Consider the following 224,705-nt stretch of genomic DNA (forward strand, 5'->3'; position numbering starts at 1 on the left):
GCCGTGACGCGCTGGCGCATCTATTCCGGTTCCACCTCGTTCAGCGACCGCATGGCGCGCTCGCGCATGATCTATTTTCGCAAGCTGCTGGACGCGTTTCCGGACGAGCCACGCCTCGGCTTCTATTGGGGGCGGGACGTGATCGGCCCGCGCTTCCTCGAGGTGCTGCGCAACGAGTTCGTCCAGGGGTCCAGGATCCGGGACGTGGCGCGGATGCGCCAGGCCTGGGAAGACCTGCAGGAGGTGGTTCGGGTGATGAAGCCGGGCCCGCGCCGGCGGGTGGCGCTGGTGCGTCCCATCGTTTCAGCCCTGTATGCAGGCCCCTTCACCGGCGTCGCGCGCCTCCTGGTGCGCCGGGCGACGCGCTGAGGGCGACACGCGGACCGGCCCACCGCCGTTTGCCGGGGACAACGCGCGCGCCGCCGCTTGCGCCCGTCCGGCGAACGCCTTAAGAACACGCCTCCGTGAGGCCACGTGGCGGAGTGGTTACGCAGCGGACTGCAAATCCGTGCACCCCGGTTCGATTCCGGGCGTGGCCTCCAGTTTCCCAGCTATCCTCCTGCCGGCGGCCGTTTCGGCCCTCTCGTGCGCCGGCCCGAGACCTGGGGTGACGCTGCGGCCTGGCCGCGATCCCCGACCGGGGCACCTCCCATCCGCTTCTCCCGGATACCACCCGGGGGCACCCGGCGCCGCGCAGGCGTTGACTTCGGGCGTTGACTTGGCGCCCCGCCGGCAGTTGATGGACAACCCAAGCGGCCCCGTGTCCGGTGGCCGCCGGAGACAGGCATGAGTGCAAAGTTTCCCCCGCGCCACGGTCCGGCGCAGAAGGGCCCGGCGCATCCGGGCCAGCAGCCGAGCCCGGACCAGACCAAGGCAGTGCTCCGTCGCCTGCTGCTGTCCGATGGCCGCACGCACTGGAAGGGCTATGCGCTCGCCTTCCTCTTCATGGGGCTGATGGCCGCCTCCACGGCCAGCCTCGCCTATCTCATGAACGAGGCGGTCAACGCCATCTTCGTCCATCCGACACCGGCGGCGGTGTGGGCGGTGGCCAGCATCGTGATGGCGCTGTCGCTCATCAAGGGCGCCTCCGCCTACGGGCAGAGCATCACCATGGCGCGCATCGGCAACCGCGTGGTGGCCGACAACCAGAAGCGCGCCTTCGACCAGCTCCTGATGCAGGACGCCGCCTATTTCTCCCGCCACCATACGGCGGAGATCTCCAGCCGCTTCACCGCCGGGGCGAACGGTGCTCGCGGCGCGCTCGACCTCGTGGTCACCTCCATCGGCCGCGACTTCCTGTCCCTGGTCATGCTGGCGTCGGTGGCCATTATCCAGGACCCGTTCCTGGCCGTGATCGCGCTGGTGGTCATGCCCGCCGCCGTCATCGGCACGCGCAAGCTCATCAAGCGGGCGCGGAACCTGTTCACCACCGGCTTCAAGTCGGGCGTGAAGCTCTCCTCCATCGCGCTGGAGGTGTTCCAGGGCATCCGCACGGTGAAGGCCTACACCCTCGAGCCGGAGATGCAGGCGCGCACCCACAAGTTCATCGACGATGTGGAGGCGAACAACAACCGGCTGGTGCGCACCCAGGCGAAGTCCAGCCCGCTCATGGAGACGCTGGGCGGCCTCGCCATCGGCGGCGTGATTCTCTATGCGGGCTACAACGTGATCGAGCTGGGCCGCTCGCCCGGCCAGTTCTTCTCCGTGCTCACCGCGCTGCTGCTCGCCTATGAGCCGGCCAAGCGCCTCGCCCGCCTGCATGTGGAGCTGGTGAGCCATGTGATGGGCGCGGGCATGCTGTTCGATCTGCTCGACGCCCCGGCCCCCGAGCGGGATGCCCCCGGCACGCCCGCCCTGCCGCGCCCGCGCGGACGCGTGGAGTTCCGCGAGGTGGTGTTCGGCTATCGTCCCGGCGAACCGGTGCTGCGCAGCCTCGACCTCGTGGCCGAGCCGGGCCAGACCACCGCCCTCGTGGGCCAGTCCGGCGGCGGCAAGTCCACCATCATCAACCTCATCGAGCGCTTCTACGATCCGCAGGGCGGCGTCGTGCTCATCGACGGGGTCGATTCCACGGCGGTGACCCGCACCTCGGTGCGCGCCAGCGTCGCCCTCGTCAGCCAGGACGTCTACCTGTTCTCCGGCACCATCCGCGAGAACATCGGCTTCGGCCGGCCGGGCGCCACGCTGGAGGAGATCGTCGCCGCGGCCCGCGCCGCCCATGCGCACGACTTCATCATGAGCTTCGAGACCGGCTACGAGACCCATGTGGGCGAGCACGGGGCGCAGCTCTCCGGCGGCCAGCGCCAGCGCATCGCCATCGCCCGCGCCTTCCTCAAGAACGCGCCCATCCTCCTGCTGGACGAGGCCACCGCCGCGCTCGATTCCGAATCGGAGGCCGAGGTGCAGAAGGCGCTGAACGAGCTGCAGCACGAGCGCACCACTATCGTCATCGCCCACCGCCTGCAGACGGTGGTGCGGGCTGACCGCATCTGCGTCATCGAGCACGGGCGCGTGGTGGAAAGTGGCACCCATGAGGAGCTGATCGCCCGTCGCGGGCGGTATTATGGCTTCTATTTCGCACAGTTCGCCCATGAGGCCGCCGCCGAGAACACGGGCGGGCAGCAGGCGGGCCCCGTCGCGGGGCCTGTGGACAGCGCATCCCCGGCCGGGGAAAACCTGCTCCGCGCCTGATCTTGCAATGGCTTGCACCCGGCCGGCGGGGCCGGGTGCGGCATCCCGGACGCGAAAACTGCGTCTTTCGACTTCACAAGCCGCCGAGTGGTTGCTATATGGCCCCCCTCGGTCGCGAGACCCATGGTCCCTGATAGCTCAGTTGGTAGAGCGTTCGACTGTTAATCGAATGGTCGCAGGTTCGAGTCCTGCTCAGGGAGCCAATTCGGAACGAAACTGCGAACGCCGTGCGCCGCAGTTTCCACTCCATAGTTTCCTCCAGACGCCACAAGCGTCTGGAGGAGCCTTGGCTTCGATCCCCTGATCCGAATTTCGTCGGCTCCGACCTCCACCCGCTGAACTAGCGCCTGGAGATGATGGCGCCGGAAACCGCCCTCTCGATCCCTGATCTTCTTACGAGCCTCGATCCCGAACCGACGCAGCAGCTCCGGCGTCACTCGATTGTCGTCGCCCTCTCCCCTGTTTTCGGCCCGGTCCGCATCGGCCCGCGCCGAATCACGGATCCGCTTCAACTCGACAATCCGTCCCTTGAGGTTGGAATCGTCCATTTCAGCGAGACCATTCTCAATGGCCTCGTACAGCCGAGTCAGTTTGGCTTCAGCGTCCGCAGCCTGCTTCCTCAGTTCGGCAATGCGACCCTTCAGGCGTTCAGCGTGCTCCTCCTTACGCTTAAGCAGACCAGCGAGCAGCTCCTCAAGCCGCTCGGGTGCAAGCAGTCGCTTCTCCAGATGCGACACAACCATTGTGTCCAGTTCGTCCATCGGGATCGTGCGGCCGCGGCACGCCGTCTTCCCCTGCCGTGCCGTCGTGCAGCAGGTGTAGTAGCGGTATTGGTCCCCCTTGCCGGAGGTGCGGAGCGTCATGGCTCCCCCGCAATCGGCACAGAAGCACACGCCGCCCAGGAGCGTCCCGGCCGTTACGAACCGCGGGGCCTTCAGTTGCGGGCTGCGCGATCGCATCACCGCCTGGACCTCGGCGAACTCCTCCTCGTCGATGATCGGCTCGACCACCACATCGACGATCTCGTCTTCCGACTTCTGCTCTCCCTTGCGCTTGCCCGAGACGTTGAAGCGATGGTGGCCGATGTAGGTCTCCCGCGTCAGGATCTGGTGGACCGCCCCGACGCCCCAGCGCCCGCCGGTCTGCGTCCGGATACCGCGCGTGTTCAGATAGTCGGCGATCTGGCGGGACCCCATTGGACCGTCGTCGGCGCCGACCCGTGCAAGGCGGAACATGAGCCGGACCGTCTCGACCTGGGCCGGATCGGGCTCGATCTTCTTCTTGGTCCTCGCGCCCCGCTGCTCGGCCGCCACGATCCTGTAGCCGAAGGGCGGCCGCGAGCCATTCCAATAGCCCTGGCGGGCATTCTCGCGCATGGCCCGGAGCGTGTGCTTGGCATTCTCTTTCGACTGGTATTCATCGAACAATGCCATGATCTGACGCATCATCACGCTCATCGGATCATCGCCGAGATCCTGCGTGATGGACGTGAGGCGGATACCGTTCTTCGCCAGTCGCCGGACATAGAATTCGAGCTGAAACTGATCGCGAAAGAAGCGCGAGAAGGAATGCACGATGATGAAGTCGAACGGCGCGGGCTTTTGTGCTCCGGCGTCCATCATCCGCTGAAACTCAGGTCGCCGGTCGTCTGTCGCCGACGCACCCGGCTCGACAAACTCGGCGACGACGGCGATGCCTTTCGCTTGGCAATAGGCTTGAAGTTGACGGCGCTGGTCTGGAATCGAAAGATCGTGTTCGGCCTGCCGGCCGGTCGAAACACGCAGATAGAGAGCGGCACGCCCCGGCGAAGCCAAGGCAGGGGTCGCTTTGGCGTTCATGCGGGACCTCCCTTCACAAATTCAGTTTTTCGAGCCCAGCAGCTCGTCGAGGAGCGGACCGAAATGGACTTCGAAAAGGTCCAGCTCGGCCTCAGTGACCGGCACGTGATCGGGCCAGTCATCAGAGATTTTGAGGCTCGCCTGGTGCTCGCCCCCGTTCCGAGCGCGTGACCGCGGCTCCGGCAGCGCCGACCGGATTGGGCGGACGTAGTCGTAAAGGTCGGCGTCGCCCTGCGACGCTGGGAATTGAACGACGTTGGCAGACATGCTGTCATTGTCGCATCTAACCCCACAACATTGAACAGTTTCAGTTGGTTACGCGATAAACATGCAGTGAAATATCGGCCGCTCCCGGTCGCGATAGGCTCCGCTGGCGAACCCTGGCGCGTCGTGGCGAAGCGCAAATACCTACAATCGGCGGCTGGGTGATGCGGTCGCGTGCGGTGTTCGACGGCATCAGCCATCATCGCTTCCTTCCCGGAACGAGCCCTTGCTCCAGGCCATCTTGCCGTCCGACCTGTAACTGGATATATTACTGGTAATATCGCGGAGGTCAATCATGAGCGACACGTCTCAGAGGCGCGCCATCAAGAACTACCGGAACCGCTTGGTTGAACGCGGCATGGCGCGCTTCGAGGTTCTCGGGCGCGATTCCGATCGGGAGCTAATTCGCTCGTTTGCGAAGCGCTTGGCCGAGAACGGCCCGGAGGCCGAGCGCTTGCGCGCTGCCGTCAGCCAAGGCATCGCCGGTCAGCCGCCGCGAAAGGGTGGCATCCTCGAAGCCCTCCGACGCTCGCCTCTGGTTGGCGCCGATGCCGTGCCAGCCCGCCCCTATGAGCCAGGTCGCAAGGTTGACCTGTGAGCCGGTATCTTCTCGACACCATCATTATCAGCAACGTCACCAAGACCGCCCCCTCGGACTCGCTGCTGGCGTGGATGGCCGAACAGGTCGACGAAGACCTTTTCATCGCCTCGCTCACCATCGCCGAGATTCGGCGCGGCGTGCTGGAGAAGCCTGCCGGCCGCAAGCGCGATCAGCTCGAAGCGTGGTTCGCAGGGCCGGAAGGCCCATCAGCGCTCTTCGCCGGGCGCGTTCTCCCCTTCGACGAGAAGGCAGGTCTCGTTTGGGCGAGACTAATGGCCGATGGGACAGCCGCTGGCCACCCGCGCAGCGCCTTGGACATGATCATCGCCGCCGTTGCGGAATCTAACGGCTGCACGATCGTCACCGACAATGAGAAGCATTTTGCAGGGATCAGCACGATCAACCCGCTGCGGGGCGGCTCATAGCGACAAAATTTCGGTCACCGACATACCCCCGTCAGCTCCGATATTTCCGCCCAAGATTGAAAGATTCAGGTGAGCCTATGACGCAGGACATACCCTCTGAAGTTCTTAACGGGATTCGACGCGCCGCCAAAACGGACTGGCCCGGCGATCAAGAAATGCAGCAGCATGTCATCGACAGCGAGAGCGAGGCTTACCATGCCTTGCAGGCGCTAGACTTCGGTGAAGCGCTACCGTTCAAACAAGCCATTCTGGATGAGGCCTCGCAATACAACGAGACTTGGGAAGATCGTTTCAACGCCGTCCAGAGTGAGGTCGAGGCCTTTGCCGAACTCGCCTCCTTGTCCCCTGACGACGTGCCTGCCGACCTGCTCGCGGGGATTAAGCAAAGGGCCGCCGCCGAGCACGACTGGTATTCCGCCCAGTTGGAGGAGGTGCAGAAGGGCATCGAAGGCTATCGGTATGTTCAACGGACCCGCGCCAAGGTCGGCCCGATCCGTGACATCCTGGTGCGCATGGAGAGCATCATCGGCTCGGAGTGCTATAACGCCAACATCCAGAACTATAGCGCCTGGGGCGTGTGGGAGGGCGAAGGCCGATCCTTCCGCTATCCCGTCACCTACATCCGCGATGGCCAGGAAGAAAAGCGAAAGGCCCGAGTCGATGATCTGCTGCCAGAGGCGCTGATCACCGGCCACTACAAATTTGGTGCGAATGAACTGAGCATCTATCGTGCTCTGGTCCGCATCGTCGACATGCTCGAAGCCGACTACGGTCTGAAGATTGCGCGCGCTGGAGAGGGATGTTGAGGCTCGCTTCCAGGCCGCTGGGCCTAACGACGATCGCATTCGGCGCCGCAATCATGCTGCTGACCACATCGCCGGCGCGTGCCGACCCATGCGAGGGACGCCTACCGTCGCGCCCCGGACAGCAGTTCAGCGGCCTGGTGCGCTACGTCGGCGACGGCGACGGATTTTGCGTGGGTAACTCTGCGGACCCCAACACTTGGATCGAGGTTCGGCTGGCGGACTTTAACGCGCCTGAGCTTCACTCTCCGGAAGGCGGTCGAGCAAAGAGGCTACTTGAGCGGGTCGCGTTCGGTCGCAACACGCGATGCGAGGCCCGTCGTGGGCGTGGCGGACGCGTCATCTCCCATGACCGAGTCATCGCGGTGTGTCGTGTGGACGGGCGGAGTGTTGGGGATATACTAAGAGAACTTAACGCGCCAGAGGGCGGGAACTGATGCCCGTGACATAATCGACCGTCGGCAATTGCAACCGGACTTGCGGTTCAGCATTTTCCCACGAGACGCTATTCCTTTGCCCTCAAATATGTGACTTCAAATGCTTTCACCTGACGATAAGCTTGCAGCCGATTGGCGAGGTTAAACGCGTCATTCATTTCGAACTTCTGAAAGATGTCGAGACCTCGATCGAGGCTGATCTTCCAGCCCGCATCGCTGACGATATGACGCGCATGGATCGTGTTCGTCCCGTCAAACTCCCAGGAGAAATCGATCCCGGCGGCCGTGCTGGCATTTTCGACAGCAACAAGATTAGCCTGCTGCTTCTCAGGATATGATTCATCGAGACAGGTGATGAGCCGTACCGCGACCTCATCTTCTGGCGCCTTGCGTATGGCGATCATCTCGATGAACTCCATCAGATTGCGCACCTGATGGAACATGCGGATATAGGGATCAGTGATGACAATTTTCGTGGCCCCGTCGATCCAGGGCCAGAACAGATCGGCAAACGTGACTCCCTTCTGGTTCTCACTGAAGACTTTGTGCCCCTCGCGCCGGCCAACGGGCTCAGCCATTGATCCAACTGCGCGCCGCGTAGCGGGTGAACCGGGCGCGCTGCCGATATCCTTTGCTTTCTCCGAAGTCGGATCCTCGTGGCCCGTGGCGCGCTTGTGGTAGTATTGCGGATATTCTGACTCTTCGAGCGTCTTTACCTCGATCTTGCGCCCATCTTGCGCCGTGAACGAGAAGTCCGTTTCCGGATATGTGCTGTCGATCCGAAGAAGCTGATCCTTGACCCGCTTCCGCCCTTCCACGGCGAGGTGCAAAATCTCTTCTACTTCGGCCTCGGTCGCGTTGTCCGCCGGAAAGAGCAGCTTCATCATACCCGAGAAGGTTTTGTTTACCCCGTCGCGGTCACGAGTCGAAATATCCGATGAGAGCGTGAACAGCCCCTGGTAGCGGTTGGAATAGTCGTCATTGCGCATGTGCCGAAGGATTTCGGCGAGATAATCGACGACGAAACCATATCCCGACGCGAACATCTCCCCGCGGATGACATCAATCTCCCAGCCTGGAACATAAGTGTGAAGTCGATCGATGAAGGCCGAGTCGTAATATTTCTCAGGCAGCTCTTCGAACAAGTCGGTGTGCTTCAGCATGTAGGGAACATTGTGCTTGGTGTTCCCGACAAAGACCATCGACGCCTCGGCACCAAGCGTCTCCACACCGCGCGAGAAACTCTTGTTGGCCATGTAGTTTTTCATGATGTCGACAAGCGCCTTGTCGACGCGCTTCTGCCGGCCGGCGAACTCGTCGAAGGCCACGACATCCCAGTAGCCGACGAGTCCGATCTTGCCCGAGCTGTTGTTGACGAACAGCTTGGGCACCGTCACTTCGCCACCGGAAATCAGGATGCCGTGCGGCGAAAACTCCGAGAAGATGTGCGACTTGCCTGTCCCCTTCGGCCCTAGCTCGATCAGATTGTAGTTTCGCTCAACGAAGGGCACGAGGCGCATCAGCTGCAGGAGCTTGCTGCGCCGCCCAAACATTTCGGGGTCGAACCCGACCGTCTGGAACAACAGGTCGATCCATTCCTCGGTCGTGAAGCCGGCGCGCGCCTCGAGAAAAGCATCGTAGTCGAACTTGGAGAGCTGGATCGGTTTGATGCTGCTCAAGATCCAGGGCTCGACGTTCTTGTCCTCGCTGTGCTCGTACTCCACATCGGCAATGCACCAGACTCCGCTCACGAGCAGCTTGGGATGAGCCTTCACCGTGTCGGAATCGATGGTGACCTTCTTTATACCGAGATTGGCAAAGGTCGCCTCATACGCGTCCTTGTCGGTGTTGAGGTCGACACTGATCTTGTCGATTACCTTCCATCGCCCCTTTTCCCGGATGTTCGACCGGATCAGGCCTGCCTCGTTGCGATGCACATAGTGCTTGCGCAGGATCTCCTTGACCGTCTCGATACCCGACTGAATCGAAGCCTCGTCATTGGTGGCGCAATATTGGCCGAGCAGGAATTCCAGCACATACGAAGGGACGATGGCGTTGCCCTTCACCGCTTTGACCAGGTCCTTGCGCACCACGAGGCCTGGGAAGCGTTCATTGATCTTATCGTCCAGCGCGGTCATCGCTCCCCCCCTCAAAAATCGAAGTCGTTCGAGAAGCTGCGGCGGAGCGTGTAGCGAGCCGTGCGGTATTCCCTGAAGTGGGATGTATCGCCGTGCCGTTCCTCCAGCTTCAGGATGACCTCCTGGCCGTTGAATGCATCCGCCTGGCGTAGCAGCAGGAAACGAACCGCGACTTCGCGCTCGCGAGCGTTCTCGGATCGGAAATCGAAGACCAGTTCATGGCTGTCGGAGATCAACTCGCCCGATAGTGCGTAAATGCCGGCTCTCAGCGTGCGGGCCTGGGTTTTCTCCGTGACGGCGGCGACCTGATAGAAGCGAACCGAGATTTGGCTCGACGTGATCAACTGGTTGGTGCTTCCGATGATCTCGACTTCGACCGCCGAAGTGTCGCTCTGACGCTTCTTGTTGATTTTGACGACCGGGACGACGATTTCCTGAAGGGTCGCGCCGCCATGCACGAACCGACTCCCCGAGCCCTGGCGGCGCAACCGGTTAATCGACTTGGGTATCAGCATTTCCACCGAACCTTCGAGGCTCGCCTGCTCCGGCGTGAAGCGCCGCAGACCGCGATTACCCTTCAGGCCGCGCCCCAGGATGAACCTCCGGTCGCGGAAAAGGATCGTGTCACCCTCTACTTGAGCCGAAGAGAAGTCGCTCTCCTCGATCGGCCGGTGCTGGTAGATGAAACCGTGATCGGACGTTACGATCAGATTGTTGGCGTTGGCGCCGTTGAGTTTTTTGACCACTCTGACGATCTCCTCGATCGTATCCTCGGCAGCCTCGAAGACGCGATCCTCAGACACTTGCTTGTCGCCGATCGCATCGATCAGATTGTGGTAGACATAGACGACGTCGTGATCTCGGACGAGCGCGCGGGCCTGATCCTTGTCCATGCCCATCAGGTCCTCGGCCTTCACAGCCGTCGTCCTATCGCCGGCCCGCCCGGTCGCCAGGATCTTCCTGCGGTTCTCTAGACCTTGTGAACTCTGACCGTTCACCAGGACCGTGCCGCTATCGTTGTCGGCAATCTGCAGATCCCCATTGGGCAGCAGCGACGCCATTCCGAGCTGGGTGTAGCTCGGCAGGCTCCCGAACATCGGCTCGATCCCCGCCTCGTATCGGTCAAGGCTGCGAATGCGGCCTAACAGCTCCTCGGCGACTTCGTAGCGAAGCGCGTCGGAAATGATGACGCAGATCTTCTGATCGCGGCGGCGGAACTCACCCACATGGTCCCGGTAGAAGCTCCGCTGCGCAGGAACTGGCGGCGCCGACCATGACTCCGCCGCGTCCACATGCGTCTGCCAAGCGTCGTTCAGACGCAATAGGTAGCTATTGACGTAGTGATTTTCGACCTGCTCGAACAGCTCGCGCATCAGCGTCGCCTGCCCGGATCCCTGCATGCGCCAGATGAATTTCCGATAGAGCTGGTCGATCCGAAACCAGCTCTTCGCATAGCGCTCGACTCCTTCCGCGAGGCTGGTTATGCCGAGTGTCACCTGCGCCATCGCCTGCTGAAACTCGGCGGCAAAGCCGATCGCCTCGTACAGATCGCGATAGGAATCGTACCAATGGCTCTGCCGGCGCTGGCGGATCCAGTTCAAGACATCGGCCTGCGCCACGGTCTGGCTGCCGACCTCGTGGACCAGCGCACGGATGATCGCGCGATCGACCTCCTCAAAATAGTCCACTTCGATCAGGGCTCGGAAGTCACGTTTGGCGAGATCCTGCGCTACACCCAACGCGTCGGCATACTCAGCCGATAACGTCGCGAAGGCCTCCTCGGCGTTCCGATTGTTCTTCCAGCGACGGAAGAACCCTAAAGCCTCGGGAGTCAGGATCGCTTCGCCCCCGACCGCGTTCTGATAGCAGGACTTGAACAGCGTGATCGCGAAATCGCCGATGCTCGGCTTGTCGGCGCGGTAGCCGAAGATCCGCAACATCTGATCCCAGAGGAACTCGCTGAGGCCGACACGGCCAATCAGCCGCAAGCTGTCGTCCTTGCCCACGGTTAGCTCTCCCAACAGCGCCTCGACGACAGTGTCGAAGTCACCGTCAGCCCCGGCGCATACCCCAAGCATCCTCAGACGCAGCTTGGGCTTGGTATCGTCTCCACGAATAATGGCTTTTAGCTTCTCCAACCGACGGTTGGACCGAAAGAACTCCTGGTGCTCGCGTGCAAGATTCTCGAAGCTGATCGGCAATCCCAGGTCCGCCAGCCAGATCGCGACCTGATCGGTCTTGAACACCCCATGCGCCAGCTCGACGTCGAGCAGCCAGTTGTCGACGTCATCCGGCCGCGGCCCCTCTCGATAGAGCAGAAAGCGCCGCTTCGGCTCTTCCCGCAGGATGCGGTGCTTCACCGCGAACTCGGTGTTCGCCACCTCGATCTTCTCGACGCCATCGAGCGCCAACCCTTCGAACGCCTTGCGAAATTCGTGCGCCGGATCGTACCAGAAGACGATCCGGTGCTTGTCGAATTGAGCATCGAGCCCCTTGGCGATTCGGTCCTGCATACTCAGTCGTCCGACTCGTTGAGGCCCTTGATGGGCTTCAGGGCCGCACCGAGCTTCGGATAATTGGCCTTCACGCCGTCATCGAGGTCGATCTCGATCTTCTGCGTCGCCAATGGGAACAGGACATCGCGCTCCCAGGCATCGATTTCCTCGATCTGTCTTGCTGTCGCCTCGATCTCCTTCAGAGCTTTGGTCTTCTGCGCGGGCGAAGTGTCCCCACTGATGCTGAGCGCTTCCTGCGCTCGGCGATAAGCCTCGAGCTTGGACCGAAACTCCCGCAGATAGTCGTTTAGCACCACGCTCACCGTGTCGGAGCGGTAGCGGTGCATATAGATCAGCGCGTTGAACGTGCCCTTCGGGCTCGAGAACAGCCAGTAAATGGGTCGCTTCTTATATCGCTTCACATGATCGTTGAAGAAGTCGCGGGTTAAGTACTTCCGAATGTCCTTGCCGAGCGCCCCTTCGACAAAGGCGAGGTTCTCCTGGAAAAACTCTTCCCCAAAAGTGACGCGCAGGAAGCGCCGAAAACGCGCGGCGATGTCGTCGACGAACCACTCGCCATCGAGCACCGGGATCACATTGTCGGCGTCTGGCTCGAAGGTCGGGTTCGGGATTTTGGCGCGATAGTCCTCCCGCCCTTGGCCCTGATTGGCGAGGACGAGGCCGGACGCATCGAGACTGTAGCGGCCGAACATGCAGCCCACAGCATAGGAAACGAACTCGCGCATCGTGTCGGCGAGCAGCAACGCCTCCAACTCGGGGGCGGCCTTCTGACCGCCATAACGGTAGGCAGGATTGCAGGTAAGCGTAATCTCCTCCAGCGGCACTTCAGGCGTCAGCTCATCCTGCAAACCATAGGCGTCGATGAAGATGCGGTTATTCTCTTCCTCCAGACGCTGCATCTCCTCTGCCATGCCACGCCAATGCGCGCGCAGGCGAGCGTAGGTGCTTTCCAGCGTCCCAGACCGATCATCGGGGGACAAGAGAGGCAGTCTTGCGAAATCCCAAGACGTCTCGTAGGCGTCCCAATCGCCCCGAGCAATGGCAGTTGCTGCGTCAGCAATTTCTGTCACTGAATAAAACTCCCCGTAGTTCTGCATCACAGGGAGCAGTTTCATCGAGCCAGGACCAAAATCCTTAGGAGCAACAACCCTCAGAAAAGGAGGGGTGGTTTTCGAATGCAGGTATGCCATTGCGAATTTTGCATCCGCATCGACATCCGCAAAGAACATTGAATTCTTTTGGTCAAATATATGACCATATCCAACGGATCTCAGCGAGAGCTTGGCTGATATATTGTTGTAGGCCAATCCCGATCGAAAGTAGTACTGCTGGTTGCGAACCGTTGCGCTATTATGGGACTTAATCTGTTCCCCATTATTACTCCAGTCTAGCACAAACTCGTGATTACCATACCACTTACGAAACTCACTACCTTTTACGTATGGAACCCACTTGCTGCTTCGCGGTTCTACCTCCGAGTTCGGACGTCTAGCGAAGTCAATTTCATTGAAGCTGACCTCGCTCCACGAGCGAATGAAGCGAGGATTGTCTCCGGTTTGCAACCCTGTGAACGCCTCTGCGATCTCTCTTAGCGGAATTCCGTTCTTGAATGCGGACCTTGTATGTTCTGATATGAAATAGGCAAATACGTTCCGCGGCAGATCATCAAATTCAGCGGAGTCAACGTAATACCTCCCCTCTCCGGCCAAAAACGCCGCCTCTTTGGATCCGGAGTTTGGCTGCCGTGTTAAATCAACAAAAGTACCGACGATCTTATCTTGCCCCCTATCCCTCAACACGAAAGCCGCAACCTGGACGACTTCTCCCTTTATTTCGTCGAATGCATGTGGCCCGAGGTGAATCAGACATTCAATTTCGAACCTAGATAGCACCTGCCCTCTAAATCCAGTGTAGTCATCCCCGAACATCCAACTGTCCATCGAAATCATGGACACAAACCCAGACGCCGTTTTGAGCGCCAAGCATCTTTCAATAAATGTGGCAAAGAAATCTCCAGAACTCTCCTTATACTTCTCCACAACATATCGCTGAAGAGAGGGGTTCATGTTCTTTCTGCCCATGTACGGCGGGTTAGCTATCACAACATGGTACTTGGGACTCAGATAGCCGGCCATGCGTAGCGCAACCTGCACGCGCTCGTGGACATCGCGTAGGAACAGGTTGTTCTCGAACTGCTTCTCGGCGATCACCCGAACTAGCTTGTCCGCATCCTTGAGGTTGGGGACGATCAGCGAGCCGAAGTTCTTCGCTTGTTCGAACTGACCGAGCGTCTCGCGTAGGTCCGTAGTGAAGAGCTCGCGCCCTATCTCCTTCACATAGTCAGCTAGCTCGTCGTCCTTTAGACTGACGTTCTCCAGAACACAGATGTTGGGCTGCACGCCGTCCTTGCCAGATCGCCGCAGGAACCGCTTGCGACGCGCAGCCGCCTTCATTGTCAGGGCGAACGCCGCCAGCGCCCCGGCGCGTTCGTCTATCTCGATGCCGTAGAGATTGTTAGCCAGGATCAGGCCCGGGATCTCGACCGAGTCATAGCCTTCTTCCTCGTAGATCGCGTGAAGGAGGTCGAAGGCATAGGTCAGCATGTGCCCCGATCCGCAGGCGGGATCGCAGACCTTGATTTCCTCCGGCGACGAGAGGCGGAGGAAGTCCGTCTCCGGCTCTACCGGCGCTATGTAGTAGTCCATCCGCTCCCTTAGCCTGGAGTTGGGCCGGTTGAGCATCCAGAGCCGCCCAAGCGAATTCTCGACCAGGTAACGCACGATCCAATGGGGCGTGAACAACTGCGTGGCGGCCGGAATATTCTCGGCCGAGATTTTCACGCTCTTCTTGAGCCCCGCGAAGACCTCATCCTTCTTCTCGGATATGTAGAACTGATAGAGCCACCCGATAACCTCAACATCCTGGCAGACATCGGGCGTCATCGCCTCGCGCGTGTAGGCGAGGATCGAGGCGTTCGACAGCAGGTCCTCAGGCAAGAGCAGCTCGGTGAAGTCGTCGATCCGCTCGAACAGGAACGGCATCACCTTGTGCCAATCGTTGCAGATGGCGACGAGCAGCAGCCGATAGGCTTCTGCCTGCGCGTCTGGGCTGGGCGTGCGGCCATCCAGCAAGGCGCGGATTTGGCCACGCACCTTCTCGGGCACGCGATCCTCGTCGATATTACCGGCCTTGGCCTCGGCTAGGATTTCGGGCTGGAACTGGCCAACCAGGGGTGAGACGACGCGAACCGGATTGAAATCGTTCACGTCCATGAAGCGCAAAGCGGAGAAGCGGTTGAACCAGATGTAGGCGACCCGCTCGATCACCTGGCTCTTGCCGTCCCGACCAATGGCCGCTTCGAGCTTCTTCATCGCCTCCGGATGCTCGCGCCGGGCCGCGGCCCCTTCCGCGAGAACGGAGTCCAGCTTGGCACCGACCTGTCCGATCAAGGTGCGACGCGCGAACTGCGCGAACTTCTTGAGCTTCGAGGTATCCATCAAACCGCCGCCCCTTCACTGATCCGCCGGATTGATTGATCACCAAACCGCTTCTTCCATTGCTCAACGTTCAAAATGATGCAGCTTGCCGCGCAATCGCGCGCCCAATCGGCGTGCCGTATGGGGATCGACTTTCTTAGCTCATCCTGCTTTGTCAGCAGCAGGGCTGCGTCCAGCTTCTTCATTGAAAGCAGCACAACATAGACCACGCTCAAGTCGTGCTTTCCTTGGATGGAGCGGAAGAAAAGCGTGTCTCGGAACTTGCCGGACAGGCTTTGTACCAGCTTGCCAGAATTCAGCTTTCCTTCAAAAGCCGGCACATTCTGCGCGACGGGATTGTCAGGATCTTTTATTTCAACAAAGACGTGACGATCTTCATACTCCGCGATGAAGTCGACGCGCTGAATGGTGCTGTTGACGTGATAATCGTTATCGTCGAAATGAATGACTGCCTTTGCCTCTGGAAAGGCAATTTCCAGATCAAACTCTTGCACCGTTATCATAGCGCAACGCCCTCCAACGAGCGCTCGATTTCAGCGTCGTACAACTCACTGAAAGTCTTCGCTATTCCTGTGTTCACCAGCTGCGCGTAATCGTCAGTGGAGTGAACGGACATCCCCTCACTACCTTCTTCTCTAACAAGTACATGGAACCGAACATGGTCCTCTTTGCCCTTTTCCATGAGCAAATCGAACCACTTCAGAAGGACATAGTCGTGGGTGGCGAGGACGATCTGCTGGCCGTTGCGCGATAGCTCCAGGAGAACCTGAACGAGCTTCTTCATCAGTCTCGGATTCAGGTTCGCCTCTGGCTCGTCCCACAGGAGAACGCCGGTGGTGCCGGGGTTGATCGAGCCGTTGCAGAGCAATCTGTGCAGCACGCCGATTTTTCTGTATCCCTCAGCGGTCATGCTGCTCGAGAGCGATTGCCCGCCTTTCGGGACGAACCGGACGACGGTGGAATCCTGATATGCCTGGGCCGTCGTTGACTTCGACCGGGCCGGGTCGGCTTTCTCCTCGTAGCTCCCCGACTCGAAACGGAAGGCCCCGTCGCTCGCCCAGCGATAGCGCCCGCCGACCAGGCCGACCAATTCACGGACAATGCTCGAAAGCCTGGGATCCTCGTTGAGGCTCGAAGCCTCGTCCTCGAAGCCGGGGCGGACGAGGAGTTCCGCGAGGTCGATGTAGGTGTCGTCGAAAATCATCTCGACGGTTGCGCGATCATGCTCTGGGTGGCGCATGCCACGGACGAGCGACAGGATCTCCTTGGTCGGAATGAACACCGGCCGCGCTTCATGCCCGTCCGGCTCGGCATCCTTCTCGATCCGAGCGACCTTGGAATTGCTGGCGAATGAGATTGCCACGCTAGTGTCATCGCTGCGCTTCAGGCTCAGCCGGGTCGGCGCTTTCGAACCGTTGGCTCGCAATGCGCCGATCTTGTTCTCCTCAGGTGAGAACAGGCGCAAGAACTTCTTCGATATGTCTGTTTCCTGCTCCTTTCTGGAACGCTCTTCGTTCGATGAAGGCTGGTCAGCGATCGCAAGGGCGTAGATCGCTTTCAGGAGATGTGTTTTCCCGGTCCCGTTCGAACCTATGATTACGTTTACGCGCGGGGAGAGCGAGACTTCCAAATTCCCGAACGCCGTGAAGCTCTGAATCTCGACGCTAGCGATCATCACACAGTGACCCGCTTGCCCGCGCGGATCTCCGCAACCAACGTCTCGCGCAGGGTGTCCAGATAAGCATCGACATCCCGCTCATCGGCGAGATACGCCTTGGCATACGTGACGCGCAGCGCGCTGGCAGCCACGTACTCGGGTTGGGCGGGCGGCGGCGGCGAGCTTACGGCATCCCTGAAACCCTGCCGTTCAGCCTCTCCATCACCCTTCTGTGCGGCTGGCGGAGGAGGAGGCGCCGTTACGCGACCGAGCAGCGCCGGATAGACGGATGACCTGAATCCGCTCACACGCTCGCGGATCACCGCGATCAGCTTGCTGTTGGCGACTGTCTCCAGAATGCCTGTAAAGGTAGCCTCGACATCTCGGCGATCGAAATCCGTGAGGGAGGCGAATTCGGGGAGCGCCCGTAACTTCTCTCGAAGCTCTTCCACGTTGGAAAGCGCCGTCTTGCGCTCTGTCGCGATCCAGGTATCGACGTCGGCTTTCAGAGCATCGAGCGTGCCCTTTATCTGCTGGATGGTATTGCCCTTGAAGCAGTTCGGATCGTCTAGAACCACCTGGATAGCGTTGGCCGTCTCGTCGCCGCCATAGCCGAAATTGGCACTCTGGTCGGACAAATAGGCCCGCGCCTCGTCATAGATCGCTTTCTGTGCTCCACCCATGAAGCGACGGATCGGGTCGAGAATGCTTTCCTTCAGATCAAGCAGCCGATCCTCATGGCGGCCAAGTTCCAGTAGATACCAGGCGTAGGGCTTGCTCGTGACCTCGCGCACCGCCTCCTGAACGCTGCCCAGCGCGGCAAGAAACGGATAACGTGACGACTGTGCTTCCAGAACCGCGAGCTCATTCTTGAGCGCACCAAAGGCCTCGGCCGTTTCAATCCCGAGCGCCTTGCCCTCGGAGCCGGCCGGCTGCGCGTCGAAAAACTCGCGATAGAACTCCTTGAGCTTGCGCGTCTGCGCTGGCGTGAACTCCACCTGCAGTTCGAGCACGATATTGCCCAGGGCATGGGCGTTTTGGAGGCTCCGTTGCAGAGCCTCGCCCTCCAATGGGCTTCCGTCCGAACGTGCCTCGATCTTGCCGCGGCCAAGTAGGCTGGCCGTGGTGCAGAGGATCGCGGTGTAGGACCAGCCGTAAGGCTTGCGCTCAAACCGTTCAACGACGGCCTTGACCGTCGTCCGGATGCCGTTGCGGGCGTTTGCCTGTGCGTAGTTGAGTATCTCCTGCTCGGCCTCCGTCAGATTGGCCGCGCCCTCACCGAACATGCCGTCATTACCATGCGTGAGAAACTTGCCGATCTCGTTCTCGGAGTAAGCTACGCCACGCAGCATGCCGAGATTGACATGGACCTTGTCTACGAGGGTCTGAAACGCACGTTCGATTCTGGCCTGCGGATCCTCCGACCGAACCTCGATCTCCTCCCCCCGCACGAAAAGTCGGGCCTCGCCCACCAACGAGCGGGCCTTGAGCGTTAGATCACGCTGCCGGCCGCTGTTTTGTTCGCCCTTCTCACGGATGATGCGTTCGATGGCCGGTTGCTGCGTCACTGCGCGGGCCTGTCGGACATATTTGTCCGTCCGCTTAAACATCATCAGGTCGCTCACGAAGCGGCTGTCGGCGGTCAGGACGATGGCAAGCTCGTCCCTCGACATCGTGCGCATCGCGATCGCCTCGGCGTTTCCGCTCTGCTCGTGGAATGGCGTGATGACATTGATCGCAAGCTCGTAGTCGCGCCCGAGCAGCCGGTCATCGAGATAGCGCGCGAAAGAATAATCCTGAGATGACGCCTCGTGCCGCAGCTTCCGGCTCTTGATGACCCCGTCGAAGATCAGGGTCTCCAGCTCCTTGGCGATCTCGGCCGTATCGACCTCGATCGCCTTGATCTCCTGTTCGACGTCCTTCTCCTCATCGGTCAGGAACTCGAACAGCTCGCCATTTCGCTGGATATAGGTGTTCTGCTCGAGCAGGCTGAGCGCCTCATCGACACGCCGCTTGTGCTTCGCCAAGTCCGTGTCGAACCTGTCGAGCATCAGGATAGCGACGTTTCGGGCCGTCGGCTTAAACGCCTTGACATATTTGATCAGGAACAGGGCTTTCAGGATCCGCGTGGCGAACTCGTCGCCGAGATTCTTCTCGGCAATCAGGATCGACTGCTGGACGTTCGATTTGAGCGCTGTGCGGATGCCCTCGAACATCTGGGCGAAGGTCGCGAAACCGCCGAGCGGAATATCGGCGAGCCTGACCGCGACCTCCTGGAAGACGCCCAGCATAGAACGCTCTCCGACCGAACTGTGCTTGCCCTCGAAAGCGTTGTGTTGGGACAGGTTCTGGATCGCCAACTGAAACAGCGGATACTGGTACGGGATGAATGGATAGCTGTGAATGAAATGATCGCGGTCCCGGAAGTTCTCGAGCCGGATTGAGCCATCCGAAAAGTCGAACAGGGTCTTCAGATTGTTCGACTCGCGGTGGTAGAGAGCGGACAGCGCCTCGATGCCGGCGTCGGTCTTCTTGAGCAGGCGCTTCTGAATCACTTCAGCGACATCGGCGCTGTTGAGCGGCATCCTATTCGCAAAGCGCGCCTGAATCTTGGAGAAGTCATTCTCCTGCCGCTTGTCCATGTCGCCGATGACGGAGCCCATGTCCTGCTGCGCCGTTACGATGATCCAGGCCCGGCCGCGGCACTTGGTGTTCAGGCTTTCCGCGATCGTCTGCAGGTTCGTCATGAGCTTGATGTTATCGGCAATATACTGGCCGACTTCGTCGACGAAAAAGTTGAGCCGGAAGCCCGGCTTCTGCGCGTCGATATAGGCCTTCACCTTGTCGGCGAAATCCTCGATCGATGACCGGAAATCCTGACGATACCGCGTCAGGATGCCCTGTCCCTCGGATAGATCAGCGCCAGTGGCCTGCGCATAGGCTTTGGCCACGTTCGCATTCTCCAACAGAGCCTGTTCGCGCCCGCGGTCCCAGGGCTTACCGGCGATGGGCTGGTATGCCGCCTTGAACGTGTCGAGCAGGCCGCGGCTGTCCAGATCACGTTCGAACTGAGCAATGTGAGGCTGCTTGCCGTAGTAGCCGCACATTTCGTCGAAGACTTTGTGGAACACAGAAAGTAAGGCGTCGATCTGCTCCTTCGAGATCACATCGGCCTTCTGATCGATGTTGAACAGAATGCTCTTGGACGGGATCGAAACGGCCTTCCGCAGATCGGCTGCGAGAATCTCATTGTGAGCGCACTTCTGCTTGAAAAGCTCATAGGCTGGGCTTCCGCCCACGTCCCGGTTCTCCAGAAGGAGCGCCAGCATTTTTAGTAGGTGTGACTTGCCCGACCCGAAGAAGCCGGAGATCCAGACGCCGTTGGCCGTCCCATAATTGTTGTAGGCATCGAGGAACCTTTCGAACTGACGCTCGATCTCGTTGGTGATGACATACTCCTCGAGTTCGACCCGAAGGCTGGCCTCGTCATCCGCCTTGATGACCCCCTCGATCGCGCGATCGACAGGTTTCTCAAAAATGTCGCGAAGTTTGGTCATGCCCCCCTCAGATCTCGTAGTGTGTTATGTCGAATGCCCGGTAATATTTGTCGTCGTGCAGGATTCCGAACAAATCGAGCGATGCTCCTGTGGCCAGGCTGTGCGTGTATTTCCCAGGGAAGAACATCACCGTCGGCTTTTCCTTGGCGGTGCTCTGGAGGTTGTTCAACACATTGTGGGACCGGATATAGGGATAGACCTCACCGACTCCCGACAAAAACAGGACATCGAACTCCTCGCTTGAGAGCCGTGCGCCGATTTCAGGAACGAGATGCGTTTCGGGATCGAGAACCCCTTGAAGAAGCTCTTTCAGCTCGTCCTTCCTGATGCTGTTTTCTGCGGCGAGAACCTCATCCCAGATGCCACGATCGCGCAGCAAGGCGATGCTGAGATCGTAGAGATTGATCTCGATCACGCGCACGCCTCGGTTTCCAAGTTGCTTCACGAGGCTGGCGCGCATCGCCTCCATGGCGACGGCCTCGTCGGCTGGATAGGGGCAGATGAAGAATGGCACCTCGTTGCCGAGGCCCTGCTTCTTCAGAAAGCGCTCGCTCGCGACCACCTTCAGGAGGTGATCGAAGCGATCCTTGGGGCTTGCCGTCCCACTCGTTCGCGACATCGTTATCGCCTCCCCAACTGTCGCTCTGCACCGGGGAAGTAGCGAAGTTCATCGGGGTTGCTGGCCTGGATCACGGCCAACACGCGCGGCGACAACATCGCCCCGAGGATCCGGTTATCCTGTGACAAGACCTCAGCCTCCCGCATCAGGCGGAAGAGCACGGCGCGAAGTTTGGCGCGTGTCGATGCCGATAGCGCCGCGAGCTTCGGAGACCATTCCTCCTTAGCGGCCAGGAACGCATCGAAATCGTCATAGCTAAGGTCGGTCCGCAACGACAGGAACCTGTCGCTGAGCACCTCAACCGCGAATTCGCCGATGAACCTGTACGCGCGGCAGGCTGCGAGCCACAGAAGAGCGGCCTGCTCGCTCCGGTTCCCTTCTTTGAAAAGCGCCAGCTCATCCGGAGACAGATGCTTCAAGCGGTTGACGATCTCCCGGATCGAGCGCCGCGCCGAACTTGCCTTGCGGACCGGGAATGCGCCGTTCTCTTGCGCGGCGACCAATGTCGAATCCCAATCGGCGCCGGCGACGTGCAGTCGAGCAACGGCCACGCTTTCGTTGATGAAGAGGCCGCCCGTTCCAAAGGACATAAGATAGGGGCGCTGTTCCGACCTCTCCATCAAGCGCTCCCCCTGACCTTTGGAGCTTGCTCTGTTTCCTCAATTTCGAAGTCAGCGCGCTTCAGGGCGCGTGCCGTCTCAGCGGCGTTGAGGGCAACAATATGCTGGGTGCGGGGATCCTGCTGACTAGCGTCGCCGAGTAGGCCAAGGCGCTTGAGAACATAAAAGAGCATCGCGTAGCGCACCGTCAAAACGGCCCGCTCCTTCCTCATCCCATAGTCCTTTGCCACCACCGCGCGCTGGCTCGGTGTCAGACGAGGATGCGGACCGATCTCGATGTCGAAAGTCTCCTGCCACAATGTATCCTGATCGCCGCCGGGTCCGGGAGCATCCATGTCGCGCACGCCGAGGACCCGAGGCAGCAGGAAATCCTTGAACTTATTGTCGATGTGACAATAGGCGCGCGCGTGCCAGCGCAGGCCGTCATAGCCGAAAGCGTGCGGCGTCATCCGGCGCCACATGGGGTCGGCTCGTTTGCCGCTCATCGATTGGTAATGGACATCGATCGAACGGTATTCGCGAACCGCGCCGAGGATCGCCTGCAACACGCCTGAATCGACCTCGCGTCGCGGCGTCAAGGCTATATCAGTCTGGGGCGGATGCGCGATCCAGGACTCGCTTGGCTCGGTGAGACCCTCGGCGAGGGAGCGCAGGCGGGACAGATAACCGTCGGGATCGGGCTTCAGGAAAATCGGGGAGAACTGCGCGCTCACGACATAGCGTTTCGCGCTCTTGTCGTAGATGGCGTTCTGAGGCGCGCGCTCCTGATAGAGCGTCAGATCCTTCGATGCCTGGGGTACGGACACGTCGAACATCTCGATGATGTCGGAGCGATTGACCCCGCCCTCCCAGAACAGCCGGAACTCGATGAACTCGAGCCGGCGCTCCACACCCCATTTCAACGCCGTAGCGCCTTCCAGCATCGCTTTCCGCCTCCGTGCGCCGATGGGCATAAAAAGTATATGGACATATCGACGCGATCCGTGTAATTATTATTCCCATCGAGGGCGCCCGTCAATAGTGATCGGCGTGAAATTCGGGAGGCAAGACAATGCCCAAGCGCGGTTCGAAAGGCGAAGTCACCAGCAAGCGGGCGGCGAGCGCCGCCGCCAAGGTGCTGCGGAATCCGAAGAGCAGTAAGGCCGCGAAGACGGTGGCTGCATCGGCGCTCACCCAGCGTCCGAACAAGAAGTAGCCCCCCGGGAAGGAGAGCGGTTATGGCCGTCGCGAGTCGATCCACCCTCGTCGTTCACGGCCGCCTCGCCGTGCGGGAACGCCGCCTGGCGGCGGCCCGCGACGGGCGCCACGGCCTGCAGGTCATGTCCTTCGAACAGGCGGCGGTGCGGCTCGCCGGAGGTTTCGTCCGGCCGATCGACGACGAAAGCCTGCGCGCGGCGATCCAAGCCGTGCTGCCAGGAACGCCGATGGGCGAGCTGGAGAACATCAAGTCGCTGCCCGGCATGATCGACGCGGCCGCGGACACCTTGCACAAGGCTTGGCGTGCGGGCATCGACCTTGCGGCGCGAGCGGCCGATCATCCGCGACTCGACGCCATCGCCCGGCTGGAGGCGGCGGTCCTGGCGCAGCTTCCCGCCGGCACGATGCGCCCCATCGACATCGTCGCCGCCGCCACCAGCCGTATCGCCCATGCGCCCGCCGTTCTCGGCCCCATGGAGATCGCTGGCCTCACGGAACTCTCACCCTGCTGGCGGCCGCTGCTGAAGGCGCTCACCGCGCATATACCCGTGCAATGGACGGCCGGGCCGAGGACGGCGCCAGCCTGGCTGGAGGGCACGGGCGTCGGCGTGTCGCGTGCTCCGGCGGGGACACCGGCAGTCAGCGCCGTCAGCGCGGCCACGGCCTATCACGAGGCCATCGAAGCCATGCGCTGGGCGCGGTCGCTTCTTGCCTCAGGGCGGGCGGCGCCCTCAGACATCGCGATCGCCACCGCCTCGCCCGCCGACTATGACGATCACTTCCTCGCCCTGCGCGCAGACTCCAATATCGACCTGCACTTCGTCCATGGCGTCAGGACCGTCACCACCCGCGAAGGCCAGGCCGCCGCCGCGCTGGCAGACATCGTCGTTCGCGGACTGTCGCAGTCCCGGCTCCGGCGTCTCGCCGCCCTGTGTCGGGATTCCGCGCCGTTTGAATCCTTGCCCGAAGGCTGGCTGCGCGTCCTGCCGGCCGATGCACCCATGTCGACGCCCAATGCCTGGAACCGCCTGCTGGCACGGTTGAAGCCGGAAGACTGGCCCGACGGCACGGATCACGCGCCGGCCCTGTGCGCTGCGGTCGAGCTTCTCGCCAAGGGGCCGGACATTGCACCCGAGATCGGCGAGGCCTTTCTCAAGGGCCGTGCGCTTGCCATCTGGCGCAAGGCCCTTCTCGCCGGGCCAGCCGCCTCGATCGACGCCATCCTCGAAACCCTGAAGCAGGATGACGGGCTGGAAGCCTGTGTGTCCGTCGCCTGGATGCCGGTCAGCGCGCTCGCGGCCTCGCCGCGCCGCTTCGTGCGATTGATCGGTCTCAACTCCTCGCGCTGGCCGCGCGGGATCGCCGAAGACCGGCTGATCCCGGACCATGTTGTCCCGACTGCCGAGCTCGACCCGCTTCCGGTGAACCTCGCCGATCGCCGGGATTTCGAGACGATCCTGGCCACCACGGCCGGTGAAGTCGTCCTCTCTCGCGCCCGGCGCGACAGCGACGGACGCCTGCTGGGACGCAGCCCGCTGCTCGCCGGGCATGGCGAGGAGGTTTACCTCCGCCGCAATGCCGTGCCCGCCCATGCCTTCAGCGAAACCGACCGCCTCATGGCCCGGCCGCAGGAGTTCAGCACGGCTCCACAGGCAGTCAGCGCGCAAGGCTGCTGGCGCGACTGGCGGCGTACCGAGATCACGGCGCATGACGGCCTCATCCGGCCCGATCATCCGATCATCCTCTCGATCCTGGCCCGCACCCAGTCGGCCAGCTCGCTCCGGCGTCTGCTGCGCAATCCGCTGAGCTTCGCCTGGGTCTATGCCTTCGGCTGGCGCGTGCCCGAAAGCAGCGCCGAGCCGCTCGTGCTCGACGCGCTCGGCGTCGGCGATCTGGTTCACATGGTTCTCGACCGCGCCTTGCGCGACCTGGAGGACGCCGGTGGACTGGCGTCCGCCGACGCCGCGGCGATCACGGCAGCGGTGGATCGGGCCGCCGAGCTTGTCGCCGCCGATTGGGAAAGTGAACGCCCGATCCCGCCGGCCGTCATCTGGGGGCGCACCCTGGACGATGCTCGGCTGATGGCGGGTCGGGCTTTAGCCTATGGCGATGACCTTCTTCCGGGCGCCCGCTCTTATGGCGAGGTGCCGTTCGGCGGATTGGAGACCAAGTCGGACGCGGAGACGCCGTGGGATCCCGGCCTGCCGGTCACGATCCCCGACACAGGGTTCAATATCGCCGGCTACATCGACCGGCTCGACATCGCGGGCGACGGCAAGCGCGCGCTCGTCCGCGACTACAAGACGGGCCGCCCGCCCCGGACCGCGATCCGGCTGAATGGCGGCCGGGAGCTTCAGCGCTGCCTCTACGCCTTCGCGGTGAAGGCGCTGCTCGGCCATGACGTCGCGATCAGCGCCTCGTTGCTGTTCCCACGCGAGCCCGTCGACCTTCAGCTCGACGACCCCGAGGCGGTGCTCGCCGAGATCACCGGCTATCTGCGCGCGGCGAGGATCAGTTTCGCCGGCGGCGCGGCGCTGCCAGGCCCCGACACGGGTGGCGACTATGACGATCTCGCCTTCGCCCTGCCGGCCAATGCCAGCGCCACCTATTGCAAACGCAAGATGCCGGCCGCGACCGAGCGGCTGGGCGAAGTCGCTCAAATCTGGGAGGCGGAATGATGAGCAGCGTGTCCAACGTTCTCAAGGATGACGGGGCACGGCACGACGCGATCAGCCTCCATGATCGCTCGATCCTGGTTGAAGCCGGCGCGGGCTCGGGCAAGACCGCCGTTATGGCCGGACGCATCGCCGTCATGCTCGCCGAGGGTGTCCCTCCGCGCGCCATCGCCGCCGTCACCTTCACCGAACTGGCGGCCAGCGAGCTTCTCTCGCGTGTCCGCGAGTTTGTCGCCGACCTCTCGGCCGGACATATCGCGGCCGAGCTGCGTGTGGCCCTGCCCGATGGCCTGTCGCAAACGCAGCGTGGCAATCTCGCGGCCGCAAGCGCCGCGATCGACGAAATCACCTGCTCAACCATTCACGGCTTCTGCCAGCGCCTGATCAAGCCCTATCCGGCCGAGGCCGACATCGATCCCGGCGCCGGCGTCATGGACCGCAATCAGGCCGATCTCACCTTCCTAGAGATCTTCGATGGCTGGCTGCGGGAGCGCCTGTCCGGCGATCAGGGCGGCATTCTCGCTGAGATGGTGCTGCACAGCCCCGGTGAAACCGTGGCGCTGGTCCACAAGATCGCCGAGAATCTGCGACGCCGCCGCACCCTCACGGCGCCGGCCGTCTCCCCGCTTGACGGTCATCTGACAGCCTTCCGGCAGGCGACGGCGGATTTCGCAGTCTTCATGCGCGGGACGGCGGCGACCGAGCCGGAAACGGTCGTGATCGTCGAGCGGCTGGTCGAGATGGCGACCGCGCTGGCGGCCGGTCCCGATCCCGCCATGCCCTCGGGCTTGATCCGGCTTTTGACCTCGCGTCCGCACCCGGACCTTTGCACCAAGGCAGGCGCCTTTGCCTCCTATCGCAAGAAGGGCAAATGGACCGAAGCGGCGAAGCAGGCGGGCCTCTCCAAGGCCGACGGCGAGCGGCTGAACATCGCTGCCGAAGGCCACTACACCGCCTGCTGCGACGCCCGGGCCTCGCTTCTTCAGGCGGCGGCCAGCCAGGTTCTGGCGGCTCTGATCGAGGAGGCGCGTCCGATCCTGCAGCGCTATCGCGACCACAAGCGCGCGAGCGCCCAGCTCGACTTCGATGATCTGATTTTCGCCGCACGCGACCTGCTGCGCGACCACGATGATGTCCGGCGCGCGCTGGGACAGCGCTTCGCGCATGTCCTCGTCGATGAGTTCCAGGACACCGATCCCCTGCAAACCGAGATCTTCTGGCGGCTGTGCGGCGAGCCGGTCGATGGCGATGCCGACTGGACCCGATTCCGGATCCGGCCGGGCGCACTCTTCCTGGTCGGCGACCCCAAGCAGGCGATCTATCGCTTCCGCGGCGCCGATGTCGGCGCCTATGTGCAGGCGCGCGACTCCTTTAACGCTCAGGACCCCGACAGCCTCCTGTCGATCTCCACCAATTTCCGCTCCTGCGCCTCAATCCTCACGTTCGTCAACGAACGCTTCGAGGCCGTGCTCTCGGCCGATGGCCAACCCGGATTTACGGCCCTCGATCCGTTTCACGACGATCCCGGCAACGGCTTGTGCGTCGCGGCCCTCGACATCGCCGTCGCGGACGAAAACGGCAAGGCCAGCGCCGAGCAGCAGCGCGACGCCGAAGCCGATGCCGTGGCCGAGCTGTGCGCGCGCCTGATCGACAGCCAGCCCATCATCGACCGGCGCACCGGCGCGGAACGTCCTTGTCAGCCGGGCGACATCGCCTTGCTGGCGCCGACCGGCGCCGAGCTGTGGCGCTATGAGGAGGCGCTGGAGCGTCGCGGCATTCCGGTGGCGACACAGGCCGGCAAGGGGTTCTTCCGCCGCCAGGAGGTCCAGGACCTGATTGCGCTCACCCGCGTCCTCGCCGACCGGCGCGACACGCTGGCGCTCGGCGCGCTGCTGCGCGGCCCGCTGCTCGGCCTCACCGAAGAGGAGCTTCTGGACATCGTCTGGACCCTGCCGCGTTCGGAGGAAGAGCCCGACCGGATTCCCCGTCTCGATCTCCGCGTCGATCCCGCCGCCATCGCTCATCCGCTCGCACGCGAGACTATCGAAAAGCTGCAAGCGCTCTACCGCCGCAGCAACAGCACGACGCCGCACGAGCTTCTCTCGCAGGCCGTAGACGTGATGCGGGTTCGTCCCCTTCTTCTCGAGCGCCATAGCGGCCAGGCCGAACGCGCGCTCGCCAACGTCGATCTCTATCTGAGCCTGTCGACTGGCTACGCCGTGCGCGGCCTTCGCGCCTTCGCCGAGGCGATGACCGCGGCCTGGACCGACGAGGCTCGCGCTGTGGAAGGCCGGCCCGATGCGCAGGAAGAAGCCGTCGCGCTCTTCACCATGCACGCCGCCAAGGGCCTCGAATGGCCAATTGTCATTCCCGTCAACACCATGACGGGCGTCATGTCGCCCGACAGCGCGGTGATCGACCGCCAGACCGACACATTCTATTGCCCGGTCCTCGGCGTCGCGCCCGATGGCTATGAGGCCGCGCGCCAGGCGGAAAAGGACGAGCTGGATCGCGAGCGCATCCGGCTCTGGTATGTCGCGGCGACGCGCGCCCGCGAACTCCTCGTGCTGCCCCGGCTCGACACAAAGCCTTCAAAATCGGCCTGGATCGGCCTGCTCGACCTGTCGCTCGCCGATCTTCCCGGCCTTGATGTCTCGCACCTGCCGCTCGGCCAGGCAGGTGGCGGCGCCGGCGCGAGCAATATCCAGACGCGCGACATCTTCGCGGCCGAGGCTGCGGCCATCGCCGCCCGGCAGACGCGCCTCACCTGGCTGGCGCCCAGCCGCGACGAGAGCGCCTCCGGCGCGGTACTTCAGGAGGAAGAGGCCGAAATCTGGATAGGCTCGGCCGATGATCAACCGCGTGAACTCGAGGCGACCGTCGTGGTCCAGGGTGGCCGGGAACGCGGACTGATCCTCCACAAGCTCATGGAGGAGGTCCTGACCGGGGAAACCGATGCGACCGCGCCAGCCCTCGCAAAACGCGCCGGCGAGCTCATCCGGACGCTCGGCCGTTCGCCGGTCGCCGATCCAGCGACGGGTCTTTCGGACGAGGAACTGGCAGGCTGTGTCGTTCGGACCCTGGCTCTGCCCGAGATCGCGGCGTTGCGCCCGGCGCTCCTGGCCGAGTTCCCCGTTTACGCCGCCCGCACGGATGACGGCGAGGAGACGGCGACGGCCGGTATAGCGGATGCGCTGACTCTCAGCGCCGAAGGAAGCCCTACCGTTGTCGTCGACTGGAAAAGCGACGTGAACCCCGATCCCCAGACGCTCGATCACTATCGCTCGCAAGTCCGCGCCTATCTCGACATGACCGGCGCCGAGCGCGGTCTGATCGTGCTGATGACGACCGGCGCCATCATCACCGTCTCGCCCTCGGCCCGGGCGATGGCTGCCTGACACGAGACGATCGATGGCATCACGCAAGCGCCCCGCCCGTTCTGTCCAAGACGACCTCTTTAGCGAAGAGGTCTCGCTGCTGCTTCCCCCGCGCCTTGCGATCGACGGCAGGGTACTCGGAAGCCCGGTGCGGCAACTGGCGGTCCCGGCGTTGCGCGAGACCTGCCGGCTCCGGCTGTTTTCGATCCGGCGGGTCAACGGATATGAAGCGACCCTGAGATCCGGTGAGACGCTGAAGATCATCAGCGCCAGGACCGCCACCCGGCTGGAAGCCGATCTCATCCTGCTGGTGCCGGGTGCGTCGGAGCCGGCCAAGATCGCCGAGGCCCTCGAACTGGGCGAAGGCAAGTGGTTCAATATCGCGCCCACCGACATCGGCGCGCTCGACGCGGCCGCGCGCGGCGAACGTCTCGCCATCGTCGCGGCCTCATGGCAGGACTCTTTCCACCTCCGCGAAAGCTGTCCCGCCGAGAATGGTCGACCTGCGGTGCGCGGGCTGCGCCGACCCCAGATCGGCGCGCTCCATGCCGCGCTCGCCCATGCCACGCGCTCGACTGAGCCTGCCACCATCGTTATGCCGACGGGCACCGGGAAGACGGAAACGATGCTGGCGCTCAACGCCCATCAGCGGTTCGAGCGCTTGCTGGTGGTCGTCCCGACCGACGCGCTTCGCGAGCAGATTGCCGGAAAATTCGAGACCTTCGGCGTTCTTAAGCATCAGGAGTGCCTCGACGCCTCCGCCGCTTTCCCGGTGGTCATGCGCCTCTCCCATATCCCCACAACCCCGGCGGAAGTGGACCAGATATTCGACAGCGCGAATGTCGTGGTCACGACGATGCAGATCGCCGGCCGCGCCGAAGCGCCGGTTCAGGAGCGGATGGCGGCCCGCGCGTCGGCTCTTTTCATCGACGAGGCCCACCATATCGGCGCACCGACCTGGGCGCGTTTTCGCGGCCTTTTCGTCGATCGTGAGCCGCCATTGCCCATCGTTCAGTTCACCGCGACGCCATTTCGCGAAGATGGCCGGCGGGTCGATGGCGAATTCATCTACACCTACCCGCTCAAGAAGGCGCAGGCGGAAGGCTATTTCAAACCGATCCGCTTCGAGGCTGTCTTCGGCCTCGATCAGGCCGACGCCGATCAAGCGATCACCGAGAAACTTGGAGAGGTTCTACAAGCCGATCTCGATGCCGGCCTCAATCATCTCGCCATGGCGCGCTGCTCCACGATCGACCGCGCCAGGGAGTTGCACCAGCTCTACAGCGCCCTGTTTCCGGAATTTCGGCCTGTCATCGTTCACAGCCAGCAGGCGATCCGCGAGCGGCGCGCGAATCTGGACGCGCTTCGGCGGTTCGAAAGCCGAATCATCGTCTGCGTCGATATGCTGGGTGAAGGCTTCGATCTGCCCGAGCTCAAGATCGCGGGGCTCCACGATCCGCACAAGAGCATCGCCGTCACCATTCAATTCGTTGGTCGTTTCACCCGCCAGGACCCGACGCTCGGGGATGCGACGGTGATCGCGAATACCGGCGTTGACGACATCGACCGCTCCCTGGCGAAGCTCTACGCCGAAGACGCAGACTGGAACGCGCTGGTCGAGGCGCTCAGCAGCGCGCGCATCGAGCGGCAGGTGCGGCGCGCCGAGATGTTCAAGGGTTTCGTCGGCAACCTCAGCGACATCCCGCTGCAGACGCTCGAACCGAAGATGAACGCCGTGGTCTACCGGACCACGTGCGACGCCTGGGAGCCGCTGCGCGCCGAAGATCTCTACAGCCCCGGCGTCTATCTCGGCATGAAGATCAATCCGCACCAGCGCGTGGCCATCTTCGTCACCCGTTCGGAAGAGCAGGCTGGATGGACGACCGCGCAGCATGCGACCAACATCATCTGGGACCTGCACATGATGCATTGGGACCAGGCGAAGGGCCTTCTTTACATCAGCAGTTCGGCGAAGGGTCCTTACGACAAGCTGGCCAAGACCGTCTGCGGCGAAACCACCCGCCGTGTCGAAGGCGAAGAAGTGTTCCGCAGCCTGCATGGCTTCAAACGCCTGATCCTGCGCAACCTCGGCCTCACCCATCATCAGGGGCGCGGCGTGCGCTACTCCATGTATATGGGCGTCGACGTCGCCGATGGCCTCGACACCGCTAAGTCCCAGTCAAGAATCAAGAACAACGTCTTCGCAACCGGCTTTCTCGACGGCGTGCCAGCCACCCGCGGCTGCTCGGCCAAGGGCAAGTTCTGGTCGATCTCTCCCGTTCGCGACCTCACCGACTGGATCGAATGGTGCGAGGACATCGGCCAGTCGGTCAACGACCCCGGCATCACGACGGATGGTGTTTTCAAGAGCGCCATGCGTCCTCGACAGATCAGCGAGCGGCCCGCTGTTCCTCCCGTCGCGATTCACTGGCCGGAGTCGCTGCTGATGCAGATCGAGGATCGCGTCGAGATCAGCTTCGGCGATCAGCCGATGCTGTTCACCGAGTGCGACATCGAGCTTCTCGATCACGAACGAACGGGTCCGCTTCGCTTCGCGGTGCGCAGCGACGCCTATGTCGCCGAGTTCGAGATCGTATTCAGCGATGGGGGCGCCCGATATCCGCAAAGTGCCGGTCCCAAGGCCACCATCAGGATCGGCGGCAAAGTGAAGTCATTGTCCGAGTCCTTCGGAGACGATTCCCCGCAGATCGATTTCGGCGACGGCTCTCTCCTCATCTACAGCCATCTCTATGCGCTGCCAGACGGTGAATCCGTCGAACCCTATCCCGCCGACCGGATCGAGGTGTGGGATTGGTCGAAAACCAACATCCGGGCCGAATCCCAGGGGCCTGAGAAACGCGCCGACTGCGTCCAGCGGCGCGTGATCGACGCGCTGCTCGCCGGCGGCGAAGCCTATGATCTGATCTTCGACGATGACGGCGCCGGGGAGATCGCCGATGTGGTCTCGCTCCGCATCACCGAGGGCCTTGTGCAGGTCACGCTGCATCACTGCAAATATTCGAGCGCCACGATGCCCGGCGCCCGCGTCAAGGATCTCTATGAGGTCTGCGGACAGGCGCAGAAATCGGCGCGCTGGCGCGACCGTCCCCATCGCATGTTCACCCACATGCTGAAGCGCGAGAAGCTGCGCCTGGACAAAGGGCAAAACTCTCGCTTCGAGCAAGGCACCGCTGCGTTCCTCAAAAAGCTGAAGGCGAGCTGGCAGGACTATCGCTACGAATTCGACGTCAAGATCGTGCAGCCAGGCCTCTCCCGTGCAGCGATCACCGAAGAGGGCTTGCACCTGTTGGCCGGGGTCGAGACTTACCTGCTGGAGACCCGCGCGATGAAATTGCGGATCATCGGCAGCGCATGAATTCCCGTGCAGAGCTGTCGGCCCGAGGCACCCGCACGAATTGAGGGACGTTCGTCGCGCCTCTCCGGATCAGCCCGGCTCGATGCCTGGAGGGATTGGGTCGAATGGCCTAGTATCAGTCCCCATTGCCTCGGGTGCCGCCGCCAACATATCCCCAACGTCCAAATTTGAACGGTCAACCGCCGATATCGGTCTGAGGCCGTTTGCCGGTGCTGCGTCGATTGTCTTCGGCGTCTGCCGTAGGCCCATCGCCGAGAGATCAAGGACGAGCGGTTGCAGCAGCATGCGGGTCGCCTCGCCGCCGCGCGACAACACGTCGATGAAATCTTCCTGATTGGGCTGTCCAAGAGCCAGGCGATAGATCATGCGCTGCTCTCGAAGTTGGGCGAAACGCGCAACATCGCGCCCAAAAGGGCGCTCGAAAACATGACGACTGATTTCGGCACCGTCGAGCACCCACCATGGGCGAAGGCCACTCACATCGACGGAACGTTCCGCGTGCCTCTGCACACATCGCCAGGGTGAATCGTCCGCCATCGTGGAATCTCTCAGCACCTCGTCTCGCAACATTGCCGCAAGCCGGCGTCTGACGGCCAAGCCCGCATAGCGCTGGATACGACCTTCACGTTGCTCAAGGTCGAGCGGGTTGGATGAGAGATCCCAATGAACCACGTGCGAACACCAGGGGTGAAAATCCAGGCCCTCCTGCCCGACCGACGTCGTCGCCAGGACATGCGGCCAGAAGGGCGTGTTGAAGCTCCGGCGAACTTCATCGGGTCGAGCTGGAGCGGCTTGCGCCACGCCGCCATCCACATTGACGACGGGCTCGGTCTCGGCATCGCCAAACGGCACGGCGACATGGCAACGCACCGGGATCTTGTGCGGCGGTCCGCCAACTCCATGAAAGCTGAAGCTGCCGGCACGAAGCCCGAGCGACGATTGCAGATCCTTGGCGAGACCAGCGGCGCCCTCCTGGAGATTTTGGGCACGTAACCAGAAATGCTCGTCGAGGACGCTTTCGAACCCGCCATCAACGACCGCGCCCATGACTTGCTCGACAGCACTTTTCCCCGGCAGCGATGACAGGATCACCGGATTGTCGAGATAGCCGCGCAGTCCCTGCCAACTGAGCTGGACCAGCTCCGGATAACGTGCCGGGTCAAGGATCGTCGGGTCATGTCGCAGCAACGCCCGGCCGAGCGCGACCCCAGGCGCCCCAATCGCATAGTCCACGAGGTCCGAAAGCTCGGCGGGGGACAGCCGCTCAATCGGCTGCGCCTGGCGCCATTTCCGGACCGCGGACTGCGCGGCACGATCATCACCGATCGCGCTGCTCCAGCCGGCGGCGGACTGTTCCGCGATACCTGCCGTCTGTTCGATCGACGCCAGGGTCCGCGCAATCGACCTATGTCTCCGGCGGGCCTTCACGGTGTCCCGTTCGATGATGCCTTTGGGCAAAGCGGCGAGAATCTGCCGTCGAACCTCTTTGCGAACGGCGCTGAGCGTCGCCCCGGCTTTCGCGAGCGGGTCGGTGTTGCGGATCAGCCATGGCGATGGGTGAAATGCGGCCATCACAGGCCCGGGAACGGCCGCCAATTTGAAACGGCGGCGCTTGTAGGCTTTCTCATAGCCGCCATGTTTCTTGGGCAGACAGTGCGCTTCGACGCCAAAGCTCAGAAGCGCGGCCACGCTAGGTGGTGTTGCGCGAAAACGGCTGAACATCAGGAGCTTGGGGTCAACCGTCAGGCTATCCCAACCTGCGTCAAGCGGCCACCAGGGAAATGACGGGGCGACCCATGGCAGCGACAGTAGCTTGGGCGGAACGACGCTGCTGAGAGCGCGCAGCTTCGCGTCGGGCCATGCCGTTGGCACATTGAGTTTGTTGCGACGTTCGCGCGTCATCCTTGTGAGCTTCGGGGCTGCCTTGATTTTGGCGCGCTTCCAAGCCGCGTAGCGGGGACCGAGAGACTGAGCCGGCAGCGGAACGGAGGACCAATATGGCAGCGCCTCATAACGCATCTGCTCGGCGAAACTCTCCACGAGATGCCGATAGACCCGAAAATCCTCGGGCGACGGGTCCGCATCAAGGAACTGCGTAGCGGCCAGCGGATCGGCCGACGCCACGCTGTCCCGCTCCGTGCGCGACATGACCGGCGTCAGCAGGCCGCGAAGCTCATCTCTCAGCCTGGCGGCTTCAGCGACCTCGACACCCAACTCGGGATGGCTCGCATCGGCATGCGCCGCGATGTCACGCAGCTTGTCGCCGAAATCGGAAAAGAGCGTCTTCGCGCGTTCGCGGACATCGGGGCCGGCAAGAAACTCGATCAATTCCAGAAGTTCCGCGTGAGCAAGCGCGCCGCGCGCCTCCTCCCACCGTGTGCTCAGAACCCGATAAGGTGTCGCGCTGAGCAGCAAAATCGCCGGCGGGACAACCGAGCCTTCAGGTTCCAGAAGCGCCTTGAGAAGAGGATCGGCGTCCTTTTCGTCGAGAATCTGCCGGTAGCGCTGAAACTCATCGAGAACGACCAGATCGGGTGGCTGGTGGCGGAGCGTCGCCAGCGCCAGGGCGCGCCGGAGGCGGCCAACGAAGGTGGTCGGCTTGAGGGGCTTTATCTTCCTGTCCGCATCACCATGCACCGCCAGATCGAGCATCGCGCGTACCGACTCGCCGAATTCGGCCGCCAGGGCTTCGCGAAACCGCTGGCGCAGATGGGACGGCGAAGCCGCGAATTTGATCTCCGCGTCCTTGACGGCCCAGTCCCACGACCCCCGCGCGCTAAGCCGCAATATGTCCGGATCAAGATCGCGGGCGAAAGCGGGATAGGTCTGCTCGAGCAACACTTTCAGGAACGCTCGCTCTTCCTTGCGTCCTCCCGTGAGACGCGCACGCGCACCCGGAAAAGACGTCGCAGGGGTCAATGCGTAAATAAGGACGGGATTTTTCGGCCGCTTCGCGATTGCAATCAGCGAAAGTCGATCCGGTGTTGCGGTTGCGGCCTTGCGCTGTGAATCACCTAGGAAACCAACGACGCGGCCCTTGTTCTGGTGCGAGACCGCATGACCATTGGCGATATAGTAAATCACCAAAGGCTGACGGCCATCCTCGGACAAGCGACGAGCCAGTTCCTTCGCCACGACCGTCTTTCCGAGACCGACTTCATCGGCCACCAGAAAGCGACGGCGCCCCGTCGGGTCGGCGAAGGCCGTAAGCGCCGCATTGACGGCGGCTTCCTGGAACGGCTTCGGCGCGATCACCGGCGTTTGCCCTTGATCTCGGCGGCGCCGAGCCCGCTCCGGAGCTTGCCCCACAACTCGTCAAAGCGTCTCAGCATCTCCGCGGTTTGCGGGTCTTCCTGCCCGGCCTGCTCAAGGACGGCCGGCAGATATTGAGAGACCCTTCGCTCGATCTCGCGGAACTTGTCCGGGTCGCGCGCCCATGCCGCCAACATCTCTTCCAGGGTCGGCAATGAGGAATCGAGCGCCGGATCCGCTCCCAAGCCTGCCCGTTCCCGCGGCTCGTCATTCGTCCAGTCGCCTTCGCCCTGCCGATCGTCATCCGCGAGCAATCCGGCCAGCCAGAGGAGGAAGCCTCTAGCGCCGAGAAAGCGCACGAATGCGGCACGGTCGCGATCCTCCCCGAAAGGCGGCTCCGCCGGCGCTCGTTGCAGCCATGTGAGGCCTTTGTCCCCACGGCTCACTCGCAAGCGCACGAACTCGCTTCGTTCCGCAGGGACGACAGACCCCAAATGCACGACGGCTTGCCCTGCCGGCCAGACCAGGAGCTCGCCGTGAAGCGCGCCCACTTGGAGCACGATGTCGGATTCGTCGGGATGTGGACCGCCAGGATGGAGATCGGAGCGGTGGGTGAGGCGTATCCCCTCGCCATCGATGTTGAGCTCCGCCGCCCATCGCGCCGCGACCTGGGCGCGTGCCCGTTCGAGCGCCTCCTCTTCCAGGGCCGCCGCATCCGGCAAATGTTCCATGCTGGGCGCTTCAACGAGACGGGCCGAACCGAGAAGCGCCTTCAGCCCTTTCTCAACCGGTTCGGTGACGAGCAACTCGGCTATCACCTCGGCGTTGCGTCCGGTCCAGGCGCGCAGGGTCGCGTTCGCGCTTCCCAACCATAGCGTCCGCTTGCGCCCGGACCGCATGAACAGCAGCTTGGCATGAAGGCCGCGGCCTACCTCTTCTTCCTCATCGTCGGCCGGAATGACATCGGCTGCCGACGCTGCGGGCTGCCGGCCAGGCTCGGGATCGCCGATGGGATAATCAGGCGCGTCCAGCGCGAGCAGATCGTCGAACGCCGCCAGCGACGGGCCGATTCTCTCGATCTCGCGTATTGTCGTCAGGAGCACGCTTCGCGCCGGTTTCGCCCCCTTCTGTATCTGTCGGGCAAGGAAGTTCTTGTCGATAAAGGGGCTTACGACCACGACTTCATCCGTTCCCGGCGGCGGGACGGGAACGGGCTGGTCTCCGGTTCCGGCCGACCAGCGAATCCGCTCGACGCGCACGCCCGCTGGCGCCCGCCAGGCCACCTTTGCAATGGTCGCCGCGAGAGTGGCGGAACGCTGGCCTTTGAGTGCGGCCCTGTCAGCGAGCGCGCGCGCCAGCTCGTCCGCGCCGGGGATCGGAGCGCCGCCATTCGCGCCGGAAACGAGCAGGAGCCCAATGTCGCGATTCACGCATTCGGTGAGATTCCGGCTCCCGATCCAGAGCCGCCAGCCGATCTCGCCGTCCACGCTTCGCGTTCGAACCAGGGCGGCCTTGGGATGCCAGCTATGGGTCGCCTCATCAAAATCGACTTCGCGCACGAACTGGTCCAAGACCGCCGCGATGCGCGGTGTCCGGCGCATTTTCGCAAGGCGGCCGCGCTGGATGACAATGCGCGCCTTCCCCCGCAGCCGCTCGACCGCATCGGCGAAATCGGACGGACTGCCTCGGCCCGCATCGGTGTCCTTGCCTGCCAGGGCGAGCAAAGTCGCGCCGATTGATCCCAGATCCGCCGAATAGGACGCCAGCAAAGCCAGTTCGACGCTTTCATCGGGACCGGGACGCAGACCCTCGAGGAACGAGAGCGCCGGCCAGCTATCGACCGCGCCGCTCATTCGGCGTCCGCCAGATCGTTGAGGAGCGTGCTGACTTGCTCCCATCTATAGTGGAGCGGCCCCGCGAGACCATGTTCGTCGCTCGACCATTCGAGACGCCGAGCACGTCCATTGGGTGTCAAAGCAAGCCGCGCGCGCGGCCCCTTGCGGGCTTCAGCCGCGGCATAGACGCCGAAGAGCGGGGCCGGATTCCACGATTTCGATGCTATCCAGTCCTTGGTGGCTGTCAGGACAGCACGCAATTTGAGCGGGAGCGCACCAGTGTCCGCCTCAAGCGCATCGACATCGAGCTTGGCCGCGACGGCACCGTGCTCTTCGACAATAGCTGCAAGGTGGTCGCGATGTCGGGTCGATGTCTCCCGCTTGTCGTCGGTCTCTAAGATCCGCTCCAGAAGCGCATCATAGACAGCACGGCCCACGCCCGCGAGACTTGCGGCCTGTTGCGCCCGCACAAGCGCGGCCTGGTCGGGGCCAGCGATCGCGCGGGCCTCGGCGGCCCACATACCAGGTGGCGCTGCTGCCTCTGTCCGCACCAGCCTCGCGAGCAGGGAAAGCTCATGGCCGCCATTGCGGCGCAACTGAGCAAGCCGCTCGCGCAAGAACGCCGCTTCTGCGGTCGCCAGCCGAAGGGTGATGTGCCCGCCACGCCAGTTATCCGGCCGCTCAGGGAGCGGCACGAATGGCGGATCGAAACTGAGAAGCGGCTGGCCATCGTCATCGGTTGCCGCGCCCGCGCTCTTCAGCAGCCGATGCGCTTGCGCCCGCGAAATGGTCCGTCCATCCAGGCGCGGACGCAATATTCCCCAGACCGCCAGCGCATTCCAATACACAGTCGACGGCGGCTGGCTCGACGGCTTGGGGAAGACGCGCCCTCCGATCACCTGGGATTCGCCTACATCCTTGAGCCGGCCGGCGAGTTCCCTTTCGCGTTCGCGCAGAGCACGCACAGCGGCCGGCCCCGTCAGGCCTGCCAGATCCTCGAACAGCCAGGGCACGAAGATTATATAGCGGGCGCGGGTGTGCAGCACCGACGTGCCCGGAAAGAAGCGGTCGGCATAACGCTGATGGATCGTGAGGAAGCCGATCTCATCGCGCACGCCCATGGATTCTTCGTCCATCTGCGCCTTGGCGCGCGCCAGCGCTTCGCGCGACAGATAGGTCCATCCCAAAGCAGGCTCGATTGGTGGGCCGCGCCTCATGCGGGACGGTCTTGCCGATTGTTGCACGGCTCTCAGCCCCACAAGGAGGACAAGGGCGCCGCGGCCAACCTGTCGCCGAAGGGCACGAGATCGGTACTGTCATAGAGCACGACGCCGTAGGCGAACCGCTCCTTGCACGCCTCGGCCAAGGTCCGCAGGCCCGCAAAGTCGCTGGACTTCACCGTCGCGGCGGCCTTCACCTCGATCCCCACGATCATGCCGTCGTCGCGTTCCAGCACGATGTCCACCTCATGCATCTGCTGGTCACGGAAATGGTAAGGCGTCAGTCGCAGGTCCGACGCCGTCATGAGCTTCAGGACTTCGGAGAACACGAAGCTTTCGAGGAGTGCGCCAAACACGCCGCGGTCCGCCTTCACCCGATCGAAGCTCAATCCGCACGCCGTGGCGAGCAGGCCGGAATCGAGGAAATGCAGCTTCGGCGTCTTCGCGATCCGTTTCAGCGCGTTCGTGTACCAGGGCTGCAATGTCGAGACGAGGAACACCTGCTCCAACAGCGCGACATAGCGCTGTCCTGTCTTGTGGCTGACATTGATGCTGGAGCCGAACTGCGAGTAGTTGACCAACTGTCCCGAATGCTCCGCGAGGAGCCGGACGAACTTCGGCAGCTCGGTCAGCTTCTCGATCTCGGCAATGTCTCGCAGGTCGCGGGTCAGAACTGACGTCAGATAGGACCGTGCCCAATCCTGCCGCCGCCGTTCGCTCTCACGGCTGATCGCCTCGGGAAAGCCTCCGAGCAACGCGAGCTCGACGAGGTCGTCGCCGACAATCGCCTCCCGCTCCCCCTGCAGCTTCCCCGCGAACAGGCGTTCCAGGAAGGTCGGCGTCTTGCCTTTTATTTCTGCGCGAGCCAGCGGCAGCATCCGGAGAGTTTCCATCCGCCCCGCCAGGCTGTCGGCGACCCGAGGCAAGGTGAGCACATTGGCGGAGCCCGTCAGCAGAAAGCGGCCAGGGCGATAGTCCTCGTCCACCGACTTCTTGATTGCCAGCAGCAGGTCGGGCGCGCGCTGGATCTCGTCGATGATGGCTTTATCCAGACCACGAATGAAACCGGCCGGATCGGACTGTGCAGCGTCGAGGACCGTCTGATCGTCGAGCGTGATATAGGTTCGGCCCGCCTCCCCCATCTTCCGGACGAGCGTGGTCTTGCCGGCCCGGCGCGGTCCTACGATCAGGACCACCGGGGTATCTGACAGGGCTTCCTCTGCCCGACGCTCCACGAGCCGCTCGTACATGCCGCTTTCCGAATCTCTGACTATTGGAACTATGAAGCATGACAATTGGAAGTCAATGGTCTGTCGATTGGAACTGGTAGAGCCGTTATCTGGAAATGGGTATGGGGAAAGCCTTCCCCTGCGGCCGAGCCTGCCGTCTCGGCCTACCCCATCTGCGGGGGGACCCCGCAACGCCCCCAAGAGTGAGAGTGCAGGCCGGGTTTCCGTGACGGGTTGAGGGCTGGAGGAGAGGCCTCCGGCGCCCGTCGCGGAGACCCGCGATGTCCAGACATGATGCGCGCGCCCGTTCCGGCTCCGACCGGACGAGCCTCTATGATGAAATCACCGGCAGGATTCTCGCCGAGCTGGAGGCCGGCCGGCTTCCCTGGGTTCAGCCTTGGGGGACAGCGGCGGCCAAGGCGCCCCTCGCCATGCCCAGGAACGCGGCCACGGGACGCTGCTATTCGGGCGTCAATGTGCTGATCCTCTGGGGCGCCGTCATCCAACACGGCTTCCCCTGCCAGAGCTGGCTGACCTTTCGCCAGGCCCTCTCGCTCGGCGGCCATGTCCGCCGGGGCGAGCACGGCATCACCGTTGTTTACGCCGACCGCTTCGTCCCCGACGACGAGAAGCGACGCGCCCGCGAGACTGGCGAGGACGCCCAGGCCATCCCCTTCCTCAAGCGATTCACGGTCTTCAACCTGGCGCAATGCGAGGACCTGCCCGAAGACCTCACTGTTGCCGCGCCGCCACCTGAGCCCGGCCTGATCGAGCCAAGGGTCGAGGCGCTCATCAAGGCAAGCGGAATCGATTTCCGCATCGGCGGCGACCGCGCCTTCTATGTGCCTGTGCACGATTATGTCATGGTCCCGCCGCCCCAGGCGTTTTTCGAGCCGATCAACTGGCATCGAACGGCCCTGCATGAATGCTCCCATGCCAGCGGGGCGCCGCACCGTCTGAACCGCGATATGTCGGGCTCCTTCGGTTCCCGAAAGTACGCATTCGAGGAGCTGGTCGCCGAGATTTCGGCGGCGTTCTGCTGCGCGGCCCTCGGCATCGTGCCGACCGTGCGCCACGCCGACTATATCGGCTCGTGGGCCGAGGTCCTGCGCGAGGACAATCGCGCCATCGTTCGCGCCGCATCCCAGGCCAGCAAGGCGGCCGACTTCCTGCTCGGCTTTCTCCCCGAGGACGCACGCCCTTTGCCGGCGCCCGCCCACACCGACGAGCGGGAGGCGGCCTGATGACAACGCGCTTCCGCGGCGAGCATCTGCTCGAGAACGCCGCAGGATTTCTGGCCGGCGCCCAGCACCTATCCCGGGACGGCCGCCACTCCCGTGAAATCCTGCTGCACCACATCGCCTGTGCGATCGAACTGTCGCTGAAATCCTTCCTGCAATTCCGAGGTTGGAGCGATGAACGGTGCCGGCTCGAAATCCGGCACGATCTGACCAAGGCGTTGGATGCCGCTGAAGGGCTCGGCTTGCATCCGAGCTACCCAGACCTCCATTCGCTCCTCGCGATCCTCTCGCCCTACTATTGCCGCCACCGCATTCGCGATCTCGCGGCGCACGAGCCGGCGCTCCTGTCGTCGCAGCAGGCGCTCAAGGCGGCAGAGGAACTCTTGAGCGATGTCACCGCCGCTTGTCCCAAGGGTTCCGCGCTCGGCGGGCGCTCGTCATCGAGCCCCTGAGAGGAAGAGGGTCGAGGGATTTTCGTGACGGGTTGGAGGCCGAGAGAGAGGCTTTCGGCCGCCCGTCGCGGAGTAAATCCCGATGGCTACTGCCGTTCAGAAGATCACCCTGTCGTCCTCGCGCGACATTCCCTTCAACAAGCTGGTGCTGAGCCAGTCGAACGTCCGGCGCGTGAAAGCTGGCGTCTCGATCGATGACCTAGCGGCCTCGATCGCCCGCCGCGGCCTGATCCAGAGCCTCAACGTCCGCCCCGTCCTCGACGCCGAGGGCCAGGAGACCGGCATGTTCGAGGTTCCGGCCGGCGGCCGCCGCTACCGGGCGCTGGAGCTTCTGGTGAAGCAGAAGCGCCTGGGCAAGACCGCCGCGGTGCCCTGCGTGGTGCGCGACCCCTCAACCGCCATTCTCGCCGAGGAGGATTCGCTCGCCGAGAATATCGAGCGCGCGCCGCTGCATCCCCTCGACCAGTTCCGTGCGTTTCAGGACATGCGCCTGAAGGGCCAGTCCGAGGAGGATATCGCGGCGGCCTTCTTCATTCCCGTCAATGTCGTGAAGCAGCGCTTGCGCCTGGCCGCGGTCGCGCGGTCGCTCCTCGATGTCTATGCCGAGGACGGCATGACGCTGGAGCAGCTCATGGCCTTCACCGTCTCGGCCGACGAGGCGCGTCAGGTCCAGGTCTGGGAGTCGATCCGCAACTCCTGGTCCAAGGAGCCCTATCAGATCCGTCGCATGCTGACCGAAAGCACGGTGCGCGCGTCCGACAAGCGGGCGATCTTCGTCGGGCTCGACGCCTATGAGGCCGCCGGTGGCAGCATCATGCGCGATCTGTTCCAAGCCGACGACGGCGGATGGCTGCAGGACCCGGCGCTGCTCGATCGCCTGGTTTCGGAGAAACTGAAGATCATAGCCGACGATATCGCGGGCGAAGGCTGGAAATGGATCGAGGTCGATGTCAGCCATCCCTACGATGTCGCGCGTGGACTGCGCGGGATTACCGGCACGCCGGTTGATCTGACCGACGAGGAGCGCGCGACGATCGAAGCCCTCAACGCCGAATACGCCAAGCTTGAGGCGGAATATGAAGGCGCTGACGAACTGCCCGACGATGTGGACGAGCGGCTTGGCGAGATCGAGACGGCGCTGAACGCCTTCGACCAGCGGCCCGCCATCTATGATCCGGCCGACATCGCCCGCGCCGGCGTCTTCATCAGCATCGACTCCGATGGCTCGCTCTCGATCGATCGCGGTTATGTGCGCCCGGAGGACGAAGCGCCCGTGACCATCGAAACCGATGGCGGTGACGCCAGCCAGGGCGCCGAGGGCTCCGATCCGGTGGCACCGTCGGTGCAGCGGGCCGTCATCACCATCGGCGGCCAGTCGGCCGAGACCGAGGATGACGAGGAGGAGACGATCAAGCCCTTGCCCGAACGGCTCGTGATGGAGCTGACCGCGCATCGCACGCTGGCACTGCGCGACGCACTGGCGAACAATCCTCATGTCGCCCTGACGGCGCTGCTGCACAAGCTCGTCACCGACACCTTCCTGCGCAGCTCGACCACCGGCGGGTGCCTGGAAGCCAGCGTCCGGCACGTCTTCTTCCCCGTGCAGGCCGCCGACCTGAAGGACAGCGCGTCCGCCAAGGCTGTCAACGAGCGGCAGGAGGCCTGGAAGACCGACATCCCGCAGGAGGATCAGGCGCTGTGGGACTGGCTCGACGGACTGGACGGGGCCAGCCGTCTGGCGCTGCTCGCCCATTGCGTCAGCTACGGCGTCAACGCGCTGTTCGAGAAGGTCGACCGTTATGGCGGCTCCGGCGTCTCGCAGCACAGCCTCGAACGCCGCCTCGGTCAGGCTGATCGTCTGGCCCGCGCGGTCCGGCTCGACATGGTTGAAGTCGGCTGGACGCCTACCGTCAATAACTATCTCGGCCGCGTGACCAAGCCGCGCATCCTCGAAGCCGTGCGCGAAGGGGCTGGCGAGCGGGCCGCGCAACTCATTGACCATCTGAAAAAGGGCGACATGGCCAAGGAAGCGGAACGGTTGCTGGCCGACAGCGGCTGGCTACCCGAGCCGCTGCGCCTCACCGAGGTCGAACCGGCCACCGGGTTGGCGGTCGAGGGCGACGGTGAGACCGAGGCGCTGCCGGAATTCCTCACCGGCGATGATGAGACCTCGGCCGACAACGAAGATGATCCTGCCCACCTTATCGCTGCCGAATAGGCGAGACGGCGCGGCGGCAATCGTTGCCTCGCCCGAAATACCAATCCCTCAGAGCCCGGCCCCCTGCGCCACAGGGATCAGCCGGGCTTTTTCTTTGGAGGAGCCGTTGATGGCGTTGGCGCGTCCTGGCCGCTACCAGACGGCCACCTCCCATTGGCCGTTGACGCGCGCGAAGCCGATCGGGCGGTTCTGAGGCTCGGCATTGGGCCGGGTAGGATCCATCGTGAGCTGCGTCATGCAAGTGACGCCAGGCCCGACGCCGCCCGGCGAGCAATCGCCAAGCTTCAGCGTCGCGTTGGCGAGCGAGGTGCCCGTAAAGAGCTTGTGACGCCGCACGGCGTCCGTCGCTTCCTGCTCGGTCGGCTGCGCAAGGCCTGTTACCGCAGCGGCCGAGGTCACGGGAACGAGAACCGGTCGCAGGCCGAACCCCGCACCAAAACCCGCCGCCAGCGCGACCACGGCGATGATCCCGACTGCGCTTCCTTTCATCGTTCGCCTCCTTTCAACCGCGTTTCACAAAAAGACGCGGACAGGCCTCGGGGCCGAACGGATACGCGCCTTGGGATTGTCGGAGAAGTGTAGCCACGCCGTCCGACGATCGAAACCCGTAACCATGAGGATCGCGCCGTGACGAGTGGCTTGTGCGGCGACGCTACGCGCTAAGCCATTGGAGTCAAAGGGAGAGGTCGGCCGGGACGGGTTTGAGCCGGTGCGGTCGAGAGAGAGCGCCGGTCGGCTCGCCCCGTTCCCGCTCTCCCGAGGTTCCCTCCATGAACGACCTTTCCGTCACCGCGGCCCTCGCGGCCGCGCCGTTTCCGCTTGTTGCCACCGACACCGGGTCCGCTATCGCCGCGGCCGCCGGCCATCTTCTTCCCCCTCTCGACCGAGGTCAGCGCATCGACGCTGCGATGCTGCGCGCGGCCATGAAGGACGCCTTCGGCGCCTCCGATGCGTCTGGCGCCTGGGATTGGAAGACCGCCTACGACGCCGGCGAGGCGGCGACGGTGCTGTTTCTCCGCAAATACGGAAAGGCGCTTTTGCGCAAAGCCGGTTCTCCGGCGGCCGCACTGCCGATGCTGGCGAGGATCGCCAGCCTTCTCCCTACCCACACTCGGCGCTCCGAGGAGAGCGAGACGTTTCAGCAGTTCTCGACACCGATTCCGCTCGGGTTCGCTGCCGCGACCGCGGCGTCGATCACGCCGGCCGACCGCGTGCTGGAGCCCTCGGCCGGCACCGGCCTGCTCGCCATTCTCGCCGAGCTCTCCGGCGCGTCGCTGGTCTTGAACGAACTGGCGGAGACTCGCGCCGGTCTTCTCGCCCACCTCTTCCCGACCGTTCCCGTCACCCGCTTCGACGCCGCCCAGATCAACGATCATCTCGATGCCGGGATCGTGCCGAGCATCGTTCTGATGAACCCGCCGTTCTCGGTGATGGCGAACGTCTCCGGCCGCATGGCCGACGCCGCCTATCGCCATATCGCCTCCGCACTGGCGCGCCTGGCTGACGGCGGACGTCTCGTGGCGATTACCGGTACGAGCTTCGCGCCCGACGCGCCGGCGTGGCGTGAAGCCTTCGTCCGGCTTCAGGAGCATGGCCGCGTCGTGTTCTCGGCCGCAGTCGATGGCTCGGTCTACGCAAAGCATGGCACGACGATCGACACGCGGCTGACTGTCATCGACAAGTCGCCGGCCGACGATCCCACAGTCGTCGCCACCTCGCGCGGCACCGCGCCGGACGCCGCCACGCTGCTCGGTTGGGTAATCCGCGATATGCCAGCGCGCTTGCCGGTCACCGCATCCATGGCGGCCCAGGCCACGCTGCGTCCCGCAGTTCCCCGCACCGTGCGCGGCTACCTCGCCCGATCGCGTTCGTCGGCGCCCAAGACCACCGTTCTGGGCGAACCCGAAGGCGTCGATCTCGCCTATGAGGCCATCGACTGGCAGCCGGCCGAGGGTTCCCGGCTCACGGATGCGATTTATGAAGAATACGGATTGCAGTCGATCCGTATTCCCGGCTCTCAGGCCCACCCGACGAAGCTCGTGCAGTCCGCTGCGATGGCCTCGGTCGCGCCGCCCAAGCCGAGCTACCGGCCGCGCTTGCCGGCACGCCTTCTCGTGGAGGGCCTGCTGTCCGACGCCCAGCTCGAGACGGTGATCTATGCCGGCGAGGCCCATGGCGATTATCTCGCCGGATCGTGGACGGTGGACGAGACCTTCGACGTCATCTCCGCCGCGCGCGAGGATGCCCCGAACGCCGTCCGCTTCCGGCGCGGCTTCATGCTCGGCGACGGCACTGGCGCCGGCAAAGGCCGTCAGAGCGCCGGCATCATCCTCGACAACTGGATGCAGGGTCGCCGCAAGGCCGTCTGGATCTCGAAGTCCGACAAGCTGATCGAGGACGCGCAACGCGACTGGTCGGCGCTCGGCATGGAGCGGCTGCTGGTGACGCCGCTCTCGCGCTTCCGCCAGGGAACGCCGATCCGGCTGCCGGAAGGCGTCCTATTCACCACCTATGCCACGCTACGCTCCGACGAGCGTGGCGAGAAGGTTTCGCGCGTCCGTCAGATCGTCGATTGGTTGGGCTCCGATTTCGATGGAGTGATCATTTTCGACGAGAGCCACGCCATGCAGAACGCCGCGGGCGGCAAGGGTGAACGCGGTGACCAGGCCGCATCGCAGCAAGGACGTGCAGGCTTACGCCTTCAACACGCGCTGCCGAACGCGCGCGTGGTCTACGTATCCGCTACCGGCGCGACCACGGTCCACAATCTGGCCTATGCGCAGCGGCTCGGTCTCTGGGGCGGCGAGGATTTTCCATTCTCGACCAGGTCCGAGTTCGTGGAGGCGATCGAGGCCGGCGGCGTGGCGGCCATGGAAGTGCTCGCGCGCGACCTGCGAGCGCTGGGGCTCTACACGGCCCGCTCGCTCTCCTACGATGGCGTCGAATACGAGCTGGTCGAGCACCAGCTCACGCCCGAGCAGACGCGCATCTATGACGCCTATGCCGGGGCGTTCTCCATCATCCACAACAACCTGTCGGCGGCGATGGAGGCCGCCAATATCACGGGCGACAAGGGCACGCTTAATGCGCAAGCCAAATCCGCGGCTCGATCGGCCTTCGAATCCGCCAAGCAGCGCTTCTTCGGTCATCTCCTGACCAGCATGAAGACGCCGACCCTGATCCGCTCCATCGAGCGCGATCTGGCGGAGAGCCATGCCGCCGTCATCCAGATCGTTTCGACGGGCGAAGCGCTGATGGAGCGCCGCCTGGCTGAGATTCCGACCGACGAGTGGAACGACGTCCGTGTCGACATCACCCCGAGGGAATATGTGCTCGACTATCTCGCCCATTCCTTCCCGGTGCAGCTCTACGAGCCGTTCACGGATTCCGAAGGCAACCTGTCGTCACGCCCGGTCTATCGCGACGGCCAGCCCGTCGAGAGCCGCGAAGCCGTCGCTCGCCGCGATCGGCTGATCGAGCACCTGGCGTCGTTGGCGCCGGTTCCTGGCGCGCTCGACCAGATCGTTCAGCGCTTCGGTACAGACATCGTCGCCGAGGTCACCGGCCGTTCGCGCCGTATCGTGCGCAAAGGCGACCGGCTTGTGGTCGAGCGCCGCGCCGGATCGGCCAATCTCGCCGAGACCGCCGCCTTCATGGACGACGTGAAGCGGATCCTCGTCTTCTCCGACGCGGGCGGCACAGGTCGCAGCTACCACGCCGAGCTGTCCGCCCGAAATCGGCGGCTGCGCGTCCACTATTTGTTGGAGCCGGGTTGGAAGGCCGACGCCGCCATTCAGGGCCTCGGCCGCACCAATCGCACTAACCAGGCGCAGCCGCCGCTCTTTCGCCCCATCGCGACCGACGTGAAGGCCGAGAAGCGCTTCCTCTCCACGATCGCCCGGCGTCTCGACACTTTGGGCGCGATCACGCGGGGCCAACGCCAGACCGGCGGCCAGGGCCTGTTCCGCCCCGAGGACAATTTGGAGAGCCACTATGCCCGCGATGCGCTGCGTCAGCTCTACCTGCTGCTGGTGCGCGGCAAGGTCGAAGGCTGCACGCTCCAGATGTTCGAAGACGCGACTGGCCTTTCGCTGATGGACTCAAACGGCATCAAGGACGAGCTGCCACCGATCACGACGTTCCTCAACCGCCTGCTCGCCCTGACGATCGAACTCCAGTGCATCCTCTTCACGGCGTTCGAGCAGCTCCTCAACGCCAAGATCGAGGGCGCCATCGCCAGCGGCACCTACGACGTCGGACTGGAAACGCTGAGGGCGGAGAGCTTCGTCGTCACCGACCGGCGCACCATTCACGTCCATCCGGGTACGGGTGCGGAAACCCGCCTGCTGACGATCACGCAGCGGGAGCGCAACCGGCCGGTCACGCTCGACGAGGCGATGGACCTGCTGTCCGATCGTCGGGCGATGCTGCTGGTCAACGATCGCTCCGGCCGCGCCGCCGTTCAGGTGCCGGCGCCGTCGCTCATGTTGGATGACGGCGAGATCGAGCGCCGCGTCCGGCTGATCCGGCCGATGGAGCAGCATCACGCCTCGCTGACCATGATGGCGGAAAGCCACTGGGTCGAAGCCGACCGCGCGGCCTTCGCATCGGCGTGGACCGGCGAGGTCGCCGGCGTACCGGCTTTCTCCGACAGCGCGATCCATGTCGTCGCCGGCCTGCTGCTGCCGATCTGGAAACGCCTGCCGAACGAGTCGACGCGCGTCTACCGGCTGCAGACCGACGACGGCGAGCGCATCATCGGACGCAAGGTTTCGCCCGCCTGGGTCGCGGGCGCGCTGGCAACAGGGACCAGCACGCTGGCGCCAGATAACGCCTTCGCGGCCCTGATCGACGGCAAGACCATCCTCGACCTCGCCGAGGGCCTCCAACTCCGCCGCGTCCGCGTCATGGGCGCCAACCGCATCGAGCTCTCCGGCTTCACCGACACGATGCGCGAGCGCCTCAGCACTTACGGCCTTTTCCATGAGATCATCTCCTGGAAGCTCCGCATGTTCGTGCCGACGGACGCGAGCGGTTTGACCGTGCTTTCGAAGGTCATGGAGCGCTATCCCGTCCAACGAATCGCCGAGCCGGAGGCTGCGTAGCATGGCCCGTCATGACGCATCCCAACTGGCACAACGTCTTGGACGACAGGCCGAGGCTGTGTGCCGGCACTATCTCTCGGCCGGATATCGCGAGGGCCGCTACTGGCTGGTCGGCGACGTTCGCAACACACCGGGCCGCTCGATGTTTGTCCGCCTGAAGGGAGCCGATTCCGGCAGGGGTGCGGCGGGTAAATGGACCGACGCGGCCACAGGCGAACACGGCGATCTCCTCGATGTCATCCGCGAAAGCTGCGGGCTGATCGACTTCAAGGACGTCGCCGAGGAGGCCAGAACCTTCCTGAGCCTGCCCCATCCGGAGCCAGACCCGGACCACCAACGACGCCCGGCATCGGCGCCCGCCGGGTCTCCGGAGGCCGCACGACGGCTCTTCGCAATGTCGCGGCCGGTTACGGGCACAGTCGTAGAGTCGTATCTACGGAAACGCGGCATCACGGCTTTGCACGGAACTGGATCGCTCCGCTTTCATCCACGCTGCTACTACCGGCCGGACGAACATTCGCCGACCGAGACATGGCCGGCGATGATCGCGTCCGTCACCGATCTCGACGGCCGGATCACGGGCGTACATCGCACCTGGCTCAGCCCCGAAGGGAACGGCAAGGCGCCAATCGACACACCGCGGCGGGCAATGGGCGATCTCCTCGGTCATGCGGTCCGGTTCGGCACGGCGCACGATGTGATCGCGGCCGGCGAAGGCATCGAGACGATCCTGTCACTCCGCATGGCCCTACCAGGCCTGCCAATGGCGGCTGCGCTCTCGGCCGCACACCTTGCCGCCATCCTGTTCCGCGCGCCACTTCGCAGGCTCTACATCGCTCGCGACGATGATCCGGCCGGAGATGGCGCACGCGATAGCCTGGTCGAACGGACGCAGACGGCCGGCATCGAGGCGATTGTGCTGTCGCCGACGCTTGGGGACTTCAACGAGGATCTCCGCACCCTCGGCATCGGCGCGCTGCGGGCAGCGATCCGCCAGCAGCTCGCCCCGGAGGACGTCGCCCGTTTTCTCACCTTGGCGGCATAGCCGGAAGGGGCAAGCGCGCGGCAGCGGCGCCCGTCATCGGTCTCGCACGAGGCTGCATCCCGTTGCGCCGGAGAGGACCGCGACCCGGCCTTCGAGAGGGCGATCGGCCGTCAAGCGGCCCGGACCGGCAATGGCTGCGCCCGGCTATTTTCCGGCGCGCTCCAGAGGAGCGCTTTCCATCGCGAAACAAAATAGCCGGCCTTCGCCATCCGGCGCGATGCTTGGCCCTGCGCTGACGCTCCGGGTGCAGGTCCGGCCCGCCCGACGGCTTTCGTCGCCAGAAGGCCGCGAGGGTCGCGGTCGAACCGACGAAGGAGCATCCCATGGCGAACGAACACGACGACGGCTTCGAACCGCACCACGCCTCATCCCCCACCGACCATGTCCTGACCGAACTCCAGCTCTACGGCTTTCATCCCTTTCAGGACGAACCCGATCCGAGGCCACTTCCCGAAGGCCAAGCCGTCGCCGGGGCCATCGCCGACATCTTCGACGCCCTGATCGCCACCCTCGAGGACACCCGCCTCGAACCCGACCTCGATGACCTCCTCTGGTCGACCGTCAACCTCTTCCATCGCGCCACCGACCGGATCGAACGCGAACTCGACGACAATGAGCAGGCGCAGCGCCGCGGCCAGCGCGAACAGGACGGCTCGGAGGTGAAGTCGGTAGAACTCGAACGTCTCACCGCCGAAGGGCAGACCATGATCGAGCGCCGCAACGCCTTCGAGCTGATGCGCGATCAGGCCGCAGAACACTTCGAGCGCCACACCGGATCATCCTGGCGGCCACGCAGCGGATCGATGGTCAATCACCGCGCCATGACTTCAGCGATGATCGACAGCCGCGATTTCCTCGCCGCCAAACGCCGAGCCGAGAGCCAGGTGCTGATCCCGGCGGGTCCGAAGATCGCCGTCACCGGCGGGCTCGACTTCAACGATCACCGGCTTATCTGGGCCAAGCTCGATCAGGTCCACGCCAAGCATCCCGACATGGTGCTGTTGCACGGCGGATCGCCGAAAGGCGCCGAACGCATCGCCGCTCGCTGGGCCGACCACCGCAAGGTTCCGCAGATCGCGTTCAAGCCCGACTGGACGAAGCACGCCAAAGCCGCGCCGTTCAAACGCAACGATCAGATGCTCGCCGTCCTGCCGATCGGCGTGATGGTGTTCCCCGGCACCGGCATCCAGGACAATCTCGCCGACAAGGCGCGCAAGTTCGGCATCCCGGTCTGGAAGTTCGGCAGTGGCGGCGCGTGAGCGCCGCCAGCCTCACCTGCAAATATTCGACAACGGGAACGCAGCCCACAACTGTTTGCGAATTTTCGTGCAGGGCTGCGAATTGCCCTCGCTAAAGTCCTAATTGCACGGCGTCGCCAATATCAGGTGTGCGAAGTCCCGACATAGTCGGGAATTCATTGCGACAAGATATTGTTGCAGAAAGGGAAGGCTATTATCCAGCGCAGCATGAGAGTTTCGCCACATCCTTGGCAAATCCTTGGGCAGCGAGTTTCAGCCCCTCCACGGTAGTGAGATAGGGGAAAATCATCTCGCCGAGAGCCTTCGCCGTCATGCCGTGCTTTAGCGCCAGCGCCAGAGTCTGGATGCTGTCTGCGCCCTCAGGAGCGAGAATCTGGCCGCCGAGGAGCCGGTCGCTCTTTGCGTCCGCCACCAGCTTGATGAGCCCACGCGTATCGCGGGCCGCGAGCGCGCGCGGCACCTGGTCGAGCGACACCACCGACGTCTTAACGCCGACTCCGCGCTCGATTGCCTGCGCCTCGCTGAAACCGACGCCGGCTACTTGCGGATCGGTGAAGACTACCCAGGGCATGGCGGTGTTGTCATAGACGAGGCTGTCGCCGTTCAGCGCATTGCGCGCCGCGAGCTTGGCACCGTAAGCCGCCATATAGACGAACTGATCGCGCCCTATCACATCGCCGGCGGCATAGACGCCAGATTTCGAGGTGCGCATCCGGTCATCGACGACGATCCCACCATTGGGCGCTAGCCTTATGCCGGCCTCCTCCAGGCCAAGATCCGCGGTGTTGGGCATGCGTCCGGTCGTCACCAGAACCTGCTCGGCGGTGAGCATTTCGGCGCGACCATCCACATCAATGGTCAGCGTGATTTCACCGTCTTGCTGCTCGATCCTGGAATAGGTCAGTCCAATACGAACCGTGATGCCTTCGTCGGCCAGATAGCGAGCAAGTGCTTGCGCTATTTCCGGTTCCGCCTCCGGTAACAGGCGCGAACGCGTGACCATGGTCACGGCGGTCCCGGTGCGGGCGAACATCTGGGCCAACTCGCAGCCAATATAACCGCCCCCGATGACCAGAAGCGAGCGCGGCTGTTCGGCGAGTTCCAGCGCCGTGGTGCTGGTGAGGAAGGGAACATTCTCAATGCCGGGGATGCTCGGCATGGCCGGTGACGCGCCGGTGGCGACGATGATCTTGCCGGCAGCGACTGGGCTGTCGTTCACAAGCACACCAGCGCCATTCAGCCTTGCTGCCCCCTCCAGATAGGCGATGCCGTTATATTCGGGCAGCAGATCGACATATTTCTTCTGCCGGAGTGTTTTGACGAGATCGTCCTTGGCCGCGATCAGAGCTCGCCAGTCAGCGACATGGGCCTCACCGGCGAGGCCAGCGAACCGGCTTGCCGCGCCTGCGCCATGCAGAGCTTCGGCGGCGCGGATCATGGTTTTGGACGGCACACACCCGACATTGACGCAGGTGCCACCGATGAGCCCATGTCCGATGAGAGCCACATTCGCACCTTGCTCGGCGGCCGTGATCGCAGCGGAGAAACCCGCCGATCCCGCGCCGATGACGGCGAGATCATAGCCACTCTTCCGGCTTCCGTCCGTGCTGCAGCAATCGGCCATGTCAGGCCCTTCCTTTGTTCGATTGTGTTTCAGAGGCGCAGCACGCCGCCGCCCGCTGCCGCCGCCAGAGCCCATAGGCAGTGATCGCGAGAAAGAGGACGAGCGCTGGAATGAGCACATAGTCGACCCACCCGAGCCAAGCCGACAGGCCAAGAGCGCCGAGCGCGATGACCAGGATCGGTGTTGCGCAGCAGATCGCCGCGATGACCGATCCGATGATTCCGGTTTTCAGGATGGTCGTGTCTTTCATGCCAACCTCCCGACAGCGCAGCCCGCCCGCGTGAGCACCGGCTCGAACAGCGCCCGTCCGACCTGCATCGCCTCGTCCGGCGTGAGGCGGTACCCTTCCGAGCCGGATCGGTTCGTTCTCCACCAGTCTTCGAGGTGCGCCTCGGAGCAGAAGAAGGCGATTACGGTGCAAAGAGAGGTCGCCGCGCAAGCTCCCTCATATTGGTTGCCAGACCACACGACTGTCGATCCTGGCTCCACGGAATCCAGCGCGATTCCACGGTCCTTTGTGGCGATCCGGATAGGACCGCCGCACGCGCGGCAGCGAGACTCGATCACCACGTCGGCGTCGAACATGGCCCCCGTGCCGAGCGCATCGATGGCGCACATGGCGTGCGTAACTTTGCCGCCAAACCCGACGCGGTGTTCGGTTGATCGGGTGGTCAACGGATAGGCGCCAAGGATGGCGTTGCTGCCGCCATCGCGGACCACGAGATCGCGCGCCGCCAGCCGGTCTAGGAGCGCCGCCACACGGCCCTCGTCAAGCCCAGTCAGAGCCGCGATCCACTCGGCGTCCGGCGCGCCATCCAACTCCGCCAGACCTTCGATGACCGCCTGTCGCACGCGATCTTCCTCGTCGTCGTAGCCGCTCCAGTTCTTGGCTGGATCGATGGCGGAGAGAATCGCGACCAGCGCATCCGCCGCGGTTGGCGAGGTCACCGCCGCCCAGTCGGGAAAGGCTACGCCGGGACGCAGTTCGAAGCTCGGCAATTCGCTCACTTCAGCTTCCCTGCTGTACCGCCGCCGGATATCCCGCGTTCGTCGAGGCCGCCGCGATCGCTTCCGGCGTCGCGATCGAGGGATCAAAGACGACGGTCGCCGTCTTGGCGTCGAAGTCGATCCGAACCGATCGCACGCCGCTGACGCGCTCCATTGCTGATTTGACCGTCACCGGACACAGTGCGCAGGTCATGTTCTCGATGGTGAAGCTCATCGTCCGGAGAGCCGCGACCTGGGTTGCCGCCGTTTGCGCGGCAAGTGGCGAGACGGCGACCATGGATAATATGCCGCCGGCGCCCAGAGCGAGCACGCTCGCGCCGATGATGAGGGATCGTTTCATGTCAACTTCTCCTAATAAAACAGCGGCGCCCACCAGTTGATCGTCAAGGCCAGGACGACAAGCACGGTCGCCAGCCAGAGAGCGGTCTTGGTGATGACGGAGGATTCCGGCCGGGCGCAGTAGGATCCCTCCACGCAAGCGGGTTTCGGCTTGAAATAGACCTGCCGAAAACCAAGCCCGATGAAAACCAGCGCTACCACTGCAAAATAGGGCTTGTAGGGTTCGAGCGCCGTGAGGTTGCCGATCCAGGCCCCGGAAATGCCGAGCGTCAAAAGCACGAGCGGTGCAATGCAGCAGGTCGAGGCGAGGATCGCGCCAATCACGCCGCCGACCGCGAACCAGGTCTTCCTCCGGTCCTCGGTTTTCTGGGGCGCGCTCAGCGGTGCCGCTTCGATATTCGTATTGCTCATGCGACTCGACCCTCGATTTTCATTTGATTGCAGCCTAGGGTCTGTAGCAACTACAGGCTCAAGAGGCTTTTCGAACGATGAGCGATCACGTTTCAGGGAGAGGGTTGCAGCGGGCCAAACTCGCCCGGCGCACGGGCTGCAATCTCGAAACCATCCGCTATTACGAGAAGATCGGCATGATGCCCGATCCGCCGCGCACCGCGTCAGGGTACCGCGTCTATGACGAGGGCCACGTCTCCCGCCTGCGCTTCATTCTACGCGCCCGTGAGCTCGGCTTCGCCATCGAGCAAATCCGCGGCTTGCTCGAACTTGTCGATGGCGGCACTCAGACCTGTGCCGAGGTGAAGGAGCGGACCGAGCGACACCTCATGGACGTGCGAGCGAAGATCGCCGACCTCAAGCGGATCGAAAAGGTGCTGGCGGCGACCGCCTCGCGATGCTCCGGCGAGGATGTTCCGGAGTGCCCGGTTCTGGACGCGCTGGCATCATGACGGCGGCACTCACGATTTAGCCAGCCTAAGCGTAAGCTTCACACGCAGCAGTCCACTTCCCTCTCCGGGTCTGTCCGAACGAGGCACCACCCCGCTCGCAATGCGCTGATCCTTGGTCCAATCGATGGCCTGACGCCATCAACCCGTGAAGGGTCGGCTACGCGAGCGTGCGGCCTTGAGGCTTCGCCTCCGCGGTGATTGCGGCCCTCGGCCGGACACATCGGGCGCCTGTCGCGCGGGGGATGGTCCCCCGCCTCCAGACAGGAGTCGGAACAATGTCCCTCAACGACGCTCACGCCTTCGCCTTCAGCCTCGCCACCACGCTCATGGTCGCGATCGTCATCTTCAAAGCAGGCGACGGCACGATGAGTGTCATGCCTGCCTCCGAATACGACGGAGACGCCTCGGCGATCATCCGCGAAGTCGATCCATTCGCCCCTTGAGGGCGACGGTCCGCTCGGCCGAGCGGAAATCCGAACGGATTTCCGCTGCCGCCATCACTCAACTTCGGCTATACTGACATCTGCGCCGTGGTGGTGGTGGAAGGCGCGACCGTAGACCTTCATCTCACGGAGCACACCACCATGGTACTCGGCATTCTCTTGAGCATCACAGCAATTGGCGTCGTCTGCTGGCTGCTCTTCACCCTCGCTATCTACGCGCTGCCCTTGTTCGCGGGCATCACCGTCGGCACGTGGGCCTATGGCACTGGGGCGGGCTGGCCCGGCAGCATCGTCGTCGGGCTCCTCGCCGCCGGGCTGATGCTCGGCATCGGCCAGTTCCTCTTCGCCCTGGTGCGTCCGGTCTGGCTCCGGCTGACCATCGGACTTGTCTTCGCGGCACCGGCGGCCATCGCCGGCTACCATGCCGTTCACGGTATCGCGAAGCATGCCATGCCTTCGGAGACCTGGCAGTTCATCTTCTCCGTGATCGGCGCCATCGCTATCGGCGCGACGGCCTGGATTCGGATCGCGGGCGCCGAGCCCGCCCCGATCCGGGCAGAACCTCGCTCGGGGCTGACATCCTCGCAACGTCGCGGCGGACCAGAGGCATATCGAAGCCGTCCTCAGCATCGTGGAACAGGCAGGGGTCAGGCGGCGATGGGCCGTTAGATTCGGGCCGGGAGGCGGCGGCCGGTTGAGCAATCTTGACCAGCGGGCGTCGATGACTCGGCACATTGATGGTGCAGGAGCTTTAGCGTTCTGACCGGAAGCGTGGCGTGGGAACCGATGCACGCGCTGCGTCGGGACCGGGAGACAAGGACCGCCGGTGATAGTGCCGCGTATTCACCGGGCACCGAGGGGGGCGCCACCGTCTCCGTTGATCGGCTCTGCCCAGTCGAGCGCTCCAAGACGGCCTCTTCGATGGGTGTATCTGGCCGAAGGACGGCTTCGCCTCGATCGCCTATGGCGCAACAGCGCCGTCAAGACTTTCTTCCCCTGCCGGCTACGCCGTCATTCCTCGCGGGACAAGAAAGTCCCTCCTCTGCTGTCTGAAGCCCTGCGGGTGCGCCGTCGATCGCCTCCGGCCGGTCGATCACCATCGAGGCCGCAATGGTGCGGGCTCGAAGGACAGATCAAGGAGACTTCCCATGGCGACCATCGGCACCTTCAAGAAGACCGGCTCGAACGAGTTCACCGGCGAAATCGTCACCCTCAGCGTCCAGACCAAGAACGTCCGCATCGTCCCCGACGCCCGCTCCACCGGCGAGAACGCTCCCAGCCACCGCGTCTTCGTCGGCCGAGCCGAGATCGGCGCCGCCTGGTCCAAGCGCTCCAACGAGGGCCGCGACTATCTCGGCCTGAAGCTGGACGACCCGAGCTTCAACGCCCCGATCTACGCCAACCTTTTCGACGACGAGGATGGCGACGGTTACAGCCTCATCTGGTCCCGGCCCAACCGCCGGAATGGCGACTGAGCCACCACCGATGCCCCGTCCGGATTACCGGGCGGGGCATCACGCCTGTGGGAATCGGGTCCTGCAGGCGGCCGAAAGCTCCCGATCATCCCGGAAAAATGACTCCGGGCCTTTTCTCATGTACGAATCACTAGTTTACTAGGTGGCAGTATATTAGGGGAAACGGCGACCTCTCCGCATGAGATTGCGGGAGCTTGTCGCCAGAAATTTGCGTCGACTGAGACACGCCAAGGGCTTGTCGCAGGAGGAACTTGCCGATCGTGCCGAGATCAATCGCAACTATGTCGGCATGCTTGAGCGGGAACAGCACGCCGCGACGATCGATATGCTGGAAAAGCTGGCGATCGTGCTTGAAATCGATCCGGTCGCGTTTTTTGAACGGGCTGAGCGGCAGGACGCCGACGAAGATTGACAGTGCGGCGCGTAGTGATGTCTGCACTGCATCACGCGATGTCTACGCGTACAGCTTACGACAATTCAAAACTTCGATAAAGTCGACCCGGAATCGAATGGCTGTCGCCGTTGATGTGTCGGGGGACCCATCATGACCGCGCCGGATTTTCTTGACGAACCGCCCGGAGGCGCGTCGCTGACCGACTACGACATCAAACATTTGAAGCTCTACGTTCGCCTGCTCGACGCCGATGCCGAGGGCGCGGACTGGCGCGAGGCGGTTACCATTTTGTTCGGCATTGACCCCCGTGATGATCCCGAGCGCGCTCGGCACATCCATGAATGCCATCTCCTGCGCGCCCGATGGATGACCGAACACGGTTACCGCGACCTGCTTCGGCGCGGCCATCACTGAACGGGTCCGCGATGCGCCGCAGCGATCACGCGGCGCTTTTTCCGGGTCTTCCCTGATCCAGCTCAACCGGGAATCGTATCCGGCCCGGAGACATGAACCATGTGAGCCAGGAGGTAATCGATGGCGCCGGACCCATCGCAGTGGCGAGTTTCGACCAGTTACGACTATTTCGACGATCTCGGCATTTCCGACCTGGCGTGGGAATGCTTGCGCCGAAATGTCGATTACCAGCGCGACTATGCAAAAGCGTTGAAAGAGATGGATGACCCTAAGCAGGCGACCACGTCGTTCCGCCTGCGCTGGGGGTTGCAATTTCCCTGCCCACCCAAGCCACAGCGCCATCGAGGAGCCGGTTCACTGGACGACGGAGGCCGACCTTGGAAAGGTTCTGCTGATCGCGTCGCCATCCCTTGGCTCGGCCGGCGCACCACTGCCCGCACTTGATCCGAGCGCAACGCACCGCAGCGCGCACGAACTCCACGCAATCCACGGAGACGGCGCCGACGCAGTCCACGTCGTGCTGCTCGGCGGCATCGAACCCGACCAGCCGCTGGCCGCGGTCGTCCCGCTGGACACTGATGCACCAGATCGGATCGAGGCCATCTCGCGCCTCTGGGGCGGGCTCCAAGCGCCGCCTCCGCCCGCCGATCTGCGCGTGACGCTTCAGCGCCGGCAGCGCCTCCGTCACATGCTGCGGGCCTTTGACGGCCGCGCCTGCCGTGCGACCTACCGGGAGATTGCGGAGGTGATGTTCGGCGTGTCCCGCGTCGCCTCCGACTCCTGGAAAACATCAGCGCTTCGCGATTCCACCATTCGGCTCGTGCGCGATGGCCTCGCCATGGTCGATGGCGGCTATCGTGATCTGCTGCGTCGACGCCGACGGCGCTGACGGCGTCCCATTGCAGGGGGTGCGAAATAGCCCCCTCTATCTTCACCATCCCCCCAGACAGCAGCTCTTCGCCACCGTGGCCTTCGCCCGCCGCTGATCGCCAGCGGCCTCAACGAACGCCCCGGAGGCCCGATCATGTCCGCCAACCTCGCCGGTTTGCCGCCGCGCTTTCTACGCACCCCTGAAGCCGCTCGTTTCTTAGGTCTTTCCGGCCGCACGCTGGAAAAACACCGGACCTACGGAACCGGCCCGGCGTATCGCAAGCTCGGCGGCCGTGTCGTCTACGCTATCGACGACCTGCAGGCCTGGGCCGATCGGGGTGCAGTCACATCCACGTCGGATCCGCGCGGCGCCGTCCTTCCCGCTAAGCGTCATGAACCGACGACGCCGGTCCACGCCGGCCGCCACGCGCGCTGAGACGTGCCGGCATGTCGTCCCGCCATCACAGTAGCGAACGCGAGCAGCTCGATCTCTTCCGAGCGCTGCCCGGCGACCTCGCGCCGCGAGATGCGCAGGACCTCATGGCCTATCCGTTCTTCTCGCTCGCCAAGTCGAAGCGCCTGGCGCCGATCGACTTCAAGGCGGGCTCGATCGTCATCCGCGTCGAAGCCGTCCCCGAGCATGGCATGGCGACCATCTGGGACGCGGACGTGCTGATCTGGGCAGCCTCCCAGATCGTCGAAGCGCGCGACGCCGGCCTACGCCCGTCGCGGCTCATGGGCACCACCCCGTATGAGATCCTGAACTTCATCGGCCGCGGCGTGTCGCTGCGCGACTACGACCGCCTCAAGGCCGCGCTCGACCGTCTACAGTCAACCACGGTCGCCACATCGATCCGCCAGCCCACCGAGCGGCGGATGCATCGCTTCTCCTGGATCAACGAGTGGAAGGAGAAAGCCGACAGCCGAGGACGGCCCCTTGGCCTCGAGCTGATCGTGCCCGACTGGTTCTACGCCGCGGTCCTCGACGACGCGCTCGTGCTGACGATCGACCGCGCCTACTTCGATCTCACGGGCGGGCTCGAACGCTGGCTCTACCGGCTCGTGCGCAAGCATGGCGGCCGCCAGGAGTTCGGCTGGAGCTTCGATTTCATCCACCTCCACGCCAAGTCCGGCTCGCTCTCGCCGCTCAAGCACTTCGCCTACGACCTGCGCGACATCGTCCGCCGTCAGGCACTGCCCGGTTACCGGCTGACCATCGAGCAGCCGACCAGCGGCCCCGATCGCCTTTCCTTCGCCCCGACCGATCCGGCGCCGTTCGGCGCGCCGCGACGCCGCCGTTCCAACACGCGCCCTGGGGATAAGCTGTGAATTGCCTCGTGCTATCAGGGACCGCCCCTATCGTGCCATCGGGGACCCGATCCTCGTGCTATCGGGGACCGGAATCGACGATTCCGCGTATCGAATCAAAAGCTTGCGGCACCCGTAACTTCTCTAACCAGAATTCCTACGGAATTCTTCTAACGGGTGCCGCGTTTTGCCCGCCTGCGGATAACCGCCGGCCAGCGGCCGGGAGCGCGTCATGATCGTCGCGCTCCTCAACCAGAAGGGTGGTGTCGGCAAGACGACGCTCGCGCTGCACCTCGCCGGCGAATGGGCGCGACGCGGCCAGCGCGTCACCGTGATCGACGCGGACCCGCAAGGCTCTGCGCTCGACTGGTCACAGCAACGCGCGCGCGAGTGCCTGCCGCGCCTCTTCGGCGTCGTCGGCCTGGCGCGTGACACGCTCCACCGCGAAGCGCCGGAGCTGGCGCGCGACGCCGATCACATCGTCATCGACGGGCCGCCCCGCGTCGCCGGGCTGATGCGTTCCGCATTGCTCGCCGCCGATCTCGTCCTGATCCCGGTGCAGCCGTCGCCATTCGACGGCTGGGCCTCGGCCGAGATGCTGGCGCTGCTCGGCGAGGCGCGCATCTATCGTCCGCAGCTCGCGGCCCGCTTCGTGCTGAACCGATGCGGCGCACGAACCGTCATCGCTCGCGAAACGGCCGAGACGCTCGCCGATCACGATCCGCCGGTGCTGGCATCCACCATCGGCCAGCGCGTTGCCTTCGCCGATACGGCGCAGTCCGGACGCCTGGTGTCGGAGGTCGACGACGACAGCCCGGCCGCGCGCGAGATCGCCGCGCTGTGCGTCGAGATCGGGAGGCTCGGACTATGACCGGGCCGTCTCAGAAACGCGGCTTCGCAGCCCGGCCCGGCGGTGCTGAACACTGGATCAAATCGTCAGCGGCGCCGCCTGCGCGCGACCCGGGCATCGCCGCGTTCTCGGCGCGATTGACCATCGACGTCACCTCCGAATTGCGCGGGCGCATCAAGATCGCGGCATTCCGGCGCGGCGTCACGGTCGCCGACATGCTGCGCGACCTGCTCGCGCGCGAATTTCCCCCGACCGAAGGAGACCCATCATGACCGGCACCGCGGCCTCGCGCGTGCGCAGCGGCCCGTCGCCGTCCGCGCTCGCGTCCGACCATCTGACTCATGTCGAACTGACCTGGATCGAGAAGAGGATCGAATACTGGATCCGGTTCGGAGACGACGTCCACGAACAGATTCTGGATCGCCGCCGGCGTGTCCTCTCCTACCAGCCGGGCAGCATCTTCGCGTTCGTCCGCTGGGCCTCCAACGACTTCGGCACGATCATCTCGCGCATCGACATCGTGCGCGCCGTCTCGCCGCGCCAACCCTATCAGACGCTGCCGTTCGTGCGCCCTGGCGGCGACATCCTGCTCAAGCTCGAAGGCTGGCCGAAGGTCGAGCACGTACTCCAACTCATCGACGCCATCGAAGCGCGCAACATCGATCCGGCAGCGGTCTCGCCCGATCATTGGCGGCACATCCACAACCGCCTGACGGCAGGCCACGAGCCTCGTGCCTACACGTTCGAGCAGCATCGGGCATTCCTGAAGCGCCGGAGTGCCGAGCCATGACCCGCTTCGGCTACGTCATGACGACGTATTTCGCCGTGATGCTGATCGGCGGCCTGTCGTTCATCCACAATGCGCCGAAGCTGATTTGGAACGCCTCGGCCAGCACGCCGATCGGGCTCTATTCCGTCGACCGATCACCGCGTCTCGAAGTGACTGACCTGGTCGCCGTGGCCGCTCCCGAACCGCTCGCCACGTTCCTGGCCGAGCGCGGCTACCTGCCGCGCGGCGTCCCGCTCATGAAGCGCGTTGCCGGCCTTCCGGGGCAGCAGGTCTGCCGAACCGGCGCTCGCATCACCGTCGATGGCATCGCGATGGGAGAGGCGCTGCGACGTGACCGCCTCGGCCGGGATCTGCCGGTCTGGCAGGGCTGCCGGCGCATCGCGGACGGCGAGATCTTCCTCATGAACTGGTCCGTCCGCGACAGCCTCGACGGCCGCTACTTCGGTCCCATTCCCACCAGCTCGATCATTGGCCGCGCGATGCCGGTGTGGACCGACGAAGACGACAGCGGCCACTTCGAATGGCGTGCCCAAACACGTTGAGGGGCGCGCCGAACCTCTCCCTCACAAGCAGCAGAAGGAACCTTCCCATGCCACAGATCGGTCAGTTCACCCGCACGAAATCCGGCTATTCCGGCCGCGTCCACACGCTCACCCTCGACGCCGCGCTTTCTCTCTTTCCGGCCGAACCTTCAGACGCCGAGAACGCGCCGGACTACCGCGTCCATCTCGGCGACGAAGATGGCCCCGAGGTCGGCGCCGGCTGGAAGCGCACCGGCGAGAAGGCCGGCGAGTACGTCTCGCTGCTCCTCGACGATCCCGTCTTCGCGCAGCCAGTGCGCGCCAATCTGTTCCAATCCGGCGACGATAAGACGACTTGGGGCCTCCACTGGAACCGTCCGCCGAAGCGCGGCGAGCGGGACTGAGGCCATGCGGACGCTTCACTCACCTCACAGGCGCTTCGTGGATTCCGGGCGGACGCATGCCGCCCGGCATCTCGCCATCCTTCTCCTTTCCGGTCTGCTTTTCGGCGCCGGATCGCCCGCCGCCACTCTGGCTCAGAGCGCGGTCGAGCGAACCGAACCTGCCGATCCGATCGCCGCCTATGTTGCCGAGGCCTCGCAGCGCTTCGGCGTTCCGGCGGCCTGGATTCGCGCCGTCATACGCGCCGAAAGCGCGGGCGACGTGCGCGCGATCTCCCGAGCGGGTGCGATGGGGCTCATGCAGATCATGCCCGATACCTGGGCGGCGCTGCGTATCCGCCATCGTCTCGGTAACGACCCCTACGACCCGCGCGACAACATCCTGGCAGGCGCGGCCTACCTGCGCGAAATGCACGACCGTTACGGCTCGCCGGGCTTCCTTGCGGCCTACAACGCCGGTCCCGGCCGCTACGACGAATATCTTGCGGACGGCCGTGCGTTACCGGCAGAAACGCGAGCCTATGTCGCGGCCCTCGCACCTCTTGTCGGCGACGGCGAGATCGCCGGAACCGTCACTGTCGCGACCGCCGATCCACAGGCGTGGACGCGCGCGCCGCTGTTCATCGCGCAAGCCGACGGCACGACCTCTGCTGATCGGGTACAGACCGGGGGCCGTTCTGAAGGCGCTCAGACGGCGGCTACGCTGCGCGAGATTTCCGCGATCACGCCGCAGTCCTCCGGCCTGTTTGTCGTGCGACCAGATGCTGGAGGGCCGCGATGACGGTGCCTCGACCGCATCGCAGTCTGGCGTGCCCCGGCGCATCATGGAGGGCGCCGAGGGGGGAGCGAGGTAACACGACCGCACGATGGCAGGATAAAGGGGCGCGATGTGCGCGTCGGTTCGGTCGTGTTTTTTCAGGGGCTTACGAGGCGAATTCGCGAGGTGCGCCTGATCGGCGCAGCCTGCGGCTTCGGCAATTTCAGAAGAAAATCAGCGCCGTTGCGCGATGTGCGGGATCGCGACCATGAGCGGCGAGGACGATTTCCGCATCCGGCCAGGCCGCATCCGTTCGCCCAGCGCGCAGCGCGCCAGGCCCTTCATCGCGCAGGCGCTGGCGGCGGCCCAGCGCGCCGGCGGAACGATCTCCCGCAAGGGGGCGATCGGGCCGAACCACCGTTCCCGGTTCGGCCGGGGCCAGCGCGCATCGGTGCAGGCCAACCGGCTCATCACCTCCCGCTCGCGCGGCGCTGTCGTCAAGGCGCGTGTCGTCCGCCACGGCGGACGCGCCGCGCCGCTCGCGACCCACCTCAGCTATCTGCGCCGCGAGGGCGTCACCCGGGACGGAGAGAAGGCCCGGCTATTCGGCCCCGGCACGGACGATGCCGATCGACAAGCATTCGCGGAGCGGTGCGAGGATGACCGGCATCATTTCCGGTTCATCGTCTCGCCAGACGACGCCGTGGAGATGTCCGACCTCAAGACTTTCACCCGCGACCTCGTCGGGCAGATGGAAAAGGACCTCGGCACGAATCTCGATTGGGTCGGCGTCGATCATTGGAACACCGAGCATCCGCACGTCCACCTGATCGTGCGTGGCGTGCGCGAGGACGGCGAGAATCTCGTCATCTCGCGCGACTACATCAAGGAGGGCATGCGCGATCGAGCGCGCGATCTGATCACCCAGGAGCTCGGCCCCCGCACCGATCAGGAGATCCGCCGCACGCTCGAACGCCAGATAGCCGCCGAGCGTTGGACCAACCTCGACCGGCAGCTCGCGCGCGACAGCACCCGCACCGGCGTCATCGACCTCGCGCCGCATCCCGACCGCCAACCCGACGAATTCCATGCGCTCAAGGTCGGGCGACTGCGCAAGCTGGAATCGCTCGGTCTCGCCAACCAGTTCAGTCCCGGCCAATGGGCCATGTCGGAGAATGCCGAGGCGACGCTGCGCGAGCTGGGCGAACGCGGCGACATCATCAAGCGCATTCATCGCGGCCTAGCCGAGCGGGGCATCGAGCGCGGCGCGGCCAATTATGTGCTGGCCGGCGAGAGCCTGGACGATCCCGTCGTCGGCCGGTTGGTCGCCCGTGGCCTCGACGACGAGCTGAAGGGCACGGCCTATGCCGTGGTCGATGGCGTCGACGGCCGCACCCACCACATCAAGCTGCCCGATCTCGATGCCGCCGGCGACAGCACGCCGGGCTCCATCGTCGAACTGCGCAAGTTCGACGATGCCCAGGGCCGGCGGCGCGTCGCGCTGGCGGTCCGCTCGGACCTCTCGATCGAGCGCCAGATCACGGCGACAGGCGCGACTTGGCTCGACCGTCAGGCTATCGCCCGCCAACCGGTCGGCCTCGGTGGCGGCGGCTTCGGCGCCGAGGTGCGCGGGGCGATGGATCGCCGCGCCGAACATCTGCTCGGGCAAGGCCTCGCCGAACGTCAGGCCCGCGGTGTCAGCTTCAGCCGTAACCTGATCGAGACGCTACGCCGCCGTGAGCTGGACGCGCTCGGTGAGAAGCTGGCGTCGGAGAGCGGACGGCCGCTGACGCGCGCTTCGACCGGCGAATATGTCTCCGGCACCTATCGGCAGCGCTTCGCGCTCGCCTCCGGCCGGTTCGCAATGATCGACGACGGCCTCGGCTTCCAGCTCGTGCCCTGGTCCCCCTCACTCGAAAAGCAACTCGGCCGCCATGTCTCCGGCCTCGCGCGCGGCGACGGCGGCATCGACTGGAGCTTTGGCCGCAAGCGGGGGCTCGGCCTGTGACCACCACTCTTCACGAAGAAAGGACCCCGCAATGTCCGCCACCAAGATTCTCTGGGGCCAGATCCTCGTCGTCTTCCTGATCGTGCTCGTCACGACCTGGACCGCGACACAGTGGACGGCCTGGCAACTCGGCTTCCAGCCGCAGCTCGGCCGGCCATGGTTCGAGCTGTTCGGCTGGCCCGTCTACTATCCGCCTGCCTTCTTTTGGTGGTGGTATTTATACGATGCCTACGCGCCGCCGATCTTCGTCGAGGGCGCCTACATCGCGGCATCCGGCGGCTTCATCGCGATCGCGGTCGCGATCGGCATGTCGGTGTGGCGAGCTCGCGAGGCCAAGAACGTCGAGACCTACGGCTCTGCGCGCTGGGCCCGGCCCGACGAGGTGGAATCCGCTGGGTTGCTCGGACCCGACGGCGTCGTGCTCGGCAAGCTCGATCGCACCTATCTGCGCCACGACGGACCCGAGCATGTGCTCTGCTTCGCGCCGACCCGCTCCGGCAAAGGCGTCGGCCTCGTGGTGCCGTCGCTCTTGACCTGGCCGGGCTCAGCCATCGTCCACGACATCAAGGGCGAGAACTGGCAGCTCACGGCCGGCTTCCGCGCGCGGCATGGCCGGGTGCTGCTCTTCGACCCGACCAACGCGAAGTCGGCTGCCTACAATCCGCTGCTCGAGGTCCGCCGCGGTGAATGGGAAGTTCGCGACGTTCAGAACATCGCCGACATCCTGGTCGATCCCGAAGGGTCGCTCGAAAAGCGGAACCACTGGGAGAAGACCAGTCACGCGCTTCTCGTCGGCGCTATCCTGCACGTCCTCTATGCCGAGGCCGACAAGACGCTCGCCGGCGTCGCCGCCTTCCTGTCCGATCCGAAGCGGCCGATCGAGTCGACGCTTGCCGCCATGATGAAGACCGCCCATCTCGGCGCGGCCGGACCCCACCCGGTCATAGCATCCGCCGCCCGGGAATTGCTGAACAAGTCCGACAACGAGCGCTCGGGCGTGCTGTCGACCGCGATGTCCTTTCTCGGGCTCTACCGCGACCCCGTCGTGGCCGCCGTCACGCGCCGCTGCGACTGGCGCATCACCGACATCGTCGGCGGAGCCCGGCCGTCGACACTCTACCTCGTTGTGCCACCCTCCGACATCGCACGCACCAAGCCGCTGATCCGGCTGATCCTCAATCAGGTCGGCCGGCGATTGACCGAGGACCTGCGGGCCAAGGGCGGGCGGCACCGGCTGCTCCTCATGCTCGACGAGTTCCCGGCACTCGGTCGCCTCGACTTCTTCGAGTCCGCTCTGGCGTTCATGGCCGGCTACGGCCTGAAGAGCTTCCTGATCGCGCAGTCGCTGAACCAGATCGAGAAGGCCTATGGGCCGAACAACTCGATCCTCGACAACTGCCATGTGCGCGTCAGCTTCGCGACCAACGACGAGCGGACCGCCAAGCGCGTTTCCGATGCGCTCGGCACCGCGACCGAGATGCGGGCGATGCGGAACTATGCCGGGCACAGGCTCAGTCCCTGGCTTGGCCATCTGATGGTCTCGCGCTCGGAGACAGCGCGGCCGCTGCTGACGCCCGGCGAGGTCATGCAGCTCCCACCTGCGGACGAGATCATCATGGTCGCGGGCACTCCGCCGATCCGGGCGAAGAAGGCCCGCTACTTCGAGGATCGTCGGTTTCAGGAGCGCATCCTGCCGCCGCCGGAGCTCACGAAACAAACCACGGCGAAGGCCGACGATTGGAGCAGCCTAGCATTGCCGGCGCGCCCGGAGATCGAGGATGCCGCCGCGAAGGATGGCCAGAGCGACGACGAGGACCCGACCGGCTCGGAACGCCGCCACCAGCCCGAGCTGAACAAGGCCGGGACCGTCGAGAAGAAGGCGCCGATCGACAACGAGTTCGCCGCCGACTTCGGCGACGACGAGGAAGACGACAGCGCCCGAATGAGCCGGATGAACCAGGTCATGCAAGGGGTAGCCCGGCAGGTCTCGCTCGACCCCAATGACGGCATGGACCTGTGAGGTGCGATGACGAAGGCATCAAAAAAGCAGCGCCTGTCGGTTTATCTCGACCCGGACGTCATGAAGGCGCTGGCGGTCTATGCCGCACGGCGCGACCAATCACGCTCCCTGATTGCCGAAGCGGCCATCGCTTCCTTCCTGTCGCCCGATGCCGCCGAACGGCAGGAAGCAGCGACCACCAAGCGTCTCGACCAGCTCGACCGGCGCATGACGCGGATGGAACGCAACCTCGGCATCTCCGTCGAAATGCTGGCCGTCTTCGTCCGCTTCTGGCTAACGACCAATCCGCCACTGCCGGAACCTGCCCAGGCCGCGGCGCGTGCTCAGGCAGGCGAGCGATACGACGCCTTCGTCGCTGCGCTCGGCCGGCGACTCGCCAAGGGACCGAAGCTGCGTCAGGAGATTTCGGAAGACGTGTCGGGCGTCGCGGACGCGGAATAATCATCGCTCGCGGCATCGCAAGTATTCATCAGTACCGCCGTTCCCCTGTCTTTGTACGCCAGAGCGCTACGACCACATTCCGGTTGTTGCCACGCCCCAATTTCTGCCTCTTCTACTCATCCCCGATCCAGGGCCGCTTGTCTGCGGTCCCGCACGGAACGGGGACGACATGGCGGTTTCTCACCAACAATCCGAGGCGATACTTCGCGGCGCACGCATGTTGCGCACCGCGCTTGGCCCCGCCATCGCCGGATTCCTGGAAGACCCGTCGATCGTCGAGGTGATGCTCAATCCCGACGGGCGGCTCTGGATCGACCGCCTGTCGGAGGGACTTTCCGACACAGGCGAGCGCCTGTCCGCCGCCGACGGCGAGCGCATCGTGCGTCTGGTCGCGCACCATGTCGGCGCCGAGGTTCATGCGGGCAGCCCGCGCGTCTCGGCCGAACTGCCCGAGACCGGCGAGCGGTTCGAGGGTCTGCTGCCACCCGTCGTAACAGCTCCGGCCTTCGCGATCCGCAAGCCGGCCGTCGCGGTCTTCACGTTGCAGGACTACGTCGCGACCGAGATCATGTCAGCCGACCAGGCCGCGATCCTTCGTCAGGCCGTCGCCGACCGGCGCAACATTCTCGTCGCCGGCGGCACGTCCACCGGCAAGACCACGCTCACCAATGCGCTGCTCGCCGAGGTGTCGAAGACCTCCGACCGCGTCGTGCTGATCGAGGATACGCGCGAACTGCAATGCGCCGCGCCGAACCTCGTTGCGATGCGCACCAAGGACGGCGTCGCCTCGCTCTCCGATCTCGTCCGCTCCTCGCTTCGCCTGCGCCCCGACCGCATCCCGATCGGCGAGGTGCGCGGTTCCGAAGCGCTCGATCTCCTCAAAGCATGGGGCACGGGCCACCCCGGCGGCGTCGGCACCATCCACGCCGGCACCGCGCTCGGCGCGCTGCGCCGCCTCGAACAGCTCATCCAGGAAGCTGTCGTGACCGTCCCCCGCGCGCTGATCGCCGAGACCATCGATCTCGTCGCGGTGCTCAGCGGCCGAGGCTCGACCCGTCGCCTCGCCGAACTCGCCCGCGTCGAGGGTCTCAAGCCGGACGGCGACTACCGCGTCACCCCCACAACCCAGCCCATCTCAGGAGATCTCCCATGAATCGTCATTGCCTGCGCCTCCGCCGCCAAATCTCGACGGCGGCGGCCGTCGCCTTCGTCAGCATGATGATGGCTCCCGCCGCATATGCTTCCGGCTCGTCCATGCCTTGGGAAGCCCCGCTGCAGTCCATCCTCGAATCGATTGAGGGACCTGTGGCCAAGATCATCGCTGTGATGATCATCATCATCACCGGCCTTACGCTCGCTTTCGGCGACACATCAGGCGGCGCGCGGAAGCTGATCCAGATCGTCTTCGGCCTGTCGATCGCCTTCGCCGCGTCGAGCTTCTTCCTGTCCTTCTTCTCCTTCGGCGGTGGAGCACTCGTCTGATGGCGAGCCTGATCGACAGCGGCGAAGTGCCGGGCTACGCCGTCCCGGTCCACCGGGCGCTGACCGAGCACATCCTGCTCGGCGGCGCTCCGCGTTCGATCGCCATCCTCAACGGCACGCTGGCCGCCGCGCTCGGCCTCGGCCTGCGTCTCTGGCTCGTCGGTCTCGGGCTCTGGGCGATCGGACACTTCGCCGCCGTTTGGGCGGCCAAGCGCGATCCGCAATTCGTGGACGTGGTGCGGCGTCACCTGCGCATCCCCGGCCACCTGAGCGCGTGAGGCCCCGATGATGAACCTCGCCGAATATCGCCGGACCTCAATCCGCCTCGCGGATTTCCTGCCCTGGGCCGCGCTCGCCGGCGAGGGCATCGTTCTCAACAAGGACGGCAGCTTCCAACGCACCGCCCGGTTTCGCGGTCCCGACCTCGACTCCGCGGTGCCGGCCGAACTCGTCGCCGTCGCCGGCCGACTCAACAACGCCTTCCGTCGCCTCGGTTCGGGATGGGCGATATTCGTCGAGGCGCAACGCCATGGCGCCGGGGCCTATCCGGCGAGCCGATTTCCCGAGGCCGCGTCAGCCCTGGTCGACGCCGAGCGCAAGGCGAACTTCGAGGAAGACGCCTCGCACTTCGAGTCCAGCTATTTCCTGACCTTCGTCTATCTGCCGCCGGCCGAGGACGCTGCCCGCGCCGAGAGCTTGCTCTATGAAGGAAAGGCCGAGAACGGCATCGACCCGCATGAGGCCCTGCGCGGCTTCGCTGATCGAACCGACCGCGTGCTTCAGCTCATCGAAAACTTCATGCCGGAATGCGCATGGCTCGATGATGGCGAGACGCTGACCTATCTCCATTCGACCGTCTCGACCAGGCGCCATCGCGTGCGCGTGCCCGAGACGCCGATGTATCTCGACGCGCTGCTGGCCGATCAACCGCTCACGGGCGGGCTGGAGCCGCGCCTGGGCGACACGCATCTCCGCATCCTCACTATTGTCGGTTTTCCGACCGCGACCACGCCCGGGTTGCTCGACGACCTCAACCGGCTGGCCTTTCCATATCGCTGGTCGACGCGCGCTGTCCTTCTCGACAAGACCGATGCCACTAAGCTGCTCACCAAGATCCGGCGGCAATGGTTCGCCAAGCGCAAGAGCATCATGGCGATCCTCAAGGAGGTGATGACCAACGAGGCTTCGGTGCTCGTCGATACCGATGCGGCGAACAAGGCGGCCGATGCCGATCTCGCGCTTCAGGAACTTGGCGCCGACTATGCCGGTCAGGCCTATGTCACCGCGACGGTCACCGTCTGGGACGCCGATCCACGCATCGCAGCGGAGAAGCTGCGCTTGGTGGAGAAGATCATTCATGGCCGCGACTTCACCGCGATGGCCGAGACGATCAACGCCGTCGACGCCTGGCTCGGCTCGCTGCCCGGCCATGTCTACGCCAACGTGCGGCAACCTCCGATCTCGACGCTCAATCTCGCCCATATGATCCCGCTGTCGGCGGTGTGGGCGGGGCCGGAACGGGACGAGCATTTCGGGCAACCCCCCTTGCTTTATGGCAGGACCGAAGGCTCGACCCCGTTCCGGTTTTCCCTTCATGTCGGCGACGTCGGCCACACGCTCGTCGTCGGGCCGACCGGCGCCGGCAAGTCCGTGCTGTTGGCGCTGATGGCGCTTCAGTTCCGGCGCTATTCGGGCTCGCAGGTCTTCGCCTTCGATTTCGGCGGCTCTATCCGCGCCGCGGCGCTCGCCATGGGCGGCGATTGGCACGATCTCGGCGGCGGGTTGACGGAGGGCGCGGCCGACAGCGTGTCGCTGCAACCTCTCGCCGGCATTCATGAAGTGCCGGAACGGGCCTGGGCCGCCGACTGGATCGTCGCGATCCTGATGCGTGAGGGCGTGACGATCTCGCCGGAGGTGAAGGAATATATCTGGACGGCGCTGACCTCGCTCGCGAGCGCGCCTGTTGGCGAGCGCACCATCACCGGGCTCGCCGTCCTCCTTCAATCGAGCGACCTCAAGCAGGCGCTACGACCATATTGCGTCGGCGGCGCCTATGGCCGGCTGCTCGACGCCGAAAGCGAGCACCTCGGCGCAGCCCCGGTGCAAGCGTTCGAGACCGAGGGCCTGATCGGAACGGGCGCTGCGCCGGCCGTGCTCGCCTACCTGTTCCATCGCATCGAGGATCGCCTGGATGGCAGCCCCACGCTGCTCATCGTCGACGAAGGCTGGCTGGCGCTCGACGACGAGGGCTTCGCCGGCCAGCTCCGCGAATGGCTGAAGACGCTCCGCAAGAAGAACGCCTCCGTCGTCTTCGCCACCCAGTCACTCTCCGACATCGACGGTTCGGCGATTGCGCCCGCCATCATCGAGAGCTGCCAGACCAGGCTCCTATTGCCGAACGAGCGCGCGATCGAACCGCAGATCACCGCGATCTACCGGCGCTTCGGCCTCAACGACCGCCAGATCGAGATCCTCGCCCGCGCGATGCCCAAGCGCGACTATTACTGCCAGTCCCGCCGCGGCAACCGGCTGTTCGAGCTCGGCCTGTCCGACGTTGCGTTGGCGCTGTGCGCCGCCTCGTCGAAGACCGACCAGGCCGCCATCGAGCGCACTATCGCCGAACACGGCCGCGACGGTTTCCTGCCGGCCTGGCTGCGGCTGCGCGGCGTCGCCTGGGCGTCCGACCTCATTCCCGACCTCACCAACCTGGAGAGCAAGCCATGATCTTCCGTCGCTCACGCGCGGCGTTTCTCGCCGCGTCCATCCTTTCGATTCCCGTGGCGCTATCGCCCGTGATGGTCACGCCCGCATCCGCGCAATGGATCGTCTACGACCCGACGAACTACGTGCAGAATGTTCTCTCCGCGGCTCGCGCGCTGGAGCAGATCAACAATCAGATCACATCGCTTCAGAACGAGGCGACGATGTTGATCAACCAGGCGCGCAATCTGGCGAGCCTGCCTTACTCCTCGCTCCAGCGGCTGCAGCAATCCGTGCAACGGACGCAGCAGCTCCTCGGCGAGGCGCAGCGCATCGCCTACGATGTCCAACAGATCGACCAGGCCTTCACATCCACCTACGGCAATGCGTCGATGTCGGCCTCTGACCAGCAGCTCGTGGCGCAGGCGCGCGAGCGCTGGCAGAACACCGTCGGCGGATTGCAGGATGCCATGCGGGTGCAGGCCGGCGTTGTCGGCAACATCGACACCAACCGTGCGGAGATGTCGGCACTGGTCGGTCAGAGCCAGGGCGCGACCGGCGCATTGCAGGCGACGCAGGCCGGCAACCAGCTTCTCGCACTCCAGGCCCAACAGCTCGCCGACCTCACCGCCGTTGTCGCCGCCAACGGCCGGGCGCAGGCGCTCCAGTCGGCCGAACAGGCCACGGCCGCCGAGCAAGGGCGCGAGCAGCGTCGGCGCTTCCTGACTCCGGGCACCGGCTACCAGCCAGGCAACGCCAAGATGTTCTACGGCGGCAACTAAGGGGCGGCGTCATGGACGGAAAGATGCTGGCTCGCCTCGGCGCCGTGGTGTTCGTCGCGGTCGCGGTTACCGCGACCGCGATCGAGCTGACCCGAAAGGAGGACGAGCCCGCCGGCTGGTCCGCAGGGCGGGTCGAGAATTCGCAGGCCGATCCGCTCCGCACCGAGCTGATCCGTTGCCAACGCCTCGGCGAGGCCGGCCCCCGTGACGCCACGTGCCTGCGCGCCTGGGCGGAAAACCGCGAGCGGTTTCTCACACCGGGCGCGCACCCCATGGAGCGCCTGCCCGATGCGGCGGATGCTCCGCGGCCCCAGCCTGACGCCGACGCGCGGAACACGACGCCGGATAATCCTACGCCCCAGGAAACAGCGCCGCGGCAAGACGAGGCCCGATAGCATCATGGGCGGCACCGGCGTCATCGACCATTTCCTCGAGGTCTTCACCCGCTACATCGATTCCGGGTTCGGCCTGCTCGGTGGCGAGGTCGCGTTCATCGCGACCACTCTGATCGTTATCGACGTGACGCTGGCCGCCCTGTTCTGGAGCTGGGGCGCTGACGACGACATCATCGCGCGCCTGGTCAAGAAGACGCTGTTCGTCGGCGTCTTCGCCTACATCATCGGCAACTGGAACAATCTCGCCCGCATCGTCTTCGAGAGCTTCGCCGGTCTTGGCCTGAAGGCCTCCGGCACCGGCTTCACGACAGCGGATCTGCTTCGCCCCGGCAAGGTCGCGCAGACCGGCCTCGATGCCGGGCGGCCGCTGCTCGACTCGATTTCCAGCCTGATGGGCTACTGGTCGTTCTTCGAGAATTTCATCCAGATCGCCTGCATGTTCCTCGCCTGGGCGCTGGTGCTGCTCGCCTTCTTCATCCTCGCCATCCAGCTCTTCGTCACCTTGATCGAGTTCAAGCTGACGACGCTCGCCGGTTTCGTGCTCATTCCCTTCGGCCTTTTCGGCAAATCGGCCTTCATGGCCGAGCGCGTCCTCGGCAACATCATCTCCTCCGGCATCAAGGTCCTGGTGCTGGCCGTTATCATCGGCATCGGCTCGACGCTGTTCTCCGAATTCACTGCCGGCTTCGGTGGAGCCAATCCGACCATTGACGACGCCATGGCGATCGTGCTCGCCGCGCTGTCGCTGCTCGGCCTCGGAATCTTCGGTCCCGGCATCGCCAACGGCCTCGTCTCGGGCGGGCCTCAGCTCGGCGCCGGCGCGGCGGTCGGCACTGGCCTTGCCGCCGGCGGAATGGTTGCAGCCGGAGGAGCCGCTCTCGGCGCAGCAGCCGGCGGCGTCGGCGCTCTGGCCGGCGGAGCGGCTGCCGCCGCCCGCGGTGGCACCGCGATGGCAGGTGGCGCGGCCACTGCCTACAGCCTCGGAGCCGCAGGCCAATCGGGCGCAGCCGGCGTCGCTTCCGGCCTCGGCGGCGTCGCCCGCGCAGCCGGTGGCGCGGCGGCGTCGCCCCTCCGCCGGGCGGCCTCACGCACCGCCGACAGCATGCGGTCGAGCTTCTCGGAGGGCGGGAAATCCGCCTTCGAAGCCACCGGTGGCACCTCGACCATGGGCACGATCGGCGAGGGCACGGCCGAGGCGGCCGCACCGGCTGACGGACCACCGGCCTGGGCTCGCCGCATGAAGCGCTCCCAAACGCTGAGCCACGGCGTGACAGCGGCCGCCCATGCCGTTCGCAGCGGCGACAGCCACGGCGGCGGCTCCTCCATCAACCTCTCCGAAAGCGACCGCTGATGTTCAAACGACCCTCCACCCACTACGGCAAGACCCCCGAACCCGAGACGCCTTACCAGCGGGCCGCCCAGGTCTGGGACGACCGGATCGGCGCCGCACGCGTTCAGGCAAAGAACTGGCGCCTCATGGCCTTCGGATCGCTGATCCTCTCGGCCGGCTTCGCCGCCGCGCTCGTTTGGCAATCAGCGCGTGGGACGGTCGTACCTTGGGTGGTGCAGGTCGATCGGCTCGGCCAGGCGCAGGCGATCGCGCCGGCGGTCGCCGATTATCGCCCGACCGACCCGCAGATCGCCTTCCATCTCGCGCGCTTCATCGAGCAGGTCCGCTCGATCCCCTCCGACGCCATCATCGTCCGACAGAACTGGCTGCGCGCCTACGACTTCACGACCGATCGCGGCGCGATGGCGCTCAACGACTATGCGCGCTCGAACGACCCTTTCACCAAGGTCGGCCGGCAGCAGATCGCCGTCGACGTTTCCAGCGTGATCCGCGCGTCGCCGGACAGCTTCCGCGTTGCCTGGACCGAGCGGCGCTACGAGAACGGCCAGCTCGCCGAGACGACCCGCTGGACCGCCATCCTCACCATCGTCGTGCAGGTGCCGCGCAACGCCGACCGGCTGCGAGCAAACCCGCTCGGCATCTACGTCAACGCCATCAACTGGTCACGGGAGCTTGGGCAATGAAGCCGTCTTTCCGTAAAGCCGGAAACCCGGCTTCTCACACTTCCGCACTCGCGGCTCTGCTGCTTTCAGCAACTGCGCTCGCCGGCTGCGCCACGACGCAGAAACCGCCCGAGATATCCTATGACGACGCGACGCCCGCCGTGCAGACGGTCGATCCACCGGGACCGGTGCAGGTAGTGGAGCTTCCACGTCCGCTACCGCTGCCGGGCCAGATGAAGCCCGTTGAAGAATCGCGCCGAACCCCAGAGCCGACCGATCCGACGGCCCGCGTCAATCAAGCCAACGCCGCCGCGCGCGTTCAGCCGGTGCGCGACGGCTTCATCAACGCCATGCAGGTCTATCCTTACACCAGCGGCGCGCTCTATCAGGTCTACACCGCCGTTGGTCAGATCACCGATATCGCCCTGCAGCCCGGCGAGCAGCTCGTGGGCTCCGGGCCGGTGGCCGCCGGCGACACGGTCCGCTGGATCATCGGTGACACGCAGAGCGGTTCGGGCGCGACTCTGCAAGTCCACATCCTGGTGAAGCCGACCCGCGCCGACCTGATGACCAACCTGGTCATCAACACCAATCTGCGGACCTATCACATGGAGCTGCGCTCGACCGAGCGCACCTATATGGCGTCGGTCTCGTGGCAGTACCCACAGGATCAGCTCATCGCCCTGCGCCGCCAGAACGCGCAGGCCGAGGCCGCGCGTCCCGTCGCCACCGGCGTCGACCTCGCCAACATCAACTTCCGCTACGCCATCGAGGGCGACCGTGCGCCGTGGCGGCCGCTGCGGGCCTACGATGACGGACGGCAGGTATTCATCGAGTTTCCGCGCGGCATCGGCCAGGGCGAGATGCCGCCGCTCTTCGTGGTCGGCCCCGAGGGCGACACCTCCGAACTCGTGAATTACCGCGTCCGCGGCAACTACATGATCGTCGATCGTCTGTTCGCGGCGGCCGAGCTGCGCTTCGGCGCCGGTGACCACCAGAAACGCGTTCGGATCACCCGCACCGACGGGAGGCCGGCGTCGTGAGCGAGCCTGAAGCCCAGAAAGAGGATGAGGATGCGCCGCTGACCGGGTCGACCGCCGACGCGGCCGCCCCGATGCGGCTTCGTGCGGAGGCTCCGCGCGTTACGCGGCTGTCGCGCAAGGTGCTCGCCGGCATCGGTCTCGTCGCGAGCGTGGGCCTGGGCGGAGCGCTGATCTACGCCCTTCAGACGCGCGACGGCGGCAAGTCCGCCGAAGAACTCTATTCGACCGAAAGCCGATCGACCGCCGACGGCCTGGCGGGCTTGCCCCGCGACTACAGCGGTGTGCCTCAGCTTGGCCCGCCGCTTCCCGGCGACCTCGGCCGTCCTATCCTTGGCGCGCAGAATCGCGGCCAGGCTTTGCCCAATCCCGGCATAGCATCACCCAATCCCGGCCTCAGCGCCGAGGAGCAACGCCGCCTGCAGGAAATCGAGAGCGCCCGCACCGCCAAGCTCTTCGCCGGCACGGAGAACCGGCCGACGCCACCATCAGCCTCTGGCACGGCGACGGTTGTTCCGCCACCCACGCCTGACCTCGCCAGCCTCGGGCTTGCTCCCCAGCCAGCAACGCCGTCGGCCCAGGATCGGCAACTCGCCTTCCTCAATGCCGCCGCCGATCGCCGCACCGTCTCGCCGGATCGCATCGCGGCTCCGGCATCGCCGAACATCCTTCAGGCGGGCGCCGTGATTTCGGCCGCGCTCATCACCGGCATCCGGTCCGATCTTCCGGGCCAGGTCACCGCGCAAGTGACGGAGAACATCTATGACAGCCCGACGGGCCGCATCCTTCTTGTACCCCAGGGCACCCGCATCATTGGCCAGTACGACAACAATGTTCAGTTCGGCCAAAGCCGCGTGCTGCTGGTCTGGAACCGGCTGATCTTCCCGAACGGCCGCTCGATCGTGCTCGAGCGTCAACCTGGCGCTGATGCCGAAGGTTATGCCGGCCTCCAGGATGGCGTCGACTATCACTGGTGGGATCTTGCCAAGGCGGCGGGCTTGTCCACGCTGCTGAGCATTGGGGCAGAGCTCGCCACCAACGACGACGACCGCCTGATCCAGGCGATCCGCAACGGCGGGCAGGACACGATCAACGATGCCGGTCAGCAGATCGTTCGCCGCCAGTTGAACATCGCCCCGACCTTGACGATCCGCCCAGGGTTCCCCGTTCGCGTCATCGTCACCCGCGACCTCGTCCTCGAACCCTACGGAGGCTGACATGGCAAAGCTGAAGCTCGGGGTCGTTGCCGACGACAAGCCGGTCAAGCTCACGATCGAATTTCCAGCGACCGTTCATCGCGACCTGGTCGCCTACGCGGAAATCCTAGCCCGCGAAACCGGCCATCCGGTGAGCGACCCGGCCAAGCTGATCGTCCCCATGGTGGAGCGCTTCATGGCAACCGACCGCGGCTTCGCGAAGGCGCGGCGGCCGCGTCAGTCGCCCGTAGGCAACGAGGGATAGCGCTCTTGCAGCAGGTTGATAAAACCCGCCAGCGCCGGATTGTCGTTGTTGATCTGCCAATAGGCCGCGTAATTGATCCGGCTCGGGCCATTGCCGTCCCGCGCCTCGCGGTAGACGACGCCTGTGTAGGTGGCCCCTATGCAGGCTTCGCACATCAGGCTGACGCCGAAACCCGCTCCCACGAGGCTCTTGATGTTCTCGCGGCTGACATCGTGACTGATGACCTTGGGCCGCTCGCCCGGCGCGGCGAGCTTCGCCAGCAAGACGTCCTGTATCTCCGGCCCGGGATCACGCTGGCTGAAAAGGAAGGTTTCGTCCTTCAGATCGGTCCAATAGACGATGTTGTTGCCGGCCAATCGGTGACCTTCGGGCAGCGCGACCATGATGCGCTCGCTCCAGAGACCCATAACCTTCCCCTCGCGAGAGATCGGATCACCCGTCACGATGGCGACATCAAGCCGGCCAGCATCGACGCCGGCGAACAGGCATGCGCGTGCGCCTTCATATGTCTGGATTTCGATCTTCGGGAACCGCGACGCATACTCGATCAGGCTTGCCCGCAGGTTCCCGGCCGACAGTGAAGTGTAGAATCCGACCGTGAGGCGGCCTGCCTCGCCCCTGCCGATGTCCTTGGCGGTCGCGGCCATATGATCGACTGTTTCGACAAGATGCCGAGAAGTCCGCAATACCTCGACGCCAGCCGTAGTCAGCCGAACGCCACCGCTGGTTCGTTCGAACAACACGACCCCCAGACGCTCTTCCAATTGCGAAATGCAGCGGCTCAGGGTCGATTGCTTGACCCCATGCGCCTCAGCCGCCCGCCGAAAACTGCCATAGTGCGCGGCGGCGACGGCATAGCGCAGGTGCCTCAACTCAAGTTGCGCCTCCAGTGGGAAGAACTCCTTCCTGTGATTCGCGCCGGACCTGACGACTAAAACCTCACCGATTCGGGTCGGCGGGACTGTTGACAGGAACGTAATCTGCGCGTCCGATTACGCTATTGCGACGCGGTTGCGCCTATTGATCCGCAATAGACAGAATACATAGCTCGCTGCCTGACCTCGCTTCGTTGGCTGCTTTGCGTCAGCTCCGTAAGCACGCGCACGCCCGAGACGATGACGAGGAAGTTGCTCCCCTTGCACGGCACGCTAACGATCGATTTCTTACTCATGACGCTCGTCCCTTTCCGAGCGCCTGCGTGCCAATCGTTCTTCAAGGCGCAAAACTCTCTCACTAAGGAGGACGAGGGCAGCAACGATCGCGCACGCAAGGCCGACGAGGTACATTCCTGATCCGATCGCCAGGCCAATGGCGCCGACCACCCAAATACCTGCGGCCGTCGTCAGCCCATGGATGCGGTCACCTGCACTTTTGAGGATCATTCCCGCCCCGAGAAATCCCAGACCGGTCACCACGCCAGCCGCAACCCTCGCGGTGTCCGCGTTGGGAAACGCAGTGAGCGAAAGAAGGCCGAAGGTGGCGCTACCAAGAGCGACCAGTGCGTGTGTGCGCTCTCCTGCTGATTGCCCCGCAGCTTCCCGTTCAAGCCCGATCACGAAGCCGATCAGCGCGGCCAATGCCAGGCGTGCGACTAACTCAAGCTCGGGAGCGCTCATGATAAAGAGAGTCCTTTGGTGCGCAGCATGCGCAAGCCCGAGGCAATTACGAGGAACTCGCTCACCTCATGCGCGACCACCACGATCGGAAGGGAGAAGACGCCTGCGACGGCGCCGACGATCAGCGCGCCGATCACTACTGCCGACAGCGCAAGGTTCTGCCTGACGACGGCTTGGGTGCGCTTCGCGTGCCCCAGCGCATAGACGAGCTTGTCCAGGTCGTCCGCCATCAGCGCCACGTCGGCCGTTTCCAAGGCTACGTCGGTGCCGGCCGCGCCCATGGCGACGCCCACCGTCGCTTCGGCGAGCGCTGGTGCGTCATTGACGCCGTCGCCCACCATCGCGACATGACCGCGCTCCTCCGCAAGGGCCCGCACTCTCGCCACTTTGTCCTCCGGCTTGAGCTCGGCAAAGACCTCGTCGATGCCCACCTCTCTGGCAATGGCGCGGGCCGTTCGTGGATTGTCGCCCGTCAGCATGACCACGTTGCGAATGCCGGCCGCGTGCAACGCTGCGACCGCTCTTTGAGCGTTCGGCCGCAGGGTGTCGCGTAGGGCGAGAAATCCCCAGGCGGTCCGCTCGTCGCCGACGACGATGACCGTCTTGCCGTCGTCCTGCAGTCGCGTGATCTCGGCCTTGAAGTTTTCGAGCGGCGCGCCAAGCTGGTCCTCGAATAGCGCAGGACTCCCGATAAAGACCCGGCGCCCGTTCACGGAGGCTTCGGCGCCGGCGCCCCTCAGAGCCCGAAAGCCGATCACCTCGGGGACAGTGAGATCGGATTCGCGAGCCCGACGCACGATCGCGCGAGCAAGCGGGTGCTCGCTGTGGCGCTCCACTGCCGCAGCGATCGCGAGCAGCGCGTCCTCGTCGGACGGGCTTCCGTCGCTTCGGGCTGCTAGTAGAACATCGGTCACTTGCGGCTCGCCGCTTGTCAGCGTCCCCGTCTTGTCGAGAGCGACAACGCTCACCTTGGCGAGTTCCTCAACATAGATGCCGCCCTTGACGAGCACGCCATTGCGGGCAGCCGTGCCCAACGCCGCGACCATGGTGATGGGGATTGAGATCACCAGCGCGCAGGGTGCAGCAGCGACGATGAACACCGTCGCTCGCATCACCGCTTCCTGCCAGGACAGGCCAAGCACGAGCGGGAGCCCCAACGCGGCAAGGATGCCGAGCCCGAGCACGGCCGGGCTGTACCAAGCGCCGAAGCGCTCGATGAAGCGCTGGCTCCGGCCCCTCCGCTCCTGGGCTTCCTCGACCATCTGGATGATCCGGGCCAGCGTGTTGTCGGCATGCGTGCGTGTGGCGCGGACCTCAAGCGCCGCCTCGCCGTTGATCGTGCCTGCAAACACCTGCTCGCCCGGTGCCTTCTCGACGGGCACGCTCTCACCGGTGACGGGCGCCTCGTTTACGCTGGACGCACCGCTGAGGATTTCTCCATCGGTCGGCATGGCCTGGCCTGGACGCGCGATGAACACGTCGCCGACGCGCAGCTCCTCGACAGGGATCTCGACCTCCCTGCCGTCGCGGCGGACAAGGGCCACCTTGGGAGCGAGCGCCATGAGCGCTCTGATCGCCGAGCGCGTCTTCTCCTCGGTATAACCTTCGGCCGCCTCGGAAATGGAGTAGAGGAAGACCAGCATCGCACCTTCCGCCGGCTGCCCCATGATCGCCGCCACCACAGCGGCCACGGACATCAGCAGCTCGATGCCGATCTCTCGCTCGAAGATCAGTTCCTCGATAGCCTCGCGTCCGAAGAAATAGCCGCCGGCGAGGATCGACACGACGTAGAGCGGCACCGCGACAATCTCGGTCGCCGGCGCCATGCTCGCGAGCCAGCCGACAAGTAGAAGGAGGCCGGATGCGGCGGAGGTCAGGACCTTGGCGTTCCGCCACGGCTTCGGCAACGCTGGCAGCTCACGCCTCTCATCGGCCGGGAAGCCGACTTCGCCGAGCTGCCTTCGAATCTGTGCCGCCGACGTTGTGGAAGGATCGAAGCGGACGCGCACCTTCGCGGCCTTGGGATAGACGTCAATGTCGTCTATTCCCGGGAAGCCTGAGAGAGCTCGTTTGAGCGCCGCCGCGTCGTGTTCGCAATCCAGATTCGCCACGCGCCAGTCAGCGCTCTCAATTGTCGTGTTCATCGTTTGTCCTATCTCGACAACGAGTCGTTCGTTTGTGCGAGCGGGATGACCTCCCGGAACTTTCCGCCGCGACCCCGTTCCGGCGGTTCGCCACCGCGCTCGATAACGACGTGTCCAAGCCCGTGCTCGGCAAGCATGTTCCGCAGACCTGCTTCGGCCTCGCGCCAGACGGTGTCTGCATTCGCCGTCGGCGTGATTTGCAGACGTAATTCAAGTCTTTCCGGCTCGCTCTGCGCGAGCTGGAAGAGCGTGACTCCGCGGACAGCCTCGATCGGTTGGGTGAGCGCCAGCGGAGGCAGCCTGATATCGCCGCCCGAAGTCCGGAATGTGAGAACGTCCGCGGAGCGACCCTGTACGCGGATTGCGGGCAAGGGGTTCCCGCACGGGCACGGGTCCGGCCTCTGCAAGACGCTGTCGCCGAGATCGTAGCGCAGGATCGGCTGCACACGATTGGCGAGATTGCTGATCAGGATCGTGTGCGACTGCTCGCCGGGAGCGACCGGCCGATAATCGGCATCGACCGGCTCGAACGCCACCCAGTCGGCGTTGACGTGCAGCCAGCCTTCGCTGCACATGTAGCTGAGGAACATGCATTCCGATGCGGCATAGCTGTTGCCGACTTTGGCGCCGAACACGCGCGCTATCCGGCCGTATTCCGGTTGCGGCAGCCGTTCGGCCGATAGGGCCAGCAGCACGGGATCGATATTGAGCCGCCCGGCTTCCTGTTCGTCGGCCAGCATCGCAGCCATGCTGGCATAGGGCGTGAGCAGCGCCGGCTGGAAGCGGTTGAGCCGCTCGACAAGCTCCGCCATCGGCATGTGCGCGGAGAGCACCTCTACGCGTTTTCCGCGCCGCTTCTTCAGGCGTGCCGCGGCAACGGCCGACGCGAAATGGCCGCCCGTCGCCATAACCATCGCCAATCGCCCGCGGCGGGCGATGATGTTGAGGATGTCGCTCGGGCTGAGCCAGTCACCCATCCAGCGGAGCATCATGGCGGTCACGACCGCCATCGTGCGATCGTCGGTCAGGAATATCCCGCGGCGGCCGGTCGTGCCTGAAGTGGTAGCCAGCGTATATTTTCCGAGGAACCGCTCTCCAATCCGACCTGGATCGTCGACAACTGCCTCTGCCGCCTCGAGCGTCACGTCTCGATCGGTGCACCATTCGTCGAAGCGCTCCATGAGCGTCTTCTTGTCTGTAATGGGAAGCTGCTCGGCGCTTTCAACCCGATCCGGCAGATCACGGTACAGCTCACGATAGTACGGAGAGTTGGCCCGGGCGTAGGCGACCATGTCAGCGAGACGGGCGCGCTGGCGTTGCGCGATTGCGCCGGCACCGCCCTTTCGAGCGCGCCGTGCGTCCCAGATCAGGCCTATGACATGCTCGCTCACAGTCGTTCTCGGGTTCACACGCCTCTAGTCACTTGCTATACGTACATCCTGTAGCCACTACAGAATCAACCCGCAAATGATCACTATCGGAGCCTTGTCCAAACATACGGGCGTCAACATCGAGACGATTCGCTACTACGAGCGGATCAGGCTCATACCCCCGCCGCCCCGCACGGACAGTGGAAGACGCCTCTACGGAGCGGAGGACATCCGGCGGCTGACCTTCATCCGCCATGCCCGGGACCTCGGCTTCGACATCGCGGCCATCAAGACGATGCTCGCTCTGCAGGAGGTGCCCGAGGCGTCCTGCGAACGGGTAAGCCAGATCGCGACCGATCAGCTCCAAGCTGTCGAAAGCCGGATCCGCCGGCTACTTGGACTCAGGACTGAACTCACGCGGATGATCAAGGAATGCGACAACGGGAAAGTTGCGAATTGCCGCATTATTGAAGTTCTCGCTGATCCTCTTGGTGATCCTGACCTCCAAGAGAATCTGCAAGCACGAGGACCGCGACACCGCAGACAATCGCCGCGTCAGCGAAATTGAACGCGGGGTCGATGGTGGTCCAACATGTGAGAATCCAGGTAACCGACGACAAAGGTGGTCAAAGACGTTGCTCAGCGCTCAGCCAAGTATTGCTCCGAGGCCGAGCGCGGCCTGGGGCCACTTGCCGACGATCACTTCACCAGCTCTTGGACGAACCTGCGCGACGAGCGCGTTCCTCCAACGATGCTCGCGCGTGAGCGCCGCGACCCCGAAATCGTAGAAGGGAGTGAGCCAATGATACCCGGCGGCCGGCGTGTAGAGGGTTTTGCCCTCGGCGGCATTGTTCCCGGCGAGCTGGATTTCGGCTTCTTCTTCGTGTTTCGCGCTCAAGTGAAATTCCAAATCGGCGGCAATCAGGTGAACCGACCAAATGCCACGGAGAAGATGAGAAAGACGCCGAGTGCGCCTCGATAGAGCACGAAGGGCCAAGCGGAAAAGCGCTCAAGCACCCGCATCAATCCCCAAATCGCGAAGAAAGCGGAGATGGAGGCAACGACGAGCCCGACGAGAAGAATGGACCAGCCTTCGAAAGCCAGATGGGCTTTGTGAAGCTCCCAAAGTTCCTTGAAGCCGGCCAGGGCGATTGCCGGCAAGCCAAGTAGGAACGAGAATCGCGCCGCCTCTTCCCGTTTCAGACCAAGCGAAAGCGCAGCGGTCAGGGTAGATCCCGAACGCGAAACTCCTGGGATCAGGGCGCCGATCTGTGCGATGCCGACGATCATTGCATCGGTCAGAGACACATCTTCTAGTGTTCGTCTGTGGCGGGCGTAAATCTCCGCCAGCGCAAGGAGGATGGCCATGACGATGCAGGCCCAGCCGACGACTGTGAGGGTCCGCAACGGAGACCCGCAGGTATTCAGCATCCCGGACAAAGACAGGCCCGCCAGGCCGATCGGGATCGTCGCGAGGACAATCCAAACAGAGAAGAGAAAGTGTCGATCCCGAAAATCCCGATGCGCAACGGCGCGAAGCGAGTTCGTGGCCAATTGGCTCACGTCACCCCAAAAATAGCTGATGACGGCAGCCAGTGCTGCGAGCTGCATAGCTGCCGAGAAGGCGGAGCCGGGATCCTGCCAGCCGAGCAAGGCAGGTACGATCCGCATATGCGCCGTCGAGGAGATCGGCAGCAATTCGGTGATTCCTTGAACGACACCCAGTAGGGCGACCTTGGAATAGCCCAGCGCCACGAATCCGGTGTCCACGCCATTCGTACAAGCTTCCGTCATGCAGGTTCCTCTGTTGGCGTGTGGCGGTTCGAATGCCGGCCAAGGAGTTCAGTGCCGCGCGCCGCTCGGCAGCTTCTGAACGGGAGTCATCGACCCCACTGGCCAAAAGGCGCCTGTGATCAGCAAGACGACGCCGATCGTTATCATCGTGTCCGCCATGTTGAAGGCCGGCCAGTGCCAACTGCCGACATGGAAATCTAGAAAATCAGTCACGGCACCTTGACGCATCCGGTCCAACACATTGCCCGTAGCACCGCCGGCAATCAGGCCGAGACTGATCGTCTCCATTGGCTTTACGGTTCTTATGGCCCACACGAGAAGTCCGGCCACGATCACCATCTTGATTCCGGCGAGCACCAATGGGCTATCGACGAACAGCTCACGGAACATGCCAAAGCTGACACCAGTGTTGAAACCGAGCGTCAGATTGAAAAATGGCGCGATCTCGATCGTGCGCGGCGGCGCCATCACAACATTGAGGATCAGCCATTTCGTAACAAAATCGACCGCAAGGGCGGCAGCTAAAACACCAAATGCCAATGTAGTTCGTCGAATCAATTTGAGATACACCACGCTCAATCAGTCCTTCTTTTCGGCCATTCTCCGCGGCCAGTGCATTTGTGCTGGATCGCACCGACGCGGTGTCGGGCTACGCCGGGACCGTCTCGACGATGGTCGGGGCCCGAGGCCGCTGCGCCGAAACACCAAGGCCGCCAGGTGGGCCACTCTTTTGAGTGCTGGCCTGACCACGGTTGAGCAGGCGCAGGCCGTTGAGGACGACCAGCAGAGACGCGCCGACGTCGGCCGCGATAGCGCCCCAAAGCGATGCGAGGCCAATCACCGTCAGCGCTGTGAACAGCAGCTTCACTGCGATCGAGAAGGCGACGTTCTGTCGGATAATGGCAAGCGTTGCGCGGGAATGGCGTACTAGCCACGAAAGCTTCGAAAGGTCGTCCGCCATGAGGGCGACATCGGCCGTTTCAATGGCGGCGTCACTTCCCATAGCGCCCATGGCGATGCCGAGATTGGCACGCCCCATCGCGGGAGCATCGTTGACTCCGTCTCCGACCATCGCCACTGAGCCGTAGCGCCGCACCAACTCCTCGACCGCCGCCACCTTGTCGCCGGGCAGAAGTTCCGCCCGAACCTCATCGATGCCCGTCTGCTTCGCAATCGCCTCCGCTGTCGCACGGTTGTCCCCAGTCAGCATCACAACGTGTTCGATCCCGGCGCGGTGAAGCGCCGTGACGATGTCCTTCGCTTCCGGCCTGACAGCATCGGCAACGGCAACGAGGCCCCAGACGTCTTGACGATCGCCGACCGCGACGATGGTGCGACCGCCGTTCGAAAGCGCATCGGTACGCTGTACAACTTCTGCTGAGTTGATGCCTCGCTCCTCAATGTAGCGGCGCGAGCCGAGCCACATCTCGCGGCCGGCCACGCGACCGAGGACACCTCGGCCAGTGATGGCCTGGACAGCCTCAGCAGGCTCGACGGTGATCTTCAGTTCGACGGCTTTCGCCAGAATGGCGTGAGCGATCGGATGTCCGCTGCGCGCCTCCAGGGCCGCAGCCAAGCCGAGGAGCTCCATTTCGCTGCGGCCTCCAAGCGGCACGATCTCGACGACCTGGGGCCGCCCTTCGGTGAGCGTGCCCGTCTTGTCCATGGCAACAGCTTTGAGCCGCGCAGGCGTTTCGAGATGAGTGCCGCCCTTCACCAGGACGCCCTGTTTCGCCGCGCCGGCGAGTGCTGCCACAATCGTCACCGGCGTCGAAATTACCAGCGCGCACGGACAAGCGATCACGAGGAGCACGAGAGCCCGGTAGAACCAGACGTCCCAGGCACCGCCCAACAGCAAAGGCGGAGCGAGGAAGATCGCAATGGCGAGTGTCATCACGACGGGCGTGTAGACGCGCGCGAACTTCTCCACCCATTGCTCACTAGGCGCGCGTCGGCTCTGCGCCGAACCCACCATGCGGATGATCTGGGCAAGTGTCGTGTCATTCGCCGCTTTGGTGGTCACGACCTCAATCGCACCCTCACCGTTGATAGTTCCGGCAAAGACTTCGTCGCCCTCTGCCTTGAATGCGGGGACGCTTTCACCGGTGATCGGTGCTTGATTGACCTCGCTCTCGCCCGCGATAACCCGGCCGTCGAGCGGCACCTTGTCTCCTGGCCGGACGATGATATGCGCGCCGACAGGAACCTCGGCCGCCGGGACATCGCGCTCGGAGCCGTCTTCGAGCTTGACGCGTGCTGTGGCCGGCGCGAGTTCCATGAGCGCGGCAACCGCACGCCGCGCGCGACCAAGACTCCAAGCTTCGAGCGCCAGCGCCAATGCAAAAAAGAACGAAACGGTAGCGGCCTCGAACCAGGCGCCGATGCCGATCGCGCCTGCGACCGCAACCATCATCAGCAGATTCATGTCGGGGCGAAGTCGCTTGCCCGCGAGCCAAGCCTTGGGCGCGACGTAGCGCGCGGCGCAGAGCACCGCGACCGCATATAGAACCATGCTCGGCAACGGGGTCGAGCCCAAAGCGTGTTCGCCCGCCTCGAATGCTGCGAAGACACCGCCTCCAAGCCAAGCGTGGACCGCAAAGCCGAGCACCGTGAACACGCCGCTCGCGGTCGTCAGCCACGACTGGACCCGCTTGCGACGCTCTTCGGCTTGCGCGGCCTCGCTGGTTCCGCCTTCAGTCCAGGGCTCGGCGCGCAGACCCGCGCGAGCCACCGCCTTCTCGACACGGGCTTCGAGCACGGAATCCGGCGTCACGTCGATCGACATACGGCCGTTGAGAAGATCGAACGCGAGCTTGTCTTCCCCAACCAGCGGACCGACCTCGCGCTTCAATGCCGCGATCTCGTCGGCGCAATCCATGCCGTGAATTCGAAACACGACTTGGCCGGGCAAGTGGGTCGGGATTGGGGGACTGAAGGCCTCCTGCCCCTCTGCGCCGCAGCCGCACGCCGCGCGTTCGTGCATGGAGGCGGGCTGGACCGAGGCGTCTGAGACTGTCTGCGGCGCCCATAGTTCGGCGCGCATACCCGTTCGAGCCACGGCCTCCTCGATCGCGGCGGACGCAGCCCGGTTCTGAGGGGCCACGGTCATCATGCCTTGCGCAGTGTCAAAGGCGAGTTTGTCCTCGCCGACCAGCGGCCCCAGTTCCCGAATGAGGGCCGCCACCTCGTTCTTGCAGTCGAGCCCACGGACGCGGAAAAGCAGTGCGTCGGCCATATCCTCTTCTACAAGCGCGGCGCGCATGCCAGTCGCGGCGACACGGGCGACGATTTCCTCGACCGTCGTCAGCCCTTGCGGCGCGACCGTCATCAGCCCCTTGGCCGTGTCGAATGACAACCAGGCCTCACTCTCGACCAGCGGACCAACCTCTCGCATGAGGGCCGCCACCTCGTTCTTGCAATCGAGCCCCTCGACCCGGAACACCAGTGCCGGTGCAAGCTGCTGCACCGGATTCCCCAGGAGATGTGCTTGCATGCCGGTCGTTGCGACCGCGCGCTGGACGGCATCAATCGTCGAAGCACTCGCCGATTGCACGTCCATGACCCCGGTCTGGGTGTTGAAGGACAACTTATCGCCACCGCCGACAAGTGGACCCACCGCCGCACGAAGCGCTCGGACCTCGTTCTGGCAGTCTAAGCCGTCGACCTTGAAGCGCAGCAAGCTTGACGTGCTCATCTCGCGGCATCCACCTTCATCATCGTGTCCTTCCGGTCCCGTTCCTGCGCGGTTCCCGAGCTTCTTCTCACTCGAGCCAGAACTTGCATACATCCTGTAGTCACTACAGAATCAAGATCGAATTATTACATTACGGGCTGGCGATCGCAGATGCGCGACCGCCATGACGCCGATCCTGCGCCGCGCCAAAGATGCCAACGCCGTCCGCCGCCGGGCGTCTCAACGGCCTCGCCACTCCGTCGAGCCATGTTTCGCGAACTGCGAGGCACCCCGCAGTGATTCGCTGGTGGTCGTGCTCCAAATTTCTGCAGGCAATGGCGTCAGGTCTCCCGTCCCGCGCCTTTGCGATTGAGCCAGAAACCCGCAACGAGAATTGCCATGGCTACCAGTTGCGCCACTACAGTCTCGGTTGTGGGGAAAAGCCCAAGCATCTGGATGCGCGGTATGCCTGACAGCGGCACGACACCCAAGATTCCCGCCTCCTGGAGACCCGCTATACCCTTTCCCGCCAACACGACCGCCAGGATCGCGATGAGGATGGCGCTCCAAGAGAAGAACTGGGTGATCGGTAGGCGCGTACTGTAGCGGAGCATGATCCAGGCCAGAACCGCAAGCAGCGCCGCGGCCGCCGCGGCGCCGCCCAGCATGGCCAGCCCGTTTCCCTGTGCCCAGAGCGCGGCATAGAAAAGGATGGTCTCAAAGACTTCGCGATAGACAACGACGAAGGCAAGCAGGAAAAGGAACCAGCCCGAACGCTTCGACAGGGCGTGCGTCATCTTCTCCCTGATATAGCGTTGCCAGGCCTCGGCATTGCTTTTCCCGTGCATCCAGATTCCGACCGTCACCAGGATGACCGCGGCGAAGAGCGAGCCGAATCCTTCGGTAAGTTCGCGCGATGCCCCGCTGATGCCGATGAAATACGTGGCCACAAACCATGTGGCCACACCTGCGGCCAGTGCCGCCACCCATCCGCGATGAACGAAACCAAGCACTTCGGTGCGTTCGGTCTTGCGGAGGAAGGCGATCATCGCGACCACGATCAGCAACGCCTCAAGTCCCTCGCGCAGCAGGACGCCGAATGCGCCGAGGAAGCTTGACACGCTGCTTGCACTTTCCGGCGCGAGCCTCGCCTCGGCATCGCCGAAGAGGCTGGCAAGCTCCTGGTTGGCGGCTTCGACCTCCGCGAGCGGGCGGCCCCTGCCGATCGCTGCCCTCAGCGCCCCCATCGCTTGTTCGATTCGTGCCATGAGCGCAGGATCGCGGGCGGCAAGAACGGGTTCGACGGGCTCGAAGCCGTCGAGATAGGCGGACAAGGCGAGGTCTGCGGCGGCCTTGCGATTACCTGCCGCATAAGCATCGAGACTGGCCTTGAGGCGTTCGCGGGTGAGAGCCAGCGACCCGCCCTCCCGCGTGGCAACCGCTTCGGGATGGTGGCGCAGATAGGCGGTCACGGCCTCCGCCCTTTGCGCACCGATATCGCCTGCGAGCGCCGCCGGCGTTGCGCCCACAAACGCCGCCATGTTGGGATAGCGTTGACCAGGCGAGGCATCATCGCGCCAAACCCTCTCGCCCCGGCGAATTTCGGAACTCGGATAGGCGAAGCCGCCAACGTAGAAAGCCAATGCCCAGCGGTCCTGGTCGGAGAGCGACTCGAAGCTCGCCATCGCCGTGCCGTCGAGACCTTGGGTGATGACCTGATAAAGGCCGAACAGACTGCGCTGATCGGCGCGAGCCTTGTCGCTGAACGCGATCGGCCGCGGATCGAGCCCGACCGAACCCGGGCCATGTCCGTCACCCGTTGTGCCGTGACAAGTTGCACAATTCTGAGCGTAGAGCGCTGCCCCGCGCGCCAGGTCCGGCGGCGCGGTAGGGGCGAGCGGCACGGGATAGGCAACGAGCAGGGCGGACGCGAGCGCCCTTGCTTGTGTCGCGACTTCATTGGGAGCCGCTTTGGCAGTGATCGCCGCGCGCAACGCACCGGTTCTGCGCAACAGGTCGGCTTTGCCGCTTTTTTCGGGCAAACTTTCGAGCCTGGTTTCTACCTGACCCGCGAACTCCACCATTTCCGCATATTCAGCTTCATTGCTGACCCGGCCGCCGGAGACTGCGCCGGCATAATCGACAGCGACGTAGTCGAGAAGCCGCCAGGCCGTCTGGACGTCTGCGTCGCTAGCGAGCGCCTGAGATGGCATGACTCCCAATAGGAGAGCCGAAAGAAGGGCTACCCAAGAGTAGCGAAAAACCTCTTTTGCGGTTTTTGGGCGGGGACGAACGGGACCATCTGTCAGGCGCATCTACGAGTCTCTAATTAAGAATCATTCGCGCAATAATCCTGTAGTCACCACAGGATCAAGCGCCAATGCATGTTGTCGTCCGATTTTCGGCTTGCACGGATCCTGCGCCCGCGTTGCGAGCGTCCAACTTATGACACTGGCTGTCATGCTGACCGGCTTTTGATATACGAGTCGGAAGCCGGCTGGCGGTCACTGACAATCGGTCGCCCGGCGAACTGGAGTAGCGTCACATGCGCGCGAACATCGCGGTAAGACTTACACCCGATTGGCTTCCGGATCTCGACGAGGAACAAGTCGTGGAGCTCGCAGAGCTTCTACGCCTCCTCGGAGAGCCAACCCGTCTGCGCGTGCTCCTGGCATGCTTGGCGCAATCCGGTTCTGTCGGGGAACTGGCAGAACGCACATCGCTTGCTCGCTCGCTCGTCAGCCACCATCTGCGCATGCTTCGAGCGAGCCGTTTCCTTTCCGCCACCCGTAGCGGCAAGCAGATTATCTACGCCCCCGTGGATGATCGTGTTCGATGCATCTTGGAGGATCTGGTGGGGCACGTCATCGAGGTCCCGGAGGAAAAGGACGAGTGAGGCCTCGTAGCAGTCTCAAGCGACCATCCAACGTCAGAGCCGGTCGATAACCAGCTTGAGTTTCCCGCGGACCTGCTCCGCCGCGCGTTTCAGCTCGGGATTGTCGATGGCCTGCATTGAAGCCACGGGATCGATAGCAGCCACCTCCGTTCGCCCCTCGCCGATGTCCTGAATGACGACGTTGCAGGGTAGCATGGTCCCGACCTTGTCCTCGATCTGTAGCGCCTCGTGGGCAAGCGTTGGGTTGCATGCCCCGAGGATGCGGTAGTTTCGGAAATCAATGTTGATCTTCTTCTTGAAGGTCTCCTTGACATCGATTTCGGTGATGATGCCGAAGCCCTCCTGCTTCAGAGCATCGGTCGCACGGCGAACGGCCTCATCGAAGCCGACTTTGAGTGTCTTGGCGAAGTAGTAGCTCATTCAACATCTCCAGTCTTGCCCATGAGGTTGGCCCGAACCTGAGCAGGCTCCCGTCAGATGAGGGCAACTCTCAATGAAGGCCGGACAGATATTCGGCCACGGCTCTCTTGTTCGTGTCATTCAGCATGACCGCGATGCGCCCCATCATCATGCCCTGTCGCTCGCCGCTGGAAAACCGCTTCAACTGGTCGACGATATAGTCCGCGTGCTGGCCATTCAGCCCGGGCGCGTTGCCCATCATTCCCATCATCGGCATCATCCCCATCACGGGCCTCCCTGCTTGCCGACGCGAGCCGTGGCACATCGCGCACGAAGGCGTCCCCTGACCTACGCCTGAGAAATATATGCGCTCACCGATGGCTGCTAAGCGCTGGTCCTTGATGGGGTCCGGTCGGACGCCCTGCCGGCTGTAAAAGCTTGCGGCATCGGCCAAATCACTGTCGGAGAGAGTCGCGACGATGCCGGACATGATGTCCGACCTGCGGGCCCCCGTCTTGAAGGCCCATAGCTGCCAGTAAAGATATGCCGGGTTCTGTCCAGCGAGCTTGGGGATTTTCGGATCGGCACTGTTTCCATCGCTGCTATGGCATGCAGCGCATTTCGACTCCGCAACGCGCTTCCCGTGCTCTGGGTTGCCCTCCGCTGCGGCGCGAGATCGACCGCCCCACCATCCCGCAGATCCCGAGGGCGTTTGCGCCACGGCAACAAGGTAGCCGCCCCCAGAAAGGAAGATGGCCAACCACAAGCTTATCAAGGGCGCCTTTCCCATGGCGTCTGCCTCCTCGACGAGACCACGGCGAAATCCCTGCCTCCTCGACGCTCGATTGCGCACGCGTGTTTGCGCGAGCTGCCCTCAACCGCCGATGTCACCCTTCTTCTGCAGGTACTCCTCGCGATCAATTTCACCCTTCGCGTAGCGCTCCTCCAAGAAGTCAAGCGCCCGCGACCGGCGATCTGGGGAGGGCGGGTGGTCCCGACCTCCCGATATGAACCGGACGAGCGCTACCGCCGCCAAAATGCCAACGATCAGAAGTAGAAGGGTGAAGACGCCATGAAATAGCGTCCATCCCCAACCCATCATCCCGTTCCAATACATGCCGTCACTGAACGACACGATAAGTGCCGGTATTCCGGTCGACGGCAAAGCGCTGCACGAGCGCGTCCTTATCGGTCGTCACGATGTCCGCGGTGATCGTGTTGTCGTTCCGCTCGGTGACGGGGCCAACCTTGACGCGGGGGTTGCCCGACATGGCGACCCAACGCTCGAAGTACGTCTTAACGTCATTAGCGGAAAGGTTCAGATTGGCCTGCTGGCCCATCATCATGCCGGGACCCATCATGCCCTGGCCCATCATGCCCTGGCCCATCATGCCCTGGCCCATCATGCCCTGGCCCATCATCCCGGGGCCCATGCCCATCATGCCGGGCCCCATCATGCCCATCATCCCCGGGCAACCGTATCCCCCATACCCTTGTCCCCCATAATACCCTTGCGCGTGCGCTTGATTCACGTTCACGACGCCGACCGCCCCTGCGGCACCGACAGCCACCAGGGCCACAGCCGCGAGCCCACCAACGATTCTTCTGTCCATTGCAGTCCTCCTTCTGGCTTTGCTTCTGGTCATGCTGCCGACCATAGCTCATAACATAGCTCATAACAACGTGCGTTTGTATGTTTGTGAGTTTGGTCTGCGCTCGTCCTTGATTTGGGTCAATCAGCCGGGTACTCCGGTGAACCCACCGGAAAAATACGTGGTTTCCACAGTGCTCCAAGCGGCCTGGACTTGCTCACGACATCCGGTCGCGGCGCTCACAATCTGCGCAGGATAACTCCTGTACCGGCTACAGGATCAAGCGGGAGCTTCAAATGGCTTCCGTCCCGCGCGCCTCAGCTCGCCTGACAATCGGCTATGCGATAGGCTGTGCGATAGCGGCAATTGCCGACCCCTGCGAGCAGGCCCCCGATGCCATACGGGCCAAGTAGCACCGGGCACGCCGCTTCGGTCCCAGCGTCGCGCTAAACGGTACGCTTGATATGTAACGGTCGTAACAATATGATGTAGCCATGGCTACTCCATCGTGGCTACTCTTGACCTACAAGGTCCCGCCCGATCCCGCGGCCAAGCGGATCGCGCTGTGGCGGCGCCTGAAGGGCATGGGCGCCGTCTATCTGCAGAACGGCGTCTGTCTTCTGCCCAAGACCGATGACCATGTCCGCCGGCTGAAGATGCTGGAAAACGATGCTTCCGAGATGGGAGGCGAATCCGTGATCCTGGAGACGGTCGCGCTCGACCGAGTCCAAGAGGACAAGGTCGTCGCCCGCTTTAAGGCAGATCGGGATGAAGCCTATCGCGAGTTCATCGACAAGTGCGCCGATTTCGAGGCCGAGATCGCCAAGGAGCGGGCGGCAAACCACTACACCTATGCCGAACTCGAGGAGAATGATGTCGACCTGAAGAAGCTCCGGGGCTGGTTCGACAAGATCCGCAAGCTCGACTTCTATGGTGCGACGCTTGCAGCCGAAGCCGAGGATCGGCTGCACGCCTGCGAGGCGCTGCTCGACGCCTATGCTCGGCAGGTCTTCGACGCACACGATGAGAATCAGTGAGAGGGGCAATGGGCGAGATCAAAGGCCGAGCGATGACGGAGATTGCTCCGAAGCGCGCAACTCCCTGGCGGGAGATCCCTTCAGGGATCTGGGCTCTCGGATTCGTGTCGTTGCTGATGGATGTCTCGTCGGAGATGATCCACGCCCTCCTGCCGGTCTATCTCGTAACCATACTTGGCACGTCGACGCTCACTGTCGGTGTCATCGAAGGCATCGCGGAGGCGACCGCCTCAATCACCAAAGTCTTTTCCGGCGCATTGAGCGACAGGCTGGGCAAGCGCAAATTCCTAGCAGCACTCGGTTACGGGATGGCTGCATTCACAAAGCCCATCTTTCCGTTAGCGACCACAGTTGGATGGCTCATCGCCGCCCGCTTCATCGACCGAGTCGGCAAGGGCATCCGTGGCGCGCCGCGCGATGCACTTGTCGCCGACATCAGCCCCGTCCACCTGCGCGGTGCGAGCTTTGGTCTGCGCCAGTCACTCGACACGGTCGGTGCCTTTCTCGGCCCGTTACTCGCCATCATTCTTATGTGGCTGACTACCGACAAGTTCACGGTGGTCTTTTGGATTGCGGTCGTCCCGGCGTTCCTGTCGTTCGCTCTGATCCTCGTCGCGGTACGCGAGCCCGAGCGCCTGCCGGGCCTGCGTCAGGTTCGCATGCCCTTGAGCGCCAGCGAACTCAGGAACCTCGGCACCACTTACTGGTGGGTCGTGGCGGTCGCTGCGGTATTCACGCTCGCCCGGTTCAGCGAGGCGTTCCTGGTTCTGCGTGCCCAGTCCATTGGCGTGCCGTTGATGCTGGTCCCGATCGTCCTCGTTATTATGAATATCGCCTACGCCGTTTCCGCCTATCCCGTGGGTGCCCTCTCCGACCACATCGATCGGATCACCGTTCTGATCCTCGGCCTCCTGCTGCTCCTTGCAGCCGATCTCATGCTCGGCTTCTCCACGGGCATCGTGGGCGTGGGGTTTGGCATCATACTCTGGGGATTGCACATGGGCTTCACCCAGGGGCTGCTTGCGACCCTCGTCACCGACGCGGTGCCGGCTGAACTTAGAGGCACCGCCTTTGGCATGTTCAACCTGGTGACCGGCGTCGCATTGCTCGCCGCCAGCGTCATTGCAGGCCTGCTTTGGGATGTTGCTGGGCCACGCGGAACATTCCTGGCGGGGGCCGCCTTCACGGCCGTGACCTTGGCAGGCCTGCTACCGCTCCGGGCGCGGCTGACGAGCAAGAAGTGAAAAGTGACGCATCACGCAGCCTTCCGCACCGCAGCCCGGTATACGCCGTAGCTAACCTTCTCAAGCAGGCCCTCGTCACACATCCGGGTGAGATAGCAGCGCGGAATCCCAATTTCCGTCAGGTCGCGCGTTCGGACGGTTCCGCGTTCGAGAGCGAGTGCAACCGCTCGATCCCTCAGCGAGGGCTTGGGACCTCCGGCCAGGCGTATTGCCTCGGCGCGGTCCCGGTCACGCTTGCGGATTTTAGGGGATTCTGGCGTAGCGTTGGGTCGGGGGATTGAGTATTCGTAGTTCGCATCTTCGCCGACCCCGGCGAGCCATCTTTTCCAGCATAAGCCGACGTAAAGAACGCGTTGCAAACGCTGGATTCCGGCTTCTGTTCGGTTCACTGCCTAAGCGCTGCGGCGGTGGCGGCCACGAAATCTGCAGGCATTGCCAGCTGCCAGCATCCATGCCCCTGGCCGACATCGCGATCAAAGCGGCGAAGCCGCAGAAGCGGCCCTTCAAGCTCCCGGATGGCGGACGGCTGCATCATCGCGGCGAGCGGCTCGGCATCGGACCGGAGCGGACGCTGTCGCCGGTGGCGGATGTCGGCAATTCATCCGCGGCCACCGTCCTTTCACCTTCCCGGCGCAGCGCGCGGCCAGGCCCTCTGGTGCGCGCGAGGATCATCACGGGACGCGCGGTCGTCGTCCGGTCCCGAGCACGGCCCGATCGGCCCAGGCATTTTCGAGCGAATCGCCCGCGTTTCGTGAGAAGAACACTTCAGTTCGACAGTCCTTCAGGCGCGTCCTAAGCCCATGCGGGCGCCGGGCGCGGGATGAGACATGAAACGCAGCCTGGGAGCGAGGACATGAACGATGCGGCGTCCGCTGCCGTGCGCACGGGAGAGGGGGGCGGAAGCGCCGCCCGCAAGGCCTCGCTCTGGCTGCGGATGGCCGCCATTCCCACCAGCCTCGCCATCGTCCTCTTGTCCGTCTTCCTCGGGCTCGCCATCCATTACTGGCTGCCGTGGCCGGAATGGGTGCGGACGCTTGGCGCGTGGGCGTTTCCGCTCCTGATCTGCGGCCTATGGTTCCTGCCGATCCCATATCGTCTTGCCCGGCGTGCCGTGGCCCTGCTGCTGCTGGCCTGCCTGTTCATCGCCTACCAGATCAAAACGCCGCCGCCGCAGGACTGGGTGGCGCTGATGGAGAAGTCGCCTTACGTGGAGCGGCAGGGCGACAGGATCACGATCTTCAATTTCCGCGACGCGGCGCATTCACCCGGCACCGAGCCGGTGATCAACTGGACGCGCGAGGATTTCGACCTGTCGCAGCTGGTGGGCGCCGATCTGATCCTGCAGCCGTTCGGCGACCTCAAGGGCCTTGCCCACGTCATGCTGACGTTCCGCTTCGCCGACGGCCGGCACGTCATCATCTCCATGGAGGCCAGGCAGGCGAAGGGGCAGTCCTTCGATCCGCTGGCGGGGTTCTTCCGCCGCGATCCGCTCTATCCCATCCTCGCGACGGAGCGCGACCTGATATGGGAGCGGCTCGCCCGCACGCCGCCCGATCCGGTGCAGATCTATCCGCTGCTCGCGGACAAGGCTGTGCTTCGGCAGTATTTCGAACGCGTCCTCACCTTCGTGAACGACACCCACCGGCAGCCCATCTTCTATTCGACGCTGACGGAAAGCTGCATGACGACGTTCATCAACCTTGCGCCCGAAGCCTTCATTCACGTGCGCTGGTACGACATCCGGCGCTGGGTGCCGGGCTATTCGTTGAGCCTGTTCCAGCAGCTGGGTCTCGTGGACCATTCCATGCCGGCCGAGAAGCTCGCCGCTCGCCGCACCCTTCCCGATGGTCTTTCGGGGCCGCAGGGCTTTGCCTCCGACGCAGCCTGGAGCGCCTCTATCCGCCAGTCGCTGGATGGTCCCGCCCCGCCGCGCTGACACCGGCTTTCAGGCCGCGGGGGATTTCGATATGACGCAGGGCATGGCTTGGCCGGCTTCGAGCGACCGCGCAGGGAAGGGGCGAGGCATGTGCCGCTTCGTCGCCTGGAGGCTGATGGGGGGCATTCCCTCCCTCCCGGCGATCGTCGAGATGGCGCCGCGGCCGGCGTTCGCGTCGCGCACGATCTTCCACATGGAGAGCCCCGCTGCTGCCGCGCTGAAGAAAAAGTCCCAAAGCGACATCACGCACAATAATGGAGGAGCCAGAAATGAGTGCCGGCGCATGCCTGTTCTGCCGTATCGCCAAAGGTGAGGTGCCATCCGAGGTGGTCTATGCGAACGACCGCCTGGTGGCTTTCCTGGACATCAATCCCATCCGGCCGGGACATACCCAGATCATTCCGCGCGCGCACTTTCCGGTGTTCGATGAACTGCCCGCGGACCTGCTCGCCGAGATGGCCGCCACCGGCCAGACCATCGCGCGCGCCCTCAAGCGGATCTATGGCGTGCATCGCGTGGGCTTTGCCTTCACGGGGACGGACGTCGCCCATGCCCATGCGCACGTTGTCCCGCTCGTCGCGTCCGACGACATCACGTCGCGCCGCTACATCGCGGAGGAGGTCGTCACCTATGTGAAGGCGCCCCCTCCCGCACCCGGGGAGTTCGACGCCGTGGCGAAACAGCTTCGCGCCGAACTCGCCGCGACGCCGGGCGGTTGAACGCCTTGGTGGCGCGGACCACCACCTTCCGCGGTCCGAGGCTCTGCCGCTGCCACGCGGCGAAGCCGGAGGCCATGAGGCCATCGGGAGGAGGGGCAGCGTAGAGCCACCCCCTGGAGCGCCGGCGAACCTCAGCCCGCGGCGCGCGCCCGCCGGATCACCTCGTCGTCGGAGGGCGGCGAGCTCGGATGGTGGGAGAGGCAGTTGGGGATGGCGAGGCGGGTCACCGCGAGCCCCTCGCTCGACGCGTAGAACTGCCCTGCGGACAGGGTGCTGATGTCGTCCACACTTCCGGCACGGGCCGCCGCCAACTCCTTCGCCGCCGCGATCTGGGTGGGATGGTTGAGGCGCCCGAAGAACTGGGTGGTGCAGTTGCCGGTGATGCCGTTGTGGATGCCCTTCGGCGCCTGGGTGGCGAACACCAGGCCCAGGCCGTACTTGCGGGCCTGCGCCACGAGGGAAAGGGTGCTCTGCCGGCACGCGGTGGCTGCCGCCGCGGGGGCGAAGTTCTGCGCCTCGTCCATCACGTAGAGCCCACCGAGCTCCGCCTTCGAGGGGTTGCGCTTCAGCCAGGCGAACAGCGCCATCTGCAGCTGGTTCACGAAGCTTTCCCGCACTGCCTGGTCCGGCAGGCCCGACAGGCTCACCACGGAGATGCGCGCCACCTTGCCCGCGGCGGGAGCGAAGAGCAGCCCGGGATCGAGCGGCTCCCCCTGGTCGCGCAGCAGCACGTTGAGCTGACGCTGTGCCAGAAGATTATCGGCGAGGCCCGCGGCGAGGGCGGGGGCGCTGCGGATCCCGCTCGCGGTGTCCGGCAGCGCCGCGAGCACGCCGATGAAGCCGGAGAGATCGCCGCCGCCCTGCCGCGCGAACAGCTCGATGGCGCCCTTCAGCACGGCGCGCGCACGCTGCGCGGTCTGGGTGGTGCCGTCGCAGCCGGCGAGCGGCGCGAGGGTGGCTGTGGCCATGTCGACGGCCTGCTCCAGCTCGAACGGATCGCCCAGGACAGAGGCGAAGTCGGGCAGCGGGCGCAGGTTGAGGGGCCGTCCGTCGGCGCGACCCGGCGTCCAGATCACCACGTCGGCGGTCTCGGCGAGACGGTGTGCCCGCGCAATATCCCCCTCGATCCAGCCCTTCGGCGGCGCCGGCCACGCCTCGCCGAGCCGCGAGAGGTCATTATTGCTGTCGAGGACGATCGACGACACGCCGCGCAGCGCCGCCTGCTCCACGAGGCGCCGGATCAACACGGTCTTGCCCGAGCCCGACCCGGCGAAGATGGCCACGTGCTGGCGCAGTCGCGCCAGCGGCAGCGCGACCGGCAGGTCGCCCGGCGCCCGCCCCGCGGCGCTGCCGAGCGGCATCACGGCCGGATCGTCGGGACTGCCTTGAGGCAGGTCCGCCGCCCCGGGAGCGGGCTCGGGGGCGCGGCGCGGCAGCGGGGCAATGACCCCCTTCGTGCCGGAAGCGGGCCGCGGCTCCGGGGGACCGGCATCGTCGTCCGGCCCTGACCGGAGGCAGCGCGCGAGCAGGGCGATCTGCCGGGTCGGCCGGCGGGTCCTGAGCCAGAGCGTGAGGCCTGCCGGCTGCGCCTCGATCATGCTCCTGAGGGCCGCGAGCCTGCCGATCTCATCCACGGTGAGCGGGTGCACCTGCCCGCCGTCTTGCTCGAGGTCGGCGACCGCCGCCGCCGTCGCCGGGCCGCCCGGCCAGGGCTCGTCGCGCAGGATGACGAGATGGCGCAGGTCCTTCAGCAGTCCGGCGCCGGTGGCGACCTTGGCCTGCCGCAGGCGCGCGCGCACCGTCGCGTGGTGCGTCGCGCCGATGGCGAGGAAAGACCAGATCTCCTCGGCTTCCGAGCTGTCGTTCAGCGACTTGCGCAGGCGCGCGTGGAGTGCGGGCGTGCCCTTGCCGAAATCGGTCTCGAACACATACCTGCCCTCGTCCGGACGTTCGTTGATCCAAGCTTCCAGCCCCGCCTTCAACAGGGCCGGCATCGTGGCGTCTTCCTCCTTGGGGTCCGGGCGCGGGATGGGAATCGCGCGGAACTCCTGGAACATGCGGTCGAGGCGCGTGAGGTCGTCGGTCGCGGGCGGCTTCGGCGCCGGTGGCCGCGGGACGGGATCGCCGAACGAGGCGAGCTCGCTCGCTGCCCCGGCCTCAAGGCAGCGCCCCACGTGGCGTGCCACCGCGCCGATGAGCTCGCGCGGCGTGAACAGGGGCAGCGCATCCGGCGCGAAGGCGCCGCGCGCCACCGGCCAGGTGGGGTAAGGCGGCGTGAAGCCCGCCCGCGCATTGCCGGAGGCAAAGCGCCGGGTCACGATTTCCTCGGCCACCGGCCCGTCGATCTGCCGCGACAGGGTAACCGGAGCGGGTCGGAAACGATCCCGTGCCGCGCCCACCGCCTTCTGCTCGATATAGCTCATGGTTTCCGGGAAGCACGAGACCACTGTCAGGGTCGTCGTGGTGTGCTCCTTCATGTCCATGAGGCCATGGGCGATCTGCGCCAGCTGGTCCGGCTGTTGTGTCACCGCCAGCGTGTCGAGCAGCACGTCCAGCTGGTCGAAGGCGACGAGGCTCGCGCCGGTCTGGCCGAGCAGCGCGGACACGGCAAATGCGCAGGCCCGCGCGCCGAGCGTGCTTTGGTGGAAACCCAGGGCGCGCCTGTCGGCGTCGTCCAGCGGCAGGCCGAGCAGCATCATCTGCCCGAGCACCGCCTGGGGATGCGTGCTCTTGAACAGGATGAGCGCGCGCAAGGCGTCATCGGCATCGAGCCGCATGAAGCCGTCGGGCAGGCGCGGCCGGCCGGGTTCAAGCGTGCGGAAGCGCTGGATCAGGAGGTTCACGAGCTTCGCGTCGAAGTGCGGGCCGACCAGGAACTTGTATTCGCCCGACGACTTCTTGAGGCCGAAGCGGCTGGCCATGCGCTCGGTCCAAACGTCGATCTGGCGCCGTCCGTCCGGCAGCGGGCGGGTGAGGCCGTCGAGATAGGCGTTCACCACGCAGGGCCAGAACGAGCGCCCGTCGAGCAGCTCCACGAGGAAGAAATACCCTTTGCGCTCCCACACCTGCCGCCGGACCGAGCCAAGCAGGTGGGTCTTGCCCAGTCCTTTGCCGCCCACGAGGAACAGCCCGGCGGGCGAGGCGGACGCGCCGCGCGCCGCCGCTTCCTCCGCTTCGGCGAAGGCCGTGAGAATGCGCGCGCGACCGGCGGCGTGCAGCGCGTCCACGTGCAGCGCGGAATCCTGCCACACGCTCTCCAGCGAATGGACGCCATCGAAGCGGTGCTCCTGCAGTGCCGCCAGCGCCTTGTCCATGGTCGCCCCCATCAATCGAGGAAGGCGAAGTGGTGTGCCGGCGCCGCGCCCACGAGCAGGCCGGCAGCGCGATCCTCCGCGGTGAGGGTCTTCTGGTCCACCACGGGCTCCAGGCTGATGCGCCGCGCCCGCAGCAGGTCAAGCAGCGCGGCATCGAGGGCGTCCCGGTCGAAATCCGGCAGGGCGCGGCGCAAGGCCGACAGGCGGACCCAGCCCTGCGGCCGGGTAACGAGGGCGCGGTACGCTTCCTCGATGGCCCGGGCGGCGGAGGGACGGCTCTCGCCTCCGGCCGGGGCGGGCGCCGGGGAGGGCATGATGGCGAACACGTCGGCCGCGGAGAGGAGGTTCGTCTCCATGAAGCCGGCAAGCCGCCCGAGCACGGCGTGAAGCACCTTGTCGGCGCTGCGGCTGCCCGGCGGTGGCGCGGCAGTGAACGTCTCCCGCGCGGTGTTCCAGCCGGCGTCAGTCAGCTCCAGGGCGAAGCTGCCACGCGGCAGCGGGGTCGCGAGCACCAGGCCGTGCCGCTCCAGAGCCTTGCGGTCCGGCGCCTTCAGCGCCACGACGGACGAGAGGTGCTGGTTCGGCGCCGCGCCGCCAGCCGCCATGAGCGCGAGCAGCATCAGGCGCTGGTTGGGCTTCAGCTCGTTGATCCTCATCCGGGCGGCTCCTCGGTGCGGGGCTCAGGCGGAAGCGGCCTTGGCCGCTGGGCCGCGCCGGAGTGCCAGAATCGCCTTCACCTTTGCAAGCGAAAGCTGCAAATCCGAGAGCACTTGCTCATTGGTTAGTCGGAGAACCAGATAGCCGGCGTGAAGCAGGGCGAACTCGCGTTCGCGGTCCTGGGCGTATTTTGCCTTGCTGCGATGGTCGTCGCCGTCGATCTCGACCACCACGCGCTCGGCTTGCCACAGCACATCCACCCGCGGCGCCGGCCCCACGGCGACCACGCGGTTGCAGGCGAAGGGCGCGGCCCACGGCGTCCGGGACAGCGCCCGCCACAAGGCCACCTCCGCCGGGCTATTGGGGTTCGGCAGTCCCTCGATGCCGCAGAAGAAGGCGGCCGGCGGGTGCGCCGGCTCCGTCTCCGCCTCGACCGGGGCCGGCGGCGGACCGATGTCCTTCGCTCTGCGGAACAGGTCCATGGACCGCCAGCGCGCAGCGGGCTCGGCAAGCCACACGGCAACATCGGCATGGTTGACGATCCACCGGCACAGGCCCTCCAGCAGACCGCCGAATGCCTCCTCCGTCCCCTGCGCGTCGAGGCAGACGACAAGCCGCCGCGCGCCGGTCGCGGCGGCGATGGTCGCGCACAGATCGCCGAGCTCGGCGCCGGGCGGCACATCATGGACCCGGGGCAGCCGCCCCGCGGCGGCCTGCTCCGCCGCCCGGCGCAGCCAGATTTCCGACACGCCAAGCCGCTCGGCTTGCACCCCGGCCGCGCCGTGGATGACGGCGATGGCAATGGTGGAGGCGGCCGAGAAATCCGCCGCCCCGGCGAACCAGGCAGGCCACAACCCGCCCAGGGTCGCGGCAAGATCATCCAGCAGAGCCTCGATGAGACCGGCGAACGAGGTCTGCGGCCTCAGCGGATAGAGCGCCACGCGGATGCCGGCCGCGCCGAGATCTTCGCTCGCCGCAGCCACCCCGTGCCGATCGAAGCCGGGAAGGCTCACCACCTCCCGGCGTTGCGCCAGGACGGCGAGCGGCGCAGCCGCGGGGCAACGGGCCGCCTGCGGGATGGACGGTTCACGCCCCACGGATCCCCCGTCCATCGAACCGCGCCCCCGCCTTGGAGGAGGTACGCAATCTGGCATTGCGGCCGCATCGCAGGCGATCGGACACGCCGAGCTCATCGCTGCCGGCGAGGCGCTCGTTGCTCGATCTGCGCGGCATCCGGAACGGCGTGGCAGAGGACATTTCCAGCCGGCAGCTTGCCGGGTGTTCCGGCGTGGCTCTGGCGAGGGCGCGCAGCACCGGCACCGCATTCCGGCAGGAGGCGACGGCGGAAGCGATATCCGCGATGACCCCGGCCTCCGCAGCTGCGTTTTCGCCCGTTAAGGCCTGACCGGTCGCAAGTTTCTCAGTCACGATGCCCCGCCCCCATTCCTGAGCGGCAGCTTAGGCCATTGAAAATCGGGACCGCAATCTGAAGATTGTGCACCCCCTCAGGTTGTGTCCAGATCCTCAGCCGTGTGCGGGAGGCGGCGTAGGGGAGGGGACGCTGACTAAAATGCCGGCATATCCGTTGGCGCCAAGTCGTTTCAGATTTCAGAAAATATCGTCAGAATATAAGCATAGATAAGCTTATCGGTCCTGCTTAGGTCATCTGCTCTTTTCCTGACACATGCCGGCATGGAGCGAGCGGCGAACCCGCTGGGTTTCGGCTGCGGGCCAGTGAGGCGCCAGTGTGGGTGACTGAGAGTGCCGGCACCGCCCCCGTTCGGCGCGGACACGTCCTCATCCCCGGTCCCGGCCGCATGCTTCGGGCGCTCACGATATCCCCGGCGCCCGGCTGGGCTGCGGCGCGTGCGCTGTGGTCACGCGCCGCGGTGGCGCCGCATTTTCGTCCCGCGAACCGGGAGCCGCTTCGCCCGAAGAGGCTCCGGGATCGACTGAGGCGCCGGGAAGAGCGCGGGATCGGTCGTCAGGCGTGCTGCGGCGGATGGCCCGCCTTCAGCGCCTCCGTGGGATCGGCGGTGAGGGCCGTCAGTCCGCGCAGGGGAAGCACCTTCGGCTCGCGCACGTCACACAGCGCGCCCAGATCGAACCGGGTGAAATTCATGCCGGCATAGTCGCGCACGAAGAAGAGCCGCCGGTCGAGGTCCGAAAGGCTGGTCCAGCATGTGAACTCGGTGGCATAGGGCTTGGCGCCGTCTTCCTTCAGGCCGGCCACTTCCATGTGGCCGCCGCCGCCCTGCGGATAGTCGATGGAGACGCCGCGCGGGCGGTCGAAATTGTTCATCACGTGGGCCAGCGCACAAACCGCCGCGTCGGGCGGGGAGGCCTTCTCCGCGAATTGCGCGTAGTAGACGGCCCGCACGAACCGCCCGACCGAGGTGCTGGAGGATGGCAGGCCCGCCGTCGCTACTCCGGAATCCGGCTGCCGGGCCTCGTAGCTGCCGAACGTGGCGGTCGACCGATCGACATTGCTGAGGAAGGTGTAGTTGTCGAGATTGGTCAGGTGCCAATCGAAGCGCGGCCCGTTGGTCATCACCCGGACCGGGTTGTCATAGAGCGTCATCTCGCCCTTGTGGAACTCGATCACCAGCGATGCGCCGGACGCGTCGTTCACCACATAATGGAACGGCGAGACTGCGCCCCGCAGGATGGACAGGGCCTCCAGGAAGACGGGCTGGGCGGCGAGCGCGGCCTTCACCTCGGCCACGGTGGCGAACCGCCCCAGCACCCAGCTGCCGAGATCCGAGGCGGCGAGCGCTGCGCGGGTCACGTCCGCCGATTGCTGGCCGCCGGCGGCGGAGGGATAGGACAGCACGCTGAAGGTGACCCCTTCGTCATTCAGTCCCTCGATCACCTTGAGGTCGGCGAGGCCGAGCGGCGCGTCAGGCGTCGGCACCCGCGCAGGCATGGTGATGGCCAGGAAGCGGTGGGCCAGCGTGTAGGCAAGCGCAGGATGGCCCGAGACCTCCGAGGTCACCGCGAAATCCACCGGGAAAAACGCCAGCTGGTAGGGCAGGTCCACGGTCAGTTCCAGGGTGCGGCCCAGATAGTTCTTTCCGGTGGCGTCACTGTAGACGAGCGCGGTGCACATGCCTTCGATTCCCCGAATGCTGAAGTCTTGCGTGACGTCAGACCGCCTGTTTGGTGGCACACTTTGGACGGTGCGAAAAGACCGCCTGGGCGGCTTCCGCATGCTCCGCCGCGTTTGATTTTCGGTTAACCGCTTGTTAGGAGTTCAGTGGGGGCGACGCATCGGAAGTTTCACCGATGCAGGACGCGCTCCGCTCCATAGCTTGGTTGCCGGAGGCTCGTGCCGCGTGTCCCATCGATTCGTTCCTGACCGGCTCGGCGTCTCTTCCTTTCCTCACCTGCTCCGATCCGGCGGCCGCGCGGCCGCAGGCCTGGCCGCCATGAGCCTTGGTGGCTGCGTGCCGGCCGGCGCGCCGTCCATTCCTTTCTTCGGGGCCTATTTCCCATCCTGGCTGCTGTGCGCCTTCCTGGGCATTCTCGGCGCCATTCTGGTGCGGGTGGTGTTCGTGCGCCTCGGCATCGACGACGTGCTGCCGGCGCGGCTTCCGGTCTATGTCTGCGTGGCGGCGGGGATCGGGTTCCTCGTTTCGGTCGTCAGCTTCGGGCGATAGGCGGTGGAGACGGAGGCCAAGGCCCATTCCCGGCGCGCTCTCGGCTTCGTGGTCAGCTGCGCCGCCGTTGCGGTCGCGGTGCTGTCCGGCTGGCGCTACTTCCGCGATGCCGAGCTCAATCCCCTGTCCCAGGATGCGGTCGTCACCGCCGACACGGTGAACGTCTCCGCTGCCGTTCCGGGCCGCATCGCGGTGATCAACGCGAGGGACAATGGCAGCGTCCGCAAGGGCGACCTTCTGCTCGCGCTCGACGCCATCCCCTACAGGCTGCAGGCCGAGCAGGCGGGGGCCGACCTGCGGATCGCCGAGGCGGCGCTGGCCGATCGGGAGCGCGCGGTCTCCGCGGCACGCTCCAACGCCATCATTGCGCAGGAGCAGGTGGCCCGCGCGCGCTCGAACCTTGATCTCGCCACTCAGACCCTGTCGCGGCTCGAGGCGCTCCGGCCCAAGGGCTATGTAAGCGCCCAGCAGGTGGACGACGCCGCCACGGCGAAGCGCGACGCGGAGATCTCCCTCAAGCAGGCCCTGCACCAGCAGGCGGCGGCGGACGCGCTGGTCAGCGATGCGGCGGCCGCCGCGGCCCTCGTGGATTCGCGCCGCGCGGCGCTCGCTTTGGCGCAGCGGGCTCTTGCCGATACCGAGGTGCACGCGCCGTTCGACGGCAAGGTGGTCGGGCTCACCCTGTCGCCGGGCGAGTTCGTCATCTCCGGCCAGTCCATCTTCACCCTCATCAACACCGGGGCGTGGTACGTCTCCGCGGCCTTCCTGGAGACCGAGCTGCCGCAGATCGCCATCGGCGACTGCGCCACGGTCTATGCCCTGGCCGATCGCAACCGGCCCATTTCCGGCCGGGTCGAGGGCGTAGGCTGGGGCGTCGCCTCGGAGGAGCTCATCAAGCTGCCGCGCACGATGCCCATCGTGCCGAAGTCGCTGGACTGGGTGCGCGTCGCCCAGCGCTTCCCGGTGCGCATCCGCCTCGTCGACCCGCCGGACAGCCTCATGCGCATCGGCGCGTCAGCCACCGCAAGCGTGCATCATGGCCGCCGCTGCTGACCTCTCCTGGCGGGGCATGGCCTGCCAGGTGCGCCTCGACCTGCTGCCGTTCCCCGGCCGGCTCGCGCTCACGTGGCGGGTGTCCCTGCTGTGCGCGCTCGTCGCCGCGGTGGCGATGGTCTACAAGGTGCCGGAGGCGGCCATCGGCTGCTATCTCGTCATCTTCCTCGCCCGGCCGGACGGGGCCGAATGCGTGGGGCAGGGCATCGGCCTCATCATCCTCGCGAGCGTGGTCGTGCTCGCCATGGCGCCCCTCATCGCGGCGACGGCGGACAATCCGCTGCTACGCCTGTGTGCGCTGGCGCTCATCTCCTTCGTCTTCGTCTTCCTCGGCGCGGCCTCGCAATTGGGCGAGATCGGCTCCATCATCGCCCTCGTCATCGTCTTCGTCCTGACCCTGGTGGACAGGCTCCCGGCGGGAGAGATCGCGACGCGCGGCCTGCTCTATGCGTGGCAGATGGCGTGCATGCCGATGGCGCTGATGATCGTGTTCAACCTCGCCCTCGGCACATCGCCCCATCGCCTGCTGCGCATGACCGTGACGCAGCGGCTCGAGGCCGCGGAGGAGGCGCTTGCGCTGTCGCCGGCGGCAGCGCGGCACCGGCTTGCCGACCTGCTCGGCGAAGGCATCGGCGCCTCGGGGCAGAAGGTGATGCTGGCCCGCCTGTTCCATACCGCCCCCGCGGCCGAGGTGACGTGGCTCTCGGGGGCCGTGCGCACCAGCTACCAGCTGCTGCTGGCGGTGGCGGCCCTGCCGCCAGCTGTCGGCGAGGAAGCCCGCGCGGCGTTCCAGGCGCAATGCCGCAACGCGGGGGATGCGGTGCGCGCCGGCCGGCGGCCCGCGGCGCTGTCGGATGCCGATGCGGCCGTGCAGGCCTCGGACGGCACCGCGCAGGGGGCGGTGGCCGCAGCCCTCGCCGACCTTGCCCAGCCCAATGGCGGCACGGATTCCGTGGCCCCCAAGCCGCCCTTTCTCGCCCCGGACGCCTTCAGCAATCCGGACTATCAACGCTACGCCCTGAAGACGACGGCGGCGGCGATCATCTGCTACCTGACCTATTCGCTGATCGGCTGGTCGGGCATCCACACGGCCATGATCACCTGCTACGTGGCTGCGCTCAGGACCACGGCGGAGACCGTCCACAAGCTGGCGTTGCGCATCGCCGGCTGCCTGGTGGGCGCGGCCCTCGGCTTCCTCTCCATCCTGTTCGTCATCCCCTATATGGATTCGGTGGGCGGGCTGATGGCGCTGGTCTTCTGCGGCATCCTGCCGGCGGCCTGGATATCGGTGGGAAGCGAGCGCATCTCCTACGCCGGGGTGCAGGTGGGGCTCGCCTTCCTGCTCACCATCCTCAACGGCTTCGCGCCGAGCCTCGACATGGCGGCGGGGCGCGACCGCATCGTCGGCATCCTGCTCGGCAATCTCGTGGTCTATCTCATCTTCACCGGCATCTGGCCGAAGAGCGCCACCGTCGACGTGCGCGCGCGGCTCGCCCGCGCCCTCTCGGCGCTGGCGCGGCTCGCCGCGCGGGAGCCGGCCCAGCGGGCGGCGGCGGTGGACGACGCCGCGCTGGCGGAGACGGAGGCGGAGACGGCCCGGCAGCAATTGCTGCTCCTGCCGTTCGAGCCGGCCGCCCAGCGGCCGGCGCCCTGTCGCATCGCCCGGCTCGACGCGCTGATCGCGGAGACGCGCGCGGCCTTGCCCGCCCTCCTCTTCTCCGACGTGCCGACGCCGCAGCTCGCGGGGCCGCTCTCCCGTGCGGCGGAGCTGATCGCCCGGGGCGGCAGCGACGGGCCCGCGCCGGACACGGCCGATGCCGACGACGGCGCGGGCGCGCTCGCGGCGCGCATCCACCGCATCGAGCGGCTGGCAGCGGGGTGAAGGCCATGGCGCATCACTCCTTCCAGTCGCGCGCAGGGCGCATCGCGGACCTCGCCCGGTGGTCCCTCGTGGTGCTGGCCTGCGCGCTGCTGCCCGCCTGCGCGCTCAATGCCCTCGACAGCGCGCCGGCCGACCCCTCGCAGCCCTGGACCCCGACGCAGCAGGCGGAGGCCCGTCCCACGTCATCCCCGGCCGACGAGAAGACGGCGCCTGCCGCGGCCGTGGCGCCGGCCCGGGATTTCGGCGTGCCCGCCAAGCCCGCCGCGGCGCTGATGAAGCCCGCCCCGGAGGTCGCCCGCAACCAGGCCTATGGCCTTGCCGAACTCATCGACCTCGCCCAGACCCAGAACCCCGCGACGCGCCTCGCCTGGCAGCAGGCGCGGCAGGCGGCGCTGGCGGCGGGGATGGTGGAGGCCACCTATGTGCCGCTCATCACCGCCAACGTGGTCGGCGGCTACCAGAAGTTCACCAATCCCCTGCCGGTCACCATCGGCGGCGTGGACCAGGTCCAGACCACGGTCTCCGGCCTGTCCCCCCAGGTAGCGCTGCAATGGCTGGTCTTCGACTTCGGCCAGCGCAGCGCCCTGCACGAGACCGCGAAGCACAATGCCAGCGCCGCCAACGTCCTGTTCAACGGCGTGCACCAGAAGATCATCTATGATGTCACCCGCGCCTATTTCCTGTACGGGGCGGCGCGCAGCCGCATCGACGTCGCCACGCAGACGCTCGCCAACAGCCGCGACATCCTCGATGCGGCCGAGGCGCGGCTGAAGAACGGGCTCGGCAACACCGTGGAGGTGGCGCAGGCGCGCCAGCAGGTCGCGCAGGCCCGCTTCGCCCTGGTGCAGGCGGAGGGGGGCGAGCGGGATGCCTATCAGGCGCTCCTCGGCGCCATGGGGGTGAGCCCGGTCACCGGCTTGAAGGTGAAGCCGGCGAACGGGCGCAGCCTGCCGGAGAGCATCGGCGTGCCCACCGAGAAGATGATCGAGGTCGCGCTCGCGCGCCGGCCGGACGTGCTCGCGGCCTTCTCGGCCATGAAGGCCAGCCGGGCCGGCATCCCCGCCGCGCAGGCGGAATTTCTGCCGAAGGTGTATCTCAGCGCCATCGCCGCCGGCGGCAACACGAACCTTTCCGCCTCCGGCCTGCCCAATATCGGTCAGATGTCGTCCGCATCGGGCGTGATGGTGGGCGCGACCGTGCCCATCTTCGACGGCGGCCTGCGCGCCGCACAGGTGCAGAACGCCGAATCCATCGCGGCCGCCACCGAGGCAACGTTCGAGAAGGTGCGCGATGCCGCCGCGCGCGAGATCGTCGTCAGCGCGAACACGCTGCGCTCGGCGCTCGCCTCCTACCGCGCGGCGAGCGCGCTCGCCGATGCCGCGGCCGTGACCTATGACGCGGCGCTCTCCGCCTACAGGACGGGGGTCGGCACCATCTCCGTGGCGACGGCCGCAGACAGCGGCCTGCTGACCGCCCGCCAGGCCCAGGCCGACGCCCATGCCGCCTCGCTCGCGGCGGCGGCGAACCTCGCCTTCGTGCTCGGCGCCATGACCTCGCGGGACGTTCCCGCGGGCCTCGTCGCCAGATGAAGCGGGGGCGCCGACCGCCCGGGTATCGCATTGAGCGGGCTGTCCTGCTGCCCTAAGGTTGGACCGTTCCCAGAATCGTCCGCCGCACGGGGGCCCGCGACGTGAACCTCGCCAACCTGGATCTGACGCTTTCCGCAAAGCTGTTCGCAGCCCTTTTCGCCATCATGAATCCGCTGACCATCATCCCGGTCTTCCTCAGCCTGACCGCGGACAGGTCGCCTGCCGAGCGGCGCAGCACCATGCTGGTGCTCAATGCGACCGTGGCGCTCGGCTGCCTGATCTGCGCCGTCGGCGGCCGCTTCGTGCTCGGCGTGTTCGGCATCGACGTCACCCACTTCCAGCTCGCCGGGGGCCTCATCGTGCTCCTGCTCGCGCTGTCCATGCTGAGCGGCGAGGAGCACAGCGCCCATGCGGGCACCCCGGCGGAGAAGCAGACCTTCAGCTCCGCCTCGAGCCTCGGTGTCTATCCCCTCGGCATCCCCCTCTCCATCGGCCCCGGCACGATGACGACCATCATCATCTTCTCGCAGGCCGGGGCGCATCCCGGCGGCGAGGCGGGTTTCTATCTCGCGCTCGTGGGATACGTGATCTTCTTCGGCGCCTGCATGGCGGCGGCCCCCGCCCTCTCCAGCCTGCTCTCTCCAACCGCCCTGAGCATCTCCAAGCGCCTGATGGGCATCGTGCTCGCGGCCATCGCCATGGAGATGATCAGCAACGCCCTGGGCCACCTGTTCCCCGCCTGGACCGCACGGTAAGACGGCAGGGGCTGTCGCGATCGCGGCGGGCAAGGGCACGCGAGCCCCACGGGGTGACGGCGCTGTCGTGACGGGCCGGCCCGCGGCTGGCCGTCATCGGCCGGCCACGCCCAGGGCCGCCGCGCGGGACAGGAGCCGCTTTGCTGCGAAGTAGAACGGGACCTCGACCAGGAGGTCCCCATGCCGGCCGCGGTCGAGCCCCGCGGCCCGCGCCGCCTCGAAGGCCGCGATGATCTCGCTGGCCTCCTGCACCTCGCCGGGCGAGGGGGTCATCGCGGCGTTGATGATGGCCACGTGAGCCGGCTCCACCGCGCTCTTGGCCACGTAGCCGAGCTGGCGGCCGTAGCGCGCGTCCGCGGTGCAGCCCTCCATGTCGGCAAAGGTGTAGGGGCAGTCGATGGACACGACCTTCGCCGCGACCGCCTCCAGGTGCAGGCGCTGGCGGGCATAGGCGAGCTCCACCGCCGCCTTGCTCCGGGGCGCGCCGAGATCCTCCGCCAGGTCCTCGGTGGAGCAGAGCACAGCGCTGACGCGCGGGCTGGCGGTGGCGATGGCATAGGTCTGCATGATGCCTCGCGCCGTCTCGATGTTCGGCACGATCTCGATGGCGCCGGGCGGGAAGCCGAGGTGCGCCTCGTGACGCGAAATCTCAGCGTCCAGCGCGGCGATCTGAGCGGGCTCGGACACCTTCGGCAGATGCACCGCGTCCGGCTGTCCGCCGATCACGCCCGCGAGGTCGGCAAGGCCGTCCGCCTCCAGCGGGTTGATCCGCACCGTGGCGACGATGCCTGCGGCGCGCCATGCCGCGAAGATGTCCGCCGCCATCGCCCGCGCCTGGGGCCGCAGGGCCGGCGGCGTGAAATCCTCCAGCTCCTGAATGAGCACGTCCGCTCCGCAACGGGCGGCCTCCACCAGCGCCGCCCGGTCGCCGCCCGGCACGAACAGCCAGCTGCGCCGCAGGGCCGCCGGCCGACGGCCGGCTTCGCTCCCGGAGGTTTCGGATGCTCCCGCCATGTCCATCCCCTTTTGGCGACGGCCCGCCTCGGGCTCGCCCGCATCTGCCGATCTTTGCGGCTTTCCCGGCCGGCGCGCACAGGGCGCGGCCCGTCCGGGGCCAGAAGAGCGGCAGGGGCGATTCCCCGCAAGGGTGGCGTGATCGCCGGCGCTCCTCTCCCGCACCGGCCCACCTGCACCGGCTACGGCGTCATCCCCGAGGCATTCCGTTTGCCCGGGGGCCGGGATATGAGGGGTGAAAATCACAAACGAAGAAGCGCTCATGTCATCAGATCAGAAAGTGGCCCTCGTCACGGGCGCCGCGCGCGGCATCGGCCTCGCGGTGGCGCGGAAGTTCCTCGCCGAAGGCTGGCGCGTGGCGCTGCTCGACATCGAGGGGGCGTTGCTTCAGGAGGCCGTCACGGGGCTCGATGCCGCGGAACGGACTCTCGCCCTCACCTGCGATGTCTCGCAGGCCGCGGCGGTGGGCGAGGCGGTGGCGGCGCTGCAGGCGCGGTTCGGGCGGCTGGATGCGCTGGTCAACAATGCCGGCGTGGCGGTGTTCAAGCCCCTGCTGGAGACCAGCGACGCCGAATGGCAGCGCGTGCTTGATGTGAACCTGTCCGGGCCCTTCATCTGCACCAAGGTGGCCGCGCCGCTGATGGAGCGCCAGGGCGGCGGGGCGGTGGTGAACATCACCTCCATCTCGGGGCTGCGGGCCTCGACGCTGCGGGCCGCCTATGGGACCAGCAAGGCCGCCCTCGCGCACCTGACACGGCAGCTGGCGGTGGAGCTCGCCGGCCACGGCATCCGCGTCAATGCGGTGGCGCCCGGCCCGGTGGATACGGCCATGGCCAAGGCGGTGCATTCCCCCGCCATCCGCGCCGATTACCACGATGCCATCCCGCTCGCCCGCTACGGGCTGGAGGAAGAGCTGGCGGATGCGGTGTTCTTCCTGTGCAGTGATCGCGCCAGCTACATCACCGGCCAGGAGCTGGCGGTGGACGGCGGCTTCGATGCCGCCGGCATCGGCCTGCCCACCATGCGCGGCGCCCGCGGCAACGGCTGAGGTCCGCTGCGGTCCAGGCCGCCCGACCGCCCCCGTCACTGCGGCGCGGCGGGGAAGAGGGGGCCGGCCCGACCGCCGCGATCCGTTTCAAGATCCCTCTCCCGCGCGGTGGGGCATCCCGGCACAGGCGCACCGGGCCGGACCTTCAGTCGACCCGCTGCAACTGGTCGCGGCCGTGTCGCTTGGCGCGGTAGAGGGCATCATCCGCGGTCGCGAGGACGTGCTCGAAGGCCTCTCCGGCAATCTCGCCACGGGCAAGGCCGCCGCTGACCGTGCACGTCAACTCGAGCTGGTGGCTGGCCAGCGTCGCGAACTCCCGGCGGATCTCCTCACCCTGCCGGGCGAGGGCGTCGAGGTCGCCGCCGGGCCAGACGAGGACGAATTCCTCCCCGCCCAGGCGCGCCGCGATCTGCCCGCGGTCGAGCTGGCGCAGGAGGGTATGGCCGAACAGGGCGATGACCTTGTCGCCCGTGGCGTGGCCGCGCGTGTCGTTGATGCTCTTGAACCGGTCGATGTCGAACAGGGCGATCGCCGCCTGTCCTTCGATCCCCGCGACCCGTTCGAGCAGCGCGCGGCGGTTCGGCAGGCCGGTCAGCGGATCGGTGAGGGCCTGCTGCCGCTGGGCACGGATGAGGCGCTGCTGGTTGAGGGCGAAGGTGAGGGCGCCAAGGGCGGGAACGCCGGTGATGATGAGGGCGAGGCTGGTGGTCTGCGCCCAGTTCCGCGGTGGGCCTGGCAGCACCGCCTTGCCCTCCAGCGCGACCAGGATGGCCCGCGGAATGAACGACAGGCAGATGACAAAGTAGAAGGCGGCCATGGCGGTCAGCGTGCCCGGCGCCTCGCTCCGTGCCCGCCAGAAGCCATGGGAGGCCAGGAAAAGCAGGGTGGCCGCCGCCAGATAGCCGATGAAGAAGCCGACGCCATTGTAGCCGAGCATGAAGGCCGGGATGGTCAGGCCGATGGACAGGACCGCGGCGATCATCACCGGCCGCTTGGGCGAGATGTCGTACCTGAACTGCAGCGCCGTGCCGTAGATGGTGGAAAGGCCGCCCAGCAGCAGCACGTAGGCGCAGGTGACGAGCCACCGCTGCGGAGTGATCGCGTAGAAGGCGGAGAGCACCACGCTTAGTGCGACGAGGATCGCCCCGACCGCGCAGGTCAGAAGGAAGCCATCGTTCCGCGAGCGCGCCCATGCGGCCAGCAGCACCGCCGTGATGCCCGTCGCCGACAGGAAGATCGCCAGGAGAAGCGAGGAGAAGTCCAGCATTCTCGAAACAACGCTCCGCCACCGAGGCCCGTCACGTCCGCCACCGCTTTCGCCCGCTTGCCCGCGCGTGCTCACGGCGCCGGACATGCGGGCCATGTGGAAGCCTTCGCATAGCGAATGCGCGGACAAGGAGCAATGCCATGGCATTTGCTCGCGCACCGAGCATCGCGCCGGGGCCATGCCCTTCGCGGTCCGCGGCCCCGGCCTCCCGGATGCGCGGACCGCGGCGTGCCGCTCTGCCGACGTTCGTCACAGGCCCATGACGTGACGCCCCGGCAGCCCGGCCGCGCCGATGCTCCGCGAAACGTGAGGAGGAGGATCTGGAAACACTCTAGACTTCCAGTTAGCATATGCGCAACGGACATCTGCGTCGGGGCGACGCCATGGTCCGTTCCGGGCGCCATGCGCGCCCGCCTGTCTTCATGTCCAGCACAGATGCGGCTGTGCCTCTCGCAAGAATGAGGTTCCCATGGCCGTCACACTCACTGTGAACGGACAGGTGCGCACTGTCGACGCCGATCCCGACACGCCTCTGCTCTGGGTGCTGCGCGACGATCTCGATCTCGTCGGCACCAAGTTCGGCTGCGGGCAGGCCCTGTGCGGGGCGTGCACCGTGCACCTCGACGGCGCGCCGGTGCGCTCCTGCCAGACCGCCCTCGGCGACGTGGGCGATGCCAAGGTCGTGACCATCGAAGGCGTCTCCGGCCGCGAGGCCGAGGCGGTGAAGGCCGCCTGGACGAGCCTGGACGTGGTCCAGTGCGGCTATTGCCAGTCGGGGCAGATCATGTCCGCGGTGGCGCTGCTGGCCGAGAACAAGGCCCCCTCGGATGCCGACATCGACGGCGCCATGGACGGCAACGTCTGCCGCTGCGCCACCTACCATCGCATCCGCGCCGCCATCCACGATGCGGCCCGCCGGCTGGAGGCCTGAGCCATGCACATGCTTCAGAACCTCGAACCCGGCGCCTTCGACGCCGCCGCTGCCGTGCTGAAGGCGGGCGGGCAGGCCCCGCTCTCCCGCCGCTTCGTGCTCGCCGCCATGGGCGGCGCCGGCATCGGCCTGATCCTCGGCCTCAAGGCGCATCCGGCGGAAGCCGCGACGGCGGCGACGGGCGCCGGCGATGCTACCGCCGCCATCAACCCCTTCGTGCGGATCGCGCCGGATGGGACGGTGACCGTCATCATCAAGCATCTCGACAAGGGCCAGGGCACCGCGACGGGCCTCGCCACCCTGGCGGCCGACGAACTGGATGCGGACTGGGCGAAGGTCACGACCGAGTTCGCCCCGGCCGATGCCAAGATCTACGGCAACGTCCTGTTCGGCGGGGCCCAGGGCACCGGCGGCTCCACCTCCATCGCCGCGAGCTATGAGGTGTACCGCAAGGCCGGCGCCGCCGCCCGCGCCATGCTGGTCGCCGCCGCCGCCAGGCAGTGGGGCGTCGATCCCTCGGCCGTCAAGGTCGCGAACGGCGTGGTGAGCGCGGGCAATCGCAGCGCCGGCTTCGGCGAGCTCGCCGCCGCTGCCGCGAAGGAGCAGGTGCCGGCGGAGCCCCGGCTGAAGGACCCCTCCGCCTTCACGCTCATCGGCAAGGAAGGTGTCCACCGCAAGGACAATGCGGCGAAGACCACCGGCGCCCGCATCTACACGCAGGATGTGAAGCTGCCGGACATGCTGGTGGCCGTGGTCGCCCATCCTCCGCGCTTCGGCGCGAAGCCCAAGGCCTTCGACGCCACGGCGGCGAAAGCGGTGAAGGGCGTGAAGGACGTGGTGATGGTGCCGCAGGGCGTTGCCGTGCTCGCCACCACCACCCATGCCGCCATCAAGGGCCGCGACGCCCTGAAGGTGGAGTGGGACGAGGCGGGCGCCGAGACCCGCAGCTCCGCTGACCTCCTGGCCGAATACCGCGGCGCGCTGGGCAAGCCCGGCCTGCCGGTGGAGAGCCTCGGCGACGTGGACAAGGCGCTCGCCGCGCCGGGCGTGAAGCTGGTGGAGGCGGAGTTCCAGTTCCCCTACCTCGCCCATGCGGCCATGGAGCCCATGAATGCGGTGGCGCAGGTGAAGGACGGCGCCGTCACCATCTGGACCGGCTCGCAATTCCCCTCCGCCGACGTGCCGAACGCGGCCCACACCGCGGGCGTCGCGCCGGACAAGGTGGAGATCCACACCCAGTGGGCGGGCGGCAGCTTCGGCCGCCGCGCGCTCGCCAGCTCCGACTTCGTGGTGGAGGCGGTGGCCATCGCCAAGGCCCACGGCAAGGGCGTGCCGGTGAAGCTGGTGTGGACGCGCGAGGACGACATGAAGGCGGGCTTCTACCGCCCCGCCTATGTCCACAAGGTGCGCGCGGCGGTGGATGCCGCGGGCAAGCCGGTGGCGTGGCATCACCACGTGGTGGGCCAGTCCATCCTCGCCGGGACCTTCTTCGAATCGGCGATGGTGAAGAACGGCATCGACGAGACCTCGGTGGAGGGCACCCACGGCGCCTATGCCATCCCCAACCTCAAGGTGGAGCTCACCTCCATGAAGACCGGCGTGCCGGTGCTGTGGTGGCGCTCCGTGGGGCATACCCACACCGCCTTCGCGGTGGAGGTGGTGATGGACCAGCTGGCCCGTGCCGCCGGGCAGGATCCGGTGGCCTTCCGCCTCGCCCATGCGACGGATGAGCGGATGAAGGCCGTCATCCGCCTTGCGGCGGAGAAGTCCGGCTGGGGCTCGCCCCTGGCGGCGGGGCGCACCCGTGGCATCGCCACCCACCGCAGCTTCAACACCTATGTGGCCGAGGTGGCGGAGATCTCGCTGGCCGACGGCGGCATCAAGGTGGAGCGCGTGGTGGCCGCGGTGGACTGCGGCGTGGTGGTGAACCCTGACGTGGTGCGGGCGCAGATCGAGGGCGGCATCGGCTTCGGCCTCGGCGCGGCCCTGCATGACGCCATCACCCTCGACAAGGGCGCGGTGGAGCAGGCGAACTTCGACACCTACCAGCCCCTGCGCATGTCGGAGATGCCGAAGGTGGAGGTGCATGTCGTCGCCTCGGCGGCGGCGCCCACGGGGATCGGCGAGCCCGGCGTGCCCCCGCTCGCCCCGGCCGTGGCCAATGCGGTGGCCGCGGCCACCGGCCGCCCGGTGCTCCAGCTGCCCCTTGCCGGGCAGGCGTTCAAGCCCGCCTGAGGCGGCGGGCCTGTCGTGTCCAGGGCGCCGGGGCGGGATCATTCCTCGCCCCGGCGCCTTATTTTTTGCAGATGCCGCGGGTTTCCGCCCGCGGCGGTTTCCGCCCAGATCGATACAATCTGAACGGATCGCGCTCTAAGCTCTCCCCGGAAGGCCGCGATCGGCAGGCGAGCCTTGGTCTGGGAGGAGATGCGGAATGGGCACGGGCGCAGGACCCTTCGTCGTCATCGCGGAGTTCGACGTGGTCCTGGACAGGCTGGAGGACTTCCTCGCCGTCGCCCGCGAGGATGCCACAGCGTCGGTGCGGGACGAGCCCGGCTGCCGGCAGTTCGACGTGATCGTGCTGGAGGAGGCGGGCGGCGTCGTCTTCTACGAGGTCTATGACGATCGCGCCGCGTTCGACGCGCATCTGGAGACGCCGCATCTCGCCCGGTTCCGCGCGGCTTTCCCGGCGCTCGTCCGCGGCGAAGGGCGGGTACGCTTCGGCGCCGCTGTCCACCGCTGAGCCGGGCAAAAGAAAAGGCCGGCACGCGGGAGCGGCCGGCCAGTTTTGCACACAAGAAAGGGGAGGCTTCAGGCGGCCGCGTAGGGCCGGTGGAGCTTCACCTCGGGGTTGAGGCGCACGCCGAAGCCGGGTTTGTCGAGTGCCGAGGCCTTCATGCGGCCGTTCACGGGCACCGGCTCGTCGAGCAGCAGCGGGCTGAAGGCGGGCCGCACCTCGTCCGCATTGGGCGCGCTCATGATGATCTCGGTGAACGGGCTGTTATGGCGCGTGATCACGAAATGGTAGCTGTAGACGCCCGAGCCGTGGGGCACCATGAGCTTGCCGTGGGCATCCGCCAGCGCCGAGATCTTGATCAGCTCGGTGATGCCGCCGCACCAGTTCACGTCGGGCTGGATGATGTCGCAGCAGTCCATCTCCAGCAGCATGCGGAAGCCCCAGCGGGTGGCCTCGTGCTCGCCGGTCGTCACCAGCATGCCCTTGGGCACGTTGCGCTTTAGGTCCGCATAGCCCCAGTAATCGTCGGGCGAAAGGCACTCCTCGATCCACTTCAGGCCGAACTCCTGGGCCTTCTGGGCGAGCTTGATCGAATAGTTGAGGTCGAGGCTCATCCAGCAGTCGTACATGAGCCAGAAGTCGTCGCCGACCTTGCTGCGCATGTCCGCGAGCTTCTCGATGTTTTTCTTCAGGCCCTCATCACCCTCGGCCGGGCCGTGCAGCAAGGGCAGCTTGCCGCCGATGAAGCCCATCTCCTTGGCAAGGTCGGGCCTGGCGCCGGTGGCGTAGAACTGCAGCTCGTCGCGCACCGGGCCGCCGAGCAGCGCATGCACCGGCTCGCCGCGCAGCTTGCCGAGCAGGTCCCACAGCGCGATGTCCACGCCGGAGATGGTGTTCACCACCACGCCCTTGCGGCCGTAGAACTGGGTGGCGAAGTACATCTGGTCCCAGATCTTCTCGATCTCGGTGACCTGCCGGCCGATCAGGAAGCGCGAGAGGTGCTTCTCGACGATGAAGGCGCCGATCTCGCCGGCGGTGGTCACGCCGAGGCCGACCGTGCCGTCCGAGGCCTCCACCTCGATCACCAGCGTGCCGAGCACGTTGATGCCGAAGGAGCGCCGGCTCTGCCGGTATTCCTCATAGCGCGCCATGGGGGTGGCGATGTGGTCGTCGATCCAGTGGTAGCCCTGGGTGTCGTGATAGTCGGCGCCGCCGCCGCGCACGGTATAGGCGCGGACCGCCTTGATCGTCGGCATGGCCATCTCGTGTTCTCCATTGCCGCCCCCGAGGGGCGATTGCTCGGATGGGCCGCCCCGCGGCGGGCGCGGGGCGGGTTAAGGGTCAGGCGCGCCTGGCGGTGCCGTTCGGCACCGGCTGCATGCGGCCGATGGCGAGGATCAGCAGCGCGCCGAGGAGCGTCGTGACAGCCAGCACGTAGAGGCCGGCCGCCTGGGAGGCGAAGGCGCCCTCGGCCCAGGTCTTCACGTTCGGCGCCACGAAGCCGCCGAGCGCACCCAGCGAGTTGATGAGGGCGATGCCGCCCGCCGCCGCCACGCCGCCGAGATAGTCGGTGGGGAAGGTCCAGAAGATGGGCTGCACCGAGATGAAGCCGGCCGCCGCGAAGCACAGGGCGATCAGCGACAGGGCAGGGGAGGTGGTGGCCACCGAGGCGGCGATGCCGAGGCCGGACACGGCGAGGATCGCCGCCGCATAGCCGCGCCGCTCGCCGGAGGCGTCCGACATGCGCGGCAGCACATAGGCCGCCACCAGCGCGCAGACCCACGGGATGGCCGAGACGAAGCCCACCTGGAGCCCCACCTTGGTGCCGAGCAGGTTCGCCACCTGGGTCGGCAGATAGAAGACGACGCCGTACACGCTCATCTGGATCAGGAAATAGATGAGGGCGAAGTGCAGCACCCGGCCGTTGCGCAGCGCCGACAGCAGGTGCGAGGGGCCGTGGGAGGTCTTGAACTGCTCCTCGGCGGTGAGCGCCTGCGTCAGCTCGGTCTTTTCGGACGCGGTGAGCCATTTGGCATCGGCGGGCTTGTTGTCCAGGTAGAAGAAGGCCCAGACGCCGACGATGGTCGCGAGCAGGCCCTCCACCAGGAACATCCACTGCCAGCCGTGCAGGCCGCCAAGGCCCTGGAACTCCAGCAGCAGGCCGGAGAGCGGGCTGCCGAAGATGAATGCCAGCGGCGCACCGAAGTAGAACAGACCCATGGCCCGCCCGCGCGAGGCGGAGGGGAACCAGTAGGTGAGATAGAGGATCACGCCCGGGAAGAAGCCGGCCTCGGCCGCGCCGAGCAGAACGCGCAGGACGTAGAAGGTGAGCTCGTCATGGGCGAACATCATGGCGGCCGAGATGAGGCCCCAGGTGATCATGATGCGCGCCATCCAGATCCGGGCGCCCACGCGGTGCATGATGATGTTCGAGGGCACCTCGAACAGCGCGTAGCTCAGGAAGAAGATGGAGGCGCCGAGCGCGAAGGCGGCGTCCGAGATGCCGGTGTCCGCCTGGAATGCCTTCTTGGCGAAGCCCACGTTCGCCCGGTCGAGGAAGGCGAGCACGTACATGAGCAGGAGGAACGGCAGGAGCCGCTTGGTGACCTTGGAAATCGTCGCCTGAAGCGACGCGGACTGAGAGCCGGACATGGCTGCCTCTCCCGGGTGAAACGTTGCCTCCGGCCGTCTCGGGCTCATTCCCGGATGGCTCTGTTGTTGGCGCGCCGCAGGGCGCGGCGCGCGGGGAGGGGCGGTGCAGGCACCGCTGGTTCTCAGTAGACGGCGCGTCCGCCGGACAGGTCGAACACCGCGCCGGTGGAGAAGGCGCAGTCGGCGGAGGAGAGCCAGGCGATCATCGCCGCGGCCTCGTCCACCTCCAGAAACCGGCCCATGGGGATGCGCGAGAGCATGAAGTCGATGTGCTCCTGCTTCATCTGGTTGAAGATCTCGGTCTTCGCCGCGGCGGGGGTGATGGCGTTCACCAGCACGCCGGCCTGCGCCAGCTCCTTGCCCAGGGACTTGGTGAGGCCGATGAGGCCCGCCTTCGACGCCGAGTAGTGGGAGGCGTTGGGATTGCCTTCCTTGCCGGCGATGGAAGCGACATTGACGATGCGGCCCCAGCCATTCGCGATCATGCGCGGCGCGATGGACTTGCAGGTGAGGAAGGGGCCGACGAGGTTAACGTCGATCACCCGCCGCCACACGTCGGTGGCCAGCTCCCAGGTCTTTCCGTTGCCGCCGGTGATGCCGGCGTTGTTGACGAGGATGTCGATCTTGCCGTGCTTCTCGACGACGCTCTGCGCGGCGGCCTCCACCGAGGCCTCGTCGGTGAGCTCCACCGTTTCGGTGGTCACCTTGCCGAGCTTGCCGAGGATGGCGGCGGCCTCGGCGAGGCGGGCGGCGTCGATGTCCCACAGGGAGACTTCGGCACCGGACTTCAGCATGCGTTCGGCCGCCGCGTAGCCGATGCCGCGCGCGCCGCCGGTGATGACCGCGACGCGTCCCTGGAGGTCGATCTGGTTCATGGGGTGGCCTTTCCTCAGGCGTGTTTTCTCAGCCCTGCACGGTGGTCTGGCGCTGCTCGCCGAGGCCGTCGATGCCGAGGCGCATGGTCTGGCCGGCCTTCAGGTACAGCGGCGGCTTCTGGCCGAGACCGACGCCGGGCGGCGTGCCGGTGGAGATGATGTCGCCCGGCTGCAGGCTCATGAACCGGCTGATGTAGCTCACGAGGTGCTTGACGCCGAAGATCATGGTGCGAGTGGAGCCGTCCTGAAAGCGCTTGCCGTCCACCTCCAGCCACATGTGGAGGTCCTGCGGGTCCTTCACCTCGTCGCTGGTGACGAGCCACGGGCCGAGGGGGCCGAAGGTGTCGCAGCCCTTGCCCTTGTCCCACTGGCCGCCGCGCTCGATCTGGAATTCGCGCTCGGACACGTCGTTGACGACGCAATAACCGGCCACGTGGGAGAGCGCGTCTGCCTCGCTCACGTACTTGGCGGGCTTGCCGATGACGATGCCGAGCTCGACTTCCCAGTCGGTCTTGGTGGAGCCGCGGGGGATCTCCACATCGTCGTAGGGGCCGACGATGGAGCTGGTGGCCTTCATGAACAGCACCGGCTCGGTGGGTACCGGCAGGCCGCTCTCGGCCGCATGGTCGGAATAATTGAGGCCGACGCACACCAGCTTGCCGACAGCGCCGACGCACGCGCCGGTGCGCGGGGTGCCGTCGACGAGCGGCAGGCCCGTCACGTCGAGGGCGTTGAGGCGCTCCAGGCTCTCGGGCAGGAGGGCGGTGCCGGCGATGTCGGGAACATGGGCCGAAAGATCGCGCAGGCGACCTTCCGCGTCGATCAGGCCAGGGCGCTCCTGCCCCGCCGCGCCGTAGCGAACGAGCTTCATCCGTTTCCTCCCCATCGGTCCGCCGTTCGTCCGTTGTGGGCCGGACCGGTTCGAGCCAATTCGCGGGGACGCTAGCCGACTGCGTGATAACGGGATAATGAGAAGTTCTGTTCAGCCTATTCCATCTGGTTATCGCGATCGGAGCGTGCGATGCGCGAACTCGGTCCCTCCGCTCTGCTCTCGCGCCTGCGCTTCAAGCAATTGCGCCTGGTGGACGTGCTCGGCCGCACCGGCAGCCTGCGGCGCACCGCAGCGGAGCTGAACGTAACGCAGCCCGCCGCCACGAAGATCCTTCAGGACCTTGAGGAGATGCTGGGCGTGCGCCTGTTCGACCGTACCCCGCGCGCCATGCTGCCCACCGAGATCGGCGCCCATGTGGTGGATTATGCCCGCCGCGCCCTGACGGACGGGGAGCGCTTCGCCGACGGCCTCGCCAATCTGAAGCGCGGGGGCTATGGCGCGCTGGCGCTGGGCGCCATCATGGCCACCGCTTCCGACCTTCTGCCTCGTGCCATCGCCGAGCTGAAGCGGCAACGCCCGCTCATGACCATCCAGGTGCTGGCCACCACTTCCGACGTGCTCATCGCCGCCCTCGACCGGGGCGAGCTGGACCTGGTGATCGGCCGCGTGCCCGAGGCGCGGGAGCGGGCCAAGTTCGATTTCGAGCCGCTGGGGGGCGAGGAGCTGTGGACGTTCGCCGCCGCCTCCCATCCCCTGGCGCAGCGCCCAAGGCTCGATCTCGGCGACATGGGCGCCATGCCCTGGGTGCTCCAGCCCGCGCCGAGCCCCATGCGGCGGCTGATCGATTCCGCCTTCGCGGCGGCGGGGCTGAAGACCCTCGACAATCTGGTGGAGACCACCTCCATCTTCGCGACGCTGAACCTCGTGCGGCACGCGGGGATGATCTCCGTGCTGCCCCGCACCATCGTCGCCGCCGAAGTGGCGCGCGGGGATTTCGTGCGCCTGCCGGTGACCGTGGAGGGTGAGCTCGACCCCTATGGCATCGTCACCCGCAAGGACGTGGTGATGAGCCCCAACGCCAGCGAGTTCATCTCCATCGTCCGCACCCTTTCGGCGGAGCGGGCGGAGGCGCCGGGGCTTCCCGCCGGGCGGGGCAAGAGGCGCGCGGCGGGTCGTCCGGCAGGCTGAGGCCGGCGGAGCCTCCTGCGCCCGGCACGGAGGCGTGTCCAGGCGGATACCGCCCGAAATCGCCTGCCGCGAATACTTTTCGGCCCTGTGTTTGCAATGATTGGCGTCGCCAGGACGCCGCCCTCCGGGCCTCACGAATGTGTGACGGCAAAACCACACCGGATGTCCATCGCAACCCGTGGCCGGCCCTTAACCATTCCGCGCCGCGAAGCCGCCACAAAACGGAATGAAACCGGAATGCAACACGTGGTGGTGAGCGTACCCGGAAAGTGTTTTCGGCCGCCGCGTCCCAAGGTGGGTCCTTATGGACAGTGCATGTTCGGCTCATAGGCCCGCGTTCGGGGCCACGGCGGCAGGACGCCCAAGAGAGGCCGCGGAGCGGCCCTTCCTCGGCCCCGATATTGCCGCGGCCCGCTGGCATCGTCCCCGCATCATGTTTGCGGAAGCGATCCTCCAGATTCGGACAGCGGCAGGCGGCGGCAGGCGCATCGGGCGTCGTGCCCCGTCGCGTGCCAGCGGATTGCCGGGCCGTGCCGTGCTCGCCGGCGTCGTGGGCCTCGCGCTCGCCGCGCCGCTGGGCTTCGCCTCCGTGGCGCAGGCCTTCGACGGCAATGCCGACCCCGCGCCGCAACCCTTCATCACCCAGCCCCTCACGCCGCCCGCGAACGTGCCTTCCGCGCCGCCCGTGCGCCCGGTGGACGAGGCGTTCCGCACCGGGGCGCAGGCGATCCGCGCCGGGCAGACCGCCAAGGGCATGGATGCGCTCGGCTATGCCGCCGCCCAGGGCCACGCCATGGCCCAGTGGAAGCTCGCCCGCATCTATGCGGACGGCGACGGCGTGAAGCGCGATGACGCCAAAGCCTTCGAGTATTTCTCCAAGATCGCCAATTCCCACGCGGACGACTATCCCGGCACCGCGCAGTCGCGCTTCGTGGCCAACGCGTTCGTGGCGCTCGGCGGCTATTATCTCGTCGGCATTCCATCCGCCGGCGTGAAGCGGGACCCGGCCCGGGCGCGGGACATGTATTCCTATGCCGCCTCCTATTTCGGGGACGCGGACGCCCAGTTTCATCTGGGCAAGCTCTATCTCGACGGCGTGGGCGGCGCGCGGGATGCCCGCAGCGCCGGTCGCTGGCTCACCCTCTCTGCCCAGAAGGGGCAGTTCGAGGCGCAGGCGCTGCTCGGCCAGCTCCTGTTCCGCGGCGACAGCGGCGTGCCGCGCCAGGGCGCGCGCGGCCTCATGTGGCTCACCCTCGCCCGCGACGGCGCCTCCCGCCCCGAGGACAAGTGGGTGGTGGACATGCATGAGGAGGCCTTCGCCGAGGCGACCCCCGACGAGCGCGCCCTCGCGCTCAGCTATCTCGAAAGCTGGCTGAAGTCCGCGCGGCGCTGAGCCGGTCAGGTGGAGGGCGGCGCCTCGCCGGTTGTCACCCGGCGGCCTTCCTCGGCCTTGTAATAATATTGGCTCGCCACCAGCCAGCCCTTCAGCGGCCGCAGCGGTGGAATGCAGGTCAACAGCAGCACCGGCAGCGTCGTCACCAGATGCACCCAGTAGGGCGCCTCGTAGGCGACCTCCAGCCAGATGCCGAACAGCACCGCCGGCACGCAGGCGAAGCACATCACGAAGAAGGCCGGGCCATCGGCCGGGTCGGCGAAGGAATAATCGAGGCCGCAGACCTCGCACGCCGGCGCGATGGTGAGGAAGCCGTTGAACAGGTGGCCCTCGCCGCAGCGGGGGCACCGGCCGCGCAACCCCGTCGAAAGCGGGGACAAAGGCGGCCAGTGGGGCTCGGTCATGATCTCTCCAGATGGAAGCGCCTGATGGCGGCAGACTGTGTGACTGCCAGGGGAACGGCCAGATCGAATTGCGCCTCCAAACCAAGGAGGTAAGCAGCCCCGGGCATCGGTTCAAGCGCCGTTGCTGTCGCAGGGGGACAGGCGAACCCGGTATCAAGAAACCGTTGAACGCGCGCCGCTCTTCCCGCAAGCCTCAGGGACTCTCCCCTGCGTCAGTTGTCGGGGGTGACACGCGCGCCGGGCAGAGATATTCCAGCTTGAGAATGGAAAACAGCGCCGAGGGCGGCGGTAGGAAATGGACATCATTTTCGTCGGCGCGGGGCTGGCCAACTGCCTCCTTGCGGCGCGCATCTTCGAGCGACGGCCCCAGGCCCGCCTGCTGCTTCTGGAAGCGGGCGAAAGCGTCGGGGGAAACCATAGCTGGTCGCTGCATTCCACCGACCTCAGCCACCGGCATCACGCCTTCCTCTCGCCCTTCCGAGCCCATGGCTGGAACAGCCATGAAGTTCATTTCCCGGCCTTCTCCCGTACCCTGGGCGGGCACTACCACACCATCTCGTCCGATCGCCTCGCGCAGGTGATGAACGAGCGGTTGTGCGCCTCCATCCGCACCGGCACGCGGGTGGTGGAGATGGCCGAGGACCATGTGGTCCTGGAGGATGGCGCGCGCATTGCCGCCAAGGCGGTGGTGGACGGGCGCGGCCCGGTGGCCTCCCGCCACCTCGATCTCGGCTACCAGAAGTTCATCGGCCAGGAGATTCGCCTCACCCATCGCCACGGCCTTGCGCGGCCCGTCATCATGGACGCGCGGGTGGAGCAGATGGATGGCTACCGCTTCGTCTATGTGCTGCCGCTGGATCCCGAGACGGTGCTGGTGGAGGACACCTATTATTCCGACGGCCCGGACCTGCCGGCGGACGCGGTGCGCCGCCGCATCGCCGACTACGTCGCCGCCCAGGGCTGGACGGCGGACTATGTGGTGCGGGAGGAGGAGGGCGTGCTGCCCATCGCCCTGGGGGGCGATATCGACGCTTTCCTCGCCGAGGGGCCGCAGGGCGTGGCGAAGGTGGGGCTTCGCGCGGCTCTGTTCCACCCCACCACCGGCTATTCCCTGCCGGATGCCGCGCGCCTCGCCGACCAGATCTCCCTGCAGCACGACCTCTCCGGCCCCGCCATCGCTGCCACCGTGCGCGAGGAGGCGGCCCGCCGGTGGAAGGCCCGCGGCTTCTTCCGCCTGCTCAACCGCATGCTGTTCCGCGCCGCGGAGCCGCACCAGCGCTACGCCATCCTTCAGCGTTTCTACGGATTGCCGGAAGACCTCATCGCCCGCTTCTATGCGGATCGTCTTACCTTTTCCGACAAGGCGCGGATCCTTACGGGCCGGCCGCCCGTATCCGTCCTGCGCGCGCTGTCCTGCCTCTCCGAGACGAAATCCGCCATCGGTGCTTCATGATGCTCGAAAAAAGAATGTTTCCCCGCCGGGCCGCCGTCATCGGCTCCGGCTTCGGCGGGCTGTCGCTTGCCATCCGCCTGCAGGCGGCCGGCATTGCGACCACCCTCTTCGAGCAGCGCGACAAGCCCGGTGGCCGCGCCTATGTCTATGAGGACCAGGGCTTCACCTTCGATGGCGGGCCCACCGTCATCACCGACCCCACCTGCCTGGAAGAGGTGTTCGAGGCGGCAGGGCGCAGGCTCTCCGACTATGTGGAGCTGATCCCGGTCTCCCCCTTCTACCGGCTCCTGTGGCCGGACGGGCGGCAGTTCGACTATGTGAACGACCAGGCCGGCCTCGACGCCCAGATCCAGACCTTCGACCCGGCGGACGTGGAGGGCTACCGGCGGTTCCTCGCCTATTCGCAGGCGGTGTTCGAGGAAGGCTATCTGAAGCTCGGCGCGGTGCCCTTCCTCAATTTCTCAGACATGATGAAGGCCGGGCCGAACCTGGTGAAGCTGCAGGCGTGGCGCTCGGTCTATTCCATGGTGTCGAGCTTCGTGAAGGACGAGCACCTGCGCGAGGCCTTCTCCTTCCATTCGCTGCTGGTGGGGGGGAACCCCTTCTCCACCTCGTCCATCTACGCGCTCATCCACGCGCTGGAGCGCAAGTGGGGGGTGTTCTTCCCGCGCGGGGGCACCGGGGCGCTGGTCAGGGGCATGGTGCGGCTGTTCGAGGATCTCGGCGGCGAGGTGCATCTGTCCACCCCGGTGGACGAGATCGTGCTTGAGAACGGCATCGCCCGGGCGGTGCGTCTGAAGGGCGGGCAGGCGATCCCGTTCGACGTGGTCGCCTCCAATGCCGACGTGGTGCACACCTATTCCCACCTGCTGCGCGGCGATTCCCACGGCCGCGCGCACGGGGCGAAGCTGGCGAAGATGCGCCATTCCATGTCGCTGTTCGTCACCTATTTCGGTGCGAACCGCACCTGGGACCATCTCCAGCACCACACGGTGCTGTTCGGGCCGCGCTATCGCGGCCTCGTGGACGAGATCTTCAAGGGGCCGAGCCTGCCGGAGGATTTCTCGCTCTACCTCCACGCGCCCACCGTTACCGATCCCACGCTCGCGCCGCCCGGCTGCACGGCCTTCTATGTGCTTTCCCCCGTGCCGCACCTCGGCAAGGCGGACATCGACTGGGAGGTGGAGGGCCCGCGCTATCGCGACCGCATCCTCGCCCATCTGGAGGCGCGGCTGCTGCCGGGGCTGAGGGACAGCCTGGTGACGACGCGCATGCTCACGCCCTTCGGCTTCCGCGACGAGCTCTCCGCGCATCTCGGCTCGGCCTTCTCGGTGGAGCCGATCCTCACCCAGTCCGCCTGGTTCCGGCCGCACAATCGCGACGACCGGGTCCCCAACCTCTACTTCACCGGCGCCGGCACCCATCCCGGCGCAGGCGTGCCGGGGGTGGTCGGCTCGGCCAAGGCGACGGCTGGGCTCATCCTCGCCGATCTGGGCGTCGTCACCGCATGAGCGGGAAGGGAGAGGGCGGAGACGTCCTCGGCGCCAGCGAGGAGGCGATCGCCAAGGGCTCCAAGAGCTTCGCGGCGGCGGCGCGCCTGTTCGCCCCGCAGATGCGCGCGGATGCGGTCATGCTCTACGCCTGGTGCCGCCATTGCGACGACGTGGTGGACGGGCAGGAGCTGGGCCACGGCCGCATCGCCTATGCCGGCACCCCCGCCGAGCGGCTGGACACGCTTTATGAGGAGACGGCCCGCGCCTATCGCGGCGCACCCTCCGCGCACCCGGCCTTCGCCGCCTTCGCCGAGGTGGTCCGGCGCAACGACATTCCCGAGCGCTATCCGCTGCATCTGCTCGAAGGCTTCCGCATGGATGTGGAGGGCCGGCGCTACGAGACGCTCGATGACACGCTGACCTATTGCTACCACGTGGCCGGCGTGGTGGGCGTGATGATGAGCCTCATCATGGGCGCGCGGGACGGAGTGGTGCTGGACCGCGCCAGCGATCTCGGCCTCGGCTTCCAGCTCACCAACATCTCCCGCGACGTGATCGAGGACGCCGGCATCGGCCGCATCTATCTGCCGGCCGAATTCCTCGCCGAGGCCGGCGTGCCCGAGGCGGAGATCGCCGCGCCGGAGCACCGGGAGAAGGTCGCCCGCGTGGCGGCGCGGCTGCTGGACGTGGCGGAGCCCTATTACGATCAGGCCCTCGTCGGCATGCGCGCCTTGCCGTTTCGTGCGGCCGCAGCGGTGGGGGCGGCACGCGGGGTCTACCGCGCCATCGGCGTGGAGGTGCGCCGGCGGGGGCCGGCCGCCTGGGATGCCCGTGTCTCCACCTCGAAGGCGCAGAAGATCGGCTTTCTCATGAAAGGACTTGCGGCCGCGCTTGCGACGCGCTTTGAGGGGGCTCCGCCCCCTCGGCCGTCGCATCTGTGGACCCGGCCCGCATGACCCATTTCGCCGTCGTCGCCCCGCCGTTGCCGGGGCACTACAACCCGTTGCTCGTGCTCGCCCGCACGCTCGGTGCGCGCGGCCATCGCGTCACCTTCTTCCATATGGCGGACGCCGCCCGCCTCGTGGCCGGAAAGGGCGCGGAGTTCGCGGCGGTGGGGGCGCAGGACTATCCCGCCGGCGCGCTGGATGCCTATGTGCAGCGCCTCGCCGCGCCCACGGGCCTGTTCGGCCTCCTCGGCACGCTGAAGGCCACCGCGGCGCAGACGGATATGCTCTGCCGCGACCTGCCCAATGCCTTCCGCACGCGGGGTGTCGAGGCGGTGATCGCCGACCAGACGGAGGCCGCCGGCACGCTGGTGGCGCGTCACCTCGGCCTTCCGGTGGTGTCCACGGCCACCGCGCTCCTGCTGAACCGCGAGATCGGCGTGCCGCCGCCCTTCGTGCCCTGGCCCTATGATGCCTCGGAGCAGGGGGAGTTCTGGAACAAGGGCGGCTACCAGATCACTGATCTGCTGATGAAGCCCATGCGCCGGGTGCTGGAGAAGCACGGCGCCGCCTTCGCACTCGATCCGTTCGCCGACGGTGGCTTCTCGCCCACCCTCACGGTGGCGCAGATGCCGAAGGGGCTTGATTTTCCGCGTCGGGAGCTGCCGGCCTCCTTCCACTACGGCGCGCCCTGGCGCGATGCCGCCTCCACCCCGCAGGCCGAGGCGCCCCTGCCGGAGGCAGAGGGCAAGCCGCTGGTCTTCTGCTCCCTCGGCACCCTGCAGGGCGCGCGGGGCGACCTGTTCGTCAAGGTGGCCGATGCGGCGCGGGCGGTGGGCGCGGGCCTCCTCATCGCCCATGGCGGGCTGCTGTCGGCGGGGGAGGTAGCGCGCCTGTCGGCCAGCGCCGAGGTGCGCGCCTTCGTGCCCCAGCAGGAGGTGCTGAAGCGCTGCCGTGCGGCGGTGCTCCACTGCGGCATGAACACGGTGCTGGATGCGCTGGCGGAAGGCGTGCCGCTGGTGGCCATGCCCATCGCCTTCGAGCAGCCGGCGACGGCCTCCCGCCTTGCTTATGCGGGCGTCGCCGAGGTGGTGCCGGCCGGTCGCGCTAGCCGCCGGCGGCTCACCCGCGCGCTCGGGGCGGTGCTGGAGAAGCCGGACTACAGGGCCGCCGCGGCGCGGATCGCCACGGAGATGGCCGCGGGCGGGGGCGTCGTCCGGGCGGCGGACCTGATCGAGGCGGCGGTGCGCGCCTGAGCTCCCAGCACTTTCGAGCGAAGGGGGTGCCGGCCGGCGTGAAGAAAGTGCGATAAATCAAATAGATAGAGCGCTTGCGCGACGCGCGACGAGGCGGGCGGCCTATTCCGCCGCTTCCGTGTGCTTCAGGCTGCCGCCGTGCAGCTTCTTCAGCTTGGCCTTCAGCGCGGCGGGGGGCGGCGCATAGATGAAGCCGAAGGAGACGCAGCCTTCCTTGCCGTCCACCGCGTGATGCAGCCGGTGGGCCTGCACCAGGCGCTTGAGATAGCCGTTGCGCGGCACGTAGCGGAACGGCCAGCGCTGGTGGGTGATGCCGTCGTGGACGAAGAAATAGAGGAAGCCGTAGGCCGTCATCCCCACGCCCACCCACAGCAGCGGACCGCCATTGCGGAAGAAGTAGATGAGCAGGATGGCGATGCCGGCGAACAGCACCGCATAGAGATCGTTGCGCTCGAACATGCCCTCGCGCGGCTCGTGGTGGGACTTGTGCCAGCCCCAGCCCCAGCCGTGCATGACGTATTTGTGAGCCGCCCAGGCCACGCCTTCCATGGCGGCCACGGTCAGGATCACGATGAGCGCGTTGACGACGAAGGACATGAAAGGCCACGCCTGAGGTTTCAATGGCTCCGGGCTGAGCCGGGATGGCCTTATACAGCATCCGTCGCCCAGGCGCGCCATGGGGCAGATCAATCCTCCACCCGCGCGCCGCCGGCAGCGGCTTCAGGCGAGCCGCACCTGCCGGCGGATGAGCCAGAGGGTCAGCGCCCCGCCCGCCACCCCATAGGCGAGGAGCACCGCGAGGCCCGGCAGGAGCGCGGGCAGCGCCGCGCCGCGCCACAGGGCATCCTGGAACGCCTCGATGCCCCAGGCGGTGGGGGTGATGATGCCCGCCTGCTGGAGCCACGCCGGCATGAGGAAGCGCGGCACCATGGAGCCGCCCACCGCCGAGAGCAGCAGCACGGCGAAGGTGGAGAGCGTCTGCGCCTGCTGGCGGGTGCGCGCCGCTGCCGCCAGCGGCAGGGCGACGCCCGCCGCCGCCGCCGAGGCCGCCGCCGAAACCGCGATGAATGTGCCGAGGTGCTGCACCACGTGCACGCCGTAGACCAGCTGCGCCACGGCAAACAGCACTGCCGAGAGGGCGAGGCCCTGGAGCAGAAGGAAGGCAAGCTTGCCCGCCACCAGCGCCGCCACGCCGCCACGGCCCATCACGATGCGGTCGAACACGCCGGAGCGGCGCTCGTCCACCAGGCTCGCCGCCCCCTGCACGGCGGAGAACAGCAGGAACAGCATGGCGATGGCGCCGGCGTAATAGGTCACTCCCGGCTCGCCGCGAAGGCGGGGCAGGGGCTGGCGTTCCATCAGCTCGGCGCCACCCTGCGCCACGAGCTCCGGCGCACGGGCGACGGAGGCTTCGAGCCGCGCCTGCTGCTCCGGCGTGAAGGGGCCGACCAGGATCCCGATCTGCGCGGCGACGCGGCGCATGGCCATGCCGGGCAGGTCTTCAGTGAACAGCCGCTGGATGCGCGCCGCGAGGATGGCGGCGGCCACGTTGCGCGCCGCATCGGTGACGAGGACGATGGGCGGCTTGTCGGTGGCGGCGGAAAGGTCGCCGCGCACGATGAGCCCCACGTCGGCCGTGCCGTCCGACACCCGCGCCGTCACCTCGTCGGGGGTGACACGGGCCAGTTCCACGTCGGCCGCCTTGCCGAGGGCCTCGAGGAAGGCCTCCGCGGCCGGGGCTTCCGTGGCGCGGGCGGCGGCCACCTTGATGGTGGAGGCCTCGCCCCCCGTGCCCGAGAACACCGCCGCGAACAGCACGAACAGCAGCGGCGGCAGCACGAAGGTCATCATCAGCGCGCCGCGGTCGCGCAGGAGGGTGAGCGCCATGGCACGCATGATGGCGGCGGTCATCGGAGCCCCTCCCGCACGGGACGGTCGTGCACGACGTCCTCATAAAGGGCGTCGAGGCCGGCGGCCTCCAGGGCGATGGTGCGGGGGGACAGGCCGGCGGTGCGCAGCGCCGCGACGAGATCGCCCGTGGCCTGGGGGGTGTCCTCCACCATGCCGGTGAAGCGAACCGTGTGCCCGTCCCCCTGGAGGCCGAGGGCCTCCAGGGCCCGCCGGCCCATCAGGTTCGGCGGTGTGGCGAAGGCCACCTCCACCTTGCGCCGGTGCGGAAAATGGGCGGCGATGAGCTGGGCGAGGGGCCCTTCCAGGGCGATCCGCCCGCCGCTGAGGATGGCCACCCGGTCGGCCACGGCCTCGGCGAAATCGAAATCGTGGGTGATGAGCAGGATGCCGAGCCCCTCGGCCGCCAGCCGCCGCGCCAGGGCGGCAAGCTCGCCGCGCGCCGGCGCATCCACGCCCACCGTGGGCTCGTCCAGCACCAGGAGGCCCGGCGTGCCCACCAGCGCCGCCGCCACATTGGCACGCCGCTGCCAGCCGCCGGAGAGGCGGTCGATGCGCTCATCCTTGCGCCCGGCGATGCCGGCGCGCGCCATCACGCCCGCCACGCAGGCGGCGACATCGGCGCGATGGACCCCGGCGAGGCGGGCGAAGACGGCGAGGTTCTCGGTGATGGTGAGGGAGCGGTAGAGGGCAATGTCCTGCGGCGCGAGGCCGATGCGCGCGCGCGCCGCCTCCTGCGCCGCCGGGATGCCGCAGACCGTCACCGTTCCGGCGCGGGGGGCGATGCGCCCGCAGATGGCCCGCACCAGGGTGGTCTTGCCCGCGCCGTTGGGGCCGACCAGGGCGGTCACGGTTCCGCGAGGCAGCACGAGGTCGAGCCCGGAAAGAACGGTGCGCGCACCATAGCCCGCATCGAGCCCCGCGATGGCGAGGGGAGGGGTCGTGGTGTCGTCCGGGGCTTCGTCTCTATGGTTTGGCGCGGCGCTCACGGCGCCTGCGGCCCCATCAGCTCACCGAAGGCAGAATCCATGAAATCTCGCAGGGGTTCGCGCCCCTCCTTGTTGGATCCCAGCTCTTTAGAGGCTGAAAGGGCGCCCGCCAAGTGTTCCGCGAGCAGCTTGCGGGCGCGCGGCGCGCCAAGGGAGGCGATGACCGTGACCTTGTGGGCGTCCTTGCCCACGTCCTTGCCCAGCGCCGCGGTGGTGGAGGAGGCGTCGAGAATGTCGTCGAGGATCTGGTAGGCACGGCCCACATGGCTCGCCAGCGCCCGCAGGTGGCCGAACTGGACCTCGCTCGCCCCCGCCACGCGCCCGGCGATCTCCACGGCGGCGGAGAACAGCACGCCGGTCTTGCGGCGGTTCACGTCCTCGGTGACGGCGAGGGTGCGGCCGGCGCCGGGGCGCAGATCGTCATACTGCCCGCCGCACAGGCCGAGGGAGCCCACCGCCAGCGACAGCTCGGCCACCGCGTCGAGTCGGACGCGCTCGGAAATGCCCGGCGCCGCGGCCGCCACGCCGAAGGCGCGCGAGAGCAGGGCGATGGAGGCGAGCACGGCCACGTCCTCGCCGTACTGCACATGGGTGGTGGGCTGGGAGCGCCGCACCGCCGCGTCGTCCATGGAGGGCAGATCGTCGACGATGAGGGAGGAGGCGTGGATCATCTCCAGCGCGCAGCCGAAATCGAGGGCCGCATGTTCCGAGGCGTTGAGCTGCATGGCCGCGGCCATGGCGAGCAGCGGACGCAGGCGCTTGCCGGGGGCGAGGAGGATGTGCCGCATGGCGGCATGCAGCACTGCGGGATGGGACGCCGCGGGCGGCACCAGCAGCCCGAGCCGCCGGTCGACGACCGCACGCAGGTAAGAGAGATCGTGTGAGCGGGGCGGGAATGCCTCCGCGGCCTCGCCTCCGGGCGCGTCGAGCTCGGCCATCTGCACCGCCAGTGCCCCGTTCCGGGCGCCCTGCGTGCCGGACGTCCGGGCAACGTCGTGCGACGCCGGCGTTTCCGTCCGCGTGTCCCGTCCACCCTTCTGCGCCATGAACGCGCGCCCCCTCTCCACACGTCGCCCCGCGGGCGGCCAATTCCCCAGCCCGGCAAATACGTTGCCTTGAATGACTTTAGATCACCCCTTAGACAAGGGCGCTAGATCAAGGGCCTGGGCCGGGCGCAAATTCTCCCGGCGTGTGGCCGCGTCGCCGCGCTGGACGGCGGGCGCAGGTCCCTCAGTCATCCGCGATCGCAGCCGGGCGTATCGAAGCCGGACGCGCATGGACCGGCGGCGCGAGAGGGGGCCAACGCGGGGGAGCATGGACGAGAACGAAGCCGGCCGGCGCAAGGAAGACCACATCGACATCGTGTTGTCCGGCGGGCGCGTGGCCTCGCGGGCCGATGCCGGGTTCGACCGGCTGCGCCTGCTCCACAACGCCTTGCCGGAGCTCGATCTCGCCGACGTGTGCCTGGAGACGCGGCTTCTCGGCCGCACCCTGCGCGCGCCTCTGCTCATCTCCGCCATGACCGGCGGGCCGAAGCGGGCGGAGGCCATCAACGCCCATCTCGCCGAGGCGGCGCAGGCGCTCGGGATCGGTCTCGCGGTGGGGTCCCAGCGCATCGCCATCGAGACGGCGGCTTCGGCCGGGCTCGGCGCCGCGCTGCGCCGGCGGGCGCCGGACATCCTGCTCCTGGGCAATCTCGGCGCCGCGCAGCTGCTCGACGGCAAGGGCGTGGAGCGGGCGCGGCGGGCGGTGGAGATGATCGGCGCCGACGCCCTCGTCATCCACCTCAACCCCCTCCAGGAGGCCATCCAGGAAGGGGGCGACCGCAACTGGCGCGGCGTGCTGAAGGAGATCGAGGCGCTTGCCCGGGCGCTGGCCGTGCCGCTGGTCGCGAAGGAGGTGGGCTTCGGCCTCTCGGGAGCCGCGGCGGCGCAGCTGGTGGCGGCCGGCGTGGCGGTGATCGACGTGGCCGGGGCCGGCGGCACCAACTGGGCGCTGGTGGAAGGCGCGCGCGGCACCGGCCGCACCCGCGCCATCGCCGCCGCTTTCGCCGGCTGGGGCATTCCGACCGCCGATGCCATCCGCGACGTGCGCGCGGCCTGCCCCGATGTTCCGCTCATCGCCTCGGGCGGGGTGCGCGACGGGGTGGATGCCGCCAAGGCCCTGCACCTTGGCGCGGACCTGGTGGGGCAGGCGGCGGGCACGCTGGACGCGGCGGTGACCTCCACCGAGGCGGTGGTGGAGCACTTCTCGGTGCTGGAGGCCCAGCTGCGCATCGCCTGCTTCGCCACCGGCGCCGCCGACCTCGCGGCTCTCCGGCGGGTGCCGGTTCAGGCAGGCTGAAAAGCCCTCAGTTGGACCAATGGTCCATCCAGATCTTCTCGCCGATGGTGCAGGAGATGCGCGGCGCTGTCCCCACCGCCTTCATCACCGGGCTGGCGGGTGGAGGTGGCACGACACCGGCGACTTCCAGCACGAGCTTCGTCTTGATGGCGCGGGCGAATTCCTCGCGGGTCTGGATCGGGATGACGAAGGCTCCCGGCCCGCCGATGACGCAGTCTTCGTAATAGACGTCGAGTTCGGGAATATCGAGAGCCGACGACGCCCCGCGCTTCAGCACGATGGGCAGGCCATTGACCGTAATGCCGCGTGAAACAACGGAATCCCGCGCCAGCGCCACCGGTGGGCCCTGGTTGTTCACCCCGTCGCCGCTGATGTCGATGACGCGGCGAATCCCGTGAAATCCACTAAGGTCGAACTGGTCGGCGCTATATAGCAGGGCGCTGGAGATGGAGGTTCGGTAGACCCTCTTCAGCGGCGCGGCATTGAGCGCCTCCACGAAGGCGCGGGCGGTTTCGGGCCCGTCGATGAGGCGCCAGGCCACCACCACCTGCTGCTCGTTTTCCCCCGCCCATTCCACATAGGCCACCGCGACCCGCCCGTTCGGCCCCAGCCGTAGCGCATCGAGAAACTCACGGGAAACCAAGGCGTTGGCATAGCCTTCCCGCTGCAGGGCCTGCTCTTCCTGGTCCATGGAATAGGAGATGTCGACGGCGAGGACGAGCTCCACATCCACCGACGTCCCGCCCACCGGCCCGGCCGTGGCGTGGTCCGTCGCGGTCAGCGGCAGCAAGGCGAAAAAGGTCAGCAGACACAGGGGCCCGAGGCGCGCACGCATGGGGTCATCTCCCGTCCCGTCAGAAGGCGCGGCATCGCGTCACAGCGATGCTGACATCGACGGGCGGTCGGGAGAAGAGCTTAGTCGCCTCTTTTTACCTCACGAATGGCGGCGCGAAACCTTGGCGCTGCACAATCCGCACGATGGCGCGGATTGTCGTCGTTCCGTCACAACGGCTTAAGGCCCGGGGCGCCGCACAAATTTTCCGCGGTCAGCCCTCAAGGGTCTCGGTATCGATGATCTCGATGCCGAAGCCGGCAAGGCCCACGTAGGTCCGGGCCTTGGAGGCGAGAAGGCGAATCGACACGATGCCGAGATCCCGCAGGATCTGGGCGCCCAGCCCCACCTCGCGCCAGTGCCGGTCGCGCTCGGCCTCGCTGGAGGTCTTCTCGGAGCCCTGGCCCATGGCCACCGGCGGCACGCCGGCGGTGCCGTCGCGCAGATAGACGAGGACGCCCCGGCCCTCGGCCTCAATGCGCTCCAGGGCCTTCTGGATGGTCTTTCCGCCAGCGAAGGCGTCGGCGATGGGGTCGGCGCGATGCAGGCGCACCAGCACCTTCTCGCCGTCGCCGATCCGGCCCTTGACCAAGGCGAGGTGGTTCACCGGGTCGAAGGGGGTGACATAGGAATAGCCGTGCAGCTCGCCCACGCAGGTGGGCACGGGGAATTCGGCGGCGCGCGTGACCAGCTTCTCCCGCGCCTGGCGGTAGGAGATGAGGTCCGCCACCGAAATGCGCACCAGATTGTGCTTCTCGGCGAAGGCCGTGACCTGGGGCCCGCGCTGCACCGTGCCGTCGTCGTTCACCAGCTCGGCGATGACGCCCACCGGCGGCACGCCCGACAGGCGGCACAGGTCCACCGCCGCCTCGGTGTGGCCAGAGCGCATGAGCACGCCGCCTTCCTTGGCGATGAGCGGGAAGACGTGGCCGGGACGCACAAAATCGCCGGCGCCCATGTTGGGGTTGGCGAGCGCGCGCACGGTGTTGGTGCGCTCCTCCGCCGAGATGCCGGTGGTGGTGCCGTGCCGCACGTCGATGGAGATGGTGAAGGCGGTGCCCATGGGCGCATCGTTGTTCGACACCATGGGGTCGAGCCGCAGGCGCTTCGCCTCGGAAGGCGGCAGCGGCGTGCAGACGATGCCGGAGGTGTTGCGGATGACGAAGGCCATCTTCTCCGGCGTCGCCAGCGAGGCGGCGAGGATGAGGTCGCCCTCGTTCTCCCGATCGTCATCGTCGGTGACGACGACGATCTCACCCCGTGCGAAGGCTTCGATGGCGGACTGGACGCGGGACTGGGTGGTGTCGGTCACGGGCAAACCTCGGATCACGGGCGCGGGAAGACCAAGGAAATCGTTCGGCGTCACCTGGTGACCGGTGGCCTCGGCGATCTTCTCGGCAGTCTCGCGGGAAATCCAGGCGCGTTCATCGTTGCACAGGGCCGTGACGCTGGCGGGTGACATGCCCACCTGCCTTGCAAAGGCGCTACGCTTCGTTCCGTTCGCCGAGAGCCATTCCGCGAGCTTCATTCAAACAGCATAGCAGGCTGAATTTCAGTATCAATGAAAAAGGAGTGTCCTTCGTCTGCGCTGAATTTAGCCCTTCGCCTCAGTGCTGGAACGGCCAGTGGACACTTTCGCCCACCTGGCCGCGATGGCGCAGCAGGTGGTCCGCCAGCACGCACCACACCATGGCCTCGCCCACTGGAACGGCGCGGATGCCCACGCAAGGATCGTGGCGGCCCTTGGTGAAGATCTCCGTCTCCTCCCCGGTGCGGTCCACCGTGCGGCGCGGCGTGAGAATGGAGGAGGTGGGCTTCAGCGCGAAGCGGGCGACGATAGGGGCACCGGTGGAGATGCCGCCGAGCAGGCCGCCGGCGTGGTTCGCCAGAAACTGCGGCTTTCCCTCGTTGCCAAGGCGCATCTCGTCGGCATTGGCTTCGCCGGTGAGGCGGGCGGCGTTGAAGCCCTCGCCGATTTCCACGCCCTTCGCGGCGTTGATGCCCATCAGGGCCGCTGCCAGATCCCCGTCGAGCTTGCCGTAAAGGGGCGCGCCGAGGCCGGGCGGCACGTTCTCCGCCACCACTTCCACCACCGCGCCCACGGAGGAGCCGGCCTTGCGGATGCCGTCGAGATAGGCCTCCCACAGGGGCACGGTGTCGGGATCGGGGCAGAAGAAGGGGTTGTTTCCCACTTCGTTCCAATCCCAGCGGCTGCGGTCGATCTCGATCTCGCCGATGCGCACCACCGCGCCGCGCACGGTGACGCCGGGCAGCACCTTGGCGGCAATGGCGCCGGCAGCCACCCGCGTCGCCGTTTCCCGGGCGGAGGAGCGGCCCCCGCCCCGGTGGTCACGGATGCCGTACTTGATATCGTAGGTGAAGTCCGCATGGCCGGGCCGGTAGGCGCCGGCGATGTCGTTGTAATCCTTGGACCGCTGGTCCACGTTCTCGATCAGCAGGGCGATGGGCGTGCCGGTTGTCACAAGTCCACCTTCGGGATGCGGCAGGGTGCCGGAGAGCACCTTCACCTCGTCCGGCTCGCGGCGTTGGGTGGTGAATCGCGACTGGCCCGGCCGGCGCCGGTCGAGGGCGGCCTGCACCTCCTCGATGCTGAAGCGCAGGTTGGGCGGGCAGCCGTCCACCACGCAGCCGATGGCGACGCCGTGGCTCTCGCCGAAGGTGGTAACCCGGAACATGTGCCCGAAGGTGTTGAACGACATGGCGCGACAGGATCCTTCGCTGGTCCGGGCTCAATAGACGAGGATGGGTGCCAAGGAAATGTCCGACCTCAACGCCCGGTGAAAAGGCTGCCGCGCCAAGGCCTTCGAGGCCAGCCTGAACCGTATGACGGCGGGGCTGCTTCGCGCAAATGTGGCGGCGGTGTCACACAGGGCGGTCATCCTGTGCTATGAGAAGTCGCGACGGAGCCTTATTACCCCGCCATGCCTTTGCTCGAAATCCTGATCGTCCTCTTCCTCGTGTTGCTCAACGCCGTTCTTGCAGCAGCGGAATTGTCCATTGTTTCTTCCCGTCCGGCCCGGCTGAAGGCGATGGCCGATCGCGGGCGGAAGGGTGCGCGCGTGGCGCTCGCCCTGGGGGCGGATCCCGGCCGCTTCCTCTCCACGGTACAGATCGGCATCACTCTCATCGGCATCCTGGCCGGCGCCTTTTCCGGCGCGAGCCTGGGTGAACAGCTGGGCACCTCCCTCGCCAATGCCGGCATGCCGGCGACCTTTGCGCATCCGGTGGGCTATGCCGCCGTGGTGGTGGCGATCACCTATGTGTCGCTGGTCATCGGCGAGCTGATTCCCAAGCGCCTCGCCCTGCAGAATCCGGAGCCGCTCGCCTGCATGGTGGCGCCGCTCATGGTGACACTGTCGAAGGTGTCCGCCCCGGCCGTATGGCTGCTCGATATTTCGACGCGCCTAGTGCTCAAGCTCCTGGGGGAGCGGGAGGACGGCTCCAAGGCCGTCACCGACGAGGAGATTCGCGCCATCATCACCGAGGCGGAGACCGCCGGCGTCATCGATCCCGCCGAGCGGCGGATGATCTCGGGCGTCATGCGCCTCGCCGACCGGCCGGTGACCGCCATCATGACCCCGCGCCCCGACGTGGAGTGGGTGGACATCTCCAAAGATGCGCAGGAAGTGCGCCAGGTGCTCCTCCATACGCCCCATTCGCGCCTGCCGGCGTGCGAGGGCTCGCCGGAGGAGACCATCGGCGTCATCCAGGCCAAGCGGGTGCTCGACGCCTATCTGAAGGGAGAGAGCCCGGATCCGCGCCACTACGTGCAGACGGTGCCGTTCATCGTGGAGAATGTGGGGGCGCTTGAGGCCATGCGCATCCTGCGCGGCGCCGAGGTGCCCATGGGCATCGTGGTGGATGAGTATGGCGACATGGCCGGCGTCGTCACCGGCTACGACCTGCTCCTCGCCATCACCGGCTCGGTGGCCTCCGACGAGCACGTGGCCCGCAATGTGGTGGAGCGGCAGGACGGCAGCTATCTGGTGGCCGGCGACACGCCCATCGACGAGCTGCGGGACCTGCTGGAGGTCGCCTTTCCGGTGGACGATGGCTACCACACCGTGGCGGGCTTCGCCCTCTCGCGCATCAAGGAATTGCCGGAGGAGGGCGCGGTGTTCGACGCCATGGGCTGGCGCTTCGAGATCGTCGACATGGACGGCCGGCGAATCGACAAGCTGCTGGTGTCCCGCCCCCACGTCCTCCACCGGCACAAGGTCGCGGGAGAGGCCTGACCCTCGCCCGCACCCCGCGAGCGAGGGGTGGCTGGAGCTCAGTCGCGGCGGGCGAGCGAGCGCAGGAAGCCCTCGTATTCCTCGGTCAGCTCCATATCCACGCCAAACGCATTGCGTAGCAGGATGTTGGCGATGAACGGCTGATCGTTGCGCTTCTCCTCCAGGGTTTCGCGCAGCACCGGCACCGTGTCCTCGATATGCTTGAGGAAGGCGACGCCCTTCTCCAGGGTCTCCGTCCACTTGGCGCGATGCCAGAGCGCCAGCGGATACATGATCTCGTGCACGAAGTTGGACTTGCGCGCCTTCTCGAAGAATCGCAGGCCCGCGGTCCAGTTCTCCTTCGCCCGCAGGGGCGGGGGCGGGATGTCGCCGAGCAGCATCTTCTTGCCCGCCTGGCCGACGAAATCCTCGAGCGTGATGGGCGTGTCGATGTTGGTGCGGAAGTGCCACATGGCGAAATTGCCGGGATATTCCTTGCCCCAGGCCTCGACAAAGGCGGCCTCCACCTTGTCGGTTGCCGCCTTGTCGCCTTTCAGCGCCGCCGTCATGCAGAAGGCGAACACCGCGTCGTTGCCCACATTGTGCACGCCGCCATGGCCGAGGTCGGCCGGCGCGAGGGCCGGGGTCTTGCCATCCGCCGGCACGGTGGCTTCCCCGGCGCGGAGGGCGGTGATGAACTTGGTGATCTCCAGCCAACCCATGTAGTTCGCGATGAACGCGTCCGGGTCCACGTGCACGATGGCGAGGTTGAGCGGCATCTTCCGCTTCTGAAGTTCGGCCATGTCGGTCATGAAACGCTCCCCGGGGCTCGGGCTCGAATGAAAGGCGTCAACACCAGGCGCCGGCGTCGCGTTCGCGACACCGGGCTGTGCGTACAAGATTGATGCAGCAAGAAAAATGCCAAGGCCGGGGCGGTCTTGGCCCGCCTTCAGTCGGCGACTTCGAAGCCGCCGCGGGAGAGCACGTAGACCGCGCCCTGCCGGACCGGCAGGATGGCGGCCTCGTCTTCCGGCATGCCGGCCTTCACATGGAGCAGCGCGCGGATGACGCCGCCGTGGGTGACGATGACGGCATCCCCCGTCAGCTCGGCGCAGGCGGCCTTCACCCGCTCGCACAGGGTGCGGTAGCTCTCGCCGCCGGGCGGGGCGAAGTTCCAGGGGTCCCGGTCCCGGCGCAGCACGCCGGCGTGGTCCCGCCGTCGCAGCTCCGGCCAGGTCTGGCCCTCCCACTGGCCGAAGGAGATCTCGGCGAAGCGCGGGTCGGTGGCGAATTCGGCGGCCGGCAGGTCGAGGCTGGTGCGCAGGATCCGCATGGTCTCGGTTGCCCGCGACAGCGGGCTGGAAACGTAGAACAGATCCTGCGGGGGGCCGGCGAGCTGGTGCAGCACCCGCCCCACGCGTCCCGCCTGGATGCGGCCGAGGGCGTTGAGCGGAACATCGCGGCGGCCCTGGAGGCGGCCCACGACGTTCCAGTCCGTCTCCCCGTGTCGCACCAGGAAATAGCGATTCATGGTCATGCCATCACCGCCATGGCGGCGCTCGGTGGCGGGTGATGAGCAGGCACGCGCGGCATCAGCGGGCGGGGATCGCCACCGTGTGGTCATACCAGGCACCGCGCGGCGGGTAGGTCACGCGCAGCACGATTCGCTCGCCCGGCGCGGCTTTGCCCTTGAAGGACACCACCAGGCCCTTCGCCACGCGGCCGACACACAGGGTGCTGGCGCCGCCGTCGATGCCTGTCGCCCGAAAGCTGCCGTAGCCGATGACAACCTTGCCGGTGGCCGGGGCCGACAGGACGCGGATGCTGGGCACCTGGGTCTGCTGGCAGTTCATGTCCGCGGTGCCGGCCGCGAACAGGGCCGAACGGCTGCCATTCCCGCCGATGAGGAAGGAGGTGCCGTACTCGGTCGGTGTCACATAATCCGGGAAGACGGCGCCGCCAGGCCCGAAGACACGGTCGCTCAGGGGATATTGCTGGAGCGTCGGCGGGCTCTGGGCGAGCGCCGCCCCGGCGGTGAGCGCGAGGGTTCCGGAGACGGCAAGGGCGGAAAGGGCGGCGCGGAGGGGATTCGCCGGCATCGTCTGTCTCCTGGCGCGAAAGGCGCGGGCGGGCTCGGTGGGCTGGCGCCCGTCAATCGCGCACGAGGGCGAGATCGGGAGCGTCGGGGTGCTTCATGCCGACGATATGATATCCGGCATCCACGTGGTGCACCTCGCCGGTCACACCACGCGACAAATCGGAGAGCAGATAGACGCCGGTGTCGCCCACCTCGTCGGTGGTGACGGTGCGGCGCAGCGGCGAGTTCAGCTCGTTCCACTTCAGGATGTAGCGGAAATCGCCGATTCCCGAGGCGGCCAGCGTCTTGATGGGGCCGGCGGAGATGGCGTTCACGCGGATCGCCTTGGGGCCGAGGTCGGCGGCCAGATACCGCACGCTCGCCTCCAGCGCCGCCTTGGCGACGCCCATGACGTTGTAGTGGGGCATCCACTTTTCCGCACCGTAATAGGTGAGGGTCAGCAGCGAGCCGCCGTTCGGCATCAGCTTCTCCGCCCGCTGGGCCACGGCGGTGAAGGAGTAGCAGGAGATGAACATGGTCTTGGTGAAATTGTCGGCCGAGGTGTCCACATAGCGGCCGTCCAGCTCGTCCTTGTTGGAGAAGGCGATGCAGTGGACGACGAAATCTATGGTGCCGAACAGCTTCTCCGTCTCGGCGAAGACCGCGTCCAGGGTCGCCGGCTCGGTCACGTCGCAATGGCCGACGAGATGGCCGCCGAGCTCCGCCGCCAGCGGTTCCACCCGCTTCTTCAGCGCCTCGCCCTGGAAGGTCAGGGCGATCTCGGCACCGTGGTCCCGGGCGGACTTGGCGATGCCGTAGGCGATGGAGCGGTTGTTGGCGACACCGAGAATCAGCCCGCGCTTGCCCTTCAGAAGACCGCTCGCGAAACCGTCCGTCGCCATTGACCCAACTCCAGATGCTCAAGCCATTGATACCGCACGGCGCATCAACCGATGCGCGCGGGGCGCGCTTCCTATGGCATGGGGCCATCCACCGTTCAAGCGAGGCGGGTGCGATCTGCCTCTTGCATCGCCGAAAGGGAGTGGCTATACGCAGCGGCCTGGGCACGGAGTGTAGCGCAGTCTGGTAGCGCACCACGTTCGGGACGTGGGGGTCGCAGGTTCAAATCCTGCCACTCCGACCAGCAGATTTCCGGCGCATGCGCCGGCCTTTCTACCCCACATATCCCCCGATCTAGACGTTCGCCGGCTCCGCCGCGACGTTTGGCGCGTTCGCGCCACCTTCGCCGATGATTCGATGACATCAAGTCGGCCCGCGTCCGCAGGCGCCGGTCCGGTGCCCATGCCTCACGTGAAATCGACGCTGGCGACGAAGGGCAGCGTGCAGCGCATAGGTGCAAGGCGCGTCCACAAGATCATGTCTGCGAGGGCGAAGGCGGCCGGAGTCGGTCTATTCCGCAGCGGCATGTTGGTCATGGCGGAGGCGTCCCCTCCGCCCGCCCCGCCTCAGGCGGTGTCCCTCAGCCGCCATGCGGCCAGGGCGAAGCCGGCGCAGGCGAGGGCGACGAACAGCGCCAGCCCGTGCGGGTGCGCCTGCATGGCGATGCCGGCGCCGAGCGGTCCCACCAGGGCGCCGAGGCCCCAGAACAGGCCCGAGACCGCGTAGATGCCCACCAGGTCGCCACCGCGGAAGCGGCTGCCCACCACGGTGATCATGATGGTGTAGATGCCCACGAAGCTGCCGCCCCACACGAACAGCAGGGCATAGGTGGCCATGGTGCTGCCGAGGGCCAGCGGCCACACCGCCGCCCCGGCTGCAGAGAGGCCGGCGAGGGCGATCACAAGGCGCCGGCGGTCCATGGTGTCGCCCAGCCAGCCGATGGGTAGCTGCAGCAGGATGGCGCCGATCATCATCACCGACATGAGTCGCGTGGCGTGCGCCTCCGCCCAGCCGAGGTTGATGGCATAGAGGGCCAGGAAGGAGAGCCCGGCGGTCTCGATGGCGGCATTCAGCAGCGTGACGCTCAGGGCCAGGGGGGCGAGGCGCACGAATCGCACCGGGCTGCCCACCCGCGGCTCGTCGAAATGGGGCGCGATGATGCGCGGGGAGGCGACGAACACGGCGGCGAGGAGGGCGATGCCCGCGCCCACCGCGAACGGCAGCACGCCCGAGGTGCCCACCACCGAGAGGATGAGCGGCCCGAGGGCGAGGCCCACGGATAGGGCGGCGGTATAGGCCGCCATGGAGCGGGCGCGGGTGCCTTCGGTGGAAAGGGCGTTGATCCAGGTCTCGGAGGTCACGAACAGGGCTTCCGCCGCCATCCCCAGGAACAGGCGCAGCAGGAACCACAAGGCGAGCACCGGCAGCAGCGGGAAGGAGATGAGCGCCACTGACGACAGGGCGATGGAGATGAAGATGAGGCGCCGTGGCCCCAGAAGGGCCACGAGGCGCGGCAGCGCCACGGCCGTTATCAGCACGCCCACCGCATGCATGGCCGCATTGGCGCCGATCATGGCCTCGCTCAGCCCCCGCCCCGCGAGGTCGAAGGCGATGAGGGGGGCGCTCAGGGAATAGGTGAGGCCGAACACCATGGCGGTGGCGATCACCGCCGCCCGGGACAGGACGCTGCCGGGCGACTCGGCGGCGGAGTGGGAAAGCGGGGCCGCATCGTCGGTCATGGGCAGGTCCTTGGGCTGAGGATCTCGTGCGGGGGCGGGGTGCTGGGTTTCCCGGGACCGGCAGCTGCCCCGGTCGTGGCGTGGCTCCTCGGGACAGGCCGGGGATGACGCAAGGATAGCGAGGATGCCGGGGAGACAGAAGCAGCGCCCCCGGGGGATGCATGTTCCGGCTGTGGCGCCATGTCCCGGCGCCAACGGGCCGTCCCCCGCCGGTGCAGCCGCGCTTCAGCCAGGCGCCTGCTCCCGGCTGCCGGATGATGCCTGACGGCCGGAGCGGGCCCGGGCGAGGCGGCGCAGGAAGTCCCGGAGCCGGGACGCGAAGGGCGGGGGCGCCGGCTCGACGATGCGCTTCATGGTGCGCGCATAGTCGAGCACGAGGCCGGGCGTCCAGCTCATGGCTTCGGCGCGGGAGCGGATGTAGGCGGCAGCCCAGACGTCCGGGTTGGCCATCAGGGTGGCGACGCGCAGCCAGGGCAGGTGGGTGGCCACCACCCCTTCCAGCGCCGAATCAAGGGCCGCGGCCACGGCCACCGAGCAGTTGCGGTTGGTGAGGTTGTAGGTGTTTTCCTGCCGGTAGCCGGCCCAGAAGGCGCGCAGCCGCCGCTGGTCGAAATTGGTGAATTCCACCTGCTGGTCCGCCTCGCACCAGTTGGCGGCCTCATAGGCATAGGAGGGCTGGAAGCGGCCGGCGATGTCGTTCTCGGCGGTGGCCCGCAGGATGCGCGTGAACTCCTCCGGCGAATGCTCGATCTCCTCGTCGGGATAGTGGCTGATGTAGAGGTCCGGCCTCAGCTCAAGCGCGGCATGGCCGGTGGAGATGGCGCCGGTGCGATCCACTGCGGCGATGTAGCGGTCGATCAGGGGCCGCCGCCCCGGCACGTCCGCCGATCCCACCGGCGTCCACACCAGCACCCGCATGGGGCCTTCCGGCGCGGGCAGGGGCTCGCTCCCCTCCACGATCACGGGGGCGTTGTCATACCAGTTGCGCGCGCCGTAGATCGGCAGGGCGAGGATCGCCACCTCGGACAGATGGGCACGCAGCATCAGGCTGGCGCGCAGCATGATCCAGCCGGACATGAGCAGGAGGATGGCCACGCAGAGCGGCACCTTCAGCTCGTGGGCCAGCGGCCAGTGGCTGCCGATGACCGCCGCCAGGAGCAGTTCCACCACCCCCACGGCCACGGTGGCGCGCCACAGGCGGAAGCGCACCACCGCCGCGGTGGCGATGCGCGTCACGCCGTCGATCAGGAAGGCGGCGCCGAACAGGAGCGAGAGGGCCAGGCCGTTCCGCGCAGGATAATCAAAGATGAAGATGCCGAGGCCGATGAGCGAGAGCGCGCGAACCAGGGCGAGCGTGCGGCTGCCGGCACCGCGCGCGGCGAGCACCGCCCACACGCCGAGCGCCCCTTCCAGCACGAACACCACGCCGAACACCTGGGTCGCCACCGACATGGTGCCGTCCATGGCGTCGGCCAGGATCAGGAAGGCGATGGCGATGAGCACCAGCGCGAGCGCGCACAGCACCCACCAGCGGTCACGCAGGGCCCGGGCCCCGACAAGCAGAAAGGCAAGCTGAACCATGGCGAATTCGGACTGATCCCGAGGGCACCCACGCCCCCACGATGCCGTCGGAGGCCTGTCGGGCGCAATCACCAATTACCTTTGGTTGCCTCTTTGGGGAACAGGCATGGCGAGGCGGAGATCAGCCGGAGCGCGGTCGGCGCGCGTCGTCCGGTCCGCTTGCCAGGCCGCCGGCCGGCGCGGGCTGCGGCAGAAGGCCGGCCGCGCGGTCATCTTCACCGCCCATGGAGGGACCATTGCCATGACCCGCACGGACGTGGACCGCCTCAAGCGGATGCCGCGGGCAACACCGGACAGGGCGAGGTTCTGGTGGAGGCGATGGACGGCTTGGCGCGGCCGCAGGATGCGGGGCGTTGCCTCGCGATCCGCGGGCGCGAGGGCTCCGGATCGGACCTCGCGGATGCGGCGGCGCGCGAGACGGCCACCGCATCCGCGGAGGACCTCGACGGCTATGGCGGGCTCATGCGTCTCATGCGTGGGAGCTGAGCCGCCGGCGCCTCACAGAATGGTGCCGTGCAGGAACAGCCAGGCCACCGAGAAGTAGATGACGATGCCGGTGACATCCACCAGCGTGGCGATGAAGGGGGCGGAGGCGCTGGCGGGATCGAAGCCCAGCCGCTTCAAGAGGAAGGGCAGGAGCGAGCCGGCCAGCGAGCCGAAGGTGACGATGCCCACGAGCGCGGCGCCGATGGTGACGGCCAGCAGCTTCCAGTACTCGCCGTAATCGAAGATGCCGGCTTCCTGCCACACCACGATGCGGATGATGCCGATCACCCCCAGGATGGAGCCGAGCACGAGACCGGTGGGCAGCTCGCGCAGGGCCACCCGCCACCAGTCCCTCAGGCGCACCTGCTGGAGCGCCAGGGCGCGGATGATGAGCGAGGTGGCCTGCGAGCCCGAATTGCCGCCCGAGCTCATCACCAGCGGGATGAACAGGGCGAGCACGATGGCCTTCTCCAGCTCGTCGGAGAAATGCTGCATGGCGCTGGTGGTGAGCATCTCCGAGAGGAAGAGCACGCACAGCCAGCCGGCGCGCTTCTTAATCATCTCCTTAAAGGAGATCTGGAGGTACGGCTCGTCGATGGCCTCCATGCCGCCCATGCGCTGGACGTCCTCGGTCTGCTCCTGGATCATGGCGTCGATCACGTCGTCGACGGTGACGATGCCGAGGACATGGCCGGTGGAATCCACCACGGCCACCGAGAGGAAGTCGTATTTGGAGATGGTGCGGGCCACCTCTTCCTGCGGCAGGTTCGGCGGCACGGTGATGGGCACGTAGGGGTTGGCGACCGAAAGGATCGGATCTTCCGGATTGCCCGAGATCAGCCGGCGCAGGGACACCGTGTTCACCAGCCGCTTGGTGTCGGGCGCGAGCACGTAGATGGCGTAGACCGTCTCCCGGTTGCGCTCCACCTCGCGGATGTGGTCGAGGGTCTGCTTCACCGTCCAGGTGGAGGGGACGGAGACGAACTCCGTCGTCATCAGCGCGCCGGCCGTGCCCTCCGGATAGGTGAGCAGGTGGTCGATGGCGGTCCGGGTTTCGGGGGTGAGCGCCTCGCGCAGGCGGCTCCTGGCCGGCTCCTCGATCCAGCGCAGCACGTCCGAGGCGCGGTCGGCCGACATGCCTTCGAGCAGCGCCACCGACCGTTCGTGGGGCAGTGCCTCGATCACCTCGCAGGCGTCGTCGAAGTGCGGCTGGTCCAGCACCTCCACCGCCCATTGCAGCGGCATGTGGGCGACGATATCCGTCGCCTCCTCGGGGGATTTGCTGTTCAGGAACTCGACGATGTCCGCCACATGCTCCCGGCCGAGGCGGGAGCTGACGGCGACGTGCTCCGTCGTCTGCATCTTTTCGATGTTCATCTCTTGCGTCCCCCCGCACTTTGGATCCGGCCGAAGCGGCTGCCGCCGTCCCCCCGCCCAAGGATGCCTTTGCCTCAGGATGCCTCGCCTAAAGACTCCGTCCTTCGTCCGTGTGACAGGAGAGCGGGAGTCAGACAGCCTTGAAGGTGCCGTCGTCGTCCAGCACTTCCAGGCGGCCCGTGGCGACACCGAAATAGGCGCCACGCAGGGCCAGCTGGCCCGCGGAGACACGCTCCGCCACCCAGGGGAAGCTGGCGAGGTTGGACAAGGAGAGCTTCACGCAGCACTGCTCGCAGAAGCGCTGGCGCTCGGACGGGGAGAGATTCGCATCCTCGGCCATGAGGCGGGCGGGCTCGGCGATCTTCATCCAGTTCGCCACGAAGTCCTCGGCGCCGGGAGGGGCGCCCTCCAGCAAGGCATGGATGCCGCCGCATTGGGCATGGCCCATGACCACCACCTGGTTCACCTTCAGCACGCGCACCGCGAACTCGATGGCCGCCGACGTGCCGTGGTAGCTCGGGTCCGGCTGGTAGGGCGGGACGAGATTGGCGACATTGCGCACCACGAACATCTCGCCCGGGCCGGCGTCGAAGATCATCTGGGGATCCACGCGGCTGTCGGAGCACGCGATGATCAGCGTGTGCGGCTGCTGGCCACGGGAGGCCAATTGCTCGAAGACCTGCTTGCGCTCCGGCCAGGACACTTCACGAAACCGCTTGTAGCCGGAGACCAGATCGTCCACGCCGCCACTCCCTTACGCCGTCTATGGCACGGAAGAACCAGCCGCGCCCGCGAGTCAAGCCCATCTCCCAATGGAAGCATCGCTTCCCCCGGCACTTGTGGCGCGGATGCACCGTTGATCCTGGTCGAAATGAGATCGGGCCGGCAAGCAACATGCGCGGCCTTCTACTTCGGATCATGGCTGTTCCGACCTTGGTGATCGTGCTCCTCCATGCCTTCAATTTCCTCCGGGGGCGGGAAGGACTGTGAAGGCCCGGCCCGCATGCGCCGGCGATGCTGGAGATGCGCCGGTCCCCGCCGTGGCGCGGAGCGCCGGCTTGCGGTGCGGCCGGATGCACACACTGCGCACATATTGCATATAAAGTAGGCACATGATCACTGCGCGTGCGCTTGTTTGGAGCGCACTTCTGCCCCGTTGCCCTGCGTTGACGTAAGTGAAGGGCGGGGCGCGGGCGCCTTCGGGACGGGACCGGCCCGCAGACTGCCGCGGGCGCCGGTTCGGCAATGCCGGCACGGTCTGCCGCCCTGTCCCGGCGGGCGGGGCGGGATGTGGCGCCGGGATGCGTGCCGGCCCTCGGAGGCGTCCCGGCCGCGGGCCGGGGCGCTCTGGCACACGCCTTGCTGCTCTCCCCCCGGCCGGCCCGAACCGGTCTGGACAACAGGGGAGAGGGCGAATGCTCGGTTTGCTGGGAAAGGCGACCAAGGGACTTGCGGCGCTGGCCGCCGTCGCCGCCGTTGCAGGCACGATGGGCACGGGTGCGGCGCGGGCTGAAGACACCATCAAGGTCGGCATCCTGCATTCTCTTTCGGGCACCATGGCCATCAGCGAGACCACGCTGAAGGACGTGATGCTCATGCTCATCGAGGAGCAGAACAAGAAGGGCGGCCTGCTGGGCAAGAAGCTCGAGGCCGTGGTGGTGGATCCCGCCTCCAACTGGCCGCTGTTCGCCGAGAAGGCGCGCGAGCTGATCACCAAGGACAAGGTGGCGGCCGTCTTCGGCTGCTGGACCTCGGTGTCGCGCAAGTCCGTGCTGCCGGTGTTCAAGGAGCTGAACAACATCCTCTTCTACCCCGTGCAGTACGAGGGCGAGGAGAGCGAGCGCAACGTCTTCTACACCGGCGCAGCGCCGAACCAGCAGGCGATCCCGGCGGTGGACTATCTCGCCAAGGAAGAGAAGGTGGAGCGCTGGGTGCTCGCGGGCACCGACTACGTCTATCCCCGCACCACCAACAAGATCCTTGAGGCCTATTTGAAGGCCAAGGGCGTCAAGTCCGAAGACATCATGATCAACTACACGCCGTTCGGTCATTCCGACTGGCAGACCATCGTGTCGGACATCAAGAAGTTCGGCTCGGCGGGCAAGAAGACGGCGGTGGTGTCCACCATCAACGGCGACGCCAACGTCCCCTTCTACAAGGAGCTGGCGAACCAGGGCATCAAGGCCACCGACATCCCGGTGGTGGCGTTCTCGGTGGGCGAGGAAGAGCTTGCCGGCATCGACACCAAGCCGCTCGTGGGGCACCTCGCGGCGTGGAACTACTTCATGTCCATCGACACGCCCGAGAACAAGGCGTTCATCGACAAGTGGCACGCCTTCACCAAGAACCCGAAGCGCGTGACCAACGACCCCATGGAGGCCCACTACATCGGCTTCAACATGTGGGTGAAGGCGGTGGAGAAGGCCGGCACGACCGATCCGGACAAGGTGATCGCCGCGCTGCCCGGCACCACGCAGGCCAACCTCACCGGCGGCGTGTCCGAGATGCTCCCGAACCACCACATCACCAAGCCCGTCTTCATCGGCGAGATCGAGGGCGACGGCCAGTTCTCCGTGGTGTGGAAGACCCCCGGCCTCGTCCCCGGCGACGCCTGGTCCGACTTCCTCGAAGGCTCCAAGACCCTCGAGGCCGACTGGGTGAAGTACAATTGCGGCAACTACGACACCGTCAAGAACGTCTGCCTCTCGGCCGCTGCCAAGTAGACCTCGGCACGTGAGCTTCGGCTCGCGGCGGCCGGAAGGCCCTCGGAATATTTGAGCCCTTCGTTCCTCGATTTTGCTCTCGTATCGTCCCGTCCGGGGCGCTCCTCCCTCTCCCCGCAAGGGGAGGGGGAGCCCGCAGTTCTCCCCCTCGCAAGCTGCCGCGCACAGCCGGCCGCGACGGAGCGGATATCTTCATGATGCGCTTGCGCCTTCCCGTTCGCCTCGGCGCCCTTGCGCGGGGCCTCGTGCCGCTCCTGGCCCTCTGCGCCATCTTCCTGCTGTCCCCGATCCCTGCTCATGCCCAGGCGCAGCCGGATCTTTCGGCCGCCATCGCCAAGTTCGGCAACGACAGCTTCTCCGACACGGCGGATGCGCTGACCGCCCTGTCCGCGACCGGAAGCCCGCAGGCCGCCGCCGTGGTGGATGCATTGGCGGAGGGGCGCCTGGTGGTGGATCCGGCCACCCGGGCCGTGTTTATCCGCACCCCTTCCGGCCTCACCGATGCCGCCACCGGCGCTGCGGTGGCGAACCCGCCGGCGACGCTCACCCCCGTGCGCACCAACAATCGCGTGCGCCGTTCCATCGAGGCCGCGGCGGGCGCGCTCTCGCTGCTCAATCCCGACCCCGCCAAGCGCGCCGACGCGGCCGCTGCGGTGTTCAAGTCGCGCGATGCCGCGGCGCTGCCCACCGTCGACGCGGCCATCGCCAAGGAGAGCGTGCCGGCCATCAAGGACGCGCTGGAGCAGGCGCGCGCCGCCATCCTCATGGGCAAGGCCGGCGTGTCGGAGGCGGATCGCCGCCTCGCCATCCAGAAGATCACCGCCCGCGGCGACCAGGAGGCCATCAGCCTGCTGCGCAGCCTTCCGGCGGATGCGCCCGCCAGCCTCAAGGCGGCCGCCGAGGCGGGCATCGCCAAGGTGGAGCAGAGCCTCAAGTTCTGGGCCATGGCGCAGAACGTCTGGTACGGCCTGTCGCTGGGCTCGGTGCTGCTGCTGGCGGCCATCGGCCTTGCCATCACCTTCGGCGTCATGGGCGTCATCAACATGGCCCATGGCGAGATGGTGATGCTGGGCGCCTACACCACCTTCGTGGTGCAGGAGATCATTCGCCGCCATTTCCCGGGCCTGTTCGACTGGTCGCTGACCATCGCCTTGCCGCTGGCGTTCCTGTTCACGGCGCTGGTGGGCATCCTCATCGAGCGCACGGTCATCCGCTTCCTCTACGGCCGGCCGCTGGAGACCCTGCTCGCCACCTGGGGCGTGTCGCTCATCCTCCAGCAGGCGGTGCGCTCCGTGTTCGGGCCCACCAACCAGGAGGTGGGCGCGCCCTCCTGGATGTCCGGGGCGTTCCAGGTGGGGCAATTGTCCATCACCTACAATCGCCTGTGGATCATCGTCTTCGCGCTGATCGTGTTTTTCACCCTGCTGCTGGTGCTCAAGCGAACGCCGCTCGGCCTCTATGTGCGGGCGGTGACGCAGAACCGGCGCATGGCGGCGGCCATGGGGATTCGCACCGGGCGCATCGATGCGCTCACCTTCGGCCTCGGCTCGGGCATCGCCGGCATCGCCGGGGTGGCCCTCTCGCAGATCGACAATGTGAGTCCCAACCTCGGGCAGGGCTACATCATCGACAGCTTCATGGTGGTGGTGTTCGGCGGGGTGGGGAACCTCTGGGGCACGCTGGTCGGGGCCTTCACCCTCGGCATCGCCAACAAGCTGCTGGAGCCCTTCGCCGGCGCGGTGCTGGGCAAGATCCTGCTGCTGGTCTTCATCATCCTGTTCATCCAGAAGCGCCCGCGCGGCCTGTTCGCGCTCAAGGGCCGGGCGGTGGAATCATGAGAACGGCCGGCATCATCGACCGCACCGGCGGCATCTTCCTCGTCGTGGTGCTGGCGGCGGCGGTGCTCATTCCCGCCTCCAACCTGCTGTTGCCGGCCGGCAACCCGCTGCACGTGCCGGACTACATGATCCCGCTGCTGGGCAAGTACCTGTGCTACGCGCTGCTCGCCGTGGCGGTGGACCTGGTGTGGGGGTATTGCGGCGTGCTCTCGCTCGGCCACGGCGCCTTCTTCGCGTTGGGCGGCTATGCCATGGGCATGTACCTCATGCGCCAGATCGGCCCGCGCGGCGTCTATGGCAATCCGGTGCTGCCGGATTTCATGGTGTTCCTCAACTACAAGCAGCTGCCCTGGTTCTGGAACGGCTTCGACCTCTTCCCCGTCGCCATGCTCATGGTGCTGCTGGTGCCCGGCGCGCTGGCCTTCGTGTTCGGCTGGTTCGCCTTCCGCTCGCGGGTCACGGGCGTGTACCTGTCCATCATCACCCAGGCGATGACGTTTGCGCTGATGCTCGCCTTCTTCCGCAATGACATGGGCTTCGGCGGCAACAACGGCCTCACCGACTTCAAGGACATCCTGGGCTTCCCCATCCAGGCCCCGTCCACGCGGCTGACGCTGTTCTTCCTCTCCGCCGTGGCGTTGGCGCTGGGCTATGTGGTCTGCCGGGCGCTGGTGACCTCCAAATACGGCAAGGTGCTCGTCGCCGTGCGCGATGCGGAGAGCCGCACGCGGTTCCTCGGCTACCGGGTGGAGAACTACAAGCTCCTCGCCTGGGTTCTCTCGGCCATGCTGGCGGGCGTCGCCGGCGCGCTCTACGTGCCGCAGGTGGGCATCATCAACCCGTCCGAATTCGCCCCCGCCCAGTCCATCGAGATGGTGATCTGGGTGGCGGTGGGCGGGCGCGGCACGCTGGTGGGCGCGGCCCTCGGCGCCCTCATCGTCAATGCGGGCAAGACCTGGTTCACCGGCGTCTTCCCCGAGGCGTGGCTGTTCGGCCTCGGGGCCCTGTTCGTGCTGGTGACGCTGTTCCTGCCCAAGGGCGTGCTGGGCCTCGCCTCCAGCCTCTCCGGGAAATGGAAGGCACGCCCTCCGGCGGCGACGCCCACCCCCAAGCCGGCGGAGTGAGCGCCATGAGCCAGATCCAGTCCGCCGATCCCTATGTGGTGAAGTCCCACGGGGCGCTGGCCCTTGAGGCGGAGATGCGGGAGATGGAGCAGGGCCGCACCGGGCCCGATCCCAAGGCGCTGACCTCGGCGCTGCTCTATCTCGACAACATCACCGTTTCCTTCGACGGCTTCCGCGCCCTGAACGCCCTCTCCCTCGTCATCGGCGCGCAGGAGATGCGGGCCATCATCGGCCCCAACGGCGCGGGCAAGACCACCATGATGGACGTCATCACCGGCAAGACCCGGCCCAACCAGGGTGTCGCCTTGTTCGCCGGCACCCACGACCTCACCAGCCTGGACGAGGCGGCCATCGCCCAGCTGGGCATCGGCCGCAAGTTCCAGACGCCCACCGTGTTCGACATGCATTCGGTGGAGGACAACATCCTCCTCGCCGTGAAGGCGGACCGGCGGGCCTTCGCCAACGTCTACTGGCGCCCCACCCCCCACGAGCGCGAGCGGGTGGACGAGCTTCTGGAGCGGGTGCGCCTCAAGGACCAGCGCCATCGCCGCGCCGGCGATCTGTCCCACGGCCAGAAGCAGTGGCTGGAGATCGGCATGCTGCTGGCCCAGGAGCCCCGCCTCCTCCTCGTGGACGAGCCCGCCGCCGGCATGACCGACCAGGAGACGGCGGACACCGCCGTGCTGCTCAAGGAGATCGCCAAGACCCGGTCCGTGGTGGTGGTGGAGCACGACATGCTGTTCGTGCGCGACCTGGACGTGAAGGTCACCGTGCTGCACGAGGGCTCGGTGCTCGCCGAAGGCCCGCTCGACCAGGTGAGCGCCGACGAGCGGGTCATCGAAGTGTATCTGGGGAGGTGAGCGATGCTGAAGGTTGAGAACCTCGACCTCTATTACGGCGCCGCCCATACCCTGAAGAAGGTGTCGGTGTCGGCCGAGGCGGGCAAGGTCACCTGCGTGCTCGGCCGCAACGGGGTGGGCAAGACCTCGCTCCTGCGCGCCATCGTCGGCCAGCGGCCCATCGCCGGCGGCTCCATCACGCTGGAGGGGCGGGAGATCTCCCGGCTGCCGACGCCGGAGCGCGCCGCGCTCGGCATCGGCTTCGTGCCACAGGGGCGCGAGGTGTTCCCGCTGCTGTCGGTGAAGGAAAACCTGGAGACCGGCTACGCCTGCCTCGCCCGCAAGGACAAATACGTGCCCGAGGAGGTGTTCGAGCTGTTCCCGGTGCTCAGGAGCATGCTGCGCCGGCGCGGCGGCGACCTGTCCGGCGGGCAGCAGCAGCAGCTGGCCATCGGCCGGGCGCTGGTCACCCGCCCGCGCCTCCTTGTGCTGGACGAGCCCACGGAAGGCATCCAGCCTTCCATCATCAAGGATATCGGCCGCGCCATCTCCTATCTCCGGGACAAGGGCGACATGGCCATCGTGCTGGTGGAGCAGTATTTCGAGTTCGCCCGCGAGCTGGCCGACAGCTTCATCCTGATGGACCGCGGCGAGGTGGTGGCGAGCGGCGACCGCAGCGGACTCGACGGCGACGACGTGCGCCGGCTGATGGCCATCTGACATGCCGGCGTCCGTCGTCCAGCTGCCCCTGAAGACGGGCGGCGTCCCGGCGCGCCAGCGCAGCGAGGGGCGGGTGCGCATCGCCGCCGTCGCCTTCGGCGCCGTGACGCGCCTTGCCGACCTTGCCGAAGGTGGCGCCCTGCGCGCGCGCCTGCCGCGCGGCGGCGCGGGGCTCGAGGCGGTCATCGTCAACACGGCCGGCGGCGTCGCCTGCGGCGATGCCTTCTCCATCGCGGCGACGGCCGGGCCGGGGGCGCACCTCACCCTTGCCACGCCGGCGGCGGAGAAGGTCTACCGCTCGGACGGGCCGGTTGCCGAGATCGACGTGCGCCTTTCTGCCGAGGCGGGCGCGCGGCTGGAATGGCTGCCGCAGGAAACCATCCTGTTCGACCGCGCGCGGCTCAGGCGCCGCTATCAGGTGGACGTGGCCGCCGACGCCACCTTCCTTTCGTTCGAGGGGCTGATGCTCGGCCGGCTCGCTCATGGCGACGCCATGGGGCAGGGGCATCTGGAGGATCACTGGCGGGTGCGCCGGGAGGGCGCGCTGGTGTTCGCCGATGCCCTGCGCCTCACCGGCGACGTGGCCGACCTTCTGGCCCGGCGGGCGGTGGCTGCCGGCAACCGGGCGCTGGCGACGCTGCTCTATGTGGCGCCCGATGCGGAATCGCGCATCGAGGAGGCTCGTGGCCTGCTGGAGGGCGGGCAATGCGCCGCCGGGGCGAGTGCGTGGAACGGGCTCTTGTGCGTGCGCTGGCTCGGCCCCGACATCGAGACATTGCGCCGGGACGCCTCCTCGTTTCTGATGGGCTTCCGCGGGCACCCGCTGCCTCGCGTGTGGGCAACCTGAGGGGGGAAGAACAATGATACCAATTACGCATTACAGAGCGACTTGGGATACGCACAACCATGTCGGAGCTATTTTGTTGTGGCTGAACAACAGTCCCAACGCATCTGTTCAGCTGCCAAATATCGTTTCGGCTGATTTCAGCGCGATGGTTGCTCTGTTGGCAACAAAGAGGGCGTCCTTTGTGCCGGCCTATCAGCACATTGTTGTTGAGGAATAACAGATGCTTTTGACGCCACGCGAGAAGGACAAGCTCTTCATCGCCATGGCCGCCGAGGTGGCGAGGAAGCGCCTCGCCCGGGGGGTGAAGCTGAACCACCCGGAGGCGGTGGCCCTCATCACCGATTTCGTGGTGGAGGGCGCCCGCGACGGGAAAACCGTGGCCGAGCTGATGGAGGCCGGCGCGAAGGTGCTCACCACCGACGAGGTAATGGAGGGGATCGCCGAGATGATCCACGACATCCAGGTGGAGGCCACGTTCCCGGATGGTACCAAGCTCGTCACCGTCCACCACCCCATCCGCGGGGCGCCGTCCGGGGACGTGCCGGGCGAGCTGGTGCCGCAGGAAGGCGACATCCATTTCAACGCCGGAGCCGAGCGGGTGCGCCTCACGGTGTCCAACACCGGCGACCGGCCCATCCAGGTGGGCAGCCACTACCATTTCTTCGAGACCAACCCCGCGCTGGCCTTCGAGCGGGACAAGGCGCGCGGCATGCGCCTCGACATCGCCCCCGGCACGGCGGTGCGCTTCGAGCCTGGCGCCTCGCGGGAGGTGACGCTGGTGCCCTTCGCCGGCAAGCGGGAAGTCTACGGCTTCCGCGCCGCGGTGGCCGGGAAGCTCTGAGATGGCGGTGCAGCACTATTCCGGCGGGTGCCAGTGCGGCGCCGTCCGCTACGAGGTGGACGTGGACCTCGAACACACCGTCACGTGCAACTGCTCGCGCTGCCGCCGGCTCGGCAGCATCCTCGCCTTCGCCCCGGCTTCCGCCTTCAGGCTCCTGTCCGGGGAGGGAAAGGCGAGCGAATACCTCTTCAACACCCGCAAGATCCACCACCTCTTCTGCGCCACCTGCGGCATCGAATCCTTCGCCAGCGCCGCTGCGCCGGACGGCTCCGACATGGTGGCGGTGAACGCCCGCTGCCTCGACGGCGTGGACCTGAAGAGTTTGCACCCCATCGAGTACGACGGCGCGAGCAAGTAAGGAGCGAGAGATGACCACCGGCCGCATGCCACGCGCCGCCTACGCCCATATGTTCGGCCCCACCACGGGCGACCGGGTGCGGCTCGCCGACACACAGCTCTTCATCGAGATCGAGAAGGACTTCACCATCCATGGCGAGGAGGTGAAGTTCGGCGGCGGCAAGGTCATCCGCGACGGCATGGGCCAGTCGCAGGTCGCCAACGCCGACGGGGCGGTGGACACGGTCATCACCAATGCCGTCATCCTCGACCACTGGGGTGTGGTGAAGGCCGACGTGGGCCTCAAGAACGGGCGCATCGCGCGGATCGGCAAGGCCGGCAATCCGGACGTGCAGCCGGGCGTGGACATCATCATCGGCCCCGGCACGGAGGTGATCGCGGGGGAGGGGAAGATCCTCACCGCCGGCGGCTTCGACAGCCACATCCACTTCATCTGTCCGCAGCAGATCGAGGAGGCGCTCGCCTCCGGCGTCACCACCATGCTGGGCGGCGGCACCGGACCGGCGACAGGCACCTTCGCCACCACCTGCACCCCCGGCCCCTGGCACATGGCCCGGATGATCGAGGCGGCGGACGCCTTCCCCATGAACCTCGCCTTCGCCGGCAAGGGCAACGCCTCGCTGCCCGGCGCGTTGGAGGAGATGGTGCTGGCCGGGGCCTGCGCCCTGAAGCTCCACGAGGATTGGGGCACCACGCCCTCCGCCATCGACTGCTGCCTGTCGGTGGCGGACGATTTCGACGTGCAGGTGATGATCCACACCGACACGCTGAACGAAAGCGGCTTCGTGGAGGACACCATCGCCGCCTTCAAGGGCCGCACCATCCATGCCTTCCACACGGAAGGGGCGGGCGGCGGGCATGCGCCGGACATCATCAAGGTGGCGGGCCTGCCGAACGTGCTGCCCTCCTCCACCAACCCGACGCGGCCCTACACGCGCAACACCATAGACGAGCATCTCGACATGCTCATGGTGTGCCATCACCTGGACCCGGAGATCGCCGAGGACCTCGCCTTCGCCGAGAGCCGCATCCGCAAGGAGACCATCGCCGCGGAGGACATCCTCCACGACATTGGCGCCCTCTCCATGATGAGCTCGGATTCGCAGGCCATGGGCCGCGTCGGCGAGGTGATCATCCGCACCTGGCAGACCGCGGACAAGATGAAGCGCCAGCGCGGCAAGCTGCCGGGCGAGGGGGATGCGGACAACATCCGCGCCCGCCGCTACATCGCCAAATACACCATCAACCCCGCCATCGCCCACGGCATGTCGCGGCACATCGGTTCGGTGGAACCGGGCAAGCTCGCCGATCTCGTGCTGTGGACGCCAGCCTTCTTCGGGGTGAAGCCGGACCTCGTCATCAAGGGCGGGGCCATCGCCATGGCGCAGATGGGCGATCCCAACGCCTCCATCCCGACGCCGCAGCCGGTGCACTACCGGCCCATGTTCGGCGCCTACGGCCGGGCGCGCACCCACACCTCGCTCACTTTCGTCTCCAAGGCCGCCATCGAGGATGGGCTCGCCGGCCGGCTCGGCATCTCCAAGGAGCTGGTGGCGGTGGAGAACACCCGCTCCGGCATCTCGAAGAAGAGCATGATCAACAACGACGCCACGCCGGTGATCGAGGTGGACCCCGAGACCTACGACGTGCGCGCCGACGGCGAGCTGCTGGTCTGCGAGCCGGCCGAGGTGCTGCCCATGGCGCAGCGCTATTTCCTGTTCTGAGGCGGGGCGCGGCTCGGACCCATACCTGCGGCGGCTTGCTCTTGCGGGTGCCGCAGCATGCGCCGGGCCCGCGAGATCTGTGGCGCGGCGGAGGACATTGCCACCGTCCGCCGGCTGGAAGAAGATGTGGACGAGGCCGAAAAGCGCCTGTGGTTCCTGTTCGAGACCACCCAGAATCGACAGGACAGCGCCACCTGAGCGCATCCGCTCCAAAGCCTGCGTGGGCGGGGCGGCGTTCGGGGGCGGTTCCGGAGTTTTGTCATGATCCGTGCCACCACCGTCGTCCGCCGTCCCGCCGTCCGTGAGGAGAAGGTGGCGGACACGATCACCCTCGACCACCACGCCCGGCACCGCCGCCGCTTCGCTTTCACGGCGGACGGTGGCCTCGCCTTCCTGCTCGACCTGGACAAGGCGACCGTGCTGGACGACGGCGATGCGGTGAAGCTGGAGGACGGCCGGCTCGTCCGCGTCAAGGCCGCGGCGGAAGAGCTGGTGGAGGTCACCACCGCCAATCCGCTGCGGCTGATGAAGGTGGCGTGGCACCTGGGCAACCGCCATGTGCCGGCGGAGATCACCGAAAGCGCCGTCTATTTCGTGGATGACCACGTGCTTACCGAGATGGTGCGCGGCCTCGGTGCCGGCGTGGCGAAGGTGAGCCGCCCCTTCCGCCCCGAGAAGGGCGCCTACGAGGCCGCGGAGGCCCATGCCGGGCATGGCCATGAGCATGAGCGGGAGCACGCTCATGCTCATGGGCACGAGCACCACGCGCATGGAGCCGAGTGTGGCTGTGGCCATGACCACGGGCACGCTCACGAGCACCACGCTCACGAACACCACGCTCACGAGCATCATGCGCACGAGCATTCGGCGCATGAGCATTCGGCGCATGAGCACGGGCCGGGCTGCGGCCACGATCATGGGCATGACCACGCCCACCACGGCCACGAACATCACGGCCATGGCGCGGCCGGGCACGTGCACGGCCCCGGCTGCGGGCATGAGCACGCGCACGATCACGAACATCACGACCACAAGCATGGCTGATCCGGAGCGGTCCGGCGCCGCGGCCCCCGCGCCGGGTGCCGGCAGGGCAGGGCAGGCGGCCGATGCCGCTCCTTCGGCTGTCTCCGCCGCCGCCCCGCCGGAGGCGGCCGGGGCGCTGGCGCTGTTCGCCTGGCTGTCCCCGTCCTTCCCGGTGGGCGCCTATGCCTATTCCCACACGCTGGAATGGGCGGTGGAGGCCGGCGACGTCACCGACGAGGCGAGCCTTGCCGCCTTCCTCGGCGATCTGGTCGTCCTCGGGTTCGGGCGGTCGGACGGCATCCTGCTCGCCCACGCCCACCGCGCCGCCGCGGCGGGGGACGGGGTGGCGCTCGCCGAAGTGAACGAGTTGGCCGTGGCGCTCGCCCCTTCCGCCGAATTGCGGCTGGAGACCTGCCAGCAGGGCCGCTCCTTCCTCGATGCCGTGCGCGCGGCCTGGCCGATTCCGGCGCTTGAGGCACTCGCCCCGACCCTCTCCGGCGAAGTGGCGTATCCCATCGCCGTGGGCCTCGCCGCCGGCACGCACGGCATCGCGCTTCCCGCCACTCTTGAAGCCTTCCTGCTCGCCACGGCGCAGAACCTCGTCTCCGCCGCGGTGCGCCTCGCCCCCATCGGCCAGACGGCCGGCACCCGCGTGGTCGCGCGGATGGCGCCGCGCGTGCGGGCGCTGGCGGCGGAAATCCCCGTCCTCACGCTCAACGACATCGGCAGCGCCACCTTCCGCGCCGATCTCGGCAGCTTCCGCCACGAAACCCAGTACACAAGGCTGTTCCGCTCATGAGTTCCGGCAAAATTCCCCTGCGCGTGGGCATCGGCGGCCCGGTGGGCTCGGGCAAGACCGCGCTGATGGAGGCGCTCTGCAAGGCCTTCCGGGCGCGTTACGACATCTGCGCCATCACCAACGACATCTACACCAAGGAGGACGCGCGCCTGCTCACTGTGGCCGGCGCCTTGCCGCCGGAGCGGATCCTCGGCGTGGAGACGGGCGGCTGCCCGCACACCGCCATCCGCGAGGACGCGTCCATCAATTTGCGCGCGGTGGCGGACATGAACGCGCGCTTTCCGGGCCTCGACCTCGTGCTGATCGAATCCGGCGGCGACAACCTTGCCGCCACCTTCTCGCCGGAGCTGGCGGACATCACCATCTATGTCATCGACGTGGCGGGCGGAGAGAAGATCCCGCGCAAGGGCGGGCCGGGCATCACGCGCTCGGACCTGCTGGTGGTGAACAAGACGGACCTCGCCCCCATGGTGGGCGCCGACCTCTCGGTGATGGAGGCGGACACCATCCGCATGCGGCAGGGCCGGCCCTATGTCTTTTCCTCCATCCGCAACGGGGCGGGGGTCGAGGTGGTGGCCCGCTTCATCGAGCAGGCGGGCGGGCTCGGCGGCGCCTGATGCGGTCGGCACCGGGTCTTGCCCGGAGCCGGGCGGGACGCGCTGAAGGGGCGCGGGGCTTGGCTCAAGAAGACCGCCGGTCCTTGGCCCCGGCATGAAAAAGGGCGCCCGCCGCATCCGGCCGGGCGCCCTTCCCATTCCTGGCGGGCCTTCGTGCGCCGCCCGATAACGCGTCAGCCTTTGGGCGCGTCGGTCTTGGGCGCGTCGGTCTTGGGCGCATCCGCCTTGGGCTTGCAGGCGGCCTCGAACTTGGTCAGCACCGGACCGATGCCGGACAGGGAGATGGAGCGCTTGGCGCCCTTCACCTCGATGGTGAGGCTGCCGCCGGCCTTGGCGAGGGCTTTCAGGTCCGCCATCTGGGCGGAAGCCTCCACGTCCACGGAATCGCCCTCCTCGGGCGCGACGCCCTTGCCGGGCAGGCTCTTCTTGGTGCCGCCGGCGGTGAGGACGAGGGCGGTGCTGGCGCCCCGCTCGATGCCCTTGGAGCCGATCATGGACTGCACGGTGAGCCCGGGCGTGCCGGGCTTGCAGAGGAAGAAGATGGCCCCCTCATCGCTGTCCGGCACGGCAAACACGAGGGCGGCGGTGTCCTCGCCCTCCTGGAGGTGCCAGTTCATCTTCTGCTGGGCGGCAGCCGGAGCGGCGAGCGCGAGAAGGGCGCAGAATGCGAGTGCGGGACGAAGCATGGGCGTTTGATCCATTTTTTCGGCCGCGGATCATACTGGCTGCGGTGCAAAGGAAAAGACACCGCACAACATATTGGCAACACGGCGAAAATTGCGGCAGGGGGCCGACTCAGGCCGGCAAGGCCGGTTTTCGGCGGGTGCTGCAAGGGCGCGCATCTATGGGCGGCGCGGGTCCGCCGCCTGCCTCACCGTCCGCCGAGGCAGGCGCGGCGGAAGTCCGGCAGCTTCGCCTTGGCGCCGGCCAGCGGATAGGTTTCCTTGGCGCCGGGGATCTTGACGGTGAGGCTGTCCCCGTCGGCGAACAGGTCGAGCACCTTGCCATCCAGCGTCACCGCGGCTTCGGCCACCACGCTGCCTTCGGTCGCCCCCCGGAAGGAGGAGGCGGCCAGCTCCAGCCGCCGCTTGCCGGCCGAGAGCGAAACGGCCACGCCGTCACCCGCCTTCACCTTGCCCGAGGCGACTTCCACCGTGAACTGGATGAGCTGCGCCCCCGGCCGGCACGCGACCGCGAACGTGGGGTCCGCCGCGCGCGGCGCGCCGTAGCGCAGCACATAGGTGTCCTCGCCCTTGGCGATGGTCCACACGCGCGGGTCCGCCTTCTCGCCTTTCTTGTCCTTCTCGGTCTTCTTGTCCTGCTTGCCCGCCTGGGTCTTGCCCTTCGGGGGATCCTTCGCCGCGAGGGCGGGCGAGGCGGCGATCAAGACTGCCGCGACGAACACCCTCGTGAGTAGCCATGCGCCCATTGCGTCCCGGTCCTTGCCCCACGCACCAGCGTCCCACCGCCGGACAGACGAAGGGCCCGCGGCGCGCGTCTGTCGCCCCGCCAGCCCGATCGCCTTGAATCGTCGGTGTTTGCTTCCCCCGCCTCCATCGCATATCACGGCCTCCCGCCGCCTGCGACAGCGCGCTTTGGCGCGCAGCCGGCAAATTTGTTGAAACCGGTTACCGCGACCGAAATGTCCGATTCCCGAGAGAGCGGCGATGCCCGCGCCCCAACCCCCGCCTCCGGGCCGGCGGGCCGGCGTGTGCGCATTGATCGGCTGCTGGTGGAGCGCGGGCTTTTCGAGAGCCGCGCGCGGGCCCAGGCGGCCATCGCCGCGGGCCTGGTGCGGGCCGGCGGGGAGGTCATCGCCAAGCCCTCCGCCGAGGTGGAGGCGGATGCCGACATCACCGCCACCGACGTTCACGATTACGTGTCCCGCGGCGCTCTGAAGCTGGAGGCCGCCCTCGATGCGTTCGGGATCGATCCCGCGGGTCTTGTGGCGCTGGACGTGGGCGCCTCCACCGGTGGCTTCACCGAGGTGCTGCTGCGCCGGGGTGCGCGGCGGGTTCATGCCGTGGACGTGGGTCGCGACCAGTTCCACCCCCGCCTTGCCACGCTGCCGCAGGTGCGGGTGATGGAGGGCACGGACATCCGCACCCTCGACCGTGCCGCCATCCCCGAGCCGGTGGATCTGGTGGTGATCGATGTGAGCTTCATTTCCCTCGCTCTGGTGCTGCCGGCGGCGCTGGCCTTCGCGGGCCCGCACGCCCGGCTGGTGGCGCTGGTGAAGCCCCAGTTCGAGGCCGGCCGCGCCGCCGTGAAGAAGGGTGTGGTGCGCGACGCGCAGGTGCACGAGGCCGTGTGCCTGAAGGTCGAAGAGGAGATCCGCGGCCTCGGCTGGCGGCTGCTCGGCCGCATTCCCTCGCCCATCGCCGGTGGCGACGGCAACCGTGAATTCCTGCTGGGAGCCGAGCGCGCGTGACGGACATTCTCATTGAGCGCATGGGCGCGCAGGGCGACGGGCTTGCGCATGGGCCGGATGGCCCCGTGTTCGCCCCCTTCACGCTGCCCGGCGAGCGGGTACGCGGCCATGCGGAGACGGACCGCTTTGTCGTCGCCGAGATCCTCGAGGCGAGCCCGGAGCGGGCGGAGCCCTCCTGCGTGCATTTCGGCCGGTGCGGCGGCTGCCTGCTCCAGCACTGGCAGCTCGCGCCCTACTTCGCCTGGAAGCGGGGGCTGGTGGTGGACGCCCTCGCCCGCGAAGGGATCGAGGCGGAAGTCCGCCCGCTGGTGGATGCCCACGGCGCCGGGCGGCGGCGCGTGATCTTCCATGCCCGGCAATATGGCGCGCGCACGGTGGTGGGCTTCGCCGAGCGCAAGTCCCACGCCATGGTGGCGCTGGAAGCGTGCCCGGTGCTGGCGCCGAGCCTCAAGGCCGCCCTGCCGGCCGCCCGCGCGGTCGCCGAGGCGCTCGCGCCGCTGAAGAAGCCGCTCGATCTCCAGGTGGTGGCCACCGACACCGGGCTCGACATGGATGTGCGCGGCTCAGGCCCGCTGCCGCCGGCGCTGCTGGGGGACATGGCCGCCATCGCCGGCCGTTTCGATCTTGCCCGGCTCACCCGCCACGGGGAGCTTCTGCTCCAGCGCACGCCGCCCCGGCTCGCCATGGGCCGCGCCGAGGTGGAACTGCCGCCCGCCGCCTTCCTCCAGGCCACGGCCGAGGGCGAGCGCGTGCTGGCTGAGGCCGTCTGCGCCGCCACCGAAGGGGCGAAGCGCGTCGCCGACCTGTTCGCGGGCGCGGGCACCTTCGCCTTGCGCCTCGCCGAGACGGCGCGCGTGTTCGCCGCCGAGAGCCACCAGGGCGCGCTTGCCGCGCTGCTGAAGGCCGCGCGCGCCACGTCCGGGCTGCGCGGTGTGGAGGGGGAGGCGCGGGACCTGTTCCGCCGTCCGCTGATGCCCGCCGAGATCGGCGCCTTCGACGCGGTGGTGCTGGACCCGCCCCGGCAGGGGGCGGAGGCCCAGGTGCATGAGATCGCCAAGGTGCCGGCGGCCTCCAAACTCGCCCGCCTCGTCTACGTCTCCTGCAATGCCGCCACCTTCGCCCGCGACGCGCGCACGCTGGCGGACGGCGGTTTCACGCTCCACCACGTGACGCCGGTGGACCAGTTCCGCTACTCGCCCCATGTGGAGCTGGTGGCGGTGTTCTCCCGCTGAGGATATCCGGAGCCGAGCGGACGGCGCTCTGCCTCCGCCGGAGAGAACGCCTCACCCGGTCAGCCGGCGATCCAGGCGGGTCGGCCGTTCTCTAGGCGCCTGCTTTCGGGCGCCGTGCTCGGTGAGCTTCACGCCCGCGGCGCCGACCTCTACCTGCATCAACAGGCCCTCGACACCACCACGCCCCCCGGCCGGGCCATGTTCCAGATGATGGGCGTGTTCGCCGAGTACGAGCGGGCCATGATCCGGGAGCGCGTGAACGCCGGGCTGGCGCGGGCGAAGGCGGAGGGGAAGAAGCTGGGACGGCCGACCGTTGGCGCCGAGACGGAGGTCCGCATCAGGGAGCTTCGGGCGCAGGGCATGGGGATGTTGAAGGTGGCGAAGACGCTAGGGGTGGGCGTGTCGGCGGTGCAGCGGGTGGCTGGGGGTGGGGAGGCTCAGAAGGAAGCGTGAGGAGCCGGCGGTATTCCGCGCGTCCGTCTGCGCATCTGTCTCTTCTCCAGCACGTGCCTCTTCCGATCTGTTTCTTTGCGAAAGAGCGCCTTGCGTAACCGCGGAGTGTGGCGTTAACCGAGCGCGGGGCACATTGAAGCCGGCGAACGGCGGAGTGGGTGATGCAGGTTGTCTATACGGTCGGCTATGAGGGAACGACCATCAACTCATTCATCGCGGTCCTGAAGTCCGTTGGTGTCACCATGTTGGCTGACGTCCGCGCCGTTCCGATTTCCCGCAAGAAGGGCTTCTCCAAAAACGCTTTGAGGCAGCACCTAGAAGAGGCCGGCATCGCGTACCGCCACTTTGTCGACCTTGGGGACCCCAAGGAGGGGCGAGAAGCGGCACGCCGCGGTGCAATGGACGAGTTCCGCGCTGTCTACAGCCGCCATCTGAATACGGAGGGGGCGATTTCTGCACTTGCTGACCTTGAAGGCTGCTGCGCTGCTGATGTGGTCTGCATGATGTGCTTCGAGCGAGACCCGCAAGGCTGTCACCGGACCATGATCGCTGGGGAATTGGCGGCAGAGGGGCTTGCAACCTTCGATCTGTATGCGGATGATCCACAACGGTATGTCCGCAACTCTCCCAATTTCCCGCGCTGTCATAATCATCAAAGCCTTGCCGCGGCCGAGTAGCAAGTACGGCGAGACCGTTTGCTGCGCTGGGATTACCGCGAGCCGGGAATGGAAACGCCTGTATCCGGTGCGCTTTCGGCAACTGACCAGTGGGCGGAGCTTTCGGCGTTGGGACTGGGTCGAGTTCGCCCATCGGCCACCCACGACGGATCGTCGTCGAGAAAGTTGCCACGTCTTCGAGGATGCCATTAAGGTTGTCGGCGCCCTTCCGGAAAACGACAGGTTTGCACTTCTCGACCCGATGGTCATGCCCTCGGCATCGGCCGCGGCAAGCTCCGGCGCTTCTCTCGCACTGATCCGGCCTTCCAATCCGAGATTTCGCTGGCGTCGGAAATCCGAGGCGCAACTCGAAGCAGAGCGCCGGGAATACCGAGAAGCGGGAAGGCAGCAGAGCCTCCTTGACGCGGACTTGGCCGCTTTTGAGCCTACCCCATTCGCATTCGCATTCACGTTTCGTGACGCAGAAGGGCCGCATACCTGGACCTGCGGCGATTGGGAAACGCACGCCACCTTCTTCTACTGGCGTAAGAGGTACGGAGAAGCGTCAGCGCTGGAACGGCTCGGCGGGCGCTTCAACGACGAGTATCCCGCCAAGGGAATGCTGTTCGCCACAGGGAATATGATGAAGCGTCCCAAGACGTGGCAACTCCTCGGGGTCATTCGGTTAGATGAGAAGGGGCAGCTCGGATTGCTTTAGATGCCTTGGCACGGCTGGCGTCGAGGCCTTAAACTAGATCAAGTAGCCATTTCGCAACGATGTCGCCATAGCCGTTGATGATCGTTCCGAAGAGGATCGTCGCAACCCCCCAAACGCGCTCCGCTTGCACATCTTTCAGGATTTCGGGGGTCAACTTGGCGACTAGCTCACGGCGTTTGGCGCCTGCATCCGCCCCCATGCTGAAATTCCTCGGATCACGCGGAAGGGCGCTCCTCACCGCCTCCTCAGGCCCTCTCCGCAGATAGGGGCGGGCGGCCACCAAAATTCCGATGAAGATCACGAAGGCCCCAAAACGCTGGACGATGACCGGGTCCTTGCTGACGAACAGCCACCATAGGTGCAGGCAAAGAACCACCGTGAAGGCGCCCCAAATCAGCGGCGGAGAAACCAGGAGCCTTCTCCAAAGTGGAAGACGTTCGCCTTGTTCGGAGTTGGTCATTCTGGGGTCCCGCTTTGGGGTCCTGGCTGGGGTACCATAGCCGAAGAGGGGGGCGGGAACCCCTTGGAATTAAATCAGAATTTTGGACAGAGGTATTCTGGCGCGCCCTAGGGGAGTCGAACCCCTCTCTCCACCGTGAAAGGGTGGCGTCCTAACCGATAGACGAAGGGCGCGCGGCCGCTCCGGTGGCGCGAGGCGACCGGAGTGCGGGCCCTTATAGGGGGAGTGCCGTTCCCCCGCAAGCGCCTCGCGAGGGATATCCAAAGCCGGCTCGCCGGCGCACGGGCCGTGCCGTGGAAGGCGGAGCCGCGGCGCCCGATGGCGCCGGGCGGCCGGCGGGGGCGCCGCGGATCAGGAGCGGGGCCGGCCGCTTCCCGCGGCCGCGCCTCCGGCCGGGGGTGCGCTGCGCGCCGTCACCACTTGCCGGTGTTGGGCATGGAGGCCCAGGGCTCGGCGGGGGCCTTGGGGCCGCCCTTCTGAAGCAGCTCCACGGAGACATTGTCCGGCGAGCGCACGAAGGCCATGTAGCCGTCACGGGGGGGGCGGTTGATGGTCACGCCGGACGCCAGCAGGCGCTCGCAGGTGGCGTAGATGTCCTCCACCTCGAAGGCGAGATGGCCGAAGTTGCGGCCCTCGCCATAGGGCTCTGGATCCCAATTGTGGGTCAGCTCCACCTCGGCGACGTCCTCCTGCCCCGGGGCGGCGAGGAAGATGAGGGTGTAGCGCCCGGCGGGCACATCCTTGCGCCGCACCTCCTTCAGCCCCAGCTTGTTGCAGTAGAAGTCCAGGGACTGGTCGACATCGGTCACGCGGACCATGGTGTGCAGAAAGCGCATTGGCGATCTCGTCCGTATGGGGGAGCAGGAGGCGAGCGGTCCGGCTCCAGACTGGGTATGAAGAACGCGCTGGCCGTTCCTGGCGATGGGATCGCGCTCTGGGGTCCGGCCCGGGCCCCGGGATGCTCGCCGCTCCTTTGGGCAAATGGAGGGTGCCGGCAGGACCGGCGCTGAACAGGTATGATCTTCGACACCGATCTCAAGGGCGCGCAGGCCCGCCTCGCCGAACTTCTCGAAAAGGCCGACAGCGCGGTGGCGTTCACCGGCGCCGGCATCTCGACGGAATGCGGCATACCGGACTTTCGTTCCCCCGGCGGCCTGTGGACTCAGAACAAGCCCATCCCCTTCGATGTCTTCGTGGCCCACAAAGCGGCCCGCAACGAGGCCTGGCGGCGCCGGTTCGCCATGGACGAGGCCTTCGGCTCCGCCCGGCCGGGGCGTGGCCATGCGGCGCTCGCCCGGCTGCTGCGGCGGGGCCGGCTCGCCGGCGTCATCACCCAGAACATCGACGGGCTGCACCAGGCCTCCGGCGTGCCGGATGAGCACCTCGTGGAGCTGCACGGCAACGGAACCTATGCCACCTGCCTCGATTGCGGCGCCCGCTACGAGCTCGAATGGGTGAAACAGCGGTTCGAGGCCTCGGGCGGCATCGCGCCCGATTGCCCGGAATGCGGCGGGCCCATCAAGGCCGCCACCATCTCCTTCGGCCAGGCCATGCCAGAGCGCGAGATGATGCGGGCCGAGATGCTGACGCTGGAGGCGGACCTCTTCATCGTCATCGGCTCCTCGCTCGTGGTGTTTCCGGCGGCCGGTTTTCCCCTCAAGGCCCATCACAACGGTGCAAAGCTGGTCATCATCAACCGCGAGCCCACCGAATTCGACCACATGGCCGAGCTGGTGGTGCGCTCCGAGATCGGCGATGTTCTCGCCCACTTCGCGCAGGATGGCTGAAGGGGTGGGCGAAGGCGACTCGACTTGCTATCCTGTGCTCTCGCGGAATCAAGTGCGTGCGCGTGTGAACGCCGTGCGTGAGGTCGGGGTGGTCATGGGGTCTGACGCACTGGGGCTGGGGCCACGGACCGCCGGCTCGACGGACGATGGCACCGAGGAGCCCGTGGGGCTGGTCGAGGTATCCGGCTCGATCAAATGGTTCGACGCCTCCAAGGGCTACGGCTTCATCGTCCCTGACGATGGAGGTGCGGATGTGCTCGTCCATGTCACATGCCTGCGCCGAGACGGTTTCCAGACGGCCATCGAGGGCGCCCGCGTGGTGTGCGAGGCCGTGCAGCGCGCCAAGGGGCGCCAGGCCTTCCGCGTGCTCTCCCTCGACCTGACCACCGCCGTCCACACGCCGCCGCAGCCGGCGCGCACCCGCGTCTCGGTGGAGCCCACCTCCGGCTTCGAGCGGGCGACGGTGAAGTGGTTCAACCGCCTGCGCGGCTTCGGCTTCCTGACGCAGGGGGAGGGGACGCCGGACATCTTCGTGCACATGGAGACCCTGCGCCGCTATGGCCTCACGGAGCTGAGGCCCGGCCAGACGGTGCTGGTGCGCTACGGTGACGGGGCCAAGGGCCTGATGGCGGCCGAGGTGAAGGCCGATACCGGAACGGGCGGGAACCACTGAACATGCCTCATGTCCTTCTGCGGCGGGCGGTGATGGCCGCCGCTCTCGCGCCGGTGCTCGCCTTCGCCTTGCCGGCGGCCCCGTTTCTTTCGCCGCTGACGCCCGCGCTCGCGGCCGAGGGGGCGCCGCAGCCGAAGATCCCGGGCGAGGCGCTGGAGATCGCCACCTCGAAGGGGGTCATGACCTTCGAGGTCGAGGTGGCCCGGACCGACGAGCAGCGCACCATCGGCCTCATGTTCCGCAAGTCGGTGGGCGAGCAGGCGGGCATGCTGTTCGACTTCAAGGTCGACCAGCCCGTCTATATGTGGATGAAGAACACCCTTGTCCCGCTCGACATGCTGTTCATCCGCGCCGACGGCTCCATCGCCCGCATCGCCGCCATGACGACGCCGCTCTCCACCGAGACCATCTCCTCCGGCGAGCCGGTGCGGGCCGTGCTGGAGATCGCCGGCGGGGCGGCGAAGAAGCTGGGCATCAAGCCCGGCGACCGGGTGGCGCACCCGGTGTTCTCCGGCAAATAGCTGCAAGTCCGTGGGGCCGGCGGCGGGGGCCGATACCCCATGGCCGTTGGGTTTGGCTCACGAGCCTTCGGCACGCCCGCGCAGCGACCGAGCGCACCCGCTCGGCACCGTCGCAGACCGGGGCCGACGGATTACGCAAGTGTCAGGTAGCCGACCACGCCACCGGCGAGGATGACCAGCGCCGGATTGAACTTCAGCTTCGGGCTGATCTTCGGCCCGAAATAGAGCAGCGCGAACACCACGATGGCGATGATCGTCGTCTCGACGCCGGTGATGGCCGTGCGCGCGATGGCGATCATGCCGCCCACCATCAGGCCCACCACGATGGGGGCGAGCGCGTTCTGCAGCGCGAGGCGCCAGCGCGAGCCCTCGAAATGGTTCCACAGGCGCGAGCAGCCGAGCGCCAAAGCCGACGCCGGGAAGAAGAAGCCGCAGAAGGCGATGAGCGCACCGGGCGTGCCCGCCACGTGATAGCCGATGACGATCACCATCAGCATGTTCGGGCCCGGCGCCACCTGGCCGAGGGAGTAGATGTCGCGGAACTGGCTGTCGGTGAGCCAGTGGTGCGCATCTATGGTGAGCGCCTTCATCTCGGGCAGCACCGCGGTGCCGCCGCCCACGGCGAGGATGGACAGGAGGGAGAAGACGCCGAGCAGGTGGAGGTCGGTGTTGGCGTTGTTCATTTGTGCCCCTCCGGCGTGCTTGTGCCCGCGGCCTTGTCCCGCGGCCGGTAGACATAGAGTCCCAGGGGCAGCACGGTGAGAAGGACGATGATGAGGGAGATGTGCAGGAAGCTCACCATCACCACCGTGATGACGATGAGCAGGATCTCGCGCAGGTGCTCCAGCTGCTTGTGGCCGATCTGCAGCGTCACCGCCGCGAGCAGCCCCACCGAGGCCGCGCCGATGCCGGCGAGCACGCTGTGCATGGCCGGGTTGCCGTGGTTCGACACGTAGAAGATGCCGAGGGCGAACACGAGCAGCCCGCCCGGCAGTGTCATGCCCACGAAGCCGGCGATGGCCCCCACGGGCCCGCGCAGCCGGTCTCCCACGATGACGCTCATGTTGGTGGCGTTGAGCCCCGGCAGCGCCTGGGAGATTTCCAGCGCGGTGAGGAACTCCTCCTCGTCGAGCCAGCCCTTCTGCTCCACCAGGGCGTTGCGCAGATAGGCGACCACGCCTCCGCCGAAGCTGGTGGCGCCGATGATCAGGAAGGTGAGGAAGATCTCCAAGATGGAGACGGGGGCCAGCGCCTCCGATGAGGAGGCGGGCGGCGGCGCGGCGGAGGGGGGAAGGTCGCTCATGGCACGGGGCTCTTGGGGCGGCTTGGCCCGGCGGGGCGAGGCGGCGGCGTGGAAACCGGAGCGGAAGCGGGGCGCAGGGCGCCCCCGCTGCCCGGGCTACTCGTTGTGCTCGACCTTGCGGTCACCGAAGCCATAGACCATGGCGGTCTTGGTGGTGCCCAGCTGCACCCATTCCGGCGCCAGGGTCTGTGCCGCGCAGAAGAAGTCCTCGGAGAGCTTCTTCGCCTTGGCGTGGATGTCGTCATAGTGATGGAATTTGGCCTGGAAGGCGAATTCCCCGACGAGCGAGTTTTCCGAAGCGCGGTTGCGCCAGATGGCGATGGTGGCCTTCGCCTCGAAGCCGTGGCCGAAGTCGAAGTGCCCGGGATCCACCTGGATCTCCTCCACCGCCATGTTGTTCACGAGGTCGATCTGGGAATCTCCATCCGAATCCACAGACGCCATGGCCGGAAAAACCGACGCGATGTCCTTCACCCCCTGGCTCAGGATGACGTTGGGAGAGATGACGATGCAATTGTGTGAGTAAAGCGACCGCATCTCGCCGATCTTGTCCTTCAGCGGAAGGATCTCCTCCTTGAACTTCACCTCGACGGCGCCGACCATGCGCGGCGCCATGTCCATCGCCGCCGCCCGCTCCTTGTCCGGGCTACGGAACTTCACCGCGAGCTCGTGCTCCGGCCGCGGCCAGCCGTTGTCGTAGAAGGTGCGTTTGCGAAGGATGAAGGAGTTCTTGTAGAGTTCAAAATCCGGCGTGTCGTAGAAAAGCACTTCCCGAACCTGCCGGAAGAAGGCGTTGTCGTTCGTCGTGACGCCGACGCCCATTTTCTTGGCGATGGTCTTGAGCTCGCTCCAATAATCCTCGAAGCGCTTGGGAGCGTAGAATTGCTCCGGCCGCAGGAGAATTTTATATTCGCGGTAGTGAACGTCCTGCATGGCGACCGTGCTGCCCGGGTGTTCGAGTGTGCGCGAGAATGGCTCGGAACCTGGCCGCAGATGGAGAATCTGGAGCTTGGTCTATGCTCACCTTCCGTCCACTTCCGCAAGATGTCCACTGGCTTCGCAGTAGCGTGCAATGCACACGGGCGATCCTCACCTGATTGTTGTGGCAATCAAGCAACAGGGGCGCGCAATTGTGCAAAAGTCGCTCGCGGGATCGTGAGGGGCATAGTCGTTTGCCTGTTTGGTGAGCTATAGTGAGTACCGCTTCGGCTTCAAGGACGCTGGAATCGGGATTTCCAGTCTTTCCTCGAAGGTCTCGCGCGGCAATCGAGCCAAGGATGCTCCCTGCCGCACAGGTCGTGACACGCTGCCGTCGCATTCCCCGTACCACGCCTCTGCTCCCCGTCTTTTTGGCCGGAGAGCACCAGCATCCTCATGCCTGCCGCAGGCCGGCATGGGCGGCTTAGCCGGGGAAGGCTCGACCCTTCCGCGGTTGAAAAGAGAGCGGCGCGAAATGCGCCCGAGGAAGCGCCAGCGAAGAGCCTGTCCGGTGGGACCCGGCAATGATGGCTCGCGCACATCGGAGGAAGCCCATGACGACATTCGCAAGAATGGCGGCCGCAGGAGCTTTGTCGCTCGCCGCGGTCACCGCCATCATTCAATCCCCGGCCGCCCATGCCGGTTCCGTCACCCAGCCCGGCGAAACCATCGGTCTTGCGGCCGGCGCGCCGCTGCCGGAAGGCGTCTATTTCGTGAATACGGCAGACTGGGGCTGCCGCAACACCTCGCCCAATTCCACCTGTGTCGGCGTTGATATTCCGGTCCTCGCCTGGGCGACGCCGGTCTTCGTGTTCGGCGGAAGGGTGCAACTGCTCACCGCCGTGCCGGTGGTGGATGTCGGTGTCCAGAACAGCGCCTATACGGCGGGTTTCTACAACCCGTTCTTCGCGGCGCAAATCGCCTGGGATCTAGGTAGCGGCTTCGGCTTCTCCTACATGGCGGGCTTTTATCTTGGCGTCGACACGGGTGTTGCCTTCGATTCCACCTCGTTCAACCAGCGCTTTGCCCTGAGCTACACCGCAGACGGCTGGAACCTCACAGCCAATGCCATCTGGGGCATCCAGGCGGATGGGGTGACCACCACCATCAACCCCAACTTCCTCAATATTGACCTGACCGCCACCAAGAAAATCGGCAAGTTCGAGATCGGACCCGTCGCCTATTACTCGACGGACCTGAACAACCCCACGCCCTTCTACCAGAAGCAGAGCCAGTTCGCTGTGGGCGGGCTCATCGGTTATGACTTCGGCCCGGTGATCCTGCAGGGCTACGTGACCACCGATGTCTATGAGGAGAACTACGGCGGCAAGGATACCCGCGTGTGGGGCCGCATCATCATCCCGCTTTGGAACCCGCCGCCGACCCAGACGGCCCTGCTGCACAAATAGGAGACGCCGGCCCGCAGCCCGGCTGCGGGCGGCGTGACCTTCGGGATCTCAGGGCTTCACCACCGCCTTGCCGGCGGTGGTGAAGAAGGAATCCGTATACCACCGCATCTCGGCCTCGATCTCCGGCTTGCCGGCGAGCTCGCACTGGTCGACGAGGGAACTCACCCGCTCGAACATGGATTTTACGAACGGCTCCGGCTGATCCTGGAGATTCGCAAGCTGAATGACCATGTCCCGCAAGATGTAGTGCTGCACCATGGTGTGGGCCTGGGCGGTGCCCAGCGCCTTGACCATGGAGCCTAGCCATTCCGTCAGTTCGGCATCCGACGCCATCTGCAAAATCCCCTGTCAAAATGCATCAAACAATGGGCGACGACCCACGGAAGCAGGCGTCGCCCCCAAGATTTCGGCGGTGGGGCGGGGGAAATCAAGCGCGGATCATTCCGGTGGCGCGGCCTGCGCTGCCCTTTGGTGAGTCTCGCCGGCCTTCGGCACGGGTGCTAAGCTTGCCTTCGTCCGCGTGGCCAACCGCGGAGCAGGGGAGGAGAAGAAGATGAAGACGTTCGCCCTCGCGCTAGCGCTCGCATGCCTCACCACCGCCGGAGCGTTCGCCGATACCTGCGCCGCCACAGCTGCCGGCAAGAATCTGGCAGGCGCCGCCAAGACCAGCTTCCTGGGCAAGTGCCAGAAGGACGCGCAGGCCACCTGCGACGCACAGGCGGCGGAAAAGAAGCTGGCGGGCGCTGCGAAGACCAGCTTCACCAAGAAATGTGTGAAGGACGCCGTGGGCGAATAGCCGCGCGACGTGGCGGGCCGCGGCGGAGACCTCGGTCTTGTGATCGCAGGGGAGGGGAGGCCGGCGCGTTATTGGCGCCGGGCTTTTCCGGCTGTCCGATGCCGAGGGGGCTTCCCCTGGGCGGTGGGATGAAGATGCCTTCCGGCAGGGGGCGTGCGTATGGCGTGCCGCTGCCGTCATGCGCCCCACTTGCGCTCCCCGCATCCGGAATGTAGCAATGGCGCCGCTCGGTGAGCCGTCGGAGCATAGCGCAGCCTGGTAGCGCATCTGCTTTGGGAGCAGAGGGTCGCAGGTTCAAATCCTGCTGCTCCGACCATTCCATCCTATTGAATTCATTTTATTTTCGCCTGTGGCGCCAGAGGCGCATGCCCTTCTTTCAAAGGCGATGTCGCCACGGTGAGCGACCACCGGCGCCGCGACCTCGGATCTCTTCACGTGAGCGCCCCGTGTGGCTTCCGGCCGGGCCATAAAGGCGCGCCGCAAAATGGCCGGATTATCTCCTCGGACTTTCCTTGACCGCGTAAGCCGGGCGTAAGCTGGGCTTCGCAAGGTCCACTCGCCCTTCAACGGCGGGACGCGTGGACATGAAATCCGTATACATCGTCGAGCCGACGGACGCAGACCGTCCACGGGTGGAAGCCTTCATCCGGGAGATCTACGCCCGCGAATTCGGTGCCCGGATCGAGCAGTTCGCGAATCATCTCATGTGCCGCGTCGGGCCCCGCGGCGAGATCATGTGCGCCGCCGGTCTGAGGCTGGCCGCTGACGGCTTCTTTTCCGAGCAGTATCTGGCGGAGCCGGTGGAGGCCGCGTTGGCCCGGGCCACGGGGTGCAAGGTGCACCGGGATGAGGTCTACGAGGTCACGACGCTCGCCAGCCGCTCCCCCCGCGAAATCGCGGCCTTCGTGGACGACATCATCGGGTTCGGCGCCAGAAGCGGCATGTCGTGGTCCTTCTTCACGCTGACACGGCGCCTCGCTCTCCTCGTCCAGCGTCGGCGCCTCGCTCCCATCCACCTCGCCGATGCCGCCGCGAGCCGGGTCCCCGATCCCGGTGCCTGGGGGCGCTATTACGAAACGGAGCCCAAGGTCTATGGCGTCTGCGGCGCGAAGCTGCTCGCCGCCCGTGCGCCGACAGTCGCGAGGTCCTGCCATGCGGACCTTCTTTGAGGCCGTGGCGGCGCACGCCCGCCGCGATCCGGATCGCCATCTTTTCACGGACGGGGGTGGCAGTCTCTCCCGCGCCGGGCTGATGGCCGATGCGGCCCGGCTGGCCGAGCAGATACCTGAGACCATCCGCGTCATCGGCATCCACGCGTCGAGCGGGCGGCCGTGGGCCGTGGCCCAGCTCGCCTGCGTTGTCTCGGGGCGTGTCGCGGTGCCGCTCCCCACCTTCTTCAGCGCGCAGCAGCTCGCCCACATCCTGCGCGATGCCGGCGTGGAGATGGTGCTCGCCGAAAATGTCGGAGATGCCTTGCCGGCTGGCATCGCCTGCCTGCCCATCGCGGTCACGGGGCAGGGTGGGGAGATGCCCGCATTCCGCGAGGGCTTCGGCACCGTCATCTATACGTCGGGCAGCACAGGCCAACCCAAAGGGGTTCGGCACATGAGCGGCCAGCTCGCGTGGTCCACCGCGGCGCTCGCCGAGGCGACACGGGCCAGCGAGGATGATTCCTACCTGTCGGTGCTGCCGCTGTCGCTGCTGCTGGAAAGCCTATGCGCCGTCTTCATCCCGGCATTCGTGGGCGGCCGCGCCCATTTCGCGACGGAGCTGTCCGAGGCTGTCGGTCGCGGGGCGCCGGCGGGACTTGCCGCGGCGTTCGAGCTTCATCGCCCGACGACCGGCGTGGTGGTGCCGGAACTGCTGCGGGTGTGGGTGGCGGAATTGCTGGCGCACCGGCGCCGGGCACCGGACAGCATGCGCTTCGTGGCTGTCGGCGGAGCGCCGGTGCCGCCGCGCCTCGCGGAGCTGGCCTGGCAGCTCGGCATTCCGGTCCACGAGGGATACGGGCTTTCCGAGTGCTGCTCGGTCGTGGCGCTGAACCGGCCCGGCGCCCGGGTTCCCGGCACGGTGGGCGAGCCGCTGCCGGGTCTCTCCGTCTCCATCCGGGAGGGGGAGATCCTGGTCGAAGGTCCATCGGTCAGCGACGGCTATCTCGGGGGCCGCCCGGCCATGCACCCCTGGGCGACGGGAGACATCGGCGCCCTCGGCGACGGGGGACGCCTCACCGTCTTCGGGCGCAAGGACAACGTTGTCTGCACCCAGCTCGGGCGCAACGTGAGCCCCGAATGGGTGGAAACCGCCATCCTCGACGACCCGGGCGTCGCTTTCTGCGCAGTGGCGGAATCCGGCGCCGGCCTTGCCGCCCTTGTGGTCCCGACCCCCGCGGCGTCGGGCTGGTTCGCGGATGCCGGGGCAAGGGCGGTGGAGGATCGCATCGCCACCCGCTGCGCGCAGTTGCCGGCCTATGCGCGACCCGGCCACGTCAAGGTCCTGAGCCTCGCCGAGGCGAAGGGCCAAAGCCTGATCACCGCGAATGGCCGGATCCGCCGGCAGGCGGCGCGCGTGCTGCTCTCCAGCCCGGATGATCCCACCCTCCGCGCCGCTCCTTCTCCCCATGCACAAGGGCTTGAGCCATGACCTTCTACGATCGCCTCACGCGGGAAACGGCCGCCGAGCGTGACCAGTTTCTCGCAATCCCCCTCGTGCAGCGCGCGCTGAGCTCGGGGGGGCCGAAGAGCCTCTACATCGCCTTCCTCACGCAGGCCTACCACCATGTGAAGCACACCTTCCCGCTGCTCGCGCTGGCCGCCTCGCGAACCACGGACGAGCGGTATCAAGATGCGCTGGTGGAGTATATGGAAGAGGAGCGAGGCCACGAGAAGTGGATCCTCGACGACATTCGCGCCATGGGCGGAGATGCCGACGCGGTGCGCAACGGCCGCCCGGACCCGGCCTGCCGCCTCATGGTGGCCTTCACCTATCACGCCATCGAGCATGTGAGCCCCTATGCCATGCTTGGCAGCGTTCATGTGCTCGAAGGCATGTCGGTGTTCCTCGCCGACCGGCTCGCCGACACTCTGAAGCGGCTGTTCGGGGCGGACGGGGAGACCGGCTTTTCGTATCTCACCTCCCACGGCAGCCTCGACCAGGAGCACGTGGCCTTCTTTCGCAAGCTGGTGGACGGCTTTGACGATCCGGTGGTCCAGGACATCGTCATCGATCATGCGAAGATGTTCTACCGGCTCTATGGCGACATCTTCCGCGATCTCGGCGCGGGCCTGGAGCTGAGCCATGCCGCGTGAAGCCGGATCCCGAAAGGCCAAACGCGTCCTCATCACCGGCGGCGGCTCTGGCATTGGCCGGGCCCTGGCCCTGGAGGCGGCCCGGTGCGGCGCGAAGGTGGCGCTGTGCGGCCGGCGCCGCGGCGCGCTGGAGGACACCGCCGCGCTGCTTCCTGCCAGTGCCGATCCCGTCCTGATCGCCGCCGACATCACCGTCGCCAGCGACCGCGCGCGGATCGCGACGCGGATCGCGGACGCCTGGGGCGCGCTCGACGTGCTCGTCAACAACGCGGGCATCGTGGAGGGCGGGCTTCTCGATGAAAGCGACGACGCGCTGCTGGAAGAGACCTTCCGCACCAATGTGGTGGGCCCCATGGCGCTGACCCGTGAGCTGGCGCCGTTCCTGGCGGCGGCGCGCCCATCGCGGGTGGTGAACGTCGGGTCTGTGTTCGGGGACATCGCCTATCCGGGGTTTGCTGCTTACTCGGCCTCGAAGTTCGCGCTTCGGGGGTTCTCCAGCGCCCTGCGCCGGGAATGGAAGCCTCTTGGCATCGGCGTCACCTATGCGGCCCCGCGGGCTACCCGAACTGACGCGGCCGCCGCCTTCCGCGATCTTATCGCCGAGACCCGCATGCGCCTCGACGCGCCCGACCGGGTTGCCTCCCAGATCTGGAGGGCGGTGGAGGAGGGACGGGATTCCACCTATCCGGCCGGGCCGGAGCGCCTGTTCGTGCTCATCCAGCGCCTCGCACCCAAGCTCATCGACCGAGCCCTCGCCCGCACGTCCACGCGCGCCGCCGCCTGATCGGCGCAAACGTCACAAACCCGAGGAGTTTCCCCCATGCGGATCCGACCGAACACGTTCATTCATGCCCTGTTGCTGGCCGCCGTCACCATCGGCGCTCCCGCGGCGCGCGCTGCCGACGATCCTGTCGCAACGCAGGTCCGCCAGATCCAGATCAAGTGGGAGACCATCAAGTTCACCGTCCCTGAAGGCGACAAGCAGACCGACCAGATGAACACCCTCGGCGCCGAGGCGGACGCGCTGGCGGCGAAATATCCGGACCGGGTGGAGGCGCTGATCTGGGACGGCATTCTCACCAGCGAGCGGGCGTCCATGGTCAATCCCATCAGCGCGCTGTCGCTGGCCACCCGCGCGCGTGACACGCTGGAGAAGGCCTACAAGATGAGCCCCACGGCGCTGGACTCGGGCGCGCCGACAAGCCTCGGCGTGCTCTATTATCGCGTGCCCGGCTTTCCGGTGGCGTTCGGTGACAAGAAGAAGGCCCGTCATCTGCTGGAACAGGCCACCAGCGATGCGCCCAACGGCCTCGACGCATGGTATTTCTACGGGGACTTCCTGCTGGCCCAGGGCGAGTATGCGAAGGCGCGGGAGGCCTTCAGCCACGCCCTGGCCATTCCGGCCCACCCCGACCGTCCCTTGTGGGACCAGAACCGCCGCCTCGTGATCCACGAGAAGCTCGACCAGATCCAGGCGAAGCTGTGAGAGCGCCGGATCCGCATCCCCCGCTGGCGAGGCCGGCCGACAGGCGGCCGGACCCGGGCGTGTGGCACCGGTTCGGCCGCCAGCTTGCGCATCCCGAGGGATTGGCCGGCCATCTCACCGGCTGGCTCATGGCGCAGGTGAACCGGACGCCGAACCGTCTCGCCATCGATGCGCTCCAGCCCACGTGCGAGGACCATGTCCTGGAGATCGGGTTCGGTCCCGGCGCGGGGCTCGCGGAACTCGCCCGGCGCGTGCCGAGGGGGCGCATCTTTGGCCTCGACGCCTCGCCCGCCATGCTGTGGCAAGCCCGGCGGCGAAACGCCGGCGCCATTACCGAGGGCCGGATGGTTCTCGTGGGCGGGGATGCCCGCGCCCTGCCGTGGGCGGATGCGAGCTTCCACAAGGTGCTCGCCGTCAATGTGGCCTATTTCTTCGATGCCGAAGGCCGCGCTGCCGCGGAGGTTTTTCGCGTGCTGGCGCCGGGGGGCAGGGCCGCCTTCTACGTGACGGACCGGTCCACGATGGAGACGTGGCCCTTCGCGGCGGCCGAGACCCACGCCACCTATTCCGCAGATGATCTGCGCCGCCTGCTCCAGGCGGCGGGCTTCCCGGAGGAGGCGGTCGTCATTCAATCGGTGGAGCTGCCCTTCGGGGTGAAGGGCCTCATCGCGGTGGCGCGCCGCCCGCTGGCCTGAGGGGGCGAATGCCGCCTTCAACCGGTCCGCGCCGGCGCGGGGAAGAGCATCGCCGCGCAGCCGCCGCCGGTTGGCGCGTTGGAGAGCCTGAGCTGCCCGCCGTGGACCAGCATGGTGCGCTCGACGATGGAGAGCCCGAGGCCGACCCCGTCCCTGCGATCGCTGCGCACCAGGCCGCGGCGACGGTTCTCGGCATCGAGCACGTCGCCGGGGAAGCCCGGGCCGCCATCGCGCACGAGGATGGCCGGCGGCGCATCGGTGACCTCGACGGAGATCAGGCCGGCCTCCGGAGAGTGTTCCAGCGCGTTCTCGACCAGGTTGCGCAGGGCGCGAAACACATCATCTCGCCCCCCCGCCACCAGCACGGGGTCGTCACCGGCGATCACCTCGACTGATCGTCCGCGGGCGATGATCCGCGGTGCGAGGAAAGCGCAGGTTTCCCGGGCGCACTCGCGCAGGTCCACCACGTCGCGGGGCTCGATGCGGAAGCGGCCCAGGCGCACCCGGTCCAGCAATTGCTCGACCAGCCGCGCCATCGTGTCGAGCTCCCGTTCGAGGACCCGTGCATGGGGCGCGTCGATCGCGGCAACCTGCGCCTTCATCACGGCGAGCGGGGTCCGGAGCTCGTGCGCCATGTCGCCGACGAACTCCTCCTGCGCCCGATAGCCCTCCCTGAGGCGGCCGAGCGCCTGGTTCACCGCCCGCACCAGCGCCAGCACGTCGCTGGGAAGCTTCTTCTCGCTCAGGGTGACCAGGACGCCGCCGGGCTGGATGGCTTCGGCCTCCTCCACCGTCTGGACGAGAGGGCGCAGCGCGATATGGGCGACGAGGAGGTTGGTTCCCAGCATCAGCAGCATGAAGGGGATCCACAGCCATGCGATATCCTGCATGAACTCCTCGAGCACCGAATCGAAAACGACGTCGCTGCTCGGAAACGCCACCTGCACGTGGACCGGCGTCGCCCCCGGCAACCGCATGGAAATGCCATAGAGCGCGTCGGGCGAGTTTCCCCTCGGAAGCTCGAAATAATGCTCCTCCATGTCCTCGACGGGCACGAAGGCGTCCTGCGTGTCCGCCGAGCCGGCAAGCCGCGCGCCGGTGGGGCCGAGCACGATGAAATGGCCACCCTCCTGGGCGATGCGGTGGACGGTCGATTGACGGATCTGCGCGGTGACGATCTTTCCGACGACCTGGACGTCCTTGGCGATGCTCTTCGCGAAGCTGTGCAGCGTGCCCTCTCGGAACCGCGTGTTGAGGGCGTCAAACCGCACGTAGAGAAAGATCGCCGTTGCGAAAACGGCAAGGGCGCTGACGATGACCATGCCTGCCATCAGCCGGCCGAACAGGCCGCTGACCAGCCGCTTCACGGCCGGCGTCCCGACAAAAGGTAGCCGATGCCGCGCAACGTGTGGATCTCCAGATCCGCGCCCACGCTGACCAGCTTCTTCCTCAGGCGGTGGATCAGGACTTCGATCGCATTCGAGCTGACTTCCTCGCCAAACCCGTACAGGGCCTCTTCCATGGCGGACTTGGAAATCACCGCTCCCGAACGGCGCATCAGGAGCTCAAGCGCGCCGACTTCCCTCCGGCTCAGATCCAACTGCGCCCCGCCGACCTTCGCGCGCCGGGCGGCGGTATCAAGCTCGATATTCCCTTCCCGGAGCGCGATGCCGAGTGGAGTTCCCGGGCGTCGGAGCAGCGCCCGCACGCGGGCGATGAGCTCCTCCATGTTGAACGGCTTGCGCAAATAGTCGTCTGCGCCCCCGTTGAGCCCGGCAACCACCGAGGGGGCGTCGTCGCGTGCCGTGGCCAGCAGCACAGGCGTTGAAAGCCCGGCACGGCGGATGGCATTGAGCAGTTCCATGCCGTCGAAATCCGGAAGGCCGAGATCGAGGATGACCGCGTCATAGGCGGTGCTGCGCAGCGCCGCCTCGGCATCGGCCGCCGCATGCATGGAATCGACGGCGAAACCCGCGCCGCGCAACGCGTTCGCCGTCAGGTCGTTGAGGGCCATATTGTCTTCGACAAGGAGAATGCGCATGACCGGTCCATCGGGGCGGTCCGCACTGCTGCATTGGGAATATGGCAGAAAAGCTGTGGCCGTCATCTCACGGGTCCGGTGCAAATTTGATCTATGTCAAAACTCGATCCGGTTGCCATAACGGCAGGCGAGGCAAGAAGAAGGCCGGCTGATCTGGGCACCTCGCATGTAAATTGCCTTTGGCGGATCACGCTGGCTCAGGACGCTCCACCGGTTTCGCCGTCGCGGTGGTAGGAGTGCCCGATGAGGATGGTCGCCGGTCCGATCAGCGCGCCAGCATGCCGCAGATCAAAGGTGGACACAGTCTCCAGCCGGGCGAAGTGGGAGGCCAGCACGGCGATTTCCTCCGCCCGCGGGATACCCGAAACCACCACCACGGCGTCCGCGCCCTCCCGGCCCTGCTCCATATGGGTGAAGCGGAAGCCGCGGCAATCCTGGCCGATGCAGGCGATGGGCCAGCGGTCTCCCAGCGCATAGCCGATTTTTCCGCCTTCGTGCCAGATCCGCGACACGACGAGGGGGTAGCGATCCGGTGTGAGGCCGAGTTGCCGGAACTGATCGTCAAGGTCGCTCCATGCCGCAAGCTCCCGCAGCGGGTCGCGGGGCGGGCCGGCGCCAATAGCCGACAGCGTGGGCACCAGCGACAGGATCATGATGGCCCCCATCGCCACGCCGACGAACGCGGCCGAGCCGAAAGCCCAGCGCCGGGTTGCGGCGTGGTAGGTCCAGCGCCGGGCCATGGCGCGGCCCAGAAGGGGAAACAGCATCAGGTATCCGGGCGCCGCCCAATGGAAGAAGGGCTTGGACGGCGACCATGCCGCTATCAGCGGGAACAGCAGGATCGGCCCGCAGCCCAGGCACAGGAGCAGCCAAGAGCGCGGCGCCCTGATGTTGGCGCGCAACGCCCGCCACCCGGAGCCCACCAGGCCGACCCAGATCCAGGGCGTGAGGAACAGGGCGCCGCCGCCGATCACCACCAGCGACATCCAGGGCTGAAACCGCGCCGCGGCCGCCCGCCCGCCCTGGAAGGCGAGGGAGACGAAGTCGTTCTGGGCGTTCCAGACCACCACCGGGGCGAACACGGCAAGCGCCACCAGCGCCCCCGCATAAGGCCATGCCCGGCGCAGCCAGAAGCGGTGATCCGGGCTGGTGAGGAGAAACACGAAGGTGCCGATGAAGAAGAAGGCCCCGTGATATTTGGACAGCATGGCGAGGCCGCCGAGCAGCCCCGCGAGCAGCCAGCCGGCTGGATGCGCATCCGGCTCGAACAGCACGCGCGCCAGCACCAGAGTGCCGGCCAGGAGAAACGCGATCAGCGGCCCGTCCGGCAACACCCATGACGCGCTCGTCACGCCGAGCACCGGGGCGCAGGCCATCATCAGCGCCGCCAGCACCCCGGCCCACGGGGTGAACAACCGCGCCGTCAGCCGATACATGAGGACGGTCGACAGGGCGGCAAAGACTAGGAACGGCGCGCGGACCACCAGCGGAGCTTCCGACCCCGTCAGGAAGACCGAAAGGTGAACGAGCCACCACGTCATGGGCGGGTGGTCGAAATAGCTCAGGGCCAACACGCGGCTCGTGACGACAGCATAGGATTCGTCGTTGCCGAGGCCCGTGGTCGCGGCAAACGCCACCCGCATCAGCGTGGCGCACAGGAGGATCGTCAGCATGGCTGCGGTGGGCGATATCTGTCGCGCCGGGGCCGCCGCGTGCCCCGCATTCGCACCTGCAAAGGCGATCGGGGCAGGGGACGTAGGGATCGCGCCCGTCATTCGCTGGCACCCCAGACCAGGACGTTGCTCATGGCATAGTTCCACACGGCGCCGATCAGGGAGCCGGCGATGCCCGCCACCCACCAGCGCGAGCCGCTCCAGAACACCCAGCCGGCCACGCCCACGTTCGCCACCGCTCCGGCGCCGCAGATGAGATAGAACGTCGCGAGGGCCGGGAACACACGCCAGCCACGCACGCGCCGGTCCCGGTAGGTCAGCGCATTGTTCATGGCGAAATTGGATGTCATGGCGCACACCGTGGCGATGGCCTGCGCGTTGGTGAAGCCCACGCCGGCCGCCAGCGCGGCCCTGAGCGCGACGAGGTGCAGCAGCAGCCCGAGGGTGCCGACCGCGGCGAAACACAGGAACCGGGGCGAGAGCCCGGCGCCGATCCACTTGCTGGCCAGGAGCGCGCCGAAATCCAGCAGGACGCGGTTGTCGAGCTTGCTTTCGCCGGCCTGCCGCACGCCGAAGGCAAAGGGGACATCCACGCTGCGCAGGCGTCCCTTTGACGTGGCGAGGATGTCGAGCAGGATCTTGAAGCCATGGCGCGACAGGTTCGGCGCCAGTTCCTCCACGGCATTGCGGCGGATCATGAAGAATCCGCTCATGGGGTCGGTGGTGGTCACGGCGAGCAGACCGCGGGCCAGCGCATTGGCGGTCCGGCTCAGCCAGCCGCGGCGCTGGTGGTCGAACCCGCAGGCGCTGCCGCCCTCGGTGTAGCGGCTGGCGACCACCAGATCGGCGCCCGCCTGGACGTGTTCGAGCATGGTCTGCAGAACGCTCGCATCGTGCTGCAGATCGGCGTCGATCACGGCAACCACGGGCGCCTGGGCCGCCAGCATGCCCTCGATGCAGGCGCCGGCAAGGCCGCGGCGTCCGACGCGACGGATGCAGCGCGCACGGGCATCGCGGGCCCCCATGGCGCGAACAGCTTCCGCTGTCCCATCGGGGGAATTGTCATCGACGAAAATCGCCTCCCAGGCGATCCCGGCCAGCGCCGCATCGAGCTGGGCGAACAGCACTTCCACATTGTCGCGTTCGTTGAACGTGGGAACAATGACGGACAATGCGGGCGTCGTCGGGGGCGTCAGCTTGGTTCCGATTCCATGCTGCGGGAGCATGATGTGCGAATTCATCGCCGGGCCCCGCCTGCGTCGACCGGCAGGCGGAATGCCAGATGTCCTGGAGCCATGTCCCCGGCGCAATATCCGTTATCGCCGAGACTCATGAAATTTCGTGTTTTGAAAGCTTGAGAAAGTATTGTTTTGATTAATTTTGTGCGGTTATTATTGGTGTGCGAATATTTTATGGGCTTGATCTGTGGTTCAAATTCAAGATGGTGTGGCGGGTGCGATGATGTCGAAGTCATTTTTTTATTATATGTCATCGGTTCCCGCATCTGGATTTCACCTGCCGGCTTTCGGCGCACCTTAGGGGGCGAACCTTACAGGCGGCTTACAGCCGTGTGGCTCAAGCTGTAGCACAATAATTGTCTTGATCTGGCATTGATCTGGTTTGGGGCAGGCGTCGGCGCATCCTCCTGCCGTGCGCGTGCAGGGGCAGGGGCTCCCACGCGATCGGGGGCGGCCGCCCGGTCGGGCAGGCCGAGCCGCCGGTCTCCGGTCCCTTGGCCGTGGGGCCCTTTGCCTCGCCATGAGCCCGTGCCCCTGCGTGGTGTCCGGCGGTGGTCGGGAGCAGGCGGCAGGCGGCAGGGCTTGGCCCGCTGGGATCTGCGGTTTGCGCCACTCCCTCTTGCATTCCGTGGCCAAGTGCGGCTCAAAGCCCGTTCTCCCGCCCCTCACCGGGCGGACGACAGGGAGCATGTGGATGCGGAATCGGGTGTCGGCCGGGCCGGGCATGGTGCGCCGGGGCGTTGCTTTCGGAAGCCTTCTCGCGGTCTCGATCCTGGCGGGAACGCCGGCGCTTGCGGACAGGGCCGCCGCTGATCGCTGCGCCGCCAAGCTCACTCCGGAGGCCAAGGCGATCTACCAGGCGAGCGCGCCGATGCTGGTGAAGGGCGCGGACGGGCGCGCTGTGGTCACCGAACAGACCCGCACCCTCGTGCTGTCTGGCAAGATTAGCCACCTGACGGCCTCCGAATCGGCCCAGGCCGCGGCGGAATGCCTTGTTCTGCGCGGCGGCTGAGGGCTGGTTGTCTTCGCCGCGCCGCGTGACTATAGACGGTCAGGATTGGACGAGGGGGTGGCGGGCGAGCGCCTGCGCCACCCCGTGAGGACGGGCTGAGCACATGGTGGCACGTATCTACAAGCCGTCGCGCAACGCCATGCAGTCGGGCGTGGCCAAGACCAAGGAATGGGTGCTCGATTACGAGCCCGAGCACGCCCGCATGGTGGAGCCGCTGATGGGCTACACCTCCTCCGCCGACATGCGCAGCCAGATCCGCCTGACCTTCGAGACGAAGGAAGAGGCCGTGGCCTATGCGCAGAAGCGCGGCATTCCCTTCCAGGTGTCCGAGCCGCACGAGGCGGGCCGCAGGCGCATCGCCTATTCGGACAATTTCGCCTTCACCCGCATGGGGCAGTGGACGCACTGACGTTCGCTGCGGCCGGTTCGGCAGGGCCTCGCGGGCGGCCGGACCGTGGGCGCACGAGGCGATGGTGTGCCGGACACGCCTTGCGAGGCGGCGCAACGTTCCCGCCGTGCGCCATCGACGGTCGCTGGCGGCGCGGATTTTTGCGCTTTCTTCAAGCGAACCGGTATCGACTTCGCTCGCAAACACTCTAAATGCGAAGCGCCGGCCCCGTAGCTCAGCTGGATAGAGCGAGTGCCTTCTAAGCACTAGGTCGCAGGTTCGAGCCCTGCCGGGGTCGCCATCCTCATATTTTTCCCCTATTATATCAAGTGCCTAGGGGGTGGGGTGTCTCGCCTTTCGCACGGGTTAGACGATTTTTTGTTCGCCCTCCATTCCATAGGTGGACGCCATGGTCTGGTCGGCGAGGCGCGCTTGGTTGGCCGTGGCGGTATAGTTAGCTACCTCCGCATCGGTCTTATGGCCGGTGATCGCCTTGATCGCCTGGTTGCTGCATCCAGCTTCGGCTAGGCGTCAAGCGGTGGCCTTCCGCAGGCTAACGTGCTCCCTTGAATTCCGGCCACAGATAAGTCGGGTCCTTCGACCAGGAGAAGGACCATGTGGCGCAGCCGTTTCAGCGAGGAACAGATCATCTCGGTGCTGAAGGAGCACGAGGCGGGGATGAAGACCGCCGACGTGTGTCGCAAGCACGGGGTCTCCGCCGCCGCCCTCTACACGTGGAAGGCTCGGTACGGCAGCATGACGGCCTCCAAGACGGCGCGGCTCCGCACGCTCGAGGAGGAGAACCGGCGGCTGAAGAAGCTGTTGGCCGAGCAGATGCTCGACAATGCGGTGCTGAAGGATCCGCTGGGAAAAAACTGAGCTCGCCTGCGGCACGGTTCGCAACGGTGAAGCGCGTGATCGACGATCACGGCGACTTGGAGCGCCGGGCCTGCAGGCTGATCGGGGTGGATCGATCGAGCTTCCAGTACCAGCGCGCGGCGGATGGCGATGGTGCCGTCCGCACGCGCATGCACGAGCTTGCCAATGAGCGCCGTCGGTTCGGCTACCGTCGGCTGGCGATCCTGCTGAAGCGGGAGGAACAGCTCGTGGTGCGTTGACGCGGCGGACGCAAGCGGGCGCTCGGCAGCAGGGCGCTGGCGGCTGTCCCGCAGGGGCGACGTCGTAGACGCGGCGTCCCTTCACGCCGAATAGGTTTCGATCCACGCCCCCGCGCAGGGGGCGACTGTGCCCATGGGTGGCCCCAAGGAGCACCTTGCCGTTTCGATCCACGCCCCCGCGCAGGGGGCGACAGCCGGGCCGGTGTAGAGATCCCCCGCCGCGGCGTTTCGATCCACGCCCCCGCGCAGGGGGCGACCGCGATGCCGACCGATTTCGCCCCGATCACGATGGTTTCGATCCACGCCCCCGCGCAGGGGGCGACATCCACGTCAGGATACGTGGACCGACCACGAGGTGTTTCGATCCACGCCCCCGCGCAGGGGGCGACAGAGCGTATCTTAGCCTGCCCCTTCAGTTCGGAGTTTCGATCCACGCCCCCGCGCAGGGGGCGACCGGTGCAGGAACAGGCGCTGCACCTTGGTCTGGCCGTTTCGATCCACGCCCCCGCGCAGGGGGCGACGAGTGGAGAGAGTCTGGTTGTAGGAAGTGTTGTTGTTTCGATCCACGCCCCCGCGCAGGGGGCGACAGGCTGATCTTTCCGTCTGTGATCTCGAACACCGTTTCGATCCACGCCCCCGCGCAGGGGGCGACACCTGCGCCTGAGCGAGCGGCTGGGCGGCGAGGAGTTTCGATCCACGCCCCCGCGCAGGGGGCGACTAGACGGCGGGACGGGCAAGCGAGCCTGCCGGATGTTTCGATCCACGCCCCCGCGCAGGGGGCGACCCCAACCCGTTAGGTAGATGATCTCCCCGGCGCAGTTTCGATCCACGCCCCCGCGCAGGGGGCGACTCAGGGAGGTCCATCGCCCGAGCTGCGTACGCAAGTTTCGATCCACGCCCCCGCGCAGGGGGCGACGCCACCGGAGACGCTCGTGCACCCAGGACTTGAAGTTTCGATCCACGCCCCCGCGCAGGGGGCGACCCGGCCACCGAAGACGTTCGTGCACCCATCCCTGTTTCGATCCACGCCCCCGCGCAGGGGGCGACGGTCCAGCGCGACAAGCTCGCCGAGACCGTGAAGGTTTCGATCCACGCCCCCGCGCAGGGGGCGACCTCTTGCCCTCCCGATCCTCAACGTGGACGCACGAGTTTCGATCCACGCCCCCGCGCAGGGGGCGACGGAAAGCCTGCCGGAGAAGGAAGACGCCAGCGAGTTTCGATCCACGCCCCCGCGCAGGGGGCGACCCTCGCGACGCGCCTTCGCCTCCAGCCAGTGCACGTTTCGATCCACGCCCCCGCGCAGGGGGCGACCCGGGGCGTCATGTTCGTCCGGTCATTCATGTGGGTTTCGATCCACGCCCCCGCGCAGGGGGCGACCCTCCCCGTTCCGGCCTCTGGCGCACCGTTGAGCGTTTCGATCCACGCCCCCGCGCAGGGGGCGACTACAGGGCGACAGCTTGGTCCAAGCGTGGAACCAGTTTCGATCCACGCCCCCGCGCAGGGGGCGACGCAAGCGACATCACTTCCTCCCCTTGAGCACCAGTTTCGATCCACGCCCCCGCGCAGGGGGCGACTCGTCCGAATCGTCGGCATACAGCCCCACTTCCATGTTTCGATCCACGCCCCCGCGCAGGGGGCGACGACGCGAACGATCCGTCCGCATCCCAGTCGATGTGTTTCGATCCACGCCCCCGCGCAGGGGGCGACTTCACCTTGAAGGTGGATCCGGGCACGAGAAAGAGGTTTCGATCCACGCCCCCGCGCAGGGGGCGACCCCGCGACATCCCGATCTTCCCGGCTGAAGAACTTGTTTCGATCCACGCCCCCGCGCAGGGGGCGACTCCGGGACAGGCCCTCGCCCTGCGCCGTGGCCGGTGTTTCGATCCACGCCCCCGCGCAGGGGGCGACCATTGTCGAGCGCGTCACCGCCGTAGTCTGCGGTGTTTCGATCCACGCCCCCGCGCAGGGGGCGACGTAGCGTCCAAGGTCGCGAAGAGGATAGAGCCGGTTTCGATCCACGCCCCCGCGCAGGGGGCGACCTGCTCCCCGCCGGCGCCGAGACCGCCCCCACCTCCGTTTCGATCCACGCCCCCGCGCAGGGGGCGACGGTATCCGCCGGTCTCGGAGAGATTTCGAGCTAAGTTTCGATCCACGCCCCCGCGCAGGGGGCGACACCGGGACCGCGAGCCATCGCTGTGCGCGCTCGTGTTTCGATCCACGCCCCCGCGCAGGGGGCGACGGCTGCCTCCTTAGCAGCTTGGGCGGATTGGTAAAAAGAGGTTCGCAGCGCGAACCGGAGCGGTTCGCCGGCGCTGACGGAGCGTGTCGAGGGGGGTGCCACGCTAAGTGGCTATATTACAATGAAAATTGTAACGCGCGAACATCCCGGGCTGGGGATGTGCGCTTCACGTTCGCGCGGGGTCAGAACACCAGTGGGCCATCAAGATCCGGTACGGGCTTGGCGCCCACATGCTCCACCCGTCGCCGGCCCTCCGCGCCCAGCCGGTAGAAGCGCAGGCTGTCCTTCGCGGTGTCGATCTCGGCGATCAGCCGCGCCCTTAGGGTCACCCACTGGGACGGATCGACCTCGCATTCGAAAACGGAATTCTGCACTCTCTGGCCATAGTCGAGGCAGGCCCGCGCCACGCGGCGGAGCCGGCGGCGGCCAGCGGAGGTCTCGGTGGAGACATCATAGGCGATGAGCATCAGCATCGCTTATTTCCAGACGAAGCCGGGATAGCCGTCGAGATCGCCGCGCAAATGGCGTGCGAGCAGTTGTGCCTGCACGTGGGCCACGAGACCAAGCGGCAGCGCCTCACCGAGGAAGGGATGGGTCAGTTCGTCCCGCTTGCGCTCCTGCCAGGCGATGAGGACGCGCTTGCGCGCCTCATCGGTCAGGCGCACGCCGCCCGCCTCCTCCATGATGAAATCCGCCGGCGCCAGTTGCCGGCGGTTGATGAGACTCAGCACCAGCCGGTCGGCAAGCACCGGGCGCAATTCCTCCATCAGGTCGAGGGCGAGGCTGGCGCGGCCGGGCCGGTCGGCGTGGAGGAAGCCCACCTGCGGATCGAGGCCGTGGGCTTCGAGTGCGGAGCGGCAGTCGTGCCCCAGCATGGCATAGAGAAACGACAGCAAGGCGTTGATCCGGTCGAGCGGCGGACGGCGCGAACGGCCGCCGAAGGCAAACGCGGGATCGACGGTGCGCAGGAGGTGGTTGAAGCAGCCGAAATAGACCTGCGCCGCCTCACCCTCCAGCCCCCGCAGTTGCCCCACCTCGGCCGCAACAAGGGTACGGCGGGCGACATCGGTGAGCCGCCGTTCGGCCCCTTCCAGCGCTTCCCGGCCATCGGTAAGCTGGCTATCGCCGTGATCGCGCAGAGCGCGGCGGATGACCGTGCGCTGGTTGGCCGCCTTCGCCGCGACGATACCGCGGACGATCACTACAGCGCGCTCAGGCGTATCGGCCGCGCGGAACTGGGCGCGGCGCAGCAGCACGTTCCCGGTGCGCGGCCCCTCCACGCGGGCGAGGAAGCGGCCGTTGGGATCGAGATGGGAGACCGTGATACCAGCTTCCGCGCATGCCGCGAGGAGGGCGGGCGAGGCGCCCGGCCGGCCGAAGCTGACGAGCCCCTCCAGCATGTGCAGTGGCGCGCGGCCCCGCTCGGCGCCGTCCACCTCGATGACGAGATTGGCGCCGTCCTTGCGCAGCCAGGCATCCTCGCTGGTGACATAAATGGTGTTGAGCATCCGCCGCATGAGGCCTCACGCCTCCAGCTGCGCGGCGAGCCACCGTGCGATCGAAGGGGGCCGTTGCATCCGTGCCGGCTGACACAGCGCCTCAAGCGAGCAGCGGCGGCATCCGGGCGTAAGCACCGGGGCGGGCGTGACCCCCGCCGCGATCACGGCGTGGGCCGCCGCGGCGGTGCGGGCGGTCAGCGCGCGGAGGTCGTCGTCGAAGGCGATGGCCTGGCGGCGGCGGGTTTCGCCATAGAAGAGCGCGCCCTCGGGCACAGCCACGCCGAACGCCTCCTCAAGGCACATGGCCTGGGCGCAGAGCTGCACCTCGTCCGCCCGGTGCGCCTTGGGCTTGCCGCGCTTGTACTCGACGGGGAACGGTCGGGCTTCGCCCGTGCCCGGCGCGCCGTGAAACTCCACCACGTCTGCCTTGCCGGTGACCCCGAGGGCGACCGAGCGCAGCGCCACCCCCCGCGCGATGCGCACCCCCGGACGCCGCTCGGGCCGGCCGGAATCCGCCTTCTCGTGCATGAGTCGCCCCTCCGCGGTGGCGGCGTCCTCGGCCCACAGCTGTTCCACATGGATGAGCGCGCATTGGCGCGGACAGAACAGAAAGTGCTGCAGCGCCGAGATGGGGATCAGCGCCTCCTCGGTCTCGCGGTCGATGGGGGAGGCGGGCACGGGGCGCCTCCTACCGCTCGATGATCTCGATGCCGTCCGGCAGGCCGTCGCGGTCGAGGGTGATGGCATAGTCGGCGAAGCTGCGCGGCGGCGGCGCATTGTCGAGGCGCTCGTCGCCGGGCCTGTACTGGTCGCCCTTGAACAGCCGCCACGTCTCCACGCGATCGAACAGGGCGCTCGCCTGCGCATTGCCCAGGGCCGAGCCGTGGCGGAAGATGACGAGCTTGCGGGTGGCCATCTCCCCCCGCGCGGCGGAGCGGTCGTGCTCGAACATGTTGGCGAGCGCTTCGAACAGGAGGTCGAGGTCGGCGTCGGAAAAGCCCGTGCCCTTGGTGGGGTGGGAGGCGAGCGGCGCCGAGACGAAGCCGTGGGCGCGGTAGAGGCCGTAGGGCACGATGTGCTTGCGGCCCATGGTGCGCCCGCCCTTGGCCTCGGCATCGGCCTCGGTGGTGGCGGCGAGGCGGGTGATGGAGATTTCCAGCGGCAGGATCGGCTCGACAGATCGCGCAAAGCCGATCTGCACGGGGCCGCGCACCTGCCCGGCATTGACGCCGGTGGTCATCACCGCGCCGAAGGTGCGAATGTCCCAGAAGTTGGCGCACATCCAGCGGGTGAGATCGCGGGCCTTGGCGTCGTCCTTCGGCCCCTTCTTGAGGTCTTCCGCCTTCGTCACCTCGGGCATCACCGCCGCCCAGGCACGCTTGTGCTCGGTGTTCAGCGTCGCGCCGTCGCGCATGTAAATCTCGTGGCCGGGCGCATCGGGCCGGGCGAGGGCCACGTAATTGCGGATCTTGCGCTTCAGCGCCACGTCGGAGACGAGGCCGAGGTTGGTCTCGGGGTCGAGGCGCGGCATGTTGCCGGCGTCGGGGTCGCCGTTCGGGTTGCCGTTGACCACATCGAAGAAGAGCACGAATTCGTGCCGGCGCGCGAGGCCGGTCGCTTCACTCGTCATTGCCGGTGTCCTCCGCATCCGTACCCTCGATCTCCGTTGCCGCCTCGCGGTCGGCGAACTGGCCCTTGCGCTGATGGTAGTAGCCGAGCACGAAGCGGCCCTGCGCCTCCAGCGGCAGCGAGCGCGGCAGGGGCGGCTGGAGGCGGTAGGTGATCTCCTCGATCTCCCGCTCCAGCCAGGCGCCTTTGCCGCCCTTGCGAAGCTTGCCCAAATGGGGCCGCACGCCGCGCATGAGCAGGGGGAAGACGCTGGCCGGGGTCGCCGAGGCCGCGCCGAAATAGCGGTCGCGGATGGTGGCGTTGACCTTTCCGAGGGCCATGCGCTGGGCCGTCTCATAGGCGGCGAACAGGCGGCCGAGCTGGTAGGCCGGGTCGGGATTGTCCCTTTCGAGACTCACGGGCGGTTCCTCCTTGGCGCGTTCGGGGCTTTCGGTTGCATCCGTGCCGAGTCGCCGCAGCCGGGCGTCGCGGGTGAGGACGGCCTTGATGATCGCTGCGTGCCAGCCGGTGGCGGGATCGTCGCCGGCGCGCAGCCGCATGATGGCGGCGGCGAGCAGCGCGCGCGGATAGCGCGTGCCGTCCAGCACGGCGCGGGCGACCTCGCCGGCCAGCATGGGCGGGATGTTCTCGTATTTCTCCTGCATGGCCGTGGTCTTCAGCAGCAGCCAGGCGATGGAGGGCGGCCGCTCGCCCCACGGGCGCGGCAGGATGGAGAGGTCGCGGTAATGGCCGGCGAGGCGCTCGACGAAGGCGCCGAAATCGTCCGATAGCCAGTAGCGCACCGAAAGCCGCGCCGCATTGGGGGCGAGGCCGAGCACGTGGAAGCGGGTGCCGCGGCTGAGCCTGGCATCGAGCGCCTCCACCGGGCGCCCGGCGAGCACCTGCTCCAGCCGCTCGCGCACCTTCCTTGCCTCGTCGGCATCATCCGGCGGCTCGGCGAAGGCGGTGAACCAGTCCTCCGCCGCCCGCGCACCCGCCTCGTCCACCGTCTGCGAGGTGTCGGCCCAGAACACCACCGTCGCATCGCCGATGCCACGCGAGAGGCGGTTGCGGCTGGCGCGCTCCAGCATGCCGTTCAGCGCGGCGCCATAGCGGAACGCGGCGTCCTGCGAGGTCGGCGCGTTCTCTCCTTGCTCCTTGCCGTAGGAGGTGAATGCATCGAGATTGAACGAGACCAGCGCCGCCCCGGAGGATTGTGCGCCGTTGACGCCCCTGATGGTCGGATGCAGCCGCTGGGCGAGGGACGCCCGGCCGGTGACGAGGCAGGGCACGGGCGTGCCTTCGCTTCCGGTCCTGGCGGCGAGGAGCGCACGCGCCGCCGGGCGCTGATGGATGAAGCTCTTCTCGCCGGCGAGGCGAAACACGATGTTGGCGTCCAGCATGTCGGGGGAAAAGGGCGGCGCATCGAATCGCTCCGGTGCCCAGCCTTCGAGGAATTGGCGCAGGGCGATGAGGCCCGGGTCGTCGGCCGATGCGAGCAACTGCAAATGCGCCGCCTTGAACGCATCATGTTCCTGCGAAGTGCGCTTGCCGTCGCCCGCCGTGCGGCCAAGCACGTAGGCGCTCTTGTCCCACAACAGATTGGGCAGGATGCCCGCGGTGCGCTTCACCGCAGCCGGCACGGAGAGGAGCTGCGGCACGAGTTTCTTGCCGCTTGCGGCGCGCAGATCGAGCACCGAGGCGGGCGTGCCGTCCGTCGCGATCTCGATGGCAAAACCGATCTTCTCGCGCGAGAAGCCGGGCGGTTCGGCCTCCCCTCGCTCCGCCATCCGGTCGTAATAGCGGTCCAGCGCCTGCAGGATGGTCATGACACGGTGCCGTCTGCGAGGCAGCGGCGCACGTCCAGCACTCCGCCGGAGAGGCGCGCGTGGAAGAAGCGCGAGGTGTTGCCGTTGGCGAAATCGATGTCGTGCAGCATCCAGCCGAGGTCGCGCTCGCGCTGGTCGGCGGGCAGGGTGCTTTCGGGCAGCGGGTCGCCGGGCGCGATGAGGGCGAAATCGGCCACGCATTCGCGGGTGCCGAGGCAGGGGCGGTGGAAGCATTGCCCGCCCGCCGCGCGACGGTTGAACATGCTGAGGTGCTTGGCCTCGCTGTCCTCTGGCCCGGCCCTGGCGGTCAGCTCGAAATGAGCCTCGATGACGTAGGCCACATCGGTCAGGAACAGGGTGGCGCGCTGCTGCCGGTTGTCCTCCACCACGATGCCGAGCCCCGCCGTGGTACCGCCGCGCATGGCGGTAGCGGCGGTGGCGGCGCTGGCCTTGGCACCCACCTCGTTGCGGCGGAAGGACTGGAAGCGGATCGGCCGCAGGACATGGATGGCGTCGATGACCCACAGGATCGCCGGCTTCCAGTGGATTGCCTCAAGAATGCCGCGGGCGGCGGAGGGGGGCATCACGTCATAGGAGACGCGCTCGACCTTCATCTCCGGGCGGGTGAAGCAGGCGCGTTCACCCCACACGTGGAGCCGGACTCCATAGGACATGCGAATCGCTCCCCCCTTGCGATCAACTTTTGCGGGAATAGTTTCGCTTGAGCAATCTCAATGCAAGGCCAAGCGTGTCCCTCTCGATGCCGCCTAGAACACGTTCATTCCCGCGTCCCGCTGGCCGAGGTCCGCAAGATCGATCCCGGTCAGCGGACGATAGTGGCCGAGGTCGGGAAAGCGCAGGATCGCCGCGCCGAGCCCGGGATGCACTGGAATGAGCGCGTCGCGCCCGAGCCATTCGTCGCGCGCCTTCTTCGGGATGGGCACCACATATTGCTGCAGCCGCCTGAGATCGGCGACGGCCGGGCGTTCCATCGCGGCGATGCGGGCGAGAAGCTGTTCGGCATCGTCATCCTGTGGACCGGCCGCCCACGGCACCACCACCGGCTCCATCACGTCCTCGTCGATCATGCGGAACGCCTCGGCGATGGAGCGGAAGGGAAAGTCGAGGCTGCGGGCGGTCTCGGCGATGGCCGGCAGAATGCCGGGATAGGTCCCCACCTCGGCAGCATCGAACACTCTCGCGGCGTCGCCCTTGCTCCAGTAAAGCTCGGCGAAATAGTCCCGCACCGCATCGAGGCCGAGGGGGTCGGCGTGGCGCGCCAGCACCGGCTGAGTGGCCTGCCAGCGCAGCCTGATGTCGTGCTGCAAAAGCCCGTCCGCAGGCTCGAACACCACCACGCGCCCCAACCGCGGCCGTCCCTCCGCATCCTTCAGCCGGCCCTCGCGATTGGCTCGGCCCGCCGCCTGGGCGATGGCGTCGAGGCCCGTTGCGGCGCGCCAGACCTCGGGAAAATCGATGTCCACCCCAGCCTCGATGAGGGAGGTCGCAACGAGCCGCACCGGCGCGCCGGTCTTCAGCTTCTCCCGCAGTTCCGCCAGCACGAGGCGGCGGTGGCGGGCGCACATCTGGGTGGAGAGATGCACCGCGCCGGGCAGGGCGCCTATGGCGTCGAACAGGGCCCGCGCATGGCGGCGCGTGTTGACGATGCACAGCATCTGCGGGGCTTCGGCGAAGCGCGCTGCAATCGTCTCGTCCGCCACCGGTGCCGCCTGCCGCTCCACCGCCACGCGCCTGAGCTTGCCATAGAGGCCGGCCGGGTTCGGCGCCAGCTCCCGTTCCGGCGGCAGGTCGAGGCCCATGGAGACGCCGTGGGCATCGCGCAGAGCCCCGTCGATCCGGCGCAGGGCCGGCTGGGTCGCGGTGCAGAGCACCACGCTGGTGCGATAGTTCAGCGCCAGCTGCTCGATGGCGGCGAGGCTTGGCAGGAGCAGGGGCAGCGGCAGGGTCTGCACCTCGTCCAGCACCACCACGCTGCCGGCGATGTTGTGCAGCTTGCGGCAGCGGGAGGTGCGGCTGGCGAACAGGCTTTCGAAGAACTGCACCGCGGTGGTGACGACGATGGGGACGTCCCAGTTCTCTGCCGCCCGCTGCAGCTTCCGTATCGCATCGGGCGACTCGTCATCGACCGCGCGCGCTCCCCGCGCCAGCTCCCAGTCGAAGCTCGCATGATGCTCGAGGATGTCGTCGGGTGCGCCGAGCGCGTCGCGGAACACCTGCGCCGTCTGCTCGATGATCGAGGTGTAGGGAATGACAAGGATGATGCGCCGCAGCCCGTGCCGCACCGCATGGTCCAGCGCGAAGGCGAGCGACGCCAGCGTCTTGCCGCCGCCGGTGGGCACCGTGAGGCTGAACAGGCCCGGCGCGAGGTCCGCCTTTTCCAGCGCATGGTCGAGGATATCGGCACGCAGCGTGTTGAGGGCGCTTGCCGGGGCGTCGGCACGCAGGGCGGCCATAAAGGCGTTGAGACGGCCGCGCAGGGCGGCAAGGTCCGTGTGCCCACCGCGCGCCGCGTGGTTTCCCGTGGCCCTGGCATAGAAGTCTTCGGTGGCGATGAAATCCGCGTCCACGAGGCAGGAGAACAGCATCCGCACCAGGAAGCTCATGGCGAAGCCCTTCGGGCCTCCGGGCAACGGCATCCGCGAGGCCAGAGCAGCCATCTCCGGCAGGACCCCGGCATGGTCCTGCCAGCCCGTGGGGATCAGCTTAGCCGCCCCCGCCATCCGCCGCGCCAGGTCATCGCCATCAGCAAGGCCGGCATGGTGCGCGGCAATGATGGCGGCCAGGACCTTCCCGAGATGCGGCCCGTAGCGATCGAGCGCGATGCGTGCGCCCGCGGAAGAATGATCGCCGCCGGAGGTCCGCTCGCCCGCTATATAGGCCTGAAACTCCGCAGACAGCTTGCCGATATCGTGCAACTGCCCGGCGAGGCGCAGGACTTCCGCCCATCCCAGGGGCTGGGCAATATCCGCGGCGCGCGAGCCGACGGCATCACAGTGATCTCGCAGTGTTTCCCATTGGTTCGAGGGAGAACTGGGGAGGGAATGCGCGTAAGCCTTGGTGATCATCTCGGCACCTCAGATCATCACACAGCCATTTCGAAAAGGCGCGGACACTACCCCTGCGGGCCCATCTTTCCGTTCCCGCTTACGCAAACCCCCGCAGCCTGCGAACCTCCGCGTCCACCTTCCGTAGCGCGGCCGGCGACATCGCCCCGATGGGCTCCGCCAGCCGAGCCTCGATCGTGGTGATCTTGCAGGGGCGGATGACAGAGGGCGCCGACAGGCCGGTCTGGCGGTAGTCGGCCTCGAGCGGCACATTGCCCGGCCAGGGCCGGTTCTCGGCGCTGGTGATCATCACCACCCAGAGCAACTCGGCGGCCTCGCCCACGCCGCCAGGAGAGACGACCAGTGTCGGCCGGTGCTGCAGGGTGGATCGGTCCGTGTAGGGGAAGGGAACGCGGACAACGGCGCCCTTCTCAAAGGTCGGCATAGGCTTTGCGGTCTGCGTCGCTGTCCTACTCGCTGAAGGTGGCGAAGGGGTCATCGCCGCCCTTCGGGCCGGCCTTGGTGAGCACCACGCGGCCGTCCTCGATGCTGTAGGCGATCTCGTCACCCTCCTTCAAGTGAAGGGCCGCGCGCACGGCCTGGGGGATGGTCGTTTGGGCCTTGGACGTGAGCTTGCTGACGATCATGCCGGCACCTCCTTCGGGATGGACGATCCAGCGTAAGGATTATCTTTACTTGGAGCAAAAAGCCCGTTTGCCAGGGGCCGGATCATGAATCCCGAACCACCTCAATAAGCTCGACCGGTCCGCCTGGCAGCGCGTCGTTGAATATCCCCACCACCAGCCGGCCGGTCCGCCAAGCGAACGTGTCGAGTGTCCTGTGCTTCTTCAACACCGGGCCCGCCAGGATCTGTGGTGGTGGCCATGGACCACATGAAAGGCGCCATGCCCACCCTCGTTGTCGTCAGGATAGAGGTCCCAGAGCAGCGTCTGCTCGCGCTGCCGGTGTAGCGGTCGCCAGCGGTCGATGGCGGTATGCAGATAAATGCGGTGCCGGTTCACGTGCGTGAGCGGGAAGCCGCTTAATTCGCTTTTCGGTTCAGCGACGCGATGAGACTGGCTGAGACAAGCTACGTTTCTGGCAGATCGCGATTTCTGCAATCCTGCCGGGGTCGCCATCTTCTCCTGCCTCTGCTTGCCGGGTGGTCTCACTCGACCGCTTCAAGCCCGCGCCGGGCGCACGGCTGGCGTGACAATTTGTGCATTGCAGCATAGGAGGCTGTGAGGCTTAATTTCTCCTCCCGCAGTGCAGCAGGGGTGGAGGACATGCAGACCGTCGTCACCATCATGCTCATCGGCTCGGTCATGGTCATGGCCATCGCCGCGCTCGACCAGCCTGGCGAGTGAGCATCGCTCCCGCTCGCAAGAGCGGCCCAAGCGGCCCAAGCGTGCCGACTCCGGTTGCCGGATCTTGAGCGCGGCAGAGCGTATGCCGATCGGACCGCATCGCGAGCTGATCGGGTAATGCGTTCATCGTCTTCAGACCTGGGGCCGAGGGGGTGGTCTACATCCGCCCGGCGAGTTCGCTGTCGGCGGCGTGAAGGGCCGCCTCGGGCACGGCGGCAGCGGCCTCGCGCAAGCGAGGCAGGATGTCTTCCACCCGTTCCGCCGTCAGGATCTCCACGGGCGCCGCATCGCGGATGAAGCCGGTGTCCCTCATGTGGCCGATGAGCGCGAGGAAGGGATCCCAGAAGCCTGCCATGTTGGCGAGGAGGATGGGCTTGCGGTGGCGCCCGAGCTGCGCCCAGGTCAGCTGCTCCACCAGCTCCTCCAGCGTGCCGACGCCGCCCGGCAGGGCCACGAAGGCGTCCGCCCGCTCGAACATCATGCGCTTGCGCTCATGCATGTCGTCGACGACGATGATCTCCGCCTCATGGGCGAAGGCACGTTCCCGGCTCACGAGAAATCCGGGAATGATGCCGGTGACCTTGCCGCCGCCCAAGGCCACGGCGCTCGCGACCTCGCCCATCAGGCCGACGCCCCCGCCGCCGTAGACCAGCTGCACGCCGGCCGCGGCGAGGATGCGCCCGAACCGGCGCGATTGTTCGGCGAAGAGGGGATCGGTTCCGGTGGAGGCGCCGCAATAGACGCAAACACTATCGATTCTTGCCATCGGCACACTTTAGCAAACTTGGCGCCGCATCCGCCACGGCCGGTGCTGTAGCCGTGGCACGCAACGCGCACGTGACGCGACGAGCCGAGGCAAGGGGCGGGCCCGACGCTCGGCGTCTCCGGGGTATGTCTTGCGGGCACCATATTTATCGTCTATCGCCGATAAACGATGACAGCTGCTCTCCCACCCCAAACCCCGGACACCGCGACTTGCGACCCGGCGGCCGATGACGCGCTCGCGGATCGGCTGCGGGCGCTTGCGCACCCGGTGCGGCTGACGGTGCTGCGCACGCTGGGGCGACAGCAAGGCTGCGTATGTGGCGAGATCGTGCGCGTCCTGCCTCTTGCGCAATCAACCGTTTCCCAACATCTGAAGGTTCTGCTGGAGGCGGGCCTCATTCGCAGCCGAAGCGAAGGCTCGCGTTCCAGCTACTGCCTCGATCGCCCTGCGCTGGCGGCGCTGCGGTCCGAGATCGACCAACTTCTTTCCGCGCTGGCGGCACCGGAGGCCTGTTGCCCCGGGGCTGAGACGGCGCCAGGGGCGGCATCCTTGCCCGCGTCCCGGGACGACTAATCTATCATGTCCGACACTTCCTCTTCCAAAACGGCGCCGAAACGCCCCGCCGTTTCCGCCGACGCCCTGTTCGGCACCGTCCGCTCCCTCTGGCCCTATCTGTGGCCGAGCGACCGGGCGGACCTTCGGGCGCGGGTGGTGATTACCTTCGTGCTGCTGTTCGCCTCCAAGGGGGCGACGCTGGCCGTGCCCTTCCTCTTCAAATGGGCGACGGACGCGCTTACCGCTGAGGTGGCGGCGGGCAAGGCGGCGACGCCGGATGTCGGCTTCTGGGCGCTGGTGATCGGCGCGCCGGTGGCGCTGACCCTCGCCTACGGCCTCGGCCGCATCCTCATGGCGGGCGTGACGCAGCTGCGCGACGGCATCTTCGCCAAGGTGGCGCTGAACGCGGTGCGCAAGCTGGCGCTGGAGACCTTCGAGCACATGCACGCGCTCTCCCTGCGCTTCCATCTGGAGCGCAAGACGGGCGGGCTGACGCGCGTGCTGGAGCGCGCCCGCTCCGGCATCGAGACCATTGTGCGCATGCTGGCGCTCCAGCTCGCGCCCACCATCGTCGAGCTGGCGATGGTGATGGGCGTGCTCTTCTTCGCCTTCGACTGGCGCTATGCGCTGGTGGTGGGCGTGACGGTCGCGCTCTACGGCCTCTTCACCTACTACGCCAGCGAGTGGCGCCTCTCCATCCGCAAGGAGATGAACGAGAGCGACACGGACGCCAACACCAAGGCCGTGGACAGCCTGCTCAATTACGAGACGGTGAAATATTTCGGAGCCGAGGCCTGGGAGACGGCGCGCTATGACCGCTCCATGGCCCGCTACGAGAAGGCGACGGTGAACACCTACACCTCCCTGTCGTGGCTGAATGCCGGGCAGGCCTTCATCTTCTCGGTGGGTCTCGCGGCGGTGATGGTGATGTGCGTGCTGGACATCCGCGCCGGGCGGCAGACGGTGGGCTCCTTCGTCATGGTCAACGCCATGATGGTGCAGTTCTACATCCCGCTGAATTTCCTCGGCTTCATCTATCGCGAGATCAAGCAGGCCATCGTGGACATCGAGGCCATGTTCGCCGTGCTCGCCCGCGCCCCGGAGGTGACCGACAGGCCCGGCGCGCCGGAGCTCGTGGTCTCCGGCGGCACGGTCCGGTTCGAGAACGTGCGCTTCTCCTATGATGCGGGCCGGGAGATCCTGAAGGGCGTCAGCTTCGAGGTGCCGGCGGGGCGCACAGTGGCCATCGTCGGGCCGTCGGGGGCGGGCAAGTCCACGCTCTCGCGCCTGCTGTTCCGCTTCTATGACGTCTCCTCCGGCCGCATCACCATCGACGGCCAGGACATCCGCGAGGTCCGGCAGGAAAGCCTGCGCGCGGCCATCGGCATGGTCCCGCAGGACACGGTGCTGTTCAACGATACCGTCGCCTATAACATCCGCTACGGCCGCCCGAATGCCTCCGAGGCCGAGGTGGAGGAGGCCGCGCGCCTCGCCCAGATCGACGGTTTCATCCGCGCCACCCCCAAGGGCTACCGCACCGAGGTGGGCGAGCGCGGCCTCAAGCTCTCCGGGGGCGAGAAGCAGCGGGTGGCCATCGCCCGCACCATCCTGAAGGCGCCGCCCATCCTGGTGCTGGACGAGGCGACCTCCGCCCTCGACAGCCACACGGAAAAGGAGATCCAGGACGCGCTCGACCGCGTGTCCGAGGGGCGCACCACGCTGGTCATCGCCCACCGCCTCTCCACCGTGGTGGCGGCCGACGAGATCCTGGTGTTCGCCGACGGCCGGGTGGCGGAGCGCGGCTGCCATGCCGAGCTGCTGGCCAGGGGCGGCCTCTATGCCGCGCTGTGGAATCGCCAGCGCGAGGCCGACGATGCCGCCGATGCGCTCGCCCGCGCCCAGCGGGCGGAGGGCGAGGTGGAGGATGCGGCCGACGCGCGCGAGGACGCGGACCGCATCGAGGAGGAGCGGGCAACGGCGGTGGGGTGATGCCCCGCCGCCTCAGAGCGTCTTCGCTAGCGCCTCGAGCTGGTCGGTGGCCTTCCCCCAGCCCTCGTGGAAGCCCATTTCCTCGTGCCTCAGCCGGTCCTCGACCGTGAAATGGCGGGCGCGCGCGGTGTAGCGGGTCTTCCCGCCCTCGTCCTCGAACGTGACGATGGCGGTCATGAAGGGTTTCTCCACCGGGTGCCAGCCGGGCTCGTACACGTCCGTGAAGACGAGCTTCTCGCCGGGCACCACGTCGAGATAGACGCCGCGCCCGCCGAAATCCGCGCCGTCCGGGCTGCGGATCACGGTGTGGAAGACGCCGCCGGGCCGCACGTCCAGCTCCGCGAAGGGCACCGTGTAGGGCAAGGGCGCGAACCACTGCTTCAGCAGCTCCGGCTCGGTCCAGGCCCGGTAGACCTTGGCCGGCGGGGCGTCGATCAGACGGGTCAGCACGAGTTCGCGCGTCTCCGCAGCGAGGGCGGTCGCTGGTTCGGTCATGATGCCTCTCCGGGGTCCGGTCAGAGCGGGTGGTTGAAGGCCCAGGTGACGCCGAACGGGTCGCGGACCTGCGCATAGCGCGCGCCCCAGAACATGTCCGCCGGGGGCAGCACCGCTGTGGCGCCCGCCTCCACGGCGCGGGCGAAGACGCCGTCCACGTCCTTCACCTGGAGCGTGAGGTTGAAGCCCGCCGGGGTCTCGGTGCGGCCGCCGCAATGCTCGGGATACGGGTCCGCCAGCATCAGCGAGCCGCCGTTGAGGTAGAGGTGGATATGCATGGTGCGGCCGGTCTCGTCCGGCGGCATGGCTGCGGCGACTTCCGCGCCGAAGGCCTTCTTGTAGAACTCGACGGCCTTGGTGGCGCCCTGGATCGTGAGGTAGGGGATGATGCCGCCCTTCACCTCGGCGGCAAGGCTCTTCGGGTCGAAGGTTCCCGTCTTTTCAGCAGCTTCGGCCATCTTGTCCTCCACTTTTGCCGCCCCTCCCGGGCGTCGGGAGGCGCCGTCGGCGCGGCGCCCATGCCTCAAGAACGCGTGGCGCGGCGTTGCGCCGACACCGGCGGACGATTTATTTCAGGCCTGCATCTCACCCGCGAGACGGTCGAGGTGGGCGCGGATGTGCTCGGCCTCCGCCGGCGTATGAGCGAGGGCGATGGCCCGGTCGAATGCGGCGCGCGCCTCCTCCCGGCGCCCGAGCTGGAGCAGGAAGGCGCCGCGGGCACCGAAATAGTGGAAATAACCGGAGAGTTGCGGCGCCAGCGGCTCGATCATGTTGAGCGCAGCCTCCGGCCCCTTCACCTTGCTCACCGCCACGGCGCGGTTGAGCGTGACCACGGGAGAGGGCTGGAGACGCTCGAGCGTCGCATAGAGCGCGTCGATCTGCGCCCAGTCGGTTTCCTCCGGCGTCGCCGCGCGGGCATGGAGGGCGGCAATGGCCGCCTGCACCTGATAGGCACCGGGAAGGCGGTGGCGCATGGCTTTGTCGATGAGGGCGAGGCCCTCGGCGATGCGCTCGCGGTCCCACCGCGCGCGGTCCTGCGCATCCAGCAGGATGGCCCGTCCCTCCGCATCGAAGCGCGCGGCCGCGCGGGCGTGCTGAAGCAGCATGAGGGCGGTGAGGCCCATGATCTCCGGCTCGGTCGGGAACAGCCGCAGCAGCAGCCGGGCGAGGCGGATGGCGTCCTCGCACAGGGCCGCGCGGTCGGCGTCGGGGCCGGCCGAATAGCCTTCGTTGAAGACGAGATAGACCATGGCCGCCACCGTGCCGAGCCGCTCCGCCCGCTCTACCGGTCCCGGCGCCTCGAACGGCACGTCAGCCTTTGCGACGCGCGCCTTCGCCCGGGTGATGCGCTGCTCCATGGCCACCTCGCTGACGAGGAAGGCCCGGGCGATCTGCTTTACCGAGAGGCCGGAAACGATGCGCAGCGCCAGCGCGATCTGCTGGGTGGCGGGCAGCTCGGGATGGCAGCAGATGAACAGCAGGCGCAGCACGTCGTCGCGATAGTGGGAATTGTCCAGCCGTTCGGCGAGGGTGGCTTCCGCGTCGTCGAGGTCGGAAAGCGCTTCGTCCGGCGGCAGCGGATCGTGCCGGGCGCGGCGGCGCGCACCGTCGAGGGCGGCATTGCGGCCCACGAGGATGAGCCAGGCGGCGGGATCGCGCGGCGGGCCGTTCGCCGGCCATGTCCTCAGCGCACGCAGGCAGGCTTCCTGGAAGGCCTCCTCCGCGGTGTCGAGATCGCGGAAATAGCGCAGCAGAGCCGCCACCGCCTGGGGCCGGGCGGCGGTGAGTGCGCCGTTGATCCAGGCCGGATCGGTGAGGGCCGGAGTGGTCACGTGCCGGCACCCACCTTGCCCGTCACCTCCTTGCCCGTCCGCTGGTCGGGAAAGAACTGGCCGACGGGCCTGATCTCATAGGCTCCGCCGGGGTTGGCGGCGGCGAGATCACGGGCGATGGCGAGCACGTCGTCGAGGTCGTCAGCATCCACGAGATAGAAGCCGAGGAGCTGCTCCTTGGTCTCCGCGAACGGGCCGTCGATGACCAGCGGCGGTTCCTGCGACTTGCGCAGGGTGGTTGCGGCGGTGGTGGGCAGAAGGCGCAGGGAGGCGCCCATCTTGCCCGCCTTGACAAGGCGCTCCTGAACCACGCCGAGCTTGGCCATGACGGCTGCGTCCTCCTCCTTGCTCCAGGAGCAGACCACATCTTCTTCATGGTAGCAGAGGATGGCGTACATCATGGGCGGGGCTCCCTTTGTCGTCTCCAAGGACGCGGGAGTATGCCCATGGCCGACAAGGATCGGCAAAAAAGCCGAGGCGGCCAAGGATCGGCAAAAAAGCCGAGGCGGCCACGCCGGGGCGAAAGCCGAGCCTTGAGCGCTGTTCGGCGGGCGCCGCCCGGGTGAGGGGGAAACCCTTGTCCTCGCGAACCCCGGGGCCGGATGGGCACCCGGCACGTGCCGAAGGCCCATTCCGGAAGTCATTCATGATCGGCTCGCCTGCCGCCGGGTTGCAGGGGCAGGATCGAATCCGGCCGGCGACCCGTCATGCGGCGATGCTGCGGTCCATCTCCCCACCGTAGCGCCGGCGCAGGTGAGCCTTGAACACCGAGGCGTCCAGGGGCCGGCCGGTGGCCGCGGTGAGGAGGGCGTCGGTCTCCATGAGCGAGCCCTTGCTGTGCACATTGGCGCGCAGCCACGCCAGAAGCGGGCCGAAATTGCCTTTGGCGATGCCCGGCAGGATGTCGCCGTCGGACTGGCAGGCGGCATGGAACAGCTGGGCGGCGGTCATGGCGCCCAGCGTGTAGGTGGGGAAATAGCCCCAGCCGCCGCTCGGCCAATGGATGTCCTGGAGACAGCCGAGGCGATCGTCCGGCGGCGTCACGCCGAGCAGCGCCTTCATGCCTTCCGCCCAGGCGCCGGGCAGGTCGGCGAGCTTCATGTCTCCGGCGATCAGCGCCTTCTCCAGCCGGTAGCGCAGGATGACATGGGCGGGATAGGTCACCTCGTCCGCATCCACCCGGATGAAGCCGCGCTCGACCTTCGTGTAGACCCGCCACAAGGCGTCTGGCTCCCACGCCGGCCCGTTCTTGCCGAAGGCGGCGCGCATGTGGGGCGCGGCGAAGGTGAGGAACTCCCGGCTGCGGCAGGCCTGCATCTCCATCAGCAGGGACTGGCTCTCGTGCACGCTCATGGAGCGGGCCTGGCCCACCGGCTGGTGGATGACGTCCTGCGGGCGGCCCTGCTCGTAGAGCGCATGGCCGGTCTCGTGCAGCACGCCCATGAGCGCGCGCGAGAAGTCGCTCTCGTCGTAGCGGGTGGTGATGCGCACGTCGTTGTCGGCGCCGCCGCAGAAGGGATGGGCGGAAACGTCGAGCCGGCCGCGGTCGAAATCGAAGCCCACCACCTTCATCATCTCGACCCCGAGGGCGCGCTGCGCCTCCGCGGCGAAAGGGCCTTGCAGGGGCTCGCTCGCCGGGCGGCGGGCCTGGACCTCCAGCACCTCCTCGGTGAAGCCGGGCAGGAACTGGGCGAGGTCATCGAACAAGGCATCGATGCGAGCGGAGCGGCCGCCGGGCTCGTAGTCGTTCAGCAGCGCGTCATAGGGGGAGAGCCCGAGCTTCTCGCCCTTGGCGGCGCCGATCTCGCGCTGCAGCCGCAGCACCTCCTCCAGATAGGGCAGGAGGGCGCCGAAATCCGCCTCCGCCCGCGCCTTGCGCCAGGCCATCTCGCTGCGGGAGGACGCCTTGCTGGCGGCCTCCACCAGATCCGCGGGCAACGCGGTCTGGATGGTGTACTGCCGCTCGATCTCGCGCAGATTGGCCTGTTCCCAGGGCCCGAGCTCCTCGGTGGCGGCGGCGGAAAGCCAGTCGCCGATGCGCGGGTCGGTCACCATCTCGTGATTGAGCACGCGCAGCAGGGCGAGGCTCTCCGCCCGGGTTCCGGCGGCGCCCTTGGGCATCATGGTGTCGCTGTCCCACTGCAGGATGCCGATGCCGTTGGAAAGGGCGGAGGCGCGGGCGAAATGGCTGGAAAGCTTGGAATAGGCGCTCATGAACGAACAATCCTTCTGGCCGGGCGGCCGGGCATGACGGTCATGGCGCGACGGTAGTGAAGCTCCGCCGGGGAGGAAAGGCCCACCCGGGGCCGACGGGGGCGGGCGAAGAAAACCCGGCGCGGGCACGGGGCCCGGCCGGGTGGAGGTGTCACGTGGGCATGGAAACAGGCGCTGGCCTCAGGCGGCCTTTTCGGCGGGGCTGAGGGAAAGGACGGATTCGAAGCCCTCGAACTCCGGCCCGCCCATGTAGTTCACGCGGTTGGCCGAGGCGCCGGCATCCTTGTGGGCGAGGCGGAAGGCTTCGGACTTGGTCCAGGCCTCGAACTCCGCCTTGGTCGCCCAGACGGTGTGGGAGATGTAGAGGGTATATTCCTCCTTCTCCGGGCCGCGGCACAGGTCGAAGGCGACGAAGCCGGGCACCGAGGCGATGTAGGAATCGCGCTCGCGCCAGACCCGCTCGAACTCGGCCTCGGAGCCGTGCTTCACCTTGAACCTGTTGGTAGCGATGAACATTTCTCAGAACTCCATGGGATGAAACAGGGGGCTGGCTGCGCCGAAAAGGCGTGGCTACTTGAAGATGGGCGAAGGCGTCGCCGCGGCGATCGTATCCGCCCCGAACCGCAGCTTGAGCCCGCCCTTCACCGTCAGGCCGGCGCTCGGCAGGAACTGCTGATATTGAGTGTACTGTTCGTTGAGCAAGTTCTCAACGGACAGGGTGGCGAGCAGGTTCTCCGAGGGCTGGTAGCCCAGATAGAGGCTCACGAGGTTGAAGGACGGTGTCGGCTCATAAGGCGAGTCGGTGGGCAGGTCGGCCGCCGTCTTGGCCGCAACCCATTGCCAGCGCACGGACATGGTCATCCTGTTGTCGAGCATGCGGGCGCCGAGGGTGGCGGCCACGTTGTTCGGCATCACGTTGGCGAGGGGCTGGCCATTGTCCACGTTCTCGCCATTGGACACGGTGGCGTTGAATCCGGCGAACCAGATTCCGGCGTCGTAATTGCCCTCGAATTCGAAGCCTTCCAGGCGGGCTTTGGCGATATTCTGATACTGGTAGTTGGCGTAAGTGCCGTAGATGGTCATGTCGTAGCCGACGAGTTCGATGAAATCGTCGACATCGTTTCGATAGACGTTGGCCTTGGCCCTGAACTTGTCGCCCTTGGTCAGGATATCGTCAAACCTCAGGTTGAGGCCGACCTCCTTGTTCTTGCCCACCTCGGGCCGGAGGTACGGGTTGGGCACGAAGCAGAACACGCCGTAGCTGCCGTCCGGGCAGAACACGAGGGGGATGTTCGGCGGGTGGGCACCGTTCACCAGCGTCTCGGTCACGGCGGGGGCGCGATAGCCCTCGGCATAGGTGGCGTAGGCGGTGATCCACTGCCAGGGCGTGACGCCCACCGTCAGTTTGGGGGAGAAGCGGTCGCCATCGGTGGAGACACCGTCGCCGGAGAGGTTGTAGGTGTCGTAGCGCACCGCGCCGATCGCCTCGAGCCAGCTGGAATAGTTGGCCTTCCACTGCACGAAGGCGCCGCCCACCCCGCGCTCGCCGGAGGGGTTGTAGCCGTCGCCGAAGCCGTAGTTGTCCACATTGTCCACATTGTCGTGGAAATAGTCGCCACCGACGGTGATGGCATTGCGGATGCCGTTCCAGGCGAATCGCGACGTATTATTGACGTCGAAGCCTAGGGTATCGATGGTGAAGTAGCGTGGATCGCCGATGGCGCCGGTGATGGAGCTGGATGTGCCGGCCACCTTCATCTGGCTCTGCTTCACCCGGTTCCAATAGACCTGGCTGCGCCAGTCGAACACGTTGTCGTCGGGGTTCTGGTAGTTCCAGCTCGCGGTCGCCGTCTGGTTCAGCACGGTGGTGCCGTACTGGGTGGCGGAGGCGGGAATATCGTTGTTCACCAGCGCCGCGTTGTAGGTGGTGTAGGTGGCGTCGTAGTTGAGGGCGGTGAACTTCACCTCGTGGAAGTCGGCCGGGCGCACGGTGAGCTTGGCGGTGCCGGTCCAGGTGTCGTAGCCGGTGCCGGGCACGATATTGCCGTCACCGTCCTTGTAGTCGCCCTGCGAGCGGTAGGTGCCGCCGAAGAACAGGTCCACGTTCTGGCCGATGCGCGCCGCGCCGAACAGGGCGCCGTAGCCCATGGGGCCGTTGGAGCCGAACTCGCCGGTGGATTCCACGCCCCAGGTCTGGCCCTTCCTGATGATGTCGTCCGCATCCTTCGTGCGCATGGTCACCACGCCGCCGATGGCGCCCGAGCCGTAGATGTTGGACACCGGTCCACGCACCACGTCCACGCCCGCCAGCAGGCCCGGCTCCAGGAAGAAGGAGCCGGCGCCAGTGCCGTGGCCGAGCTGGGTGAAATTCTGCCGCGCGCCGTCCACGAACACCGCGACGCGGCCGAAATCCTGCAGGCCGCGGATGTTGATGGACGCCTGGGTGGAGTTGCCGTTCTGGATCACGTTGGTGCCGGGCATGCCGGCGAACACGTCCTGCACGCGGGAGGGGTCGATGAGCTGCAGGTCGTCGGGCCGCAGCACGCTCACCGCCGCCAGCGTGTCGATGGCCCTTTCCTCGGTGAGGGTGGCGGCGACCGTCACGGTGTCGAGGGTGATGTCGTCGCTGGCGGCGGCGGGGGTGGCCGCCGTGCTCTGCGCCAGCGTCGGGCCATGGGCCAGGAGCAGCGCCGATGCGGCGACACCCGAGCACAACAGCCCCCTCCACCAAATACACACGCCCGCGCGCTGCGGCCTCCGCGCCATGATCATCTCCCGAAAATCCTAGTGGGATCAGGCTGGCTGGCGTCCGGTCGTCCGGCGCGTGGCGCGCTGCAGGCATCCCCTGCCTGCTTACCTTCAGCTAAAATTACGCCACACATCTGTCAAGATTTATACGCGTCTCTTGCCAGTGATGAGAAATAACGCCAGATAATGTGGCGAGGATAGCACTGTTTATGACCCATCTTGAATTCGATGAATTCAAAACTAAAGCAATCGCGTGGCTCGCCGATTCGTCAGTCACATAAGTGGAAATATTCTAATTCGATGAAACGCGCCCAGAATATCGCCTTTGCTTCTTGTCTGCTTGCCGCTCTCCTGGCTGCCGGCGGCCCGGACGCGGTTGCCGGCGCCGAGGTCGCCGTCGAGGTCTCCGGCGCCAAGGTCACCGACGCGCGCGGCCGGCAGGTGGCGGTCGCGGATGCCTCGCGCATCGTCTCCATCGGCGGGGCGGTGACGGAGATTCTCTACGCCCTCGGCCTCGGCGACCGGGTGGTCGCGGTGGACCAGACCAGCCGCTACCCCGCCGCGGCGCGCGCCAAGCCGGACGTGGGCTATTCCCGCAATCTCGCGCCGGAGGGCGTGCTCTCCGTCGGACCGAGCCTCATCCTGGCGACGGAAGGGGCAGGGCCGCGTTCCACGCTGGACGTGCTGGAGCGCGCCTCGGTGCCGGTGGTCATCGTGCCCGACGCGCACAGTCGCGAGGGCGTCCTGAGGAAGATCGAGGCGGTGGCCGCTGCCGTCGGCGAGCCGGAGAAGGGCCGCGCGCTGGCGGCCGAAGTGGCGGCGGATTTCGACGCCGTCGCCGCCGGGGTGGCGCAGCTGAAGGAGAAGCCGCGCGCGGTGTTCGTGCTCTCGGCCTCCGGTGGCGCGGCGGTGGTGGGCGGCGCGGAGACCAGCGCGGACGCCATGTTTCATCTGGCCGGCCTCACCAACGCCATGGCTTCGCTGAAGGGCTTCAAGCCGGCGCTGGACGAGGCCGCCATGTCCGCGGAGCCGGACGCAGTGGTGGTCATGCAGGGGGGCGGGCAGGTGCTGGACGCCGCGACCGTCTTCTCGCTGCCTGCCTTCGCCGGTACGCCGGCGGCGCGGAGCCGGCGGCTGGTGACGCTGCCAGGCTCCTATCTGCTCGGCTTCGGGCCGCGGGCGCCGCGGGCGGCACGCGATCTCGCCGCCGCCCTTCACCCCGGCGCGGCGCTGCCCGAATTGCCGGCCCGATCCTGGAGCGCGGAGAAGGACCAATGAGCGCGGAGCCTCTCGCCATGTCTCCCTCGCTGGCGCGCGCCCCGGGCCGCCCGGTGACGGCCGGACTGGTGCTGTTCGCGGTACTGGCGGTGGCGGCCTTCCTCGGGGCGCTGGCCATCGGTCCCTTCACCATCGCGCCGGGGCGGGTGCTCGCCATCCTGTGGGACTGGGCCACGGGCGCCGCAGCGCCTGCCGGCGCCTTGCGCGAGCGCATCGTGGTGCTGGATGTGCGCCTGCCCCGCGCGGTGCTGGGGGCGCTGGCGGGGGCGGGCACGGCGGTGGCCGGCGCGCTGATGCAGGGCGTGTTCCGCAATGCGCTGGCCGATCCGGGTCTGGTGGGCGTCGCCCCCGGCGCGGCGCTGGCGGCGGTGGCTTTCGTGGTGTTCGGCGGACCGCTGGCGGTACTGCTGCCGGGCCCGCTCCAGGCGGTGGGCCTGCCGCTGGCGGCCTTCGCCGGAGGGCTCGGCACGACGCTCCTCATCGCCCGCCTCGCCGAGCGGGACGGGCGCACCTCGGTCGCCACGCTTCTCTTCGCCGGGCTCGCTCTGGGCGCGCTGGCGAGCGCGGGCACGGGGGTGATGGTGTTCCTTGCCTCCGAGCAGCAGACGCGGGAATTCCTGTTCTGGACCCTGGGCAGCCTCGGCGGCGCCACATGGCTGAAGGCGGGACTGGCGGCACCGTTCGTGCTCGCCCTTGTCGCCGCCTCGGGCGTCCTCGCCCGTGGGCTCGACGCCCTGGCGCTGGGCGAGGCGGAGGCCTTCCACGCGGGCGTGGCGGTGGAGCGGCTGAAGCGCATCGCCATCCTTGCCGTGGCGGCGGGGGTGGGCGCCTCGGTGGCGGCGGCGGGGGTCATCGGCTTCGTCGGGCTGGTGGTGCCGCACCTCGCGCGGCTTGTCATCGGGCCGGGGCACCGGGCGCTTTTGCCGGCCTCGGCGCTGCTGGGCGTTGCCGTGCTGCTCGGGGCCGACATCCTCGCGCGCATGATCGCCGCCCCGGCGGAACTGCCGCTGGGGGTCGTCACCGCGCTGGTGGGCGCGCCCTTCTTCCTCTGGCTGCTGCTGCGGCGGCGCGCGTTCGTGGGGTGAGGCGCGAAGGCCGGCGCGCCTCACGCATCGGCCTTTGGCCAAGCTCGCGCGGCACTTGAGCGAGACCCGCTTGGGGCCAGCCGAAGACGGGGGCCGGCGGTCAAGCCCGCGCGGCGTTTGAGCGACCCCCTCGGCGCCCGTCAAAGACCGGGGCCGACGGCATAAGTCTATCGGAGGGGATCATGTATCGGGCGGAAGGCGTGAGCGTGGCGGCCGGTGGGCGGATGCTGGTGGACGGGGCGGACCTTGAGGTGCGCCCCGGCGCGGTGACCGTTCTGGTGGGGCCGAACGGGGCGGGCAAGTCCACCTTGCTGAAGGCGCTTTCGGGCGAGCAGCGCCTCACGGCGGGCCGGGTGAGCCTGGACGGCGTGCCCATCGCTGCCCTGCGGCCGCTGGACCTTGCCCGGCGGCGGGCGGTGCTGCCACAGGCGGCGGAGGTGGCCTTTCCCTTCACCGCCGGCGAGGTGATCGCCGCCGGCCTGCTGTCCGGCGATGCGGGGGAGGGCGCACGCATCGCCCGGCTCCTCGCCCTGGTGGACCTGCCGGGCTTCGCCGCCCGGCGCTACGACAGCCTTTCCGGCGGCGAGCGGCAGCGGGTGCAGCTTGCCCGCATCCTCGCCCAGCTGGAGATGGGGCGCGTCGATGCGCCCGCCTACCTCTTCCTCGACGAGCCCACCGCCAGCCTCGACCTCGCCCACCAGCTCACCGTGCTGCGCCTCGCCCGCGCCCATGCGGACAGGGGCGGCGGCGTGCTGGCGGTGCTCCACGACCTGAACCTCGCGGCCATGGTGGCGGACGAGATCGTGGTGCTGGCGGCCGGCCGCATTCGCGCCCGCGGTCCGGTGGCCGGGGTCATCACCGACCGGGTGCTGGAGGAGGCGTTCGGCGTGGCGGTGCGGGTGGGCGTGGCGCCCCCCGGCCCCTTCGTGTTGCCGCAGAACGTGCGGATGGCGGGATAGGAGACGCTGCCATCCGCACCGGCCCAGGGGCCGGTGGCAGCCGGCGGCGCTCGGCGCCGCTCCGCATCGCGGCGGGAGGCTCAGGCGAGATGACGCAGGCGAGCTGACTCAGGCGAGTTCCTGCGCCGCCTTCAGCACCTCTTCGGCGTGGCCGTCCACCTTCACCTTCGGCCAGGTGCGCGCCACCTTGCCGTCGCGGCCGATGAGCAGGGTGGCGCGGGCGATGCCCATGTAGGTCTTGCCGTACATGCTCTTCTCCACCCACACCCCATAGGCTTCCAGCATGGCCTTGTCGGGATCGGAGCCGAGGGGGAAGTCGAGGTCGTACTTGGCCTTGAACTTGTCCTGCGCCTTCACCTCATCGGCCGAGACGCCGAGGATGTCGGTGTCGGCGGCGGCGAAGGCGGCCTTCAGGCCGTTGAAGGCGATGGCCTCCTTGGTGCAGCCGGAGGTATCGGCCTTCGGATAGAAATAGAGCACCAGCTTGCGACCCTTGAAATCCTTCAGCGCCACCTTGCCGCCGCCATCGCGGGCAAGGGTGAAGGCGGGCGCCTTCTGGCCAGCTTCGGGCAAATTGGACATCTGCCTTCCTTTCGACGTGTTCGCCCGCATACGGGGCGTGTGAACCGCGGGATCACAGGATAGCCGTCTTCCGAAGGCAGATGGTACCCTGCTGCGAATTGATCCACCTCATCTTTACGATAGAGCGAGAGGTTCAGTTTCAGTGCGCGCGATACGCGCGAATCGTTGCGTCCGCGGGGCATCCGGGGCAGGGCGCACGAGAGAGGTTGCGGAAGGGCCTGAAGGGAATGCAGGAGAGCGTGCGCAAGCCCGAGGTGGCGCGGCGGCAGCCGCGTCGCTCGCGGTTCCGGGGCATCATGGGGGCGCTTGTCCCGCGCAGCCGCGCGGGGCGGGTGTTCACCACGGCGTGCCTCCTGCTCATCGCCCTCGGTGGCGTCGCGGCCGTGACCCTCTATGCCCTCGTCGCCACCGGCGTCGTTACCGCCAATGTGGCGACCCCCTATATCGAGCGCGCCCTTGAGGAGCGCATCGGCGGCGGCCACAAGGTCGCCATCGGCTCCACCTCCATGGAGCATGTGGCCGGCGGCGGCACCGCGGTGGTGGTGCACGACATCAAGGTGACGGGCCCGGACGGGCAGACCGTGGCGAGCGCCCCCAGCGCCGAGGTGGAGCTGGACGGCTCCCTGCTCTCGCTCATGCCCAAGGCGCGGCGCATCGACCTGGTCGGCGCGGAGATGACGGTGCGCATCGCCGCCTCCGGGCACCTCGCCGTGACCACCGGCCGCGACGGCAAGCCCATCTACACGCGCGGCGTGACATCGGCGCCCCCCGCGGCGAAGACGCCTGCGCAGGGCGCGCCCGGGGCGCCCGCTCCTTCCGGCGCGGCTCCTGTCGCCGCGCCCGGCGGCGCGCCGGCGGTGCCGGCCCAGCCTCAGGCCGCGGCGCCCGCCGCCGACCCCGCGGCGGCAGCGCCCGTGCCCGCGGCGGACCTGGATCCGCTGAAGCCGGTCTTCATCGCCCGCTGGGTCGAGGAGCTGGAATCCGCCGGCTTCGATGGCGGCGCCCTCGCCGACGTGGGGCTGAAGGACGGCACCCTGATCGTGGAAAACGAGAGCTCCGGCCGGCGCATCGTCTTCCAGCACATCAGCGTGCGGCTCGCCCGGCCGGCCGGCGGCGGCGCGCAGCTCACCTTCACCACCCAGTCGCCCCAGGGCGTCGCCACGGCGGTGGCGCGCATCGGCGCCGCGCGGGGAGGCGAGCGGCTCATCGACGTCTCGGTCCGCAACCTCTCCACCCGCGACCTGCTCCAGGCCTTCTCCAACGACCACAAGCGCTTCTATATCGACACGCCCCTGAACGCCTCGCTTGCCGCCCATCTGTCGGTGGAGGGGATGATCACCGCCGCCGAGGCGAGCCTGGACCTCGGCGCCGGCGCGCTCGGCAACGGCGAGGATGCGGAGGAGCGCTTCATCATCGATTCCGCCCGGCTCGGCGCCCAGCTCGACGTGGCCCGCCGGGTCATCGTCCTCTCGCCCATCGAGGCGGTGAAGAACGAGAACCACATCCGCCTGGAGGGCGAGGTGAACGTGCCGGCCATGTCCCGCGAGCCCTGGCCGTTCCACATCGGCCCGAAGGACGTGGTGCTCGCCGGCAAGGAGATGAACGAGCCCGCCCTCGCGGTGGACAAGGTGGAGGTGGCGGGGCGCTTCGATCCCCCCAGCCGCCAGCTCATCGTCGACACCGGCGCGCTCGCCTCCGGCGCCGTGACCTTCAACTTCACGGCCCTGTTCGATTTCGGCGTGGACGTGCCCTACCTGAAGTTCGACGGCGCGGCCTCGCCCATGCCCGTGGGCACGATCAAGCGCTTCTGGCCGGTGAACATCGCCCCGCCGGCGCGGCAATTCGCCATCGACAACGTTTCCGGCGGCACGGCGGACGGCATCACCGTGAACGTGAAGCTGCCCCTCGACCTCATCGGCCAGAAGGAAGTGCCCCTGCCCGAGGACAGCGTGCGCTTCGTCATCAACGGCCGCGGGGTCACGCTGCGCCCGGTGAAGGGGCTGCCGCCCATCACCAACGCGAACCTGTCCATTCTCGTCACCGGCCGGTCCGTCCGCATCTCCCTGCCGGACGGCACGGTGGTGACGCCGCAGGGCCGGAAGATCGCGGTGAGCGACGGCGCGATGCTGCTGCCGGACTATTTCCCGCGCGAGCCGTCCGCCCAGATCCGCGTGAAGTTCGACGGCCCGGCGGACGGCGCCATCGAGGTGCTGGGCATGGAGCCGCTGAAGGGCCCCACCGGCACCGCCTTCGACCCCTCCACCACGCGCGGCAAGTTCTCCGCTCTGCTGCAGGTGAACATCCTGTTCCGCAAGGTGGGCCGGCCCGAGGACCTCGACTATTCGCTGGAGGCGACCCTCACCGACTTCGGCGTGGACAAGGTGTTCCGCGGCCAGCGCCTCGAGGGCGCCGCCGTGAAGGCCTTCGCCTCGCCCGCCGGCGTGGTGCTGCGCGGCGACGGCAAGCTCGCCGGTGCGCCGGTCGCCTTCGAATACGAGAAGAAGAAGGACGTGGCGGATTCCGACATCCGCATCTCCGCCACCCTCGACGATGCCGCCCGCGGCAAGCTGGGCCTGGATATTCCCGGCGTCTCCGGCCCGGTGGGCATGCGGCTCGTCGGCACCACCAACAACAAGGACACGCGGGCGACCATCGAGGCGGACCTCACCAACGCCCGCATCGCCGATCTCGTTCCCGGCCTCAGCAAGCCCGCGGGCAAGCCGCTGAAGGCCAAGTTCGTCCTGAACGACAAGGGCAACACCATCCGCCTCGACGACCTCCTGGTGGAAGGGTCCGGCACCTTGCTGAAGGGCGGCCTGGAGCTTGCCGACAGCGGCGACCTCCTCTCCGCCAACTTCCCCACCTTCCAGCTCTCCGACGGCGACAAGGCCTCCGCCAAGGCGGAGAAGGTGGGCGACGTGCTGAAGGTGCGCATCACCGGCGACGTGATGGATGCCCGCGGCATCATGAAGAGCCTTGTTTCCACCTCCACCGGGCCGAAGCGCAAGCTGCCGGACGTGGATGTGGAGGCGCGCATCGGCGCGCTGACCGGCAACAATGGCGAGGTGCTGCGCCAGTTCGAGCTCTCGGTGGCGCGCCGGGGCGTGGAGACCAGGGACTTCACCCTCACCGCCAAGGCGGGTCGCGACGGCACGGTGGCCGGGGAGATGCGCAACTGGCAGGGACGCCAGCGGGCGCTGCTCGTCACCACCTCGGACGCGGGGGCGCTGCTGCGCTTCCTCGACATCTATCCCAAGGTGCAGGGCGGCGAAGCCTGGCTGGTGGTGGATCCGCCGCGCAGCGACAACACCCCCCAGGAAGGCGTGCTGCACCTGCGCGACTTCGCGGTGAAGGGCGAGCCGGGGCTGGAGCGCCTCTCCAGCGCGGCGCGCGATTCCTCCGGGCGGATCGAGAACGGCACCGCCTCCTTCCAGAAGGCGCAGGCCCAGTTCGCGCGCACCACCGGCAAGGTCACCTTCAAGGACGGCGCCATCTGGGGCCCCTCGGTGGGCGCCACCTTCGACGGCACGCTGGATTTCGCCGGCGACCGCATCTCCATGCGCGGCACCTTCGTGCCGGCCTATGCGCTCAACAACATCTTCTCCAAGCTGCCGGTCATCGGGCTGCTGCTCGGCGGCGGGCCCAACGAGGGCCTCGTGGGCGTGACCTTCGAGATCGTCGGCCCGCTCTCCTCCGGGCCGACGCTGCGGATCAACCCCATCTCGGCGGTGGCGCCGGGCTTCCTGCGCAAGATCTTCGAGTTCAAGGACGCGACCGACGCCCCGCCCACCCGCTGAGGGGCCTCGGCACCTCAGGCTTGCCGCGCGTCGGCCGCCAGCTTCAGCGTCAGCTCGTAGGCGGGCAGGCGGGGGGCGAGGCGGGCGGCCTGCCCGGACCACAGGTTGGTGAAATCACCCTTGCCCTGCGCCTCCGCCTTGGCGCGGAGCGGCGCGAGCGCCCCGCCGGCGGTGGGGAAGGCGGGTGCGTCCGGCGAAAGCGGGCCGACTTCCCGCATCACCCGGTTCAGGACGCCACGCGCGGGCCGGCCGGTGAACAGGTTGGTGAGGGCGGTGTTGTCGTCCCGCGCTTCCTCCAGCGCGGCGCGGTGGACGGCGGGGATCTTCGCCTCCGGGGTGAAGAGATAGGCGGTGCCCACCTGCACGGCGGAAGCCCCCAGGGTGAGCGCCGCGCGCACGCCCCGCCCGTCGGCGACGCCGCCTGCGGCGATCACCGGAATGGCGACCGCATCCGCCACCTGCGGCACCAGAGCGAACGTTCCCACCTGCGACGTCGTCTGCTCGGACGGGTCCTGCGTGAGGAACACGCCGCGGTGCCCGCCCGCCTCAAGCCCCATGGCGATGATGGCATCGCAGCCCCTGGCCTCCAGCCATCGCGCCTCGGCCACGGTGGTGGCGGAGGAGATGACCTTCGCGCCCGTGGCCTTCACCCGCGCCAGCAGGGCCGCCTCCGGCAGGCCGAAATGGAAGCTCACCACCTCGGGCCGCAGCTCCTCCACCAGCGTGCAGAAGGTGGCATCGAACGGGGTCCGGCCGCCGGCGGGCGGCGTCTCCTCCGGGTCGAGGCCCAGCTCCACGTAATAGGGCGCGAGCCGGCTGCGCCACCTCAGCGCCCGCACCGGATCGCGGGCCGGCGGGACGTGGCAGAAGAAGTTCACGTTCAGCGGCAGGCCCGGCGCCCCGGCGCGGAAGGCCGCCACCGCCGCGACGAGCTGCTCCGCCGTGTATTGCGCGCAGGGCAGGGCGCCGAGCCCGCCGGCCCGTGCCACCGCGATCGCCAGCTCCGGCGTTCCCGCTCCGGCCATGGGCCCCAGCAGGATGGGGAGCTGGATGCCGAAGAGCTCGAGGATGCGCCGGTCCGCCCACGGAGCGGGGGAGGAGGCGCTGGGCGAGGGGGTCATGGGCCGGCTTCCTTTCAGGACGAGGCGTCATTCGGGGAGGTCAGGGCAACCTCCGCCGCAGCGGTCGGACAGGAGTATGAGACAGGGCGAAATTCATTGAAATTGAAAGTTTGTGATTTTATCGTTCTCTTCAAATGATGGAATTGCGCGATTTCGAGTTTCTCCAGGCAGTGGCGCAGACGGGCAGCATCACCCGCGCCGCGCAGGAGCTGGGGTGCGTGCAGTCCAACGTCACCACCCGCCTCAAGAAGCTGGAGGCGCGGCTCGGCCAGCGGCTGGTGGAGCGCATCGACGGGCGGATGGTCCCTACGGCCTCCGGCAGCCTGGCGCTCGATTTCGGCGCGCGCATCTTCCGTCTCTCGCAGGAGGCGGAGACGCTGCTGAAGTCCGCCGCGGAGGCGCTTCCGCCCCTGCGCATCGGCACCATGGAGACCACCGCCGCCGTGCGCCTTCCGGCCTTGCTCAAGGCGGTCCGCGCCGCATTGCCGAAGCTTCGCCTGCAACTGCGCAGCGGTACCAGCGGGGAACTGGTGGCTGCCCTGAAGCGCGGCGCCCTCGACCTCGTGCTGGTGGCGGAGGAGGCGGCGGACGAGCGCTTTTCCTCCCGCATCCTCTGGCGGGAGGAACTGGTGGAGGTGCTGCCCCCGGGCGGCGCGGCGGAGGACGCCCTCGTCGTGTTCCGGGAAGGGTGCTGCTACCGCGAGCGGTGCCGCGCCACCTTCGGCGAGGCGCCGGTGCTGGAGCTGGGCACGCTGGACGGTATCATCGGTTGCGTTTCCGCCGGGCTCGGCCGCACGCTGCTCCCGGCCTCCGCCGTGGAGCGCTGGCGGGCGCTGGGCGAGGTGACGACCCGCCCGCTGGCCGCTGGAGCTGGAGCGGTGGCGACCATCGCCCTGTGGCGCGCCGCCAGCCCCTCGCGTGCCTCCATCGCCGCGGTGCTCGACCTCGCCGCGCGTCTTCCCGAGGCTTCCGCGCCGCGGCCCTGAGCCCGCCTGCCGCGAAAAAGTGCGCTCGCCCTGTAACCGCGCACCGGGCGAAATCGAAACATCCCGCAGAACCGCAAGGCATGCCGCGGCGTTGATCCCACACTGTGGTCACGTGGATCCGTCGGACAGGGGGGAGGCGCGATGCGACTGAAGGACCGGACAAGCCCGCAGCCCCCCGCCACCCACCATCTCCTCGCCCGCTTCCACGCGGTGCGGCGGCTCAGCGAGGATCTCGCCCGCGACCTCCACCCCGAGGACCAGACCGTGCAGTCCATGCCGGATTGCAGCCCCACCAAGTGGCATCTGGCCCACGTCTCCTGGTTCTTCGAGACATTCCTCCTCGTGCCGCACCTTCCGGGCTACGAACCGGCGCATCCGCAATTCGCCTACCTCTTCAATTCCTATTACGAGGCCGCCGGCGCGCGGCATGCGCGGTTTGCCCGCGGGCTCATCACCCGGCCCACGGTGACAGAGGTGGCCGGCTATCGCGCCCGGGTGACGGAGGCGATGGATGCCCTCCTCTCCCGCGCCGACGAGGGCCGGATGGAGACGCTCGCGCCGCTCGTGGACATCGGCATCAACCACGAGCAGCAGCACCAGGAGCTGATCCTGATGGACATCTTGAACCTGTTCGCGGCCAATCCCCTGAAGCCCGCGTACCGGCCCTTCCGCGCCCGTCCGGCCCGCGCGGCGGAGGCGCTGGCCTTCTTCGACTATCCCGGCGGCATCTTCGAGATCGGGTATGCGGGAGATGCGTTCGCCTATGACAACGAAGGGCCCCGCCATGGGGTGTTGCTGCGGCCCTTCCGCCTCGCCTCGCGGGCGGTGACCAATGGCGAATGGCGCGCCTTCATGGACGATGGCGGCTATCGCCGCCCGGAGCTGTGGCTCTCCGACGGCTGGGCGCGCGTGAAGGCCGGCGAGCTCACCGCGCCGCTCTATTGGGAGACGGGGGAGGGGGGATGGGAGGCCATGACCCTCTCCGGACAGCACCCCCTCGATGAGGCGGCGCCGGTGGTGCACGTCAGCTTCTACGAGGCGGATGCCTATGCCCGCTGGGCCGGCAAGCGCCTGCCCACCGAGGCGGAATGGGAGGTCGCGGCCCGCGACCGGCCCCTCGCGGGGCATTTTCTCGATGGCGGGGCCCTGCGGCCGCTGGCGGCCGAGGCGGCCGCGGATGGTCCGGCGCAGATGTTCGGCGACGTCTGGGAATGGACCGCCAGCCCTTATGTCGCCTACCCCGGCTACAAGCCCGCGGCGGGCGCCATCGGCGAATACAACGGCAAGTTCATGTCCGGCCAGATGGTGCTGCGGGGCGGCTGCTGCGCGACGCCCGAGGGCCACGTGCGCCCCACTTACCGCAACTTCTTCTATCCCCACCAGCGCTGGCCCTTCGCCGGCCTCAGGCTCGCGGAGGACGCATGAGCGCCCTGAAGACCCTCGCCCGCTCCGCCGCCGAAGCGACGGAGGAGGCCGCCACCGCCGCCTTCCGCACCGACGTGCTCACGGGGCTCATGGCGCCGCGCAAGGCGCTGCCGCCGAAATATTTCTATGATGAGGCAGGCTCGCGCCTGTTCGACCTCATCTGTCGGCTGCCGGAATATTACCCGACGCGCACGGAGCTCGGGATCCTCCATGCGCGCGCGGGGGACATCGGCGCCATCGCCGGGGCCGGGGCGACGCTGATCGAGTTCGGCTCGGGATCGAGCGAGAAGGTGCGCCTGCTGCTGGATGCCATGGCGGCCCCGGCGGCCTATGTGCCCATCGACATTTCCGGTGCCCACATGCGGGCCGCCGTGGCGCGCCTCGGGCGGGATTATCCGGGCGTGGCCATGCTGCCGGTGGAGGCGGATTTCACCCGTCCGCTGGCGGTGCCGGCGATGGCCGGGCAGGGACGCCGCCTGGGTTTCTTTCCCGGTTCGACCATCGGCAATTTCACGCCCGATGCGGCCGCCGGCTTCCTCGCCAATGCCGGCGAGGTGCTGGGGCCGGGCTCGGCTTTCGTGGTGGGCTTCGATCTCGCGGAGAGCGCGGCCAAGGGCGCCGAGGTGCTCCATGCCGCGTACAATGACCGGCAAGGGGTGACCGCCGCCTTCAATCTCAACCTCCTCGCCCGCATCAACCGGGAGCTCGGGGCGAATTTCGACCTCGCCCGCTTTCGCCACGACGCCTTCTACGACCGCGCGGAACGGCGGGTGGAGATGCACCTGGAGAGCCTCGCGGACCAGCGGGTGCGCATCGCCGGCGAAAGCATCCGCTTCGCCCGCGGCGAGACCATCCACACCGAAAACTCCTGCAAGTACACGCCCGCTGCCTTTGCCCGCATGGCAAGGCACGCCGGGTGGGCGCAGCGGGTGATCTGGACCGATCCGCGCGAGTGGTTCGCCGTCACGGTGCTGGAGCGTGCCGTGTCCGATGCCGGCTGACGTGGAGCGCGCCATTGGGCGCCTTCACGCGTCGCCATGACGCGGGAAGGCCTTGACGTCGCCTGCGGCCGGGCGCTGTTTCAGGAATGATCTGTGCCGAATGCGGGCGCTGCGGGCGCCGCTCCATCCTCTCCGCCAAACCCTCGGTTGCCCTCGCCGAGACCGTTCCGCCGACCGCCAATGCGGTAGCGGACGAGCCGCCACCCCGCCTGCGCTGCGACCTGTGCGGCAGCCGGCGCGTGCGGGTGGTGCGGTTCGCATCGGTGTTCGATGCCATCTCGTTCGTGGCAGGACGCGGCAGCGGCCGGTAGGCACCATGCGGATGGATCCGCTCACATGGCGTCCGCGTGGCGCGCCCCGTGCCTAGCCGGACAGTTGCATGCCGGAGGGGGGCTGCATCGGGCCGAACCGTGTCTGGCGACGCTCCGGGGCCGCGGTCGAAACACCCAGCGTGCCGATGCTGTAGATCGGTCCGCCGCGCAGGCAGCGCCCATCCGAGTCGAGCGCATAGACCGCCACCCAGGCACAACGATCCCGGTCCGCGTCCGCCATCTCGATGGCAAGCTCACGGTCGAAACAAATGGTCTCCGCCTCGGCAATGAGGCAACCTGTTACCGTTTTTAAGATCGGCGTGACAAGATATGCGCACGGAATACCGCGCAAAGACATTTTCCACGTCCCTTTCCGCCCCCGGACCGGTCCGCGCGCTGATGAGGCCCACGCCCTTGCCTCACCCGCGACGTTCCGGACCTTACTTCGAGGGCGCTCCCGGCGCTACTCTAGATATATGCAGAAGCATTCCAAACAGTTCGAAGGGGTCTGATGGGCTCGGTTGTCGTTTCGAATGCCATGCTTCTCGTGGTGGCCGCGCTCGTGGTGGTCGGCACCCTTTCGAGCCTGCTCGCGGCGCGTTTCGGCGCGCCGATCCTCCTGGTGTTCCTGTTCATTGGCATCGGCGCCGGGGAGGGAGGCCCGGGCGGCATTCATTTCGACGACTACTGGGCCACCTACATGGTGGGTTCCGCTGCCCTCGCCGTCATCCTGTTCGACGGCGGCCTCAGGATGCGAATCGCCAGCATGCGCGGGGCCATCGTGCCGGCGCTGGGCCTGTCGACCATCGGCGTGGTGTTCACCGCGGGCCTCGTGGCGCTGGTGGCTGGGCCGCTGCTCAAGCTCGGCCCCATGGAGAGCCTGCTGGTGGGGGCCATCGTCGCCTCCACCGATGCGGCTGCGGTGCTCTTTCTGGTGCGGGCGCAGGGGCTGCACCTCGGCCGCCGCGTCGGATCGGTGATCGAGATCGAATCAGCCACGAACGATCCGGCCGCGGTGTTCCTCACCGTGCTGCTGGTGGAGCTGCTCACCTCCAACATGGCCGATCCCGGCTTCATGGTGGTGTTCGGCGTGGTGCGGGAACTGGCGGTGGGCGGGGTGATCGGGGTCGCCGGCGGCTATGCGCTGGTGGCGTTGCTGAATCGCGTGGATCTGCCGGGGGGCCTGCATCCGGTGCTGGTGGTCGGCGTCGCCGTGCTTCTGTTCGCGCTCACCTCGCTGCTGCACGGCTCCGGCTTCCTCGCCGTC

General features: G+C 66.9%; 207 protein-coding genes, 6 tRNA genes, 1 pseudogene and 1 CRISPR repeat array (2 of these 215 only partly in view). Of the genes and pseudogenes, 120 read left to right on the forward strand and 94 right to left on the reverse strand.

The genetic code is table 11. The features are described 5' to 3' along the window. The 4 genes from V5F59_RS09105 to V5F59_RS09120 form a co-directional block, all read left to right on the forward strand. Positions 1 to 369 carry the 3' portion of a glycosyltransferase family 2 protein gene (locus tag V5F59_RS09105; protein WP_393981600.1) on the forward strand. 615 nt of this gene lie to the left of the window's left edge, so 369 of the gene's 984 nt are visible here — the last part of the coding sequence; the start codon falls outside the window, past its left edge; its stop codon occupies positions 367 to 369. A 99-nt stretch (positions 370 to 468) separates the two neighbouring features. Further along, a tRNA-Cys gene (locus V5F59_RS09110) sits at positions 469 to 542 on the forward strand. A gap of 244 nt (positions 543 to 786) precedes the next feature. Further along, a complete protein-coding gene (locus V5F59_RS09115; protein WP_393981598.1) occupies positions 787 to 2,691 on the forward strand; it encodes an ABC transporter ATP-binding protein in 1,905 nt (634 codons plus the stop codon). Positions 2,692 to 2,818: 127 nt separating this feature from the next. Then, a tRNA-Asn gene (locus V5F59_RS09120) sits at positions 2,819 to 2,894 on the forward strand. On the opposite strand, the gene V5F59_RS09125 is transcribed toward V5F59_RS09120, so the two are convergent. Next, entirely contained in the window at positions 2,853 to 4,529 is a 1,677-nt protein-coding gene (locus V5F59_RS09125; RefSeq protein WP_393981779.1) for a recombinase family protein, read from the reverse strand. The two genes, V5F59_RS09120 and V5F59_RS09125, sit on opposite strands and share 42 nt — an antisense overlap. Positions 4,530 to 5,088: 559 nt before the next feature. On the opposite strand from V5F59_RS09125, the gene V5F59_RS09130 reads away from it, so the two are divergent. The 3 genes from V5F59_RS09130 (at position 5,089) to V5F59_RS09140 (ending at position 6,625) form a co-directional block, all read left to right on the forward strand. Further along, on the forward strand, positions 5,089 to 5,391 hold the full coding sequence (locus tag V5F59_RS09130; RefSeq protein ID WP_393981596.1) for a hypothetical protein: 303 nt from the start codon (positions 5,089 to 5,091) through the stop codon (positions 5,389 to 5,391). After that, positions 5,388 to 5,819 carry a type II toxin-antitoxin system VapC family toxin gene (locus V5F59_RS09135; protein WP_393981594.1) on the forward strand — a complete coding sequence of 144 codons (432 nt, stop codon included), beginning with the start codon at positions 5,388 to 5,390 and terminating at the stop codon, positions 5,817 to 5,819. The genes V5F59_RS09130 and V5F59_RS09135 overlap by 4 nt, the downstream gene beginning before the upstream one ends. Positions 5,820 to 5,896: 77 nt before the next feature. After that, entirely contained in the window at positions 5,897 to 6,625 is a 729-nt protein-coding gene (locus V5F59_RS09140; protein WP_393981592.1) for a hypothetical protein, read from the forward strand. 502 nt (positions 6,626 to 7,127) lie between these two features. On the opposite strand, the gene brxL is transcribed toward V5F59_RS09140, so the two are convergent. From brxL to V5F59_RS09185, 9 genes are read right to left on the reverse strand one after another with little or no spacing between them, the layout of a single operon-like run. Next, positions 7,128 to 9,197: a BREX system Lon protease-like protein BrxL gene (brxL, locus tag V5F59_RS09145; RefSeq protein WP_393981590.1), complete on the reverse strand. Its 2,070-nt coding sequence runs from the start codon at positions 9,195 to 9,197 to the stop codon at positions 7,128 to 7,130. Positions 9,198 to 9,208: 11 nt separating this feature from the next. Next, entirely contained in the window at positions 9,209 to 11,710 is a 2,502-nt protein-coding gene (gene pglZ, locus V5F59_RS09150) for a BREX-1 system phosphatase PglZ type A (protein ID WP_393981588.1), read from the reverse strand. Positions 11,711 to 11,712: 2 nt separating this feature from the next. Then, positions 11,713 to 15,210 (reverse strand): BREX-1 system adenine-specific DNA-methyltransferase PglX, encoded by a 3,498-nt coding sequence (gene pglX, locus V5F59_RS09155; RefSeq protein ID WP_393981586.1) that lies wholly within the window; start codon positions 15,208 to 15,210, stop codon positions 11,713 to 11,715. Beyond that, positions 15,210 to 15,713 carry a hypothetical protein gene (locus V5F59_RS09160; RefSeq protein ID WP_393981584.1) on the reverse strand — a complete coding sequence of 168 codons (504 nt, stop codon included), beginning with the start codon at positions 15,711 to 15,713 and terminating at the stop codon, positions 15,210 to 15,212. The genes pglX and V5F59_RS09160 overlap by 1 nt, the downstream gene beginning before the upstream one ends. Continuing rightward, positions 15,710 to 16,885: an AAA family ATPase gene (locus V5F59_RS09165; protein WP_393981582.1), complete on the reverse strand. Its 1,176-nt coding sequence runs from the start codon at positions 16,883 to 16,885 to the stop codon at positions 15,710 to 15,712. The genes V5F59_RS09160 and V5F59_RS09165 overlap by 4 nt, the downstream gene beginning before the upstream one ends. After that, a complete protein-coding gene (gene brxC, locus V5F59_RS09170; RefSeq protein ID WP_393981580.1) occupies positions 16,885 to 20,424 on the reverse strand; it encodes a BREX system P-loop protein BrxC in 3,540 nt (1,179 codons plus the stop codon). Before brxC ends, V5F59_RS09165 begins: the two co-directional genes overlap by 1 nt. A gap of 7 nt (positions 20,425 to 20,431) precedes the next feature. Further along, entirely contained in the window at positions 20,432 to 21,043 is a 612-nt protein-coding gene (locus V5F59_RS09175) for a DUF1788 domain-containing protein (protein ID WP_393981578.1), read from the reverse strand. A gap of 2 nt (positions 21,044 to 21,045) precedes the next feature. Beyond that, positions 21,046 to 21,663, reverse strand: a complete 618-nt coding sequence (locus tag V5F59_RS09180) for a DUF1819 family protein (protein ID WP_393981576.1) — start codon at positions 21,661 to 21,663, stop codon at positions 21,046 to 21,048. After that, on the reverse strand, positions 21,663 to 22,586 hold the full coding sequence (locus tag V5F59_RS09185; RefSeq protein ID WP_393981574.1) for a BrxR family helix-turn-helix transcriptional regulator: 924 nt from the start codon (positions 22,584 to 22,586) through the stop codon (positions 21,663 to 21,665). The genes V5F59_RS09180 and V5F59_RS09185 overlap by 1 nt, the downstream gene beginning before the upstream one ends. A gap of 128 nt (positions 22,587 to 22,714) precedes the next feature. Here V5F59_RS09185 and V5F59_RS09190 point away from each other — a divergent pair, with 128 nt between their 5' ends. The 4 genes from V5F59_RS09190 to V5F59_RS09205 are packed head-to-tail and all read left to right on the forward strand — an operon-like array spanning position 22,715 to position 32,288. Then, the gene (locus tag V5F59_RS09190) at positions 22,715 to 22,858 is read left to right on the forward strand and encodes a hypothetical protein (RefSeq protein ID WP_393981572.1); all 144 of its coding nucleotides are present in this window, start codon (positions 22,715 to 22,717) and stop codon (positions 22,856 to 22,858) included. Positions 22,859 to 22,880: 22 nt separating this feature from the next. Further along, positions 22,881 to 25,538 (forward strand): PD-(D/E)XK nuclease family protein, encoded by a 2,658-nt coding sequence (locus V5F59_RS09195; RefSeq protein ID WP_393981570.1) that lies wholly within the window; start codon positions 22,881 to 22,883, stop codon positions 25,536 to 25,538. Then, the gene (locus V5F59_RS09200) at positions 25,538 to 28,933 is read left to right on the forward strand and encodes a UvrD-helicase domain-containing protein (RefSeq protein ID WP_393981568.1); all 3,396 of its coding nucleotides are present in this window, start codon (positions 25,538 to 25,540) and stop codon (positions 28,931 to 28,933) included. Before V5F59_RS09195 ends, V5F59_RS09200 begins: the two co-directional genes overlap by 1 nt. A gap of 13 nt (positions 28,934 to 28,946) precedes the next feature. Further along, positions 28,947 to 32,288 carry a DEAD/DEAH box helicase gene (locus tag V5F59_RS09205; RefSeq protein ID WP_393981566.1) on the forward strand — a complete coding sequence of 1,114 codons (3,342 nt, stop codon included), beginning with the start codon at positions 28,947 to 28,949 and terminating at the stop codon, positions 32,286 to 32,288. 69 nt (positions 32,289 to 32,357) lie between these two features. On the opposite strand, the gene V5F59_RS09210 is transcribed toward V5F59_RS09205, so the two are convergent. The 4 genes from V5F59_RS09210 to V5F59_RS09225 all read right to left on the reverse strand — a co-directional run bounded on the left by V5F59_RS09210 (position 32,358) and on the right by V5F59_RS09225 (position 39,845). Then, positions 32,358 to 35,543 carry a helicase-related protein gene (locus V5F59_RS09210; protein WP_393981564.1) on the reverse strand — a complete coding sequence of 1,062 codons (3,186 nt, stop codon included), beginning with the start codon at positions 35,541 to 35,543 and terminating at the stop codon, positions 32,358 to 32,360. Further along, positions 35,540 to 37,393 (reverse strand): hypothetical protein, encoded by a 1,854-nt coding sequence (locus V5F59_RS09215; RefSeq protein WP_393981562.1) that lies wholly within the window; start codon positions 37,391 to 37,393, stop codon positions 35,540 to 35,542. The genes V5F59_RS09210 and V5F59_RS09215 overlap by 4 nt, the downstream gene beginning before the upstream one ends. Next, positions 37,390 to 38,562 (reverse strand): DUF6361 family protein, encoded by a 1,173-nt coding sequence (locus V5F59_RS09220; protein WP_393981560.1) that lies wholly within the window; start codon positions 38,560 to 38,562, stop codon positions 37,390 to 37,392. The genes V5F59_RS09215 and V5F59_RS09220 overlap by 4 nt, the downstream gene beginning before the upstream one ends. Before the next feature lie 62 nt (positions 38,563 to 38,624). Continuing rightward, a complete protein-coding gene (locus V5F59_RS09225; RefSeq protein ID WP_393981558.1) occupies positions 38,625 to 39,845 on the reverse strand; it encodes an ATP-binding protein in 1,221 nt (406 codons plus the stop codon). Positions 39,846 to 40,105: 260 nt separating this feature from the next. Here V5F59_RS09225 and V5F59_RS09230 point away from each other — a divergent pair, with 260 nt between their 5' ends. The 3 genes from V5F59_RS09230 to V5F59_RS09240 all read left to right on the forward strand — a co-directional run bounded on the left by V5F59_RS09230 (position 40,106) and on the right by V5F59_RS09240 (position 43,735). Next, entirely contained in the window at positions 40,106 to 41,068 is a 963-nt protein-coding gene (locus V5F59_RS09230) for an ArdC family protein (protein ID WP_393981556.1), read from the forward strand. Next, positions 41,068 to 41,517, forward strand: coding sequence for a HEPN domain-containing protein (locus tag V5F59_RS09235; protein ID WP_393981554.1), 450 nt, complete (start codon positions 41,068 to 41,070; stop codon positions 41,515 to 41,517). The genes V5F59_RS09230 and V5F59_RS09235 overlap by 1 nt, the downstream gene beginning before the upstream one ends. Positions 41,518 to 41,599: 82 nt before the next feature. Further along, positions 41,600 to 43,735 carry a ParB/RepB/Spo0J family partition protein gene (locus V5F59_RS09240; RefSeq protein WP_393981552.1) on the forward strand — a complete coding sequence of 712 codons (2,136 nt, stop codon included), beginning with the start codon at positions 41,600 to 41,602 and terminating at the stop codon, positions 43,733 to 43,735. Positions 43,736 to 43,867: 132 nt separating this feature from the next. Here V5F59_RS09240 and V5F59_RS09245 read toward each other — a convergent pair whose 3' ends face one another. Next, positions 43,868 to 44,224, reverse strand: coding sequence for a hypothetical protein (locus tag V5F59_RS09245; protein ID WP_393981550.1), 357 nt, complete (start codon positions 44,222 to 44,224; stop codon positions 43,868 to 43,870). A gap of 281 nt (positions 44,225 to 44,505) precedes the next feature. On the opposite strand from V5F59_RS09245, the gene V5F59_RS09250 reads away from it, so the two are divergent. The 3 genes from V5F59_RS09250 (at position 44,506) to V5F59_RS09260 (ending at position 51,144) form a co-directional block, all read left to right on the forward strand. Further along, the gene (locus V5F59_RS09250; protein ID WP_393981548.1) at positions 44,506 to 48,840 is read left to right on the forward strand and encodes a strawberry notch-like NTP hydrolase domain-containing protein; all 4,335 of its coding nucleotides are present in this window, start codon (positions 44,506 to 44,508) and stop codon (positions 48,838 to 48,840) included. Position 48,841: 1 nt separating this feature from the next. Beyond that, a complete protein-coding gene (locus V5F59_RS09255; RefSeq protein WP_393981546.1) occupies positions 48,842 to 49,885 on the forward strand; it encodes a DUF7146 domain-containing protein in 1,044 nt (347 codons plus the stop codon). Between the two features lie 323 nt (positions 49,886 to 50,208). Further along, a complete protein-coding gene (locus V5F59_RS09260) occupies positions 50,209 to 51,144 on the forward strand; it encodes a DUF2493 domain-containing protein (RefSeq protein ID WP_393981544.1) in 936 nt (311 codons plus the stop codon). A gap of 193 nt (positions 51,145 to 51,337) precedes the next feature. Here V5F59_RS09260 and merA read toward each other — a convergent pair whose 3' ends face one another. From merA to V5F59_RS09285, 5 genes are read right to left on the reverse strand one after another with little or no spacing between them, the layout of a single operon-like run. Next, positions 51,338 to 52,768, reverse strand: a complete 1,431-nt coding sequence (gene merA, locus V5F59_RS09265) for a mercury(II) reductase (RefSeq protein ID WP_393981542.1) — start codon at positions 52,766 to 52,768, stop codon at positions 51,338 to 51,340. Position 52,769: 1 nt separating this feature from the next. Then, positions 52,770 to 53,018 carry a mercury resistance system transport protein MerF gene (gene merF, locus V5F59_RS09270; RefSeq protein WP_393981540.1) on the reverse strand — a complete coding sequence of 83 codons (249 nt, stop codon included), beginning with the start codon at positions 53,016 to 53,018 and terminating at the stop codon, positions 52,770 to 52,772. Continuing rightward, positions 53,015 to 53,776 carry an alkylmercury lyase family protein gene (locus tag V5F59_RS09275; RefSeq protein WP_393981538.1) on the reverse strand — a complete coding sequence of 254 codons (762 nt, stop codon included), beginning with the start codon at positions 53,774 to 53,776 and terminating at the stop codon, positions 53,015 to 53,017. Before V5F59_RS09275 ends, merF begins: the two co-directional genes overlap by 4 nt. A 1-nt stretch (position 53,777) precedes the next feature. Continuing rightward, positions 53,778 to 54,116, reverse strand: a complete 339-nt coding sequence (locus V5F59_RS09280; protein WP_393981536.1) for a heavy-metal-associated domain-containing protein — start codon at positions 54,114 to 54,116, stop codon at positions 53,778 to 53,780. An 11-nt stretch (positions 54,117 to 54,127) separates the two neighbouring features. Further along, entirely contained in the window at positions 54,128 to 54,526 is a 399-nt protein-coding gene (locus V5F59_RS09285) for a mercuric transporter MerT family protein (protein ID WP_393981534.1), read from the reverse strand. Positions 54,527 to 54,603: 77 nt separating this feature from the next. On the opposite strand from V5F59_RS09285, the gene V5F59_RS09290 reads away from it, so the two are divergent. The 30 genes from V5F59_RS09290 (at position 54,604) to V5F59_RS09435 (ending at position 77,582) form a co-directional block, all read left to right on the forward strand. Further along, complete coding sequence (locus V5F59_RS09290) at positions 54,604 to 55,017, forward strand: MerR family transcriptional regulator (protein WP_393981532.1); 414 nt, start codon at positions 54,604 to 54,606, stop codon at positions 55,015 to 55,017. Positions 55,018 to 55,292: 275 nt separating this feature from the next. After that, complete coding sequence (locus tag V5F59_RS09295) at positions 55,293 to 55,460, forward strand: hypothetical protein (protein ID WP_203192657.1); 168 nt, start codon at positions 55,293 to 55,295, stop codon at positions 55,458 to 55,460. 141 nt (positions 55,461 to 55,601) lie between these two features. Further along, the gene (locus tag V5F59_RS09300) at positions 55,602 to 56,129 is read left to right on the forward strand and encodes a hypothetical protein (RefSeq protein ID WP_445329488.1); all 528 of its coding nucleotides are present in this window, start codon (positions 55,602 to 55,604) and stop codon (positions 56,127 to 56,129) included. 479 nt (positions 56,130 to 56,608) lie between these two features. Further along, a complete protein-coding gene (locus V5F59_RS09305) occupies positions 56,609 to 56,935 on the forward strand; it encodes a DUF736 domain-containing protein (RefSeq protein WP_300301142.1) in 327 nt (108 codons plus the stop codon). A 178-nt stretch (positions 56,936 to 57,113) separates the two neighbouring features. Next, complete coding sequence (locus tag V5F59_RS09310) at positions 57,114 to 57,347, forward strand: helix-turn-helix domain-containing protein (protein WP_332119582.1); 234 nt, start codon at positions 57,114 to 57,116, stop codon at positions 57,345 to 57,347. Between the two features lie 132 nt (positions 57,348 to 57,479). After that, positions 57,480 to 57,743 carry a DNA -binding domain-containing protein gene (locus V5F59_RS09315; protein ID WP_393981529.1) on the forward strand — a complete coding sequence of 88 codons (264 nt, stop codon included), beginning with the start codon at positions 57,480 to 57,482 and terminating at the stop codon, positions 57,741 to 57,743. A gap of 120 nt (positions 57,744 to 57,863) precedes the next feature. Then, complete coding sequence (locus tag V5F59_RS09320) at positions 57,864 to 58,187, forward strand: transcriptional regulator domain-containing protein (protein ID WP_393981527.1); 324 nt, start codon at positions 57,864 to 57,866, stop codon at positions 58,185 to 58,187. 73 nt (positions 58,188 to 58,260) lie between these two features. Then, positions 58,261 to 58,632, forward strand: a complete 372-nt coding sequence (locus V5F59_RS09325; RefSeq protein WP_393981525.1) for a DUF2285 domain-containing protein — start codon at positions 58,261 to 58,263, stop codon at positions 58,630 to 58,632. Between the two features lie 135 nt (positions 58,633 to 58,767). Continuing rightward, positions 58,768 to 59,049, forward strand: coding sequence for a helix-turn-helix transcriptional regulator (locus V5F59_RS09330; protein WP_393981523.1), 282 nt, complete (start codon positions 58,768 to 58,770; stop codon positions 59,047 to 59,049). Positions 59,050 to 59,060: 11 nt separating this feature from the next. Next, positions 59,061 to 59,942: a replication initiator protein A gene (locus tag V5F59_RS09335; protein ID WP_393981521.1), complete on the forward strand. Its 882-nt coding sequence runs from the start codon at positions 59,061 to 59,063 to the stop codon at positions 59,940 to 59,942. Positions 59,943 to 60,153: 211 nt separating this feature from the next. Next, on the forward strand, positions 60,154 to 60,792 hold the full coding sequence (gene parA, locus V5F59_RS09340) for a ParA family partition ATPase (RefSeq protein ID WP_393981519.1): 639 nt from the start codon (positions 60,154 to 60,156) through the stop codon (positions 60,790 to 60,792). Then, on the forward strand, positions 60,789 to 61,043 hold the full coding sequence (locus tag V5F59_RS09345) for a hypothetical protein (RefSeq protein WP_393981517.1): 255 nt from the start codon (positions 60,789 to 60,791) through the stop codon (positions 61,041 to 61,043). The genes parA and V5F59_RS09345 overlap by 4 nt, the downstream gene beginning before the upstream one ends. Beyond that, positions 61,040 to 61,561 carry a DUF2840 domain-containing protein gene (locus V5F59_RS09350; RefSeq protein WP_393981515.1) on the forward strand — a complete coding sequence of 174 codons (522 nt, stop codon included), beginning with the start codon at positions 61,040 to 61,042 and terminating at the stop codon, positions 61,559 to 61,561. Before V5F59_RS09345 ends, V5F59_RS09350 begins: the two co-directional genes overlap by 4 nt. After that, positions 61,558 to 62,103, forward strand: coding sequence for a S26 family signal peptidase (locus V5F59_RS09355; RefSeq protein ID WP_393981513.1), 546 nt, complete (start codon positions 61,558 to 61,560; stop codon positions 62,101 to 62,103). Before V5F59_RS09350 ends, V5F59_RS09355 begins: the two co-directional genes overlap by 4 nt. A 47-nt stretch (positions 62,104 to 62,150) precedes the next feature. Beyond that, the gene (locus V5F59_RS09360; RefSeq protein ID WP_393981511.1) at positions 62,151 to 62,486 is read left to right on the forward strand and encodes a DUF736 domain-containing protein; all 336 of its coding nucleotides are present in this window, start codon (positions 62,151 to 62,153) and stop codon (positions 62,484 to 62,486) included. Positions 62,487 to 62,490: 4 nt separating this feature from the next. Further along, complete coding sequence (locus tag V5F59_RS09365; protein WP_393981509.1) at positions 62,491 to 63,264, forward strand: lytic transglycosylase domain-containing protein; 774 nt, start codon at positions 62,491 to 62,493, stop codon at positions 63,262 to 63,264. A gap of 244 nt (positions 63,265 to 63,508) precedes the next feature. Further along, a complete protein-coding gene (locus V5F59_RS09370) occupies positions 63,509 to 65,248 on the forward strand; it encodes a relaxase/mobilization nuclease domain-containing protein (RefSeq protein WP_393981507.1) in 1,740 nt (579 codons plus the stop codon). Between the two features lie 31 nt (positions 65,249 to 65,279). Continuing rightward, positions 65,280 to 67,268, forward strand: coding sequence for a conjugal transfer protein TraG (locus tag V5F59_RS09375; protein ID WP_393981505.1), 1,989 nt, complete (start codon positions 65,280 to 65,282; stop codon positions 67,266 to 67,268). A 6-nt stretch (positions 67,269 to 67,274) separates the two neighbouring features. Continuing rightward, the gene (locus V5F59_RS09380; protein WP_393981503.1) at positions 67,275 to 67,709 is read left to right on the forward strand and encodes a ribbon-helix-helix protein, CopG family; all 435 of its coding nucleotides are present in this window, start codon (positions 67,275 to 67,277) and stop codon (positions 67,707 to 67,709) included. 169 nt (positions 67,710 to 67,878) lie between these two features. Then, a complete protein-coding gene (trbB, locus tag V5F59_RS09385; RefSeq protein ID WP_393981501.1) occupies positions 67,879 to 68,862 on the forward strand; it encodes a P-type conjugative transfer ATPase TrbB in 984 nt (327 codons plus the stop codon). Then, positions 68,859 to 69,191, forward strand: coding sequence for a TrbC/VirB2 family type IV secretion system protein (locus tag V5F59_RS09390; RefSeq protein ID WP_393981499.1), 333 nt, complete (start codon positions 68,859 to 68,861; stop codon positions 69,189 to 69,191). The genes trbB and V5F59_RS09390 overlap by 4 nt, the downstream gene beginning before the upstream one ends. Next, a complete protein-coding gene (locus tag V5F59_RS09395) occupies positions 69,191 to 69,469 on the forward strand; it encodes a VirB3 family type IV secretion system protein (protein WP_393981497.1) in 279 nt (92 codons plus the stop codon). The genes V5F59_RS09390 and V5F59_RS09395 overlap by 1 nt, the downstream gene beginning before the upstream one ends. A 7-nt stretch (positions 69,470 to 69,476) precedes the next feature. Beyond that, entirely contained in the window at positions 69,477 to 71,915 is a 2,439-nt protein-coding gene (gene trbE, locus V5F59_RS09400) for a conjugal transfer protein TrbE (protein ID WP_393981495.1), read from the forward strand. Further along, positions 71,912 to 72,673: a P-type conjugative transfer protein TrbJ gene (gene trbJ, locus V5F59_RS09405; protein WP_393981493.1), complete on the forward strand. Its 762-nt coding sequence runs from the start codon at positions 71,912 to 71,914 to the stop codon at positions 72,671 to 72,673. The genes trbE and trbJ overlap by 4 nt, the downstream gene beginning before the upstream one ends. 23 nt (positions 72,674 to 72,696) lie before the next feature. Beyond that, positions 72,697 to 73,068, forward strand: coding sequence for a putative entry exclusion protein TrbK-alt (gene trbK-alt, locus V5F59_RS09410; RefSeq protein WP_509211228.1), 372 nt, complete (start codon positions 72,697 to 72,699; stop codon positions 73,066 to 73,068). Between the two features lie 4 nt (positions 73,069 to 73,072). Next, positions 73,073 to 74,419, forward strand: a complete 1,347-nt coding sequence (trbL, locus tag V5F59_RS09415) for a P-type conjugative transfer protein TrbL (RefSeq protein ID WP_393981489.1) — start codon at positions 73,073 to 73,075, stop codon at positions 74,417 to 74,419. Then, a complete protein-coding gene (gene trbF / locus V5F59_RS09420; RefSeq protein WP_393981487.1) occupies positions 74,419 to 75,102 on the forward strand; it encodes a conjugal transfer protein TrbF in 684 nt (227 codons plus the stop codon). Before trbL ends, trbF begins: the two co-directional genes overlap by 1 nt. After that, positions 75,099 to 76,124, forward strand: coding sequence for a P-type conjugative transfer protein TrbG (gene trbG, locus V5F59_RS09425; protein ID WP_393981485.1), 1,026 nt, complete (start codon positions 75,099 to 75,101; stop codon positions 76,122 to 76,124). The genes trbF and trbG overlap by 4 nt, the downstream gene beginning before the upstream one ends. Continuing rightward, positions 76,121 to 77,338, forward strand: coding sequence for a TraB/TrbI/VirB10 family type IV secretion system protein (locus V5F59_RS09430; RefSeq protein ID WP_393981483.1), 1,218 nt, complete (start codon positions 76,121 to 76,123; stop codon positions 77,336 to 77,338). Before trbG ends, V5F59_RS09430 begins: the two co-directional genes overlap by 4 nt. Position 77,339: 1 nt before the next feature. Continuing rightward, positions 77,340 to 77,582: a DUF2274 domain-containing protein gene (locus tag V5F59_RS09435; protein ID WP_393981481.1), complete on the forward strand. Its 243-nt coding sequence runs from the start codon at positions 77,340 to 77,342 to the stop codon at positions 77,580 to 77,582. Here the strand turns inward: V5F59_RS09435 and V5F59_RS09440 are convergent. From V5F59_RS09440 to V5F59_RS09455, 4 genes are all read right to left on the reverse strand, one after another. Continuing rightward, the gene (locus V5F59_RS09440) at positions 77,555 to 78,454 is read right to left on the reverse strand and encodes a LysR family transcriptional regulator (RefSeq protein ID WP_393981479.1); all 900 of its coding nucleotides are present in this window, start codon (positions 78,452 to 78,454) and stop codon (positions 77,555 to 77,557) included. The genes V5F59_RS09435 and V5F59_RS09440 overlap by 28 nt on opposite strands. Before the next feature lie 291 nt (positions 78,455 to 78,745). Next, entirely contained in the window at positions 78,746 to 79,198 is a 453-nt protein-coding gene (locus V5F59_RS09445; RefSeq protein WP_393981477.1) for an MgtC/SapB family protein, read from the reverse strand. After that, positions 79,195 to 81,342, reverse strand: a complete 2,148-nt coding sequence (locus tag V5F59_RS09450) for a heavy metal translocating P-type ATPase (protein ID WP_393981475.1) — start codon at positions 81,340 to 81,342, stop codon at positions 79,195 to 79,197. Before V5F59_RS09450 ends, V5F59_RS09445 begins: the two co-directional genes overlap by 4 nt. Before the next feature lie 8 nt (positions 81,343 to 81,350). Further along, on the reverse strand, positions 81,351 to 82,733 hold the full coding sequence (locus tag V5F59_RS09455; RefSeq protein WP_393981473.1) for a phenylacetate--CoA ligase family protein: 1,383 nt from the start codon (positions 82,731 to 82,733) through the stop codon (positions 81,351 to 81,353). A 76-nt stretch (positions 82,734 to 82,809) separates the two neighbouring features. On the opposite strand from V5F59_RS09455, the gene V5F59_RS09460 reads away from it, so the two are divergent. Next, positions 82,810 to 83,280 (forward strand): MerR family transcriptional regulator, encoded by a 471-nt coding sequence (locus V5F59_RS09460; RefSeq protein WP_393981471.1) that lies wholly within the window; start codon positions 82,810 to 82,812, stop codon positions 83,278 to 83,280. 78 nt (positions 83,281 to 83,358) lie between these two features. Here the strand turns inward: V5F59_RS09460 and V5F59_RS09465 are convergent, their stop codons facing one another. The 5 genes from V5F59_RS09465 to V5F59_RS09485 all read right to left on the reverse strand — a co-directional run bounded on the left by V5F59_RS09465 (position 83,359) and on the right by V5F59_RS09485 (position 90,392). After that, entirely contained in the window at positions 83,359 to 83,610 is a 252-nt protein-coding gene (locus tag V5F59_RS09465; protein WP_393981469.1) for a hypothetical protein, read from the reverse strand. 23 nt (positions 83,611 to 83,633) lie between these two features. Continuing rightward, positions 83,634 to 84,506 (reverse strand): undecaprenyl-diphosphatase UppP, encoded by an 873-nt coding sequence (uppP, locus tag V5F59_RS09470; RefSeq protein WP_393981467.1) that lies wholly within the window; start codon positions 84,504 to 84,506, stop codon positions 83,634 to 83,636. Positions 84,507 to 84,554: 48 nt separating this feature from the next. Then, on the reverse strand, positions 84,555 to 85,079 hold the full coding sequence (gene lspA, locus V5F59_RS09475; protein ID WP_393981777.1) for a signal peptidase II: 525 nt from the start codon (positions 85,077 to 85,079) through the stop codon (positions 84,555 to 84,557). Positions 85,080 to 85,155: 76 nt separating this feature from the next. Further along, positions 85,156 to 88,200, reverse strand: coding sequence for a heavy metal translocating P-type ATPase (locus V5F59_RS09480; RefSeq protein ID WP_393981465.1), 3,045 nt, complete (start codon positions 88,198 to 88,200; stop codon positions 85,156 to 85,158). 320 nt (positions 88,201 to 88,520) lie between these two features. Beyond that, on the reverse strand, positions 88,521 to 90,392 hold the full coding sequence (locus tag V5F59_RS09485; RefSeq protein WP_393981463.1) for an FTR1 family protein: 1,872 nt from the start codon (positions 90,390 to 90,392) through the stop codon (positions 88,521 to 88,523). A 332-nt stretch (positions 90,393 to 90,724) separates the two neighbouring features. On the opposite strand from V5F59_RS09485, the gene V5F59_RS09490 reads away from it, so the two are divergent. Beyond that, positions 90,725 to 91,075, forward strand: coding sequence for an ArsR/SmtB family transcription factor (locus V5F59_RS09490; protein ID WP_393981461.1), 351 nt, complete (start codon positions 90,725 to 90,727; stop codon positions 91,073 to 91,075). 33 nt (positions 91,076 to 91,108) lie between these two features. Here V5F59_RS09490 and V5F59_RS09495 read toward each other — a convergent pair whose 3' ends face one another. The 5 genes and pseudogenes from V5F59_RS09495 to V5F59_RS09515 form a co-directional block, all read right to left on the reverse strand. After that, positions 91,109 to 91,495 (reverse strand): DUF302 domain-containing protein, encoded by a 387-nt coding sequence (locus tag V5F59_RS09495; protein WP_393981459.1) that lies wholly within the window; start codon positions 91,493 to 91,495, stop codon positions 91,109 to 91,111. Positions 91,496 to 91,565: 70 nt separating this feature from the next. Beyond that, positions 91,566 to 91,964, reverse strand: a complete 399-nt coding sequence (locus V5F59_RS09500) for a c-type cytochrome (RefSeq protein ID WP_509211229.1) — start codon at positions 91,962 to 91,964, stop codon at positions 91,566 to 91,568. Between the two features lie 3 nt (positions 91,965 to 91,967). Next, positions 91,968 to 92,264, reverse strand: a pseudogene (locus V5F59_RS09505) (c-type cytochrome); the annotation flags it as partial. Positions 92,265 to 92,348: 84 nt separating this feature from the next. Next, positions 92,349 to 92,609 carry an SHOCT domain-containing protein gene (locus V5F59_RS09510; RefSeq protein WP_393981455.1) on the reverse strand — a complete coding sequence of 87 codons (261 nt, stop codon included), beginning with the start codon at positions 92,607 to 92,609 and terminating at the stop codon, positions 92,349 to 92,351. Continuing rightward, the gene (locus V5F59_RS09515) at positions 92,596 to 93,087 is read right to left on the reverse strand and encodes a hypothetical protein (RefSeq protein WP_393981453.1); all 492 of its coding nucleotides are present in this window, start codon (positions 93,085 to 93,087) and stop codon (positions 92,596 to 92,598) included. The genes V5F59_RS09510 and V5F59_RS09515 overlap by 14 nt, the downstream gene beginning before the upstream one ends. A gap of 497 nt (positions 93,088 to 93,584) precedes the next feature. On the opposite strand from V5F59_RS09515, the gene V5F59_RS09520 reads away from it, so the two are divergent. Then, entirely contained in the window at positions 93,585 to 94,103 is a 519-nt protein-coding gene (locus tag V5F59_RS09520; RefSeq protein ID WP_393981451.1) for a Chromate resistance protein ChrB, read from the forward strand. Between the two features lie 8 nt (positions 94,104 to 94,111). Next, a complete protein-coding gene (locus V5F59_RS09525; protein WP_393981449.1) occupies positions 94,112 to 95,347 on the forward strand; it encodes an MFS transporter in 1,236 nt (411 codons plus the stop codon). A gap of 11 nt (positions 95,348 to 95,358) precedes the next feature. On the opposite strand, the gene V5F59_RS09530 is transcribed toward V5F59_RS09525, so the two are convergent. Continuing rightward, on the reverse strand, positions 95,359 to 95,736 hold the full coding sequence (locus tag V5F59_RS09530; protein ID WP_393981447.1) for a type IV toxin-antitoxin system AbiEi family antitoxin domain-containing protein: 378 nt from the start codon (positions 95,734 to 95,736) through the stop codon (positions 95,359 to 95,361). 464 nt (positions 95,737 to 96,200) lie between these two features. Here V5F59_RS09530 and V5F59_RS09535 point away from each other — a divergent pair, with 464 nt between their 5' ends. The 3 genes from V5F59_RS09535 (at position 96,201) to V5F59_RS09545 (ending at position 98,002) form a co-directional block, all read left to right on the forward strand. Continuing rightward, positions 96,201 to 97,283: a lipoprotein N-acyltransferase Lnb domain-containing protein gene (locus V5F59_RS09535; RefSeq protein ID WP_393981445.1), complete on the forward strand. Its 1,083-nt coding sequence runs from the start codon at positions 96,201 to 96,203 to the stop codon at positions 97,281 to 97,283. Positions 97,284 to 97,371: 88 nt separating this feature from the next. Continuing rightward, complete coding sequence (locus V5F59_RS09540; protein ID WP_393981443.1) at positions 97,372 to 97,596, forward strand: hypothetical protein; 225 nt, start codon at positions 97,372 to 97,374, stop codon at positions 97,594 to 97,596. Then, complete coding sequence (locus V5F59_RS09545; RefSeq protein WP_393981441.1) at positions 97,553 to 98,002, forward strand: HIT family protein; 450 nt, start codon at positions 97,553 to 97,555, stop codon at positions 98,000 to 98,002. The genes V5F59_RS09540 and V5F59_RS09545 overlap by 44 nt, the downstream gene beginning before the upstream one ends. A 131-nt stretch (positions 98,003 to 98,133) precedes the next feature. On the opposite strand, the gene V5F59_RS09550 is transcribed toward V5F59_RS09545, so the two are convergent. The 4 genes from V5F59_RS09550 to V5F59_RS09565 all read right to left on the reverse strand — a co-directional run bounded on the left by V5F59_RS09550 (position 98,134) and on the right by V5F59_RS09565 (position 105,082). Next, positions 98,134 to 101,316 carry an ATP-binding protein gene (locus V5F59_RS09550; RefSeq protein WP_393981439.1) on the reverse strand — a complete coding sequence of 1,061 codons (3,183 nt, stop codon included), beginning with the start codon at positions 101,314 to 101,316 and terminating at the stop codon, positions 98,134 to 98,136. Positions 101,317 to 101,327: 11 nt separating this feature from the next. Next, a complete protein-coding gene (locus tag V5F59_RS09555) occupies positions 101,328 to 101,972 on the reverse strand; it encodes a hypothetical protein (protein WP_393981437.1) in 645 nt (214 codons plus the stop codon). 24 nt (positions 101,973 to 101,996) lie between these two features. Continuing rightward, positions 101,997 to 103,085: an endonuclease domain-containing protein gene (locus V5F59_RS09560; protein ID WP_393981435.1), complete on the reverse strand. Its 1,089-nt coding sequence runs from the start codon at positions 103,083 to 103,085 to the stop codon at positions 101,997 to 101,999. Between the two features lie 872 nt (positions 103,086 to 103,957). Continuing rightward, positions 103,958 to 105,082, reverse strand: coding sequence for a linear amide C-N hydrolase (locus V5F59_RS09565; protein WP_393981433.1), 1,125 nt, complete (start codon positions 105,080 to 105,082; stop codon positions 103,958 to 103,960). A gap of 226 nt (positions 105,083 to 105,308) precedes the next feature. Between V5F59_RS09565 and V5F59_RS09570 the strand changes: the two genes are divergently transcribed. The 5 genes from V5F59_RS09570 to V5F59_RS09590 all read left to right on the forward strand — a co-directional run bounded on the left by V5F59_RS09570 (position 105,309) and on the right by V5F59_RS09590 (position 110,911). Beyond that, positions 105,309 to 105,632 carry a YtcA family lipoprotein gene (locus tag V5F59_RS09570; RefSeq protein WP_393981431.1) on the forward strand — a complete coding sequence of 108 codons (324 nt, stop codon included), beginning with the start codon at positions 105,309 to 105,311 and terminating at the stop codon, positions 105,630 to 105,632. Between the two features lie 3 nt (positions 105,633 to 105,635). Continuing rightward, positions 105,636 to 106,685, forward strand: coding sequence for a multidrug transporter subunit MdtN (gene mdtN / locus V5F59_RS09575; protein ID WP_393981429.1), 1,050 nt, complete (start codon positions 105,636 to 105,638; stop codon positions 106,683 to 106,685). Next, a complete protein-coding gene (locus V5F59_RS09580) occupies positions 106,669 to 108,567 on the forward strand; it encodes an FUSC family protein (protein ID WP_393981427.1) in 1,899 nt (632 codons plus the stop codon). The genes mdtN and V5F59_RS09580 overlap by 17 nt, the downstream gene beginning before the upstream one ends. A 5-nt stretch (positions 108,568 to 108,572) precedes the next feature. Beyond that, positions 108,573 to 110,156 (forward strand): TolC family protein, encoded by a 1,584-nt coding sequence (locus V5F59_RS09585; protein WP_393981425.1) that lies wholly within the window; start codon positions 108,573 to 108,575, stop codon positions 110,154 to 110,156. A 101-nt stretch (positions 110,157 to 110,257) separates the two neighbouring features. Next, positions 110,258 to 110,911, forward strand: coding sequence for a MarC family protein (locus V5F59_RS09590; protein ID WP_393981423.1), 654 nt, complete (start codon positions 110,258 to 110,260; stop codon positions 110,909 to 110,911). Between the two features lie 93 nt (positions 110,912 to 111,004). Here V5F59_RS09590 and V5F59_RS09595 read toward each other — a convergent pair whose 3' ends face one another. Then, positions 111,005 to 111,925: an HpcH/HpaI aldolase/citrate lyase family protein gene (locus V5F59_RS09595; RefSeq protein ID WP_393981421.1), complete on the reverse strand. Its 921-nt coding sequence runs from the start codon at positions 111,923 to 111,925 to the stop codon at positions 111,005 to 111,007. Positions 111,926 to 112,187: 262 nt separating this feature from the next. Between V5F59_RS09595 and V5F59_RS09600 the strand changes: the two genes are divergently transcribed. Further along, a complete protein-coding gene (locus V5F59_RS09600) occupies positions 112,188 to 112,973 on the forward strand; it encodes an SDR family NAD(P)-dependent oxidoreductase (protein WP_393981419.1) in 786 nt (261 codons plus the stop codon). Positions 112,974 to 113,118: 145 nt separating this feature from the next. On the opposite strand, the gene V5F59_RS09605 is transcribed toward V5F59_RS09600, so the two are convergent. Next, entirely contained in the window at positions 113,119 to 114,240 is a 1,122-nt protein-coding gene (locus tag V5F59_RS09605; protein WP_393981417.1) for a GGDEF domain-containing protein, read from the reverse strand. 469 nt (positions 114,241 to 114,709) lie between these two features. Between V5F59_RS09605 and V5F59_RS09610 the strand changes: the two genes are divergently transcribed. The 3 genes from V5F59_RS09610 to V5F59_RS09620 all read left to right on the forward strand — a co-directional run bounded on the left by V5F59_RS09610 (position 114,710) and on the right by V5F59_RS09620 (position 117,911). After that, entirely contained in the window at positions 114,710 to 115,171 is a 462-nt protein-coding gene (locus V5F59_RS09610) for a (2Fe-2S)-binding protein (RefSeq protein WP_393981415.1), read from the forward strand. Between the two features lie 3 nt (positions 115,172 to 115,174). After that, on the forward strand, positions 115,175 to 117,406 hold the full coding sequence (locus V5F59_RS09615; RefSeq protein ID WP_393981413.1) for a xanthine dehydrogenase family protein molybdopterin-binding subunit: 2,232 nt from the start codon (positions 115,175 to 115,177) through the stop codon (positions 117,404 to 117,406). Positions 117,407 to 117,602: 196 nt separating this feature from the next. Further along, entirely contained in the window at positions 117,603 to 117,911 is a 309-nt protein-coding gene (locus tag V5F59_RS09620) for a putative quinol monooxygenase (RefSeq protein WP_393981411.1), read from the forward strand. 68 nt (positions 117,912 to 117,979) lie between these two features. Here the strand turns inward: V5F59_RS09620 and rhmD are convergent, their stop codons facing one another. The 4 genes from rhmD to V5F59_RS09640 form a co-directional block, all read right to left on the reverse strand. After that, positions 117,980 to 119,167, reverse strand: a complete 1,188-nt coding sequence (rhmD, locus tag V5F59_RS09625; protein ID WP_393981409.1) for an L-rhamnonate dehydratase — start codon at positions 119,165 to 119,167, stop codon at positions 117,980 to 117,982. 79 nt (positions 119,168 to 119,246) lie between these two features. Beyond that, the gene (locus V5F59_RS09630) at positions 119,247 to 120,557 is read right to left on the reverse strand and encodes an MFS transporter (protein WP_393981407.1); all 1,311 of its coding nucleotides are present in this window, start codon (positions 120,555 to 120,557) and stop codon (positions 119,247 to 119,249) included. A 122-nt stretch (positions 120,558 to 120,679) separates the two neighbouring features. Further along, positions 120,680 to 121,432 carry an SDR family NAD(P)-dependent oxidoreductase gene (locus V5F59_RS09635; protein WP_393981405.1) on the reverse strand — a complete coding sequence of 251 codons (753 nt, stop codon included), beginning with the start codon at positions 121,430 to 121,432 and terminating at the stop codon, positions 120,680 to 120,682. Between the two features lie 28 nt (positions 121,433 to 121,460). Further along, on the reverse strand, positions 121,461 to 122,303 hold the full coding sequence (locus tag V5F59_RS09640; protein ID WP_393981403.1) for a fumarylacetoacetate hydrolase family protein: 843 nt from the start codon (positions 122,301 to 122,303) through the stop codon (positions 121,461 to 121,463). 150 nt (positions 122,304 to 122,453) lie between these two features. Here V5F59_RS09640 and V5F59_RS09645 point away from each other — a divergent pair, with 150 nt between their 5' ends. Together V5F59_RS09645 and V5F59_RS09650 are read left to right on the forward strand one after the other, a co-directional pair. Beyond that, complete coding sequence (locus V5F59_RS09645; protein ID WP_393981401.1) at positions 122,454 to 123,452, forward strand: LysR family transcriptional regulator; 999 nt, start codon at positions 122,454 to 122,456, stop codon at positions 123,450 to 123,452. A gap of 535 nt (positions 123,453 to 123,987) precedes the next feature. Next, positions 123,988 to 124,845, forward strand: coding sequence for a tetratricopeptide repeat protein (locus tag V5F59_RS09650; RefSeq protein ID WP_393981399.1), 858 nt, complete (start codon positions 123,988 to 123,990; stop codon positions 124,843 to 124,845). 5 nt (positions 124,846 to 124,850) lie between these two features. Here the strand turns inward: V5F59_RS09650 and V5F59_RS09655 are convergent, their stop codons facing one another. Beyond that, the gene (locus V5F59_RS09655) at positions 124,851 to 125,249 is read right to left on the reverse strand and encodes a DUF983 domain-containing protein (protein ID WP_393981397.1); all 399 of its coding nucleotides are present in this window, start codon (positions 125,247 to 125,249) and stop codon (positions 124,851 to 124,853) included. Positions 125,250 to 125,544: 295 nt separating this feature from the next. Between V5F59_RS09655 and crtY the strand changes: the two genes are divergently transcribed. From crtY to V5F59_RS09675, 4 genes are read left to right on the forward strand one after another with little or no spacing between them, the layout of a single operon-like run. After that, positions 125,545 to 126,702 carry a lycopene beta-cyclase CrtY gene (gene crtY, locus V5F59_RS09660; protein WP_393981395.1) on the forward strand — a complete coding sequence of 386 codons (1,158 nt, stop codon included), beginning with the start codon at positions 125,545 to 125,547 and terminating at the stop codon, positions 126,700 to 126,702. 14 nt (positions 126,703 to 126,716) lie between these two features. Further along, the gene (locus tag V5F59_RS09665; RefSeq protein WP_393981393.1) at positions 126,717 to 128,213 is read left to right on the forward strand and encodes a phytoene desaturase; all 1,497 of its coding nucleotides are present in this window, start codon (positions 126,717 to 126,719) and stop codon (positions 128,211 to 128,213) included. Continuing rightward, positions 128,210 to 129,151, forward strand: coding sequence for a phytoene/squalene synthase family protein (locus V5F59_RS09670; RefSeq protein ID WP_393981391.1), 942 nt, complete (start codon positions 128,210 to 128,212; stop codon positions 129,149 to 129,151). The genes V5F59_RS09665 and V5F59_RS09670 overlap by 4 nt, the downstream gene beginning before the upstream one ends. Beyond that, complete coding sequence (locus V5F59_RS09675; RefSeq protein ID WP_393981389.1) at positions 129,148 to 130,395, forward strand: glycosyltransferase; 1,248 nt, start codon at positions 129,148 to 129,150, stop codon at positions 130,393 to 130,395. Before V5F59_RS09670 ends, V5F59_RS09675 begins: the two co-directional genes overlap by 4 nt. A 102-nt stretch (positions 130,396 to 130,497) precedes the next feature. Here the strand turns inward: V5F59_RS09675 and V5F59_RS09680 are convergent, their stop codons facing one another. The 4 genes from V5F59_RS09680 to V5F59_RS09695 form a co-directional block, all read right to left on the reverse strand. Continuing rightward, positions 130,498 to 130,992 (reverse strand): sterol desaturase family protein, encoded by a 495-nt coding sequence (locus tag V5F59_RS09680; protein ID WP_393981387.1) that lies wholly within the window; start codon positions 130,990 to 130,992, stop codon positions 130,498 to 130,500. A gap of 123 nt (positions 130,993 to 131,115) precedes the next feature. Beyond that, complete coding sequence (locus V5F59_RS09685) at positions 131,116 to 132,306, reverse strand: ABC transporter permease (RefSeq protein ID WP_393981385.1); 1,191 nt, start codon at positions 132,304 to 132,306, stop codon at positions 131,116 to 131,118. After that, on the reverse strand, positions 132,303 to 133,292 hold the full coding sequence (locus tag V5F59_RS09690; RefSeq protein WP_393981383.1) for an ABC transporter ATP-binding protein: 990 nt from the start codon (positions 133,290 to 133,292) through the stop codon (positions 132,303 to 132,305). Before V5F59_RS09690 ends, V5F59_RS09685 begins: the two co-directional genes overlap by 4 nt. After that, positions 133,289 to 134,338, reverse strand: a complete 1,050-nt coding sequence (locus V5F59_RS09695) for a polyprenyl synthetase family protein (protein WP_393981381.1) — start codon at positions 134,336 to 134,338, stop codon at positions 133,289 to 133,291. The genes V5F59_RS09690 and V5F59_RS09695 overlap by 4 nt, the downstream gene beginning before the upstream one ends. Positions 134,339 to 134,606: 268 nt before the next feature. Between V5F59_RS09695 and fni the strand changes: the two genes are divergently transcribed. Continuing rightward, positions 134,607 to 135,635, forward strand: a complete 1,029-nt coding sequence (fni, locus tag V5F59_RS09700) for a type 2 isopentenyl-diphosphate Delta-isomerase (RefSeq protein ID WP_393981379.1) — start codon at positions 134,607 to 134,609, stop codon at positions 135,633 to 135,635. Positions 135,636 to 135,642: 7 nt separating this feature from the next. Here the strand turns inward: fni and V5F59_RS09705 are convergent, their stop codons facing one another. The 3 genes from V5F59_RS09705 to aroC form a co-directional block, all read right to left on the reverse strand. Further along, a complete protein-coding gene (locus V5F59_RS09705; RefSeq protein WP_393981377.1) occupies positions 135,643 to 136,470 on the reverse strand; it encodes a DUF1194 domain-containing protein in 828 nt (275 codons plus the stop codon). Positions 136,471 to 136,681: 211 nt separating this feature from the next. Beyond that, a complete protein-coding gene (gene ribB / locus V5F59_RS09710) occupies positions 136,682 to 137,995 on the reverse strand; it encodes a 3,4-dihydroxy-2-butanone-4-phosphate synthase (RefSeq protein ID WP_393981375.1) in 1,314 nt (437 codons plus the stop codon). Positions 137,996 to 138,074: 79 nt separating this feature from the next. Next, the gene (aroC, locus tag V5F59_RS09715; protein WP_393981373.1) at positions 138,075 to 139,187 is read right to left on the reverse strand and encodes a chorismate synthase; all 1,113 of its coding nucleotides are present in this window, start codon (positions 139,185 to 139,187) and stop codon (positions 138,075 to 138,077) included. 222 nt (positions 139,188 to 139,409) lie between these two features. Between aroC and V5F59_RS09720 the strand changes: the two genes are divergently transcribed. Beyond that, positions 139,410 to 140,723, forward strand: a complete 1,314-nt coding sequence (locus V5F59_RS09720) for a hemolysin family protein (protein WP_393981371.1) — start codon at positions 139,410 to 139,412, stop codon at positions 140,721 to 140,723. Between the two features lie 38 nt (positions 140,724 to 140,761). Here V5F59_RS09720 and V5F59_RS09725 read toward each other — a convergent pair whose 3' ends face one another. From V5F59_RS09725 to fabI, 4 genes are all read right to left on the reverse strand, one after another. After that, positions 140,762 to 141,514, reverse strand: a complete 753-nt coding sequence (locus tag V5F59_RS09725) for a hypothetical protein (protein ID WP_393981369.1) — start codon at positions 141,512 to 141,514, stop codon at positions 140,762 to 140,764. A gap of 137 nt (positions 141,515 to 141,651) precedes the next feature. Beyond that, positions 141,652 to 142,239 (reverse strand): histidine phosphatase family protein, encoded by a 588-nt coding sequence (locus V5F59_RS09730; RefSeq protein ID WP_393981367.1) that lies wholly within the window; start codon positions 142,237 to 142,239, stop codon positions 141,652 to 141,654. 55 nt (positions 142,240 to 142,294) lie between these two features. Beyond that, entirely contained in the window at positions 142,295 to 142,801 is a 507-nt protein-coding gene (locus V5F59_RS09735) for a hypothetical protein (protein ID WP_393981365.1), read from the reverse strand. 52 nt (positions 142,802 to 142,853) lie between these two features. Next, positions 142,854 to 143,681 (reverse strand): enoyl-ACP reductase FabI, encoded by an 828-nt coding sequence (fabI, locus tag V5F59_RS09740; RefSeq protein WP_393981363.1) that lies wholly within the window; start codon positions 143,679 to 143,681, stop codon positions 142,854 to 142,856. A 165-nt stretch (positions 143,682 to 143,846) separates the two neighbouring features. Here fabI and V5F59_RS09745 point away from each other — a divergent pair. Then, positions 143,847 to 143,923, forward strand: a tRNA-Pro gene (locus V5F59_RS09745). A gap of 322 nt (positions 143,924 to 144,245) precedes the next feature. On the opposite strand, the gene V5F59_RS09750 is transcribed toward V5F59_RS09745, so the two are convergent. After that, positions 144,246 to 145,418: an MFS transporter gene (locus V5F59_RS09750; protein ID WP_393981361.1), complete on the reverse strand. Its 1,173-nt coding sequence runs from the start codon at positions 145,416 to 145,418 to the stop codon at positions 144,246 to 144,248. Between the two features lie 225 nt (positions 145,419 to 145,643). Continuing rightward, positions 145,644 to 146,999 carry an HdeD family acid-resistance protein gene (locus V5F59_RS09755; protein WP_393981359.1) on the reverse strand — a complete coding sequence of 452 codons (1,356 nt, stop codon included), beginning with the start codon at positions 146,997 to 146,999 and terminating at the stop codon, positions 145,644 to 145,646. A 318-nt stretch (positions 147,000 to 147,317) separates the two neighbouring features. Here V5F59_RS09755 and V5F59_RS09760 point away from each other — a divergent pair, with 318 nt between their 5' ends. Next, positions 147,318 to 147,485, forward strand: coding sequence for a hypothetical protein (locus V5F59_RS09760; protein ID WP_393981357.1), 168 nt, complete (start codon positions 147,318 to 147,320; stop codon positions 147,483 to 147,485). A gap of 12 nt (positions 147,486 to 147,497) precedes the next feature. Here V5F59_RS09760 and mgtE read toward each other — a convergent pair whose 3' ends face one another. Beyond that, entirely contained in the window at positions 147,498 to 148,862 is a 1,365-nt protein-coding gene (gene mgtE / locus V5F59_RS09765; RefSeq protein WP_393981355.1) for a magnesium transporter, read from the reverse strand. Between the two features lie 130 nt (positions 148,863 to 148,992). Further along, a complete protein-coding gene (locus V5F59_RS09770; RefSeq protein ID WP_393981353.1) occupies positions 148,993 to 149,604 on the reverse strand; it encodes a carbonic anhydrase in 612 nt (203 codons plus the stop codon). Between the two features lie 673 nt (positions 149,605 to 150,277). Here V5F59_RS09770 and urtA point away from each other — a divergent pair. The 13 genes from urtA to ureG all read left to right on the forward strand — a co-directional run bounded on the left by urtA (position 150,278) and on the right by ureG (position 162,314). Next, positions 150,278 to 151,585 (forward strand): urea ABC transporter substrate-binding protein, encoded by a 1,308-nt coding sequence (gene urtA / locus V5F59_RS09775; RefSeq protein WP_393981351.1) that lies wholly within the window; start codon positions 150,278 to 150,280, stop codon positions 151,583 to 151,585. Positions 151,586 to 151,782: 197 nt separating this feature from the next. After that, positions 151,783 to 153,423 carry an urea ABC transporter permease subunit UrtB gene (urtB, locus tag V5F59_RS09780; protein WP_393981775.1) on the forward strand — a complete coding sequence of 547 codons (1,641 nt, stop codon included), beginning with the start codon at positions 151,783 to 151,785 and terminating at the stop codon, positions 153,421 to 153,423. Further along, positions 153,420 to 154,547 (forward strand): urea ABC transporter permease subunit UrtC, encoded by a 1,128-nt coding sequence (gene urtC / locus V5F59_RS09785; RefSeq protein ID WP_393981349.1) that lies wholly within the window; start codon positions 153,420 to 153,422, stop codon positions 154,545 to 154,547. Before urtB ends, urtC begins: the two co-directional genes overlap by 4 nt. Positions 154,548 to 154,630: 83 nt before the next feature. Beyond that, the gene (gene urtD / locus V5F59_RS09790) at positions 154,631 to 155,407 is read left to right on the forward strand and encodes an urea ABC transporter ATP-binding protein UrtD (protein WP_393981773.1); all 777 of its coding nucleotides are present in this window, start codon (positions 154,631 to 154,633) and stop codon (positions 155,405 to 155,407) included. Between the two features lie 3 nt (positions 155,408 to 155,410). Further along, on the forward strand, positions 155,411 to 156,106 hold the full coding sequence (gene urtE, locus V5F59_RS09795; RefSeq protein ID WP_393981347.1) for an urea ABC transporter ATP-binding subunit UrtE: 696 nt from the start codon (positions 155,411 to 155,413) through the stop codon (positions 156,104 to 156,106). 1 nt (position 156,107) lies between these two features. Next, positions 156,108 to 156,953, forward strand: a complete 846-nt coding sequence (locus V5F59_RS09800) for an urease accessory protein UreD (protein WP_393981345.1) — start codon at positions 156,108 to 156,110, stop codon at positions 156,951 to 156,953. Between the two features lie 220 nt (positions 156,954 to 157,173). Continuing rightward, positions 157,174 to 157,794 (forward strand): urease subunit gamma, encoded by a 621-nt coding sequence (locus V5F59_RS09805; RefSeq protein ID WP_393981343.1) that lies wholly within the window; start codon positions 157,174 to 157,176, stop codon positions 157,792 to 157,794. A 1-nt stretch (position 157,795) separates the two neighbouring features. Further along, positions 157,796 to 158,152: a GFA family protein gene (locus tag V5F59_RS09810; protein WP_393981341.1), complete on the forward strand. Its 357-nt coding sequence runs from the start codon at positions 157,796 to 157,798 to the stop codon at positions 158,150 to 158,152. Positions 158,153 to 158,162: 10 nt separating this feature from the next. Then, on the forward strand, positions 158,163 to 159,875 hold the full coding sequence (ureC, locus tag V5F59_RS09815; protein WP_393981339.1) for an urease subunit alpha: 1,713 nt from the start codon (positions 158,163 to 158,165) through the stop codon (positions 159,873 to 159,875). 57 nt (positions 159,876 to 159,932) lie between these two features. After that, positions 159,933 to 160,073, forward strand: coding sequence for a hypothetical protein (locus tag V5F59_RS09820; protein ID WP_393981337.1), 141 nt, complete (start codon positions 159,933 to 159,935; stop codon positions 160,071 to 160,073). A 63-nt stretch (positions 160,074 to 160,136) separates the two neighbouring features. Beyond that, the gene (gene ureE, locus V5F59_RS09825; RefSeq protein ID WP_393981335.1) at positions 160,137 to 160,919 is read left to right on the forward strand and encodes an urease accessory protein UreE; all 783 of its coding nucleotides are present in this window, start codon (positions 160,137 to 160,139) and stop codon (positions 160,917 to 160,919) included. Next, complete coding sequence (locus V5F59_RS09830; protein WP_393981333.1) at positions 160,912 to 161,697, forward strand: urease accessory protein UreF; 786 nt, start codon at positions 160,912 to 160,914, stop codon at positions 161,695 to 161,697. The genes ureE and V5F59_RS09830 overlap by 8 nt, the downstream gene beginning before the upstream one ends. Then, complete coding sequence (ureG, locus tag V5F59_RS09835) at positions 161,694 to 162,314, forward strand: urease accessory protein UreG (RefSeq protein WP_393981331.1); 621 nt, start codon at positions 161,694 to 161,696, stop codon at positions 162,312 to 162,314. Before V5F59_RS09830 ends, ureG begins: the two co-directional genes overlap by 4 nt. 173 nt (positions 162,315 to 162,487) lie before the next feature. Here the strand turns inward: ureG and V5F59_RS09840 are convergent, their stop codons facing one another. Further along, on the reverse strand, positions 162,488 to 163,000 hold the full coding sequence (locus tag V5F59_RS09840; RefSeq protein WP_393981329.1) for a hypothetical protein: 513 nt from the start codon (positions 162,998 to 163,000) through the stop codon (positions 162,488 to 162,490). Between the two features lie 185 nt (positions 163,001 to 163,185). After that, positions 163,186 to 163,743, reverse strand: coding sequence for a hypothetical protein (locus V5F59_RS09845; protein WP_393981327.1), 558 nt, complete (start codon positions 163,741 to 163,743; stop codon positions 163,186 to 163,188). Positions 163,744 to 163,956: 213 nt separating this feature from the next. Here V5F59_RS09845 and V5F59_RS09850 point away from each other — a divergent pair, with 213 nt between their 5' ends. From V5F59_RS09850 to V5F59_RS09870, 5 genes are all read left to right on the forward strand, one after another. After that, positions 163,957 to 164,745, forward strand: a complete 789-nt coding sequence (locus tag V5F59_RS09850; RefSeq protein WP_393981325.1) for a TlyA family RNA methyltransferase — start codon at positions 163,957 to 163,959, stop codon at positions 164,743 to 164,745. A 20-nt stretch (positions 164,746 to 164,765) separates the two neighbouring features. Next, complete coding sequence (locus tag V5F59_RS09855) at positions 164,766 to 165,977, forward strand: class I SAM-dependent RNA methyltransferase (protein ID WP_393981771.1); 1,212 nt, start codon at positions 164,766 to 164,768, stop codon at positions 165,975 to 165,977. Between the two features lie 114 nt (positions 165,978 to 166,091). Continuing rightward, positions 166,092 to 166,430, forward strand: a complete 339-nt coding sequence (locus V5F59_RS09860; RefSeq protein WP_393981323.1) for a recombinase family protein — start codon at positions 166,092 to 166,094, stop codon at positions 166,428 to 166,430. Positions 166,431 to 166,591: 161 nt separating this feature from the next. After that, positions 166,592 to 167,107 carry a DUF488 domain-containing protein gene (locus V5F59_RS09865; protein WP_393981321.1) on the forward strand — a complete coding sequence of 172 codons (516 nt, stop codon included), beginning with the start codon at positions 166,592 to 166,594 and terminating at the stop codon, positions 167,105 to 167,107. Then, a complete protein-coding gene (locus V5F59_RS09870) occupies positions 167,043 to 167,804 on the forward strand; it encodes a DUF8758 domain-containing protein (protein ID WP_393981319.1) in 762 nt (253 codons plus the stop codon). The genes V5F59_RS09865 and V5F59_RS09870 overlap by 65 nt, the downstream gene beginning before the upstream one ends. A 28-nt stretch (positions 167,805 to 167,832) precedes the next feature. On the opposite strand, the gene V5F59_RS09875 is transcribed toward V5F59_RS09870, so the two are convergent. From V5F59_RS09875 to V5F59_RS09885, 3 genes are all read right to left on the reverse strand, one after another. Continuing rightward, on the reverse strand, positions 167,833 to 168,264 hold the full coding sequence (locus tag V5F59_RS09875; protein WP_393981317.1) for a hypothetical protein: 432 nt from the start codon (positions 168,262 to 168,264) through the stop codon (positions 167,833 to 167,835). Positions 168,265 to 168,362: 98 nt separating this feature from the next. Next, a tRNA-Glu gene (locus V5F59_RS09880) sits at positions 168,363 to 168,437 on the reverse strand. A 240-nt stretch (positions 168,438 to 168,677) separates the two neighbouring features. Further along, positions 168,678 to 169,100, reverse strand: a complete 423-nt coding sequence (locus tag V5F59_RS09885) for a VOC family protein (RefSeq protein ID WP_393981315.1) — start codon at positions 169,098 to 169,100, stop codon at positions 168,678 to 168,680. A gap of 180 nt (positions 169,101 to 169,280) precedes the next feature. Here V5F59_RS09885 and V5F59_RS09890 point away from each other — a divergent pair, with 180 nt between their 5' ends. The 3 genes from V5F59_RS09890 (at position 169,281) to V5F59_RS09900 (ending at position 171,245) form a co-directional block, all read left to right on the forward strand. Continuing rightward, positions 169,281 to 170,051: an SIR2 family NAD-dependent protein deacylase gene (locus tag V5F59_RS09890; protein WP_393981313.1), complete on the forward strand. Its 771-nt coding sequence runs from the start codon at positions 169,281 to 169,283 to the stop codon at positions 170,049 to 170,051. Between the two features lie 94 nt (positions 170,052 to 170,145). After that, complete coding sequence (locus tag V5F59_RS09895) at positions 170,146 to 170,724, forward strand: cold-shock protein (protein WP_393981311.1); 579 nt, start codon at positions 170,146 to 170,148, stop codon at positions 170,722 to 170,724. Between the two features lie 2 nt (positions 170,725 to 170,726). Then, complete coding sequence (locus tag V5F59_RS09900; protein ID WP_393981309.1) at positions 170,727 to 171,245, forward strand: DUF192 domain-containing protein; 519 nt, start codon at positions 170,727 to 170,729, stop codon at positions 171,243 to 171,245. A 131-nt stretch (positions 171,246 to 171,376) separates the two neighbouring features. On the opposite strand, the gene V5F59_RS09905 is transcribed toward V5F59_RS09900, so the two are convergent. The 3 genes from V5F59_RS09905 to V5F59_RS09915 form a co-directional block, all read right to left on the reverse strand. Next, entirely contained in the window at positions 171,377 to 171,928 is a 552-nt protein-coding gene (locus tag V5F59_RS09905; RefSeq protein WP_393981307.1) for a chromate transporter, read from the reverse strand. Beyond that, a complete protein-coding gene (locus V5F59_RS09910; protein ID WP_393981305.1) occupies positions 171,925 to 172,548 on the reverse strand; it encodes a chromate transporter in 624 nt (207 codons plus the stop codon). Before V5F59_RS09910 ends, V5F59_RS09905 begins: the two co-directional genes overlap by 4 nt. 96 nt (positions 172,549 to 172,644) lie before the next feature. Then, positions 172,645 to 173,481: a hypothetical protein gene (locus V5F59_RS09915; RefSeq protein WP_393981303.1), complete on the reverse strand. Its 837-nt coding sequence runs from the start codon at positions 173,479 to 173,481 to the stop codon at positions 172,645 to 172,647. Between the two features lie 599 nt (positions 173,482 to 174,080). Between V5F59_RS09915 and V5F59_RS09920 the strand changes: the two genes are divergently transcribed. After that, positions 174,081 to 174,935, forward strand: a complete 855-nt coding sequence (locus tag V5F59_RS09920) for a transporter (RefSeq protein WP_393981301.1) — start codon at positions 174,081 to 174,083, stop codon at positions 174,933 to 174,935. Between the two features lie 48 nt (positions 174,936 to 174,983). Here the strand turns inward: V5F59_RS09920 and V5F59_RS09925 are convergent, their stop codons facing one another. After that, on the reverse strand, positions 174,984 to 175,268 hold the full coding sequence (locus V5F59_RS09925; protein WP_393981299.1) for a hypothetical protein: 285 nt from the start codon (positions 175,266 to 175,268) through the stop codon (positions 174,984 to 174,986). A 220-nt stretch (positions 175,269 to 175,488) separates the two neighbouring features. On the opposite strand from V5F59_RS09925, the gene V5F59_RS09930 reads away from it, so the two are divergent. From V5F59_RS09930 to V5F59_RS09965, 8 genes are all read left to right on the forward strand, one after another. Next, positions 175,489 to 175,731, forward strand: coding sequence for a hypothetical protein (locus V5F59_RS09930; protein ID WP_393981297.1), 243 nt, complete (start codon positions 175,489 to 175,491; stop codon positions 175,729 to 175,731). Between the two features lie 239 nt (positions 175,732 to 175,970). Continuing rightward, a tRNA-Pro gene (locus V5F59_RS09935) sits at positions 175,971 to 176,047 on the forward strand. 268 nt (positions 176,048 to 176,315) lie between these two features. After that, positions 176,316 to 176,900, forward strand: a complete 585-nt coding sequence (locus V5F59_RS09940; protein ID WP_393981295.1) for a thermostable hemolysin — start codon at positions 176,316 to 176,318, stop codon at positions 176,898 to 176,900. After that, the gene (locus V5F59_RS09945) at positions 176,884 to 178,371 is read left to right on the forward strand and encodes an AMP-binding protein (RefSeq protein WP_393981293.1); all 1,488 of its coding nucleotides are present in this window, start codon (positions 176,884 to 176,886) and stop codon (positions 178,369 to 178,371) included. The genes V5F59_RS09940 and V5F59_RS09945 overlap by 17 nt, the downstream gene beginning before the upstream one ends. After that, positions 178,368 to 179,036, forward strand: a complete 669-nt coding sequence (locus V5F59_RS09950) for an iron-containing redox enzyme family protein (protein WP_393981291.1) — start codon at positions 178,368 to 178,370, stop codon at positions 179,034 to 179,036. Before V5F59_RS09945 ends, V5F59_RS09950 begins: the two co-directional genes overlap by 4 nt. Further along, a complete protein-coding gene (locus V5F59_RS09955) occupies positions 179,026 to 179,820 on the forward strand; it encodes an SDR family NAD(P)-dependent oxidoreductase (protein WP_393981289.1) in 795 nt (264 codons plus the stop codon). The genes V5F59_RS09950 and V5F59_RS09955 overlap by 11 nt, the downstream gene beginning before the upstream one ends. A 36-nt stretch (positions 179,821 to 179,856) precedes the next feature. Then, the gene (locus V5F59_RS09960) at positions 179,857 to 180,522 is read left to right on the forward strand and encodes a tetratricopeptide repeat protein (RefSeq protein WP_393981287.1); all 666 of its coding nucleotides are present in this window, start codon (positions 179,857 to 179,859) and stop codon (positions 180,520 to 180,522) included. Positions 180,523 to 180,581: 59 nt separating this feature from the next. Continuing rightward, positions 180,582 to 181,217: a class I SAM-dependent methyltransferase gene (locus V5F59_RS09965; protein ID WP_393981285.1), complete on the forward strand. Its 636-nt coding sequence runs from the start codon at positions 180,582 to 180,584 to the stop codon at positions 181,215 to 181,217. A 17-nt stretch (positions 181,218 to 181,234) separates the two neighbouring features. Here the strand turns inward: V5F59_RS09965 and V5F59_RS09970 are convergent, their stop codons facing one another. The 4 genes from V5F59_RS09970 to V5F59_RS09985 form a co-directional block, all read right to left on the reverse strand. Beyond that, complete coding sequence (locus tag V5F59_RS09970; RefSeq protein WP_393981283.1) at positions 181,235 to 182,584, reverse strand: sensor histidine kinase; 1,350 nt, start codon at positions 182,582 to 182,584, stop codon at positions 181,235 to 181,237. Further along, a complete protein-coding gene (locus tag V5F59_RS09975) occupies positions 182,581 to 183,258 on the reverse strand; it encodes a response regulator transcription factor (RefSeq protein WP_393981281.1) in 678 nt (225 codons plus the stop codon). Before V5F59_RS09975 ends, V5F59_RS09970 begins: the two co-directional genes overlap by 4 nt. Positions 183,259 to 183,455: 197 nt before the next feature. Beyond that, entirely contained in the window at positions 183,456 to 184,931 is a 1,476-nt protein-coding gene (locus V5F59_RS09980) for a glycosyltransferase family 39 protein (protein WP_393981279.1), read from the reverse strand. Positions 184,932 to 185,029: 98 nt separating this feature from the next. Continuing rightward, positions 185,030 to 186,103 carry a glycosyltransferase family 2 protein gene (locus tag V5F59_RS09985; protein WP_393981277.1) on the reverse strand — a complete coding sequence of 358 codons (1,074 nt, stop codon included), beginning with the start codon at positions 186,101 to 186,103 and terminating at the stop codon, positions 185,030 to 185,032. A 760-nt stretch (positions 186,104 to 186,863) separates the two neighbouring features. On the opposite strand from V5F59_RS09985, the gene V5F59_RS09990 reads away from it, so the two are divergent. The 5 genes from V5F59_RS09990 to V5F59_RS10010 all read left to right on the forward strand — a co-directional run bounded on the left by V5F59_RS09990 (position 186,864) and on the right by V5F59_RS10010 (position 188,687). Further along, positions 186,864 to 187,181 carry a hypothetical protein gene (locus V5F59_RS09990; RefSeq protein WP_393981275.1) on the forward strand — a complete coding sequence of 106 codons (318 nt, stop codon included), beginning with the start codon at positions 186,864 to 186,866 and terminating at the stop codon, positions 187,179 to 187,181. A gap of 103 nt (positions 187,182 to 187,284) precedes the next feature. After that, positions 187,285 to 187,590 carry an ETC complex I subunit gene (locus V5F59_RS09995; protein WP_393981273.1) on the forward strand — a complete coding sequence of 102 codons (306 nt, stop codon included), beginning with the start codon at positions 187,285 to 187,287 and terminating at the stop codon, positions 187,588 to 187,590. A gap of 203 nt (positions 187,591 to 187,793) precedes the next feature. After that, positions 187,794 to 187,870, forward strand: a tRNA-Arg gene (locus V5F59_RS10000). Positions 187,871 to 188,184: 314 nt separating this feature from the next. Then, positions 188,185 to 188,448 (forward strand): transposase, encoded by a 264-nt coding sequence (locus V5F59_RS10005; RefSeq protein ID WP_393981271.1) that lies wholly within the window; start codon positions 188,185 to 188,187, stop codon positions 188,446 to 188,448. 35 nt (positions 188,449 to 188,483) lie between these two features. After that, positions 188,484 to 188,687 carry a hypothetical protein gene (locus V5F59_RS10010; protein WP_393981269.1) on the forward strand — a complete coding sequence of 68 codons (204 nt, stop codon included), beginning with the start codon at positions 188,484 to 188,486 and terminating at the stop codon, positions 188,685 to 188,687. A 94-nt stretch (positions 188,688 to 188,781) separates the two neighbouring features. After that, positions 188,782 to 190,926: direct repeats of the CRISPR family, unit length 32 nt; unit sequence GTTTCGATCCACGCCCCCGCGCAGGGGGCGAC. Between the two features lie 182 nt (positions 190,927 to 191,108). Here V5F59_RS10010 and cas2 read toward each other — a convergent pair. The 9 genes from cas2 to V5F59_RS10055 all read right to left on the reverse strand — a co-directional run bounded on the left by cas2 (position 191,109) and on the right by V5F59_RS10055 (position 199,574). Then, positions 191,109 to 191,399 carry a CRISPR-associated endonuclease Cas2 gene (cas2, locus tag V5F59_RS10015; protein ID WP_393981267.1) on the reverse strand — a complete coding sequence of 97 codons (291 nt, stop codon included), beginning with the start codon at positions 191,397 to 191,399 and terminating at the stop codon, positions 191,109 to 191,111. Positions 191,400 to 191,402: 3 nt separating this feature from the next. Next, complete coding sequence (gene cas1c / locus V5F59_RS10020; protein WP_393981265.1) at positions 191,403 to 192,434, reverse strand: type I-C CRISPR-associated endonuclease Cas1c; 1,032 nt, start codon at positions 192,432 to 192,434, stop codon at positions 191,403 to 191,405. Between the two features lie 15 nt (positions 192,435 to 192,449). Then, positions 192,450 to 193,103, reverse strand: a complete 654-nt coding sequence (gene cas4, locus V5F59_RS10025; RefSeq protein ID WP_393981263.1) for a CRISPR-associated protein Cas4 — start codon at positions 193,101 to 193,103, stop codon at positions 192,450 to 192,452. 10 nt (positions 193,104 to 193,113) lie between these two features. Further along, positions 193,114 to 194,055 carry a type I-C CRISPR-associated protein Cas7/Csd2 gene (cas7c, locus tag V5F59_RS10030; RefSeq protein WP_393981261.1) on the reverse strand — a complete coding sequence of 314 codons (942 nt, stop codon included), beginning with the start codon at positions 194,053 to 194,055 and terminating at the stop codon, positions 193,114 to 193,116. Next, positions 194,045 to 195,862 (reverse strand): type I-C CRISPR-associated protein Cas8c/Csd1, encoded by a 1,818-nt coding sequence (gene cas8c, locus V5F59_RS10035; protein WP_393981259.1) that lies wholly within the window; start codon positions 195,860 to 195,862, stop codon positions 194,045 to 194,047. The genes cas7c and cas8c overlap by 11 nt, the downstream gene beginning before the upstream one ends. Then, positions 195,859 to 196,536, reverse strand: coding sequence for a type I-C CRISPR-associated protein Cas5c (cas5c, locus tag V5F59_RS10040; RefSeq protein WP_393981257.1), 678 nt, complete (start codon positions 196,534 to 196,536; stop codon positions 195,859 to 195,861). Before cas5c ends, cas8c begins: the two co-directional genes overlap by 4 nt. Before the next feature lie 93 nt (positions 196,537 to 196,629). Then, the gene (locus V5F59_RS10045) at positions 196,630 to 198,948 is read right to left on the reverse strand and encodes a CRISPR-associated endonuclease Cas3'' (RefSeq protein WP_393981255.1); all 2,319 of its coding nucleotides are present in this window, start codon (positions 198,946 to 198,948) and stop codon (positions 196,630 to 196,632) included. A 79-nt stretch (positions 198,949 to 199,027) separates the two neighbouring features. Further along, the gene (locus V5F59_RS10050) at positions 199,028 to 199,372 is read right to left on the reverse strand and encodes a type II toxin-antitoxin system PemK/MazF family toxin (protein ID WP_393981253.1); all 345 of its coding nucleotides are present in this window, start codon (positions 199,370 to 199,372) and stop codon (positions 199,028 to 199,030) included. Between the two features lie 25 nt (positions 199,373 to 199,397). After that, a complete protein-coding gene (locus V5F59_RS10055) occupies positions 199,398 to 199,574 on the reverse strand; it encodes a type II toxin-antitoxin system PrlF family antitoxin (protein WP_393981251.1) in 177 nt (58 codons plus the stop codon). A 594-nt stretch (positions 199,575 to 200,168) separates the two neighbouring features. On the opposite strand from V5F59_RS10055, the gene V5F59_RS10060 reads away from it, so the two are divergent. Further along, positions 200,169 to 200,294: a hypothetical protein gene (locus tag V5F59_RS10060; RefSeq protein ID WP_393981249.1), complete on the forward strand. Its 126-nt coding sequence runs from the start codon at positions 200,169 to 200,171 to the stop codon at positions 200,292 to 200,294. 157 nt (positions 200,295 to 200,451) lie between these two features. On the opposite strand, the gene V5F59_RS10065 is transcribed toward V5F59_RS10060, so the two are convergent. After that, a complete protein-coding gene (locus tag V5F59_RS10065) occupies positions 200,452 to 201,060 on the reverse strand; it encodes an LOG family protein (RefSeq protein ID WP_393981247.1) in 609 nt (202 codons plus the stop codon). A gap of 168 nt (positions 201,061 to 201,228) precedes the next feature. On the opposite strand from V5F59_RS10065, the gene V5F59_RS10070 reads away from it, so the two are divergent. Continuing rightward, on the forward strand, positions 201,229 to 201,633 hold the full coding sequence (locus tag V5F59_RS10070; protein WP_393981245.1) for an ArsR/SmtB family transcription factor: 405 nt from the start codon (positions 201,229 to 201,231) through the stop codon (positions 201,631 to 201,633). A gap of 6 nt (positions 201,634 to 201,639) precedes the next feature. Beyond that, a complete protein-coding gene (locus V5F59_RS10075; protein ID WP_393981243.1) occupies positions 201,640 to 203,604 on the forward strand; it encodes an ABCB family ABC transporter ATP-binding protein/permease in 1,965 nt (654 codons plus the stop codon). A 12-nt stretch (positions 203,605 to 203,616) separates the two neighbouring features. Here the strand turns inward: V5F59_RS10075 and V5F59_RS10080 are convergent, their stop codons facing one another. The 7 genes from V5F59_RS10080 to V5F59_RS10110 all read right to left on the reverse strand — a co-directional run bounded on the left by V5F59_RS10080 (position 203,617) and on the right by V5F59_RS10110 (position 210,911). Then, complete coding sequence (locus V5F59_RS10080) at positions 203,617 to 204,099, reverse strand: SRPBCC family protein (RefSeq protein ID WP_393981241.1); 483 nt, start codon at positions 204,097 to 204,099, stop codon at positions 203,617 to 203,619. 20 nt (positions 204,100 to 204,119) lie between these two features. Beyond that, positions 204,120 to 204,557 carry a VOC family protein gene (locus V5F59_RS10085; RefSeq protein ID WP_393981239.1) on the reverse strand — a complete coding sequence of 146 codons (438 nt, stop codon included), beginning with the start codon at positions 204,555 to 204,557 and terminating at the stop codon, positions 204,120 to 204,122. Between the two features lie 114 nt (positions 204,558 to 204,671). Then, positions 204,672 to 205,931, reverse strand: a complete 1,260-nt coding sequence (locus V5F59_RS10090; RefSeq protein ID WP_393981237.1) for an RNA polymerase sigma factor — start codon at positions 205,929 to 205,931, stop codon at positions 204,672 to 204,674. Then, on the reverse strand, positions 205,928 to 206,332 hold the full coding sequence (locus V5F59_RS10095) for a YciI family protein (protein ID WP_393981235.1): 405 nt from the start codon (positions 206,330 to 206,332) through the stop codon (positions 205,928 to 205,930). Before V5F59_RS10095 ends, V5F59_RS10090 begins: the two co-directional genes overlap by 4 nt. A gap of 304 nt (positions 206,333 to 206,636) precedes the next feature. Further along, positions 206,637 to 208,145 (reverse strand): carboxypeptidase M32, encoded by a 1,509-nt coding sequence (locus V5F59_RS10100; RefSeq protein ID WP_393981233.1) that lies wholly within the window; start codon positions 208,143 to 208,145, stop codon positions 206,637 to 206,639. Positions 208,146 to 208,325: 180 nt separating this feature from the next. Beyond that, positions 208,326 to 208,661, reverse strand: coding sequence for a heme-degrading protein HmuQ (hmuQ, locus tag V5F59_RS10105; protein WP_393981231.1), 336 nt, complete (start codon positions 208,659 to 208,661; stop codon positions 208,326 to 208,328). A 54-nt stretch (positions 208,662 to 208,715) separates the two neighbouring features. Further along, on the reverse strand, positions 208,716 to 210,911 hold the full coding sequence (locus V5F59_RS10110) for a TonB-dependent hemoglobin/transferrin/lactoferrin family receptor (protein ID WP_509211215.1): 2,196 nt from the start codon (positions 210,909 to 210,911) through the stop codon (positions 208,716 to 208,718). Positions 210,912 to 211,193: 282 nt separating this feature from the next. Here V5F59_RS10110 and V5F59_RS10115 point away from each other — a divergent pair, with 282 nt between their 5' ends. The 3 genes from V5F59_RS10115 (at position 211,194) to V5F59_RS10125 (ending at position 214,215) form a co-directional block, all read left to right on the forward strand. Continuing rightward, complete coding sequence (locus tag V5F59_RS10115; protein ID WP_393981227.1) at positions 211,194 to 212,171, forward strand: heme/hemin ABC transporter substrate-binding protein; 978 nt, start codon at positions 211,194 to 211,196, stop codon at positions 212,169 to 212,171. Then, on the forward strand, positions 212,168 to 213,256 hold the full coding sequence (locus tag V5F59_RS10120; protein ID WP_393981225.1) for a FecCD family ABC transporter permease: 1,089 nt from the start codon (positions 212,168 to 212,170) through the stop codon (positions 213,254 to 213,256). Before V5F59_RS10115 ends, V5F59_RS10120 begins: the two co-directional genes overlap by 4 nt. A gap of 182 nt (positions 213,257 to 213,438) precedes the next feature. Beyond that, a complete protein-coding gene (locus tag V5F59_RS10125) occupies positions 213,439 to 214,215 on the forward strand; it encodes a heme ABC transporter ATP-binding protein (RefSeq protein ID WP_393981223.1) in 777 nt (258 codons plus the stop codon). A gap of 108 nt (positions 214,216 to 214,323) precedes the next feature. On the opposite strand, the gene V5F59_RS10130 is transcribed toward V5F59_RS10125, so the two are convergent. After that, positions 214,324 to 214,797: a peroxiredoxin gene (locus V5F59_RS10130; RefSeq protein ID WP_393981221.1), complete on the reverse strand. Its 474-nt coding sequence runs from the start codon at positions 214,795 to 214,797 to the stop codon at positions 214,324 to 214,326. A 227-nt stretch (positions 214,798 to 215,024) separates the two neighbouring features. On the opposite strand from V5F59_RS10130, the gene V5F59_RS10135 reads away from it, so the two are divergent. Then, positions 215,025 to 218,594: a YhdP family protein gene (locus V5F59_RS10135; protein ID WP_393981219.1), complete on the forward strand. Its 3,570-nt coding sequence runs from the start codon at positions 215,025 to 215,027 to the stop codon at positions 218,592 to 218,594. 14 nt (positions 218,595 to 218,608) lie between these two features. On the opposite strand, the gene V5F59_RS10140 is transcribed toward V5F59_RS10135, so the two are convergent. Then, positions 218,609 to 219,715, reverse strand: coding sequence for an NAD(P)H-dependent flavin oxidoreductase (locus tag V5F59_RS10140; RefSeq protein WP_393981217.1), 1,107 nt, complete (start codon positions 219,713 to 219,715; stop codon positions 218,609 to 218,611). 134 nt (positions 219,716 to 219,849) lie between these two features. Between V5F59_RS10140 and V5F59_RS10145 the strand changes: the two genes are divergently transcribed. The 4 genes from V5F59_RS10145 to V5F59_RS10160 all read left to right on the forward strand — a co-directional run bounded on the left by V5F59_RS10145 (position 219,850) and on the right by V5F59_RS10160 (position 223,438). Continuing rightward, a complete protein-coding gene (locus tag V5F59_RS10145; protein ID WP_393981215.1) occupies positions 219,850 to 220,701 on the forward strand; it encodes a LysR substrate-binding domain-containing protein in 852 nt (283 codons plus the stop codon). A 141-nt stretch (positions 220,702 to 220,842) separates the two neighbouring features. Beyond that, on the forward strand, positions 220,843 to 222,126 hold the full coding sequence (egtB, locus tag V5F59_RS10150; protein ID WP_393981213.1) for an ergothioneine biosynthesis protein EgtB: 1,284 nt from the start codon (positions 220,843 to 220,845) through the stop codon (positions 222,124 to 222,126). Further along, positions 222,123 to 223,127, forward strand: a complete 1,005-nt coding sequence (gene egtD, locus V5F59_RS10155) for an L-histidine N(alpha)-methyltransferase (protein WP_393981211.1) — start codon at positions 222,123 to 222,125, stop codon at positions 223,125 to 223,127. The genes egtB and egtD overlap by 4 nt, the downstream gene beginning before the upstream one ends. 86 nt (positions 223,128 to 223,213) lie before the next feature. Continuing rightward, a complete protein-coding gene (locus tag V5F59_RS10160; protein ID WP_393981209.1) occupies positions 223,214 to 223,438 on the forward strand; it encodes a hypothetical protein in 225 nt (74 codons plus the stop codon). Positions 223,439 to 223,490: 52 nt separating this feature from the next. On the opposite strand, the gene V5F59_RS10165 is transcribed toward V5F59_RS10160, so the two are convergent. Then, on the reverse strand, positions 223,491 to 223,796 hold the full coding sequence (locus V5F59_RS10165) for a hypothetical protein (protein ID WP_393981207.1): 306 nt from the start codon (positions 223,794 to 223,796) through the stop codon (positions 223,491 to 223,493). Positions 223,797 to 223,949: 153 nt separating this feature from the next. Between V5F59_RS10165 and V5F59_RS10170 the strand changes: the two genes are divergently transcribed. Further along, positions 223,950 to 224,705 carry the 5' end (the start) of a potassium/proton antiporter gene (locus tag V5F59_RS10170; protein WP_393981206.1) on the forward strand. Its footprint extends 1,023 nt past the window's final position, so the window shows 756 of its 1,779 coding nt (coding positions 1-756); it begins with the start codon at positions 223,950 to 223,952; its stop codon lies beyond the right edge, outside the window.

The organism is Xanthobacter nonsaccharivorans (assembly GCF_043194755.2).
GTDB classification, from domain to species: domain Bacteria; phylum Pseudomonadota; class Alphaproteobacteria; order Rhizobiales; family Xanthobacteraceae; genus Xanthobacter; species Xanthobacter autotrophicus_G.

What these genes read in the sequence shown, in the direction of transcription:
- V5F59_RS10050 (WP_393981253.1), bottom strand. Translation starts at nt 199,372, where the DNA reads ATGCCGACCTTTGAGAAGGGCGCCGTTGTCCGCGTTCCCTTCCCCTAC.
- V5F59_RS10045 (WP_393981255.1), bottom strand. Translation starts at nt 198,948, where the DNA reads ATGATCACCAAGGCTTACGCGCATTCCCTCCCCAGTTCTCCCTCGAAC.
- V5F59_RS09255 (WP_393981546.1), top strand. Translation starts at nt 48,842, where the DNA reads ATGGCCCGTCATGACGCATCCCAACTGGCACAACGTCTTGGACGACAG.
- V5F59_RS09525 (WP_393981449.1), top strand. Translation starts at nt 94,112, where the DNA reads ATGGGCGAGATCAAAGGCCGAGCGATGACGGAGATTGCTCCGAAGCGC.
- V5F59_RS09550 (WP_393981439.1), bottom strand. Translation starts at nt 101,316, where the DNA reads ATGGACAAGGCGCTGGCGGCACTGCAGGAGCACCGCTTCGATGGCGTC.
- urtD (WP_393981773.1), top strand. Translation starts at nt 154,631, where the DNA reads ATGGAGCAGGGCCGCACCGGGCCCGATCCCAAGGCGCTGACCTCGGCG.
- V5F59_RS09305 (WP_300301142.1), top strand. Translation starts at nt 56,609, where the DNA reads ATGGCGACCATCGGCACCTTCAAGAAGACCGGCTCGAACGAGTTCACC.
- V5F59_RS09670 (WP_393981391.1), top strand. Translation starts at nt 128,210, where the DNA reads ATGAGCGGGAAGGGAGAGGGCGGAGACGTCCTCGGCGCCAGCGAGGAG.
- V5F59_RS09200 (WP_393981568.1), top strand. Translation starts at nt 25,538, where the DNA reads ATGAGCAGCGTGTCCAACGTTCTCAAGGATGACGGGGCACGGCACGAC.
- V5F59_RS09315 (WP_393981529.1), top strand. Translation starts at nt 57,480, where the DNA reads ATGACCGCGCCGGATTTTCTTGACGAACCGCCCGGAGGCGCGTCGCTG.
- ureC (WP_393981339.1), top strand. Translation starts at nt 158,163, where the DNA reads ATGACCACCGGCCGCATGCCACGCGCCGCCTACGCCCATATGTTCGGC.
- V5F59_RS09225 (WP_393981558.1), bottom strand. Translation starts at nt 39,845, where the DNA reads ATGTACGAGCGGCTCGTGGAGCGTCGGGCAGAGGAAGCCCTGTCAGAT.
- crtY (WP_393981395.1), top strand. Translation starts at nt 125,545, where the DNA reads ATGGACATCATTTTCGTCGGCGCGGGGCTGGCCAACTGCCTCCTTGCG.
- V5F59_RS09910 (WP_393981305.1), bottom strand. Translation starts at nt 172,548, where the DNA reads ATGAGCGACCTTCCCCCCTCCGCCGCGCCGCCGCCCGCCTCCTCATCG.
- V5F59_RS09235 (WP_393981554.1), top strand. Translation starts at nt 41,068, where the DNA reads ATGACAACGCGCTTCCGCGGCGAGCATCTGCTCGAGAACGCCGCAGGA.
- V5F59_RS10075 (WP_393981243.1), top strand. Translation starts at nt 201,640, where the DNA reads ATGTCCGACACTTCCTCTTCCAAAACGGCGCCGAAACGCCCCGCCGTT.
- V5F59_RS09980 (WP_393981279.1), bottom strand. Translation starts at nt 184,931, where the DNA reads ATGCTGACGATCCTCCTGTGCGCCACGCTGATGCGGGTGGCGTTTGCC.
- V5F59_RS09180 (WP_393981576.1), bottom strand. Translation starts at nt 21,663, where the DNA reads ATGGAGAGGTCGGAACAGCGCCCCTATCTTATGTCCTTTGGAACGGGC.
- V5F59_RS09800 (WP_393981345.1), top strand. Translation starts at nt 156,108, where the DNA reads ATGCCGGCGTCCGTCGTCCAGCTGCCCCTGAAGACGGGCGGCGTCCCG.
- egtB (WP_393981213.1), top strand. Translation starts at nt 220,843, where the DNA reads ATGCGACTGAAGGACCGGACAAGCCCGCAGCCCCCCGCCACCCACCAT.
- V5F59_RS09205 (WP_393981566.1), top strand. Translation starts at nt 28,947, where the DNA reads ATGGCATCACGCAAGCGCCCCGCCCGTTCTGTCCAAGACGACCTCTTT.
- urtB (WP_393981775.1), top strand. Translation starts at nt 151,783, where the DNA reads ATGCGCTTGCGCCTTCCCGTTCGCCTCGGCGCCCTTGCGCGGGGCCTC.
- parA (WP_393981519.1), top strand. Translation starts at nt 60,154, where the DNA reads ATGATCGTCGCGCTCCTCAACCAGAAGGGTGGTGTCGGCAAGACGACG.
- V5F59_RS09680 (WP_393981387.1), bottom strand. Translation starts at nt 130,992, where the DNA reads ATGTCCTTCGTCGTCAACGCGCTCATCGTGATCCTGACCGTGGCCGCC.
- V5F59_RS09960 (WP_393981287.1), top strand. Translation starts at nt 179,857, where the DNA reads ATGCGGATCCGACCGAACACGTTCATTCATGCCCTGTTGCTGGCCGCC.
- V5F59_RS10165 (WP_393981207.1), bottom strand. Translation starts at nt 223,796, where the DNA reads ATGTCTTTGCGCGGTATTCCGTGCGCATATCTTGTCACGCCGATCTTA.
- urtE (WP_393981347.1), top strand. Translation starts at nt 155,411, where the DNA reads ATGCTGAAGGTTGAGAACCTCGACCTCTATTACGGCGCCGCCCATACC.
- V5F59_RS09280 (WP_393981536.1), bottom strand. Translation starts at nt 54,116, where the DNA reads ATGAAACGATCCCTCATCATCGGCGCGAGCGTGCTCGCTCTGGGCGCC.
- V5F59_RS09645 (WP_393981401.1), top strand. Translation starts at nt 122,454, where the DNA reads ATGCGCGAACTCGGTCCCTCCGCTCTGCTCTCGCGCCTGCGCTTCAAG.
- V5F59_RS09600 (WP_393981419.1), top strand. Translation starts at nt 112,188, where the DNA reads ATGTCATCAGATCAGAAAGTGGCCCTCGTCACGGGCGCCGCGCGCGGC.
- V5F59_RS09115 (WP_393981598.1), top strand. Translation starts at nt 787, where the DNA reads ATGAGTGCAAAGTTTCCCCCGCGCCACGGTCCGGCGCAGAAGGGCCCG.
- pglZ (WP_393981588.1), bottom strand. Translation starts at nt 11,710, where the DNA reads ATGCAGGACCGAATCGCCAAGGGGCTCGATGCTCAATTCGACAAGCAC.
- V5F59_RS09635 (WP_393981405.1), bottom strand. Translation starts at nt 121,432, where the DNA reads ATGAACCAGATCGACCTCCAGGGACGCGTCGCGGTCATCACCGGCGGC.
- fni (WP_393981379.1), top strand. Translation starts at nt 134,607, where the DNA reads ATGGACGAGAACGAAGCCGGCCGGCGCAAGGAAGACCACATCGACATC.
- V5F59_RS09750 (WP_393981361.1), bottom strand. Translation starts at nt 145,418, where the DNA reads ATGACCGACGATGCGGCCCCGCTTTCCCACTCCGCCGCCGAGTCGCCC.
- V5F59_RS09140 (WP_393981592.1), top strand. Translation starts at nt 5,897, where the DNA reads ATGACGCAGGACATACCCTCTGAAGTTCTTAACGGGATTCGACGCGCC.
- V5F59_RS10080 (WP_393981241.1), bottom strand. Translation starts at nt 204,099, where the DNA reads ATGACCGAACCAGCGACCGCCCTCGCTGCGGAGACGCGCGAACTCGTG.
- hmuQ (WP_393981231.1), bottom strand. Translation starts at nt 208,661, where the DNA reads ATGTTCATCGCTACCAACAGGTTCAAGGTGAAGCACGGCTCCGAGGCC.
- V5F59_RS09480 (WP_393981465.1), bottom strand. Translation starts at nt 88,200, where the DNA reads ATGAGCACGTCAAGCTTGCTGCGCTTCAAGGTCGACGGCTTAGACTGC.
- trbL (WP_393981489.1), top strand. Translation starts at nt 73,073, where the DNA reads ATGGGCGGCACCGGCGTCATCGACCATTTCCTCGAGGTCTTCACCCGC.
- V5F59_RS10140 (WP_393981217.1), bottom strand. Translation starts at nt 219,715, where the DNA reads ATGACCCCCTCGCCCAGCGCCTCCTCCCCCGCTCCGTGGGCGGACCGG.
- V5F59_RS09190 (WP_393981572.1), top strand. Translation starts at nt 22,715, where the DNA reads ATGCCCAAGCGCGGTTCGAAAGGCGAAGTCACCAGCAAGCGGGCGGCG.
- V5F59_RS09230 (WP_393981556.1), top strand. Translation starts at nt 40,106, where the DNA reads ATGTCCAGACATGATGCGCGCGCCCGTTCCGGCTCCGACCGGACGAGC.
- urtA (WP_393981351.1), top strand. Translation starts at nt 150,278, where the DNA reads ATGCTCGGTTTGCTGGGAAAGGCGACCAAGGGACTTGCGGCGCTGGCC.
- V5F59_RS09365 (WP_393981509.1), top strand. Translation starts at nt 62,491, where the DNA reads ATGCGGACGCTTCACTCACCTCACAGGCGCTTCGTGGATTCCGGGCGG.
- V5F59_RS09300 (WP_445329488.1), top strand. Translation starts at nt 55,602, where the DNA reads ATGGTACTCGGCATTCTCTTGAGCATCACAGCAATTGGCGTCGTCTGC.
- V5F59_RS09350 (WP_393981515.1), top strand. Translation starts at nt 61,040, where the DNA reads ATGACCGGCACCGCGGCCTCGCGCGTGCGCAGCGGCCCGTCGCCGTCC.
- V5F59_RS10070 (WP_393981245.1), top strand. Translation starts at nt 201,229, where the DNA reads ATGACAGCTGCTCTCCCACCCCAAACCCCGGACACCGCGACTTGCGAC.
- V5F59_RS09615 (WP_393981413.1), top strand. Translation starts at nt 115,175, where the DNA reads ATGCACATGCTTCAGAACCTCGAACCCGGCGCCTTCGACGCCGCCGCT.
- V5F59_RS10145 (WP_393981215.1), top strand. Translation starts at nt 219,850, where the DNA reads ATGATGGAATTGCGCGATTTCGAGTTTCTCCAGGCAGTGGCGCAGACG.
- V5F59_RS09535 (WP_393981445.1), top strand. Translation starts at nt 96,201, where the DNA reads ATGAACGATGCGGCGTCCGCTGCCGTGCGCACGGGAGAGGGGGGCGGA.
- V5F59_RS09725 (WP_393981369.1), bottom strand. Translation starts at nt 141,514, where the DNA reads ATGACCGACATGGCCGAACTTCAGAAGCGGAAGATGCCGCTCAACCTC.
- V5F59_RS09355 (WP_393981513.1), top strand. Translation starts at nt 61,558, where the DNA reads ATGACCCGCTTCGGCTACGTCATGACGACGTATTTCGCCGTGATGCTG.
- V5F59_RS09955 (WP_393981289.1), top strand. Translation starts at nt 179,026, where the DNA reads ATGCCGCGTGAAGCCGGATCCCGAAAGGCCAAACGCGTCCTCATCACC.
- V5F59_RS09375 (WP_393981505.1), top strand. Translation starts at nt 65,280, where the DNA reads ATGTCCGCCACCAAGATTCTCTGGGGCCAGATCCTCGTCGTCTTCCTG.
- V5F59_RS09345 (WP_393981517.1), top strand. Translation starts at nt 60,789, where the DNA reads ATGACCGGGCCGTCTCAGAAACGCGGCTTCGCAGCCCGGCCCGGCGGT.
- V5F59_RS09605 (WP_393981417.1), bottom strand. Translation starts at nt 114,240, where the DNA reads ATGCTGGACTTCTCCTCGCTTCTCCTGGCGATCTTCCTGTCGGCGACG.
- trbK-alt (WP_509211228.1), top strand. Translation starts at nt 72,697, where the DNA reads ATGCTGGCTCGCCTCGGCGCCGTGGTGTTCGTCGCGGTCGCGGTTACC.
- V5F59_RS09185 (WP_393981574.1), bottom strand. Translation starts at nt 22,586, where the DNA reads ATGCTGGAAGGCGCTACGGCGTTGAAATGGGGTGTGGAGCGCCGGCTC.
- ribB (WP_393981375.1), bottom strand. Translation starts at nt 137,995, where the DNA reads ATGAAGCTCGCGGAATGGCTCTCGGCGAACGGAACGAAGCGTAGCGCC.
- V5F59_RS10005 (WP_393981271.1), top strand. Translation starts at nt 188,185, where the DNA reads ATGTGGCGCAGCCGTTTCAGCGAGGAACAGATCATCTCGGTGCTGAAG.
- V5F59_RS09940 (WP_393981295.1), top strand. Translation starts at nt 176,316, where the DNA reads ATGAAATCCGTATACATCGTCGAGCCGACGGACGCAGACCGTCCACGG.
- V5F59_RS09905 (WP_393981307.1), bottom strand. Translation starts at nt 171,928, where the DNA reads ATGAACAACGCCAACACCGACCTCCACCTGCTCGGCGTCTTCTCCCTC.
- ureE (WP_393981335.1), top strand. Translation starts at nt 160,137, where the DNA reads ATGATCCGTGCCACCACCGTCGTCCGCCGTCCCGCCGTCCGTGAGGAG.
- V5F59_RS09675 (WP_393981389.1), top strand. Translation starts at nt 129,148, where the DNA reads ATGACCCATTTCGCCGTCGTCGCCCCGCCGTTGCCGGGGCACTACAAC.
- merA (WP_393981542.1), bottom strand. Translation starts at nt 52,768, where the DNA reads ATGGCCGATTGCTGCAGCACGGACGGAAGCCGGAAGAGTGGCTATGAT.
- V5F59_RS09490 (WP_393981461.1), top strand. Translation starts at nt 90,725, where the DNA reads ATGCGCGCGAACATCGCGGTAAGACTTACACCCGATTGGCTTCCGGAT.
- V5F59_RS10115 (WP_393981227.1), top strand. Translation starts at nt 211,194, where the DNA reads ATGAAACGCGCCCAGAATATCGCCTTTGCTTCTTGTCTGCTTGCCGCT.
- V5F59_RS09165 (WP_393981582.1), bottom strand. Translation starts at nt 16,885, where the DNA reads ATGATCGCTAGCGTCGAGATTCAGAGCTTCACGGCGTTCGGGAATTTG.
- cas7c (WP_393981261.1), bottom strand. Translation starts at nt 194,055, where the DNA reads ATGACGAGTGAAGCGACCGGCCTCGCGCGCCGGCACGAATTCGTGCTC.
- uppP (WP_393981467.1), bottom strand. Translation starts at nt 84,506, where the DNA reads ATGACGGAAGCTTGTACGAATGGCGTGGACACCGGATTCGTGGCGCTG.
- V5F59_RS09895 (WP_393981311.1), top strand. Translation starts at nt 170,146, where the DNA reads ATGGGGTCTGACGCACTGGGGCTGGGGCCACGGACCGCCGGCTCGACG.
- V5F59_RS10055 (WP_393981251.1), bottom strand. Translation starts at nt 199,574, where the DNA reads ATGATCGTCAGCAAGCTCACGTCCAAGGCCCAAACGACCATCCCCCAG.
- V5F59_RS09435 (WP_393981481.1), top strand. Translation starts at nt 77,340, where the DNA reads ATGGCAAAGCTGAAGCTCGGGGTCGTTGCCGACGACAAGCCGGTCAAG.
- V5F59_RS09890 (WP_393981313.1), top strand. Translation starts at nt 169,281, where the DNA reads ATGATCTTCGACACCGATCTCAAGGGCGCGCAGGCCCGCCTCGCCGAA.
- V5F59_RS09695 (WP_393981381.1), bottom strand. Translation starts at nt 134,338, where the DNA reads ATGGCGCAGAAGGGTGGACGGGACACGCGGACGGAAACGCCGGCGTCG.
- V5F59_RS09215 (WP_393981562.1), bottom strand. Translation starts at nt 37,393, where the DNA reads ATGAGCGGCGCGGTCGATAGCTGGCCGGCGCTCTCGTTCCTCGAGGGT.
- V5F59_RS09875 (WP_393981317.1), bottom strand. Translation starts at nt 168,264, where the DNA reads ATGACCAACTCCGAACAAGGCGAACGTCTTCCACTTTGGAGAAGGCTC.
- V5F59_RS09990 (WP_393981275.1), top strand. Translation starts at nt 186,864, where the DNA reads ATGCGGAATCGGGTGTCGGCCGGGCCGGGCATGGTGCGCCGGGGCGTT.
- V5F59_RS09380 (WP_393981503.1), top strand. Translation starts at nt 67,275, where the DNA reads ATGACGAAGGCATCAAAAAAGCAGCGCCTGTCGGTTTATCTCGACCCG.
- V5F59_RS09390 (WP_393981499.1), top strand. Translation starts at nt 68,859, where the DNA reads ATGAATCGTCATTGCCTGCGCCTCCGCCGCCAAATCTCGACGGCGGCG.
- V5F59_RS09330 (WP_393981523.1), top strand. Translation starts at nt 58,768, where the DNA reads ATGTCCGCCAACCTCGCCGGTTTGCCGCCGCGCTTTCTACGCACCCCT.
- V5F59_RS10085 (WP_393981239.1), bottom strand. Translation starts at nt 204,557, where the DNA reads ATGGCCGAAGCTGCTGAAAAGACGGGAACCTTCGACCCGAAGAGCCTT.
- V5F59_RS09250 (WP_393981548.1), top strand. Translation starts at nt 44,506, where the DNA reads ATGAACGACCTTTCCGTCACCGCGGCCCTCGCGGCCGCGCCGTTTCCG.
- V5F59_RS09450 (WP_393981475.1), bottom strand. Translation starts at nt 81,342, where the DNA reads ATGAACACGACAATTGAGAGCGCTGACTGGCGCGTGGCGAATCTGGAT.
- V5F59_RS09240 (WP_393981552.1), top strand. Translation starts at nt 41,600, where the DNA reads ATGGCTACTGCCGTTCAGAAGATCACCCTGTCGTCCTCGCGCGACATT.
- trbB (WP_393981501.1), top strand. Translation starts at nt 67,879, where the DNA reads ATGGCGGTTTCTCACCAACAATCCGAGGCGATACTTCGCGGCGCACGC.
- cas2 (WP_393981267.1), bottom strand. Translation starts at nt 191,399, where the DNA reads ATGCTGATGCTCATCGCCTATGATGTCTCCACCGAGACCTCCGCTGGC.
- brxL (WP_393981590.1), bottom strand. Translation starts at nt 9,197, where the DNA reads ATGACCGCGCTGGACGATAAGATCAATGAACGCTTCCCAGGCCTCGTG.
- V5F59_RS09310 (WP_332119582.1), top strand. Translation starts at nt 57,114, where the DNA reads ATGAGATTGCGGGAGCTTGTCGCCAGAAATTTGCGTCGACTGAGACAC.
- V5F59_RS09320 (WP_393981527.1), top strand. Translation starts at nt 57,864, where the DNA reads ATGGCGCCGGACCCATCGCAGTGGCGAGTTTCGACCAGTTACGACTAT.
- V5F59_RS09370 (WP_393981507.1), top strand. Translation starts at nt 63,509, where the DNA reads ATGAGCGGCGAGGACGATTTCCGCATCCGGCCAGGCCGCATCCGTTCG.
- cas1c (WP_393981265.1), bottom strand. Translation starts at nt 192,434, where the DNA reads ATGCTCAACACCATTTATGTCACCAGCGAGGATGCCTGGCTGCGCAAG.
- trbJ (WP_393981493.1), top strand. Translation starts at nt 71,912, where the DNA reads ATGATCTTCCGTCGCTCACGCGCGGCGTTTCTCGCCGCGTCCATCCTT.
- V5F59_RS10110 (WP_509211215.1), bottom strand. Translation starts at nt 210,911, where the DNA reads ATGGCGCGGAGGCCGCAGCGCGCGGGCGTGTGTATTTGGTGGAGGGGG.
- V5F59_RS09160 (WP_393981584.1), bottom strand. Translation starts at nt 15,713, where the DNA reads ATGATAACGGTGCAAGAGTTTGATCTGGAAATTGCCTTTCCAGAGGCA.
- merF (WP_393981540.1), bottom strand. Translation starts at nt 53,018, where the DNA reads ATGAAAGACACGACCATCCTGAAAACCGGAATCATCGGATCGGTCATC.
- rhmD (WP_393981409.1), bottom strand. Translation starts at nt 119,167, where the DNA reads ATGGCCATGCCGACGATCAAGGCGGTCCGCGCCTATACCGTGCGCGGC.
- V5F59_RS09295 (WP_203192657.1), top strand. Translation starts at nt 55,293, where the DNA reads ATGTCCCTCAACGACGCTCACGCCTTCGCCTTCAGCCTCGCCACCACG.
- V5F59_RS09285 (WP_393981534.1), bottom strand. Translation starts at nt 54,526, where the DNA reads ATGAGCAATACGAATATCGAAGCGGCACCGCTGAGCGCGCCCCAGAAA.
- V5F59_RS09545 (WP_393981441.1), top strand. Translation starts at nt 97,553, where the DNA reads ATGAGTGCCGGCGCATGCCTGTTCTGCCGTATCGCCAAAGGTGAGGTG.
- V5F59_RS09495 (WP_393981459.1), bottom strand. Translation starts at nt 91,495, where the DNA reads ATGAGCTACTACTTCGCCAAGACACTCAAAGTCGGCTTCGATGAGGCC.
- V5F59_RS09485 (WP_393981463.1), bottom strand. Translation starts at nt 90,392, where the DNA reads ATGCCATCTCAGGCGCTCGCTAGCGACGCAGACGTCCAGACGGCCTGG.
- V5F59_RS09720 (WP_393981371.1), top strand. Translation starts at nt 139,410, where the DNA reads ATGCCTTTGCTCGAAATCCTGATCGTCCTCTTCCTCGTGTTGCTCAAC.
- V5F59_RS09975 (WP_393981281.1), bottom strand. Translation starts at nt 183,258, where the DNA reads ATGCGCATTCTCCTTGTCGAAGACAATATGGCCCTCAACGACCTGACG.
- urtC (WP_393981349.1), top strand. Translation starts at nt 153,420, where the DNA reads ATGAGAACGGCCGGCATCATCGACCGCACCGGCGGCATCTTCCTCGTC.
- V5F59_RS09130 (WP_393981596.1), top strand. Translation starts at nt 5,089, where the DNA reads ATGAGCGACACGTCTCAGAGGCGCGCCATCAAGAACTACCGGAACCGC.
- V5F59_RS09865 (WP_393981321.1), top strand. Translation starts at nt 166,592, where the DNA reads ATGCAGGTTGTCTATACGGTCGGCTATGAGGGAACGACCATCAACTCA.
- V5F59_RS09445 (WP_393981477.1), bottom strand. Translation starts at nt 79,198, where the DNA reads ATGAGCGCTCCCGAGCTTGAGTTAGTCGCACGCCTGGCATTGGCCGCG.
- V5F59_RS09335 (WP_393981521.1), top strand. Translation starts at nt 59,061, where the DNA reads ATGTCGTCCCGCCATCACAGTAGCGAACGCGAGCAGCTCGATCTCTTC.
- cas5c (WP_393981257.1), bottom strand. Translation starts at nt 196,536, where the DNA reads ATGTCCTATGGAGTCCGGCTCCACGTGTGGGGTGAACGCGCCTGCTTC.
- V5F59_RS09915 (WP_393981303.1), bottom strand. Translation starts at nt 173,481, where the DNA reads ATGCAGGACGTTCACTACCGCGAATATAAAATTCTCCTGCGGCCGGAG.
- V5F59_RS09515 (WP_393981453.1), bottom strand. Translation starts at nt 93,087, where the DNA reads ATGGACAGAAGAATCGTTGGTGGGCTCGCGGCTGTGGCCCTGGTGGCT.
- trbF (WP_393981487.1), top strand. Translation starts at nt 74,419, where the DNA reads ATGTTCAAACGACCCTCCACCCACTACGGCAAGACCCCCGAACCCGAG.
- V5F59_RS09755 (WP_393981359.1), bottom strand. Translation starts at nt 146,999, where the DNA reads ATGGTTCAGCTTGCCTTTCTGCTTGTCGGGGCCCGGGCCCTGCGTGAC.
- V5F59_RS09395 (WP_393981497.1), top strand. Translation starts at nt 69,191, where the DNA reads ATGGCGAGCCTGATCGACAGCGGCGAAGTGCCGGGCTACGCCGTCCCG.
- V5F59_RS09620 (WP_393981411.1), top strand. Translation starts at nt 117,603, where the DNA reads ATGGGCACGGGCGCAGGACCCTTCGTCGTCATCGCGGAGTTCGACGTG.
- V5F59_RS09830 (WP_393981333.1), top strand. Translation starts at nt 160,912, where the DNA reads ATGGCTGATCCGGAGCGGTCCGGCGCCGCGGCCCCCGCGCCGGGTGCC.
- trbE (WP_393981495.1), top strand. Translation starts at nt 69,477, where the DNA reads ATGATGAACCTCGCCGAATATCGCCGGACCTCAATCCGCCTCGCGGAT.
- cas8c (WP_393981259.1), bottom strand. Translation starts at nt 195,862, where the DNA reads ATGACCATCCTGCAGGCGCTGGACCGCTATTACGACCGGATGGCGGAG.
- V5F59_RS09735 (WP_393981365.1), bottom strand. Translation starts at nt 142,801, where the DNA reads ATGCCGGCGAATCCCCTCCGCGCCGCCCTTTCCGCCCTTGCCGTCTCC.
- V5F59_RS10135 (WP_393981219.1), top strand. Translation starts at nt 215,025, where the DNA reads ATGCAGGAGAGCGTGCGCAAGCCCGAGGTGGCGCGGCGGCAGCCGCGT.
- V5F59_RS09655 (WP_393981397.1), bottom strand. Translation starts at nt 125,249, where the DNA reads ATGACCGAGCCCCACTGGCCGCCTTTGTCCCCGCTTTCGACGGGGTTG.
- V5F59_RS09640 (WP_393981403.1), bottom strand. Translation starts at nt 122,303, where the DNA reads ATGAAGCTCGTTCGCTACGGCGCGGCGGGGCAGGAGCGCCCTGGCCTG.
- V5F59_RS09810 (WP_393981341.1), top strand. Translation starts at nt 157,796, where the DNA reads ATGGCGGTGCAGCACTATTCCGGCGGGTGCCAGTGCGGCGCCGTCCGC.
- V5F59_RS09760 (WP_393981357.1), top strand. Translation starts at nt 147,318, where the DNA reads ATGGACGGCTTGGCGCGGCCGCAGGATGCGGGGCGTTGCCTCGCGATC.
- V5F59_RS09500 (WP_509211229.1), bottom strand. Translation starts at nt 91,964, where the DNA reads ATGTCCGGCATCGTCGCGACTCTCTCCGACAGTGATTTGGCCGATGCC.
- V5F59_RS09540 (WP_393981443.1), top strand. Translation starts at nt 97,372, where the DNA reads ATGTGCCGCTTCGTCGCCTGGAGGCTGATGGGGGGCATTCCCTCCCTC.
- ureG (WP_393981331.1), top strand. Translation starts at nt 161,694, where the DNA reads ATGAGTTCCGGCAAAATTCCCCTGCGCGTGGGCATCGGCGGCCCGGTG.
- fabI (WP_393981363.1), bottom strand. Translation starts at nt 143,681, where the DNA reads ATGGCGACGGACGGTTTCGCGAGCGGTCTTCTGAAGGGCAAGCGCGGG.
- V5F59_RS09245 (WP_393981550.1), bottom strand. Translation starts at nt 44,224, where the DNA reads ATGAAAGGAAGCGCAGTCGGGATCATCGCCGTGGTCGCGCTGGCGGCG.
- aroC (WP_393981373.1), bottom strand. Translation starts at nt 139,187, where the DNA reads ATGTCGTTCAACACCTTCGGGCACATGTTCCGGGTTACCACCTTCGGC.
- V5F59_RS10100 (WP_393981233.1), bottom strand. Translation starts at nt 208,145, where the DNA reads ATGAGCGCCTATTCCAAGCTTTCCAGCCATTTCGCCCGCGCCTCCGCC.
- V5F59_RS09730 (WP_393981367.1), bottom strand. Translation starts at nt 142,239, where the DNA reads ATGACCATGAATCGCTATTTCCTGGTGCGACACGGGGAGACGGACTGG.
- egtD (WP_393981211.1), top strand. Translation starts at nt 222,123, where the DNA reads ATGAGCGCCCTGAAGACCCTCGCCCGCTCCGCCGCCGAAGCGACGGAG.
- V5F59_RS09685 (WP_393981385.1), bottom strand. Translation starts at nt 132,306, where the DNA reads ATGACCGCCGCCATCATGCGTGCCATGGCGCTCACCCTCCTGCGCGAC.
- V5F59_RS10065 (WP_393981247.1), bottom strand. Translation starts at nt 201,060, where the DNA reads ATGGCAAGAATCGATAGTGTTTGCGTCTATTGCGGCGCCTCCACCGGA.
- V5F59_RS09705 (WP_393981377.1), bottom strand. Translation starts at nt 136,470, where the DNA reads ATGCGTGCGCGCCTCGGGCCCCTGTGTCTGCTGACCTTTTTCGCCTTG.
- V5F59_RS09945 (WP_393981293.1), top strand. Translation starts at nt 176,884, where the DNA reads ATGCGGACCTTCTTTGAGGCCGTGGCGGCGCACGCCCGCCGCGATCCG.
- V5F59_RS09595 (WP_393981421.1), bottom strand. Translation starts at nt 111,925, where the DNA reads ATGGCGGGAGCATCCGAAACCTCCGGGAGCGAAGCCGGCCGTCGGCCG.
- V5F59_RS09920 (WP_393981301.1), top strand. Translation starts at nt 174,081, where the DNA reads ATGACGACATTCGCAAGAATGGCGGCCGCAGGAGCTTTGTCGCTCGCC.
- V5F59_RS09585 (WP_393981425.1), top strand. Translation starts at nt 108,573, where the DNA reads ATGGCGCATCACTCCTTCCAGTCGCGCGCAGGGCGCATCGCGGACCTC.
- V5F59_RS09870 (WP_393981319.1), top strand. Translation starts at nt 167,043, where the DNA reads ATGTCCGCAACTCTCCCAATTTCCCGCGCTGTCATAATCATCAAAGCC.
- V5F59_RS09840 (WP_393981329.1), bottom strand. Translation starts at nt 163,000, where the DNA reads ATGCTTCGTCCCGCACTCGCATTCTGCGCCCTTCTCGCGCTCGCCGCT.
- V5F59_RS09580 (WP_393981427.1), top strand. Translation starts at nt 106,669, where the DNA reads ATGGCCGCCGCTGCTGACCTCTCCTGGCGGGGCATGGCCTGCCAGGTG.
- V5F59_RS09855 (WP_393981771.1), top strand. Translation starts at nt 164,766, where the DNA reads ATGGGCGCGCAGGGCGACGGGCTTGCGCATGGGCCGGATGGCCCCGTG.
- V5F59_RS09195 (WP_393981570.1), top strand. Translation starts at nt 22,881, where the DNA reads ATGGCCGTCGCGAGTCGATCCACCCTCGTCGTTCACGGCCGCCTCGCC.
- V5F59_RS09995 (WP_393981273.1), top strand. Translation starts at nt 187,285, where the DNA reads ATGGTGGCACGTATCTACAAGCCGTCGCGCAACGCCATGCAGTCGGGC.
- V5F59_RS09930 (WP_393981297.1), top strand. Translation starts at nt 175,489, where the DNA reads ATGAAGACGTTCGCCCTCGCGCTAGCGCTCGCATGCCTCACCACCGCC.
- V5F59_RS09885 (WP_393981315.1), bottom strand. Translation starts at nt 169,100, where the DNA reads ATGCGCTTTCTGCACACCATGGTCCGCGTGACCGATGTCGACCAGTCC.
- V5F59_RS09900 (WP_393981309.1), top strand. Translation starts at nt 170,727, where the DNA reads ATGCCTCATGTCCTTCTGCGGCGGGCGGTGATGGCCGCCGCTCTCGCG.
- V5F59_RS09555 (WP_393981437.1), bottom strand. Translation starts at nt 101,972, where the DNA reads ATGAGGATCAACGAGCTGAAGCCCAACCAGCGCCTGATGCTGCTCGCG.
- V5F59_RS09460 (WP_393981471.1), top strand. Translation starts at nt 82,810, where the DNA reads ATGATCACTATCGGAGCCTTGTCCAAACATACGGGCGTCAACATCGAG.
- V5F59_RS09925 (WP_393981299.1), bottom strand. Translation starts at nt 175,268, where the DNA reads ATGGCGTCGGATGCCGAACTGACGGAATGGCTAGGCTCCATGGTCAAG.
- V5F59_RS09565 (WP_393981433.1), bottom strand. Translation starts at nt 105,082, where the DNA reads ATGTGCACCGCGCTCGTCTACAGTGACGCCACCGGAAAGAACTATCTG.
- V5F59_RS09290 (WP_393981532.1), top strand. Translation starts at nt 54,604, where the DNA reads ATGAGCGATCACGTTTCAGGGAGAGGGTTGCAGCGGGCCAAACTCGCC.
- V5F59_RS09175 (WP_393981578.1), bottom strand. Translation starts at nt 21,043, where the DNA reads ATGTCGCGAACGAGTGGGACGGCAAGCCCCAAGGATCGCTTCGATCAC.
- V5F59_RS09610 (WP_393981415.1), top strand. Translation starts at nt 114,710, where the DNA reads ATGGCCGTCACACTCACTGTGAACGGACAGGTGCGCACTGTCGACGCC.
- V5F59_RS10160 (WP_393981209.1), top strand. Translation starts at nt 223,214, where the DNA reads ATGATCTGTGCCGAATGCGGGCGCTGCGGGCGCCGCTCCATCCTCTCC.
- V5F59_RS09950 (WP_393981291.1), top strand. Translation starts at nt 178,368, where the DNA reads ATGACCTTCTACGATCGCCTCACGCGGGAAACGGCCGCCGAGCGTGAC.
- V5F59_RS09560 (WP_393981435.1), bottom strand. Translation starts at nt 103,085, where the DNA reads ATGGACGGGGGATCCGTGGGGCGTGAACCGTCCATCCCGCAGGCGGCC.
- V5F59_RS09260 (WP_393981544.1), top strand. Translation starts at nt 50,209, where the DNA reads ATGGCGAACGAACACGACGACGGCTTCGAACCGCACCACGCCTCATCC.
- pglX (WP_393981586.1), bottom strand. Translation starts at nt 15,210, where the DNA reads ATGGATACCTCGAAGCTCAAGAAGTTCGCGCAGTTCGCGCGTCGCACC.
- V5F59_RS09630 (WP_393981407.1), bottom strand. Translation starts at nt 120,557, where the DNA reads ATGTCCGGCTCTCAGTCCGCGTCGCTTCAGGCGACGATTTCCAAGGTC.
- V5F59_RS09665 (WP_393981393.1), top strand. Translation starts at nt 126,717, where the DNA reads ATGTTTCCCCGCCGGGCCGCCGTCATCGGCTCCGGCTTCGGCGGGCTG.
- V5F59_RS09125 (WP_393981779.1), bottom strand. Translation starts at nt 4,529, where the DNA reads ATGAACGCCAAAGCGACCCCTGCCTTGGCTTCGCCGGGGCGTGCCGCT.
- V5F59_RS09820 (WP_393981337.1), top strand. Translation starts at nt 159,933, where the DNA reads ATGCGCCGGGCCCGCGAGATCTGTGGCGCGGCGGAGGACATTGCCACC.
- brxC (WP_393981580.1), bottom strand. Translation starts at nt 20,424, where the DNA reads ATGACCAAACTTCGCGACATTTTTGAGAAACCTGTCGATCGCGCGATC.
- V5F59_RS09845 (WP_393981327.1), bottom strand. Translation starts at nt 163,743, where the DNA reads ATGGGCGCATGGCTACTCACGAGGGTGTTCGTCGCGGCAGTCTTGATC.
- trbG (WP_393981485.1), top strand. Translation starts at nt 75,099, where the DNA reads ATGAAGCCGTCTTTCCGTAAAGCCGGAAACCCGGCTTCTCACACTTCC.
- V5F59_RS09805 (WP_393981343.1), top strand. Translation starts at nt 157,174, where the DNA reads ATGCTTTTGACGCCACGCGAGAAGGACAAGCTCTTCATCGCCATGGCC.
- V5F59_RS10125 (WP_393981223.1), top strand. Translation starts at nt 213,439, where the DNA reads ATGTATCGGGCGGAAGGCGTGAGCGTGGCGGCCGGTGGGCGGATGCTG.
- V5F59_RS10095 (WP_393981235.1), bottom strand. Translation starts at nt 206,332, where the DNA reads ATGATGTACGCCATCCTCTGCTACCATGAAGAAGATGTGGTCTGCTCC.
- V5F59_RS09360 (WP_393981511.1), top strand. Translation starts at nt 62,151, where the DNA reads ATGCCACAGATCGGTCAGTTCACCCGCACGAAATCCGGCTATTCCGGC.
- V5F59_RS09850 (WP_393981325.1), top strand. Translation starts at nt 163,957, where the DNA reads ATGTCCGATTCCCGAGAGAGCGGCGATGCCCGCGCCCCAACCCCCGCC.
- V5F59_RS10120 (WP_393981225.1), top strand. Translation starts at nt 212,168, where the DNA reads ATGAGCGCGGAGCCTCTCGCCATGTCTCCCTCGCTGGCGCGCGCCCCG.
- V5F59_RS10130 (WP_393981221.1), bottom strand. Translation starts at nt 214,797, where the DNA reads ATGTCCAATTTGCCCGAAGCTGGCCAGAAGGCGCCCGCCTTCACCCTT.
- mgtE (WP_393981355.1), bottom strand. Translation starts at nt 148,862, where the DNA reads ATGAACATCGAAAAGATGCAGACGACGGAGCACGTCGCCGTCAGCTCC.